Source organism: Rodentibacter caecimuris, from assembly GCF_010587025.1.
Taxonomy (GTDB): domain Bacteria; phylum Pseudomonadota; class Gammaproteobacteria; order Enterobacterales; family Pasteurellaceae; genus Rodentibacter; species Rodentibacter caecimuris.
In genome coordinates this window covers 2,242,998-2,473,683 of record NZ_CP040863.1, presented here as the reverse complement: position 1 = coordinate 2,473,683, position 230,686 = coordinate 2,242,998, and the positions used below count along the sequence as shown (strand labels likewise).

Here is a 230,686-nt window from a genome sequence, read left to right as displayed (position 1 = left end):
TTGTTGTTGACGTTGCTGCTGAAGTGCATCCATTTGGTTTAAACGGGAGAAATTTTCCGGTTTATTAGCAAAAGCAAATAGTGGTACGATCGAAAATAATGTAACGGTATAGAGTTTATTAAATACTGTTTTCATACTTTAAACTAAGTGATTGAATTTATGCGTTTGATTATAAAACATACTATAATCTTTGTTAATATTTATACAAAGCAAATTAAACTCGTATAGTAATATTTTCATTTCCCTTAGCTTCTTTTGATGTACTGTATAAAAAATATTTAAGCCTTTTGACTTTTTCAGATAAGACCTTTCTCTTGGGAAAAGCTACCTTTATTACATCACTGGGGAAAAATATGATATTCAAAGAGAGGGGATATGAGTAATTTTTAGCTCACAAAATTAACGCAAAGATCGTGATGAATTAGAGGCAGGAAAAAGGAATCCCTTTGGAACAGGCTAAAGTATTACGTAAACTAGAGCCTGCTTTAATGCTATGTCCTAAAGGTAATTCTTTCATAAGGAACTGTTAATGATAAGTGTAAAGCACAGCAATACTGACCTATTCATACTTTTAGCTTTAGCATATAGCTAAATCCACAACAGAAAATATAGGGTTTTATTATTGAATTGAACTTGTAAATAAAGACTTGGTGGGTCGTGAAGGATTCGAACCTTCGACCAACGGATTAAAAGTCCGCTGCTCTACCGACTGAGCTAACGACCCAAGAGTAGGATTTTAAAGGAGTTTTTAATAAAACTAAGGTTTTATTAAATGGTGCCCGAAGCCAGACTTGAACTGGCACGCCTCGAAAGGCGAGGGATTTTAAATCCCTTGTGTCTACCGATTCCACCACTCGGGCAAACTAACTTACAGCGTATTATGGAGGCGTGTCCCGGAGTCGAACCGAGCTACATGGATTTGCAATCCAGTGCATAACCGCTTTGCTAACACGCCAGTAATTGGAGCGGGAAACGAGGCTCGAACTCGCGACCCCGACCTTGGCAAGGTCGTGCTCTACCAACTGAGCTATTCCCGCATTCGCTGTTAGTGGTGCGCATTTTACGGAAATTTTAAACGCTGTCAATCACAGATCTTAAAAAAAATCTTAACCGTCTAAAAAAACTGCATATCGTTTAAATTATTAACAACAAATGATGAAAAAATGAAATTTATTGCAATCACTCAATTTCTCCTTTGTATCACTTATGGCTTTATGCCAAAATGTTTTCGTTCTTTTTTAATAAAAAGTACGGTCGCTTTTTTAAATTATTTTCGAGGATATTATGACAACACAACAATACACTATTGATACCCTACTCGCCCAAGCCGGCAATCGTAGCGACGAACGTACCGGTGCGGTTTCTACCCCAATTTTCCTTTCTACTGCATACGGACACCATGGCATTGGTGAAAGCACCGGGTTTGATTATACACGGACAAAAAACCCGACTCGTACCGTATTAGAAGAGACTATCGCTCAATTAGAAAACGGAGAGCGGGGCTTTGCATTTTCATCCGGTATGGCGGCAATCCAAGTATTAATGACTCTTTTTACTGCACCGGACGAGTGGATTGTTTCCAGTGATGTCTATGGCGGAACTTATCGCCTTTTAGATTTTGCTTACAAAAAGAATAATAGTGTCAAACCGGTTTACGTTAATACCGCCTCTGCTGCAGATATTGAAGCCGCCATTACGCCCAATACCAAAGCAATTTTTATTGAGACACCGTCTAACCCATTAATGGAAGAATGCGATGTAGCGGAAATCGCAAAACTTGCTAAAAAACATCAATTAATGTTAATCGTCGATAATACGTTCTTAACTCCCGTGCTTTCCCGCCCATTAGATTTAGGGGCGGATATTGTTATTCATAGCGGTACGAAGTACATTGCAGGTCATAATGATGTCCTTGTCGGTTTAATCGTGGCGAAAGGTCAAGAGCTTTGTGAGCGTATCGCTTACATTCAAAATGGCGCCGGTGCAGTACTTTCGCCTTTTGATTCGTGGTTAACAATTCGTGGAATGAAAACCCTCTCTCTACGCATGAAACGCCATCAAGAAAATGCTCAGGCGATCGCTGAATTTTTAAAATCCCAACCGCAGATTGAATCGGTTCTTTATCCGAACAAAGGGGGAATGCTTTCTTTTCGTTTGAAAAATGAAAACTGGATCAACACGTTCTTAAAATCTATCAAGCTCATCACTTTTGCGGAAAGTCTTGGCGGAACAGAAAGTTTTATTACTTATCCGGCAACCCAAACCCACATGGATATTCCGGAAACAGAACGTATCGCTCGCGGTATCACCAATACTTTATTGCGTTTTTCAGTAGGTATTGAAAATGTGGAAGATATCAAAGCAGATTTACTTCAGGCCTTTTCTCAGTTGAAATAATCCTTGGAGGCAAGATGAAAATCGCCGTTTACAGTACAAAGAATTATGACCGTAAATACTTTGAATTAATTAATGCAAAATATGGTTTTAATCTTGAATTTTTCGACTTCATGTTAAATGAAAACACAGCCCGTCTAGCGGAACATTGCGAAGTAGTTTGTATTTTTGTCAATGATGACGGAAGTCGAAAAGTACTGGAAAAATTAACCGCACTTGGCGTAAAAGTCATTGCGCTGCGTTGTGCCGGTTTCAATAATGTGGATTTAAAAGCGGCACAGGATCTTGGCCTTCAAGTGGTTCGTGTGCCGGCTTATTCTCCCGAAGCCGTGGCTGAACATACCGTCGGCCTCATGATGACACTTAATCGCCGGATTCATCGTGCTTATCAACGTACCCGTGAAGCCAATTTTTCTTTAGAAGGGCTTATCGGATTTAATATGCACGGACGAACTGTGGGAATCATCGGCACAGGTAAAATCGGGATTGCCGTTATGCGAATCTTAAAAGGTTTTGGTATGCATATTCTGGCTTATGATCCTTTTAAAAACCCCGTAGCTGAGGAACTCAGTGCAAAATATGTAGAACTTGACGAGCTTTATGAAAAATCTCACGTCATCACGCTACACTGCCCCGCTACACCGGAAAATTACCATTTACTCAATCGTAACGCTTTTGCAAAGATGAAGGATGGGGTCATGATCATAAATACAAGCCGTGGCACCCTCATTGATACATTGGCTGCAATTGATGCGCTAAAGCAATGCAAAATTGGAGCATTAGGAATGGATGTATATGAAAATGAACGCGATCTATTTTTTGAGGATAAATCTAATGAAGTCATTCAAGATGATGTCTTCCGACGCCTTTCTTCTTGCCATAATGTACTCCTTACCGGTCATCAAGCTTTCCTAACGGAAGAAGCATTAACCAGTATTGCGGACGTCACACTGGACAATGTATATAAACTAAAATCAGGCAAACCTTGTAAAAACTTGGTTTACCCCTCTTAGCTTTTAGTAATTAAATTAATAAGTGTATTTTTAAACAACTCGTGCTATTCTGACCGCACTTGTAATTTCACAAAATGCCCTTACATAAGGGCATTATTCACAGACAAAGGAAATAAAAATGAGCCAAGTACTACACACAACAGATGCAACATTTGAAGCGGATGTATTACGTTCTGATGTTCCGGTATTAGTTGACTTTTGGGCGCCATGGTGTGGCCCTTGCAAAATGATCGCACCGGTATTAGACGAACTTGCACCGGAATTTGCAGGCAAAGTAAAAATCGTAAAAATCAATGTTGATGAAAACCAACTGGTTGCCGGTCAATTCGGTGTACGCAGTATCCCGACTTTACTTTTAATGAAAAACGGTGAGGTCGTTGCAACACAAGTAGGCGCACTACCAAAAGGTCAGTTAGCTAACTTTATCAATCAACATATTTAATCATCTCTAAATCCTCTTATTAAACTTAAATAAGAGGATTTTTTATATTCCTCTCTCATTACACATTTTTTCTGTGATATTACTCACAAATATCAAAAGCTTTTGTTTACATTTTGTTTAAATGGATTTACTTTCAAAAAATAATCTTGTAACACAATAGAAACAAAGGGTTATCAAATGTCTATTTCACTTTCTAAAACTTATTCTCCCAAACGCCGAAGCATTACTGAAAACTATCGTCTTGATGAAAAAATAGCAGTAGATCAACTAATGGCAACGCTTGATTTTACCGAAGAACAAGAAAAACGTATTACAGATCACGCAACCAAACTCATCAATAAACTACGTCACATTAAACAGAAACAGTATGGCGCAGATGCCTTAATGGAAGAGTTTTCTTTAAGTTCTGAAGAAGGTGTGGCATTGATGTGTTTGGCGGAAGCCTTATTGCGTATTCCCGATGACAAAACCCGTGATGATCTCATCTACGAAAAATTGCAAGACGGCAATTGGCAATCCCATCTGGGCAACTCAAAATCTTTTTTCATTAATGCCGCCAGTTATGGTTTGATGTTCGGTAGAAAAATCAGTGAAAATCTCACAGAGACTCAAGTCACCGATAATTTAAAAAATATCTTTTCCCGTTTCGCCGCGCCTGTCATGCGTCAGGTCATGGTGAAATCCATGCAGATTATAGGGAAGCAATTTGTCGCAGGCGTAAATATACATGAAGCGCTAAAACACACTCAACCCCGCTACAAAAAAGGATTTACTTTCTCATTCGATATGTTGGGTGAAGCCGCAATGACTGCGAGCGATGCGGATCGTTACTTCAATGATTATTTACATGCCATTGAAGAAGTCGGTAAAAATGCCGTTGATCGAAATATTTACAACGGTAATAGTATCTCTGTAAAACTTTCCGCCATTCATCCGAAATATAATCGTGCAAAATATGATCGCACAATGAATGAGCTTTATCCTCGTATAAAACAACTCTTCTTACTGGCACAAAAATACAACATTAGTGTAAATATTGATGCTGAAGAAGCCAATCGCCTCGAACTCTCTCTTGATTTGATCGAAAAATTACTTGATGAACCGGAACTCAAAGATTACAAGGGAATTGGTTTTGTTGTACAAAGCTACTCTAAACGCTGTCCTTATGTTTTAGATTATTTGATTAATCTTGCCCGTGAAAAACAACACTATTTGATGATCCGCCTAGTAAAAGGTGCTTACTGGGATAGTGAAATCAAATGGGCGCAAACCGATGGTTTAGACGATTTCCCGCTTTTCACCCGTAAAAATCATACCGATATTGCCTATGTTGCTTGCGCCAAAAAATTGTTGGAAGCACAGGATGTTATCTACCCACAATTTGCGACCCACAATATTCTAACCATGTGTACTATCTATGAACTCGGACAAGGAAAAAAATTTGAGTTTCAATGCTTGTACGGTATGGGGGAAAACCTTTACGACAATATCGTGGGTAATGAAAACTTCAGCCAACAAGTTCGTGTTTATACTCCGGTAGGGACTCATGAAACCTTACTTGCTTACCTCGTTCGCCGTTTGCTTGAAAATGGTGCAAATTCTTCCTTTGTTCATCAATTAGTGGACGAGAGTATTCCGGTTTCTCAGTTAGTTACTCCGCCGTGGAAACTGTATAGTAAATCCAATGGCAAACCCAATAAACTGGTACGTAAACCCCTTGAATTATTTCACGATCGTCTTAATTCCGCCGGCTTTGATTTAACCAACGAGCTGGTATTGGAAAAACTTGAGCAAGCCTTGAATAACGCTCAAATTGAAAATGCGGAATCCCTTACCCTACTGGCAGCTCCAAGCCAACAATCCATACAGTATGTGAAAAATCCTGCAAAACTAACAGAAACTATCGGTGAAATACGTTTCTTAGAAATCGATCAAGCGCAAGCGGTATTTTCAGCCGCTACCAACCAAAACTGGAATGCAAAAAGTGCGGTCGAAAAAGCCAATATTTTACGCAAAGCGGCTGATCACTATGAAGAGAATCACGGTTTATTGATGAAATTAGCAATGATTGAAGCCGGCAAAACGTTACCGAATGCTATTGCAGAACTTCGTGAGGCAGTTGATTTTCTCCGCTATTATGCAAATCAACTTGAAAGTCTGTCGGCTATCAATAAACTGGGTGAAGCCCGTGGCAACGTACTTTGTATTTCTCCTTGGAATTTCCCACTGGCAATCTTTACCGGTCAAATTGCTGCGTCCCTCGCTGCCGGTAATGCGGTGATAGCCAAACCTGCGGAACAAACCTCACTCATTGCTTATGTAGCGGTAAAATTGCTTCACCAAGCCGGTATTCCAAGAGAAGCCTTACAATTAGTATTAGGGGACGGAGAACTCGGGGCGGCACTTGTCCAACAACCGTTTGACGGCGTCGTATTCACTGGCTCAACCGAAGTAGCAAAACTGATCGAAAAACGTTTAGCTGTGGCAGACAATGATCCTATTTTGATTGCGGAAACAGGCGGACAAAACGTACTGGTAGTCGATAGCTCCGCCTTACCGGAACAAGTGGTCGCAGATGTATTAAGCTCCGCTTTTGATTCAGCAGGTCAACGCTGCTCCGCCCTTCGTATTCTATTACTGCAAGAAGAAATCGCCGATCAGTACTACCGAATGATTAGCGAAGCAATGAAAGAGTTAAGCCTCGGTGATCCGTGTTTACTTGAAACCGATATTGGCCCGGTTATTGACGAAGAAGCAAAACAAAACTTGCTCAACCATCAAGCCAATATGCGTAAAGTGGCGGTTGCTTATACTGAACTAGCTGTACCGGAAGACGGGCATTTTATCGCTCCGTCCGTTTATCTGTTGGATAATCTCGATCAGCTACAAAGAGAAGTGTTCGGCCCTATCCTGCATATTATTCGCTATCGCAAGGAAGAGCTCATCAACGTACTCGACAAAGTCAATGAAAAAGGTTATGCCTTAACCGGAGGTTGCCACAGTCGGATCCGTAAACAAATGAGCTTAGTGGAAAAACACCTCAATTGCGGTAATTTCTATATCAACCGAAATATCGTTGGTGCGGTCGTGGGAGTACAACCGTTCGGAGGACATGGTTTATCCGGTACGGGGCCTAAAGCAGGCGGAGAATTTTATCTCCAACGCTTAACCCGTACACCAAATTATTACAGCCAATTTGGTGATGAAAACAGCCTCCCGCAATCTAAACCGGTATTGGAAAGTATTACTGGTGAACATAATAGCCTTGCCTATTTACCTTGTGAAGTCGCAATCCTTAACGGCGATTTATCAGCTTCTCAGTCGGCAGCAGAAAAACTATTATCGGCAGGTTTTACTGTTTTGGTTGAACCTAGCCACCCGCTTGCCCAAAATCGCCAAGCGGGGATTCGGGTCGATACCAAACTCGGACACTGTCAAAAAGGCGTGTATTTGACCGCACTTGATACACAACGTCGCCTGTGGTTAGCGGAAAACAGTAAAGCGATCTTTAAATGCTTCGACTGGTGTACAACACAAGATTTATTACCTTTATATGATGAATTCTCTCGTAGCTATAACACAACGGCTGCCGGAGGAAACACATCATTAATGGCGGCAGAAGAACATTGATTTAAAAAGTCTATAAAAAATGACGATCTTTGTTTTCTTTTTATGATTAACAAGCGAAAATATCGCCCTTTGTAAAATAGAGTTTATTCAGCCACAGTGTAGCTCATTATTTAAATGGCTGAATAGTGCTCTACAAAGGCAGTACCTTAATAACAGGAGTAAAGCTATGCAGATTTACATCACATTTGGCTTGTATTTATTGGTAATTTTAGGCATTGGTTTGTATGCCTACCGTTCAACTCAGAACTTTGACGATTATATTCTCGGCGGACGAAAAATGGGCAGCTTTGTAACAGCAATGTCTGCCGGTGCTTCCGATATGTCAGGTTGGCTCTTAATGGGCTTACCAGGTGCAATTTATCTCTCCGGCTTATCCGAAGCATGGATTGCTGTCGGGCTGACAGTCGGTGCTTTTCTGAACTATAAAATTGTCGCCGGACGTTTACGTATTTTCACTGAAAAGTATAACAACGCTCTCACTTTACCTGAATTCTTCGCCCAACGATTCCCGCGTCAGAAAAAAGCGTTAAAAATTATTTCTTCCTCCATTATTTTATTCTTCTTCACTATTTACTGTGCTTCCGGTGTAGTCGCAGGGGCAAAATTGTTCCAAAGTTTACTTGGATTGGATTATTATACCGCGCTTTGGTTGGGGGCAATTGCCACTATCGCTTATACCTTTATCGGCGGTTATTTGGCTGTCTCTTGGAGTGATACTATTCAAGCCTCTTTAATGATTTTTGCGCTCATTCTTGCACCGGTAATGGCATTCGTGAATATCGGATGGGAAGAAATCAACGCAGCGTTAGCCGCTAAGTCCGCCGCAACCAATATTCCATATAGTAACTGGTTACATAATGTATCGGGAATCGGCGTCATTTCTGCTCTTGCTTGGGGGTTAGGCTATTTCGGACAACCGCATATCTTGGCTCGCTTTATGGCGGCAGATTCGGTGTCAGCACTTAATAAAGCGCGAACAATCGGTATTGTGTGGATGTTCCTCTGTCTAGGGGGAGCCGTATCGGTAGGTTACTTTGGTTTGGCTTATTTCACTCACCAAAATATTCCGCTCGAAAACGCAGAATCTATTTTTATTGAACTTTCAAAAGTGATGTTTAATCCGTGGATTGTCGGCATTGTTTTATCAGCAATTTTAGCCGCGGTCATGAGTACGCTATCCGCTCAATTATTAATGTGTTCGGCTGCGATTACTGAAGATTTCTATAAAGGTTTCTTCCGTAAAAGTGCCTCAAGCCAAGAATTAGTATGGGTTGGTCGCATAATGGTATTGGCTATTTCCGTTGTTGCCATTGTTATCGCCCAAGATCCGAACTCTAAAGTGATGGGCTTGGTATCTTATGCTTGGGCAGGTTTCGGTGCGGCATTCGGGCCTGTAGTCATTCTCTCACTCTTTAACCGTAATATTAGTTCTAAAGCGGCATTATGGGGGATGTTATCAGGTGCTGTAACCGTAGTCGGTTGGAGTCCATTAATGAAATTCTTAGGCTGGGACGATTTATCTCAACTTTATGAAATTATCCCCGGCTTCTTAGTTTGTTCATTTATTACACTCACCTCCTCTGTGTTTTCCCCTGTGCACCCTCTTGTTGCCGAACAGTTTGACGAGGCATTAGCGGAGTTTGAATCAAAAAATAATTAAAATCAAAAAGTGCGGTTAAAATTAACCGCACTTTTATCCTTTCTACTCTATCGTTCAAGTATTTTTCGATTTTCTTCTGTTTCGGGTTCAAGATCGAGTTTTGCCATAAGTAATCGATCACCGTCTTCTTCAGGATTACCGGTAACGAGTAATTTATCACCATAGAAAATAGAATTGGCACCAGCCATAAAACACATAGCCTGCATTTCTTCCGTCATTCCTTGGCGTCCTGCCGATAAGCGAACATAACTTTTTGGCATCGTAATTCGTGCAACGGCAATAGTACGAACAAATTCCGTCCAGTCTAAATCTTCTGCATCAACCAAAGGGGTTCCCTCCACTTTAACTAACTGATTAATGGGAACCGATTCAGGTTGAGGATCTAAATTCGCAAGACTGGCAATTAAACCGGAACGCTCTTTACGGGTCTCATTCATTCCCACGATACCGCCACAACATACTTTTAAACCTGCTTTACGAACTTTACCTAAGGTACTTAAGCGGTCATCAAAACGGCGTGTGCCGATAACCTCATGATAATGTTCCGGTGCGGTATCAAGATTATGGTTATAATAATCCAATCCCGCCTCTTTCAATTCTTCAGCCATTCCGTCTTGTAATAATCCAAACGTACCACAAGTTTCCAAGCCAAGCTCTTTCACAGCCTTAATAATTTGCGTTACTTTTCCCATATCTTTGGGCTTTGGACCACGCCATGCCGCCCCCATACAAAATCGCCCCGCACCGCGAGACTTGGCAATTTTGGCTTTAGCAATAATTTCGTCCACATCCAATAATTGCTGATTTTGCACACCGGTTTGATAACGTGCCGATTGCGGGCAATAACTGCAATCTTCCGGACAACCGCCGGTTTTAATTGACATTAATGTTGAAAGTTGAATTGCCTGCGGATTGAAATATTCGCGATGTACTTGTGCAGCTCGATAAATCAACTCCAAAAAAGGCGTTTCATACAACGCTTCTACTTTACAAACAGACCAATACTCCACTGAGGGATGAGGAGTTATTTCGGTTAATTGAACAGATTGTACGGTTGTCATACTTTTTTCCTATAAATTTTGTCCTTGATGAATATGAATAATACGATCAATATGCCCTTCTAATTCCTTAGGCTGATGGGTAACAAGCAGTAAGGTTAGCATTTTTTCATCACATAACTGGTCGAGCAACTTTAACATTTCCATACGTAATTGCGGATCAAGTGCGGAGAAAGGTTCATCCAATAATAAAATGGGTTTATCACGTAACAGACAACGTGCCAATGCAACACGTTGTTTTTGTCCACCGGAAAGTGCGGTCGATTTTCTCATTAAAAAATCCTGTAAATTGACCGCACTTGCGACTTGTTCAATTCGCATTTCCTCTTCCTTTGAAAGGGACAAATTCGGTTTTAAGCCTAATGCGATATTTTCCGCCACGCTCAAATGGGTGAACAAATTATTTTCTTGAAATAACATGGAAACCGGGCGTTCATAAGGGGCGCTTCTCGTATGATTTTCACCGTTAAGCCAAATTTCCCCCGCATTGGCATAATCAAAACCGGCGATCAGATTTAATAAAGTGCTTTTTCCCGCACCACTCTCACCGATAATCGCTACTTTTTCTTGCTCACCAATCTGTAAATCAAACATCATCGGCATGGATTGATAATTAAATTTCACTTGTTTTAATTTAATCATGGTTTTCCCTATTGTGTTCAATAAACATAAATAATCCAAGACATAAGCTAAGCAAAATCAATGCCGTAATCGCCGCTTCTTGACTCCGATATTGTCCGATTTGTTGATAAAGCAAGTGCGGTAAAGAAGTAAAATCCGGACTACCAAATAAGGCAATTGCCGTAAAATCCCCTAAAGAGAGTGTTGTCGCCAAAGCAAAGGTATATTTTAGCGGTGTTTTTAATAAGGGATATTCAATTAATTTGAAGCGTTGCCACCCTTTAAGGTTTAGCGATAAACACAATTTTTCGTAATACTGCGTAGCTTGCATCATCGGTGTACTTAAAATTCGAATGACAAAAGGCATTGCGGCTAACGCATTACACAGCACGACAATTAAAAATAAATGAACATTGCTAAAATCCATTTCCTGTAAAATTAAAAATAATCCTACCGAGAGAATTAACGTTGGTACGGCTAAAATCATCATACCACCGGTTTGAATGAGGGTTGCAAACACAGGAAAATGAAGCCATTGTAGCTGGCGGGAAAGCAGAAGTAATAAAAAAGAAAACACTATCGCTAATACACCTGAAGCGGGTGCCATTGAAAGGGAATAGATTAACGCTTTCCATAATTGGGGATCTTGCCAAAAACTAAACCATTCCGGTGCCCTCACCCCTTCCACCACAATACTCAGCAATGGTATGAAAAGAAATAAACATACGCTAAACAAAATAAAAACATTAAAAATTTTGACCGCACTTGATGGCGGCATCAACCAAATATAGCATTGGGAAAGGTTGGTTTCCGGCGGTTTAGCAAAAATTTGGGATACTCCAAATAATACAAAGCAAAAAACAAATTGAATCAAGGCAAATAAAGCCGCTTTAGGAAAATCAAATTCAAAAAAGATCGCTTGGTAAATAGCAACCTCCAAAGTGCTATTTTGTGGCCCGCCACCAAGAGAAAGCACGATGGTGAAACTGGTAAAACACAGCATAAAAATGAGAACAAAAGTCGGTAAAAGCTGGTTTTTAAGGTAAGGCATTTCAATTAAACGAAAAAATTGCCAACCTTGAATATTTAATTGTGCGGCTAACTGATGTTGTTCTGAGGGAATAGCTTGCAAGGCTTGTTGCGTTACCCTCGCAGCAAGGGGAATATTAAAAAAGAGGTGGGCAATTAATATACCGTTCAACCCATAAATTGTCGGTTTCCAATTAATCCCTAACCACTGCATTAGCCGACTTAACCAACCCTCTGTGCCATAAATTTCGAGTAAGCCAAAGATCGCCAAAAGCGCCGGCAACACAAAAGTAAGGGAAAGTAAACGCTGGATAAGACGTTTTCCCGGGAAAGGCTGATAAAAAAACACACGTCCAAATAATGCCCCGAGCAGCACAGCAAGCAATGCTGACAAAAAGGCTTGCCCGAAGCTAAAAAAGATAACTTGATGTAAATAGTCATCCTGCTTGAAAGCCTCCCAAGAATAATTTCCACCGACGGAAAATACTGCAGAAAGCGATGTGCTATAAAGCAAAACAATGAAAAAAATAACCGCACTTCCGCCAATATAATGACGAGGACGGAAATGCGGATAAGAAAACAACGATATCATTAGAAACTATTTAGAAAGTGCTTTTTGCCACTGATTAATCCAAGTTTTTAATTGTTCTCCCGTGACTTTTGACGTATCCAGTACCGGCGTATTTTGAGTATGTTTTTTTAGCGCATCAATATGACTTTCGATAGGACTATCAATGACCGGTAACATCACATTATTTTTCGCAATATCGGCTTGTGCTTCCGGTGAAATCAAATAATCAAGAAAGTGATCCGCGCAAGCATTATTACGGTTCGCCACTTTAGCAACGACTTCCACTTGTAATACGCCGCCTTCACTAAATTCCGTAGCCATATAATTATCTTTTTGCTCAGAAAGAATATGGTAAATTGGCGAGGTGTTTGTGCTTAACACGAGATCCCCCTCCCCCTTTAAGAATGCACCGTAGGCTTCTGTCCAACCTTTTGTAATCGTTACAGTGTGTTCTGACAAGGTTTTCCAGACATTTTGTGCTTCCGACTGCGGATAAAGGGCATTTACCCAAAGTAATAAACCGCGTCCGATACTACTGGTTCGCGGATCTTGATATAGCACTTTTAGATCTTTACGCGCAATCAATTCTTTCAAACTTGTTGGTGGGTTAGTTAATTTATTTTTATCGTAAATAAAAGCATATTTTGCAAAATCAAAAGGCAAAAATGTGTGATCATCCCATTTTAGCGGTAATGCCAATTTACCAAGATCCACTTGGTTAGGCTCAAACATTGCTAATTTTTTGGCTTCATCAATTTGATGATTATCTAAACCTAATACCACATCCGCTTTAATTTTTTTTCCTTCTAAGCGTACACGATTAAACAAAGTACCATTATTATCAAAGGCAACATAATTTAACTGACACTGTGGAAATTGTTTTTCAAAGCCGCTTTTGACTTTCGGCCCGGCACTCCAATCGGCACTAAAAGAATCGTAAGTATAAACAGTGAGTGGTTGTGCAGCAGTTTGAGCAAATGCAGAAGCAGCAAAAAGTGCGGTTGAAATGAGGATTATTTTCTTCATTGTACTGTCCTTATAAAAATAGAAATGAAGAAACAGCCTAATGAAAAGAGTTAGTTTCCTACGCCAGCATTATCTGTTTCAGGTTCACGGGTATCTCTCAGCCAAACAATGTTAGCACCCCGACTAAGGGTTAAAAGTCTATATAAACTTTTTAAAATATACAAGCACCTTGAAACAAAACTGTTAGTTTGATCACAAAATTTAGACAAAATAAAACCCGCAATAAACGGGTTTTAAGGATGGAAGATTATGCTTCTTGGTGCTTTGCTGCAACTTCGCTTAATAACGTTTGCAACTCACCTGCTTGATACATTTCCAGAATAATATCACAGCCACCAATTAATTCACCCTCTACCCATAATTGTGGGAAAGTTGGCCAATTAGCATAAGCAGGTAACTCAGCACGAATATCCGGATGCTGAAGAATATCCACATAACCAAAAGGTACTTTGCAGTTCATTAATGCCTCTGCCGCACGAGCAGAAAAACCACAAGAAGGCAATTTTGGTGAGCCTTTCATATAAATTAAAATCGGGTTTTCGCTGATTTGTTTTTTGATTTTGTCTAACGTTTCCATAATGTTCCCCGTAAAAAATAGAGGCACGTATTCTAACATAAGTTAGAGGTATCACAAATTAGAACTTGAGTAATTATGTCAGGTTTACCAACTTCCGCCGGCACCGCCGCCACCGAATCCTCCACCGCCAAAACCGCCTCCCGATGAACCGCCACCACCGAATCCGCCGCCAAATCCCCCACCAAAACCAGAGCCTCCGCGACGGCGGGATAATGTTGATTGACGCACAATTCGATTCAATTGATCACGCTGATTCGGGCTGATATAAATTTCATCTTTATGATATTGATATTCGCCAAACACAACAAAGGCAATAAACACCAGCACCATAATGAAAGGAATATATTTATCAAACTCACTATCTTCCATTTGATAAGCACCGTATTCCCCTTGGCTTGCAGCGATTATGTCATTTAATCCGTCATTAATACCCTGTGCATACTGCCCTTGTTTAAATTGCGGTAAAATTGCATTGCGGATAACCTGTGATAAAAAAGCGTCCGGTAATACCCCTTCTAAACCTTGCCCTGTCGCAATAAATACTTTGCGATCATTTTTTGCAATTAACATTAAAACGCCGTTATTTAGCTGCTTACGCCCTATTCCCCACTTATCACCTAAGGCAAAAGTATAATCCGCAATTTCATATTCACCGGTAGTCGGTACAAGCACAACGGCAATTTGCGAGCTGGTTGCCTCTCCATAAGAGACCAGTTTGTTTTCTAGAAGTTGCCGTTGCTGTGAGGAAAGCGTATTGGTGTAATCATTCACATAATGGAAAGGATTTGGCGTAGGCGGAAACTGTGCGGCAGAGACAAAAGCGCCCCAAAAAACGAAGATAAAAACAACCGCACTTTTCATGATTTGCAAAAGTTTAGTCATGAATAATCACCTCATTTGGCAACTCATTTCTGTCATCAACTTGAATAGGAAAATGCGTTTTTAAGGTATCGGTAATATGTTCAATCGCCTCAACGATACCTTGTGTGTAGGCTTTTTCCTTAAATCGTGCAATCATTAAATCACATTGTTTTTGCCAATAAGCATCATCGACAAATTGATGAATTCCTTTATCACCAATAATGGCACAAAGATGATTTTTGTATCCAACATAAATTAATACTGCATTTTTTGCTGCCGTTTGATGCATATCAAGCTCACCAAAAATTTGTAATGCTCGCTCAATCGCCGATAATCCTTTTTCGGTTTTTGGTAATTTACGTTCAATATAAACCCGTAATTCTGCCGAACTTTGACTTTCAAGGCGAGCAATTGCCGCCTCAATTTGTTTTTTATCAACAGGGATTCTTGAAAGGAATTTCATCCGCTATGTCCTAGTTAAAATTTACTGTTGGCGCATTTTCAGCACCGGCTGAGGATTTAAAGTAAGGTTTTTCTTTAAAACCCAAAATCAACGCAGCAAATTTTGTTGGAAATTGACGCACTTTTTGGTTATACAATCGAGCTGCATCATTAAACTTATTACGGGCAACATTAATACGATTTTCTGTTCCTTCAAGTTGTGCTTGTAAATTCATAAAGCCTTCATGCGCCTTTAATTGCGGATATTGTTCAACAGTAACAAGTAATCGGGATAATGCGGATCCCACTTGATTTTGTTCCTGCTGGAATTGAGCAAGTTGTTCTTCCGTCATATTTGCAGGATCAATTTTAGTTTGTGTCGCTTTTGCTCTTGCTTCAATCACATTCGTTAAGGTTTGCTGTTCAAAATTTGCTTGCCCTTTCACTGTATTTACTAAATTTGGGATGAGATCTGCACGGCGTTGATAAGAAGACTCTACGTTTGCCCACACAGAATCAATTTCTTCTTCCGCTTTAACTAAACCGTTATAACTAGACATTAAAGTAAATCCTGCCACGATAACAACAAGGATAATAACAAGCCATTTTTTCATGATAATGTTCCTATTAATAAAATTAACAAAATTCTTCTTACTAAAAGAAAAGACCTAAACCGAAGTTTAGGCCTTTTTCTATTTAATCCATCAACGGATAACTAAATGAAATTATTTAGTACCGTTAACTGCGATTTCAACGCGACGGTCTGGCGCTAAGCAAGCGATAAGCGCTTTACGACCTTTAACCGCGTCACAAGTTGCACCGGTAACAGGATTTGCTTCACCATAACCAGTAGCAGTGATGTCTTGTGCTGCAACACCTTTAGCAACTAAGTAGTTAGCTACAGAATCTGCACGACGTTGTGATAATTTTAAGTTTGCTGCATCTTTACCGATACGGTCTGTGTAACCAGCAACGGCTACTTTAGCGCTATTTACTTGTGCGATTTCACCATAGATACCGTCTAAAGTTGCTTGTGCTTGTGGTTTTAAGTTTGCTTTACCGAAAGCGAAAGTAACATCAGAATTTAAGTTGAAAGTTTTGCTTACAACTTCAGGCGCAACAACCGGAGCACCTTGACCGAAACGGTAAGATAAACCAGCAGTTACAGAACCGATCCACGGAGTATAGTCTGCATCTTCTGCAATTTTGTTATCTTTACCAACAGAAGTTAACCATTGGTATTCAACACGCAATGCTAACTCTGGTAATGAAGGTAATGCATACTCAACACCTGCTGCAAATACCGGAGACACTTTTAAGCTGTGAGCACGAGTACCCCAAACGCTACCTTCCTCTGCAACACCCTTAGCATTTTTATAGTCTGAACGAACTAATGCCGCACCAGCACGACCATAAAGGTCTAAGCCTTCTAACACTTCATAGCTTCCTTTTAAGCTTAAGTGTGCACCGTGGTTAGTGTGTTTTGAAACAACTTTTTCGCCTTTAGAGAATTTAGCACGACCAAAATCATCGTAACCTAATTCTACCGCTAAACCTAAGTTGTCACGGTTTAAAACTTGGTAACCACCGAAAACACCGTAAGTTACAGAGTTACGGTTAACACCGAAACCATTTTCGTGACCAACATATTTTGAGTCGACTCGTTTTAAACCATCATGGAAAGATGCCCAACCTGCTTTAGCACCAACATAGAAAGTATTTTCTTGTGGAGCTGCCTGAGCTACTGAAGTTGCTGCTAAACCAGCTACTACTAATGCGATTGCAGTTTTTTTCATTTTGATGTCCTCTATTTAGTCATCGATTGATAAAAATAAGAAAAGTTTCCTCGTCTATCGTGAACTTTATAAAATAAGTAACACTCTAAACATTTGCTTAACTAGGGTTTTGAATTTGCCCTATATCTATCCTTTTGACAAATTCAATTCCTTTGTATCGCCAAAGGAACGTTCAAAAGTAAGATTATTATCCTATAAAAAACTCAAAGATCAAACTTTTTTTGTCATTTTTGTTTATTTATTAAACAATCAATGCAATAAATGAATTCTTGTTCAGTAATAATCTAGTCTATTTTCCCTTGCTTTTCCCCTTTTTATACTAGGTTCCTGCTGTAAAAATCGACATTCTTTTTTACATCATATATCATCGCTCTATTCTTTTTTCCTATTTTACGAATGATACTATGCTACCTCGTCTTTCCAACACACCACAACTTGATAAAAGCGTTCAACATTACCTTGTAGAGCTAAAAAAACAACATTTTGAGGGGGATATTGCGACAGGTTATGCCGATAGACTAAGCCTCGCTACGGATAACAGTGTCTATCAGTATCTGCCGCAAGCTATATTGTTCCCAAAAACAGTGTCGGATGTCGTACGTATCACAAAATTGGCGAATCTACCCGACTTTCAATCGCTCACTTTTACCCCCCGAGGCGGTGGAACAGGCACCAACGGGCAAGCACTCAATCACAATATTATTGTAGATATGTCCCGTTACATGACCGCTATTTTGGAGCTGAATGTCGAAGAACGTTGGGTACAGGTACAAGCAGGTGTAGTAAAAGATCAACTTAATCAATTTTTAAAACCGTACGGCTTATTTTTTGCTCCCGAACTTTCCACCAGCAACCGTGCGACCTTGGGCGGAATGATTAATACCGACGCTTCCGGACAAGGTTCACTGCAATACGGAAAAACATCCACTCACGTACTAGCACTACGTAGCGTCTTAATAAATGGAGAAATTCTTGATACAAGTGCGGTCAAATCCCAGGCAGTTTTCGATCATATTGACACTCTTGGTTTAAATGAAACGGCCAAAACACTTCACCAAACTATCGCACAACGTTGTAAAGAAAAACGCAATAGTATTGTAAAGGATTTACCACAACTTAATCGTTTTTTGACCGGTTATGATTTAAAAAATGTCTTTAGCGACGATGAAACCGAATTTAATCTCACCCGCTTGCTTACCGGTTCCGAAGGCTCTCTTGCCTTTATTTGCGAAGCAAAACTTAATTTATTACCGATTCCACAATATCGTATCCTTATTAATATAAAGTATAGTTCTTTCGATGCTGCGTTACGCAATGCGCCTTTTATGGTGAAAGCGAATGCCCTTTCTGTCGAAACGGTGGATTCCAACGTACTGAATCTTGCCAAACAAGACATTATTTGGCACTCGGTAAGCGAACTTTTAACGGAAGAAGAAAATAACCCGATTCTTGGCTTAAATATCGTGGAATACGCCGGTAATAATAAAGAAAAAATTCATCGCCAAGTGACCGCACTTTGCCAAGCATTAGATGAAAAAATAGCCGAGCAAAAAGATCATATTATCGGCTATCAAGTCTGTACCGACTTACCGTCCATTGAACGTATTTATGCAATGCGTAAAAAAGCGGTAGGTTTGCTTGGCAATGCTAAAGGCAGTGCAAAACCGATTCCTTTTGTGGAAGATACCTGTGTCCCCCCGGAACATCTTGCCGATTACATCACGGAATTTCGAGCCCTATTAGACAGTCATAACCTACAATATGGTATGTTCGGTCATGTGGATGCGGGTGTATTACACGTTCGCCCAGCATTAGATTTATGCGATAAAGCACAAGTCAAACTTTTCAAAGGAATTTCTGATGAAGTGGCAGAACTCACCGTTAAATACGGCGGTTTATTGTGGGGTGAACACGGCAAAGGCGTACGTTCACATTATGGTGAAAAATTCTTCACGCCGGAACTCTGGAATGAACTCCGCTATATAAAATCCCTCTTTGATCCCCATAATCGCCTAAACCCCGGTAAAATCTGCACGCCTTTAGGTTCTGAAGATGAACTTTATGCCATTTTATCCCCTATGCGCGCCGACTATGATCGTCAAATCCCGATTCAAATACGGGATGAATTTAAAGGGGCAATGAACTGCAACGGCAATGGGTTATGCTTTAATTTTGATGAACACAGCATCATGTGTCCTTCCATGAAAGTGAGCAAAAATCGTGTTTTTTCCCCAAAAGGCCGTGCCGCTATGGTACGCGAATGGCTCCGCTTACTCGCCAATGAAAATATCACACCGGATAAGTTAGATTTCAAAAAAACCGAAACAAAACTGACCGCACTTGTAGCCCGTCTGCGCCATAGCATACAAAAATGGCGGGGAGATTATGATTTTTCCCACGAAGTAAAAGCGGCGATGGATACCTGTCTCGCCTGTAAAGCCTGTGCCAGCCAATGTCCGATAAAAATTGACGTACCAAGTTTTCGTGCAAAATTTTTCCATTTTTACCACAGTCGCTATTTACGCCCCGTAAAAGATCATCTTGTAGCAAATTTAGAATTTGCCGCGCCTTATATGGCAAAACAGACTAAATTCTTCAATTATTTTACAAAATTAAAGACAACCCAACGATTAGCGGAGAAAGTTATCGGCATGACGGATTTGCCGCTACTTTCTACACCGAATTTACAACAACAGCTCGTAGAAATTGGCTATCATGGCAAATCGCTAGAAGAATTAGAGTGTTTAAGCACAATAGAAAAAGAAAAAATGTTATTCATTGTGCAAGATCCTTACACCTCTTATTACGATGCCAAAGTCGTGCGGGATTTTGTGGCTCTCACACAAAAGTTAGACTTTAAACCGATCGTTCTGCCCTTCAAACCAAACGGCAAAGCACTACATGTAAAAGGCTTCTTAAGCCGTTTTACCAAAACTGCCAAAAATCAGGCAGAATTGCTTAACCGTGTAGCCAAATTGGGGGTACCACTGGTGGGGGTCGATCCGGCTATTGTGCTTTCCTACCGTGATGAATATAAAGAAGCATTACAGGAAAAACGTGGTGATTTTCATGTGCTTACTGCTCACGAATGGTTAAAAATACAACTTCATTCTGCCAATTTAAATTCCCGATTGGAAAATACACCGATTTCTAACCGCACTTTCCACTGGCATTTCTTTCCCCATTGTACGGAAGCCACATTTATGCCGAACAGCCCAAAAGAATGGCAACAAATTTTTGAAAAATTCGGGCAACCATTAACGGTAGAAAAAGTGGGCTGCTGCGGTATGGCAGGCGTGTTCGGACATGAGGTGCAAAACCAAACCATGAGCCGTGAAATTTACGATATTTCATGGGGCAAAAAACTCCACGGAAAAGATCCGCACTTTTGCTTAGCAACCGGTTACTCCTGCCGCAGCCAGGTAAAACGCTATGAAAATGTTACCTTAAAACATCCGATACAAGCATTGTTGGAAGTATTAAGCGGGCAAAAATAGTTTCAATTTCTTATCCCTCTTTATGACAAGAGGGATTTTACATTAAGGACAATAAATGATCTGGAAAAAACCATTTACGCTTTCACAACTCAACGAAATGGGTAAAAACTGTGCCGTTGAACATCTTGGGATTGAAATTTCTGCTTTTGGTGAGAATTGGCTTGAGGCGACAATGCCGGTGGATCACCGCACAACACAGCCTTTTGGTCTATTACATGGGGGGATTTCTGTTGCTCTGGCGGAAACTGTCGGCTCGCTTGCCGGATTGCTTTGTGTCGAGGAAGGTAAAGCCGCTGTGGGACTGGATATTAGCTCAAATCACCTTCGTCCGGTACGCCAAGGAAAAGTGACAGCAAAGGCTACGCCTATCAATTTAAGTAAAAATATCCATGTTTGGCAAATTGACATCCGCAACGATCAGGATAAACTTTGCCACGTTTCACGATTAACCCTTTCTATTATAGATTTATGACAAAAACAAAAAAAATCGGTGTTATTTTAGCTAATCTAGGAACACCGGCCCAACCCACTCCTTCGGCAATCTCCCGTTATTTATGGGAATTTTTAAGCGATCCGCGCGTGGTCGATTTACCCTCTTGGAAATGGTTACCTTTACTTAAAACCGTAATTCTTCCTTTACGTTCCAAACGCATTGCTAAAAATTATCAAGCGATTTGGACAGAACAGGGGTCACCGTTGCTGGCTATTACAAAACAACAGCAAAAAGCCTTACAAGCCTATTTTGATGCCCAAGATATGGATATACAGGTAGAAATTGCTATGACATACGGCAATCCTTCTATGCAAAGTGCGGTTGATAAATTACTTGAAAATCAGCTGGAAAAAATTATTGTGTTGCCGCTTTATCCACAGTATTCCAGTACCACAACCGGCGCACTATTTGATGCTTTCGCGAGAGCATTAAAGAACACGCGAAATATTGTTCCTTTTGAATTTATTCACTCTTATCATTTAGATGAAAACTACATCAATGCGTTAGTTGAATCCATTAAAGTGCGGTTAAAACCTGACGAGTTTTTATTATTTTCGTATCACGGTATTCCGCTACGTTACGAAAATATGGGCGATTACTATCGACAACATTGTAAGGAAACAACCATTGCCGTGGCGGATAAACTCGGTTTAACGGAAAATCAATGGAATATGAGCTTTCAATCTCACTTTGGACGTGAAGAATGGTTACAGCCCTACACCGATAAATTCTTGGAATCCGCCAGTATGCAAGGCATTCAAAAAGTTGCGGTCGTCTGCCCTAATTTTTCTGCGGACTGCTTAGAAACCATTGAAGAAATTGATGAAGAAAATCGTGCAAACTTTCTCAATCACGGCGGGCAATCTTATCAATATATTCCGTCTCTCAATGCCGAACCGGCACATATTGCAATGATGGGGAATTTGATTTTACAACGAATCTAACGAAAAGCGTGGAATGAATACCACGCTTTTTTTAATCCACTTCGACAAAGATTGGGCTTTCCGCTTCTCTTGATTTCAATACGCCCACTTCATAAACTTCAATACCGGCGTGTTGTGCAATCGCCAATATTTCTTTTTCACTTTCCGGTTTCACTGCAACTAACAACCCACCGGAAGTTTGCGGATCACATAATACGGCTTTTTGGTAATCCGTTAATCTAGCTATTTTATGCCCATAACTGTCATAATTACGTGTCGTACCACCCGGTACACAACCTTCCGAGATATATTCCGATACGCCCTCAAGAGTAGGAATTTTATCGAAAAACAGCTCGGCATTTAGGTTTGAGCCCTCACAAATTTCAAGTAGATGTCCGAGTAAACCAAACCCCGTTACATCCGTCATTGCAGTTACACCGTCCACTTCGGAAAATTGGCTACCGATAATATTCATTTGGCACATCGCGGCAGTTGCCAAGCCTTGATGTTCGGATTTTAACTTGCCTTTTTTCTCCGCCGTAGTCAGTACCCCAATCCCCAAAGGTTTAGTTAAATACAGTTTACAGCCGGCTTGAGCCGAAGCATTTCGTTTCACTTTTTCAGTACTAATCACGCCGGTTACCGCCAAACCAAAAATAGGTTCCGACGCATCAATAGAATGGCCGCCGGCAAGAGAGATACCGGCTTGATGACAGGCAAATCGCCCCCCCTCCACAATTTTTTGCGCAACTTCTGCCGGTAGCTTATTTATTGGGAAACCTAAAATCGCAATCGCCATAATTGGCTTACCGCCCATAGCAAAAATATCACTAATGGCATTGGTTGCCGCAATACGACCAAAATCAAAGGCATCATCCACAATAGGCATAAAGAAATCTGTGGTACTGATAATCGCAGTACCATTTCCCAAATCATACACCGCCGCATCATCTGCCGTATCATTGCCGACCAATAAATGCGGATCGACAAAATGTTCAAGTTGCGTTTGTAAAATTGTCCCTAACACCTTAGGCGAAATTTTACAGCCTCAACCGGCACCGTGACTGTATTGTGTTAAACGAATTTCGTCCACTATAGCCTTTCCTCATAATAAATTGATGGCAAATTATACCTTTTTTCACACAAAAGTGCGGTCAAAAAATCAAATGTTTTTGCTATACTTTCGCAATACATTATTCAATCTGACTTTTAATGAAACATAAACGCCCCACCTTACAAGATATTGCGACTCACCTTGGTATCACCAAAATGACGGTAAGCCGTTATCTGCGTAATCCCGATTCTGTCGCACAAGAAACCCAAACCCGAATTGCGGCGGCGATTGAGCAGTTTGGTTATATTCCCAACCGAGCCCCGGAAATTCTCTCAAATGCCAAGAGTAAAGCCATTGGCGTACTGCTTCCTTCACTAACCAACCATGTTTTTGCCGATGTACTAAAAGGGATTGAGCTCGTCCTCGACCAAGCCGGTTACCAAACTATGCTGGCACATTACGGTTATAGTGTTAAAAAGGAAGAAGAACGCATTGAAAGTTTGCTTTCGTATAATGTGGACGGGCTGATTTTGTCGGAAAATTACCATTCTTTGCGAACCCTCAAAATGATTGAAGTAGCAAATATTCCGGTGATTGAAATTATGGACAGCACACAGCCCGGTATTCAGCAAGTGATTGGATTTGATAATGTTGCTGCGGCACAAGCCATGGTGGAAACCATGATTAAACGCGGGCATAACCATGTCGTCTATTTCACCGCCCGAATGGATAAACGTACCCAGCTAAAAATGCAGGGCTATGAACAAGCGATGAAAAAATATGGGCTTGAACCCTATAGTTTAATCACCGAAGAACCTTCGTCTTTCACCCTAGGCGGAAAACAGCTTCGCCAAATTCTCGAAAAACGCCCTGAAACCAATGGTATCTTTTGTACAAATGACGATTTAGCCATTGGCGCATTATTTGAATGCCAACGCTTAGGTATTAATATTCCTACGCAAATTGCCATTGCCGGATTTCACGGACATGATGTGGGCTTTTCCGTTAGCCCCCAACTGGCAACAGTTATCACACCGCGTTTGGAAATTGGTAAAACGGCAGCCCAAGAACTCTTAGCCCGATTGAATAATGAACCTCTCACCGAAAAAATGATCGATCTTGGATTTCATATTCATCTTGGCGAGAGTATGTAAAAGTGCGGTCAATTTTAACCGCACTTTCATCGTCAAAATAACGGTTTCAGTGCGTCAATACAACGTTGTACGACTTCCTCAAAGCTACCGTCAATATCAATATGAATCACATCCGGCTCATCTTCTCCCGGAACTTCAAGGGTATCGAATTGGCTTTTTAACATCTCCGTTTTCATATAATGCCCTTTGCGTTGCTTCATACGCTCAAGCACTAAATCAAATGATCCTTCCAGAAATAAAAATTTGACTCCCTCGTTACCTTCACGAATCAAATCCCGATACGTTTTCTTCAATGCCGAACAAACAATAATACCAATCTCACTTTTGTGTTCAAGGCTGAATGCGGCATCGCGAATGCGCTCAAGCCAAGGGGCACGATCATGATCATCGAGCGGCTGCCCGTTCCCCATTTTAATAATATTCGCACGCGGATGAAGATCATCACCATCAATCAATTTAATCCCTAAACGGTGGGCAATTTCTGTTCCAACGGAAGTTTTACCGGTACTTGAAACGCCCATAAGGATGAAACTTTTTCCTTTACTCATAACATACCTCACAAATATTTTTCTTAATCATATAAGAATTTTGATGAATTGTTACTCGTAACATTTTATTTTGTGACAAACATCACAGAAATTCTATATTTTCATTTTTATTTACAGACAATTATCACAATTTCTTTGAAGTCGATCACATTTCTGAAAAAAGTACCTTTACCAAACTGTGATAAGTAGATATGTTACCAGTAACATATCTATGTGTAAAAGGAGAAAATATGAAAATTAAAACTTTATCCTGTGTAGTTAAAAGTGCAGAAAATGTAGAAATTATTGAACAAAATGTGCAATACGATGATAACGATCAACATCAAACACTTATCCAGATCGCTCGAGGAGGAATATGCGGCTCTGATTTACATTATTATCAACACGGAAAAGTTGGAAATTTTGCAGTAAAACACCCCATGATTTTAGGACATGAGGTGATTGGTAGAATCGTAAAAACAAACGACTCAAATTTACACATAAATCAAAAAGTAGCAATAAATCCAAGTAAACCATGCCACAGTTGTAAATATTGTTTATCGGGAGAAATTAATCAATGTGAAACCATGCGTTTCTTCGGGAGCGCTATGTATAACCCTCACGTAGATGGCGGATTTACACAATATAAAATTGTTGATAACTCTCAATGTATTACTTATCCGGAGGATGTTGATGATGAAACTATGGTTTTTGCAGAACCTCTTGCTGTAGCTATTCATGCCGCCAAACAAGGAGGAGATCTTAAAGGAAAACGTGTATTTATTTCCGGTGTGGGTCCAATCGGTTGCTTAGTTGTCGCTTCAGTAAAGGCATTAGGTGCACAAGAAATCATTTGTACAGATATTAGTCAGCGTTGCTTAAATTTAGCCTTAGAAATGGGGGCAACGAAAGTACTTCATGCTAATGATGATTTTTCAGAATATGCGCAACACAAAGGTGAATTTGATGTGTCTTTTGAAGCCTCAGGTCATCCTTCTTCAATTGAGCGTTGTTTAGAAGTGACTAAAGCAAAAGGCACAATTGTACAAATTGGTATGGGGGGCAACATCCCTAACTTTCCATTAATGACATTGATTGCTAAGGAAATTAATTGGAAAGGTTCATTCCGTTTTATTGAAGAATTTAATACGGCAGTCAATTGGCTGGCAACCGGTAAAGTTAATCCATTACCGCTACTTTCCGCTAAATTTTCATTTAAGCATTTCGAAGATGCACTAAAAACGGCAGGAAACAAAAATGACATTTCAAAAGTACAAATAATATTCTCGTAGAGGAAAAATCATTATGGAAAACTTCTTTTCAGTAAAAAATAAAAATATTTTAATTACGGGATCCACTCGAGGCATTGGATATTTACTAGCAAAGGGGCTCGCCGGACAAGGTGCCAAAATTATCATTCACGGTACAAAACAAGAAAACGTTGAAAAAATAGCCAAAGAATTCAATGACAACGGGTTTATTGCTTATCCCGTTTCTTTTGATGTGACAAATACTGCCGCAGTTCATACAGCCATTGACTATATTGAACAAAATATCGGCCCAATAGATGTATTAATTAATAATGCAGGTATTCAGCGTCGCTATCCGTTTTGTGAATTTCCTGAACAAGACTTTGACGATATTATTCAAGTCAATCAAAAAGCTGTTTTTATTATTTCACAAGCCGTCGCTCGATATATGGTACAGCGTGAAAAAGGAAAAATTATTAATATAGGTTCAATGCAAAGTGAATTAGGACGGGACACCATTACACCATACGCAGCCTCAAAAGGTGCGGTAAAAATGCTGACAAGAGGAATGTGTGTTGAGCTTGCTCGTTATAATATTCAAGTGAATGCTATCGCTCCGGGATATTTTCAAACAGAATTGACAAAACCGTTGGTAGAAAATAAAGAATTCACAGAATGGTTATGTAAAAGAACACCGGCTGCACGTTGGGGAGAGCCGGAAGAATTAATTGGGGCCGCTATATTTCTTTCGTCAAAAGCATCTGATTTTGTTAATGGGCATTTGCTATTTGTTGATGGCGGAATGCTTGCAGCTGTTTAGGTTATTACATCAAATAAGGTAAATAAATTATGCTAATTTTCATCCTTGTCGCCTCAATAGCAGTTTTATTGCTATTAATTATTAAATTTAATGTCCATGCATTCGTTGCCTTAACAATTGTTAGTTTACTTACCGCAATCGCAACAGGCATTCCCGTAGATAAAATATTGCCAACTCTTCTCACCGGTTTTGGAAATACCCTTGCTTCAGTGGCGCTATTAGTCGGGCTTGGAGCAATGATCGGACGACTACTTGAAATAACTGGTGGCGCAAAAGTATTAGCCGATACACTCATCAATAAATTTGGAGAAAAAAGAGCGCCTTTTGCTTTAGGTATAGCTTCTCTCTTATTTGGTTTCCCGATCTTCTTTGATGCCGGTTTAGTTGTGATGCTTCCTATAATATTTAGTGTTGCAAAACAATTTGGCGGTTCTCTATTTAAATATGCTTTTCCTGCTGCCGGTGCCTTTGCTGTCACTCATGCTTTCCTTCCCCCACATCCCGGCCCGGTCGCCTCCGGTGAACTGCTCGGCGCAAACATCGGTTTACTAACAATCATTGCAGTAGTTGTTGCTATTCCTACATGGTACTTTGCCGCTTATCTATATGGCACATATTTAGGTAAAAAATTTCATCTAGATCTACCAAAATCATTTTTAAATGTCACACCAATAAATGAAACGGCTTTAACCCCTCCGAGTTTTAAAAAAGTACTTTTCATTCTATTACTCCCATTATGCTTAATCATGTTAGATACCGTCTTATATACGCTTACCGTAGCAAAAATGGTTGATGGTTCTTCATTATTAGTACAAAGTTTACGCTTATTAGGAAAAACCCCAATCGCATTATTAATTACATTACTTGTCTCAATCGCTTTACTCAAAGAACAACGAAGTTACGAACAAATTGAAAAAATCTGTGATAATGCACTTGGACCGATTTGTGCAATCATTTTAGTCACCGGAGCCGGTGGGATGTTCGGTGGTGTTTTACGAGCCAGTGGTATCGGCGATCAATTAGCCTCTATGTTATCTGATACAGGAATGCCTATTATTGTTGCGGCATTTGTCATATCAACAGCATTACGTGTAGCACAGGGCTCCGCTACCGTTGCCATCACAACAACATCTGCTTTAATTGCCCCAACTGTCTCAGCAACAACGGGACTCAGCCAATTTGATCTTTGTTTCATTGTTATTTCAATTGCCTCCGGAGCGACAGTCTTAGCACATGTAAATGACAGCGGATTTTGGTTGGTTAGCCGCTTTTTAGAAATTGATACGAAGACCATGTTTAAAACTTGGACGGTTCAAGAAACGTTAATTGGCTTGGTTGGCTTCATTATCTCACTAATCGGCAGTATCATTCTCTAGCCCAAAAGCACAGTCAATTTTCAAAACATTTCTAAAATTGACCGCACTTTGCTAAAATCAGCCATTATTTTTTCCGAACAAGGATGAACAATGGCTGATTTTCCTTTTGTTATTGAGATTAACGAACAAAATCTCACTGAAATTCTTCAACAGTCGCTTGAAAAACCGCTTGTAGTGAACTTTTATGCACCGAGCCATAAAGAATCGGCAGATTTTTTAGCATTATTGGAACAGTTGGTGGAGCAATATCAAGGACAATTTATACTCGGTAAAGTAAATTGTGAGGTAGAACAGCTGATCGCCGCACAATTCCGTATTCAAGCCTTACCCACCACTTATTTGTTCAAAGAAGCACAAGCCTTGGATGCCTTTCCCGGTGCGTTGGATCAAGCATCACTGTTACAACGCTTAAGTGTTATTTTACCAAAAGAAGAAGAGATTAAATTTCACCAAGCCTTGGATTTCTTGCAAGTTGAAAATTATGATGCCGCATTGCCGCTATTAAAAGAGGCTTGGGAACTTTCCGATAAGAAAAACAGTGATATTGCTCTACTCTATGCGGAAACCTACATTGCAATGAAAAAAACCGAACCGGCGCAAGAAATCTTAAACCAAATTCCATTGCAAGATCGTGACAGCCGCTGGCAAGGCTTACAAGCACAGATTGAATTACTGATTCAAGCCGCCGATACACCGGAAATTCAGCAATTAACATCAGATTATGCCCAAAACCCGACAACGGAAATTGCTATTAAACTTGCCATACAACTTCATCAGGCAAACCGCAATGAAGAAGCACTTTCTCTCCTCTTTGATATATTAAAGAAAGAATTAGATGCACAAAATGGCGAAGTAAAACAGCAATTTCTCTCTATTTTGAGTGCAATGGGCAATGCCGATCCATTAACGAACAAGTTTCGGCGCTTGCTTTATTCCCTACTCTACTAAAAAAGAAACGGATAATCCGTTGGGCAAATTGAATTAATTTATCTATCAACTCATAAAAATTAGGGATACTTTATGTCAAAGATTAAACATGCAAAACTTTTAATTTTAGGTTCCGGCCCTGCCGGCTACACGGCGGCAATTTATGCCGCACGGGCAAATTTAAAGCCGGTACTCGTAACAGGTTTACAACAAGGCGGGCAGCTCACAACAACTGATGAAATTGAAAACTGGCCGGGTGATTTTGAAATGACGACCGGCTCAGGCTTAATGCAACGTATGTTACAACACGCAGAAAAATTTGATACGGAAATTGTCTTTGATCACATTAATCGTGTGGATTTATCTTCTCGCCCGTTCAAACTTTATGGTGATGTACAACAATTCACTTGCGATGCCTTAATTATTGCAACCGGCGCATCCGCACGCTATTTGGGATTGCCTTCGGAAGAAAATTATAAAGGTCGTGGTGTCTCTGCCTGTGCAACCTGTGACGGTTTCTTTTACCGTAACAAACCCGTTGCAGTCATTGGGGGCGGCAATACCGCGGTGGAAGAAGCACTTTATTTAGCCAATATTTCAAGCTGTGTTCATTTAATCCACCGTCGTGATAGTTTCCGCGCAGAAAAAATCCTCATCGACCGTCTCTACAAAAAAGTGGAGGAAGGAAAAATCGTGCTTCACACTGACCGCACTTTAGACGAAGTATTAGGTGATAATATGGGGGTGACAGGTTTACGCCTGCAAAATACCAAAACCGGCGAGAAAGAAGAATTGAACCTTGACGGCTTATTTGTGGCAATCGGTCATTCACCAAATACCGAGATTTTCCAAGGACAGCTCGAACTCAATAACGGCTACATCGTAGTAAAATCCGGTCTCGAAGGCAACGCGACCGCCACTTCCGTGGAAGGGGTCTTTGCGGCAGGTGATGTCATGGATCACAATTATCGTCAAGCCATTACTTCTGCCGGTACAGGCTGTATGGCTGCACTGGATGCCGAACGCTATCTGGATGCACAGAAATAAATTGCAGAATGTGTAAGGTAAAACTTAACACATCCCGTTACTCATCATTGTGCGTGAATTTTCCAAATTCACGCCCATCCATTCTATCCGAATTAGGATGAACGAGAACCTATGGACAAACTTCGTCAAAAATACCTGCAAAAATGGCTACATGCGCAACAGCAACCAATAAAAAAATTAATGCGCGCCAATATTGCCCTTGCCACATTCTCTTCCATCATTTTGGTGATACAGACTTATCTCCTTGCAACCTTGCTTGATAAACTAATCATGCAGAATACATCGAGTGATGAACTCATTCCTTATTTTATCGGCTTAATTTTCAGTTTTGCCTTACGCGCCTTAATTTTGTGGGGGCGCGAAAAAATCGGTTTTGAAGCCGGCCGCCAATTACGCAATCATATTCGCCGGCAAATTCTGGATAAAATTCACCTTGTCGGGCCGGCGACAATCAATCAAAAACCGGCCGGAAGCTGGGCAAGTATTATGTTGGAACAGGTAGAAAATTTACATAATTTTTATGCCCGTTTCCTACCGCAACAAAGCCTTTCCGTGATTGTCCCGATAGTGATTTTGATTGCGGTCTTTCCGCTAAATTGGGCGGCAGCATTAATCCTAATGGTTACCGCGCCTTTAATACCGCTCTTTATGATTCTTGTAGGCATTGCTGCGGCAGACAGTAGCCAGAAAAATATGGAGACACTCGCCCGTTTAAGTGCACAATTTTTGGATCGCTTACGCGGACTTGAAACTTTACGGCTTTTTAACCGCTCTTCCGAACAAATCCAACACATAGAAAAAACAACGGAGCATTTCCGTGAAACCACAATGGACGTGCTAAAACTCGCCTTTTTATCCTCTGCCGTTTTGGAATTTTTTACCTCTATTTCTATTGCGTTAATGGCAGTCTATTTTGGTTTCAGTTATTTAGGGCAAGTCGAATTTGGTACTTATAGCACACCGCTTACCCTTTTTATCGGTTTCTTTTGTTTAATTCTCGCCCCGGAATTTTATCAACCGCTACGCGATCTCGGCACTTATTATCATGATCGTGCCGCCGGTATCGGGGCGGCGGATGCCATTGTCGATTTTTTAGAAACCGATTACCTCACCACTCAACAAAATAAGCGTACGATTACCTTTGAAAGTGCGGTTGAAATTCGGGCAGAAAATTTAATCGTGCTTTCCTCCCAAGGAGTGCCGCTCACCCAACCGCTTAGTTTTCATATTCCGAGCAATCACAATGTGGCGTTAGTCGGGCAAAGCGGAGCCGGAAAAACCTCTCTAATGAATGCTATTTTAGGTTTTTTGCCTTATCAAGGTTCATTGAAAATCAACGGGCAAGAACTGCGTGAAAGCGATCTCGCAAACTGGCGCAAACATATCGCTTGGGTAGGGCAAAATCCCTTGTTATTGCAAGGCACAATCAAAGAAAATCTGCTGCTTGGCGATATTCAGGCAAGTGATGAAGAAATTGATCGGGCCTTATCTCTCGCACAGGCTAAAGAGTTTACCGATAAACTTGGCTTAGACCACGAGATAAAAGACGGCGGTTTGGGCGTTTCGGTAGGACAGGCGCAACGCCTTGCCATTGCTCGCGCACTTTTAAGAAAAGGGAAATTGATCTTACTTGATGAACCGACAGCAAGCCTCGATGCCCAATCTGAAAATTTAGTGCTACAAACTTTAAGTGAAATAAGCTGTTATCAAACCACGTTGATGATTACCCATCGTATTGAAGAATTAAAACAATGCGATCAGATTTTAGTGATGCAACAAGGTGCAATTGTTCAGAAAGGTGATTTTTCACAACTCAGAAATAACGGTTTTTTTGCCGAATTACTCGCTCAACGACAACAGGATATTCAATAATGCGAGCATTACTGCCTTTTATACGTTTATTTAAGTTTGCCAAATTACCATTAATTTTAGGGTTGCTGTTAATGATTAGCGGATTGGCTTCCAGTATGGGATTGCTTACCCTATCGGGATGGTTCTTGGCAGCCACCGCTATTGCCGGACTTGGTACACTGTTTAACTTTTTTTACCCTTCTGCCAGCGTGCGAGGGTTAGCGATTGGGCGTACGGTCGCACGTTATTTTGAAAAAATCGTTACCCACGATGCTACTTTTCGTATTTTAGCGAAACTGCGCGTCCAAGTATTTGAGCGAATTATTCCCTTAAGCCCAGCCGTGCTCAATCGCTATCGTAACAGTGATTTGTTAAATCGCTTGGTTTCTGATGTTGATACTCTCGATAGTCTTTATTTACGTTTACTTGCCCCTTTTTTCACGTCAATCTTCGTCACGATTGCTATGACAATTGGGTTAAGCTTCATTAATATGCCGCTTTCATTGGGTTTAGGGGCATTTTTATTGTGCTTATTAGTGTTGATTCCGATCATTTTCTATCGTTTAGGAAAACAGTTTGGCGAACCTTTAATCCGTACACGAGCCAATTACCGCACACAATTTTTGGAATTTATTCAGGCACAAGCCGAACTTTTATTATTTAATGCGGAAAAACAAGTCAAAGAAAAAATGGCGGCAACCGAGAGAAATTGGCAAGCGGAGCAAGCAAAAGAAGCAAAATTAAGCGGATTTTCCACCGCACTTGTCCTCTTCCTAAATGGTTTGCTCATTTGTGCCATGTTGTGGTTTAGCAGCCAAGCGGATTTTGGTACAGACGAATATCGTGCCGCCTTTATTGCCCTTTTCACCTTTGCGGCGTTAGCTGCTTTTGAAATTATTATGCCATTGGGTACGGCATTTTTGCATATCGGTCAAGTCATTGCCGCGGCAGAACGGGTGACCGATATTATTGAACAACAACCCTTAGTTGAGTTTCAGGGCAACGCCGAATTTAAACCGCAAGAGCGGTTAATTTCTGCGAAGAATTTGAGTTTTACCTATCCTGAAAGAGAAAATCTTGCACTGGATAACCTCACGCTTGATTTGGAACAAGGGCAAAAAATTGCGATTCTTGGTAAAACGGGTAGCGGTAAATCAACATTATTGCAATTATTGGTACGTAACTATGATGCCGATCAGGGGGAACTTTTACTCGCCGGTAAAGCGGTTTCACTCTATTCCGAACAAACGTTGCGCGAACAATTTTGCTTTTTAACTCAGCGGGTACACGTGTTTAGCGATAGCCTACGTCAAAATTTACAGTTTGCCGCCCACCAAAAAATCGCCGAAGAGAGAATGATCGAGGTACTCAATCAAGTGGGATTGGGCAAATTATTAGAGCAAGCACAAGGATTAAATATATGGCTTGGTGACGGCGGCCGCCCTCTCTCCGGCGGCGAGCAGCGTCGTCTGGGAATTGCACGCATATTATTAAATAATGCACCGATTTTATTATTAGATGAACCCACAGAGGGGCTTGATCGTGATACAGAACGCCAAATTTTACGTTTAATTTTACAACATGCGGAAAACAAAACCCTGATCATGGTGACCCACCGTTTAACCGCAATTGAACAATTCGACACAATTTGTGTAATAGATGAAGGGAAACTTATTGAAAAAGGCAATTACGACAGTCTAATCAAAAAAGAAAACGGATTTTTTAAACGATTATTGGAACGGATATAAGAAAAAGAAGAAGTTGGGCGGAAACCTTCCCAGCTTCTTCTCGGCACACAGAAATTCCGACTTTGGCTGCTTTCTTCCGAACCTGACCGGGTAAACCGGACACCGTTGCGAGAGACCGAGAAGGTTTCCATTGATATCGCAATGCGATTGCGCGCTATTATGCAAGAATTAAATGGCCATTGCAAAGATTAATTGCACACAATGGTGAATTTGACGAGAATTTAAACCGCACTTTTCAGGAATTGGCAAAATGAACTATTTACAATATTACCCCGTTGATGTGGTAAATGGCGAAGGCACACGCTGTACACTCTTTGTGAGTGGCTGTACTCATGGTTGCAAGGGCTGCTACAACCAAAAAAGCTGGTCGTTCAGTGCCGGCGTAGTATTTGACGAAGCCATGGCACAACAAATTATCAATGATTTAAAAGATACCCGTATTAAACGCCAAGGTTTAACACTGTCCGGTGGCGACCCATTACATCCTCGCAACATAGAAACGCTCTTGCCTTTCGTACAACGGGTAAAACGTGAATGCCCCGACAAAGACATTTGGGTATGGACAGGTTACAAATTAGACGAATTGGACGAAAATCAGCGTGCCATGCTACCCTATGTTGATGTCCTCATTGATGGAAAATTTGAACAAGAAAAAGCAGATCCTAGCCTACTCTGGCGGGGATCGGCGAATCAGATTATTTATCGCTTTAAGGATTTATAATTTCACCTCAAAAGGAAGCCATTTTTTCATCAATTGTAATACTTCTTCTGTGAAATAATGATAGACTTCAGCTTTCAATTCCGGTGAATACCGTGAATATTGATAACGATAAGCTATACTAAAGTTAATCGCTCTAATTCTTTCTAAATTTACAAACATTCTTTTTGTTTCTTCATTGACATTTTTAATGTCATTTTGGCGTTGTTCATAAAGTTTTATTAAATATTTATCAAGTTCAAATAGATGAACAAGTTTTGATATATCGTTTTTTGTTGTGGTGAGACTATTTGGTCTTAAACGATAGTGATAAAATACACGCCCTACCTCAATCACTGTAACATCTGAGAGAGAAAGAATTTCTGCAATAAACAGCAAATCTTCCCCAATATTTAAGGCTTCATTAAGCCAAAGATTATTTTGGCGCAAAAAGTTTGTTCTAAAAAAACCAAAACAGCAACTTGGAAGCCAATCCCATTTGAGCATATCATTCAAATGTTGATAACTACTCATAACCTCATATTGATTTGATTTTATTCGAGAGGACTCAAACCTGCGTGAACAAGGTCCTCTTGAATCGCATTCATAACTATTTTCTGTTGTGCCTTTTAGCACATCAGCTTGATGTCTGTCAGCAATCTCAACCATGCTGCCTAAATTAGTTTCAACAATCCAATCATCGGGATCGACAAAATAGACATAACGTCCTTTCGCTTGCCTTAACCCAGCATTACGGGCAGAAGCAACCCCTTGATTATGTTGATTGATGAGGGTAATGAAGGGATAACGAGAGAAATACTGCTCGGCAACGGCTAAGCTACCATCCGTTGAACCATCATTGACAATGATGATTTCTTTACTCACGGACTGTGAAACAAGACTATCCAAACACTGAGCAAGATATTTTTCGACATTGTAAACAGGAACAACAAAACTTAGACTAATCTCACTGACTGACTGACTGACTGACTGACTGACTGACTGACTGACTGACTGACTGACTGACTGACTGACTGACTGACTGACTGACTGACTGACTGACTGACTGACTGACTGACTGACTGACTGACTGACTGACTGACTGACTGACTGACTGACTGACTGACTGACTGACTGACTGACTGACTGACTGACTGACTGACTGACTGACTGACTGACTGACTGACTGACTGACTGACTGACTGACAAAATGATATTTCTCCATAGTGTACACTGCAATGAAACTATTTTATTACATATAATACATTTTCCTATGTCGATTTTAACCAATGGTTTATATAGAACTCAATATCATCATCACTATAACCAAGTAATTTCCCGATTTTTCTTTCTAAATCAGGATCAAACTTATCGTAACTTTTCAACAAAACCGAGCTTAATTCCTCTGCTTTTTTTATATGTTCCGGTCGATATATTAAGTAATAGGAAAAATCACCCAGTGAGGTTTTTAAATTAATTGTTTTTAGCTGAAATGTCTTATCCTCTAAATAAGGGAAAAAATGCTCAGGTACTTCACTATCCGTGTAAAACAATGCAATCTCTTTTTGATGATTGAGCATTAATTCTAATTCTCTCCCTTCATGCGGTCCTAAAACGCCCATCTTATTATCTCCCAAATAATTTATTACTATTACACCAAATAGCCTCTTTTATTTGAGCGGATTCCTCATTCCTTAGCTCACATAAGGAATGAAATACCTGAATAATCCGCTCTGGGCGATTTGGCTGTCCCTGAAAACCAAACACCGGCATATCGGGAGAATCCGTTTCCAACACCAAGGCATCCAAAGGCAATTTTGCAATGGCTTGGCGGGTTTTATTCGCCCGTTGATAAGTAATGGTGCCACCGACACCGATTTTATAACCAAGATCCACAAACCGTTTGGCTTGATCATAACTACCTGCAAAACCATGTATCACGCCATATTTAGGCAATGAAATACGTTTTAAAAAAGTAAACACTTGATCATGAGATTTTCGACTATGAATATTTACGGGTAAGTCAAATTGTTTCGCTAAATAAAGCTGACTTTCAAAAAAATGACATTGTTTTTGCCAAAGTTTGTCCGTCAATAAATCGGGAATCGCTCGTTCTAAACCAATTTCCGCCAGCGCCGTACCATTTTTATCACGCTGCCCTAACGCTTGTTCCAACACGGATAAATCCTTTTCCGAATGTTCTTTAATATAAAGCGGGTGCAAACCTAGCCCGTAATATAAACTTTCCGGATAAAGTGCGGTCATTTTTTGAATTGTTTTGAAATCCCGTTCAAGCACTGCAACAATCAGAATTTTCTCTACATCGGCTTGCTTAGCATTTTCCACTAGTTGTGAAAGGGAGTCACCGGTAAACCGCTGTAAATAATCAAGGTGGGTATGAGTATCGAAAAAAGGCATAATATTTAATTTAGTCAAACCTTATTATTCTATTCTTGATCTTCCTGCTCAATCAACTGCCAATCAATTTCATCGCTGATATATCCTTCTTCATGTAACCCATTTATGAAACGGGAATGACAATAATCACTATCCAATTCTGATAATGCCCAATTAGGTTCTCCTGCACGAGGGTTCCCCTCATCTAATAAAGAAATAAATTGCTCAGTAACCGTTTGTGTATAGAGTTGCAAATACCTTCCTAACTCTTCAGGAGAAAGGTATTGTTTTACCTTTTTATGTAATGCCATAAATTCATCGCTTTCCTCCGCATATTCTTGGGTATAGTAAATATGCTTGCTCACCTCACGATTAATTTTTTCCAATTCTCTTAAAACAGCAAATCGAGCAAATTGAGGGAGATTTTCTTTAATCTCACTGATTGCCCAAGAAAACGGTTTTTTTGAACCTGCTTTTCTCATTTTATTTATCAAAGCAAGTAGATTATTTCGTTCTTGTTCCGTGAGAGAATGAATTGTATTAAGGTAATATTCTCTTTGATAATCCTCATACTCTGCTTCAACAATTTTAATCAGTTCTTCCATTAATATTGTCCCCATTGGTTATTTTAAGTAAAAAACCTGAGACAATGCTCAGGTTTCCTTCATTATTCTACAGTAACAGAATTAATCACCACATCGTCTTTCGGCACGTCTTGGTGGAAGCCTTTATTACCGGTTTTCACGCCCTTAATTTTATCCACAACGTCCATACCTTCAACCACTTCACCGAACACGGCGTAGCCCCATTCTTGTACCACAGTTTTGCCAAACATTTCTTTAGAACGATGATCTAAAAAAGTGTTATCCGCCACATTAATAAAAAATTGTGCCGTTGCCGAATGCGGATCAGAGGTACGCGCCATCGCAATAGTGCCGCGTTTATTGCTTAATCCGTTTGCCGCTTCATTTTGAATTGGGGCATTTGTATTTTTCTCTTTCATTCCGCTTTCCATACCGCCACCTTGAATCATAAATCCATCAATTACGCGGTGGAAAATTGTGTTATTATAAAAACCCTCTTTACAGTAATTTAAGAAATTTTCTGCCGTAACAGGGGCTTTATCAAAATCTAATTTAATTTTAATATCGCCAAAGTTTGTGTGTAACGTAACCATTTTGTTTTCCTTATGAAAAATTGAGGGCTACATTATTCCACAATCAAGCTAAAAGTGCTATAAAGTGCGGTCAGTTTTTACCATATTCTACGAGCTTAACCATGCTAAAAATCTTCAATACCCTAACCCGAGAAAAAGAAATTTTTAAACCTATTCACAAAAATAACGTGGGTATGTATGTGTGCGGTGTCACAGTTTATGACCTATGCCATATCGGTCACGGACGAACTTTTGTTTCCTTTGATGTGATCGCCCGTTATTTACGTTATTTAGGCTACAATTTAACCTATGTACGCAATATTACCGATGTAGATGACAAAATCATTAAACGAGCACTAGAAAACCAAGAAACCTGCGAACAATTAGTTGATCGCATGGTTACTGAGATGTACAAGGATTTCAATACATTGAATATTTTACATCCGGATTTTGAACCGCGCGCCACCCATCATATTCCTGAAATTATTGAAATCGTTGAAAAATTAATTCAGCGAGGACACGCCTATGTCGCACAAAACGGGGATGTCATGTTTGATGTAGAAAGTTTCAAAGAATACGGTCAATTATCCCGTCAAGATTTAGAGCAATTACAAGCCGGCGCACGGGTTGATGTATCTGACGTGAAGAAAAATCCGATGGATTTCGTGCTATGGAAAATGTCAAAAGAGAATGAACCGAGTTGGGCTTCACCTTGGGGAGCCGGTCGACCTGGCTGGCATATTGAATGCTCAGCGATGAACAGTAAACAACTCGGCAATCATTTTGATATCCACGGCGGCGGTTCCGATTTAATGTTTCCCCACCATGAAAACGAAATTGCCCAATCCTGCTGTGCTCACGACGGAGAATATGTCAATTACTGGATTCACTCCGGCATGATTATGGTAGATAAGGAAAAAATGTCGAAATCTCTCGGCAATTTCTTCACTATTCGTGATGTACTGAGTCATTATGATGCTGAAAGCGTACGTTATTTTCTGTTATCCGCCCACTATCGTAGCCAACTAAATTATAGTGAAGAAAATTTAAATCTTGCCCATAGTGCCCTAGAGCGGTTATATACTGCATTGCGGGGAACAGATCAAAGTGCGGCTGCTTTTGGCGGAGAAAATTTTGTGGCAGCGTTCCGTGATGCGATGGATGATGATTTCAGCACGCCTAATGCAATTTCCGTTTTATTTGAAATGGCAAGAGAAATCAATAAATTAAAATCAGAAAATCAAGCGTTGGCGGACGGTTTGGCTGCCCGCTTACGTGAATTGGCAAATATTCTCGGATTACTTGAACAAGATCCCGAACAATTCTTACAGGCGGGTTCCAATAATGAAGAAATCGCTAAGATAGAAAATTTGATCAAGCAACGTAATGATGCCAGAGCAGCCAAGAATTGGTCTGCTGCCGATTCGGCCCGCAATGAACTCAATGCAATGGGTATTATTTTGGAAGACGGGCCAAACGGTACAATTTGGCGTAAACAATAATATTAAAAAACTACGGCATTATGTAGCAAATGTACAATTTAAAGAAAATTTAGAGATGCCACGCTGGCGTCCGCATACAACCTTTTAAAATCATTGAATTTTTTCGGACGCCGGCATGGTGTCCCTAGCGATGAGATAAAATCTAAGTTTGTGCAACTGCTACATAATACCGAAAAACTAAAAAAGTGCGGTCAAAATTGACGCACTTTTATCTACCTACTTTAGGTAATCATTCAATATATTTAAATAATTTTTATGATCAAAGTCACAATTTTTCAACATTTTACTTTATTTATCCAATAACTTATTTACAATTCATCACCAATTAACCTAACAATCTTAAAGAACCCCTAGTTATATAAGGAATCCTATGGCTCTTTTTTTTAGTATCTTTCCAATTGTTTTACTGATTTATCTAATGGTAAAACGTAATGCACTTCCTTCTTATGTTGCTCTTCCTTGGATTGCCGTGGTGGTGCTGATTATTCAGCTTATTTATTTTGGTACCGATATTTCAACAGTCAGTGCCAATATCGCTTCTGCCATTATTGCGGTGCAAACGCCTATTACGGTTATTTTCGGAGCGATTTTATTTAATCGTTTTTCGGAAGCGTCCGGCGTAACCGATACCTTGCGTAAATGGTTAGGTGAAATCAACCCCAATCCGGTCGCACAAATAATGATTATCGGCTGGGCCTTTGCTTTTATGATTGAAGGCGCTAGTGGTTTTGGTACACCTGCAGCAATTGCCGCTCCTATTCTTGTCGGCTTAGGCTTTAACCCAATAAAAGTTGCCGTTTTAGCCTTAATTATGAACTCAGTTCCCGTTTCTTTTGGGGCGGTAGGTACACCAACTTGGTTCGGATTTGGCCCATTAAATTTAGCAGAGAGTCAAATACTTGAAATAGGTTCAATAACAGCAACCATTCATGCTTTTGCTGCATTAGTCATTCCACTCATTGCGTTGCGTTTTATCGTGTCCGGAAAAGAAATCCGCCAAAATATCGTATTTATTTATATTAGTATTTTTGCGTGCGTTATCCCTTATTTCTTCCTTGCACAGATAAATTATGAATTCCCGTCTTTAGTCGGCGGTGCAATCGGTATGTTTATTTCCGTATTTGTAGCGAATAAAGGTATTGGCTTAGCGAAAGTAGAAAATACATTAGATAATACGGGAGTCAATGGCAAAGAAGTAGCTAAAGCATTATTACCAACAGGCTTACTGATTTTGTTTTTAATCGTAACCCGTATTCAACAACTACCATTCAAAGCCATGATGAACGATGCAACAACTTGGTTTGCAGTACAGCTTGGTTCTCTCGGACAATTTGAAATCAGTAAAGGTTTAATTTTCAGCTTAAAAGAAATTTTCGGCACTAATGTAAATGCCAGCTACAAATTACTTTATGTTCCGGCTTTAATTCCATTTATTATTACCGTTCTAATTTGCGTACCGTTGTTTACAATGAACGCTCAAAAAACCAAATCGATTTTTATCGGTAGTTTGAAACAATCCAGAAACCCATTTTATGCACTTGTCGGCGCATTAATCATGGTAAACTTAATGCTTGTTGGCGGTGATGCTTCAATGGTTAAAATTATTGGTAAAAGCTTTGCTCAAGCAACCGGAGAATATTGGACAATCTTCGCTTCTTACTTAGGAGCGGTAGGCGCGTTCTTCTCAGGTTCTAATACCGTCTCAAATCTCACTTTCGGTAGTGTACAATTATCGACAGCAGAAATTACCGGGTTATCAGCAAGCCTCATTCTAGCACTACAATCTGTTGGGGGAGCGATGGGCAACATGGTTTGTATTAATAACATCGTTGCGGTAAACTCTGTTTTAAATATTCAAAACCAAGAAGGTGCAATTATTAAGAAAACTGTCATACCAATGTTTGTGTATGGTGTTATTGCAGCAGTAGTGGCATTAACTATTATTCCAATGTTTTTCAATGTTTAATATAGAGAAATAACACTACAAATTTATATTTTACTAAACCTAAAAGGAAGTATTTATACTTCCTTTTGTACTATAACAGTAGTATAAATACGATTTTTTCTTATTCTTAATTTTAATAGGCATATCAAATGAATGTAAATTTTTATGTGACCTGCATTGCAGATGTCGTGAAAGCCGGTGTTGCAAAAAACACCGTTCTCTTGCTCGAAAAGTTGGGGTGCAATGTCATTTTCCTAGAAAAACAAGGTTGTTGTGGGCAACCTGCGATAAATAGCGGTTATACGAAACAAGCCTTAGCCGGAATGAAAAATTTAGTTGAAACCTTTGAAGTAAACGATCATCCTATCGTCGCTCCGGCCGGTTCATGCGTTTCTGCAATTAAATATTATCCAGAATATTTTAATCGATTTGGTGAAACCGAATGGGCAAAACGAGCAGAAAATATATCAAAACGCTTTTATGATCTTACCGATTTTATCGTCAATGTTCTCGGAAAAACCGATATTGGAGCCACATTAACAGGCAAAGCTGTTTATCATCCTTCTTGTAGTTTAAGCCGTAAACTCGGTATCATCGATGAGCCTCTCGCTTTGCTTCGCAACGTAAAAGGTTTAGAACTTCTTCCAATTCACAATCAACAAACCTGTTGCGGTTTTGGCGGAACATTTTCAGTTAAAATGGCAGAAATTTCCGGAGAAATGGTTACAGAGAAAGTAAAAAATATTACCGAGGTTGAACCGGATTATTTAATTGGTGCAGATGTAAGCTGTTTAATTAATATTGGCGGGCGTTTACAACGTGAAGGCAAAAAAGTAAAAGTTATGCATATTGCAGAAGTTCTAATGCAACAAGGAGAAGTTTAATATGTCCCATTTACAAACCAACAACCTTCCTTTTAAAGAACGTGTCGAACAGCAAATTCACAATGAAATCATGCGTAAAGCGGTAATCAAGGCTCAAGAAACCATTGGTGCAAACCGCCAAAAAATGGTTGATGAATTAGGGCATTGGGAAGAATGGCGTGATCTTTCTAAACAATTCCGTAATCATGTTTTAGCTAATTTAGATGCCTACTTATATCAATTAAGTGAAAAAGTCACCCAAAACGGGGGACACGTTTTTTTTGCCGAAACGGCTGAAGAAGCAAGCGATTATATCCGTAAAGTTGCCCTAGAGAAAAAAGCTAAAACTATTGTTAAATCAAAATCAATGGTAACGGAAGAGATCGGTTTAAATTCAGTTTTGGAAACCGAAGGAATAAAAGTCGTTGAAACGGATCTAGGTGAATATTTACTCCAAATTGTTGGCGATAAGCCCTCTCATATTGTTGTACCGGCCATCCATAAAGATCGTCATCGTATTCGAAAAGAATTACACGAAGTATTGGGCTATGAAGGTACTGAGCAACCGGAAGAAATGAATGCGTTTATCCGTAAAGTTTTACGAAAAGATTTCTTAAAGGCGGATATTGGAATTTCGGGCTGTAACTTTGCCGTACCTGAAACAGGTTCGGTTTGTTTAGTAACAAATGAAGGCAACTTACGGTTAGCCACAACTGTTCCGAAAACACATATCGCTGTAATGGGGATGGAACGTATCGCACCAACCTTTAAAGAAGTCGATGTACTAATTACAATGCTTTGTCGCAGTGCTGTAGGCGCAAAATTAACCGCCTACAATACTTGGCTTACAGGCCCACGTCTAGAAAATGAAGCTGACGGCCCGGAGGATTTCCATTTAGTAATTGTTGATAATGGACGTTCAGCGATTTTAGAAAGTGAATTCAAGGAAGTTCTACGTTGTATTCGCTGTGGCGCATGTCTAAACACCTGCCCTGCTTATCGCCAAATCGGCGGACACGGCTATGGTTCCATCTATCCAGGGCCAATCGGTGCTGTCATATCTCCTCTTCTAGGCGGTTACAAAGAATTTAAGGAATTACCTTATGCTTGTTCACTTTGTAACGCATGTAACAGTGTTTGCCCTGTTAAGATTACACTTGCCCAACTCATTCTTAAACATCGTGAAAAAATGGTAGAACAAGGCATTACACCAAAAATCGAACAACTGGAAATTAAGGGCTTCACATTTGCCAATTCCCACCCTACTCTTTGGAATATGGGAGTTAAAGTCGGGGCAAAAGCGATAAGTAAATTTATCAAAAATGGAAAACCTGCAATTAAAATGGGGGCATTAGGTGAATGGACAAAAGCCCGTGATTTACCGAGCAGTGATGGCGAAAGCTTCCGTGAATGGTTTACGAAACGGAAATAATTCAGATAAAGGAATTAATAACAATGAATTTAGAAAACAGAGAAAATTTCTTAAATAAACTTGCAAATAAAATGGGTAGAGCACGCCAATTAGTGCCAACGCCCATGGAAGAGCCATTAAATAACTATCCTTTGACTCGCTTAACACATTTATCTCAAAGCGAACTTTGTGATGAATTTATAAATTTCGCGAAAATTCTATTAGTAGATATTGTTGAAACGAAAGAAGAGAATGTCACAAAAGCGATTATAGATGTCTGCGAAAAATATGGTGGCGGTAGCATCGTACTTAACCATGATTCCCGCCTTGAAGAGCTTGGTATTATTGATGCGGTAAAAAATACATTCGACAATTACGTGTGGGATTACGATAATGGTGACGAAAACATCATAAAATCAGCCAAAGCGAATATTGGCATCGTACACGGTGAATATGGGCTTGCGGAATCAGGAGGCGTTGTTTTATTTTCCGCTAAGGAAAATGGTCGCTCAACAAGTTTATTACCTGAAAAATCAATTGTTGTCATTCGTAAAAGTGCGGTACTTCCGCGTGTTGCTCAATTAGCTCAAATTCTTCATGAAAAAGCCCTCGTTGGAGAACATATGCCATCCTGCATTAATATTATTTCCGGCCCAAGTGCTACCGCAGATATTGAGCTAATTAAAGTTGTCGGTGTCCACGGCCCCGTTTCTCAAATTTATGTTCTCATTGACGATTTGAACTAACCCTTCTAAACCAATAAAACCAGCTTAATAGCTGGTTTTATATTTATCAGTATAGACTTCCCCTCACGTTGTCACAGCTTAAACCGACCTAGAAATATAGTCTTTCAGATCATACGTATAGAATTATTCAATATTCTTATAAGCAAAGAAAGTTGTTCCCCATTTTCCCTAAAGTAACCGCACTTTTGGTGAATACCTTATTTTTTGCTATACTCATGCATTCATCATAATTGAATAAAAAAGGAATAACCTATGGAACAAATGCCTGCTTGCCCAAAATGCCAGAGTGAATATGTCTATCACGATTCGGTAAACTTCGTTTGTCCGGACTGTGCTTATGAATGGAACGGCACTGAGCCGGTTGAGTCAGATGACGATCAACTTATTGTGAAAGACAGTAATGGCAACCTACTTGCAGATGGGGATGATGTACTTTTAATTAAGGATCTAAAATTGAAAGGTTCATCTGAAGTCTTAAAAAAAGGCACAAAATTTAAAAATATTCGTTTAGCCAAGGGCGATCATAATGTTGATTGTGGCAAAATCATGTTGAAATCTGAATTTTTAAAAAAAGCATAGTGACAAAAGTGCGGTCAAAAAACAATAATTTTTATGACCGCACTTTTTTTAGTCTTTTATTTTATCCCGCTAAATCAACCACGTCTTTGACTAAACGCCCCATTGAATCCCAGTTTTTTGACCGGAGCTGTTGTTTCACCACAAACCACTACATTAGGAATTTGTGAACTTAAGTTATCCGTACCGGCAGAAAACATAATGAACCCTGAATATCATTTGGAAAGCTATTTAGGCTCAGATAAGTGGCTGAATTTAATCTATCGCCAGCATAACTTTGCCATATTTCACCAAATGACTTACCATTCCGTTCAATCATATATTTACCGATAAATGTAATATTGTTCACTATTAAATTAACAATAATATTGCTACTTCATTAAGATAACCAATTCATTGGAACAATGACGATATCAGGAAAAAATACCATTAATAGCATAATAATTGCGTATATTAGTAAGAATGGAGAAATACCTTTAGATAACTTTCCAATGCCTAATTTAGATATTCCGGAACCAACATATAATACCGTTCCAACCGGTGGAGTGATTAGTCCAATAGATAAATTAATTACCATCATGATGCCGAAATAAGCAATATCAATATTATATGCTCTTAATAGAGGTAATAATACCGGTACAAAGATTAATACAGCCGGAATTAAATCCATAACACATCCTACTAATAATAAAAATAGCATAATAATTAGCATGAGAATTGTTGGACTATCAGTTAATCCTTTAATTGTTTGAACTAATTCGGTTGGAATTTGAGCAACTGTTATTGCAAAAGCTGAGATCATTGCCGCCGCTGCAACAAACATTACCATTGAGGTTGTTTTAATTGTTCCGATAAAAACTTCTCTTAATTTAGCTAATGTTAATTCTTTATAAGCTGCACTAACTAATCCGGCATAAATGGCTGCCACAACTCCCGCTTCCGTTGGTGTAAAAATTCCTCCTCTTAAGCCAACAATAATGATTACAGGTAGGAGTAACGGCCAGAATGCTTTTTTGAATGCACTCCATCTTTCTTTTCCACTTTGTTTTCTCTCTAAACTTGAATCATTATTCCGATAAAGCATTTTCCAGACAAACCATAATCCTATAACCATTAACAAGCCGGGAACTGTTCCTCCCATAAATAGTTTAGTTATAGAAGCACCTGCAGTAATGCCATAAATAATCATAGGAATACTAGGAGGGATAACGACAGAGATAATACCTGCTGCACAAATAAGTCCGGTGGAACGAGCTGCATCATATTTTTTTGATACCATCATTGGAATAAGTATTGCACCCAATGCAGCAGTATCTGCAACGGCAGATCCGGATAATCCAGCAAAGATTAATCCCGAAATGATTGCAACATAACCTAATCCACCTTTAATATGCCCTACCATACTTGTGGCGAAGTTAATAATTCTCTCTGATATTCCACCGTGTTTCATAATTTCCCCTGTAAGCATAAAAAATGGAATAGCCATTAGAGGAAAGTTATTAGTTCCCATTACAAAATTTTCTGTAATTAATTGAGTGTCAAACATATCAAGATGATATAGCATAATGCTTGCACTTAATAACATTGATAAAGCAACGGGAACGCCAAGGAATAATAAGAAAAATAAACTACCTAAAAATAATAGTAACATTTTAATCTCCTATTTATCCAAAGAATTTTTATTATCTTTGATTACACTAAATATGATAATAAAGAAATATGAGACTGATGAGATAACCGCTGCAAGATATAAAAAAGATGAAGATATTCCTGTTGCAGGCATTTTTTGTGTATATGTTAAAGCCATTAATTGCAATGCGCCAAAAGCAATGAATATCATTGAAACCAAAACACATAAATTAGAAATAAGTGATACTATTTTTTTATATTTTTCAGGTAAGGATGAAATAACAATATCAACTGTCAAATGAGCTTTATCTTTAGCAACTAAAATTATTCCTAAGAAAATCATATATACAAAGCAAATCCTAGAAAACTCCTCCGAAAAAGCAATACCGGAATCAAAAAAGTACCTTAATAATGAATTGAAAAAGACAAGTGAAATCATAATAATTAAGGCTAACATAGAAATATATTCTAATATTTTATCCAAATACTTTACTATTTTCATAAGATTATTTCCTTATTCCCCCACTTTAATAGAATTAAAGTGGAGGCTATACTCATATTTTATTATTTAGCATCATTAATTTTCTGTACAATCTCTTTAGCCCAATCATACTTCTTATAAAAATCATCATATAAAGATTTTGAAGCACTTATCATGTCAGTCTTGAATGATTCATTAGGAACAATAATTTCATTTCCATGCTTAGCAAGATAGTCTTTAACTTCAGACTCTTTCTCTATTGCTAATTCCCATTCTTTCTCTTGGTATAATTTAGCTGCTTTTTGGAAAATAGCTTGATCTTCTTTAGGAATTTTATTCCATGTTTTTAAACTAATTTGTAATAAACCGGGAGAGAAAATATGATTAGTCTGAATAATATATTTTTGCACTTCGTATAAACCGGAATCTTTAATTAGCATATAAGGGTTTTCTTGACCATCAATAACTTTTTGTTCTAATGCGGTAAACACCTCGCTAAGTGGCATACTTTGCGAGTTAATACTCATTGCTTTTGCCCAATCAACAAATAATGAGTTTAATGGAACTCTTAAACGCAACCCCTTGAAGTCATCAAATTTTTCTAATTTTTTATTTGATGAAATAACACGAAATCCATTCATACCATAAGCAAGTAATTTAATACCATATGTTTCCATTTTTTGACCAATTTCATTGGCAACGGGAGACTCCAACACTTTTTTCGCTTCTTGATTGTCTTTAAAGAGATAAGGCCACTCCCATACACCAAAAATAGGATCAACATTTTGTAATAATAAACCTGTAATACCGGCTTCAATAGTGCCGTTACGTAAACCATTTAAAATTTGATCTTCCCCACCTAATTGGTTATTAGGATAAATTCTAATTTCGTAGCGATGATCCGTTTCATTTTCAACTGTTTTCTTAAAATATTCTTGTAATGCTATATGAGACGGATGCATATCAGAATTATAATGGCCTAACTTAATAATTGTTTTTGCAAAAACACTGCCACTAAATAGTATGCTAGAAACAAGTAATAATTTACTCAATGTATTTTTTCTCATGATTTTATCCTCATTATTGATTATTCATCTGGAAAACAGCATTAATTTTTAAATAATTCTCTGGGTTATTTGATAATTCAGAAATAAAATTAGGGATTTCCTCAAAATTTATGCTTTTGGTAATAATATTAGATGCATCAATTTTATGTGTAGAAAGCATGTTTAATGCTTCTTCAAATTCACCTTTACTTGTTCTAGAACCATAGATATTTAGTTCTTTGAATGTTATTAAATTAGTTGGTAACGGTGTTTCTGCCTTTGGCCATCCAGTTAGCGCAATACGTCCTGCAAAAGATGCATAATGCAGCGTGTTTTTTATTGAACTGTTTGCGCCTGAAGCTTCCATTACGACTTCAGCCATACGGCTATTTGTGATTTCTTTGATTCTGTTAATATCATCTTCTTTTTGAGGATTGATGATATGTTCTATTCCTAAAGATTGGGCATACTCAAGTCGTTTATCCAAAATATCGACTAAAATAGGGACTGCGCCGTATTGAATAGCGACTAATGCAGCCATTAATCCGATAGCGCCCGCACCGATAATAATAATGTGTTCGTTCTCTTTTAAATTTGCTCTATGCAAAGCATGTAAAGCAATCGTTAAAGGCTCTGCCAGAGGTAGTTGGTTGATTGGTAAATTATCGGGTACTTTCGTTATAAGATGAGCAGGATGCCTAATGACCTCTTGCATCCCCCCATCAATATGTACACCAATAACCTTTAAGGATTCACAACAATTTGTTCTACCAATTGAGCAAGGATAGCACTTACCACAGTACACATAGGGATCTACTATAACTCGATCGCCAACTTTTACATTTTCAGGCATACCAATTCCACTTTCTATAATTCTGCCTACAATCTCATGACCTAGTATTCTTGGATAGGTTACTAATGGATTTGTACCTCTATATGCCCCAATATCCGACCCACAGATTCCCATTGATTCAACTTGGATAAGTACGTCATTGTTGCCTTTTTGAGGGTACACCACTTCTTTTACCGATACCTTATTAGGCTCTTCCAAGCATATAGCTCTAATTAACTTTGTCATATTCAAACTCCCCGTGTTTTCTTAATGGAATAAAATTACTTGCTGTAATTAACTATGATATGATTATGAGACATTAAAAATCATTTTGGAATACCAAAATATTATTTTTGTGACCAAAATCACAAAATTTAAAAATTGGAGTACCAATTTTGGAGAAAATATGGAAAATATCACTAATAGAACATATACCCGAATTGGGGAATATCTTAAACGAGACATATCTCAAGGCATTTATGCTGTTGGAGATAAGCTACCGACTGAACGAGAAATTTCTGAAAAATTTGGAGTCAGTCGAACGATTGTTCGTGAAGCAATGGTCATGCTGGAAGTTGAAAAATTAGTAGAAGTTAAGAAGGGTTCAGGGGTTTACGTTGTTAGGATACCCACAGCTCATTCCGATATAGAAAATACTAGTTTGCCTGATGTTGGCCCTTTTGAATTATTACAAGCTCGCCAGTTATTAGAAAGTAGTATTGCCGAATTTGCGGCAGTGCAAGCAACAAAGAAAGATATTTTAAATTTAAAGCAAATTTTACATCGAGAAAAAGAATTACTCGCTCTAAATCAAGATGACTACAGCGCAGACAAAGATTTCCATATTGCATTAGCAGAGATCACGCAAAATGATGTACTGGTAAAATTACAAGAACAGTTATGGCAATATCGTTTTAACAGTGCAATGTGGGCTCAGTTACATAGTAGAATTTTACAAAAAGATTATCACCATTTATGGATAGAAGATCATCACACAATTTTACTGGCAATTCAGAAGAAAAACGCGAATGCAGCCAGAAAAGCAATGTGGCAGCACTTAGAAAATGTAAAAGTGAAATTGTTTGAGTTATCTGATGTAGAAGATCCACATTTTGACGGATACCTATTCAATACAAATCCGGTTGTTGTAGGTATCTAACGACTTACAATAACATAGGAGTTTAAAAATGGAACAAACATGGCGTTGGTATGGCCCCAAAGATCCGGTTTCTTTATCCGATATTCGTCAGTCCGGGGCGACCGGTATTGTGACCGCTCTTCACCATATTCCCAACGGAGAGGTGTGGTGTATTGAAGAAATTGAAAAGCGGAAAGCCGAAGTGGAAAATGCCGGCCTCACGTGGTCTGTCGTGGAGAGTGTGCCGGTTCATGAAGAAATTAAAACACAAACCGGCAATTATCAAAAATGGATTGATAACTACAAACAAACGCTGCGCAACTTGGCACAATGCGGTATTGACACCGTTTGCTACAATTTTATGCCCGTTTTAGACTGGACCCGCACCGATTTAGCCTATGAATTGCCCGACGGTTCTAAAGCATTGCGTTTTGATCATATCGCTTTTGCCGCCTTTGAACTTCATATTTTAAAACGCCCGGGCGCAGAACAAATTTATAATCAAGAAGAACAAGCGGCTGCGAAACGCTATTATGACAAGATGTCTGCACAAGATATCGAGCAATTAACACGTAATATTATCGCCGGCTTACCGGGTGCGGAAGAAGGCTATACACTTGATGAATTTCAAGCTCAATTAGATCGTTATAACGCGATTTCACCGGAAAAGTTCCGTACCCATTTGGCTTATTTCTTAAATGAAATTGTGCCGGTTGCACAAGAAGTCGGCATTAAAATGGCCATTCATCCTGACGATCCGCCACGCCCGATTTTAGGGTTACCACGTATTGTCTCGACCATTGAAGATATGCAGTGGTTTGTGGAAACCCAACCGTTACCGGCAAACGGGTTTACCATGTGTACCGGCTCTTATGGCGTGCGATCTGACAATGATTTAGTAAAAATGACCGAGCAATTTGCCGATAGAATTTACTTCGCCCATTTACGTTCAACCCAACGTGAAGACAATCCTTTTAGTTTCCATGAAGCGGCGCACTTAGAAGGCGATGTGGATATGTTTAATGTGGTAAAAGCATTACTCACTGAAGAATATCGCCGCTTAAATCATGGTGAAACCCGTTTAATTCCAATGCGCCCAGATCACGGCCATCAGATGTTGGATGATTTACATAAAAAAACCAACCCGGGGTATTCCGCCATTGGACGATTAAAAGGTTTAGCCGAATTTCGCGGGTTAGAAATGGCGTTAAAGAAAGTGTATTTTAGTCAATAACTAACTCATCAAAGGGAGATGGTTTTTCCATTTCCCTTATTAATATCTGCTATGCTAAAAATGCCGAACAATTTTTTAGACAGCTGTTAGAAAAATGAACAGACTAAAGGCTTCACTATCGCCGAAATTACGCAACGAATTTTTGTTTTTGATATTGAGCAACATTCTGATACACCATCCAAAAACAGTTAAACTAACTCCGCCAAAGAGGCAGGATTACACGAAAACAAATCAGCTTGAAGTACATTGATAACGAAAATAAGCGGTATCTCTACCGCTATTTTATCTCTATGCTAAAGACTTTAGCGCCATCATCCCATCTATTGAGCCTTTGTCCACTAATGACTTGTCTCTAAATAATTTAATGAAACTGCTCAATAATATCGATTTTTATGACCGCACTTTTCCTGTAGCCTCTCATTTTATCTCGTGAAATCAACTACTTCTTTGACTAAACGCCCTATCTCATCCCAGTTTTGTGAACGAATTAATTGTTTCTCCACAAACCAAGAACCACCACAAGCCACCACATTAGGAATAGCAAGATAATCTTTAATATTATGCAACCCGATACCGCCGGTCGGCATAATTTGTAATTGCCCATAAGGCCCAAGTAAGGCTTTGATCATTTTAATGCCGCCCGACGCTTCTGCCGGAAAAAATTTCACTGCAGAAATTCCCAATTCTAGCGCCGCCTCAATTGACATCGGATTATTCACCCCCGGTGTAATCGGGAAATCGAGGTCTTGACATAATGTCACAATTTTCGGGTTAAAACCCGGTGTAACAACAAAATCCGCCCCACTATTTTTGGCTAAAACCACTTGCTCCGCCGTTAAAACCGTTCCTGCCGCAATCAAGAAATCCGGACGTGCCGAACGCAACAGATGAATCGCCTCCGCCGCAGCCTCCGAACGAAATGTAATTTCCGCCACCGGTAAACCATTTTTAGCCAAGCTATCTGCTAACGGTAAAATATCTTCCGCATTGTCTAATGCAATCACCGGAACAACTTTAAACCGACGGAGTTTTTCGATGATTTGATTGGTTGTATATGACATAGTTTTTCCCTATTTAAAATAATGTTTAGCATTGTTAAAGCAGATATTTTCAATCATTTTGCTTAACAGAGGCATATCATTTGGCGCTTCACCGTTCTCGACCCATTTCCCAACCATTTCACATAGAATACGTCGGAAATACTCGTGACGGGTATAAGATAAGAAACTCCGAGAGTCAGTTAGCATACCGACAAATTGGCTTAATAAACCTAATTGTGAGAGTTGCTGTAACTGACGTTCCATCCCATCTTTTTGATCATTGAACCACCACCCCGAACCAAATTGGATTTTGCCTGCAATTCCGCCGGTTTGAAAATTACCAATCATGCTGGCAATCATTTCGTTATCACGCGGATTTAAGCAATATAAAATAGTTTTAGGCAGTTGATTTTGGCGATCCATTGCATCCAATAAATGGGAAAGCGACTCTGCATAAGTGCGGTCACCAATAGAATCAAACCCGCTATCTGCACCAAGTAAAGCAAACATTCTGCTGTTATTGTTACGGATTGCGCCGATATGCATTTGCATTACCCACTGACGTTTACAATATTCAGCGGCCAACCACACTAAAACAGCGGTACTAAACTGGGCAATTTCATCTTCCAAGAGCGGTTGATTTTGCAAGCGTTTTTGAAGAATAGCATTAAGGACGGATTCATCAGGAATAGGGGCAAAGCGTACAATTTCCATACCGTGATCCGCCGATTTACAGCCATGAACATCAAAATATTCAAGACGTTTTAACAATGCTTTTTGTAAATCTGCAAAGGTATGAATTTCCACATCCGCAACTTCGCTTAATTGAGCGATATAGTCGTTAAATTGTGGTAATTCAATTTTGAATACTTTATCCGGTCGCCAACTTGGTACCATATCAATATCAAAACTTTCATCGTTTTTAACTGCTTGATGATATTGCAAAGAATCAATCGGATCGTCTGTCGTACCCACCAAGGTCACATTCATTTGCTGCATGATACCACGTGCGGAAAATTCCGGTTGCTGTAACATTTCATTACATTGATACCAAATTTTATCTGCATTTTGCGAATTGAATAAGGTATTAGTAATGCCAAAAGGACGGCGTAATTCTAAATGCGTCCAATGGTAAATTGGGTTACCAATGCAAAGCGGAACGGTTTTTGCCCAAGCCAAATATTTTTGGTAATTATCTGCTTTTCCTGTAATCAATTCTTCAGGAACACCGGCGGTGCGCAATGCACGCCATTTATAATGATCCCCTTCTAACCAAATTTCAGCTAAGTCTTTAAATTGGCGATTCTCAGCGACCTCTTTTGGGTTTAGATGACAGTGATAATCAAAAATAGGCTGATGTTTGGCATAGTCATGATAGAGCGTTTTTGCCGTATTCGTTGAAAGCAAAAAATCTTCGTCCATAAATTGTTTCATTTGATTCCCCTATACACCGCTATAAGCCGAGAACCCACCGTCAACAGGGACTACAACACCATTCACAAAGCTGGAATAATTATCATCAATTAAGAATAATAAGGCGCCGAGCAATTCTTCCGGTTCGCCAAAACGTTCCATTGGGGTATTAGTCAAAATTTTGTTTGCACGTGCAGTGGGGTTTCCTTCCGCATCAAATAATAAGCCTCGATTTTGATTGCTGATCAAAAAACCCGGTGCGATAGCATTACAGCGAATACCCACTTTTGAAAAATATACCGCAAGCCATTGGGTGAAATTACTAATTGCCGCTTTGGCGCCTGAATATGCAGGGATTTTTGTAAGCGGTGTAAAGGCATTCATACTGGAAATATTGATAATATTTGCGCCTTTTTTACCAAGCATATCTTTGGCAAAAACTTGAGTTGGCAATAAGGTTCCCAAATAATTGAGATTAAAGACAAACTCAATACCGGATTTATCTAAATCAAAGAAAGTTTTAGTGCTTTCATTTAAATCAAACTGATGAAATTCATTATCTGTTGTCGCTTTTGGATTATTGCCCCCCGCACCGTTAATTAAAATGTCACAAGTACCGAAATCAGCCGCAATTTGCTCTCGTACTTCTTTAATACTTTCAAGCTCCAATACATTTGTTTTATAGGCTTTGGCATTACCTCCCCTTTGGTTAATTTCTTGTGCGACTTTGTCAGCAGCTTCAAAATTAATATCAAGTAGGGCAATACTTGCTTTAGTATGAGCCAGTTGCTTTGCTAGAAAGGCACACAATATGCCTCCGGCACCGGTGATGACAATCACTTTATTTTCCAGATGATGGTTAGCTGCAATATTCATATTAATACTCCGTTAATTAAATTCAGATAGAAGATGGGATGTGGCGTGCTTGTCTATAATCGCGCCTTTGTGTTGAATCACGATACCGGCAACACGATTGCCTTGATAGCAACAAATATTGAGCGGTTTATCGCGTAAGTAACCGTTTAAAAATCCGGCGTTGAAGGAATCTCCCGCCGATGTTGTATCAACAACATTCTGTATCGGTTCAGGTATAACCTGCCCATATTGGTGTGATTGAGAATCTGAAAAACAAGCACCATTTTGACCGCACTTTACAATCACTGTTGGTATGCCTATTCGATGTAATCGTGTTCGCGTGGCTTGCTCGTTTTCATCTCCCCATAATAATTGTTCATCATCAAAGGTGACTAATGCCAAGCGAACATGAGGTAATAGCTGTAAATAACAATCTTGAGCCTCTTTCAATGAATCCCATAATTTAGGGCGAAAATTGCTATCAAATGCAATTTCTACACCTAATTTAGTTAATGATATTAACTGTTCAATTAAAAAAGAGCGGTCATTTTTAGATAAGATTGCAAGTGAAATACCGCTTAAATAAATAATATCCACTTGTTGAAGTCCGGTTAAAACCAAATGAAAATCAGGATGCCGTACCATATAGTGCGCGGCGGATTGGTTACGCCAATAAAGAAAGGTACGCTCGCCTTGCTCATCAAGTTGGATAAGATATAGACCCGGTTGATGGGTTTCATCTTTTAATACCCAATCCGTGTGAATGAGGTCTGCTTGCCAATGAGTACGCATTTGTGAACTTAAATTATCCGTACCTAATGCAGAAACATAATGAACCTGAATATCATTTGGAGAACTAATTCGACTCAGATAAGTAGCCGAATTTAATGTATCGCCACCATAACTTTGCCACATTTCGCCAAATGGCTTACCATTCAGTTCAATCATACATTCGCCGATAAATGCAATTTTTTTCATATTTATCCCAAAACGAAAGGATGCGATAGGACACATCCTTTATCTTCATTATTTGTTGATTAAGCTATCAATACGTTCTACATAATCTTTAAGTAAAGGATTTGCTTTGGCAGTGTCGTGCATACTCTTCGTTGCATCAATAAATGGTTGTTTATCTACTTTTACAAATTCCACACCCAATTTATCTTTCGCTTCTTGAGTTGTTTCAGCAATCATTTTTTGCCATAAGTCTTTGTGATACATCATGGAATCATCCGCCGCTTTTTTGAGTGCCTTTTGCTGTTCCGGCGTTAATTTATCCCAAGACTTTTGACCAATAACAAGAACATCCGGAATCATGGTATGTTCATCTTCACTAAAGAATTTTGCCACTTCACCATGACGGGCTAATGTTAAAGCGGTTTGATTATTCTCAGCCCCATCTACCACTTTTTGTTGCAAAGCGGTATAGAGTTCACCATAGGCTAAAGGCGTTGGTGAAGCGCCCATCAATTTCATCATTTCAACTGCGGTCGGGCTCGGTTGAACACGAACTTTCATCCCCTTAAGATCGGCAGGAGATTTGATGGGCTTATCCGCATAAAAACTGCGAGCACCACCATCATAATAGGTTAAACCAATAAATCCTTTGCCTTTTGATGAATCAAGAATTTTTTGTCCGACTTCAGGATCAAGGAGAGCTCGATAGTAGTGATCTACATTATGGAAAAGATAGGGAATGTTATAGGCACCGTAAGAGCCTTCAAAAGCTTCCAATTCACTCGCATTCGATTTTGCCATATCAAGCGAACCGGATTGTAATAGCTCCATTGATTCACGCTGTGTTCCAAGCTGACTATTCGGATAAATACGGACGACGACCTCACCATTAGTCAATTTCTTTACCTCATCCGCCATATATTGCATTGAGATATGTACAGGATGAGTTTTGTCATTGTTATGGCTTAATTTCAATACTGTTTTTGCTGAGGCTGAAAACGACATTCCGGCAGACAGTGCCAAAACTAACGCATAAGAAAGAATATTTTTTTTGATTCGCATAATGCTTCTCCCATAGTAGATAAATTGAAGAGCACCCGCTAACAACTCGGATGTTGAAAAGATGATAGACCAAAAAAAATAAAGTGGTCAATCCAATTATTTTAAATTGGTGATCCAGATCACAAATTTAAATAAAAAAACTTTTCAGAAAAACGGTTTTAACCCATAATTGGTCCACCAATTTAAAATTAACGACAGAAGGAGTCATTGATGAGTAAGTTTATTTCCATCATAAATTGGGTTTTATCAACACTTTGCGTTGTATTAAGTTCATTCCTTGTGTGTTGTGTAGTTTGGCAGGTTCTATCTCGCTATCTATTAAACGCACCAAGTACCTATACAGACGAAATCGCACGATTTCTCTTTATTTGGGTAGGTTTAATGGGTGCCGCTTATGCGCTTGGTCAGAAAAAACATTTAGCCATTGATTTACTGATGAGTAAATTTGAACACTCTCCGATTCATCAACATCGCTTACAACTTATCATTAATTTAATCAGTGCAACTTTTGCCTCAGTAATTATGTGCTACGGCGGATTTAACCTAGTGATGGAGACAGTAAATAATGGACAAATTTCGCCTGTACTAGGTATTCAAATGGGGCTGGTTTATCTCGCAATTCCTTTAAGCGGCAGCTTTATGTTGATTTATCTTTTAAGAGATATTGTCGATAACATTCATACTATGAATGGAAAATCGCGACTTGCTTCAGCTCATCAAGGAGAATAAAAATGGAATGGTCTAATATTATCGTACTCTGTTCAAGTTTCTTTGTGCTACTCTTCATTGGCGTACCTATTTCATTTTCAATTGGGATCTCATCACTTCTCACAATCATGCTTTCAATCCCATTTGATGCCGCCATTGCGGTAATTTCACAAAAAATGGCTTCAGGATTGGATAGCTTCTCATTACTTGCCATTCCCTTCTTTATTTTAGCCGGTAACATTATGAACCGTGGCGGTATCGCCATGCGCTTGATTGAATTTGCTAAAGTTATTGGCGGGCGTTTGCCGGGTTCTTTAGCGCATGTCAACGTGTTAGCGAATATGATGTTCGGTTCTATTTCCGGTTCCGCAGTTGCCTCCGGTGCAGCAATGGGCGGAATTATGTCTCCGTTACAAAAGAAAGAAGGTTATGATCCTACCTTTTCCGCTGCGGTCAATATTGCCTCTTGTCCTACCGGATTACTTATCCCACCAAGCAATACGTTTATCGTTTATTCCTTAATTTCAGGCGGTACATCAATTGGCGCATTATTCCTTGCAGGTTATATTCCGGGAATTTTAATGGGCTTATCCATTATGCTGATTGTTGCTGTTATTGCAAAAAGAAGAAAATATCCTGTTTCCCCAAAGCCAACTCGTTCCGAAGCAGTAAAGAAAACGCTTGATGCCTTACCAAGTCTTGGCTTAATCATCGTAATTATGGGTGGTATTATCGGCGGTATTTTTACTGCAACCGAAGCTTCTGCTTTTGCCGTGGTCTATACCTTAATTCTTGCGGTAGTGTTCTATCGTGAAGTCACTATTAAAGAATTACCAAAAATTATTTTAGATTCGGTTGTCACCACTGCAATTGTATTACTCTTGATTGGTACATCAATGGGGATGTCTTGGGCAATGGCGAACGCAGATATTCCTTACACCATTAGCGATGCCTTATTAAATATCTCCGATAACCCAATTATCATTCTGTTAATCATCAATATTATTCTTTTGATTGTGGGTGTATTTATGGATATGACGCCAGCACTACTTATCTTTACACCAATTTTTTTACCCATTGTGACTGAATTAGGCATGGATCCGGTTCATTTTGGTATCTTGATGGCATTCAATCTTTCCATTGGTATTTGTACACCACCGGTTGGTAGTGCTTTATTTATCGGATGTTCTGTCGGTGGTGTGAAAATTAATCAAGTCATTAAACCATTACTTCCATTCTATATTGCTTTAATTTTTACACTCTTGTTGGTCACTTACGTTCCATCATTGAGTTTAGCATTACCAAAAATGTTATTAGGTTATTAATTCATAGATGAGGAAAATAAGATGAAAGCGGTTAAAAATTGGCAGTTTGTGGAAAATCATCATCATCGGATTGATATTGCCTGCGATCATGGTTATCAGATGCATATTTTTGTATTAGAAAATGATCTGCTACGTGTTGCATTCACTAAAAATAATACTTTTACGGTACCTCACACTTGGGCAATTACCCCTAATCAAGCCGATGTTGCTTGGCAAGGCAGAGACAAGTGGTCATTAGATGGTTTTTCTTGCCCTGATTATGAGATTAAGCAAATAGAAAAAACACTCGAAATTTCAACCGCACTTTTAAAAGTAACGGTGCACTACCCTCTTTATTTGGAATGGCAATATAAACAAGATGGGGAATGGAAACCACTATTTAGCGATAGAAAAACCGGCGCTTATTTAATGGGGATTTCAAATACTGAAGTTTCTCATTATTTACAACGCGATATGCGAGAGCATTATTATGGACTTGGTGAAAAAACCGGTAATTTAAATCGTCATGGCCGTCGCTTTGAAATGCGTAATATTGATGCAATGGGCTATAACGCAGAATATACGGATCCGCTTTATAAACATCTTCCATTCTATATCACGCATACACAGGAAGCCAGTTATGGCCTGTATTACGATAACCTTGCACCTTGCTGGTTTATCTTAGGCAGTGAAATTGACAATTACCACACTTACTATCGTCACTATAAAGCTGAAGATGGAGATCTAGATTACTACGTCATTCTTGGCCCCAAAGTACTTGATGTGACTAAAAAATATTGCAAGCTGACAGGCGGTACTATCTTTGGCCCGAAATGGAGCTTAGGCTACAGTGGTTCAACGATGCACTATACCGATGCACCGAATGCACAAGAGCAACTCAAAAAGTTTGTGGATTTATGTGATGATCATGATATTCCTTGCGACTCATTCCAGCTATCTTCTGGCTACACATCCATTAATGGAAAACGTTATGTTTTCAACTGGAATTATGACAAAGTTCCAACCCCAAAAGAAATGACAAAACATTTCCATGATGCGGGTATGAAATTAGCAGCCAATATTAAACCTTGTTTACTACAAGATCATCCGCGTTATCAAGAAGTCGAAAAACTTGGCTTATTCATTAAAGATTCTGAATCAGATACCCCTGAAAGATCGATGTTTTGGGATGACGAAGGATCTCATCTCGATTTTACAAATATGGATACCGTAAATTGGTGGAAAGCGAATGTAAAGCAACAATTATTGGATTACGGCATTAATTCTACGTGGAATGACAATAATGAATTTGAAGTGTGGGATAACTACGCTAAGTGTCATTATTTTGGTACAGGTATGCCAATAAAATTGTTACGCCCGTTACAACCACTCTTGATGATGAAATCATCTTACGAAGCTCAATTAGAACATGCGCCAAATAAACGCCCTTATTTAATATCCCGTTCCGGCTCACCGGGGATGAACCGTTATGTTCAAACATGGTCAGGTGATAACCGCACAAATTGGAATACGCTGCGTTATAACATAAAAATGGGACTGGGAATGAGTCTTTCCGGTCTTTATAACATAGGACATGACGTGGGCGGTTTCTCCGGTAATAAGCCGGATCCTGAATTATTTGTTCGTTGGGTTCAAAATGGTGTAATGCATCCAAGATTTACGATTCACTCTTGGAATGATGATAAAACGGTGAATGAACCATGGATGTATCCTGAAATGACAAATATCATTCGTGATGCTATCCAATTACGTTATTCTTTAATGCCTTATTTGTACAATGCGTTGTGGAAAGCACATCATGATTATGAACCAATGTTACGTCCAACATTTCTTGACCATGAGCATGATATAAATACCTTTGAAGAAAATGATGATTATCTGTTTGGTGAAGATTTATTAGTTGCGTCTGTCGTTGAACCGAATCAAAGAAAACGCGATGTTTATCTTCCACAAAATTTTACCGGCTGGTATGACTTTTACACATACAAATGGTTTAATGGCGGCGAAAAGATCACAGTTGATGCGCCATTAGAAAAAATCCCATTATTTTTAAGAGCGGGAAGTATTATTCCAATGGCAAGAAAAGGGCACAAAAATACATTATCCGATGATCATCGAGAATTATTAATTATGCCTTTTATTAATCAAGGAGAGAGAAATATCACCCTTTTTGATGATGATGGTGAAAGTTTCGATTATTTACAAGGTAAATTCTTGAAACTGGATATTCATCTAAAATGTACTAGCCAAACAATAGAACTCACTGTAGAGAAATGCGGCGATTATTTACCACAATATCATGAGATTAATTTTCGTCTTCCTGAAAAAGAAAATCGAAAACTCATCATTAATGGTAAGGTAATCAATCCAAACTACAAATTGAGTTTATTAAATTAATATTAGGAAAAAATTATGAACATCAATGACTTACGCTCCTATAAAAAAATAGGCAATGAACTGAAAGAACAGCTAAATAATCACCAGTATCAAATCGGCGATAAATTACCTGCCGAACGTGATTTAGCCGATTATTTTGATGTAAGCCGTACAGTTATTCGAGAAGCCATCATTATGCTTGAGTTAGAGAACCTTGTTGAAGTTCGTAAAGGTTCCGGTGTCTATGTGATTGCCTTGCCACAACGAACAGCAAGCAATGATGACTTTTTAGATAAGGTTGATGTCGGGCCTTTTGAACTTTTACAAGCCCGCCAGTTATTAGAAAGTAGTATTGCCGAATTTGCCGCATTACAAGTGACACGAGCCGATATTACTAAACTAAAAGATATTCTAGCGAGAGAACGAAGCACCCTTGAAAAGGGGGATGAAGATTATGTCGCAGACGAAGATTTTCATCGCACCATCGCAGAAATTACGCAAAATGAAGTCATCTTACAAATGCAAAAAGCATTATGGGACCTTCGTACCAATAGCCAAATGTGGAAAGGACTTCATCTTCACATTCCAAATCAAAGCTATCGTCATCTTTGGTTGCAAGATCACGAAAATATTATTACCGCTTTGCAGAGAAAAGATCCTGCAATGGCAAAAAAAGCAATGTGGCAACATTTAGAAAACGTTAAACAAAAACTTTTTGAGTTATCGGATGTCGATGACCCGAATTTTGACGGTTATTTATTTAATATGAGTCCGATTGTTGTCGATCGTTAAAAATATAAGAGGAGTTTAAAAATGGAACAAACATGGCGTTGGTATGGCCCCAAAGATCCGGTTTCTTTATCCGATATTCGTCAGGCCGGGGCGACCGGTATTGTGACCGCTCTTCACCATATTCCCAACGGAGAGGTGTGGTGTATTGAAGAAATTGAAAAGCGGAAAGCCGAAGTGGAAAATGCCGGCCTCACGTGGTCTGTCGTGGAGAGTGTGCCGGTTCATGAAGAAATTAAAACACAAACCGTCAATTATCAAAAATGGATTGATAACTACAAACAAACGCTGCGCAACTTGGCACAATGCGGTATTGACACCGTTTGCTACAATTTTATGCCCGTTTTAGACTGGACACGCACCGATTTAGCCTATGAATTGCCAGACGGTTCTAAAGCATTACGTTTTGATCATATTGCTTTCGCCGCATTTGAACTTCATATTTTAAAACGCCCGGGCGCAGAACAAATTTATAATCAAGAAGAACAAGCGGCTGCGAAACGCTATTATGACAAGATGTCTGCGCAAGATATCGAGCAATTAACACGTAATATTATCGCCGGCTTACCGGGTGCGGAAGAAGGCTATACGCTTGATGAATTTCAAGCTCAATTAGATCGTTATAACGCGATTTCACCTGAAACGTTCCGCACCCATTTGGCTTATTTCTTAAATGAAATTATGCCGGTTTCACAAGAGGTCGGCATTAAAATGGCCATTCATCCTGACGATCCGCCACGCCCGATTTTAGGGTTACCGCGTATTGTCTCGACCATTGAAGATATGCAGTGGTTTGTGGAAACCCAACCGTTACCGGCAAACGGGTTTACCATGTGTACCGGCTCTTATGGCGTGCGATCTGACAATGATTTAGTAAAAATGACCGAGCAATTTGCCGATAGAATTTACTTCGCCCATTTACGTTCAACCCAACGTGAAGACAATCCTTTTAGTTTCCATGAAGCGGCGCACTTAGAAGGCGATGTGGATATGTTTAATGTGGTAAAAGCATTACTCACTGAAGAATATCGCCGCTTAAATCATGGTGAAACCCGTTTAATCCCAATGCGTCCGGATCACGGCCATCAGATGTTAGATGATTTACATAAAAAAACCAACCCGGGGTATTCCGCCATTGGACGATTAAAAGGTTTAGCCGAATTTCGTGGGTTAGAAATGGCGTTAAAGAAAGTGTATTTTAATAAATAGCACTTTTCTATTAAGGAATAACCAATGAAAAGCGTTGATCATTCTAACATTATTACCTTTCACTTTTTTCAAAAAGACATAATAAAAGATAACTATGCTTCTAATGTTTGAACAATTCTAATTTATGGGTCTAAATAAAAAGGAAATCAGCACTTCAATCAAGTGCTGATTTATCTAGTGAGATGAAAAAATACACTGGCGAAATGCTTCTCTTGATTGTGACATTTATTGCTGCATCAGGTTGGTTCTTTTCTAAATATTCTTTAGAAGATATGCCAACAATGGGATTTATTGGTTTAAGATTTAGCTTAGCGGCTCTCATCTTTCTTCCTTTTTCCTTTCACGCAATAAAATCTCTTGGAAGATCACAACAATTAAAAGCGAGTTCTGTTGGACTTGCTTATATCGTCACGATGATTTTATGGATTAGTGGATTAATTTATAGCGAAGACTTAGGTGAAAGTGCATTTATTTATAGCTTGTCAATGCTTATAGCACCGCTAACCTCTTGGCTTTTATTTAAACATCAGCCTAAAATAACATTTTGGTTTGCTTTACCTATAGCTACATTAGGATTATATTTCTTATCAATTAAACAAGGATTTATACATTTCTCCCTGAGCAATATCTTGTTTTTATTTAGTTCGATAAGTGCGGCACTTTATTTTGTATTAAATAATCAATATGCGAAAGAAGTTGATTCGCTGCCTCTCACAACAATACAACTAGGTATTGTAGGCATATCTGCCAGTATTTATTCTTTATTATTTGAACAATGGCTTCCCCCTCCAACTGAAACATGGTTTTGGTTCTTAGCTAGCGTTCTAGTCGCTACAAATATTCGCGTACTATTACAAACAGTTGCTCAAAGAAGATGTCATGTCAATACTGCTGCAATTATTATGTTATTAGAACCAGTATGGACATTGATATTAGGTTGGCTAGTATTAAAAGAAAATATTTTCCCCACAAAAATAATCGGATGTTTATTAATTTTTTCTGCGATATTTATTTACAGATTTAATGCTAAAAAAGAGCGGTCATAAAAACACTGATTTTTACGACCGCTCTTTTTGTTAGATATTGGCAGGTTTTACAATCTCACTTGGATAGCAACCTAAAATTTTTAAGTAATTACTATGTTTTTTCAACTCTTCCAAAGCTTCTTGAGTATCCGGATGATGAATATTCGCTTCAATTTCCAAATAAAACATTTCTTCCCAAGGTTTACCGTAAATAGGGCGAGACTCAAGCTTCGTCATATTAATTTGATATTTTTTAAATATCAAAAGTGTATCAGCCAAAGAACCGGCTTGTTGTGGTGTGGTCATCAACAATAAAGTTTTAGTGTGAATTTGCGGGGAAACTTTATGCGCCTCTCTTGATACTACAATAAAACGGGTAATGTTGTTTTCTTGATTCGCAACATTCGTTTTTAATACGCTTAAGCCATATAGTTTTCCACCATCTTCATTACCTAATGCAGCAATATTTGGCTTATTCAAACTTGATACCAACTGCATAGCATGTGAACTGCTTTCACAATATTCAATATGAACTCGATCTAAGCTATGAATAAATTGGCTGCATTGCTGAATCACTTGCGGATGGCTATATAAAGTATCAATTTGGCTCAAATTCGTCGTCTCACTAACTAAAACACAGTGTTTAATCGGGTAAGCAAGCTCGCCAACGAGGAAGAAATCCGTATGTTGAAGCAAATCATATACCTCATTGATAGCTCCTGAGGTCGTATTTTCTAAGGGAAGAATACCAACATCCGCTTCGCCATTTTTCACTTTTTCAAATACTTGCTCAAAGGATTGGCAACCGAGTTCGATAAACTGCTTTTGATAACGTGCAGCATAATTACGTGCGGCTAAATTAGAATAAGATCCCCGTTTCCCCAAAAAAGCGATATGCAAATTTTGGCTACGTTGCTCATTCAATCTATTTTGTAAATAGACTTGCTGAGTTAATACGGAATCCTCAATAATCTTTTGGAAAATTGAGGTGATATATTGTGGTTCAAGCTGATAATTTCCATTCTCTGCAAATTGTATAAGCTCTTGTAAAAGCTGTTGCTCCCGTTCCTCATCACGCAAAGCTTTTTGGCTTATTTCCTTACTTCTTGCCACATCAAAAGCCAAACGATGACGTTCGGAAAGCAACTTCAAAAGATTTCGATCTATTTGTGTAATTTGCTGTCTTATTTCAGACAATTCTAAAGCCATAATTATCCCTATTTAAAAATCACTGCGTCTTTTGGATCATATTTTGATGCATCAAGTGGAATTTTTTGTGAATTTTTCCAAATATATTTAGCGAGCACTTCAGCATCAATAAACCCCGTATTTAAGAAAGTAGGATTTTTAGTAACAACAGGATAACCATCGCCGCCTGCTGCATTATAACTAGGTAAAGAAACCCGATAAATTTTCGATAAATCCAGTGATTTACCTTGAATTTTCACGTTTTCCACTTTTTGAGCAGCTTTATTTACCACCATAGAAATACCGGAATATTGTGCATAAGCGCCGGAATCAACCTCTTTTAATGCAACTACATTTAAATAATCAAGTAATTCCTTACCAGTTAAATCCACATAACTTACAATATTACCAAACGGATGCACTTTTAAAATATCACGATAAGTGACTTTACCAGCTTGGATAGAATCTCGGATACCGCCTGAATTCATAATGCCAATATCTGCACCAGCACGTTCTCTCTGTGCTTCTGCAATTAAATGACCAAGGTTAGTTTGTTTAAAACGAATAACATTACGATCCCCTTCTAATTTGCCTTTTAACTCCCCAAGCTCGCGTCCTAGTAATTCATCCCCTTTATTTTGATAGCTTTTTAACAATTTTTCTATTTCAGGATCTTGAGGAATGACTTCACCATAATTAATGTATTCGATTTTGCCATCTTCTTTTGTTACTTTCTTCTTCAAATTCACCGGAATTAATTCATAATTGGCAAGTTTTAATTCACCATTTTTAAACTCAAAATCCGCACGTCCGACATATTTACCCCATTCATAAGCTTGCATAATCCAAGTACCGTTTTGATAATCCGGTTTGCAAGATTGTGTTGGTTTATAATCCTTAATCCATACGCCTTTTTCATCCACACAAACAGGATCGTGGCTATGTCCGCCAACTATCATATCAAATGCACCTTTATCTAAATTACGTGCAAGCGATACATCACCCGGTGCATTCGATCCGTGTTGTGCATCGTAATAATAGCCCATGTGGGTGAGTGCAATTTTTACATCTGGTTTTTCATTTTCAGTCAGTGTTTTTAAGGTTTCTTTTGCCGTTTCTGTCGGATCTTTAAAGATAACATTGCCGGTATATTCAGGATTACCGAGTTTTGCCGTATCTTCTGTGGTTAAACCAACAACGGCAACTTTTAATCCCAGTTTGTCTAAAACGATATAAGGTTTAACAAGCGGTTGATTCGTTTTCTTGTTGAACACATTTGCAGATAAGAAAGGGAAAGTTGCCCAAGATTCTTGCATTGCAAGCATTTGCAATGGATTGTCAAACTCGTGATTGCCCAATACCGTTGCTTCATAGCCCATTGCATTCATTGCTTGGATATCCGGTTCGGCATTTTGCATATCCGATTCAGGCACACCGGTATTAAAATCACCCGCATTTAATAAAATAACCGAACCACCTTTTTTCTCTACCTCAGCTTTCACTCGATTAATAATTGTTTTTTGTGCAGGAAAACCATATTCGCCTTTATTATTCGGCCAAAAATGCCCATGGGTATCATTAGTGTGAAGAAGTGTGAAGTGGTAGGTTTTATCCTGCTCGTATGCCATTACAGCAGACGTTGCAAGAGCTAAAGGCAAAACTGTGAATAACTTTTTCATGAAAACTCATCCTAAATTAACCGCTCTTTCTAGAGCGAATAAAATAAAAAAGCTATACTTCTTTTAGGGAAATATAGCTTTTTAACCAACAATAATTAAATCAGCACTTGGGCTGGTGTAACATACCCGTGTGGCGCCTGTTCCTTATCTTCAAAGGTAACAAATTCCCACGCTTCCTGATTTGCAATAACCGCCCGAAGCAACTTGTTATTTAGACCATGACCCGATTTATAGGCTTTGAAATCGCCGATAATGTTGTAACCCACCATATAAAGATCCCCAATGGCATCCAACATTTTATGACGAACCAACTCATCTTTAAAACGCAATCCTTCTTCATTCAAAATACGGTAATCATCCAATACAATCGCATTGTCTAAACTACCGCCAAGCGCTAGACCTTGGGATTGAAGATATTCTATATCTTTCATAAAACCAAAGGTTCTTGCGCGACTGATCTGGTGAACAAATGCTTGGGCTGAAAAATCCATCACATAGTTACGCACATTTTTACCAATGGCAGGATGTTCAAAATCAATAGTGAAATCTAAACGGAAACCATTGTAAGGAGTAAACTCCGCCCATTTATCTCCATCTTCTACCCGCACTTTTTGTTTGATACGAATAAATTTCTTCGCTGCGTTTTGCTCTTCAATACCGGCATCTAACAACAAGTAAATAAACGGACTTGAACTACCATCCATAATCGGAATTTCAGGTGCATCTACTTCAATAATAATATTATCAATACCGAGACCCGCTAATGCCGCGTTTAAATGTTCAACAGTTGAAACACGAACGCCTTGTTCATTGACAAGTGCGGTACAAAGCATCGTATCTCTCACAGAATCCGCATTCGCCGGGAATGTTACCGGCGGATTTAAATCGGTACGACAGTAAATCACACCGGTATTTGGCATTGCCGGACGTAATGTTAAGGTCACCTTTTTGCCGCTATGCAAACCGATACCGGTTACTTTAACACTTTGTTTTAATGTTCTTTGTTTAATCATCATTCTCTTTACCTTATTGTTTCACAACAAGATTTTATTTATTACTTATCGTTTTGATCTATTGCGTTTGGATCAAATTTTTTAAAAGAAGACAAACGTTCAGTGATTGGTCTTTCCAAGCCACTACGATAATCTGCCGGCTGTGGGTTTCTCTCCAGAGAACGTATCGGCTCAGGCTGTCTAAATGTTGTAATAGGTTGTTGCTCCTGCGTTCTTAACGGAATCGAGTGTGAATTCCCCTCTACCGGTTGGTGAAGCGGTGATAACGATTGAGCCGTTTTTTGTACCTGAATGGTCTCATTTGGCGTAATTTCACCTAAACCTGTTGCAACGATAGTGACGCGGATTTCATCACTCATTTCCGGTATTAAGGTTGTCCCTACAACAATTGTTGCATCTTCCGAAGCAAAACTATGAATAGTATCACCTACTACATTAAACTCATCAAATGCAATATCAAAACCGCCAGTGATATTAATCAAAATCCCCTTAGCATTGGTTAAATCAACTTTTTCCAATAAATCATTGCGTACAGCAATTCTTGCCGCTTCCTCTGCACGACCTTCACCTGGTGCACCATGAGCGGAACCAAAGCCAATCATCGCCTGTCCCATCTCTGACATGACCGTTCTCACATCGGCAAAGTCAACATTAATCATGCCCGGTGAAGTAATCATATCAGAAATACCCATCACAGAGTTACGCAGTACATCATTCGCAGCAGCAAATGCATCAATCAACGTTGCATTTTTAGGGAGAACTTTTTGAATTTGCTGATTAGGAATAATGATCATTGAGTCAACATATTGAGCAAGATCCTTAATCCCTAATTCGGCGAATTGCATACGCTTTTTACCTTCAAAAGCGAATGGTTTGGTGACAACCGCAACAGTTAAAATACCCAATTCTTTTGCTACTTTAGCAACAATAGGTGCAGCACCGGTACCGGTACCACCGCCCATACCGGCGGCAATAAAGACCATATCGGCACCTTCAAGCATTTTACGGATTTCTTCTTGATCATCTTCCGCAGCTTTACGCCCCACATTAGGATTTGCCCCAGCGCCAAGACCTTTCGTTGTCGCACCGCCAATTTGCACAGTTTGCTGAACTTGACTTTTCCGTAATGCTTGTGCATCGGTATTCACTGCATAGAAAATAATTTTTCCATGCTCTTCGCTATCAAGAGTATTTTCGCCAAGAAAAGTACCGCCAATGTCTTGTTTAATCATATTGGCAACCATATGGTTTACGGCATTACCGCCGCCGCCGCCAACACCGACAACCTTAATCAGTGCGCCTGATTGTTCTTCAAAATCACCATAATCTGGGTATAACATTTGCGTTCTCCGTTCTGCTAATACTCTGCTAGCATTCTAATAAAGTTAAACTGTTTGGTATTGTAGATGAAAATTCAAAATAATCAAAATTCTGACCGCACTTTATTTGCGATTTTTTTAATGCCTGACCAAATTGTGCCGAAAATATTCCCTTCCGAATCGTCATCGCCACCGATAAGATCATCACTATTGCTGTGACTATACTGTAACAACCCTATTACTGTTGAATATTGCGGACGGTTTACATAATCAGTTAAACCGGTAATATTTAACGGACTACCGATTCGCACTTGGCAACCAAATACATCCATCGCACACTCTTTTAAATCTTTAATTTGGGCACCACCACCGGTAATGACAACCCCGGCAATCAATTCAAATTTAATATGGTTGCTTTCTAAATCCGCTTTTAGCTTATCTAATTCGTCCTTCACAACACCAAGAAGTTCCGTATAACGTGCTGAAGTGATTAAAGATAAATCACTTGTGGTTAAAGAGCGGGGGGCTCGACCGCCGATACTGGCAACCTCAATCTTTTTATCGCCATGTAACCGTGCCGGATATACCGCACTTGCATAGTTCACCTTAACCCGTTCTGCTTCTGCACGCGAAATAGTACAAGCATGGGCAATATCATTAGTCACTATATTACCGGCGTAGGGAATAACTTTACTAAAACGTAAAGCGCCATTCGTGAAAACCATCACATTCATTGTACCCGCACCGAAATCAATCAAACAAACGCCAAGGTCCTTTTCATCTTCAGTTAAAACCGAATGGGTTGCAGCAAAACCTGAGAATACAACTTTATCCACTTGTAATCCGCAGCGCTCCACGGCTTTTTTTAAATTATTTTGCCAATCTTGATGACAAGCGATTAAGTGTACGTGCGCATTCAAACGAACGCCTTGTAAACCAAGGGGGTTTTTAATATTTAATTGACGATCCACCGCATATTCTTGTGGGATGACGTGTAATAAAGAAACACCTTCCGGCAATTTAATTGTGCTTGCATTATGCAAGGCAGAATCGATTTCATCTTGCGTCACTTCACTCTCACCAATCGGAACAAATCCATTTTCATTTAAACTTTGAATATGTTCTCCGGTAATTGCCAAAGTTACACTCATAATCTGGCAATCCGCCATTGACTCGGCAGATTCAATAGCACGTTGAATAGAACTCACAACCGCATCTAAATCAGTAATACTTCCGCTATCAATTCCCTTTGAAGGACAGCTACCAACTCCCAATACGTTCACTACGCCATCAGGTAATACTTCACCAACGACAGCAACGACTTTTGATGTACCGACTTCAAGTCCAACAATTGCCTTTGTTTCAACCACTTTTGCCATAATTTATTACACCCACTAAATCTTATTTATCTGTCATTCCGACTGCTGCACCCGATGTATATCGTAAATCGACATAATCAATTCGCTTGCCTTCTTCAACTTCAATTTGTGGATAAATTGTCACAAAACGTTCGAGTTTTGATTTCCATTCTCCACGCCCTAATTTCAGTACTATATCATTATCAAGTGTAACTTGCCACGCACCACGCGCATCAATAGTGACACCTTTTACGTTTAAATTTTTCGCCTTAAAATCGGCATAAATCTGATTCCATACCTCAAGCACTTTTGGGCTCTGATAATCCGGGCCACCTAAATAAGGCAACACTTTATTTTTTAAACGCTCCAGCGGCAATTGGAAGACGGTTCCCTCTTTTGTGACAAACTCTGTCTTATTCCAAATCGCGACCGGAATATATTCCGTCAGCCAAATACTTAAACGATTTGGCCAAACTTTACGAACAACCGCACCTTTTATCCAAGGTAAGGTTTCAATCTGTTCTTGAATAACCTTAACATCTTGTCCCCAAAAGCCTTTTAATGTCCCCATTTTAAGCAAAACATCCTGAATATCCGCATAATCGGTAAATTCTGTTTTACCGACGAGCGCATAAGCACTAATTGGTTTAGAATCAAGACTCTCCAACCAATTTTGCCAATTTGAATAAACAAAATACCCAAATCCGATACATAATATGGCGATCAAGAGACGAAGTTGTAAAAAATATTTGAACCTTGGTTCACCATATCGGGTATTTGGTGTGCTTTTACGTTTCAGCACATTCATTGCGCGCTCAACTCCAGAATATTCACGACAAGTTGCTCAAAAGAAATGCCCGCTGTTGCAGCCGATTTTGGGAATAAACTATGACTGGTCATTCCCGGATTAGTATTAACCTCCACCAAACGGAAATCGCCCTTCGCATCACATATCACATCAATACGACTCCAACCACGGCAGCCTACAACATCATAAGCCTGCTTGACTAGTATTGCCAATGCTTGTTCACGTTCTGCGGTTAATCCTGCCGGACAAAAATATTTCGTGTTATCGGAAATATATTTTGCCTCATAATCATAAAATTCACCTTCCGGTACGATACGAACTGCGGGTAATACCCGACCGTCTAACACCGGCACCGTTAATTCATCACCGGCAAGCCATTCTTCAATCAAAATTGTGTTATCAAATTTAAGTGCAAATTCAACCGCACTTTTTAAGTTTTCTACGCTTTTAACCTTTGTTAAACCTACGCTAGAACCTTCTAAAGAAGGTTTAACCATTAATGGTAATCCCAATCTTTCCACAACTGCTTGCGGATCTAATTGAGCTAAATTATCACGTGTAACTACTTCCATCTCGGCAACAGGTAAACCAAAGGCTTTCCACAGCATTTTGGTACGCATCTTATCCATCGTCAAAGCGGATGCCATTACGCCACAGCCGGTATAAGGTAAACCGATTTGCTCTAATAAGCCTTGCATAGTTCCGTCTTCACCGCCACGACCATGTAAAATATTAAATACCCGATCAAAACCGTCTTTTTTAAGATTTACAACATCATATTCTTTCGGATCTATGGGATGGACGTTATAACCTTGACTGACAAGGGCGTCCAAAACCGCTTTACCGGAATTTAAAGAAACTTCACGTTCAGCGGATGTACCGCCTAGTAACACGGCAATTTTTTCTTGTCTTAAATTCATTTTATATCCTATTCATTATGATTGATTTTCATATTTTTGTAGGCTTAGACTTTTGTATCCTACACTAATTTTTCCAAGAATCTGCCAAACCACGAGAAATTTTACTCACGCTACCGGCCCCTTGCGCTAAAATTAAATCACCGTCTTGAATAATTTGATCAAGCACTTCGCCTAATTGCATTGTATCCGATACCAAAATAGGATCTACTTTACCCAAATTACGGATTGAACGGCAAAGTGCTTTGCTGTCCGCCCCTACAATTGGCGTTTCACCGGCAGCATAAACATCCAGCATAACAAGCGCATCTACTTGTGAAAGCACTTGAACAAAATCATCAAATAAATCACGGGTACGTGAATAACGATGCGGTTGGAAAATCATCACAATACGCTTATTTCCCCAACCTTCGCGTGCCGCTTTAATCGTTACCCCAACTTCGGTTGGATGATGTCCATAATCATCCACTAAACGTACTTTTCCATTTGGACGAATAAATTCACCAAGCTGATCAAAACGACGCCCTGCACCTTGGAAATCCGCAAGCGCCGCTAAGATCGCTTCATTATTAATTCCTTCTTCTTTAGCAACCGCCAACGCCGCAGTGGCATTTAGCGCATTATGTTTACCCGGTACATTTAGCAGCACATTAAGACACTCCCCGTTTGGACAAACCACTCTGTAATGCCCCTGAAAACCGATTTGCTCGTAGTCTTCAATACGATAATCCGCCTGTTCACTAAAACCGTAAGTAATAACCTGACGTCCCACTTTCGGAGCCAGCTCCATTAAAACAGGGTCGTCCGCACACATCATTGCTAAGCCGTAGAAAGGGAGATTGTGAAGAAATTTCACATAAGTGGCTTTCATTTTCTCAAAATCGCCTTCATAAGTATCCATATGATCCGGTTCAATATTCGTTACCACAGAAACCATCGGCTGTAAATGTAAGAAAGAAGCATCGCTTTCATCCGCTTCCGCGATTAAATAACGGCTCACACCAAGGTGAGCATTTTTTCCGGCAGATTTTACTAATCCGCCATTCACAAAGGTAGGATCTAATTTTGCTTGTGTATAAATCATCGACAGCATTGCCGTTGTAGTGGTTTTACCGTGCGTTCCCGCCACAGCAATACCATGACGAAAACGCATAATTTCCGCTAACATTTGCGCACGTTGGATCACCGGAATACGATTTTGTTTTGCGGCAACCAACTCTGGATTATCTTCGTGAATCGCACTTGATACAACAACAACACTCGCACCATCAATATTTTCAGCTTTATGACCAATAAAAACGTTTGCCCCAGCCTGTGCAAGACGTTGGGTAACCGCACCGTCTGCGATATCCGAACCTGAAATCCGATAGCCTTCATTCAGAAGAATTTCAGCAATCCCACTCATACCGGCACCACCGATACCAATAAAATGAATTTGCTGAACCCGGCGCATTTCAGGGATAATTTTTCTAATTTCTTCGTGAGAATGTTTCATCTTATTTCCTTCTCTCTTTCGGAAAATATTTGACCGATAAAAAAGTGCGGTCAAAATCCCAAAGATTTTTATATTATTATTTTGCGTTCTCAATAATTACATTAGCGACATGCTGAGCCGCCAATGGTGCAGACATAGATTTTGCTTTTATCGCCATCTGTAAAAGTTCATCACGCGTAAAATTCTGCAAATAATTAACCAAAATATCCGGCGTTAGATCACTTTGTTCTACAATTTTGGCCGCCCCAACATCGGCTAAATATTTTGCATTAAGATATTGTTGTCGATCTTTATGTTGGAACGGAACAAAAATTGCCGGCGTACCGACAGCGGCAAGTTCGCATACCGTCAATGCCCCGGAACGACAAATCACCACATCCGCCCACGCATAGGCTTCTGCCATATCATCAATAAATTCTGTAATTTTGATTTTCGAGGCGTTTTCGCCATAAAGTGCGGCTACATCTTCAACTGCGCCTTTTCCTACTTGATGACGAACCTCTAATCTATCCACAAGTTGTGAGACAACTTTTGGCAGCGTTTGATTCAACACGCGAGCCCCTTGGCTCCCGCCAACCACAAGTACGCGTAACTTTTCACCATGATGGGAAAAACGTTCCTTCGGTGACGGCATTTGGAATAAACGTTGGCGTACAGGGTTCCCGACAACTTCCGCATTCGGGAACGCATTTGGAAAGGCTTGTAATACACGGGTTGCAATTTTTGCCAACCATTTATTGGTTAATCCGGCAACGGCATTTTGCTCGTGCAGAATAATCGGTACACCACACAATTTTGCCGCTACACCACCGGGCCCGGAAACATAGCCTCCCATCCCTAATACGGCATTTGGCTTTTCTTCTTGGATAATTTTTTTCGCTTGAAATATTGCACGTAAAATAGCAAAAGGCGCACTTAATAAGGCTTTAATGCCTTTTCCCCGCAAACCGGAAATTTGAATAAAACGAATCGGAATACCATGTTCCGGTACTAGTTTGGCCTCCATACGATCTTTTGTACCAAGCCAGCAAATTTCCCATCCTTGTTGCTGTAAGGTTTGAGCAACCGCGATAGCCGGAAAAACATGACCGCCCGTTCCTCCCGCCATGACTAATAATTTTTTGGATTTATTCATTTTTATTCCTAATCATCACGCAAACGCGCTTGCCCGCCCCGCTGTAAACGGTTTTCATGGTCAATACGCAATAAAATACCAATCGTTGCCGACATAATAATAATACTTGAACCGCCGTAGCTCACTAACGGGAAAGTTAGACCTTTTGTTGGCAGCATACCCAGCGCCATCCCTAAATTCACAAAGCCTTGAAAGAAAATCCAAAAGCTGATACCGAAAGCAAAAAAGCCACGGAAACGTTGTTCTAATTGGAGTGATTCACGCCCAATTTTTAATGCGCGGAAGACCAACAATCCTAACAAAATAACGACCACAAAAATACCGATAAATCCGAATTCTTCACCAATAATCGCCATAATGAAATCGGTATGTGCTTCCGGTAAATAATCTAATTTTTGAATAGAATTACCTAAACCTTCCCCTGTTATTTCACCCCGTCCAAATGCCATCAGTGAATTAGTCAGCTGGAATCCCGTACCATAAGGATCTTTAAACGGTTCTAGGAAACCGGTAAAACGTTTTAAACGATAAGAGGCGGAAAGCACTAGCCAGACAAACAATAATATGCCGGTTACGACTAAACCGACAAATTGCCAGAAGTTCGCCCCGACAATAAAAAGCATTCCAAAGGTAATAACAAATAATACGACCGTACTCCCCAAATCCGGCTGAGCCAATAAAAATCCGCCCATTATTCCCATAACAATGAAGGGTTTAAAAGCACTCAATTTATTTGACCGCACTTCATCATAACGGCGGGTAAAATAGCTTGCTAAGAAACAGGCAAGCGCCAATTTAGCAAATTCTGCCGGTTGAAAATTAAGTACACCAAGAGAAATCCAACGTTTTGCACCATTGACGGAAGAACCGATAACAAGTACAGCAAATAGTAATACAATGGCTAAGAAAAAATTTTTAACATGCCATTTTTCCCATTGTTGGGTCGAAATTTGCATGCTGAAATAACAGGTTAAAAGCGAGAGAAACACATAAAATGCATCACGTTTGGCAAAATAAAATGCATCATTAAATAATCTTGAGCTATACGGAATAGAGGCTGACGTTACCGCAATCAAACCTATAAGCAATAAAATCACAAAAAGCCAAAACAACGCCCGATCATATAATAATCCCTGTGGCGTAATTCTAGTCCAACTATCAAGGTTCTGTTTAATTTTTTGAATAAATTCCATTGCTCTATTAATTAATTTAATTGTGCTAAACGAGTAAATTCTTCACCACGCTTTTCAAAAGAAGCGAATTGATCAAGACTTGCGCAAGCCGGTGATAATAGAACCATATCGCCTACTTGCAATGTCGGTCGCAAGAACTCAATCGCTTGCGCCATCGTTTCAAATAAATAGCTTTGCGGAGAAAGTTTTGCCAGTTCCGCCCCGTCACGCCCAAAACAATAACAAATAATATGAGGTTGATTAATCAGCTCGGCTAATTCGGAAAAATCAGCGCCTTTTCCATCACCACCTAATAATAAGTGTAATTTACCTTCGACAAATAAACCTGTCAGTGCGGCCACGGTACTTCCCACATTGGTTGCCTTAGAATCATTAATCCAACGCACACCATTTGCCTGATAGGCTAATTGAAAACGGTGATCCAGTCCTCTAAATTGTCGAAGTGCGGTACGAACTGCCTCTAAATTTACCCCAACGGCTTGCGCTAATGCCGCTGCTGCAAGGGCATTCATATAATTATGACGACCAACCAGCATAATTTCATCACAAGGTAAAATCACCTCATCTTTCACCATTAAACACGGTTTGCCATTCTCGGTTTTAATATCATAATCCGCATCATGTTCGGCAAAAGAAACAACCTTTTTCCCTTGATTGTTACCCCCACCTAAAGTCAATTTGTCTTCGTTATTCACCACTGCGCTTTCAGCCTGATGATAAATACGCAACTTAGCCTGACGATAATCCTCTAAATCCACATAACGATCCATATGATCTTCCGTCACATTCAAAACAGTCGCTGCGGTAGCTTTTAAACTGTATGTTGTTTCCAATTGAAAACTGGATAATTCCAATACGTAAAGATCATAATCCTGATTCAGTAAAGAAAGTGCCGGAATACCAATATTCCCCCCCATTCCTACTTTCAGCCCCGCTGCTTTCGCCATCTCGTAAACTAGCGTAGTCACCGTACTTTTTCCATTTGAACCCGTTATCGCCACAATAGGTTTTGTGGCTGCGCGACAAAATAATTCAATATCGCCCACCACTTCGACACCTAATGAAAGTGCGGTCTGAATTTCCGGCGTTTTTACCGCAAGCCCCGGACTGATGACGATCATATCGCTTTCATTCAACCAGTGTTGATTTAAGCTTCCGGTATGAAGCGGAATATTTTTAGGAAGTTTATCCGCACCGACGGGGTTTTCTCGCGTATCAATTACACGGATATTTGCCTGTTGAGCGTTAAGATAATCAACACAGGACAAACCTGTTTTACCCAATCCAATAATAGTAACGGTTTTATTTTGGTAACTGTTCATTTTTTACTTCTTACTATTTCATTCTGTTTTTTATATCGGCTTTCATTTGATGAGAAATCGACTTTCTTATTGGATAAAATTACGCTCAAATTTAACCGCTCTTTTTAATAACATTTAACTAAACTTGTTTTTCGGGATCTTCCCCTTCAACCAAACAAAGAAAATGAATGCGCTCTTTCAAAAAGAAAGAGCGAATCGGTTATCTCAATTTAAGCGTGACTAATCCCATCAACACTAACATTAACGAAATAATCCAAAACCGAATAATCACTCTCGGCTCCGGCCAGCCTTTTAATTCAAAATGATGATGAATCGGTGCCATCCTGAAAATTCGTTGTTTACGTAATTTGTAAGACCCAACCTGTAAAATGACTGAAAGTGCCTCGACGACAAACACACCTCCCATAATCACAAGTAAGAATTCTTGTCTGACTAAAATGGCAACTACGCCCAATGCACCGCCTAATGCAAGTGAACCGACATCGCCCATAAATACTTGTGCAGGATAAGTATTGAACCATAGGAAACCCAATCCGGCGCCTACAATCGCCGTACAAAATACGACCACTTCAGAACTGTGTTTGATATAAGGAATATGTAAATATTCAGCAAAATTAACGTTACCCGTGGCCCATGCAATCAAGGCAAAAGCACCGGCAACCAATGCGGTAGGCATAATAGCGAGTCCGTCTAATCCATCGGTTAAATTAACCGCATTACCTGTTCCCACTATCACAAAATAAGACAACACAATATAAAATAAGCCTAACTGCGGCATAATATCTTTGAAAAACGGCACCACTAATCGGGTTGCATCCGTATCATGTCCCAACCAATACAGCCAAATAATCGCTGCCAGTGCAACAACGGACATCCAGAAATATTTCCAACGTGCAATTAAACCGTCTGTGTTTTTACGTGTGATCTTGCGGTAATCATCAATAAAACCGATTGCACCGTAACCAAATAGCACAAATAAACAAATCCAGATATAAGGATTGGCTAAATTTGCCCATAACACTGTACTAATGCCAATTGCAAAAAGAATCATCACACCGCCCATGGTTGGCGTGCCTTTTTTCGCAAAATGGCTTTCCGGTCCGTCATTACGCACTTCTTGACCAAATTTCAATATTTGCAAACGTTTAATCACTTTTGGACCAATCCAAAGGGAAATAAAAAGTGCGGTCAATAACGCAAGAATTGCACGCACAGTAATATATGAAATTGCATTAAATGCGGTTTCATAACGAACAAGGAATTCAGCAAGCCAAACTAACATTTAATTTTATCCTTTAATGAATAAATCACATCTTCCATTTTCATTGAGCGAGAACCTTTGCCAAGCACAACGATATGTCGATTTTGTTTTAATTGTTTCTCAATAAGATCAACTAAAAAATCCACCATTTCCGCTTTATCGGTAAAATGTTTGCCTAAAACAGCCTCAGAAATGACCGCACTTTCACAACCAAAAGAGCAAATTAAATCAAGCTGAGCCGTTTTTGCATATTGCCCTACTTGACGATGAATTTCGAGGGAATTTTCCCCTAACTCTTTCATGTCCCCCACGCATAAAATGCGAAAGGCTTTATAGGATTTCAAAACATCAATTGCCGCACAAAGGGAATCTTGATTGGCATTGTAGGTATCATCTAATAATAATAAATTCTCATTAACCCGAATCGGGAATAAACGCCCTTTCACTTGAGAGCGCTGCTCTAACCCGTTTTTAACATCCGGTAACGTAGCCCCGATATTCATTGAAAGTGCGGCTGCCGCCAACGCATTCTTGACATTATGTTCGCCTAAATACGGAAGATGGATTTCAATTTCACCTTTTGGAGAAACTAATGTAAAAATTGAACCTTGCTCATTATGTTGAATATTTTTAGCAAAATAATCTTTGCCATTGAAATATTGAATGGGATGATCACCGATTTCTTTTTGCCAAAGTTCAAGATAATTATGTTCACCATTAATAATTGCAACACCATTTGCCGTTAAACCACGATAAATCTCGCCCTTAGCTTGTGCCACACCCTTTAAAGATCCAAACCCCTCTAAATGTGCTGCGGCAACATTATTGACTAACGCCACATCCGGTTGGGCAAGAGCTGTCGTGTAATCAATTTCACCTTGATGATTTGCTCCCAGCTCAATCACAGCAAAACGATGTTTTTCTTCCAAACGTAATAATGTGAGCGGAACACCAATGTCATTATTGAAATTCCCTTGGGTAAAAAGTACGGCATCCGGATTTCCTGCCGTTTGTTGCAAAATACTTGCCGTCATTTCTTTTACTGTGGTTTTTCCGGAAGAGCCCGTCATCGCCACAACTTTAGGGTTAATTTTTTCTCTCAACCATTTGGCTAATCGACCTAAAGCTAACCGTGTATTTTCCACGACAAGTTGCGGGATAGAAATATGAGGATCGGCTTGTTGAACAACTAAAGCAACCGCCCCTTGTTCGATTGCTTGATGAAGATATTGATGAGCATCAAATGTTTCCCCTTTTAGCGCAAAAAACAAATGATTAGGAATAGGATGACGTGTATCCGTATTGATGTTTTCAATGATAACCTGCTCACTCCCTATTAATTTTCCATTGAGAATTTGAGCAAGTTGCTGTGTCGTTAAATTAATCATGAATTAATTAGATAAATTTATTGGGTTAAATAAAACTCAGCCGTTTCTTGATCGGAAAAATGCAAGATTTCATTCCCTACAATTTGATAATCCTCGTGGCCTTTTCCCGCAATCAAAATGAGGTCATTTTTCTGCGCCCCTTGAATAGCGAATTCAATTGCTTGTGCACGATCAGAAATTAACCCGACGTTATCCATGTTACTAAAACCGGAAACAATATCCGCTTCAATTTGATCAGGCTCTTCGGTACGCGGATTATCTGTGGTTACAATCACCATATCAGCAAATTGCTCGGCAACTTTTGCCATTAACGGACGTTTACCTCTATCACGATCGCCGCCACAGCCAAAAATGCACCATAGTTTACCATTGCAATGTTCACGAGTGGCAACAAGTGCTTTTTCCAAAGCGTCCGGCGTATGGGCATAATCGACAATAACTGCCGGTTTTTCCTCAACTTTGATCATTTCCATTCTGCCGCGAACACCTTGTAACGTTGAAACGCTATTGATTAAACTCTCCAATGGGTAGCCCAATGCAAGCAATGTCGCCATGGCTAATAGTAAATTACTCACATTAAATGCACCAATTAACGGGCTGTTTAGAGTGCCATTTCCCCAACTGGATGTAAAATCAATAATCGTCCCCTCGTGAGTAAAACGGGCTGAGACGGCTTTTAGCCATTGTTTGGAATTTGGTTGGAAATTTGCTTCACAACTGACCGCAATGCCATTTGGTAATGATTTTAGCCATTCCGCACCTACCGGATCATCTGCATTTAGAATTTGCAAATCGGGAGATAAGTCAAAGAAAAAACGTTTTTTCGCTTGTGTGTAATCTTCCATCGTGCCGTGATAGTCTAAATGATCACGGCTTAAATTTGTAAAAATTGCAACGTTAAAATCTAACGCCTCTACCCGATGTTGAACTAAACCGTGAGAAGAAACCTCAATCGCTACAAAATCCGCACTGGCATTAATAAAAGAAGCAAGTGAAGATTGAATTTCGATCGGTGAACCCGTAGTATTTTTTGCTTCAACAACCTGTCCTAATAAGCCGTTTCCAATCGTCCCCATTACAGCCGACTTATGCCCTAAGTGCCTAACCCACTGCGCTAATAGTTGAGAGACGGTTGTTTTCCCATTTGTGCCGGTAACACCGACAAGGGTGAGTTTTTTAGACGGCGAATCATAAAATTTATCTGCAATCTCGGATAAATTTGACGACAAATTATAGTAATAAATCACTGGTTTTTGCTGCTGATATACTACGCTTAAATGCATATCGACCGAGCCGGTTTCAGCGACAATCGCACTTGCACCGGCTAAAATCGCCTGTTCAATAAAACAGGTTGCATCAACTTGATGTCCTTTTATTGCAACAAACAGATCACCGGTTTTCACTTTTCTACTATCTAAAACCAGTTCATTAATTTCAATATCTTGGGGAAGTGAAGGCAAATTAAAAAGTGCGGTTAGTTTTTTCATTGTTTTTCCTTAATTTGCCTGTTTCACATTATCTTGTTCTGTTTTACGTGAAGTAAGACGAACCGTGCGTTTTGCCGTTTTATCTAATGGTTCGGCATCAGGTGCAATACCATTGGTACGCAAAGCATATCCCATAATGCTGGAGAACACAGGCGCAGATACTGCACCACCGTAATATTGACCGGCTTTCGGATCATTAATCAAAATAATAAGTGCATAACGCGGATCACTAATTGGCGCAATCCCAGCCGTAAATGCCACATATTTATTCACATAGCGTCCATTTTCAATTTTACGCGCAGTACCAGTTTTCACTCCGACCCGATAGCCTTCGACCATCGCACGCTTATTTTTAATCGCTACTTTTTCTAACATATTCACAATTTCTTTTGTGGTTTTCTCAGAAAAAACACGTTGACCAATCACAGGAGGATCAACCTTTGTGATAGAAAGCGGACGATAAATACCGAAACTTCCTAAAGTCGCATAAGCACGCGCCATTTGTAGCGGTGTTGCGGTGATACCATAGCCATAAGCTACCGTTGCCCGATCAATATCCGCCCAACGTTTACGATTTGCATTTAACACACCGGCTTGTTCGCCAACTAAGCCTAAATCGGTAGCTTTACCTAGCCCCGCTGCCTGATAGGTATCCATTAATGCACTTGGCGGCATACGTAATGCAAGACGACTGACCCCTCGGTTACTCGAATTAATCAGAATTTCATCTAAAGTTTGTTGAGAACGAGGTGCGACATCCACAATTTCTTTCCCACTCACGGTAAAAGAGCCTGTATTGATCACTTCATTACGTTGTGCCGCACCACGCTGAAGTGCGGTCAAAACAACAAAAGGTTTTACCGTTGAACCGGGTTCGAAAACATCGGTAATCGCACGGTTTCGCATAAGCTCCGCTTTCACACCGACACGATTATTCGGGTTATAAGAAGGCGCATTAGCCATTGCAAGCACCTCACCGGTACGCACATCAACAAGTACTGCAGTGCCTGATTCCGCCTTGTTTTCCGTTACCGCTTTTTTGATTTCACGATATACCATCGATTGTAATTTTTCATCAATGCTGAGTGTCACATCTTGTGCATCGTATTTTTTCTGGTCGGCAATATGTTCAACTACGTTTCCTCGTTTATCTTTTCGTACTAAACGGGAACCGTCTTTCCCCACCAGCATTGTATTAAAACTTTTCTCAATCCCTTCAATACCATTACCATCAATATCGGTATAACCGATTAAATGTGCGGTTTCTTCTACTCGCGGATAGAAACGACGCGGCTCGCTTTCTAGGCTGATTCCTTTAATTTTCAGTTCTTTGACATATTGTGCTTTTCCTGCTTCAACCTGGCGTGCTAAATATAAAAAACCTGATTTTGGATTTTTCTCAATTTTTTTGACAAGTTCGTTATAGCTCAAACCTAAGACATCCGCGAGAGCTTTGATTCTCTCTTTGTCATCAAGCGAACCTTCTTTAAGAATACGTTTAGGTTCTGCGATTACCGCACTCATTGGCACACTTACAGATAATAACTGACCATTACGATCTAAAATTGAACCGCGAACCGAAAGAATTTCATCTTTACGTAAAGAACGTTTATCCGCTTCACCGGAAAGAATATCCGAATTGATCGCTTGAACATAGGCAGCCCGAGCAACTAAAGCGCCTAATCCGAAGAAAATAAGCCCTGTGGCAATTAAATAACGCCAGCGTATAAAGCATCTTTCAAACACCATTTTAGGCTTATTGGGTTTAATCGCCGTTGTTGTAGACACGGCGAGTTTTCTAATTGTTTTCTTAGATTTATTTGATTTTTTTGATGAATTAAATCTAACCATTTACTCAACCCTGACTTACTTTTTATTCCAAAATAACCACTTCTTGGTCGCTATCTATTCTTTTCATTTTTAACGTACCAATCGCAATAAATTCCACTCTTGTGCTATCGCCCTCAGTCGCTTCTTGCAACTGCAAATTGCGATATTCATCTTGCAATGCTTGATGTTGCAAAACCAACTGACCATTTTCAGAGATTAGCCCGCGCGTTTGGTGCGTTAACCAAATTGTTGCCATAGCAGAAATCAAAATTAATAACAATAATAATGAAACCAATTTATTTGCTGAAAATAAATCTTCTACCAAAAGATTCTGCAAAGGATAACGTTCATTATTCTCTAACATTTTTTACCCTAACCGATTTTTTCCGCAATGCGTAATATTGCGCTTCTTGAACGTGGATTTGCCTGAATTTCTGCTTCCGACGGCTGAACTGCTTTGCCAATAGCTTTTAATTTTTGGTGACGTTGAATTTGATCTTCACGTAATGGCAACCCTTTTGGAATCGGCTCTCCTTTACTTTGTTTTTTGATAAAGTGTTTAACCATTCTATCTTCTAAAGAATGGAAACTAATGATCGACAAACGCCCTCCAGTTGCTAACATCTCTAATGCCGAATGTAATACACTTTCCAATTCATCCAGTTCAGAATTAATGAAAATTCGAATTGCTTGAAAACTACGGGTTGCCGGATGTTTGTTCTTATCCTTAAAAGGCACTGTCTGGGAAATGAGTTCAGCCAGTTGGAGTGTTCGTGATAAACCTTTTTCGCCATTTTTGACCGCACTTTTGTTGTATTCAACAATGGCTGTCGCAATACGTTTTGCAAACCGTTCTTCACCGAAGGTTTTCAATACCCAAGTTAAATCCTCTACAGAAACCTGTTTTAACCATTCTGCCGCAGATAAACCTTGTTTTGTATTCATACGCATGTCGAGCGGGCCGTCTTTCATAAAACTAAAACCGCGTTCCGCCTCATCCAACTGCGGAGATGACACGCCGAGATCAAGCAAAATACCATCAATCTTGCCAACCAAATCTAATTTTTCACAAATTTCAGGGATTTGGGAAAAGCTATTATGTTCAATTTGAAAACGTTGGTCTTGAATTTTTTTCGCTTCCGCGATGGCATAAGGATCTCGGTCAATACCAATCAAACGACCGTTTTGAGAGAGTTTGGAAAGAATTAAACGAGAATGACCTCCCCGTCCAAAAGTGCCATCAATATAAATTCCATTTTCTTTCAATGCCAAGCCGTCCACAGCTTCATGGAGTAAAACCGTAATATGTTCAGTCGAAGAAAAGGAATTTTGCATATTCGTAAGCGTTAATAAAATAAGTTTGAAAAAAGATAATGCGGTGCAAGCACCGCTTATCTTGCTAGTGCTGCTGTTCTTTTCTAAGTTTATTAGAATGACAGCATATTTAAATTCGTATCCGTTGCAAATTCGGCAGTTCCTGCCACAGCAATATCTTCATCAATTTGTGCGATCCACTCCGTATCACTCCAAATTTCAAATTTGTTTAATTGCCCTACCAACATTAAACCTTTTTCTAATTTTGCATGTTGACGTAATGGCCCGCTCAGTAAAATACGCCCCTGAGCATCCATTTCACATTCGGTAGCATAACCAAGCATTACTCGCTGTAAACGGCGTTGGTTAGGATCAAAATTAGATAATGAAAGTAGTTTCTGCTCAATTTTTTCCCATTCATCTAAGGGATAAAGCAATAGGCAAGGCTGACGAATATCTACCGTACAAACCATTTGCCCTTGATTTTTTTCAATAATTTCTGCGCGATAGCGAGTCGGGATCGCAATTCTTCCCTTTGAATCTAAATTTACCGCTACAGCACCACGAAACATTGATTCTGATCCTTTAAGATTAAAATTCTGGTAAAAATCACCACAAAAAACCACTTTTCACCACTTAACTGCCAAGTCTATCGGTTATAAAGCAAACTTGCAAGCGATTCCAATATATAAATGCGATAAATTTCAGATAAAAAAACCGCTCAAGCATTCACTTGAACGGTTTGATTTTATAACGCGTTGAAAATTATACGTTTGTCGTATTTACATAGGCTTCTTCATCACGATCACCTAATGGTTTTAATAGGACGAAGAATAAAACAATACATAAAATTGTTGTTGCAAAGCCTAAGTATACCGATAATTGATAATCTAAGCTGAAACCGATTTTATTGTAATACAAGTAAGTAGAACATACGGTAGTAATAAACCAAGCAGGGATAGAAGCAACCCAGTGGAATTTATGATATCGATATAAATACGCTGCGGCAGTCCATAACATCACCATTGCCGTCATTTGGTTTGCCCAAGTGAAGTAACGCCATAAGATACTAAAATCGATCGTTGAAACATAATACCCTAATACAAACAATGGAATCGCAATCACTAAACGTTTGGAAAGAGAACGTTGATCAATATTGAAGATTTCCGCTAATTGCAAACGTGCGGCACGGAATGCCGTATCACCTGATGTAATCGGAAGCACTACAACACCTAGCACGGCAAAAATACCACCAATGAATCCTAAGAAGTGTAATGAACTGTCATACACCACTTTAGACGGAGAACCGGCCGAAATTGCATCTTGCAATGCTTGTGGATTTTCATAGAACGCAAGCCCTACCATACACCATACTAATGCAATAATTCCTTCGGTAATCATTGCACCATAGAAAATGAAACGACCTTCACTCTCATTTTCTGCACAACGTGCCATTAGTGGCGTTTGTGTCGCATGAAAACCTGACAATGCTCCACAAGAAATAGTTAAGAATAACAATGGCCAAATTGGAACATCACCTTTTACTTGGAAGTTTTGTGTGAATTTCTCCCATGTTAATCCTTGTCCATCTGCATTCACGGTGCGAAAAAATTCAATTGGATCTACCACACTGAAGTGCGCCGACACCAAACCATATACCATTCCCACAGACATAAAGAGCAATAAGGCCCCAAAGAGCGGATAAATTCGACCAATAATTTTATCGATAGGTAATAAAGTAGCAAGAATATAATAAGCGAAAATAATCACTGTCCATAGTGCAACAATGGTGGCTTTATCCATGCCCCATACTTTAAGACCACCGGCTTCCACCACCTGATGAACCGCTTCGGCATCACCCAATTGCAATGCACCTTGAGAAGCGCCAAAGATATCCATGGTAATCGTACCCATTAACTGTGCAGGGCTGGCAACAAATACCACACCAACCAATAATAACAACACTAATGCGAGAAGATTGATAAATACTTTTACAGGACGGCCTAAAAACTTACCCGCCAAATAAGGCATTGTCGCACCACCATGACGAATACTTAACATACCGCAAAAATAGTCATGTACCGCCCCAGCAAAAATACATCCGATAACAATCCAAAGCATGGCAACCGGCCCGTATAGCGCCCCGAGAATAGGTCCAAAAATTGGCCCGGTACCCGCAATATTTAATAATTGAATCAACCAAATTTTGGTTTTAGACATTGGCATATAATCCACACCATCATTGATTTGATAAGCGGGAGTTTGACGTTTAGGATTAATGACAAAAATTTTTTCAATAATTTTTCCGTAAATAAAATAGCCAAGAATCAAAATGGCTATACAGAAGAAAAACCACAACATAAAAGCACCTCAAAAATAATCACTATGTTACTGAAATCATGCTCTAAATAAGCGCATCGTATTTTATGATAAATTTAAATAAACAAAAAATTTAATTTACAAAAACCTCATAATTTTGTGATGAATATCACATTTAACATTCAAATTTTAAACACAGTAAAAAAATACGGTGTAATTCATCAATAAGCACCATAGAGTATCTTGTTACTTTATCTGACGTTTCATTTTATATTCCCCATACCTGGTCATATTTCAGTTATAAGGTTAGCAACAAGACTATTCTATTATTGCACAAGCAATAGCTTATCCTGTTTGGTAATTTTACCGTTCACTGATAGACTACAGAGTGACTTGTTGTTTTATTAATTCAGCAATCTAACTGACAAAGTACGAAATCAAAATCTACCGTTTAAGTTAATAAGGAATAGAAATGGCTCTTATCCGCTGTCTGGAATGTCGCCAAAAAATCAGCGAACACGCTACAAACTGCCCACACTGTGGCTTTTCTTTCAAACAAGATCTCATCATCTATAAACAAAAGTTGGAAGAAAGACGCTTGAAAAATGCGGAAATTAACCGAAAAAGCACAAAATTGCACTTAGTTTGGTTTTGCATCTTTGCCTTGTTTATTATCATTGCAAGTCTCATTAGCCAATCATAAAAAATGGGTTGCAACGCAACCCACTTATTCTCTTAAAATATTGACCGCACTTTACGCTTTTTTCATATCTAAACGCTCAAAAGCAAGTACTTTATTTTCTAACTTACGTAATAATAGCGTTGCAATCCCTGTAATAACTAAATAGATACCGCCGGCAATGCCATAAATTGTCAACGCGTCATATTCGGTACCGTAAAGTTGGCGGGCATAACCCATAATATCCATAATCGTAATCGTTGATGCCAATGCCGTTCCTTTAAATACCAAAATAATTTCATTACTATAAGACGGCAACGCCCGTTTTAATGCGTAAGGAATCAAAATTTTTAATGTTTGTAAGCGGCTTAAACCCAGTGCGGCACAACCTTCCCACTGTCCTTTTGGAATCGCTTTCACCGCACCATAAAATAATTGGGTTGAATAGGCCGCACTGTTTAATGCCAATGCCAATGCCGCACAGAACCATGCATTTGATAAAAGATGCCAAAGCGGGCTATTCACAATCCATTCAAATTGACCGGGGCCGGCATAAATTAAGAAAAACTGCACAAGTAGCGGTGTACCGGTAAATAAAACAAGGTAAAAATTGACCGCTCTTTTTACCCAGCTATTTCCCATAGCAAGCAACACTGTCAGAATTAAGGCTAATAAAAAAGCAACCAACAACGAAACTAAGGTCAATAATAGGCTCGTCGGAATCCCCTGTGCGATCACGGATAAATATTCTTGGAACATTATTTCACCTCTCTTTCAAAACGCGTAAAACGGAGTTCTAAACGGCGAATACCGACTTGACTGATTAATGTTATAGCAAGATAAATTAATGCCGCAATGCCATACCAAGTGAACGGTTGATGTGTGTTGGTATTAATTAATTGCGCTTGGCGCATTAAATCATCTCCGCCAATAAGTGAAATTAATGCCGTATCTTTTAACAACACTAACCACTGATTACTCAACCCCGGCAAAGCGTGACGCCAAATTTGCGGCACAACAATGTGTATAAACGTATAACCTTTACTTAATCCCAACGCCGCGCCTGATTCCCATTGTCCTTTTGGGATAGCTTGAATTGCGCCGCGTAAGGTTTGCGATGCATAAGCCGCAAAAATAAGTGATAAGGCAAAAACACCACATCCGAATGTACTGAATTCAATGTATTCGCCGGTCAGTATTTCTACAAGCTCTGTTGAACCAAAATACACCAGCAAAACAACCAGAATTTCCGGTAATCCCCGTAGCAATGCCACAAAAATAGCCATAGGTTTACCAACAAAGCGATTTGCTTCCAATAAAGCAAATATCACGCTAAACAGCAAACCGATAACTAAGGAGCATACAGCAAGCCCTAATGTCATTAGGGCTGCCGTAAACATTAAAGAAAGAAAATCAGCAAACATAAATTATTTAATCATCCATTTATCATAGATCTTTTGGTATTCACCATTTGCTCTGATTGTCGCCAAACCTTTATTTAAATTTTCGGCTAATTCTTTGTTTGACTTATTCATTGCAATACCTAAACCGTTACCAAAGTATTTTTTATTCGTCACTTTTTCAGCAACGAATTGAATTTCAGGTTCTTTTCCGATCATATCCGCAAGTACAGCGGTATCACCGAAAATAATGTCAATACGACCATTTTTTAAGTCTAAAATAGCGTCTTGTAAACTCGTATAAGCTTTTGGTGAATATTGCTTCGTTTCAGTGACAGTATATTGTTGGAAAGTTGTGCCATTTTGCACACCAATGTTTTTAGCCGTTTCCAGAGTTGCTTTACCTTTCAATGCGACATAGCTTGCCGTGCTATCATAATAGGCCTCTGAAAATAACACCTGTTTTGAGCGCGCTTCGGTGATATCCATGGCGGAAATTGCAGCATCAAAACGTTTTGCCTTTAAATTTGGAATTAATGCATCAAAAGATTCACCTTTAAACTTGCAGGTTGCTTGAATTTCTTTACAAATAGCATTCGCTACATCCACATCAAAACCAATGATCTCCCCTTTTTCATTGGTAAACTCAAACGGGGGATAACTCGGCTCCATCGCAAAAGTAATTTCTTGTGCATTTACTATTGCTGCCGAACCTAATAATACTGCGCTTAAAAGTAATTTTTTCATAATGTCTCCTTATTGTTTTAGTGAGAAAGATATTGTCTAAATTGCTCGGTTTTCGGATGTTCAAAACAATCAGCCGATCCCATTTCTACAATTTTTCCTTGCTCCATATACACAACTTTTGTTGCGACTTTTTGCGCCACATTAACTTCATGGGTCACAATCACTTGAGTAATGCCCGTTTCCTGCAATTCCTTAATAATATCCACTACTTGTGCGGTAATTTCCGGATCTAAGGCTGCTGTCGGTTCGTCAAATAGCAACACTTGCGGTTTCATCATTAACGCCCGTGCAATTGCCACCCGCTGTTGTTGCCCGCCCGATAAATGTAGAGGAAAACGATCAACATATTCTTCCAAACGTAAACGTTTTAGTAACTCCATTGCTTCTGTTTTTGCCGTTGATTCATCTATGCCTAACACTTTCATTGGCGCTTCAATTAAATTTTCAAGCACTGTCAAATGCGGCCAAAGATTATACTGTTGAAAAACCATTCCCACATCTTGGCGTAACTGGCGAATCGCATTCGGATTGGCCGTTGCCTTTGATAAATCAAATTTATTATTGGCAATACTTAATTGACCGGTTGTTGGCACTTCCAATAAATTTAATGTGCGGATTAATGTACTTTTTCCCGCTCCGCTTGGACCCAGTAACACGACCGTATCCCCTTCTTCCGCTTCCAAATTAATATCAAATAATGCTTGGGAAGCACCATAGAAAAAATTTAAATTTTTAACACGAATAGCCATTTCAATTCTCTTTACTTTATAGAATGCACAAATATTACGTTTTTATGCATATTTATGCAAGCATTTAGAATAAAAAATCCCAAAAATAATTTGGGATTTTAAAAATAGTTATGAAAACAACCGCACTTTAAGTGTTTTTTGCCATCTCAAACTCAATGAGCATCATCAAAATATGGATGACTTTAATGTGAATTTCTTGAATACGATCTGCATAACGGAAATGTGGCACTCGAATTTCCACATCGGCAAGCCCAGCCATTTTTCCACCGTCTTTACCTGTCATCGCAATCACTTTCATCCCTTTGGCTTTTGCTGCCTCAATGGCATTCAATACATTTTTAGAATTACCGGATGTGGATAAACCAAATAATACATCGCCTTTTTGCCCCACCGCCTCTACATAGCGTGAAAACACATAATCATAACCAAAATCGTTACTTACACAACTTAAATGACTCACATCCGAAATTGCAATTGCAGGATAGCCGGGGCGATTTTCACGATAACGCCCCGTGAGTTCTTCCGCAAAATGCATTGCATCACAATGAGAGCCGCCATTGCCACAAGAAAGAACCTTCCCCCCCTGTTTGAAACTATCTGAAATTAATAATGCCGCTTGCTGAATTAATTTAATGTTATTTTCATCAGAGATAAATTTATTTAATACATCTTGTGCTTCCACAAGCTCTGATTTGATTTGATCCAAATACATTTTTGCTCCTTTTAGGAAATGAGAAATTTTCGCAACATTGTATAGTAGATAATGCCTTTTATCTAGACTGAAATACAAATTCAACATTTTTGGCTCATCAAGCATTATTTTTTCGAACAGGATCGCAGAGTGTACTCAAAACACTTTGAAAAACTACCGCACTTTTTTAATCTTCAGCCAGTTTTGAACTATAAAAAGAAACCTGATGAGCAACTTACTTCGCGCTATTTTTATATTATTTGTTAGCATAAAATCTTATGCCGATATTGATATAATGCTTCTGAAAAACTATGACAACCAAAATATTGAAGGCTGGGTCATGTCTGAAAAACTTGATGGCGTACGTGGCTATTGGGATGGAACACAACTTTTGACACGTCAAGGACAAAGACTGTTTCCACCGGCTTACTTCATAAAAGATTTTCCTCCTTTTGCTATTGACGGCGAATTGTTTAGTGAACGCAATCAGTTTGAAGAAATATCCTCCATAACTAAATCCTTCAAAAGTGAGCGTTGGAAAAAACTCAAGCTGTATGTATTTGATGTGCCGGATGCCGAAGGAAATTTATTTGAACGGCTTAATCTGTTAAAAACCTACCTTTCAACTCATCCAACTTCCTATATTCAAATCATTGAACAAATTCCCGTTCGAGACAAAAACCATTTGTACGAATTTCTAAAAGAAGTCGAAAGCCAACGAGGAGAGGGCGTGGTTGTAAGAAATCCTAATTCCCTCTACGAAAGGAAACGTAGTACGCAAATACTCAAATTAAAAACCGCTCATGATGAAGAATGTACGGTAATCGCTCACCACAAAGGTAAGGGACAGTTTGAAAATGTGATGGGCTCATTAACCTGTAAAAATCATCGGGGAGAATTTAAGATCGGTTCCGGATTTAATCTTAATGAACGTGAAAATCCACCACCAATAGGATCTTTCATCACCTATAAATATCGGGGATTAACAAACTCCGGTAAACCTAAATTTGCTACTTACTGGAGAGTAAGGGAAGCGCGTGAAATAAAATAAAGGCCGGAATAAAATCCAGCCTATTGAGTTATCCTTGATAGCGCACCACACCTAATTCATCTTCTTTTCGTGTTCGGTTCATCACTTCTTGTGGTGATTGTGCAATACGCAATCCCATTTCCTCTTCAGTACGAACCACTTCGCCACGCAAAGAATTGGTATAGACATCAGTGATTTTCACATCTACAAATTTCCCTATCATGTCAGGCGAGCCTTGGAAATTCACAATGCGGTTTGTTTCCGTTCTACCGGTGAGTTCCATAATGTCTTTTTTCGACGGCCCCTCAACCAATACTCGCTGTTCTGTTCCTAACATACGACGACTAAATTGTGCCGCCTGCTGATTAATCCGTTCTTGCAATACATATAAGCGTTGTTTTTTCTCGTCTTCCGTTACATCATCCGGCATATCCGCGGCCAGAGTTCCCGGACGGGCAGAATAGACAAAACTAAAACTCATATCAAAATTGACCTGTGCAATCAGATTCATGGTTTGCTCAAAATCTTCTGCGGTTTCCCCGGGGAAACCCACAATAAAGTCAGAACTAATTTGAATATCAGGTCGGACTGCACGCAACTTACGAATAATGGATTTATATTCTAATGCGGTATGACTACGTTTCATCATGGTAAGAACGCGATCAGAACCGGATTGAACAGGTAGATGTAAGAAACTCACAAGTTCCGGTGTATCACGATACACATCAATAATATCATCAGTGAATTCAATCGGATGGCTTGTAGTAAAACGTAAACGGTCGATTCCATCAATGGAAGCGACTAAACGAAGTAACTCGGCAAAACTACAAATGTCTCCATCATGGGTCGGGCCACGATAGGCATTAACGTTTTGACCAAGTAAGTTTACTTCACGTACACCTTGTTCGGCTAACTGAGCAATTTCAAATAATACATCATCTACCGGACGGCTAACCTCTTCTCCTCTCGTATAAGGTACGACGCAGAAAGTACAGTATTTATTACAGCCTTCCATAATAGAAACAAATGCGGTAGGCCCTTCCGCACGCGGTTCAGGTAAACGGTCAAATTTTTCAATCTCAGGGAAACTAACATCTACTACCGAACTTTTGCCGCCACGGATTTGGTTAATCATCTCCGGCAAACGATGTAAGGTTTGCGGGCCAAAAATAATATCTACATAAGGCGCACGATGGCGAATATGCTCACCTTCCTGTGAGGCGACACAACCACCCACACCAATCACTAAATTTGGTTTCGTTTTCTTTAATTCTTTCCAACGCCCTAATTGATGAAATACTTTTTCTTGTGCTTTTTCACGAATGGAGCAGGTATTTAGTAGCAACACGTCCGCTTCTTCAGGAATATCTGTCAATTCAAGTCCATGGGTGCTCAACAATAAATCCGCCATTTTTGATGAGTCATACTCATTCATTTGGCAGCCCCAAGTTTTAATATGTAATTTTTGCGTCATCTTTCTATTTCTATAATCATTAGTCAATCCAAAAAAACGGTTGGCTATTGTACAAATTTGTCCTCATTCTTACCAGCCCAAATTTATTTTTACTAGTTTGGAAATAAAAAGTGCGGTCGATATTGACCGCACTTTTTATCTTTTATTCAAGTTTATAAAAATATGTTCCTACCACAATGACGACTATTATATCTGTAACAAGCGCATTGAGAAACGGGTAGATCAAACAACCTAAACCGCCGACTCCAAAGTCCAAAGCCATGACAACCAGCTACTCCTAATGCACCAAAAAAGTATAATAACGGTATATAAATTAAAACGCCAATCAACACAGATACAAATGAAGATATAAATATTCTCATTTTATTTAATACCCTTCTTCCTGCATATTCGGTAGGAACATTGTCTGTTGGATTCGTTTCACTTGCGTAGTAATAGAACCATCAGGATATAACGCAATTTCTCGCCATCCAGGTTGTATCTTGTCTAAGGCAAAATACTGACTATCCGCTTTAAATTGAATGCAAGTTGAAGGTGTTGCCATCACTTGATAATCTTGCCACCGACTATCCACTTGTTGATGAATATGCCCATATAAAATCGCCTTCACATTTTTAAACGGTGCAAGCACATCAAATAAATCATGGGAGTTACGTAAATTATGCTGATCAAGCCAAGCAGAATTTGTCGGTACTAAATGATGGTGGAATACGATTAAAGTATAACGTTCGGGATATTGTTCCAATGTTGCTTTTAATAACCCTAGTTGATGCTGACTCAATTCACCATGAGGCACACCGTAAACTTGGCTGTCCAACAATAAAACCTGCCAATGCTCTCCCAATAAAATATGTTTTGCCTTTTCCATTGGCGGCTGATTTAAATTTTCTACCATTTTAGGTTGAAAATCATGATTTCCGGGAATCCAAAAGACCGGTAATCCGAAAGGTTTTACCATTTTAACAAAACGCTGATACCCCTCATCACTGCTATCTTGCACTAAATCACCGGTAGCCAATATGACATCAAACTCAGTATTGTCTTGTTGAATTTCTTTCAAAACCTGTGCAAAGCTAGCCTGTGTATTCACACCCAATAATTCATTTTTTTCATCTTTAAATAAGTGTGGATCGGTAATTTGTAATAATTTTACAATCGACTTTTCAGTCCGATAAACAAACGTATTTCTCATAGATGACTCCTAACGTCATTGCCAACGTTGTTGCAACTGAGCATAATTTAATTGAAGCCATTGCAAGCCCATCACTGCAATGCAATTATCTATTTTCCCTTCGCACATCCACTGATACGCTTGTTCGCGTTTCACAACATGTACTCGAATATCTTCATTTTCGCAAGCTAAGCCATGAATTCCTTTTGCTTTCGAACTATCCACTTCTCCCGCGAATAGATGAATTCTTTCCACTACACCACCGGGACTATCCCACACACTTAAACAATGAGTTAAGTTTTTCACCGTTACGCCGGCTTCTTCTTCACTCTCCCGTAACGCAACCTCTTCCGGTAATTCTCCTTCTTCCACCATACCGGCAATTAATTCCAGTAACCAAGGAGAGGAATTCGGTTCGGGATAATAAGCGGCTCCAATACGAACCTGCTCCACCAACACTACGGCATCTTCTTTCGGATCATAGGCAATCACTGCCGAAGCCGCACCTTTGATAAGTAACTCCCGTGTGACAATATTGCTTTCACCACCGGCAAAAAGTTTATGTTTAAATTGAATTTTTTTGAGCGTGAAGAATCCGTTATATATCACTTCCTCATTAAGTATTTTAATATCACGCTGTTCAAATTGTTGAATCTCAGACATTTTTTTCTCCAAATACTGCGGCAAAAATCATACGCTTAAAAAACTATAAAACAAATAGAAGGTTTATACTTTTTGTTGAAACTTTGACATGGCTCACAAAAAATAAAATGCCATGATCGTTTCTTCACCAATCATGGCATTTTTCTCAAATTAATAATACTAATGCTATCCAGACCAAGGCTTCTGATTCCCGTGATACTCAATATTTACTTCACATAATTTTTTAATCAACGCTTCCCTCACTCCAGGCTGAGCCAATAAAGACGCTAATTCCTCATCACCTTGTATCTTTATCATTTTCTCTAAATCAGCACTGTAGTTCACTGTATATTTTGCAGATCCTACTCCAACTTTACCCAACTCTTGTAATTTTTTATAAACGTGTCGGTCATTGTATATACCCGAATACCAACTTCGTGAAAGTTCTATCGCTAAAGTTCGGGGAAATGCATAAGTATTCGTATCAATATGACACTCTTGGTTACTAAAATTAAAAACTAGAGGGTATGTTTTGTCAGCATAAATAATATTTAGCTTAACAGGTTTATTAAGCTTCCAATAACCAAGTGATTCCCAGTCATCTGAACAAATAAATTGCCCATTTAAAGAATAAAGATCCCTTAATGAATATGCAAAATCAGCCCCTCTATCTAATACTTTAACAAGTTCTTCAACATGATTTGGTTTATACCAATTATCATCATCTAAATAACAAATAATATCTTCTTCAACCAAAAATGAGGCTATAGCATTAACACCACTGTTCACCATACCATTTTTTCCTGTGTTCATAGGAAGATAAGTAATAACAAGATCTTGATAAGGCTCAACAAGTCCTTTTGCTTTGTCCGAAAATTGCTCACCATCAACAAAAATATAATGACGACACGGATAAGTCTGCGCTTTTACACTTTCAATCGCACGAACCAATTCATCACGCCCAATGGTAGAAGTAACAACCGCTACTGTCTTGTTTGTTTGTTTGTTTGTTTGTTTGTTTGTTTGTTTGTTTGTTTGTTTGTTTGTTTGTTTGTTTGTTTGTTTGTTTGTTTGTTTGTTTGTTTGTTTGTTTGTTTGTTTGTTTGTTTGTTTGTTTGTTTGTTTGTTTGTTTGTTTGTTTGTTTGTTTGTTTGTTTGTTTGTTTGTTTGTTTGTTTGTTTGTTTGTTTGTTTGTTTGTTTGTTTGTTTGTTTGTTTGTTTGTTTGTCACGATGTTATATCCTCCATCGCATAAATAAATATTTTTTAATCAAAACTGTTGAATCAAATTCAAAATCCGCTTATCCGACACTTGATACTTCGTGCCCAACTGCTGGGCAAATAAGCTCACACGCAATTCTTCGATCATATATCGAATTTCCGCAACCTCGTCAGGAATCGGCTTGGATTTTAGCAGTTTAACCAATAATTGTTGATAGGTTTGTTGTACTTGTTCTACACGCAGCATTGCCGCACGATCACGATTTACATCTTGGGCTAGTTTATCGATTCGTTTATCAATAGCCTGTAAATAACGTAATAAATCCGGCAAACGATGATAACCACTTTTTTGTACAAAACCTTGATACACCAAACCGCTCAACTGAGATTTAATATCCGAGAGTGCAAATGCCATAGTAAAATCCATTTTACCTTTTAAACGTTGGTTTAAGGTGTGAGTAAATGTCAGAATTTCTTCAACTTTTTGTGCAATCTCTACCGTAATGTCGTTCAAGTTTTCACGTATAAAATCACGCAGTTTTTCAAAACTTTCCTCATTCCAAACCAAACCGCCAAAATCTGCAATAAGTTTATCCACCGCACAAGCGATACAGTCATCAATTAAATCCAATACCTGCCCAAACGGGGTGAAATAAAGACCAAGTTTGGATTTATTGGGTAATTTTTCGTGTAAATATTTAATCGGTGAAGGCACATTGAGTAACAGTAAGCGGCGTAATCCTTGCTGCATTGCTACTTTTTGTTCAAATTCCGTTTCAAAAAGTTTAATACCGACAGATTCTTTTTCATCTACAATCGCCGGAAAGGCTTTCACACTAAAACCGTGCTTTTTCTGTTCATAAAACTGTGGTAATTCGGCAAAGTTCCAAATATGTACCCCACTCTGCTCAATCGCATCATCCGCTACGGCAGAAATACTTTCTTGCACACGCTCTTTTAACTCAAATTTGAGTGCATCTAAATCCATGGATTCGGCAATTTTCTTTCCTTTTTCATCCACAACACGGAAAGTCATTTTTAAATGGCTTGGAATTTGCGCCCAATTCCAATATTCCTCCGCCACTGTTACCCCAGTCATACGACGCAATTCATAGATGAGCGTATCCAATAGCGGTTTTTCTAAGGGAATAGCACGTTCTAAAAAAGCGCGAGCATAATTGGGTGCCGGAACAAAATTACGTCGGTATGATTTCGGCAAAGATTTAATCAATGCAATCACCAGTTCCTCGCGCAATCCCGGAATTTGCCAGTCAAAACCGCCCATTTCTACTTGATTAAGCAATGGTAACGGAATATGCACCGTTACACCGTCCGCTTCAGTTCCCGGTTCAAATTGATAGGTGAGTTTGAGCTTAAGATTACCTTGATGCCAAAAATTGGGAAAATCCAGTTTACTCACTTTCTCCGCCCCCTCATTAATGAGGAAAGCACGTTCAAAATTAAGTAATTCCGAATCCTGTTTTGAAGCTTTTTTCCACCAAGTATCAAAATATTTCTGCGATACTACCTCTGTACCAATACGTTGATCGTAAAATTCAAATAAGGTACGCTCATCTACTAAAATATCTCGACGACGACTTTTGTGTTCCAACTCTTCGACTTCACGAATCAAACACTGATTTTGTTTGAAAAAATTGTGTTTTGTGTGCCAATTTCCTTCAACCAAAGCAGATTGAATAAAAATCTCTCGGCTCACAATAGGATCGATCGAGCCATAATTTACCGGTCTTGCCACAACAATCGGCACACCGTATAAACTCACCTTTTCATCAGCGATTACCGCGCCGCGTGACTTCGACCATCGTGGCTCGGCATAAGATTTTTTGACTAAATGATCGGCGAGCGGCTCAATCCATTCGGATTCAATTTCCGCCACCATACGCCCCCAAAGTTTCGAGGTTTCCACTAATTCTGCTGTCATCACCCATTTTGGCTGTTTTTTGAAAAGTACAGAATTGGGGAAAATTGAAAAATGGGTATTACGCGCCCCTAGATATTGTTGTTTTTCCATATCTTTCAGCCCGATATGAGACAATAAACCGCTTAAAAGTGCGGTATGAATTTGCTGATATTCTGCTTTTTCTGAATTAATCGGCAACCCCATCTCACGCACCGCAAGACGAATTTGATGATAAATATCCTGCCATTCTCGGATACGCAAGTAATTTAAGAAATCTTTTTGACACTGGCGGCGAAATTGATTTTTGGTCAATGCTTTTTGTTGTTCTTGGAGATAATTCCAAAGGTTTAAAAATGCCAAAAAATCGGATTTCTTATCTGCAAAGCGACGATGCTTTTCATCTGCTGATTGCTGTTTCTCGGTTGGGCGTTCACGCGGATCTTGAATGGATAGTGCAGAAACAATCACCATTACTTCATAAACACTCGAAAAATTGACCGCACTTAATAACATTTTGGCTAATCGGGGATCAACCGGAAGTTGGGCAAGTTGACGACCGGTTTGTGTCAATCGGCGTTTTTCGCCTGATTTTGTTTTAATCGTTTCAAACGCGCCCAATTCTTCCAACAATTTCACGCCGTCTTGAATATTCCGCCTATCCGGCGCATCGACAAATGGAAACGCCTCAATATCATCCAAGCCTAATGCCGTCATTTGTAAAATAACGGAAGCCAAATTAGTACGCAAAATTTCCGGATCGGTAAATTCAGGTCGGGAATTAAAATCCTCTTCTGAATAAAGACGGATACAAATACCTTCACTCACACGCCCACAACGTCCTTTACGCTGATTCGCAGAAGCCTGTGAAATCGGTTCAATCGGCAAACGTTGAACTTTTGTCCGATAACTATAACGGGAAATACGTGCTGTGCCCGGGTCAATCACGTATTTAATTCCCGGTACGGTTAGTGAGGTTTCCGCCACATTGGTAGCAAGTACGATGCGATTTAATCCGCTAGGATGAAAGATTTTATTTTGTTCCTGTGCAGACAGGCGGGCAAAGAGCGGTAGAATTTCCGTGTGTTTTAGATTTTGCTTTTGTAATGCTTCTGCCGTATCACGAATTTCCCGCTCTCCATTCATAAAAATCAAAATGTCGCCTCGGCCTTCCGCTTGAAGTTCATCTACCGCACTCAAAATGCCTTGCAGTTGGTCTTGATCTGCCTCATCGATAATTGGACGATAACGCACTTCGACGGGATAAGTTCTACCTGATACTTCGATAATAGGGGCGTGATTAAAATGTTTGGAAAAACGTTCTACATCAATCGTTGCGGAAGTAATGATGACTTTTAAATCCGGTCGGCGTGGTAAAAGCTGTTTCAGATAACCGAGTATAAAATCGTTATTTAGGCTACGTTCATGTGCTTCATCAATAATCAGACAGGAATATTGATTGAGGAAACGATCCGTTTGAATTTCAGCCAGTAAAATCCCATCGGTCATCAGTTTTATTTGGGTATTATCGCTAATTTGGTCATTAAAACGGACTTTATATCCCACCAAATCACCCAAGTCGCTTTGTAATTCTTCGGCAATACGGGCAGCAACGGAACGGGCGGCAATACGGCGAGGTTGGGTATGCCCAATCATACCTAAACGACCTAATCCCAACTCCAAGCACATTTTCGGCAACTGAGTGGTTTTGCCAGATCCAGTCTCCCCTGCCACTACAATAACTTGGTGCTCTGATAATAGCTTTTTGATTTCCTTTTTACGTTGGCTAACCGGCAGGTCTTCAGGGAAAATAATGGGATTTTTAACCGCACTTTTACGCTGTACCACACGCAATTTTGCCTGTTGAATTTGTCGTTCAATTTCCGATGCCACTGCTTGTTGCGCATCTTGATTTTTAATTTTACCAATACCCTGAATACGCGAAAATAACCGACGTTTTTCCACCAACATCAGGTTATCAAGTTGAGAAAAGAGAGATTGTTGTAAAGAATTAAATTCAGATTTTATCGTTCTTTTTTTCATTCTGATTTACTTTTGAAACTGCCGTAGGCCAGACTAAACCAGCCAATTAAAAATAAACTGCCGCCAATCGGAGTGAGCCAAACGACTGGCTTTCCCAAACCAAATGCAAGGGCATATAAGCTGCCACTAAAAAGCAATATACCGAATGCCCATGCCATCGCAGCAAAATTTGCAAATTTATTATTGCACCATGTCGATAGCCCCACCGCTAACATTGCTAGCGTATGAAATAGTTGATATTTCAGACCGGTATCAATCCATGCAAGAGCTTTATTATCCAAAATATGAGTTAAACCATGTGCGGCAAATGCGCCCAAAGCTACGCTGAAAAACCCACTCAACGCAGCAATAAATAACCATTTATTCTTCATCTAAAATTTTCCGATTAATAGCGCTAAAATTCCTGCTGCAATAAGGGGTCCGACAGGAATCCCTCCAAGAAAAGCGACACCGATAACTGTCCCTACCAGTAAACCTGTGACTAATATCGGTTGCTCCCCCATTAGCGAAACGCCTTTGCCGGCAAGCCATGCCACAAACATACCAACGATAACCGAAAATACCATTTTCCAGCTTAACAAATTGGCAACATTAGGTAATTGAATTTTACCCGAAACCAACGGACTTAATACCCCAATGGTTAAAATAATAATCCCGATTTTTAAACCATATTTTTCAAGTAATGGGATATATCCAGATAAAAAAGTCTGCTGCATAATCAACAATACTGCAGATGAAATGGTAATCGCGCTGTTATGGCTAATGACTCCCAGAATAATAAAAATCACCAGCAACAAAGCGATCATATTGAACTGTAACGACATCATAGCTCCTAACAAAATGGTTATAAAAATATGTTTTACAAAATATGAATCAAGTGAAATTATAGCAAGTTATTAATTTCCTGTATTTTTATTTAGTAAAAAATCGGAGTAAAAGTAAATTTACCTATCCCAAATCTAATGGAATTTGAATTAAGTTATGACGAAATAGATTCAAGCATTTCTTTCGCATTTGCTAACGCCAAATCGGTAATCTGGCTTCCGCCTAATAAACGGGCTAACGCAGGAATACGTTCCGACTGTGAAAGTGCGGTCATTTTTGTTTCTGTTTTTTCATCAACGATCCATTTTTCTACATTAAATTGATGATGTCCGCAACAGGCTACTTGAGGTAAATGAGTAACACAAAGTACTTGGCATTTATCGCCTAACTGACGCAATAACTTGCCTACTACACTCGCTGTCGAACCGCTAATACCAACATCAACTTCATCAAAAATTAAAGTAGGAACCGCAGATTGATCGGAGGCTAATACCTGAATAGCGAGTGAAATACGGGAAAGTTCCCCCCCAGAGGCAATTTTTACCAATGGTTGGGGCTGCTGTCCTAAATTGCTACGCAAAGTAAACACAATCTGATCTGCCCCATTGCTCGTGATTTTGTCATGATCGGTTTTCACTTCCACATAGAATTCCGCATTTTCCATTGCAAGCTGTTTAATTGATGCCGTAACTTGCTGCGCCAACTCGTTTGCAGCTTTCTGACGACTGCTTGTTAATGCCTGTACCGTCGCTTGCATTTGTGTAAAAGCCGCTTTTTCTTGCGCAATCAACAAGTCTTCACTTTCTGAAAAATCTAAAAGTGCGGTCAATTCCTCTTTTAATTTTTTATGCAATCTGACTAATTCCTCAGGCTTCACATTATGCTTTCTTGCCAACTGTAATGCTTGCCCCATACGCTGTTCAATTTCTTGTAACAACATAGGATCTTGCTCAATATTTGATGATAAATGTTGAATCTCACCGGTTGCCTCTTGTACTTGAATCAGCGCCTCATTCAGCAAATTTTGCGCCTCTGCATAACGCGGCTCCAATTCTACCAGCTCGTCAATATACCGAGTTGCACGATATAACATTGAATCAATATTTACCGTTTCATTTTCACTTAAAATCTGTAAAGCCGATTGCGAAAGCTGGGTAAGCTGTTCACTACTTGATAAACGGCGTTGCTCTTCCTCTAATTCAAAGTATTCATTCGGTCGAAGATTAAATTCATCCAATTCTTCAACTTGGTATTGTAACAACTGTTTTTTAGATTCATTTTCTGCGACTTTTTGTTGAAATGTCTTAACTTGGGTTTGCAAATTTTTCCATGTGTGATAGTCATCACGCATTTGGTTTAATAAGTCGGTATGTTGCGCAAAACTATCCACTAATTGAAGCTGATAATCGCTTTTTAGCAGAAGCTGCGAAGCATGTTGACCGTTAATATGGATAAGATATTGCCCGATGTCTTTAAGTAGAGTAGCAGAAACCGGCGTACCATTAATAAATGCTTTGGAACGACCATCAGCACTGATCACTCGGCGTAAAATACATTCGGCGGGATTATCAGAATCCTGTAATTCCTGCTCCCGCAACCAATAATAAGCCGGATTATGGGAATCAAGGTGAAAACTTGCACAAATTTCGGCACGTTCTTGCCCATCCCTTACCATTGAACTTTCTACACGTTGTCCTAAACATAAACCCAAAGCATCAATAGCAATGGATTTACCGGCTCCGGTTTCACCGGTAATCACAGACATTCCTTTGGCAAATTCGACATCTAGCTGACGAACAATCGCAAAATTATTAATAGTAAGTTGGGTAAGCATAATAAAATCCTTGTTCACTGTATATTTATTATATTAATACTGTTTCAATATACAGTAAAGATTTTATTTAGAAATTTTTTAACCAGCCCAACTTTGTACTTAATACATTGTAATAATTATAATTTTTTAGATGAAGCAAACGTAATTTATGTTTGCTTTTTTCAATATGAACCACATCATCCGGTGAAAAGCCCAATGCAATTTGACTATCACACCCCACCTCCAACTGAGAAGTATTATGTTCAGCAAAGCGGATAGAAATTTTACTGTCGCCGTCAATAACGAGAGGGCGTGATGACAGTGTGTGAGGAAACATTGGCACTAACGCGATCGCATTTAAATTTGGTGTCAAAATCGGCCCTCCGGCAGAAAGGGAATAAGCCGTCGATCCCGTTGGGGTCGAAACAATTAACCCGTCAGAACGCTGAGAAAAAGCAAATTTATCATTAATATACACATGGAAATCAATCATATGGGCAATTTTCGCAGGGTGAATAACAGCCTCATTAATTGCATTTCCCTTAGCAATAATTTCTCCATTTTGCTCAATTTGGGCTTCTAAGAGAAAACGTTCTTCCACAAAAAATTCGCCTCGTTCTAAACAGGCTTCTAATTGGGCATACGCATTTTTCGGGTCGATATCCGTTAAAAAACCGAGGTTACCACGGTTAATCCCGATAAGAGGAATATTATATTTTGCAAGGATACGCGCACGTCCAAGCATATTGCCGTCTCCCCCAATCACAATTACAAGCTGTGCCAATTGCCCGATTTGCTCTAATTTCGCCGCGGTGTGTTCAGGTAATTCAAGTTTTTCTGCTACCTCTTTTTCAACTAATACCTGATAACCACGCTCGATCAGCCAATGGTAAACATTTTTGTGCATTTGCAGATTCACGTCATTACGCGGTTTCCCTGCTAAGCCAATAATGTTAAAGGAGTTATGTAGTTCATTCATTTTCATTAATTTAAGCGGAATATCAACCGCACTTGAATTCAAAATTTTCGCCATTATATTACATAGCACTTTAATTTTGCTAAAATGTCGCCAATTTTTGAATTAATGGAGAACAAAATGTCCGAACAAGAACAAAAAATTAATACCACTGAAGAACCTATTGAAGAGATTCAAAAGGAAGAGATTGAACAGGTACAGGCTGAGGATCCTTTAGAAGAGGCTATTGCCCGAGTTCAAGAACTTGAAGAGCAACTTAAAACACAAGTAGAAGAAACCTCAAAAAAAGAACAAGATCTTTTACTTCGTACCCGTGCAGAAATTGACAATATTCGCCGCCGTGCCGAGCAGGATGTAGAAAAAGCACATAAATTTGCCCTAGAAAAATTCTCAAAAGACATTTTAAACACCATCGATAACTTAGAACGTGCCCTTAGCACACCGGCAAATACTGAAGATGAAGGCGTAAAAGCCTTATTTGATGGTGTGGAGCTTACTTTAAAAGAGCTTGTTGCAACCGTAGGTCGCTTTGGGGTCGAAGCGGTAGGTGTCGTGGGAGAAAACTTCAATCCGGAGTTACACCAAGCCATTTCTATGCAACCTGCGGAAGGATTTGAATCTAATCAAATTACAGCAGTTTTACAAAAAGGCTACACGCTAAACGGACGCGTCATTCGCCCTGCTATGGTAATGGTTGCCGCCTAAATTTAATCCAATGAAAAGAGCGGTCGATTTTTCGACCGTTTTTTATTTCTATTAAAGAAATTTGATCTAGATCAAAAATTAATATTTTATTTAAAATTAATTCTTATAAATAACCCTACCATCAAGCTAATAAAATCAATAGCTCATCTTTATTTCCACCTATAAACCATCAACAAAACACTACATATTGTGTGTTGATTATAATTTTAGATCTATATATAGTGCTTCTGTTTTTTGTAACGCATAATAACTTGGAGCATATTATGAACAATTTTAGCGTCATCAAACGTGATGGTTCTCGTGTTGATTTTGAGATTCAACGGATTATCAATGCGATAAAAAAAGCCGCAAGTGCGGTTAATATTTACGATGAATTTTATTTTCACCAAATCGGGCAAGATGTAAGCCATGAGATTTTTACCCATCATCAACAAGAAATCGACATTCATCAAATTCAAAAAATCGTTGAAGACAAACTGATGAAAAGCCATTACCCGCAAGTGGCGCGTGTTTATATTGAATATCGTCACGATCGTGATTTAGCCCGAGAAAAACGCAGCAAACTGACCAAGGAAATTGAAGGCTTAATTGAACAAAGTAATGTAGAACTCTTAAATGAGAATGCCAATAAAGACGCCAAAGTTATTCCGACCCAACGGGATTTACTCGCCGGTATCGTAGCAAAACATTATGCCAAACATTACATTTTGCCGCGTGATGTAGTCGAAGCACATGAAAAAGGCGAAATTCATTATCACGATTTAGACTACGCACCGTTTTTCCCCATGTTTAACTGTATGCTGGTTGATTTAAAAGGGATGCTTTCTCAGGGTTTCAAAATGGGAAATGCAGAAATTGAGCCGCCAAAATCCATTGGTACCGCCACTGCGGTAACCGCACAAATTATTGCGCAAGTGGCAAGCCATATTTATGGCGGTACGACCATTAATCGTATTGATGAAGTGCTTGCTCCTTATGTTCAAATCAGCTATGAAAAACATTTAAAAAATGCGCTCACTTGGCAAATTCCGGATGCAGAAGGCTACGCAAAATCATTAATTGAAAAAGAATGTTTTGATGCGTTTCAATCCCTAGAATATGAAGTGAATACCTTGCATACCTCCAACGGCCAAACACCATTTGTTACTTTTGGCTTTGGTTTAGGTGAGAGTTGGCAAGCCCGTTTAATCCAACAATCAATCTTGAAAAACCGCATTCTCGGTTTAGGCAAAAATCATAAAACACCGGTTTTTCCAAAGCTTGTATTCACCATTAAAAAGGGGATCAATCAAGCAAAGGGCGATCCGAATTACGATATTAAACAGCTTGCACTGGAATGTGCTTCCAAACGAATGTATCCGGATATTCTCAATTATGATCAAGTCGTCAAAGTTACCGGTTCTTTCAAAGCGCCAATGGGCTGTCGCAGTTTTTTAGGCGCTTATCAGGAACAAGGCACGGAAATTCACGATGGACGTAACAATTTAGGGGTGGTTAGCCTGAATTTACCGCGTATCGCCTTAGAATCCCAAAATGAAGAGGAATTTTACCGCACTTTAGACCAACGTCTTGCGATTGCTAAAAAGGCATTAATGACACGTATTGCCCGTCTTGAAAATACGAAAGCTAGAGTTGCGCCGATTCTTTATATGGAAGGGGCTTGTGGTGCACGTTTAGCGGCTGATGATAATGTTGCACAGCTGTTTAAAAACGGGCGAGCCTCAATTTCACTTGGCTATATTGGCATTCATGAAACTATTAATGCACTTTATAACCAAGGACATATTTTTGATAATGAACAACTCCGCCAAAAAGGTCTCGCAATCGTTACGCATTTAAGCAATGCGGTGAAACAGTGGCAAAAAGAAACTGGTTATGCTTTCAGCCTCTATTCAACGCCAAGTGAAAATTTATGTGATCGTTTCTGTCGTTTGGATACGAAACAATTCGGTGTGATTGAAGGCGTAACGGATAAAGGTTATTACACCAACAGCTATCATTTGGATGTGGAAAAGAAAGTGAATCCTTATGATAAGTTGGATTTTGAAATGCCCTATCCGTCTTTAGCAAGCGGCGGCTTTATTTGCTACGGCGAATATCCCAATATTCAACATAATTTGAAAGCTCTGGAAGATGTTTGGGATTATAGTTATGACCGTGTCCCTTACTATGGCACCAATACGCCTATTGATGAATGTTACGAATGTGGCTTCACCGGAGAATTTGAATGTACCAGCAAAGGTTTTGTTTGCCCGAAATGCGGTAATCACGACAGCAGCAAAGTGTCGGTTACCCGCCGTGTATGCGGCTATTTGGGCAGTCCGGATGCGCGTCCGTTTAATGCGGGCAAACAGGAAGAAGTAAAACGTCGTGTAAAACACCTTTAGAACAGAAAAAGTGCGGTTAAAATTAACCGCACTTTTCTTTAAGAGTTGCGATAAGCCAAAATAACCTATTCTTTCTTCAATAGAAAAACCCCGTATTTCGACAAATTCACATAGGCTTGTTTGAGTTCGGCATTAAAATCTTCCGGTTTACAATTCACCAGTAATTCTTTTCCTGCCCAAATCGCGACCACTTCCCAATAGTTGCCCATATAGACCGCACTTTTAATCTCACAACGTTGATTATCTGAGCCTTCATTGCTCAGATAAACCGCTTCGGGACGAATCCCCACTAGGCATTCGCCATCAGCCAAACCAAATTGTGCCGTATTAGAAAGGGGGACTTGATAACCGTTAATATCCACCGTATCATTTTGTAATTTCCCCTCAAAAATACTGGACTCCCCCATAAAATTCGCCAAAAACAAGGAATTAGGGCGAAGATAAAGTTCTTTTGCCGGTGCTTTTTGCATAATCTTGCCTTTATGCATCACAATAACCTCATCGGATACGGCGAAGGCTTCGGTTTGATCATGAGTAACATATAAGGACGTGATACCCAATCGTTGTTGTAATTCACGAATTTTTTCACGCATAGCGCGGCGAAGATTCGCATCCAAGTTGCTTAACGGCTCGTCAAATAGCAATACTTTTGGTTTCAAGACTAAAGCACGGGCTAACGCCACACGCTGTTGTTGCCCACCGGAAATTTGATCGACAAATCGTTCTTCAAAACCTGCTAAATCCACCAATTCGAGGGCTTCCTTAACCCGCTGAGCGCGTTCTTGTTTGCCCACACCTTGCATTTTTAAGCCGTAACCCACGTTATCACCAATAGACATATGCGGGAACAACGCATAAGACTGGAACACAATACAAATGTCGCGGTTTTGTATAGAAGATTTCGTTACATCTTCACCGTCAATAAAAATTTGACCGCTTGTGGGATTTTCCAACCCCGCCACCAACCTTAATACTGTCGTTTTGCCACAACCTGACGGCCCAAGCAAGGTCACCATTGTGCCACGTTTAATGGTTAAATCTAAATTATCGATTACGACAGCGTTACCAAATGCTTTGGTGATATTTTTCAATACTAAAAAATCGTTGTTCATCATTACTACCTTTTAAAAACTATTTATTTTTATACCGCACTTTTATAGATGTTCAGACGGTGCTTAATTCATTTTTTTCGCTTTGGATCGACTAATGCGGGTATCCCCCACGAGCCAATCAAAAAATAGAATAATCGCCATCATGACGACGATGAGAATCGAACCATAGGCAATCGCCACACCATATTCACCGTCCTCGACTCTATTTAAAATATAAGATGTCGCAACACGGGTATCGGCAGTAACAAGAAAGACGATGGCACTCACTGTTGTCATAGAGCGGACAAAACTGGTTACCAATGCAGATAACAGAGCCGGTTTAAGCAATGGCAGCACAATAAATACAATGGTTTTAAATGAACTGCCCTTAAGTGAGAGAGAGGCTTCATCGAGAGATTTATCCAATTGTCCCAATCCTGCAATCGCAGCGCGCATCCCGACCGGCATATTACGCATCACCATAGAAAGAATAATGATTAATCCCGTTCCTGTGATATAAATCGGCGCGCTATTAAAAGCAAGGATATAGGACACCCCCGCAACCGTACCCGGTACGGCAAAACAAAGTAAGGTGAGAAATTCTAACGTCTTCTTCCCTTTAAAATCACGGCGCACAGTAATGTAGGCAATCAATAGCCCAAAGAGAGCCGTAATCGGCGCTGCTGCGGCGGAAAACAATACAGTTTGGATAAGAGACGGCCAAGCCCCATCGCTAAAGCCTTGACCAAATAGCGCAAGATAATGTTTAAAGGTTAATGTGTAATCTACTCCCCAGTTAGCGGTAAAGCTTCCGTAGAAAATACTGCCGTAAAGAACCACATTGAATAACACCCAAAAACCTAAAATCAGCATAATGGCGTATTTCATAAGATTCGGCAGATCTTGCACATCACCACGATAGGATTTGCCGGAAACCGTCACATAGGAGCGATTACCTATCCATAAATACTGGATCACGAAAATCGATAGCGAGAAAATAAGCAATAAACTCCCCAATGTACTGGCTGAAGCATAATCAAGTTGTGAGCCTGCAATAAAAAAGTAGATTTGTGAGGAAATTACATCAAAACTACCGCCCAGCACCAATGGCGTACTAAAATCCGCTAAAGATTGAATGGCAACCACAAGGAATGAGTTACCCAGTGCCGGTTTCAATAGTGGGAAAATGATATTGAAAAAGGTTTGATAGCGGTTTGCACGCAAAGTGTAGGAAGCCTCTTCAATAGAAGGATGGACGGATTTAAGCGCACCCTCCAAAATCATAAAGGACATCGGGGTCAATGCCAGTGTATGAGCGATGACAATACCGGTGAAACCGTATAACCAGTTGTTATTAAAGCCGAGATACTCCACTAAAAATTGCGTTACATAACCTGAACGTCCAAGCATTAACGTTACCCCCAATCCCACCACAAACGGCGGGGTAACAATCGGTAAAATTGAGAAAATTTTACCGATAAAAGCGGTACGTTTGGCGATACGGGTCGTATAAAGCGCAAAAATTAAACCGAATAAAGTTGCCAAGACGCCGATAGTTGCCGCCACACTCAATGAATTGAGGATAATACGGATAATATAAGGTTGCTTAATTATCGTTAAAAATTGGGTTGGAACAAATTCCGAACCGTCATAAAACATAGAAATAAAAATTGCTAAGGTAGGATAAACGATAAAAAAGAAAATCATCAGCACAATACTGATAAGCGAGGCAATAATAAATTTGTCCCCTTGCATTATCTTCATTTTAGCCAAAGCATTCGTTGCCATTGCAATCAGCACCACTACTAACACAAAAATGGAATAACCAAGGCTAATTTTAGCGATCGTTGCAGAGACAAAAATAAAGGCGAAAAGAGCACAGATCAGCAAAAACTCAAACAAACCTTGTCGAGACGTTGTTTGTTTAAAGCAATGCGACACGGCGGGAATGAGTAACAGACTACCAAACCATAGCCAACTTAAATTGGGCGCAGCCCACCCCATAGATTCCAACAACTCATCCGATGTAGATTCCCAAAGTCCGTAATAAAGCGCTGTATAGGGCAAACAAATAAACCCTACTAACGCAATGGCAATCCAAAACCAATTGCTATTTAAAAATGCCTGCTTTCTCATTAAACCTCCGAAAGACTATTTGGCTACTTTAACTTACGCCTACATTTAATCAATTCATCTTCTGCGCCTCTCATTAGAACCGTTAAGTAGCAAATCAGAGTTCATCAGGTCAATTCCTGTGATTTCTGTGCAAAAGGAGAACCTGCGACAGCCCGTTTCCCAACCATGGTTTTATGATTGTAGTGAAAAGAAAAGATAAATAAGGCAAAAAGTGCGGTCAAAAATTGCGACATTATGTAGCCGTTCGCCCTTACATTTTTCACTTATGCGTTTGCTACATAGTGCCGAAAAATTGATAACGTTTAACCGCACTTCAGAAATGCTAGTTTGCTAATTTAATATCCCGAACCCATTTCTCAATTAGACGTTTACGTTCTTCGGTTGCGCCGTATTTCTCAAAATCGTAATTGATTAAATTCAGTTTCGTAGGATCAAAGGCGACAGGAGATTGTTCCGCTTTCGTATTGGTTAAAATCTGCAAAGATTCCCCTTTCTTCCACGCCAGCTCCTGCCCTTCTTGAGAAAGCGCCCAATCTATGAATAATTTGGCATTATCAAGATTTCGAGCCCCTTTAATGATGCTTACACCGCCCAATTCATAACCGGTTCCTTCACAAGGTACGATTAATTCTAATGGTGCGCCTTGCTGTTTTTCTAATGCATAATCGTGTAAGAAACCGACACCCACAGCGGTTTCGCCCCGTGCCGCATTACGTGATGGCGCAATACCGGATTTGGTGTATTGTGATACGTTTGGATGTAATTGTTTAAAGAAATCAAAGGCTTTATCTTCACCCCAAAGTTGTACAAAGGTCGCGATGGCAGTATAAGCCGTGCCTGAACTTTGCGGATCGGCAATTTGGATTTCACCTTTTAAATTTGGATCCGTTAAATCTTTCCAACATTTCGGGATTTCTTTAATACCTAGTTTAGCAAGACGCTCGGTATTAACACCAAAACCTAAAATCCCCATATAAATGGCGGAAACATAATTACCTTTTGTTTTTGCCGGATCACGGAACGATTCAACAATTTCATCAATATGTTTGGACTTATAGGGCTCAATCAAACCTAATTCCGCCGCTTGCGCTTGCGGATCAAAGGTACCGCCAAACCACACATCGGCTTGCGGATTATTTTTTTCCGCCTCGACTTTTGCAAATGTACTTCCCGAACCATTGCGGATAAAAGACGTTTTTACATCATATTTTTCGCCAAAGGCTTTCGTAGTGGTTTCACATAAAATATTAGTAGCACTACAGTACACGACCAAGCGACCTTTGGCGTTCACGCCAGAGGAAATCATTAAACCGCCGGCTAAAAGTGCGGTTGAAATGGAAAACGAAATTTTATTGAGTTTCATAGCAAATACTCCTATTGGGTGAAAACGCTAAAATACTACGCGAAAACGAAAAATAATACCGTGATAATCCTCACAATTTTGCAAATTGATACTGAAAATAAAGGTGAAATTGACCGCACTTTTCTTTATAATTCAGGGAATTTGTCAGTTTTCAGGTTATATTTATGCCAGATTCATCTTGTATCATTATTGCTATCACCGGCGCCTCCGCCTCAGGAAAAAGTTCCATTGCTTCCACCGTTCATAAAGAATTATGTAATGAATTGGGTTGCCAACAAATCGGCATCATCACAGAAGATAGCTACTACAAAGATCAAAGCCATTTAGAAATGAGCGAACGAGTAAAAACCAATTATGACCACCCCAACTCCATGGATCGTGATTTACTCATTCAGCATTTAAAAGATTTAAAAGCCAATAAAGCGGTGAATATTCCTGTTTATAGCTATGTAGAACATACTCGAACGGCTGAAACGACTCACTTCACACCTAAACGTATCGTTATTTTAGAAGGTATTTTATTACTCACGGATGAGCGTGTACGCCAATTAGCGGATATTTCTGTATTTGTTGATACACCGCTTGATATTTGTTTTATTCGCCGCTTGCAACGTGATATGGAAGAACGCGGTCGCTCGCTTCAATCCGTTATTGATCAATACCGTTCAACGGTACGTCCAATGTTCTTACAATTTATTGAACCGTCTAAACAATACGCTGATATTGTCATTCCTCGCGGCGGTAAGAATCGCATTGCGATCAATATGCTAAAAGCTCAAATTCTTCATTTATTAAATCAAAAATAGGAGAAATTATGCGTCTTTGTGATACCGATATCGAACGCTATCTTGATGATGGCATTATTTCTTTAACCCCCCGACCTGCTAACGACAAAATTAACGGTGCAACCATTGATGTCCGTTTAGGCAATTCCTTCCGGGTATTTCGCGAACATTCTGCACCTTATATTGATTTAAGCGGCCCTAAAGAAGAAGTATCTGCACAATTAGAATCGGTCATGAGCGATGAAATTATCATCCCTGACAACGAAGCCTTTTTTCTACATCCCGGTGTATTGGCACTGGCGACTACGTTAGAATCCGTCAAATTACCGGCAAATATTATTGGTTGGTTGGATGGTCGCTCTTCCCTCGCCCGTCTAGGCTTAATGGTTCATGTAACAGCACACCGTATTGATCCGGGTTGGGAAGGAAAAATCGTCCTAGAATTTTATAATTCCGGCAAATTGCCTTTAGCATTGCGCCCCAATATGATTATCGGTGCGCTAAGTTTTGAAGTATTAAGCGGAGAGGCTGCCCGCCCTTACAACCGCCGTAAAGATGCGAAATATAGAAACCAACAAACGGCTGTGGCAAGTCGCATTGATGAGGATAAATAAATGAAAAAGATCGCAATAAGCCTGTTGATCGTGCTTGTTGCGATCTTTGCTTTTTTCTACATCCAACTTCAACAAGCCAAAACACAGCTCACCGAGCAATTAGCCCAACACAATATTCAAGTAAAATCCCTTGAGTTCAATCTCATTCCTCAACCTTATTTTTCTATTGAGCAACTGAGGTTTCATGAGATGTCCCTCAAACGGATTGAGGGAAAATTGGCATTTTTACCGTTAATTCTCGGCGAGCCAAAATTTGAACAACTCATAATAAATCAAGCTAAATTCGGTGAAAACTCCCTCAATTCAGCGAAAATAACTCTACAACTTTCAGATTTTTCACTGAAAAAATTATTGGCAAAAAGTATTTCCTTTAACAGAGAAAATCGAATCTCTATTGAACTTGAAAAACCGATTTATGGAAAAAATACAACATTCGATTTCTCCTTTAATAAAGCAAATATTGCCCTTCGACAAGATAAAGAATCATTAATCCAAATTGAAAGAGCAAAACTCAATGAGCAAACATTAGGGTATATTGAAGTGCACGCTGATTTTTCTAAACCGTATAAAATACTGGCAGCCTACATCAAGCCGGCCTGCACCACTGATTGTTTAGCCGTGCTAAAATTCAATAGTCTTGCACAAGAAAGTGCGGTCAAATTTTCCGGTAAAAATTTTCCTATGGAGCGCTTACTCACCCTATTAAGCTTTCCTAATACAATGACCGGCACAACGGATTTTAATATTCAGCTGACTTTTTCCAATTCAGAATTAATGCAAGGGCAATTTGATTTTAATGCTCGAGACGGGGAACTTTTAGGAATAAATTTACTGGATCTGCTGTCACAATATTTCCCAATTAATTACAATGATGAATTATTACAAGGGAAAAGTATGAACACCCCCTATCAAACCGCTATTTCATCACTGAGTCTGGAAAATAATTTATTAACCGTCAATAAAATCAGCCTAAAAACACCCGCACTTTTAGGTGAAGGCAATGGTGCGATTGATTTACACACAATGCAATGCGATATTAATCTCAAGCTTTCTGCAACAAATGAAAAGTACCAAAACCTGAAACTCCCTATTCGCTTTTTTGATAGCTGCTATTCGCCTCAGTACAAACTGGAAATAAATAAAGATTTTCGGAAACAGTTAAAAGATCTCATTAAGAAGAAATTGAAGTAATGTCTTTTTACCAACAAGCTGAAAAAATCCAAACTTGGCGGGTCATTATCATGGCTTGCACCGCCTTTATTTTCAATACTACGGAATTTGTACCCGTTGCATTATTGACTAATATTGCTCAAAGTTTTGAAATGCAAACTGCTGAAACCGGACTGATGATGACAGTCTATGCTTGGACTGTACTGGTGATGTCTTTACCGGCAATGCTGGCAACAAGAAAAATGGAGCGGAAAAGTTTACTCATTAAACTTTTTTTGATTTTCATTATCGGACATATCCTCTCTGTGATTACGTGGAATTTTTGGGTATTACTGATTGCCCGTATGTGTATTGCATTAGCTCATTCTATTTTTTGGTCTATCACTGCCTCCCTCGTGATGCGAATCGCCTCTAAAAATAAAAAAACTCAAGCACTCGGTATGCTTGCGATTGGTTCATCTCTTGCCACGATCTTAGGCTTACCTCTCGGACGCTTAATCGGTCAGCTTGTCGGATGGCGGGTTACTTTCGGCATTATTGCCGTCCTAGCATTAGTGGCAATGTTCTTAATTATTCAACTTTTACCCCGTCTTCCAAGTAAAAATACCGGTTCACTTGCCAGCTTACCCGTTCTCGCCAAACGTCCATTGTTAATCGGGCTTTATATCACAACGGCGCTCATCATTTCGGCACATTTTACCGCCTATACCTATATTGAGCCTTTTATGATTCAAATAGGACAGTTGGCACCAAATCTTACCACAATGATTCTCCTCGTATTTGGCTTATCAGGTATTAGTGCAAGTTTACTGTTCAATCGGTTATACCGCTTTAACCCAAAAAAATTTGTTCTAAGTGCAATGGGATTATTCATTGTCTCACTCACACTTTTACTCGGCTCAACCCTCTATACTGCCACAATATTCACCCTCGCTTTCCTCTGGGGAATCGGCATTTCCTGTATTGGACTTGCTTTGCAAATGCACGTACTAAAACTTGCACCGGACGCCACCGATGTGGCTACGGCAATCTATTCGGGCATATTTAATGCAGGGATCGGTGCCGGTGCGTTATTAGGCAGCCAAATCATGAATTATGTCGGATTGGAATATATCGGATTTAGCGGCGCGCTGCTGGGGGTTATTGGATTAACCATTTTCACTATTTTCCAATCTCGTTATCCACTGAAAAACCCTTAAAAAAACAACCGCACTTTTACTTTTCCTTCTGCCATACAGAATGTCGTTCAATCAGTTCCTCAACCCATTCCAAAAATATTTTTACTCGCTTTGGCGTGTAGCGAGAATAAGGGTAAACAAAACTCAGCGGCATCGCTTGAAGTGGATAATCTTTTAAAATTTCAACTAACTCGCCCGAGGCCAAATAAGGTGCGGCAAACGCTTTTGGGGCGTAGCCTATGCCTAGTCCCGCCAATAAAGCCCGATAATAGGTTTGGGCATTATTATAAGTTTGATCGGGCGTTTTATGGAAAAGCATGTCATCTTTAACTTGATTTATCACTTCCGCTGCAACATAAACTTTCGCTACTTTGCCCGTTGCAGCAAATTTAAATGCTAAATAACTATGTTGCTCTAAATCTTCTGCGTTAGTAATCGGCATATGTTGGCGTAAATAATCAGGTGTGGCGCATAAACAGAACGGCATTTGCCCAACCATCTTTACCACAAGGCTATCATCCGTAATCACACCACCGCGAATAGCACAATCGACACCTTCATTGATAAGATCAACTACTCGTTCACTACTGCCAATTTCAAAGCGTAAATTAGGGTATTTCTGCAAAAATGAGGGCAAATTCGGTACGATAAGATGATCCGCAATAGGCGAAGGCATTTCAACTTTCAGTAAACCGGATATATGATTTTGCTGTTGAATTTCCCGATTAATTTCTTCAATTTCATCTAAAAGCGGTAGGATTCGTTGATAATATTGTAAGCCGTCTGCAGTAGGTGAAACCCGACGTGTAGTACGATGCAACAATTTAATACCTAAATGATTTTCAAGACTTTGAATTTGCCCTGATAGCGTTGTTGTGGCGATATTTAAATCTTCCGAGGCATTTTTGAAGTTGCCGGTCTCCACAATTCGACAAAATGCCCGCATCACCTCTAGTTTATCTAGTGCCATAAATTTCTCTAATCATGTAATTTATCATACAAATGAAGCCATTTTAGGCGACTTTTAATTTAGAACAAAATGAACTTATACAGAAAATAGAGATAATTTTTGTTCATTATCCGACTTTTATAAATAAAGTATGCGAATTAAGGGGATATATTGTAATAACATCTATCGCTACAATATCGCTAAAATTTTAACAAAAGGAAAACAAAATGAAAAAAAGTCTAATTGCCCTCACGTTTAGCTTAACAATATCCACTTCGGCACTTGCCGAAACTATTTTCTTAGCAGGCGCAACAGGGGTAGTCGGTGAACCTTTGGGTAAAGCACTGGTTGAAGCAGGGCATACAGTTTATGGAACAAGTCGTAGTGCAGATCGTGCAAAAGCATTAGAAGTCAACGGAGTAAAACCTGTGGTGCTTGATGTCTTTGATGCAAAAGCTGTGGAAAAAGCCATTGTGAATGTAAAACCTGATGTCGTCATTAACCAAGTTTCTTCATTGCCTAAAGGTTTAAAAGAATCAGAAATGCCCGAAGGATTAAAACGTGATGCCAAAGTACGTGTAGAGGGTACAAAAAATCTCGTTGCCGCAGCAGAAAAAGCAGGTGTAAAAAAATTCATTAACCAAAGTTTCTTATACTACTTCCCAACAGACAAGAAAATTACTGAAACGGATGTATTAGTGGGAGAAGATGATCCTATTTACGGTGAATCGGTTAAAGCATTAAAGGAAGTTGAAATGCGTACTCTGGCAGGTAAATTTACCCCTGTCGTTTTACGTTTTGGTTGGTTATATGGCGGTAAATCAGGGTTTGATGCGCCAATTGAAGGCTATCCGTCTGTTAATGTGGACATAGCAGTAGATGCTATTGTCAAGGCAGTTAAAGCCGATTTAAACGGCTTATATAATATTGCAGAAGAAAGCCCGATGATTGACCTCAGTAAATTCCAAAAAGTAGTGCCAGAATGGAAATCCCATAAATAATGAGACAGGACAATAATATGAAAACATTGTTGATTAATGCTCATCCACAATTTCACCTACCAAACTATACACGGAAACTACAAAATTACTTTGTAGAACAGTGGGCTAAACTTAATCCGAATGAGCAAATCACGATCATTAGTTTAGCCGAAACGGATGTTCCTCGTTTAGACAATGAAACATTGACATTATTTTCACAAAAAATGGCAGGTGCAGAATTAACCTTAGCGCAACAAGAAAGAGCGGTCAAAATGCAAGAGATTTTGATGCAATTTAAATCCCATAAGCGTATTGTTATTGCGATGCCGTTATATAACTTCAATATTCCATCTAAATTAAAAGATGACATGGATAACATTTTCATTGCTCGTGAAACATTCCGTTATACAGCCTCCGGTTCTGAAGGTTTGATGACTGATGGACGCAAAGTTTTCCTTTTGCAATCAAGCGGTTCAATTTATACCAATAATGACCGCTACACGCCCCTTGAGTTTAGTCGAATGTACTTAAAAGAAATGTTTATCAATATGATGGGCTTTGATGCTTTTTACATCGCACGGGCTCAAGGTACGGCGATACGCTCTGAAAATGGTGTTTTAACGGAAGCTTTTGCGGAAATTGATCGGCTATTGGCTGATTTTTGCCAATAATCCTCTCTCTGTATAGCGGTCATTTTTCGATGTAATTTCAAAAATTTAACGGCATTATGTCGCAAATGCACAATTTAAAGAAAATGTAGGGACGTCACGCCGGCGTCCGTAAAAATTAAATGCTTTTAAAAGGTTGTATGACGGACGCCAGCGTGATGTCCCTACTTATGAGATAAAATTTAGGTTTTTGCAACTGTTACATAATATCGCAAATTTAACCGAAAAACCGACCGCTCTTTTATTGATAAACGGAAAGTAAATGAACAATCTTTTACAAAAATTTGTAGATATCAAACCCAATGAAATCAAAACATTGGCTTGGTCTTGGTTTTATGTATTCACCCTCTTTTTAGCCTATTACAGCTTACGTCCTATTCGAGATGAATTAGGGGCAACCGGCGGTGTCAGAAATTTACCGTGGCTATTTACAGGAACATTAATTGCAATGTTGGTGCTGACCCCTTGCTATGCCTATTTGGTAAAATGTTGGAAACGAGAAAAATTTATCGCTATAGCTTACCGCTTTTTTATGCTGAACTTATTGATTTTTGCCTATTTAATGTACGCTGCTAATGGTGAAATTCTTATTTGGACGGGCAGAATCTTCTTTATCTGGGTATCGGTATTTAACTTGTTTGTAGTATCCGTATTTTGGTCACTGATGAGCGATGTATTCAGCACAGAGCAAAGCAAACGCCTATTCGGTTTGTTAGCAACAGGTGCAACCCTTGGTGGTATGACTGGTTCGGCGTTTATCTCTGGATTGGCAGATAATTTAAGTCAATATGTATTCTTAACGATAGCCCTTCTCTTACTCGAAATTGCTGTGCAATCGGCAAAACAGGTTTCCCGTTTAAGCTCACCAGAGATTCATCGAGGTTATACTGAAAGAGTGGAAATTGGCGGTAGTGTGCTATCAGGTTTAACACGTACTTTCCAATCGCCTTACTTACTTGGAATTTCTGCCTTTATTCTGTGCTACTCCATGACTTCCACTGTACTTTACTTTCAACAAGCTGAAATTGTAAACAATCACTTTTTAAACCGGGCAGAACGTACCGCCTTTTTCGCCAATATTGATTTATGGGTAAATGGTTTAACCCTAATTTTCCAACTGGGTTTAACCGGCAGAATGATGAAATATTTAGGCATCCTTCCCGTACTGGCAATGCTACCGTTGTTAAGCAGTGTCAGTTTTGCAATGTTAGCCATTTATCCAACGGTCGCGATATTTGTGATTATCCAGGTAACAAGACGAGTGAGTAATTTTGCTTTCACCCGCCCCGCTCGGGAAGTATTATTCACACGTTTAAACCGTGAAGATCGTTACAAAGCCAAGAATGTCATTGATACCGTCATTTACCGAACCGGAGATCAAATCGGAAGTTGGAGCTATGCGGGCTTAAACACACTAAGCTTAAGTTTATCCACTATCGCTTGGATTAGTGTACCGCTTTGCTTGCTGTGGCTGGCATTAAGTATTTGGCTGGCAAAACAAAAAGCCGATTCAGATTAGGAAACCAAGGGAATTGCGAATCGCAAAATCTTTAAACTTCTAAAATTAATTTTCTCAATTTTATTGCTACGTAGTCCCCCAAAGCCCCTTAAATAAAAAACAACCGCACTTTTACTTAAAGTGCGGTTGTTTCTCGGCTTGTTTTACTAATCAATATGAAAACAAGCAATCAATTTACCATCAGGATACTGCGATAATATCGGTCTTGCTTCACGGCATTTTTCTGTTGCTTTCCAACAACGCGGGTTAAAAGCACAGCCTTGCGGCGGATTAATCGGGCTTGGTAATTCCCCGACTAATTTTATACGTTCACGGCGTAAATCGGGCGAGAGGCGTGGTGTGGCAGAAAGTAAAGCCTGCGTATAGGGATGTTGAGGATTGGAAAAAATTTGTGCCGTTGTACCTTTTTCCACACAACGCCCCAAATACATCACCATGACTTCATCGGCAATGTGTTCCACCACGGAAAGATCGTGAGAAATAAATACATAAGACAATCCCAATTCATCTTGTAAATCCATCATAAGATTTAATACTTGTGCACGCACCGAGACATCAAGGGCAGACACCGGTTCATCCGCTACGACAATATCCGGCTCTAACATTAAACCGCGCGCAATAGCAATACGCTGACGCTGTCCGCCGGAAAACATATGAGGATAGCGATCATAAAATTCTGCACGTAATCCCACTTTTGCCATCATAGAAAGCACTTTTTCTTTCCGTTCTTTAGCAGAAAGTTTCGTGTTGATAATTAAAGGTTCTTCCAAAATAGCGCCAATTTTTTTACGTGGATTTAATGAGGCATAAGGATTTTGGAAAACAATTTGAATTTTCTTACGCCGTAAGGCTTTCGTTGCCGAATTATTTTCTAAAAAATTCTGTCCCTTGTAATACAGCTCCCCCTCAGTAGGCGCTTCAATCATGGCAAGCAAACGCCCTAATGTGGATTTGCCACAACCGGATTCTCCTACTACCGCAAGAGTTTTACCTCTTTCTAATTGAAAAGAGACACCATCCAAGGCTTTCACTTGCTGAGTTTTTGTAAATAGGCCTTTTTTAACCGGATAATATTTTTTTAACCCTATCGCATTCAGTAAAGGAGCATGCTCTTTGATATAATTCGTCATTGATTATTCTCCTTTACTCCATTCAACCGGCTCACCCGCTATATTTAGTGGGGTATGGCATTTCACTTTACGATCAGCCATGTGATGTAATTCCGGCTCAACTTGGCGACAATGTTCTGTGGCATAAGGGCAACGAGGATTTAACAAACAACCGTTCGGACGATCATATTTTCCCGGCACGACACCCGGTAAAGATTGCAAACGAGATTTACCTTCCGCAAATTCAGGTAAAGATCGCAATAATGCTTGGGTATAAGGATGTTTGGGTTCACGAAAAATATCCTCTGCCCGCCCTTCTTCGACGACTTGACCGGCATACATCACAATAATGCGATGTGCCGCTTCGGCAACGAGCGCAAGATCATGGGTAATTAAAATTAACGACATACATTCTTTTTTCTGTAAATCGAGTAATAGATCCATAATTTGCGCTTGAATCGTCACATCTAATGCAGTGGTCGGCTCATCGGCAATCAATAGTGTCGGCTTACAAGCAATTGCCATCGCAATCATCATGCGCTGACTCATTCCGCCGGAAAGTTGGTGGGGATAAACATCTATACGTGATTCGGGATCCGGAATCCCGACCAAACGCAATAATTCCAAGGTACGCTGGCGACGTGATTTTTTTGAACCGCCCTCATGAACTTTTAGTGCCTCCATAATTTGGAACCCTACTGTATAGGCAGGATTTAGGCTGGTCATTGGATCTTGGAAAATCATTGCCATATCCGCACCAATCAGGGCGCGTTTGTCTTTGTCACTCAGGGTTAATAAATCTTTATCTTCAAATGCTAAAGAATCTGCAAAAACCCGTCCCGGATAATCAATTAATCCCATAATCGCTAAAGAACTCACCGATTTACCGGAACCTGATTCCCCGACAATGCCCAAGACTTCGCCTTGCTCTACTTGATAACTTACACGATCCACCGCGTTAAAAGGTGTAGTTTTATCACCAAACTGAACTGAAAGCGCTTTTACTTCCAATAATGCCATTCCGCCCCCTTATTGTTTAAGTTTTGGATCGAGTGCATCACGCAGACCATCGCCCATTAAATTAAAGGCGAGTACCAAAGATAAAATCACCAAGCCCGGAATCGTTACCAACCAGTTAGCTGCCTGCATAAAACTCCGTGCTTCGGAAAGCATGGTGCCTAATTCCGGTGTCGGTGGTTTAGCTCCAATACCAAGGAAACCCAGCGTGGCAAGTTCTAAAATAGCGTTAGAAATCCCCATTGTCATTTGTACAATAAGCGGGGCTAAGCAGTTAGGTAAAATCACAATAAACATTAAGCGTAATACCCCCGCGCCCGCTACTTTAGATGAGGTTACATAATCCCGATTTTTTTCATTCATCACTGCTGCCCGGGTTAAACGAACATAGCTTGGAATAGATACCACCGCAATAGCCAAGGTTGCATTCAGTAAAGAAGGCTCTAAGATCGAAACAACGACAATAGTCAGCAATAAGTTCGGAATTGCCAACATAATATCAATTAAACGCACAATAACCGTATCCAATACGCCACCATAATAACCGGCAAGCAATCCTAAGCTCGTTCCCAACAAACAAGAAAGGATCACGATGACAAAGCCGGCAAAAACTGAAATTCGGGTACCATAAATAATACGTGAAAGAATATCCCGACCAATATCATCAGTACCAAGTAAATAAGCCACGTTGCCACCCTCATACCAAGCTGGAGGTAATAATAGTGCGGTACGATTTTGCTCAGCTGGGTCAAAAGGGGCAATATAGGAAGCAAATATACCGATAAATGCCACAACCAGAATAAAAATTAACCCGATGAGCGCACCTCGATTTTGCTTAAAATAAAACCAAAATTCTTGTAAAGGCGTTCTAGGCACTAACATTGAAGTTGTGTCTGTCATTCTTTCTCCTACATCAATGACGAATACGCGGATTTACCACGCCGTAAAGCAAATCAATGGTTAAATTCACCACAATAATAATCGTGGCGATAATTAAAACGGCGCCTTGCAGTACAGGATAATCCCGTGCATGAATGGCATCAATAATCCATTTTCCAATACCCGGCCACGAGAAAATCGTTTCCGTCAATACCGCACCGGAAAGTAATTGACCGACAATTAATCCCACTACGGTCACCACCGGAATCAACGCGTTACGCAACGCATGTACAATCACAATACGTGTATAACTGAGCCCTTTTGCTTTAGCCGTACGAATATAATCTTCGCCTAATACTTCCAACATAGCGGAGCGGGTCATCCTCGTAATAATCGCAAGCGGTATTGTGCCTAATACAATGGCAGGCAAAATCAAGGATTTCAGCGCATTTTCAAACGCACCCGGTACACTGGAAAGCCAACTATCAATCAGCATAAAACCTGTTGGCGTATCGATCCAAAAATCGTTTTCTAAACGCCCCCCTTGCGGTAAACCAAGGGAAGGAGACACATATAAAATCAGAATCAAGCCCCACCAAAAAATAGGCATAGAGTAACCAGTCAGTGAAATAGTCGTTACTCCATGAGAAATCCAACTGTCTTTTTTCACCGCAGCTATTGTGCCGAGTATCAGGCCACCGAGTAGCGACCAAAGCAACGCAAAAAAAGCCAACTCAGTCGTAGCCGGGAAAAGGGTAAAAAACTCGGTAATAACAGGTTGTTGTGTACGAAATGAAGCGCCAAAATCCCCTTGAATCACATTACCAATATAGTTGAAGTATTGCTGATATAGAGGAAGATCTAAACCTAATTGATGCATCATTTGCTGGTGAACCTCAGGCGTTAAGCCCCGTTCCCCCATCATAATTTCTACCGGATCACCTGGGATAAAATGGATGAGAGCAAAGGTGACAAAAGTAATGGCAATGAAAGTTGGAATCACCATCAAAATACGTTTGAAGATAAATTTAAACATGGGAATTTGTTGATAATCACTTAACAAAAAGTGCGGTCAAAATTCACCGCACTTTTCAAAAAAACCAATAGGTAAAATAAAAAATCTATCGGATTCTACCGCACTTTAGCTTACTTTGCCAAATCACTAAAGGTTATTGGCTATGTCTTGTTGGAATATGAGAAGGGAATTACATCTTTTCTAACTTTGCCAAATGCGCAATCAGCCATTTAATGCCCTGGGCTTGGAAAGCAATTTGTAATCTTGTGTTATTGTCGCTCCCTTCAACATTAATCACCGTACCGACACCAAACTTTTCATGTTTCACTTTTTGCCCCATTTTCCATCCGTTTTCATTCTCTATCGAATGAGACAGCGTTCCCACTTTCGCTAGATTCATTGCCCGTGTAACCGTTCCGCGCAAACGAATTTCTTGGATACATTCTCGCGGTAACTCTGCGATAAAACGGGATGGGAGATGGCGTTCTTCTTTTGCATATAAACGACGACTCTCCGCATAGGAAATGGTCAATTTTTTCTTTGCACGGGTAATACCGACATACGCCAAACGGCGTTCTTCTTCCAAACGCCCCGGCTCTTCAAAAGAGCGGAAACTCGGAAACAGACCTTCTTCCACGCCGACGATAAATACACGGGGAAATTCCAATCCTTTTGCGGAATGCAATGTCATCATTTCGACACAAGATTGATGCGGTGAAGCTTGTTCCTCTCCCGCTTCAAGCGAGGCATGAGTTAGAAAAGCAGTAAGATCCGTCATGTCATCCGCCTCATCGGGTTTTATAAATTCACGTGTCGCAGTGACTAATTCTTCCAAGTTTTCGATCCGCACTTCGCCCTTTTCTCCCTTTTCCTGTTTATACATTTCATACAAACCGGAATGTTTAATCACAAAATCCGTTTGAGCAAAAAGCGGCATTTCAAAGGTATCCTGCTGCAAAGAATTAATTAATTCTTGAAAGCGTAATAATGCGGTGGATGCTCGTCCCGCAAGCATATTTTCTTGGATGGCAACTTGTATCGCCTGCCATAATGTAATTTGACGTGCACGTGTTAAATTTCGTAAGACATCTAAAGTGCGGTCACCAATCCCTCGTGTCGGCGTGTTAATCACGCGTTCAAATGCCGCATCATCTTGTCGGTTATTAATCAAACGCAAATAGGCTAAGGCATCTTTAATTTCTTGGCGTTCAAAGAATCTCACCCCACCATAAATCCGATAAGGAATTTGACTACGAATTAAAGCCTCCTCAATCACGCGGGATTGACTGTTGCTACGGTAAAGCACGGCACAATCATCCAGTTTTCCCCCGTTATCCACCCAATCCTGAATTTGCGACGCCACAAATTTGGCTTCGTCCAGCTCATTAAAAGCGGCATAAATTCCAACAGGCTCTCCTTTTTCCCCTTCCGTCCACAAATTTTTCCCAAGCCTATCCGTATTATTGGCAATTAATTCATTTGCACTATTTAAAATATTCGCGGTAGAACGGTAATTTTGTTCAAGACGAATGGTTTTGGCATTGAAATCTTTCAGGAATTTTTGAATATTTTCAACTTGTGCGCCACGCCAACCATAAATAGATTGATCATCATCCCCCACTACCATCACTTTTCCGCTCTGTCCGGCAAGGGTTTTGATCCATTGATATTGAATTTTATTGGTATCCTGAAACTCATCTACCAAAATATGTTGAAAACGTTGTTGGTAACGCTGCAAAATCAGCGGTTTTTTTTCAAATAATTCATAAGCACGAATCAATAACTCCGCAAAATCCACTAATCCCGCACGGTCACTGGTATCTTGATAAATTTGATAAATTTTAATCCATTCACGCTCTTGGCGATCGTTAAAATCCTCGATCTCGTGCGGGCGCAAACCTTCATCTTTTTTATTATTGATGTACCAACAAGCTTGTTTGGGAGGAAAGGCTTTTTCATCAAAATTGTGCAATTTTAGTAAGCGTTTAACTAAACGCAATTGATCTTCCGAATCCAAAATTTGGAAATCCTGCGGCAAACCGACATCTAAATGGTGCGCACGCAATAAACGATGAGCAATGCTGTGAAAAGTGCCAATCCACATTCCGAATAAACTGTGTTGGGAATGTTTGGCTAATGTTTCTTGAATACGATGGCGCATTTCCGCTGCGGCTTTATTGGTAAAAGTCACCGCCATAATGCTCCCTTCAGAAATATTTTCTACTGCCATCAACCAAGCAATACGGTGAGTTAATACTCGGGTCTTACCGCTTCCCGCCCCAGCCAGCACTAAACAGTTATCAAGGGGAGCCGCAACCGCTTCACGCTGTTTATCATTCAACCCATCAAGTAATTCAGAAATATCCGTCATAACATTATTTTATCTGTTTAAATTTACAGTCATTATAGACATTATTTGTAAGCGAATCTAGCGTTAACTATAGTTTTAAACAAAAGGTCTGTAATCACTTAATACTCAACTATTCCAAGACGGAGGCTTTAGATTTGAGAGTAGATGAATACTACAAAGATGTTTCAATACACAACCGCCTGAAGGCGGCTGCCTTTTTTCGCTGCTTCATCAAGTAACTTCGGAATGTTTCAATACACAGCCTCCTGAAGGCGGCTGCTTGTATTTCAACCACTATTTTTCATGACAAAAACTCCATATATTTGTACATTTAAAACATCACAACGACAGCAACAATAAACAGATCCGACTTTACAAAAATAGGGGGACAGCTTATAGTGGATTCGGTTAGTCGGGGTGCAAAATCGCTGAGAAATACCCGTGAACCTGAAGCAGTTAGCACTGACGTAGGAAACTAATCTTCTCTTCCTCAAGGGCTGACTTACTTTTTTCTTTAATTCATCAATTAATAATAAGTAGGGATGCATGATGACCCACTATGCGCATTTAAAAAATACCTTAAAATTTACCGCACTTTGTACTCTTTTAGGTTTCAGTTTACCAAATCATGCCGAGACACAAGGAAAACTCGTTGTTTATTGCAGCGTTCAAAACACTACCTGCGAGAAAGTTTCACAAGCATTTAGCAAAAAATATCATGTTGAAACACAATTTGTGCGTCATAGCACCGGCACTGTGCTAGGCAAGCTCAAAGCAGAAAAAGATAATCCTCAAGCTGATGTTTGGTATGGCGGAACCTTTGAACCGCACCTTCAAGCACGAGATGCCGGTTTGCTTGCGATTTATCGTTCCCCTGAACAAAAAGATATTATGCCTCAATTTAAAAAATTGGTAGAACAACGCGGGGATACCACTTCAATTATTTATTTGATGGAACTTGGCATTGGGATAAATGAAAAATCCCTTACCGAAAAAAACATCGCCAAGCCACAATGTTATGCGGATTTATTAAAACCGGAATTTAAGGATTTAGTGCAATATCCCGATCCTCGTGTATCCGGTACGGGATATAGTATTCTTTCGACCTTAATCGAAATTATGGGTGAAGATAAAGCGTTCGATTATTTAAAAGCCTTAAACAAAAATATCAACCAATATACCAAAAGTGGCATGGCAACCAGCAATCTTTCTACCGGTGCAACGGCAGTGAATATTAGTTTTATGCACGCCTATGTACGTGAAAAAGATAAAGGCGCGCCTGTTGTCGGCATCTTGCCTTGCGAAGGAGTCGGTTACACCCTAGGGGCTGCAAGTATTATCAAAAACGGACGAAATTTAGAAAATGCCAAACGTTTTATTGATTTTGTCCTGTCCGCCGAAGCACAAGAAATTCCGTGGCGTGAAGCTGATTCTTATCAGTTACCGACCAATATCCACGCAAAATCGCACCCAAATCTCCCCAATCCGATGAAATTAAAATTAATTGATATTGATTTCATTCGGTTTGGCGCCGACCAAGAAGCGAAACGTTTAATTGATCGCTGGATGAAAGAAGTAAAAGGGGAATAAACTTCAAAAAAGACGAGGCGATTCAATCAGCCTCGTCTTTTTTATGATAAGAATTAATGAAACACTTTATCGCGAAAAACACCTAAAAAATTAACCGCTCTTTTCCTGTATAAACATTCCCCTTACCTTCTCTTGCAAACCCTACCAATGTCAAATGATGAGTTTCAGCCATTTTTACCGCCAAATCCGTTGCCGCGGAAATTGCGACTAACATTTCTACTCGACATGAAATTGCTTTTTGCACCATTTCATAGCTTGCTCTACTTGATGTCAAAATGAAACCCTGTTTATCGGTTTTAGCATACCAACCAAGCAGTTTATCCAATGCTACATGACGTCCAACATCTTCTCGAATAGCAAGTATATTGCCTTGTAAATCAAAAAATGCACAGGCATGGGTTGCACCGGTTTGGTTACCTAATTGTTGATTTTCCTGCAACGTAGAAAGGCAATTATCGAGCAAACTAACATCAAACTGAAAAGTGCGGTCTAATTTAGGAAAGTTTTTATATACTTGGTTTAACTGTTCCGTGCCACAAATTCCACACCCCGTACGTCCGGTAAGATTTCGTCGATGTTCTTTAAGTGCCATAAATTGACGACTGGAAAGCTCAATTTGCACTTCAATGCCATTACACACTTCTTGTACATCAATACCATAAATATCAGCAGGTTGATTAATAATGCCTTCCGTTAAAGAAAAACCTAAAGCAAAATCTTCTAAATCCTGCGGAGAACACATCATCACAGCATGAGAAATACCGTTATAAACAAGTGAAACCGGGGTTTCAACAGCGAGCAAATCGTTTTTTGTTTGTAAAAGTGCGGTTGATTTTTCTGATGTTTTTGGCTTTTTTAAAAAAAAATTGATGGATTGTTCAATTAACCCATTCATTGATAACCTGCCTATTAATCATGTAACGAAAATGTTAAGTTTTCTTGCTAATTTCGTGATCTTAGTCACGTATTTTGTGGATATAATGCATTTTGATTATGGATTTATCACTAAAAAATAGGTATTCTACGACAAGCTTAAATTGATGTTTTTTTATACTCAATTTAGTCTGTTGATCGGCGTTATTCTAACGAAATCAACTAAATTTTCTAGATGAATTTCTTTACTATCTAATAATATCTCAACAACCTATTGTTGAAAGGAGTGATTATGCAGGTCTCAAGAAGAAAATTCTTTAAGATCTGTGCAGGTGGTATGGCGGGAACCTCCGCTGCTATGTTAGGTTTTGCTCCGGCAAACGCGTTAGCAGCGCCGCGTGAATATAAATTATTACGCGCCTATGAATCTCGTAACACCTGTACATATTGTGCCGTCAGTTGCGGTATGTTGCTTTATAGTACAGGCAAACCGAATACGGGCTTAAGCAGCTACACAAGTACAAATATCCGTTCAAAATTATTTCACCTTGAAGGTGATCCAGACCATCCGATTAGTCGTGGCGCACTCTGTCCGAAAGGTGCCGGCGCACTAGATTATGTAAACAGTGAAAGCCGTTCTTTATATCCTCAATATCGTGCACCAGGTTCAGACAGATGGGAACGCCTTTCTTGGCAGGAGGCAATTAAACGTATTGCCCGCTTAATGAAAGATGATCGCGATGCCAATTTTATAGAAACCGATGCAAGCGGGAAAACCGTTAACCGTTGGTCAACCACTGGGATTATGACAGCCTCCGCAATGAGCAATGAAGCCGCGTTACTAACGCAAAAATGGATTCGAATGCTCGGGATGGTGCCGGTATGTAACCAAGCTAATACTTGACACGGACCAACGGTAGCAAGTCTTGCTCCATCATTTGGTCGCGGTGCCATGACAAACAACTGGGTTGACATCAAAAATGCCGATTTAATCATTGTTCAAGGCGGTAACCCTGCCGAAGCCCACCCTGTTGGGTTCCGTTGGGCGATTGAAGCGAAGAAAAACGGTGCAAAAATCATCGTTATCGATCCACGCTTTAACCGTACAGCCTCTATCGCTGATCTTCATGCGCCGATTCGTTCCGGTTCCGATATTGCGTTCTTAATGGGTGTGATTCGTTACTTATTGGAAAATGATAAGATTCAATACGAATATGTTCAACACTATACTAACGCTTCTTTCTTAGTCAACGAAGGCTTTAAATTTGAAGACGGACTATTCTCAGGTTACGACGCGGATAAGCGTAACTATGACAAATCAACATGGAATTACCAATTTGATGAGAATGGTCAGGTTAAACGTGATATGACATTACAAAACCCACGTTGTGTGATTAATGTATTGAAAGAACACGTTTCTCGTTACACACCGGAAATGGTCGAACGCGTAACCGGCGTAAAACAAAAACTATTCTTACAAATCTGTGAAGAAATCGGTGAAACCTCAAAACCAAATAAAACCATGACGCATTTATATGCACTCGGTTTTACAGAACATACTATCGGTACACAAAATATCCGTTCGATGGCAATGATCCAATTACTATTAGGTAATATGGGGATGCCGGGTGGTGGTATTAACGCATTACGAGGACACTCAAACGTACAAGGTACGACAGACATGGGATTGTTACCGACTTCCCTACCCGGTTATATGCGTTTACCAAACGATAAAGACTCATCTTATGAGCAATATATCAATGCGATCACGCCAAAAGACATCGTTCCTGGTCAAATCAACTATTATCGTAATACCTCAAAATTCTTTGTGAGTATGATGAAAACCTTCTATGGTGAGAATGCGACCAAAGAAAACGGTTGGGGCTTTGATTTCTTACCGAAAACAGATCGCTTATACGACCCTATCACTCATGTGAAATTAATGAATGATGGCGAGTTGCACGGTTGGATCTTGCAAGGTTTTAACGTATTGAATTCATTACCGAATAAGAATAAAACCCTTGCAGGTATGAGCAAATTAAAATACTTAATCGTGCTTGATCCGCTTCAAACCGAAAGTTCTGAATTCTGGAAAAACTTTGGTGAATCAAACAATGTGAATCCTGCGGATATTCAGACCGAAGTATTCCGCCTACCAACCACTTGTTTTGCGGAAGAAGATGGTTCAATCGCCAACTCCGGCCGTTGGGCGCAATGGCACTGGAAAGGCTGTGATCAACCGGGTGAAGCATTACCGGATGTGGATATTCTTTCAATGATTCGTGAAGAAATGCACGCACTCTACAAAGAAGAAGGCGGTCGCGGTATTGAATCTTTTGAAGCAATGACCTGGAATTACGCGCAACCACACTCGCCAAGTGCGGAAGAATTAGCAAAAGAATTAAATGGTTATGCCCTTGAAGATCTTTATGATCCAAACGGCAACCTGATGTATAAAAAAGGGCAATTACTCAATGGATTCTCTCACTTACGTGATGACGGTACTACTACATCGGGTAACTGGCTATACGTAGGTCAATGGACGGAAAAAGGAAACCAAACCGCGAATCGGGATAATTCGGATCCATCCGGCTTAGGTTGTACAGTCGGTTGGGGCTTTGCTTGGCCGGCAAACCGTCGTGTGCTTTATAGCCGTGCTTCCTTAGATATTAATGGTAAACCATGGGATAAACATCGTCAGCTAATCAAATGGAACGGTAAAAACTGGAACTGGTTTGACGTTGCCGACTATGGTACTCAACCACCGGGTTCTGAGGCAGGTCCGTTTATTATGTCTGCTGAAGGTGTAGGTCGCTTATTTGCCGTAGATAAAATCAATAACGGCCCAATGCCTGAGCATTATGAGCCGGTTGAAAGCCCGATTGATACCAACCCGCTCCATCCAAATGTGGTGACCGATCCAACCGTGCGTATTTACAAGGAAGACCGTGAATTTATCGGATCAAACAAAGAGTTCCCATTTGTGGCGACCACTTATCGTTTAACCGAACACTTCCACAGCTGGACTGCACAATCTGCGCTTAACATTATTGCCCAGCCACAACAATTTGTGGAAATCGGGGAAAAATTAGCCGCAGAAAAAGGTATTCAAAAAGGCGATATGGTGAAAATCACATCAAAACGTGGTTATATCAAAGCGGTTGCCGTTGTTACCAAACGTTTGAAAGAACTGGAAATTGACGGCAAAACGGTTCACCATGTAGGTATTCCGATTCACTGGAATATGAAAGCCTTAAATGGTAAAGGTAATCGTGGATTCTCCACTAATGTTCTCACTCCATCTTGGGGTGAAGCCAATACACAAACACCGGAATACAAAACATTCTTGGTAAACATTGAGAAAGCGGAGGCATAAACGATGAGTGTACAATCTCAAGATATTATTAAGATCTCCGCAACATCAGATCTCACACCGGCTCCACATGCACGAGATCATAAAGTTGAAGTGGCAAAACTAATTGATGTTTCCACCTGTATCGGCTGTAAAGCCTGTCAGGTGGGTTGCTCGGAGTGGAATGACATCCGCTCCGATGTCAATGCACAATGCGTCGGCGTTTATGACAACCCGGTTGATCTTAATGCAAAAGCATGGACAGTTATGCGCTTTAACGAAGTGGAAGAAAACGATCGTTTAGAGTGGTTAATTCGTAAAGACGGTTGTATGCACTGCTCGGAACCGGGTTGTTTAAAAGCCTGCCCTGCACCGGGTGCAATTATCCAATACAAAAACGGTATCGTTGATTTCCAATCGGATAAATGTATCGGTTGCGGTTACTGTATCGCAGGCTGTCCTTTCAATATTCCTCGAATGAATCCGGACGACAATCGCGTATATAAATGTACCCTTTGCGTCGATCGCGTTTCTGTCGGTCAAGAACCGGCTTGTGTTAAAACCTGTCCGACAGGTGCAATTCGTTTCGGTTCAAAAGAAGAAATGAAGATCTATGCGGAACAACGCGTTGCCGATCTTAGGTCACGCGGCTACAAAAATGCCGGACTTTATGATCCGCCGGGCGTTGGTGGTACACACGTGATGTATGTGCTGCACCATGCTGACAAGCCTGAACTTTACAACGGTCTGCCGAAAGATCCGAAAATCGACCTCAGTATCACCTTATGGAAAGATGTGTTAAAACCGGTTGCGGCTGTCGCAATGGGTGGGTTAGCCTTAGCTGAGCTTGGCCATTACTTAACTGTTGGCCCAAATGTTGAGACCGATGTCGAAGATCACCATGAAAAATTTGAGAACGAAGAGAAACACGGAGGAAAAGAAGATGAGTAAATTTGAAATTACTAACGATACTCGTATCGTTCGTCATCGAATTCCTGCGCGTTTAAGTCACTGGTTTTTGGTGATCACTTTCTTCCTCACCATGTTTACCGGGGTGGCGTTTTTCTTCCCTGATTTTGCCTGGCTAACGGATATTTTAGGCACACCACAACTGGCGCGTGCAGTTCATCCTTTCACCGGAATTTTAATGTTTATTGCCTTTATTTTCTTATGTTCATTATATTGGCATCACAATGTTCCGGAGAAAAATGATATTCGTTGGTTAAAAGGGATTACGGAAGTATTAAAAGGTAATGAACACGCCGTATCGGATAACGGAAAATACAATCTTGGTCAAAAAATGTTGTTTTGGACATTGATCTTGGCAATGTTTACTTTGTTAGCTTCCGGCATCATTATGTGGCGTCAATACTTTTCTCACTACTTCTCAATTCCGGTATTAAGAATTGCGATTCTTCTCCACTCTACCAGTGCCTTTATGCTATTTACCGGCATTATGGTACATATGTACATGGCGTTTTGGGTAAAAGGCTCGATTCGCGGTATTGTGGAAGGTTGGGTAACCGTTCGTTGGGCGAAAAAACATCACCCTCGTTGGTATCGTGAAGAAATACTCCCTGAGTTGGAAAAAGACGGAGAACGTCAAATAAAAGGTGAAAAACCTAAAGCCTTATTTAAAGGTATTGCGGACTAAGTCCAAAACGGACTCCAAAAGTGCGGTTAAAAATGACCGCACTTTTTATTATTGAAGAGGCATTATGAGTATCAAAATCCTATCAGAATCCGAAATTAAACAACAAAAAACAAATTCTTATGAAACACCGGCCGTGCTATTTGCCAATCCTAAAAATCTTTATCAGCGCCGGGCAAAACGTTTAACAGAATTGGCAAAAGCACACCCACTTGCCGACTATTTGCTTTTTGCTGCAAACATCGTTGAAAGTCAGCTAAATACATTAGAAAAAAATCCGCTCGAAAAACAAAACTTAGAACAGCTAATTGGTGTCAAGCCGCTTAATGCAAGAACGTTCAAGCGTAATGGCATCTGGCGTGAATATCTCAGCGAAATCTTGCATGAGATAAAACCCAAAGCAAATGAACAAGTTATCGCAACCATTGAATCGCTGGAAAAAGCCGGCACGGCAGAACTGGAACAGATGGCGGATCAGCTGTTAGCGGAAGAATTTAATTTAGTCAGTAGCGACAAAGCCGTTTTTATTTGGGCGGCACTTTCTCTTTATTGGTTACAATTAGCCCAACAAATTCCTCACGCAAGCCGTTTGGAAAATACGGAAAATATCCACTATTGCCCTGTTTGCGGATCTACGCCGGTATCCAGTATGATCCACATCGGCTCATCACAAGGCTTACGTTATCTACACTGTGCCTTATGTGAAAGTGAATGGAATCTGGTACGCGCTCAATGCACTAATTGTAATGGACACGATAAATTAGAAATGTGGTCATTAAATGAAAAATTATCTTTGATCCGTGCAGAAACTTGCGGCAGTTGCGAAAGTTATTTGAAAATGATGTTCCAAGAAAAAGATCCTAATGTAGAAGCGGTCGCCGATGATTTAGCCTCTATTTTCTTAGACGTAGAAATGGAAGAAAAAGGGTTTTCCCGTAGCGGCCTTAATCCATTTCTCTTTCCTCCTCAAAAAACTTAGTAAAAAACGGTCGTTATTTCCTCAATAACGACCGCACTTTTACAAATAACACGCCATCACAACGGCATTTTCCCTTCCGCCATCAGGCATCGGATAGTAGTTTTTACGAATATCCACTTCATTAAATCCTTGTTTTTCATAGAGCCAACGAGCCTGATTAGATTCTCTCACTTCAAGCCATAGGGTTTGAACGCCTTGCGCTTTAAGCCGTTCCATTAACGCCTTCAACAGGAATGTGCCTAATCCTTTCTCCTGCATAGCAGGCTCAATCGCAATATTAAACAAGGTGGCTTCATCCAATACTTTTTGGCAAATGACAAACCCGATAATTCGATGATCTTTAACCAATTTCAGATTCAAATACCGCTCGCCTTGATTATTTTTTAGCGTTCCGAAAGACCAAGGCACTAAATGCGCTTGTTGTTCAATCTCGTACAAACGTTCAAAATCGCATTCTTCAATAGTAAAAATTTGAGGCATATGATTAAACTTGTTGAATTTGTTGCCAAAGTTCCCGTTTAGCAGCGGGGGAAGATTGGAAATCCCGATAACACGGTGAGCGATAAATACGTTCAGCGTGCAAGCAATGAGGTAAAGTGCGGTCAATTTTCTCCGTATTTTCAGCAAGTAGCCAATAGCGTACGGAATGGTTTAACTCAAGATGTTGAATTTGCTCATAATTCAAACACAAACAATCTGCTTGCTTTAATTCGAGGCTCATTAATATATCTTCAAATAAAGGAAATGTAGTCACATTTTCATCGGATACCACCACAAAACGAATATGTTCCGCCACAGTAATTCCCACCGCCCCTTGAAATATCTCAGGACGGTGAAGTTTCCATTGGGTTATCCCCATTTCTTTTAAAAGAAGATTGCGTCTTTCCATCTTTTTAATTAACGAGAAATTGCATCAAACGGATAACTCATTAAGCTCTTAACAATAGCGTTTTCTTCCGCTTCCGTTGGTTTTTTCTGATAGGTTTTTAGACTGCGAAATGACAGAATATTTTTTTCTTTATGCACTACGGCGATGAAACGCTGAAAATTATTACCATCACATGCATAGTAAGCAGCGTTTGCATAACTTAACGTTTGCAAATCACATACTTTTTTATTGGAATCCAAATATTTTGTTGTCAACATCGATATATGGGAGAGATCTTTCAGATAAAACGTTTCACTGGTTACCGATTTACGATTTGAACGGTCAACACTCACGGCTAAGCTAATAAAACGAGGGTCATCGCCTTTTACCGCTCTCGTTTGTTTCACATATTTTTCGCCATTAAATTCAATTTCAGTACCGGTTTTTTTAACACGCTCAAATTGTTCATCTAATTTTTTGAACATCTCAATCTGCTCAGGCGTCGCTTCAACTTTAGAAGGAGCTTGAGCTTTACCTTGTATCTGTTCAATTAATTGACAACCTGATAATAAAGCAGCCATGGTTGCCGCGAATACGATTTTTTTCATAAAAAATTCCTTATAATAATTGTCTATAACACTAATGAAAAATGTTTTATTAGCGTTATCTTTGCTAGAATAACGCCTAATTCTAACTAATAATCCACAGGATTCAAAGCGTGATGTCCCTTGAAACTGAAGTTTTAGAACGCCATCTTTCCCTTTTTTACCGTAAATCTGTGCTACTTAGCGGTGGCATTAAGGATCAATTTCCACAAAAATTGGCACCACATTGCCAATCCGTTCAAGTTTGGAGCTGCTATTTTGATTATGCCCGCACCCAAAGTGCTGTCAATTTTTCCATTGAATTTCAAGGTAAAGCAGATCTCATTGTTTATTATTGGACAAAAAACAAGCAAGAAGTACAATTCCAGCTAATGCAACTCCTTGCCAATGCACAAGACGGACAAGAAATCCTCATCATTGGTGAAAACCGCTGCGGTGTACGTTCGGCAGAAAAAATCCTCTCACCGTTTGGTGATATTGCTAAAATTGATTCCGCCCGCCGTTGCGGTTTATATCATTTTTCCCTGAAAAAACGACCGCACTTTTCCCTCAATACTTTTTGGAAAACCTACCAACATCCTCAACTCAATGGTTTAACAGTCCATAGTTTACCAGGGGTATTCAGTGCAAATGAATTAGATGTGGGGACGGCACTTTTACTTTCTACGCTCAACCAATCAATTAAAGGTAAAGTGCTTGATCTCGGCTGCGGAGCCGGTGTAATCGGATCAATGGTAAAAAAAATTAACCCGAAATCAAATGTTACGATGACCGATATTCATGCGATGGCTTTGGAATCAGCCCGCAAAACCCTCTCAGAAAACCGGTTGGACGCTGAAGTTTTTGCCAGCGATGTTTTCTCCGATATTGAAGGGAAATTTGACCTCATCATTTCCAACCCTCCGTTCCACGATGGGATTGATACGGCTTATCAAGCAGTAAACACACTGATTACTCAAGCGAAACGGCATTTAAATCAAGGGGGAGAATTACGTATTGTAGCGAATGCTTTCCTGCCTTATCCCGATTTATTACAACAACATTTTGGGACGTTTGACGTATTGGCACAAACTTCAAAATTTAAAGTTTACTCTGTAAAAAATTAATCCGAGATGGAAAAAAATTACACGATTAAGGATATTGCAAAACTTTGCCAAGTTGGGAAATCAACCGTTTCCCGAGTTTTAAATCACGATCCTAAAGTCAGCGAAACCACAAGACAAAAAGTCCAAACGATCATTGACTCCGTTGGTTTTAGCCCAAACCGCTCCGCTCGGGCTATGCGCGGCGCACAAGAACCCGTAGTCGGGATTATTGTCTCGAAACTCAATTCAAGCGGTGAATCCCAAACATTACGGGCAATTTTGACCGCACTTTACCGCCAAAAAATTACGCCGATCATTGTTGAAAGTCAGTTCGATGAAAAACAAGTTGCCCACCATCTCAAGTTATTCAAACAACGCCAAGTAGATAGTGTCATTGTCTTTGGGTTTTCTCCTCTTTCCGAAAAAATATTGCAGCAATGGCAAGGCAATATCGTTGTGATTGCCCGTTATTTTAAGGATATTTCTTGCGTGCATTATGATGATCAACACGCAATTAATGCCCTCATGGATAAACTCTATGCCCAAGGATACAAACACATTGGTTATCTCGGCATACACGACCAAGATGAAACGACGGGACGATTACGTACTCAAAGTTATTTAAATTTCTGTCGTCGTCATCAGCTTACGCCAAATTTTGCCCTGACTGAGCTTGATATTGAAGCCGGCTATCATCATTGTGCGAAGCTTACCCAACCGCTTGATGCCGTGTTATGCGCCACCACAAGTCTTGCCATTGGTGCCGTAAAATATTTACAGGAGAGCCAACAAATTCTTCCCCTTGCTTATATTGGGCAAAATCCTCTTTTAGAACATTTCGTCCCCAATCTCATCAACCTTGATTTTGGCTATGAGCAGGCAGGCACTTGGGCGGTGGAATTGCTACTCACACAAATTCACGGAAACAAAACCGTAGAACAGCGGCTGGTCTCCTTTCATTTGCTATAAAAGTATGATTGCTGAAAACAACGCAAAAAATAACCGCACTTAACGCTTTCAATTTGTGATCTTCATCACATTTCCAAGATAACTTCATTTAAATTGGGAACGTTCCCATTTACTTTATAAAGCTAAAGCGTATAATTCTCGGCGGTTTAATTTTTATACTAAAAAGGTTTTTTATGGCTAAACAGAAAATTGATCCTCAAAATGTGGATAAGCTGATAGTAGCAATTGGCGGACGTGAAAATATTGCAACGGTGACACATTGCATTACCCGTTTACGCTTCGTGTTAAATGATGAAACTAAGGTTGATGCCAAGGCGATTGAAGCCTTACCAATGGTAAAAGCAAATTTTTCGACCGGCGGGCAATATCAAGTTGTGATCGGTCAGGAAGTGAGTGACTATTACAAAATTTTATTAAATAAAACAGGCTTAACGAGCGTAGATAAAGAGCAAGTAAAAGCGGCAGCACGTCAAAATCAAAAATGGTATGAAAGCCTAATTTCACACATGGCGGATATTTTTATTCCTCTTCTACCGGCATTAATTAGCGGTGGTTTGATTCTCGGTTTCCGTAATGTAATCGGCGATATTGCAATGTTCGATGGCAAGACACTGACCCAAATCAGCCCGTTCTGGAACAGTATGCACAGCTTTTTATGGTTGATTGGTGAAGCCATTTTCCATTTCCTACCGGTGGGGATTTGTTGGTCTATCGCCCGTAAAATGGGGACTTCGCCTATTTTAGGTATCATCCTTGGAATTACCCTGGTTTCCTCGCAACTCATGAACTCGTACGCACTCGGTTCACAATTGCCGGAAGCCTGGGATTTTGGTTGGTTCAGTATTGAAAAAGTAGGCTACCAAGCACAAGTGATTCCGGCAATTATGGCAGGTTTAATGCTCTCTTACATTGAGCGTTTTATGACAAAAATCGTACCTGATTTCTTAAATCTCATCATTGTACCTGTCGTATCCATTATCCTTGCCGTGTTTCTCGCCCATAGCATTATCGGGCCTATCGGTCGTGAAATCGGTAATGGTGTAGCCTTTGTCGTGAAACATGCTATGACGGGAGATTTTGCCCCAATCGGTGCGGCATTGTTCGGTTTTCTCTATGCACCGCTTGTGGTCACCGGTGTACATCAAACCTCACTCGCCATTGATATGCAGATGATCCAAAGTATCGGCGGTACGCCGGTGTGGCCAATCATCGCTTTATCCAATATCGCACAAGCCTCTGCGGTAGTCGGTATTCTCTATGTGAACAAAAGCGCGCAATCTCGCGAAGTGGCAATTCCCGCCGCCCTTTCCGCTTATCTCGGCGTGACCGAACCTGCCATGTATGGAATTAACCTCAAATATCGCTTTCCAATGTTATGTGCCATGATTGGCGCTGCCGTAGCAGGATTAATCTGCGGTTTATCCGGCGTGTTAGCCGGTAGTATTGGGGTGGGAGGTTTACCGGGTATTCTTTCCGTTCAATATCAATATTGGGGGGTATTCGGCATTGCAATGCTCGCAGCGATTGTTATCCCATTTGTACTGACGACAATTGTGTATAAACGCAAAGAGAAAGCGGGTGAGTTAGCTTAAGCTAAAAAACTTACAGAAAAACGACCGCACTTTCGCAGTGCTGGAACAACATTCCATGCAGACAGGCGGTCAATGTTTCCCTTATTTTTAAAGGTGCGTAAATTTTCAACTCTACGCAGCCTCCTCGAGAAAGCAACGATGAATAACAATACCCAATGGTGGAAAAACGGTGTTATCTACCAAATCTACCCAAAATCATTCCAAGATACGACAGGCAGTGGCACAGGCGATATTCAAGGTATCATTAAACGTTTGGACTATTTACAAACGCTCGGCATTGATGGCATTTGGATCACGCCTATGTATGTTTCTCCACAAATTGATAACGGTTACGATATCGCCAATTACCGTGAAATTGACCCGAGCTACGGTACGATGACGGATTTCGAGCAACTGATCGCAGAAGCCCATAAACGCAATATTCGTGTTGTAATGGATATGGTATTTAATCATAGCTCGACATTCCACTGTTGGTTTGAAGAGGGAGAAAACCCACAAAGCGAATACCATGACTATTATATTTGGCGTGAAAAACCCACTAACTGGAAATCAAAATTTGGTGGTTCGGCATGGAAATGGTCGGATAAAGCGCAAAAATATTATTTGCATTTATTCGCCCCCGAGCAGGCGGATTTAAATTGGGAAAATCCCAAAGTGCGGTCAGAATTGTTTGAAATTTGCCGCTTTTGGGCAGAAAAAGGCATTGACGGATTACGTTTGGATGTGGTGAATTTGATTTCTAAACCTGAACATTTTGAAGATGATTTCGAGGGAGATGGTCGCCGTTTCTATACCGATGGACATAAGATCCACGAATACCTGCAAATGCTCAATCAACATGCCCTCACGCCTTACAGCTTGATGAGTGTGGGGGAAATGTCTTCCACCAGTCTTGAACATTGCCAACGTTACGCAAATTTAAACGGCACGGAATTGTCTATGACGTTCAATTTTCATCACCTCAAAGTGGATTACCCGAACGGTGAAAAATGGACATACGCCAAGCCTGATTTTGTCGAACTAAAATCAATTTTCAACTATTGGCAACAGGGAATGCACGGCAGAGCGTGGAATGCGCTATTTTGGTGCAACCACGATCAGCCCCGCATTGTTTCACGTTTTGGCGACGAGAGCGAACTTCGCACTACGTCTGCCAAAATGTTAGCCATGCTACTTCACGGTATGCAGGGCACGCCTTATATTTATCAAGGTGAAGAAATTGGTATGACGAACCCGAATTTCACGACAATTAAAAAATATCGTGATGTGGAAAGTTTAAATGCGTATGAGGAACTGAAAGAAAAAGGCATAAATGACGATCTGATTATTAAAATTCTGGCACAAAAATCCCGTGATAATTCCCGCACGCCGGTGCAATGGGATGAGAGTGAAAACGCTGGTTTTTCCACCGCCCAACCTTGGATCGATGTGGCACGCAACTATACTGAAATCAATGTAGAAAAAGCATTAACGGATAAGCACTCGGTGTTTTACACCTACCAAAGCTTAATTAAACTTCGTAAGGAATTACCAATTTTAACCGAGGGCAATTACACCGATTTACTCCCGAATCACCCGTCCGTTTGGGCATATCAACGTCAAGCTAACGAACAAACCCTCACTGTGTTGGCAAATTTGAGCCATCAACCGCAATCTGTTGAGTTAAATGTGAAAGGCGAGGTATTAATGAATAACTATGATGAGTTGTCATTAGAAGAAAATAAAGTGCTATTAATGCCTTATCAGAGCATCTATTTGTTGGCTTAATATCATCGGCGGTAGTTTTCTCAGTGAGATATGCTAGTATTTCAAACCATCGCTCATTAACCAAAATAAGGAGAATATGATGATCGTAACCAGTTCTGCCATCAAAAATGGGGTATTTGAAGACAAATACGGCAAACGTGGAACCCAATTTAGCCCAAACGGTATGCCTACCTATTCCATTCCCTTTGAAATTAAAAGTGCGCCGGAAGGTACAAAATCTTTCGCCGTGGTACTTGAAGATAAAGACGCGATTACCGCAAGCGGATTTGTTTGGATTCACTGGTTAATCGCCAATCTTGAACGCACAAGTGTGCAAGAAAACGAAAGCCAAACCGCAACGGATTATGTACAAGGTGCGAATTCTTGGGCAAGTGTGTTAGGCAAATTTGAACTTGATGAGGCCTCCGCTTACGGTGGTATGGCTCCCCCGAATTGTTTACATCGTTATGAGTTGATTGTGTATGCCCTCGATACCAAACTCGATGTTAAACCGGGTTTTCGTTTCAATGATCTTCATTTTGCCATGCAAGGTCATATTTTAGAGCAAGCGGTTGTGATGGGAACTTATGATGTTTAGCCGACGATAAACTAAAAAGAGCGGTCAATTTGACCGCTCTTTTTTAACTTGATCCTAGCTTACTACATCACCACAACATCAAACTGCTCTTGGTTATAAAACGGCTCGGTTTTCACCTGAACACGTTTACCGATAAACATTTCCACTTCAGGAAGCAGCCCGTGAGATTCTTCATTAATGAGATATCCCGCAACAGCAGGAGACGCATATACCACAAATTGCTCGCTGCTGAATAAATGATAAACACGAATAATTTCCCGCATAATCTCATAGCACACGGTTTCCACGGTTTTCACATGACCGCGACCGCGACATACCGAACATTCATCACATAAAATATGTTCCAGACTTTCACGGGTTCGTTTACGCGTCATTTCCACCAAACCAAGTTGGGTAAAGCCGTTTACATTGGTCTTCACCCGATCCTTAGCCAAAGCATCCTGTAATGATTCCAACACTCGATTTTGATGATCTTCCAGCTGCATATCAATAAAATCAATAATGATAATACCGCCAAGATTACGTAGCTGAAGTTGCTGCGCAATGGTTTTTGTTGCCTCAATATTGGTGTTGAAAATGGTTTCTTCTAAATTTCGATGACCCACAAATGCACCGGTATTAATGTCAATAGTGGTCATAGCCTCCGTTTGCTCAATAATTAAATAACCGCCGGATTTTAAATTAACACGTTTATCCAAGGCTTGCTGAATGCTACTTTCCACAGCATACACATCAAAGAGCGGTTGATTTCCCGTATAAAGTACAAGTTTATCACTTAATTCAGGCATAAATTCATCGGTAAACTCCTTTACTTCGTTAAAGCAAATGTTGGAATCAATACGAATTTTTTCTAATCTTGTACCGATAAAATCACGCAAAATACGCTGCGGTAATGCCGGCTCACCATAAATTTTTGAACGGGTTGGATATTTACTTTTACGCTCTAATACCTTGCGCCATAAACGTTTGAGAAATTCCGCATCTTGGCGGAGTTCTTCCTCTGTCGCCCCTTCGGTCGCCGTGCGAATAATAAACCCGCCCAATTCATCGCAGAAGGGTTCCACCAACGCTTTTAAGCGGCAACGCTCTTCTTCACTTTCAATACGTTGTGAAACGCCTACATGACTGTTTTCCGGCATAAACACTAGGTAGCGGGAAGGTAATGTAATATCGGTAGTTAAGCGCGCGCCTTTTGTGCCTAGCGGATCTTTTACCACTTGAACCACAATATCCTGCCCTTCACGTACCAGTTCCGAAATACTCTTTACTTTAAACTGTTTCTGCTCATTTTCATCCACACATTCAGTATGAGATACAATATCGGAAGCATGTAAAAAAGCCGCTTTTTCCAAACCGATATCCACAAATGCGGACTGCATTCCGGGTAATACGCGCGTAACCCGCCCTTTATAAATATTCCCTACGATACCGCGCTTTGCCTGGCGTTCAATATGGACTTCTTTTAATACGCCCATTTCCACTAATGCAATACGCGTTTCATTGGGGGTTACATTCATCAATAACTCTACGGCATCCATTATTTCTTGTCTCTGAATCTTATTTTCACAAATAGAATAATAAATCTAAATAAGGTAGAATGCGAGCTTTCTTAGATCCTCAATACCTTTTCTAGGATTATTTTGCGCTAAAAAGCCCGTAAGGAACCAAAATGATCGATTTTCGCCCATTTTATCAACAAATCGCGACAAGCCCATTATCCGATTGGTTGGATACCCTCCCCCTTCAACTCAAAGCGTGGGAAAAACAAACCCATGGTGACTATGAAAAATGGTCAAAAGTCGTGGATTTTCTGCCTGATTTACATGCTGAGAGGATTGACCTCAAAAATGCAGTGAAATCCGACCGCACTTCTCCGCTCTCAGAAGGTGAAAAACAACGCGTCATTCACCATTTAAAACAGCTCATGCCTTGGCGGAAAGGGCCTTATCATTTATTCGGTATTCATGTGGATTGCGAATGGCGTTCCGATTTTAAATGGGATCGTCTTCTCCCACATCTTGCCCCATTAAAAGATCGCACTATTTTAGATGTGGGCTGCGGTAGCGGTTATCATATGTGGCGTATGCTGGGTGAGGGAGCAAAAATGGTGGTAGGCATTGATCCTACCGAACTTTTTCTCTGCCAGTTTGAAGCCGTACGTAAATTATTAAACAACGATCGGCGCGTAAACCTTATTCCGCTAGGCATAGAACAAATGCAGCCTCTTGCCGCTTTTGACACGGTTTTTTCCATGGGCGTACTTTATCATAGAAAATCGCCCTTGGACCATCTGACCCAGCTAAAAAATCAGCTGAAAAAAGATGGAGAATTAGTGCTGGAAACCCTAGTCATTGATGGCGATGTCAATAGCGTTCTCGTACCGACCAATCGCTACGCAAAAATGAAAAACGTATATTTTATTCCGTCCGTTCACGCCTTAATAAACTGGTTGGAAAAAGCGGGTTTTACCAACGTTCGCTGTGTGGACGTTGCCATTACAACACTGGAAGAACAACGTAAAACCGATTGGCTGGAAAATGAAAGCCTCATTGATTTTTTAGATCCGAATGATCACAGTAAAACAATTGAGGGCTACCCTGCACCTAAAAGAGCAGTCATTTTGGCGAATAAATAAAACAAAAAAGTGCGGTTAAAATTAACCGCACTTTTCATGAATAAAACAGCTAATCTTGCTGTGCTTGTACCGCTGCGTAAGCAATCATATTAATAATACGGCGAACGGAGGCTGACGGATTTAAAATATGGGCGGATTTATTTACCCCCATAAGGATAGGACCGACAGTCACCGCGGTTGTTGTACCGCGTAGCAAGCTGTAACTAATACGCGCCGCACTTAAATTCGGGAAAACCAACAAGTTTGCAGAACCTTTTAGCGGGCTATCCGGCATAATTTCTCTACGGTGAGCCTCATTCATCGCTAAATCACCGCGAATTTCACCATCGATCATCAAGTTAGGATCACGAGCTTTCACAATTTCCAAGACTTCACGCATCTTCGGTGCGCCTAATTCGTTAGATGAACCGTAATTTGAATGCGAAAGCAATGCAACCGCAGGTTCGATTCCGAAACGATGCACTTCTTCTGCCGCCATTAGCGTAATTTCAGCCAGCTCTTCCGTATTCGGATCTAAGTTTACATGGGTGTCCGTTAAGAATACATTACCGGTCGGCAATACCAAACTCTGTAATGTTGCCGGAATTTTCACGCCCTCTTTTAAACCGATAATATCTTGAATTGAGGCTAAATGTTTAGCGTAAGAACCGAATAAGCCACATATCAAACCATCTGCATAACCAAGGCTAACTAAAACTGCGGCAAGTACGGTTGTATTTGAACGAGCGACACGTTTAGCAATCGCTTGGGTAATGCCTTTTCGTTTCGTTAATTCATAATAGTATTTCCAACATTCTTCATAGCGAGGGTTGTTTTCATTATTGATAATCTCAAAATCAACACCAGGTTGTAAGCGTAAACCAAGTTTTTTGATTTTTTCTTCAATAATACTTTCACGACCAATCAAAATCGGTTTCGCCAATCCCATAGAAACAACTTCTTGTGTAGCATGTAGCGCGTTCGTTTCTTCCCCTTCGGCAAGAATAATACGCTGCGGAGATTGTTTTGCCTGATTGAAAATCGGACGCATAAATAAACTGGTTTTATAAACAAACTGAGTGAGTTTTTCGGTATATTCAGCCCAATTATCAATAGGACGTGTTGCCACGCCGGATTCCATTGCTGCTTTTGCCACCGCCGGTGCGATACGAACAATTAAGCGAGGATCGAATGGGCGGGGAATCACATATTCCGGCCCAAATGTCACGCCTTTACCTCCATAGGCGGAAGTCACTACATCATTTTGTTCTTCAAGGGCAAGATCGGCGATCGCATAAACGGCCGCCCGCTTCATTTCTTCATTAATTGCTGTCGCCCCAACATCCAAGGCTCCACGGAAAATAAACGGGAAACAAAGTACATTATTTACTTGATTCGGGTAGTCGGATCGACCTGTACATACGATCGCATCAGGACGAACGGCTTTAGCTTCCGGCGGGGTAATTTCCGGATTAGGGTTAGCCAACGCAAGAATTATCGGATGCGCTGCCATGGTTTTAACCATATCTTGTGTCAATGCCCCTGCGGCTGAACAACCAAGAAAAATATCCGCATTCGGAATGGCATCTGCCAACGTACGCCATCCGTTATCTGCAATCGCATAATCTTCTTTTGTTTGATCCATGCGATCACCTCGGTTTTTATATACCACACCTTTTGAATCGCAAATTGTGATATTTTCACGTTTCATTCCGAGGGAAAGTAATAAATTCAAACAAGCGATTGAAGCGGCACCCGCACCTGATGCAACAAGTCGTACCTCTTCAATTTTTTTGCCTATAATACGAAGTGAATTAATAATTGCGGCGGCACTAATAATTGCCGTACCGTGTTGATCATCATGAAATACGGGAATATTCATTCGCTCACGTAATTTTTGCTCAATATAGAAACATTCCGGTGCTTTGATATCTTCAAGGTTTACGCCGCCAAAAGTAGGCTCAAGAGAAGCGATAATATCCACTAATTTATCAGGATCATGTTCATTTACTTCAATATCAAATACGTTAATACCGGCAAACTTTTTAAACAATACCCCTTTTCCCTCCATAACGGGCTTTCCTGCAAGTGCGCCGATATTACCTAACCCCAATACCGCCGTACCGTTTGAAATCACAGCCACTAAGTTTCCGCGCGCCGTATATTTGTAAGACGCCAAGGGATCTTTTTCAATTTCCAAACAGGGCTCCGCCACACCGGGAGAATAAGCGAGGGCTAAATCGCGCTGGGTTGCCAATGATTTGGTCGGGGTAACTTCAATTTTTCCCGGAATAGGAAATTCGTGAAAATCCAATGCTGCTTGGCGTAGTTGTTCGCTCATATAAATACTCCATTGTGGTTGATACGGAACTTGGTTCGCACAGAACCAAATTGAAAAACGGCTTGATTATACTCCGTTTTCTTTTCCAAATTTGTGATGAACCGCAAATTTTCACAAATCTTTTACAAAAATTACAGGTTGAATTAATAGGTTAAAAAGAGTAGGATCACGCAATCGGGAGACACTCTTTTGCTATCGAAAGTCAAATATGCAGTTAATCGGCTGCAAAGAAAATTCATTAATAATCAACTCAAATCACGCTTGAACAACCATGGTATGACGGTTATCTCCGCCAACTGTGTCGGTGCGTTTATTTTGCATGATCTTGGTGAACCTTTTAACTCACCTTTTGTGAATCTTTATTTAAGCCCTAAAGACTTTATTCGTTATTTGCAAAATATCACCTTTTACCAACAGCAGTCCCTTGAATTTGTCGTCTCTGAAAAAACCTATCCGGTCGGTAAATTGGCAGATATTGAAATTCATTTCATGCATTATCACAGTGAACAGGAAGCAAGAGAAAAATGGCAAATCCGCTCAGCTCGGATCAACCCCGATAATTTATTTATCATCATGACAGATAAAGACGGCGCACAAGGTATTGATGATGAAAACCTCGTCGCCTTTGATCGGCTTCCGTTTAAAAATAAAGTGGTGTTTACCCACAAACCTTACCCGGAATTAGGCTCTGCCTTTTACATCAAAGGTTTTGAACAGCAAAACCAAGTGGGTGATTTATTCACATTTTCCGGTTGGAATGGAATGAAGTATTACGATCAATTTGATTACGTATCTTGGTTTAATCAAACTTAATTTATCATTATTTCTTAATCCCACGGGTGTTTTTTTATTTTTCTTTATCCTGCCGGCAGATTCAAATCGGTGTAAAACACCTCCAACTATTAAAAAGAGAAATCTTATGCGATTAGATAAATTTATAGCCGAAAATACCGGTTTAACCCGTTCTCAAGCCACCAAAGCCATTCGCCAAAGTGCGGTCAAAATTAACGGTGAAATTGAAAAAAACAGCGCACGTAAAATTTCAAAAGAAGACGAAATTTATTTTGAAGATAGCTTGCTCGCTTGGTTGGAAAGCGGTCAATATTTTATGTTGAATAAACCTCAGGGCTGTGTCTGTTCACATGACGACGGAGACTATCCCACGATTTACCAATTCTTTGACTATCCTCTTGCAGGAAAATTACATAGTGCGGGGCGTTTAGATGCGGATACAAGCGGGCTTGTTTTACTCACCGACGACGGGCAATGGTCGCACCGCATCACCTCTCCTAAACATCATTGTGAAAAAACGTATTTAGTTACTCTTGCCGATCCTGTTGAAGCCCATTATACGCAGGCCTGTGAAGAAGGCATTTTATTACGCGGAGAAAAAACGCCGACTAAGCCCGCAAAGCTTGAGATTCTAGATGATTACAATGTCAATCTCACCATTTCAGAAGGGCGTTATCACCAAGTAAAACGAATGTTTGCCGCGCTAGGTAACAAAGTTGTCGGGCTACACCGTTGGAAAATAGGTACGCTGGAATTAGACGAAAGTTTGGAAGAAGGTGAATACCGCCCACTCACACAAACAGAAATTAACAGTTTAAGTAAAATACTATGAAGCAAAATATAAAACCAACCTTTATTTTTATTATGACCCTCGGCATTTTGTCTATGTTGCCGCCTTTTGGTGTCGATATGTATTTGCCGTCCTTTTTAGAAATTGCCAAAGATTTCAATATCAGCCCGGAACAAGTGCAACACACGCTTACCGCCTTTGCATACGGTATGGCATTCGGACAGTTATTTTGGGGACCGTTCGGTGATAGTTTCGGACGCAAACCGATCATTTTGATCGGCGTGATTATCAGCGCCATTGCCGCATTGATTTTGACCGAAATCAATTCTATCGGAAATTTCACCGCACTTCGTTTTATTCAAGGATTCTTCGGTGCAGCACCTGTGGTGCTTTCCGGCGCATTGTTGCGCGATTTATTCAGTAAAAATGAATTATCAAAAGTGATATCCACTATTACGCTAGTGTTTATGATTGCCCCTTTGGTTGCCCCAATTATCGGCGGTTACATCGTAAAATATTTCCACTGGCACGCTATTTTTTATGTCATTGCATTAATGGGCATATTATCGACATTGTTAGTATTTTTTATCATTCCCGAAACCCATAAAAAAGAAAACCGTATTCCACTCCGTTTAAACATTATTGCCCGAAACTTTATGAGCCTATGGAAACAAAAACAAGTGTTAGGCTATATGTTTGCCGCCTCTTTCGGGTTTGGCGGTTTGTTTGCTTTCATTACTGCCGGTTCTATTGTGTATATCGGAATTTACGGTATTCCTGTCGATAAATTCGGCTACTTCTTTATGCTGAATATTGCCATTATGACTTTCGCCTCTTTCCTAAACGGGCGATTTGTAATAAAAGTCGGGGCGGAAACCATGTTACGCATTGGGATTGCGATTCAATTTTTATCGGGAGTTTGGCTTATACTGACCGCACTTTTTGATTTCGGCTTTTGGTCAATGGCGATAGGTGTAGCGTTTTTTGTCGGACAAAACCCGCTAATATCCTCCAATGCTATGGCATCAATTTTAGAAAAATTCCCGACCATATCCGGTACCGCCAATTCCTTAGTAGGCAGTGTACGTTTTGCGACCGGAGCAGTCATTGGCAGCTTAGTCGCCACCATGAAAATGGATACTGCCGCGCCAATGCTGTTCACGATGGGCGCTTGTGTCGTCATTGCCGTATTCGCCTATTATTTTCTAACTTATCGAAATTTACCGCGATAAAAAATGCGGTCAATATTATTCACAAACTCGCTTACTCGTTTGCTCACCCCTATCAGGGGTGTTGGCAAAGCCAACGCTCAAAAAACGTTGTTTTTTGTGACCGCACTTTGTTATTTCCAAGTTTGTTGTTCAAACACACGTTTTCTCAATTCCGGATAATCTTCAATTTTAAATTCCGGTGTTTTTCCGGCTTTAAGTTGATGTCGATAATCCTTCAGTAATTTCCATACAATCGGTGAAAGTAGCACAATTGCAACCAAATTAAGAATTGCCATTACCGCCATAACCGTATCGGCAAAATTCCACACCACATTGCCTGAACGCACTGCACCGAAATAAACGAAAAACAGAACCGTCAAACGGAATAACAATACAAACCAAGGTTTATTCTTAATAAAACGGATATTACTTTCCGCGTAAGCATAGTTTCCGATAATTGAAGAATAAGCAAAAAGCAACAAGATAAATGCAAGGAAATGCAAGCCAAATTCACCTACATGATATTGCAAGGCGTTTTGTGTGAGAGAAATACTTTTGAGCGCTTCACTGCCATAATTATTTGAAAGCAAAATCACCACAGCGGTACAAGTACACACCATCATGGTGTCCACAAATACGCCTAACATTTGGACTAAACCTTGGCTGACAGGGTGTTTCACGTGAGCAGCCGCTGCCGCATTAGGCGCCGATCCCATACCGGCTTCATTGGAAAATAAACCACGTTTAATCCCCATCATCATCGCTTTAGAAACCATCGCACCAAAAAAGCCGCCTGCCGCCGCATCAAAAGTAAAGGCGCTTTTGATGATGTTACCCACGACGGTTGGCACCATCTCAATATTCATACCAAGAATAATGACCGCCATAATTAAGTAAAATAACGCCATCATAGGGACAAGACTACTGGAAATCACAGCAATACGTTTGATACCGCCAAAAATAATAGCGGCGGTTAAAATAACTAATGCAATACCGACATACTCACCCTGCCAATCCCAAGCATTATGCGTTGCTTCCACAATGGCATTTGATTGCACGGAATTGAACGCAAAACCAAAAGTAAAAATAAGGGCGACGGCAAATGCCACTGCCATACTGCGTGACTTCAACCCTTGTACCATATAGTAGGCCGGCCCGCCACGAAATGAGCCGTCTTTATCCTGAACTTTAAATAGCTGTGCTAAAGTAGACTCCGCAAAGGCACTCGACATACCAATAAAAGCCGTCACCCACATCCAAAACACCGCGCCCTCTCCACCGAGCGCGATAGCGGTCGCAACACCGCCAATATTGCCTACCCCAACACGGCTTGCTAATCCGGTGGCGAAAGCTTGAAACGGTGTTAAAGAATTTCCTTCAGCGGCCCGTCCAAACCACATTTCTCGAATACTGACAGGAAATAACCGCAATTGTACAAAGCCGGTGGTAATGGTAAAAAACAGACCTACACCAAGTAAAACGATAATTGTCAGGTTCCATAACGGTTCATCAAGATGTTCAACAATCCACATTAAGAATTGTTCTAAATAAGCAATTAATTCCATAGCATTCCTTCAAATAAATATGAAGGCAGAATTGTAGTGAAGAAGAATGAAAAAAGCGATATTTATCAAAAAATAAATCCATTTAAAAAGATTTTATCTAATAAAAACAAACAATCATTAGATAAAAATAAAAGGCGTATAGAGAAAATATACGCCTTTAAAAGATTATTTAGTTAAAAATAATGCTGCCGCACCACGAACACCGCCGGAATCACCATGTTTGGCTTTTTTAATCGGCGGTACTTTTGCCGTACGCATTAAATGAGGCGGTAAAGCTTTCGGCAGCGCCTCATAGAGATAGTCAAAATTAGACAGACCGCCACCTAATACAATCATATGCGGGTCGAATGCCGTGATAATATTGCCGATAGAAATAGCCGCCAATTCAACAAAAAGATTCACAAAATCGACCGCACTTTCTTTGCCCCGATAAAAGGCATCGATAATTTCACGGGCAGACAGCTTTTCCCCTTTGAGATCATGGTACAGCATTTCAAAACCACGACCGGAAAGATAGGTATCTAAGCACGCGTTATTACCGCAGCCACAGTCATAAATCGGGGCGTTATCCCAACCTAATAATTTCAACGCATGATAATTTAATTGCAAATGCCCAAGTTCACCAGCCATACCGACTTGACCGGAATGGACTTTCCCATTCAGCACAAAACCGCCGCCAAATCCTGTACCGAGAATCAATCCAAGTACGGTGGGATATTGTTGGTTTTCCTCATCCCATGCTTCAGATAAAGCAAAACAATTTGCATCATTTTCCGCCCGCACTTCACGCCCCAAACGCGCAGAAAGATCACGTAAAATCGGCTTACCATCGGCAACACGAATATTGGTAATTTCCGCAAGCCCTGTTTGTTGATTCACAAATCCCGGCACCCCTAACCCAACTGTGCCACATTCACCAAATTGCTCATCGGCACGATTGACTAAATCCGCAATCACATTCAGCCATTCGTCATAATCCGTTTTAGGCGTCGGCACGCGTTCAGAATACAGTTTTTCTAGTTTCTCATTAAATACGGCAAGTTCAATTTTTGTGCCGCCAATATCTAACCCATAGTACATAATCGGCTCCTTTTCTAAAACTGTGCGGTTAAAATCTCGGTTAATTTTAACCGCACTTAAATTTTTCTGTTATGACGAAGATCGTTTTTTCTGTAAAAAACCAAAAATAACCAGGTTCACCAACCAAGCAAAAACCGTTGCAACAAAAAGATCTATCGGATAATGCATACCAAGACGCACACGGCTAATCAGCATAAGCAAACTCCACACTGCCATAATGCCCACCAATAGCTTAGCTTTCCACGAACGATTGCCTAATAATTGCGTGAATCCGACTGCAAGCATTAACCATGTAGCAGCAAAAATGGTGTGTCCCGACGGGAAAGCATAGCCGGTTTCATTTTCATAATGGTTTACCAACCAAGCCGGTGTGTTTGGCTGCGTAGAATAAAAGTTTTTTGCAATAATTGCCCGCTGAGTGCGGTCATTTTCATAAAATTTTTCTGTTGTTTGATTAGTTTGTTCCGCTAGATATACCGTGAACGGGCGTGGTTCTTTGAACATCGCCTTTAATCCCGTTTTTACCGCTTGAGTGGCAATAACGGAAAATGCCATCACAGCCACCCCTAACATCCACTGTTTACGACTTTTAAACAAAAAGCCAAAAATAAGTGCAAACACGCCACAGGTAATCAAAGCATAAGGCACACTACCGGTTTCAGTAAGCAAATAAAGCCAATAATCCGCCTCCGTTAATTGTTCATTGCCATGCCATTGATAGGAAAATCCCCACATAAAAAACGGTACAAGACAAAGTAATAACGTATATAATGACAGCCTCTTAAACATGCTCACCCCTTAATAATTAAAATAACGTGCGCATTTTAGCAGAAATGAAAATGAATAAGGATAGCTTATGACAAAAATTCAGCTGGTTGCTCAAGCCAATTTACCTACCGAATACGGTATTTTTAAAATGGTAGGGTTTGAATTTCCTGATACGAAAAAAGAACATGTTGCGTTAGTAATGGGCGATATTTCAAACAGCGATGAGCCTGTTTTAGCCCGAATTCATTCCGAGTGCTTAACCGGTGATGCCCTGCATAGTTTGAAATGCGACTGCGGTTTCCAACTTGCTACTGCGCTCCGTCAAATTAAGGAAGAAGGGCGTGGTGTCTTAATTTATCACCGTGAAGAAGGACGTGGTATCGGCTTAATTAATAAAATTCGTGCTTACTCACTACAAGATCAAGGAATGGATACGATTGAAGCGAACCTCGCGCTAGGTTTCAAAGCGGATGAACGCAATTTTGAAGTTTGTGCCGATATATTTGAATTATTAGGGGTAAAAAAAGTGCGTTTAATGACAAACAATCCTGAAAAAGTGGAAACTATGAAAAAAGCCGGGATTAATGTCGTTGAGCGTGTGCCGTTAAATGTGGGCGAAAATCGCTACAATACAAAATATTTAGACACAAAAGCCAAAAAAATGGGGCATTACATTATTCATAACAATGAAGAACATCTAATGAATTGCCCACATTGCCAAGAAGAAGTGGTGCTTAATAAAAAATAAAGCAAAATATAACCGCACTTTTGTGCGGTTATTCATCTCAATTCAATGTTATTTTTTACCTAACTGTGGCAAAACCGAGTTTTTATTCGATACCAATAAACCGGTTTCCGCATAGATTCCCAATTTACCACGGGTATCGGCAACATCAAGATTACGCATGGTTAATTGACCGATACGATCAATCGGATCAAACGGTGCGTCTTCCACTTTTTCCATGCTCAAACGCTCTGCCTCGTAAGTTAAATTCGGCGATTCTGTATTTAAGATTGTGAAATCGTTACCGCGGCGTAATTCTAACGTCACCGTACCTGTAATCGCCTTAGCAACCCAACGTTGCGCCGTTTCACGTAACATTAATGCTTGCGGATCAAACCAACGACCTTGGTATAACAAACGACCTAAGCGTAAACCATTAATCCGGTATTGTTCAATGGTATCTTCGTTATGAATTCCCGTTACTAAACGCTCGTAGGCAATGTGCAATAATGCCATTCCCGGTGCTTCATAAATACCGCGGGATTTTGCTTCAATAATACGGTTTTCAATTTGATCGGACATGCCTAAACCATGGCGGCCACCAATACGGTTGGCTTCAAGCATCATTTCTACCGAATCATCAAAACGTTTACCGTTTAATGCTACCGGTACACCTTCTTCAAAGGTGACTGTTACTGTTTCCGGTTTGATTTCAACGTTTTCGTCCCAAAATGCCACGCCCATAATTGGTTTGACAATTTTCATACCGGTACTTAATTCTTCCAAATCTTTTGCTTCATGGGTTGCACCAAGAATATTGGAATCCGTTGAATAGGCTTTTTCCACCGACATTTTGTAATCAAAGCCGTTTTCAATTAAGAATTTAGACATCTCAAAACGACCGCCCAGCTCGTGGATAAATTGATCATCCAACCAAGGTTTATAAATTTTTAATTTTGGATTGGTTAATAAACCGTAACGGTAGAAACGTTCAATATCGTTACCTTTAAAAGTCGAACCATCTCCCCAAATATTGACATCATCTTCTTTCATCGCCGCAACGAGCATGGTACCGGTTACCGCACGACCAAGCGGCGTGGTATTGAAGTAAGGAATACCGCCTGTTGAAATGTGGAATGCGCCACATTGAATCGCCGCAATCCCTTCGTGAACCAACTGAGCGCGGCAATCAACCAAACGAGCATTTTCCGCCCCATAAGCCATCGCTTTTTTAGGAATCGCATTATAATCATCCTCATCCGGCTGACCTAAATTTGCCGTATAAGCATAAGGCACCGCACCTTTTTGACGCATCCAAAGTAATGCCGCACTGGTATCTAAACCGCCGGAAAAGGCAATCCCTACTTTTTGACCTTTGGGTAAACCTTGCAAAATCGTATTTGACATATTTTTTCCTTACTTAACGTTGTTTTGAATATTTAATCATTTTAAGTGAATAAAAACTCGATAAAATATAACCGCACTTCTATCATTTGTCTAGCGGTTTCCATACTAAGCAAACCATTTTTACGGCTTTTTATCTATAAAAATCCCTGCCTTCTTAGCAGGGTTTTTAGCATTATTGAGTTAAAAGATCTAAAGCCTCTTGGTATTTCGCAACCGTCTTTTCAATCACATCAGCCGGAACTTTAGGTGCCGGCGGTTGTTTGTTCCAACCGCTATTTTCCAACCAGTCACGCACAAATTGCTTATCAAACGAAGGCGGATTCGTACCTTCTTTATAAGTATCAATCGACCAAAAACGGCTTGAATCCGGCGTTAATACCTCATCCATCAAGGTTAGCGTACCCTCTTCATCCAGCCCAAATTCAAATTTAGTATCACAGATAATAATGCCTTTAGTGAGTGCATATTCCGCCGCTGCCGTATAAAGCGCAATCGCTTTTTCTTTAACTTGAGCCGCCAAATCAGCGCCAATTAATTTTTCACATTCTTCATAGCTGATATTAATATCGTGATTACCCACTTCCTCTTTGCTTGACGGAGTAAAAATCGGCTCCGGCAATTTGCTTGCTTCCAGCAAACCTTCCGGCAGCTTCAAGCCACAAATCGTGCCGGTTTGCTGATAGTCTTTTAACCCGCTTCCGGTTAAATAACCGCGCACAATAGATTCAATTTTAATCGGATTCAAACGTTTGCAAACTACCGCGCGATCTTTCACTAAATCCGCTTCTTCTTTTGGCAATACATCATAAACAGAATCGCCGGTGAAATGGTTCGGCATAATATGCGCCAATTTGTTAAACCAAAAATTAGAAATTTGCGTCAAAATCTCGCCTTTTCGTGGAATAGGATCATCTAAAATCACATCAAATGCCGAGAGCCGATCTGTGGCGACCATCAACATTCGCTTATCATCAATTTCGTAAAGATCACGCACTTTGCCGGAGTAGATTTTTTTCAGACTTAGGTTTTGTTGTGTCATGGGTTATACCTTTTTATTGCGGTAAAAAATCGGCGCATATTGTACCGCACTTTTTAAGCAAACGTTTGCTATTTTTGAAAAAATAATAAAGTTCGTTGAATTTTTCCAATTTAATTTGAGCAAAATCTTAAAATCAGCGAAAATAGCGGACATTTTTTAATGAACAAGAGAAGATCATGACTTATCCTCAAGAAGTGAATAAACGCCGTACTTTTGCAATTATTTCCCACCCCGATGCGGGTAAAACAACCATTACCGAAAAGGTACTTTTATACGGCAATGCCATTCAAACCGCCGGTTCGGTAAAAGGCAAAGGCTCGGCAGCACATGCCAAATCCGACTGGATGGAAATGGAAAAGCAACGCGGCATTTCCATTACCACCTCTGTGATGCAATTTCCTTATAATGATTGTTTGGTCAATCTGCTTGATACCCCGGGACACGAGGATTTCTCGGAAGATACCTACCGCACTTTAACGGCAGTGGACAGCTGTCTAATGGTCATTGATTCCGCGAAAGGTGTTGAGGAACGGACGATTAAATTAATGGAAGTCACCCGTTTGCGCGATACGCCGATTATCACCTTTATGAACAAACTTGACCGTGATATTCGCGATCCCATGGAATTGTTGGACGAAGTGGAAAATGTACTGAAAATTCGTTGTGCCCCGATCACTTGGCCGATCGGCTGCGGTAAATTGTTTAAAGGCGTCTATCATCTGAGTAAAAACGAAACTTATTTATACCAGTCAGGGCAAGGCTCAACCATTCAAGAAGTACGCATTGTGAAGGGATTGAATAACCCTGAATTAGATGAGGCAGTGGGCGATGATTTAGCCCAACAATTGCGTGATGAATTGGAATTGGTACAAGGGGCGAGCAATGAATTTGAGTATGATGCCTTTATCAAAGGTGAATTAACCCCTGTATTTTTTGGCACCGCACTTGGCAATTTCGGTGTTGATCATTTCCTTGACGGTTTAACCGAATGGGCGCCAAAACCACAGGCACGCCAAGCGGATACTCGCACGGTAGAAAGCTCGGAAGAAAAATTTAGCGGTTTCGTGTTCAAAATTCAAGCCAATATGGATCCAAAACACCGCGATCGTGTTGCCTTTATGCGTGTGGTTTCCGGTAAATATGAAAAAGGAATGAAGCTTAAGCACGTGCGTATTGGTAAAGATGTAGTGATTTCTGATGCGCTAACCTTTATGGCTGGGGATCGCGCCCACGCTGAAGAAGCCTATGCCGGCGATATTATCGGTTTGCATAATCACGGCACAATCCAAATTGGCGATACCTTCACCCAAAGTGAAAATTTAAAATTCACCGGAATTCCAAATTTCGCACCTGAATTATTCCGCCGCATTCGTCTGAAAGATCCGCTCAAACAAAAGCAGTTGTTAAAAGGTTTAGTACAGCTTTCCGAAGAGGGGGCGGTGCAAGTCTTCCGTCCGCTTCTCAACAACGATTTAATCGTAGGAGCGGTTGGTGTGCTACAGTTTGATGTTGTGGTATCCCGACTAAAAACAGAATACAACGTAGAAGCTATTTATGAAAATGTGAACGTTGCAACAGCTCGTTGGGTAGAATGTAGCGATGGGAAGAAATTTGAAGAGTTTAAGCGTAAGAATGAGCAAAATCTAGCTTTAGATGGAGGAGATAATCTGACTTATATCGCGCCAACAATGGTAAATTTAAATTTAGCTCAGGAACGCTACCCTGATATTGCTTTCTTCAAAACAAGAGAACATTAGGGAAATGCAAAAAGTGCGGTCAATTTTGATCGCATTTTTTATATAGTAAAACTAAAAAAATCTTAAACAGGCTAAATCGAAACGAGACAATCAAGATGAGATGGCTGGGGTACTAGGATTCGAACCTAGGGATGCCGAGATCAAAACCCGGTGCCTTACCGCTTGGCGATACCCCAACAGAGTTTCTTCTAATTAAGAATAAAGAATATTTTAGGATAGTATGGCTGGGGTACTAGGATTCGAACCTAGGGATGCCGAGATCAAAACCCGGTGCCTTACCGCTTGGCGATACCCCAACTACTATTTTGACTTACAAAGCGATAAATGGTGCGGGACGAGGGACTTGAACCCACACACCTCTCGGCGCCAGAACCTAAATCTGGTGCGTCTACCAATTTCGCCAGTCCCGCAAATGGTGGCTACAGCGAGATTCGAACTTGCGACCCCAACATTATGAGTGTTGTGCTCTAACCAACTGAGCTATGTAGCCTCTTATTTGCTAACCATATCGGCTTTGCGGAGCGTATTATGCTGATTTGCCTCTACCTCGTCAATCATTTTTTGTAAAAATCCTAATTTTTAGGTTCAGTTGATTATAAAAAAAACGCTTTTGTTATTTTTTATCCAGTTCAGTCACGGAGATCATTCCAACAAAATGCTTCCAATGGAAACTGCTAAAGCTATCGGGGATATACCAATTAGAAATCGTCCCATCTAAGTACAAGGCATGGTAACAGCCTATTTTCTGTAATCCCTGACTGAAAGTATAAAGATTCGGTTTTCCTGATGTCGTTAAAATAAAAAACAATCGGTTTTTCTTATCCAAACACACCGCATTACGTTTATGATAACTTTCCAATCCGGCTCTAAATTGACGATTTATCTTCCCTTCAATGAGTAGCATAGGGCCGGATTGCATAGCAAATGTCGGTTTTAATTGTTTTTGCTGATAAGCTTTTGTCGTGAGAATGTAAGCCCTCTTGCCGACTAAGGCAAACACACCATTCGGCTGAATGTGGAAATTCCCTTTTCCCCGTTTATTATTCAGAGGGGTTAATTCTTGCCCATTTTCAATCCATAAGCCTGCCGGTGCGTTATGTTTACTATAAATACCGGAATTCATGAGCATTTTTATTTGATAATCTTTTTGTAAGGCACGTTTAAGATTGGTAAGAGAATTGTAGTTTTGGCCTTTGCCATCCCGCCAATGTAATCTCACTTGTTCCGGTTTAGCGTGAAAAATCCCGTAGGTAATATCCGCATCGGTAAAAGTTCGATACTCCGCCAGCGTAGGCAATGTGATAAGCGCACCAAGTGCGGTCAAAAATTTAACTATTTTTTTCATCCAGAGGGTGGGAAAGATTCAGCGTATTAGAGAATAAATGCAACCCCTCCGCATTACCCGCTTTCATCATAGATTGCATGGTTTGCGTAGGTGCGTGAATCAGTTTATTCATTAATTTATAACTTAATTCCTGCAACACGGTTTCCGCACTACCGCCTTGTCGTAGATGTTGTAAAGCTTTTTCCAATAGCTCTTGTCGCATCTGTTCCGCATCTTCGCGATAATGTTTAATCAGATTAGAAAACTGGCGTACTTTCAACCATTCAAAAAAATCTTCGCATTCCTGAGCGATAATCCCTTCCGCTAGTTGTGAGGCTTGTTCCCGCTGGCTCAAATTACGCTGAATAATATCCTGCAAATCATCCACCGTATAATGATAAACACTATCCAATTTGGCGACAGTTTCATCAATGTCGCGCGGAACCGCAATATCGACTAACAACATCGGAGAATAATGCCGTTTTTTCTGGGCAAGCCCCACCATATCTTGGCTAATGAGTACATTTTGACTCCCCGTTGAGCTAATCACAATATCCGCTTGTTCTAACGCTTCTTGTAATTGATCAAGAGAAAAAACATCAATGGGAATATTGCTTGCCAATTTTTCTACGAGCAGCTCCGCTTTTGCCACGGTACGGTTTGCAATCATCAGTCTTTTCACACCATGGCGTAACAAATGTCGGCTCACCAATTCAATGGTTTCCCCTGCCCCGACTAATAAAATATTCACCCTGTGTAAAGATTCAAAAATTTGGCGGGCTAGACTACAAGCGGCATACGCCACCGATACGGCACTTTCACCGATATTGGTTTCCGTACGCACCCGTTTTGCCGTAGAAAAGGTTTTTTGAAATAAGCGGGAAAATTCACTTGAGAGAGCCACTTTCGACTGTTGATAATAGGATTCCGTGATTTGAAAAGCCTGCTTAACCTGCCCCAAAATTTGCGGTTCGCCTAAAATTAACGAATCCAAGCCACAAGCCACCCGCATAAGGTGATTGGCGGCTTGTTGATTTTGATGAGTATAAATACTCGGCAAAAGATCCGTCAAAGCCAGCTGATGAATACCCGCAAACCAATTTTCTACATTTTGCCGCCATTTATCACACTCTTGCGGTGAAATTTGGCGATGGTGCAAATACACTTCCGTGCGATTACAGGTTGAAAGAATCACAGCCCCTTCGGCAAGGTTTTGTTGCTGAATTTGTTGTAAGGCAAGCGCTCGCTTTTCATCGGAAAAAGCGACTTTCTCACGCACCGAGACAGAGGCGGTTTTATGATTAATGCCAAGTACAAGAAGGGTCATAATAGATTTAGACATTACCGCATTTTCACTATGCGATAAAATATTTAATAAAAAACTAATGCGCTATTTTAATGAATTGTGCGACATTGAGCAAATCAACAAACAACAACTCGTCAAGAATAACCTAAAAGAGTTAAAAAATATCTTTTTGTTTTCGTAAAATAATGAAATCTTCCAGAGTCCTCGCTTGCAGAAAAGGATTAATAGACTTCTCCAATCCTAAGGTTGTAGGCAAACTTGGTTTTCCTTCCAAGCGGAGTTTTTCGACAAAAGTGCGGTAATTTTTAACCGCACTTTTATCTGCGATGACTGTTTCGGCAAAGGCTAAATTACTCAGTGTATATTCATGCGCAGGGCAAACGACGGTTTCAGCAGGCAATGTTTTTAAGCGTAACAATCCCTCAAACATTTGTGCATAATTGCCGGTAAAAACACGCCCGCAGCCGGCAGAAAATAACGCATCGCCGCAAAACAAGTGATTATCTACCAGAAAACTCACATGCTGTGCCGTATGCCCGCCGGTCGGGATCACTTGAATACGATAATTGGGCGTTACAATTTCCCCTTCATTGACAATCCGTGTCGCCCCTTTTTTAGCACATTCTTGCGAACCATAAATCGGCACATTCGGGTAACGCTGTTTAAACTTTTCGACACCTTGCGTATGATCATCATGCTCATGGGTCAGTAAAACCGCTTCAATCGAGAGATTGTGTTGTTCTATCCAAGAAAAGAGCTTGTTCGTTTCCGATAAATCAACAATAATAATCGGTAAATTTTCACGTTGATAAAGCCAAATATAATTGTCATTCAACACAGGCAGAGCTACTAACATAATTCCTCGCTAAATTTATTTATGATCCTCAATTGGCAGGCGAAAGCAAAACGCCCTTTCACATCACCGACAAGTTGGCAACAACTGCCACAAGGTGAAGCCTATTGTAGCGCATTAGAGAACGCATTTGCCCCTTGGTTACTAAAAATTTTAGGCTATCAAATCGTAAAAATCGGCGCATTAAGTGCAGAAATACCGACTGAATTAGCAGTACACCACCAAATCCTAATCAGTGAAAAAATTTCTCAAAATTTAACCGCACTTTTAGCCCCCAACAAGAGCTTGCTCCAAGCAAACCTAACTGAATTGCCCCTGATTCAGCAAGAAATCAATGCTTGTTTTCTCGCCAATACGCTCAACTTTTCCCACGATCCCCATCAAATTTTACGGGAAACCCATCGCATTCTGGCTGATGACGGCTGGTTATTGCTCTCTTTGTTTAATCCCCTAAGCCCACTGATTTTCAAGCAAAAACTGGGGGATTTTCCTTTCCGCCAATATCCCACTTGGCGCATTATTGACTGGTTAGAGTTACTGCATTTTGAAATTATAGAACATAAAAATCTTGCCATTAAGCATAACAATACCACGCGGTTTTCACCTTTAACCCTGATTGTGGCACGAAAAACTTACCCATTAACACTGAATAGCGAAAAAGTGCGGTCGAAAATCCCTGCGTTTTTACAACCGTCCGAAGCCTTTCAAGAAGACATCACATCTTGTCGAATTTCGCCCGATAACAAGTAGAAAATTCCTCATAAAGTTGAAATCAATCCTTGCTCCCTTTGCAAAACTCCCCTATTATTCACCGCACTTTTTTCTTGAATTTAGGAACAAAAATGACCGAACAAACCTTTATCCCCGGCAAAGATGCAGCACTTGAAGACAGTATTGGCAAATTCCAACAAAAATTAACCAATCTGGGTTTTAATATCGAAGAGGCCTCTTGGTTAAACCCCGTACCAAATGTGTGGTCGGTACATATTCGTGATAAAGATTGTCCACAATGTTTCTCGAACGGCAAAGGGGCAAGTAAAAAAGCAGCACTTGCCTCCGCATTAGGTGAATATTTCGAGCGTCTTTCCACCAACTATTTCTTTGCAGATTTCTATTTAGGACAAGAAATTGCAAACGGTGATTTCGTTCATTATCCCAGTGAAAAATGGTTTCCGATTGAAGAGGAAACCACGTTACCGACAGGGATTTTAGACGACAATTTGCTCAACTATTTTGATCCGGACGGCGAACTCACGCCGGAGTTACTCGTGGATTTACAATCGGGCAATTATGATCGTGGTATTGTTGCAATGCCTTATATTCGTCAATCTGATGAACAAACAGTCTATATTCCGCAAAGTATTATCGCCAATCTTTACGTGTCAAACGGAATGTCGGCGGGCAACACCAAATTTGAAGCGCGCGTACAAGGTTTATCGGAAGTATTTGAGCGTTATGTCAAAAATAAAATTATCGCTGAAGCCATTAGCTTACCGGAAATTCCAAAAGAAGTGATGGATCGCTACCCTTCCATTCAAGCCTCTATCGCTAAATTGGAAGAAGAAGGTTTCCCGATTTATGCCTTTGATGCGTCCTTAGGCGGAAAATATCCGGTTATTTGCGTAGTATTATTGAACCCAAATAACGGCACATGCTTTGCTTCTTTTGGCGCTCATCCTAATTTCCAAGTGGCATTAGAACGTACCGTGACAGAACTTCTACAAGGTCGTAGTTTGAAAGATCTAGACGTATTCGCCCCACCTTCTTTCAATAATGAAGATGTTGCCGAACACGCTAATTTAGAAACCCATTTTATAGACTCTAGCGGTTTGATCTCATGGGATCTGTTCAAGCAAACGCCTGATTATGTATTTGTCGATTGGGATTTCTCCGGTACAACGCAAGAAGAGTATCATAATCTAATGGCGATTTTCCATTCGGAAAACAAAGAAGTCTATATTATGGATTATAGCCATTTGGATGTGTACGCCTGCCGTATTATCGTACCGGGCATGTCGGATATTTATCCGGCAGATGATTTAATCTATGCCAATAACAATATGGGAATGGATTGGCGAGAAATTCTGCTTGATTTACCGAACTGGCATCATGATTCGGCAACTTACCAAGAATTATTGCAAGAATTGGATACGCAAAATATTGATGACGCAACCCGCGTACGTGAATTTATTGGGATTGTTGCCCCTAAAACCAGCGGCTGGACAACATTACGGGTTGGTGAACTAAAATCAATGCTGCATTTAGCTTTAGGCGAGTTAGAACAAGCATTGGATTGGGCAAATTGGACATTAAATATGAATACCTCTGTTTTCACAGCGGAGCGCACCAATTATTACCGAGCATTAATTAGTATTATTGAACTCCATTTGGACAAAAATCGTGATCCAATGCAGTATCGCGCCGCACTTGAAAAAATGTACGGCAAAGATGCGGTGCAATGCGCTTGGGCTGCCACGGCAGAAAAAGGCAATCCTTTCTATAATTTACCGGCAAGTGATGAGATGTTGAAAAATTTCACAGAACATCAAGCCTTATTAAACGCCTATGCGAAACTACAAAAAGCAAAGCGTGAAAATTGGAAATAAACCTCGGGCAAGTGCAAACTTGCCCTTTCTTTAACTAAAAAATACTACTAGAAACCAATATGGCTATTTATGACATCAACTTTATACACAAAACAACTTGTCCATGAACCCATCTGCCATGAATAAAGAAAATGAGCATTAATTAGGTGGAAAGTGAATCAATAAAATAGGCGGAATTATTCTCGCCTATTCAATAATCATGTTCAAATTTCGGATGAATTAAATTTAGTTCCGAATTTTACATTGTGCCAAAATATCAAGTTTTTTATCGTAAATATTTAAATCGTTTTTTATATCTAACATTGAAAAAATCGTGTGAAAATAATTATCGTGAGAATATTCTTGGGTTTCAGCATTTTTACGTAAACAATTCAAGTCAAAACCTTCATTTTTTACCCATGTCGGTGAAAACCACATCACCATGGGAACTCGGGTTTGATAATCCGGAGCGATAGCGTAGGGTGCCGCATGCAAATAAATACCGTCTTCCCCTAGGCTTTCACCGTGATCGGACACATAAAACATGATACTTTCCCAGTTTGTTTTTTGCTCCAAAAGTTTGATTACCTCATTCAAAAAATTATCAATATAAAGAATGCCGTTATCATAAGTATTCACTAATTGTTCATTCGAACATTTTTGGATTTCGTTGGTTTCACAAGTTGGTGTGAATGTTTCAAAGGCTTTGGAATAGCGCTCATTATAGGTTGGACCGTGGCTGCCAATCGTGTGTAATACGATTACTATATCGTTGTTTGACTTATTTAGTTCCTTATCCAAATCTTTTAATAAAATCTCATCTAAACATTCCCCATTTCTGCAATATTCAGCCAAATTTAATGCTGTTAGATTCTGCGTAGGAACACGTTCGCATACACCTTTACATCCCATATCGTTATCACGCCATAAAACATCAACACCGGCACGCTGTAAAATATCTAATAAATTATCTTCATGTTCCGCCTTAGTTGCATTGTAATCAGAACGGGTATAACGAGAAAACATACAGGGTACGGAAATTGCCGTTGCAGTGCCGCAACTTGAGACATTTTTAAAATTGATAATATCATCACGAACTGCCAATTTTGGCGTAGTTTGGCGGGCATAACCATTCAATCCCCAATTTGGGGCTCTTGTTGTTTCCCCCACTACTAAAATAGTCACATGACGATACTCATCCGGTTTTTCAACTGATGTATCTAAACCGATCTCTGTGAACGGTAGATTAGTTCGATAATTTTTCTTCACTAATTGTATTGTTGAGCCAATAAAATTCGATGGTACAATCAAATGCACAATTTCCTTATTATTACGTGAAAATGCCGCATAATCCTTATAGTAAAATTTCCCAATAATGATCACAACCACGCAAGAAAGTACAATCATTCCTAAACGAATCAAGATTTCTTTATACCAACGACGATAATTCACTTGTGTACGAATATACAACCAAGCCGGAATAACCCCTAAAGCAAAGATCCACAACAGATAAGAGGTCGTGACCATTCTAGAACTTTCGGCAAAGTTCGTCTGAAGAACATTATTCAGCTGATTACTATCAAAATAAATACCAAAGAAAATTTCCTGATAACTAATTGCAGCACTAATGACTAAAAGTAATGGAATAACCACTTTATGTAGAATTGGTAAACTAATGAGCTGAAATGCGGCATTGAGCGTAAAGAAAACAAAAAATGGGACAGTAAATAAAAAATAATCTTCAGAACTACCGGTAAAAGGATTAAGTTTTAATACTGTTTGATAAAATTGGTAATTCAAAACCAGTGTGAAATAAAGTGAAACTAAAGCAATAATAGCCGTTGATGAAAGAGAAAACTTTCTAAAAATATATTGTGAAAATCGCATAAAAAACCTATTAAATTAAATATAGAGCTGAGTAAATAATACAGACCGGACTTTAAGACAATCTTAAGCATTTAAAGTGCGGTCATTTCTAATTTAATTTTTATGGGGAAATAATAATGGATACTTTTCTAATTAAAAGTAAGAAAGAATGGTATTTCTAGTTAATACCAACTAAAAGGGTAGGAAATATTAAAAACACAAAAACATTCAGCTCATACCATTTATCTAATTAGAACATTCCGAGGGGCAATAACCCAATTCAAAGGAAATATCACGGGCAGTTTGTGCAATTTCGCCAAGAAAAAACCGGATACCTAATTCCTGTAATTTATAAACCGACATCGAAACAGACACTGAATAATCAACATTACCGCTGAAATCAAATATCGGACAGGCAAGACATACTACGCCCAACTCGTTTTCTTCTTTATCCATTGCATACTGCTTTCGACAAATGTCCGCTAATTCTTTACGCATTTCCTCCAATTCCGTTATCGTATTATGAGTAAGCTGACGAATAACATCTTGGTGAGCTGCCCAGTATTCGTCTAGATAATCACTATTTTTATCGTAAGCAAGATAAATTTTTCCCATTGCAGAACAGTATAATTGAAGGTGTTGCCCGATATAGGCTCTCGTTCTAATCATACCCATCGTTGGTTCTAACTTATAAATCATAATTGCCCGATCTCCCTCCCGTTTTGAAAAATTCACTGTTTCTCCGAGAGTTAAATTCAATTTTTCCAAATGTGGCGCGGCAATATGAATGATATTTAATGAAGAAAGCACCTTATGACCCAGGCTTAAACATTTAGTTGTCAAACGATAACTACCAGTCGAGTTAGCCGTTTGTACATATCCCTCGCTTTGTAATCCTTGTAGTAAACGGTGTACCGTACTTTTGTTTAGTTCAGCTATTTCAGCCAACTTTGCCAAAGGACAACCGTTAGGAAAATTGCTTAAGATGTCAAGAATGCGCAATCCGCGAATTAAACTCTGATTTCCACTTGGCTTTTCATTTGCCATATCACCTATCCTTCCGAGTAAATTTTTTATTAATGCCAGCATTATAATAATATCATTTTACATATTGAAATTTTATTTACATACATTGTGATCAAGATCACAAATTCCAAAAATAGTATATAACTCAATGATTTTAACGGACTTATTATTTCATGCATTTATTGACATTATAGTGTTGAGATCTTAAATTATGAAATGCAAATCCAATATATGAAATAGAGAGGTATCCATGAGAGTTTCTTACCATGAATTAAAAGCTGAATTTAAACGTATTTTGCTTTCACGTCACATGCGTGAAGATATCGCCGAAGATTGTGCCGGTTTATTTGCCGATACGACTCAAGCAGGTGCATATTCACACGGAGTAAATCGTTTTCCTCGTTTTATTCAGCAGCTGGAAAACGGGGATATCGTGCCTGAAGCCGAGCCTACCAAAGTACTTTCTTTAGGTGCTATTGAACAATGGGATGCACATCAAGCAATTGGTAATCTAACTGCCAAAAAAATGATGGATCGTGCAATGGAAATCGCCCAACAGCATGGTATCGGCGTGGTCGCCTTGCGTAATGCGAATCACTGGATGCGTGGCGGTAGTTACGGATGGCAAGCGGCAGAAAAAGGTTACATTGGTATTTGTTGGACAAATGCGTTAGCCGTAATGCCACCTTGGGGGGCGAAGGAATGCCGTATCGGTACCAACCCATTAATTATTGCGATTCCGACAAGCCCAATAACGATGGTAGATATGTCTTGTTCCATGTATTCCTACGGTATGCTTGAAGTTCATCGCTTGGCGGGGCGTCAAACTTTTGTGGATGCCGGTTTTGATGATGAAGGAAATTTAACCCGTGATCCGGCAACGGTAGAAAAAAACCGCCGCCTACTACCAATGGGATTCTGGAAAGGATCAGGCTTATCTATCGTATTGGATATGATCGCAACATTACTCTCTAATGGCGAATCTACTGCAGCGGTAACGGAAGATAAAGATGATGAATACTGTGTTTCTCAAGTATTTATTGCCATTGAAGTGGATCGTTTAATTGATGGAGAGACGAAAGATGCCAAACTTCAACGCATTATAGAATATGTGAAAACTGCCGAGCGCGCCGATCCAAATGTCGAAGTGCGTTTACCAGGCCATGAATTCACGACTATCTTGTCTGACAACAAAGCGAATGGTATTCCGGTAGATGATACGGTTTGGGCAAAATTAAAATCATTGTAGTCGCTAGTGTTGTGATTCTTTACATCACCGATGCGTAAAAGTGCGGTCAATTTTCACTGAGTTTTATAAGCGAGGTACTTATGTTTTTTGGGCATATATCTAAAGTTAATAAGAAAACATATCCTATGGCTATCCAAACCGCCTTGGATTATTTGGCTTCGACCGATTTTACTAACATGGAAACTGGGCGTTATCCTATTAAAGGTGATCTAATCTATGTTCAGGTGTTAGATTTAGAAACCAAAGACAAATCTAATATTTTGCCGGAAGTTCACCGTCAATATATTGATGTGCAGTATCTCCATTGCGGTAAAGAGCGTATTGGCGTTGCGCCGGATTTAGGGAATAACCCGATTGCAAAAGATTATGATACGGAACGTGATATTTTATTCTACGCCGATATGCAAAATGAAATAGAGCTGATCATGCGTCCGGGCAATTTTGCCGTCTTTTTTCCTGAAGATATTCATCGCCCTGCATCTATGGACGGTCAATCGGAAAAAATACGTAAAATCGTCGTAAAAATTGCCGTCAGCGAACTTTAGGAGCGAATGATGAAATCTCTCGCAATTTATACCGGCAAGCTACTGGAAATATTGGTGGTGACAATACTCAGCATAATGTCTTGCTTAGTCTTTCTCAACGTGATTTTACGCTACGGTTTTAACAGTAGCATTAACATTACTGAAGAAGTTTCCCGCTATTTATTTGTATGGCTAACATTCTTAGGGGCAATACTTGCTTTTAGTGAGAACCAACATGTTAGCGTTACTATGCTTACCGAACGTTTATCCAACAAAAAACGTAAAATTCTTTCTCTTTTTACCGATGCATTAATGTTTTTCTGCTGTTATTTAATCGTAAAAGGGAGTTGGGTTCAATTTCAATTAAATATTAATAATATCGCCCCCATCTCCGGTATTCCAACAGGTATCACTTATCTCGCCAGTGTTATCGCCGGCGTATTATTCGGAATGTTAATCTTGGTGCGTTTTATATCCACGTTAACCCTTTTAATTAAAGGAGAAGAGCAATGACCGTCGTAATTTTCCTTTCCGTTTTACTGGGTTCAATTATGCTCGGTATCCCCGTTGCGTTTTCGTTATTGGTGTGCGGTATCGCTTTAATGGTGCATTTGGATTTATTTGACGCCCAAATTCTTGCCCAACAAATCGTTAGCGGTGCAGACAGTTTTTCTTTAATGGCAATTCCATTCTTCATTCTTGCCGGTGAAATTATGAATGAAGGCGGTTTATCGAAACGCATTATTGATTTACCGATGAAACTGGTCGGTCATAAACGCGGCGGACTAGGGTTTGTAGCCATTCTTGCCGCCATGATTATGGCAAGCCTTTCCGGTTCTGCGGTAGCAGATACTGCTGCGGTTGCCGCAATGTTATTACCGATGATGAAAACCACTGGCTATCCGATAGATAAATCGGCAGGCTTAATCGGCACAGCGGGGATTATTGCGCCAATTATTCCGCCGTCCATTCCATTTATCATCTTTGGCGTTGCAAGCGGCGTGTCTATCACTAAATTATTTTTAGCCGGCATCTTCCCCGGTATTTTGATGGGTGTCTGCCTCGCAACACTATGGTGGTGGCAGGCAAAACGCTTAGATTTAATGACCTTTTCTAAAGCAACTCGGGAAGAGCTCTGTATTTCTTTCAAAAACAGTATCTGGGCACTTATGTTACCGGTCATTATTATCGGTGGGTTCCGTTCCGGTATGTTTACCCCAACCGAAGCAGGTGCTGTAGCGGCATTCTATTCCTTATTCGTTTCACTGTTTATTTATCGCGAGTTAAAGCTAAACGATCTCTATCTTGTCATTTTAGCCGCGGCGAAAACAACGGCAGTTGTTATGTTCTTAGTTGCCGCTGCAAACGTCACCGGTTGGTTAATTACCATTGCCGAACTTCCTCAAGCAATGACGGAATTGTTAGAACCGCTCATCGATAACCCGACAATGCTATTAATCGTCATTATGATTGCCGTATTTGTTATTGGTATGGTAATGGATTTAACGCCAACCGTATTAATTCTGACTCCGGTATTAATGCCGTTAGTTGAGGAAGCCGGAATTGATCCTGTATATTTCGGTGTTCTATTTATCCTGAACACTTCTATCGGACTAATTACACCGCCCGTAGGCAATGTACTCAATGTGATTACCGGCGTATCAAAATTGCCTTTCGAACAGGCTGCAAAAGGAGTTCCACCTTATTTGTTAATGATGATCGCATTACTCTTTATTTTTATCTTCGTGCCATCATTAATTACCGAGCCTCTGAATTGGATGTCGGCATAAAATAAAAATAAGGTTGTCAGAAATCATTTTATCGTAGCACTGAAAAACGCTTAATTTCTATAGGAGAAACCATATGAGATTTTTCAATCTAAAAACCTTAATCGCATTGATGGCGGGGATGGCTGTATTTGCCGCCAGTGCAAGTGCCTCAACGACACTACGTTTCGGTTATGAAGCACCACGCAGTGATACTCAACATATCGCAGCCAAAAAATTCAATGAATTATTAAAAGAAAAAACAAAAGGCGAGCTTAAACTTAGCCTTTTTCCGGACAGTACATTAGGTAATGCCCAAACTATGATCGGGGCTGTACGTGGCGGTACAATTGATTTGGAAATGTCCGGTTCACCAAACTTTACCGGCTTAGAGCCGAAATTAAACGTGATTGATATTCCATTTATTTTTAAAGATCGTCAACACGTCTATAAAGTGTTGGACGGTGAAATCGGTCAAGATTTATTAAAAACTCTTGAAGTACAGGGATTAAAAGGGCTTGCTTTTTGGGATGTAGGTTTCCGTGCATTTTCCAATTCCAAACATCCAATTAATAAACCAGAAGATATTAAAGGATTAAAAATACGCACCAATCAAAACCCAATGTATATTCAAGCATTTAGTCTGTTAGGCGGTAACCCTGTACCAATGCCATTATCAGAGCTTTACACCGCACTTGAAACCCGCGCTGTAGATGCCCAAGAACATCCCATCGGTATTTTTTGGTCAGTAAAACTTTATGAAGTACAAAAATACTTAAGTTTAACTAATCACGGCTATACTCCGCTCATCGTAGTTATGAACAAAGCCAAATTCGACAGCCTATCGCCTGAATTGCAACAAGCAATTTTGGATTCGGCCAAAGAAGCGGGAAAATATCAACGAGATCTGAACGTACAAAACGAAAAAGACATCGTGGAAAAATTACGTAAAGCGGGTATCGAAGTGATTGATAAAGTGGATAATGCCCCATTCAAAGCAGTAATTGAGGCTGATGTTCGTAAATCCTTCATTGAGAAACATGGTGACGATTTAGTCAATAAAATTGATGCTTTGGCTCAATAATCCCATATCTTAAAGATGTAACATTAATTCCGGTGTGATGCCATTTTCTGTTTGAGCATCACACTGACGTTAAGTGTTAAAACGATTAAAAAAACAACCGCACTTTACCGCATTACGGTAAGTACAATTTGGCGTTATATTTTTTTACTCATTCCTCAAATTGAGGGAATATGACTTCAAACTGTGCCTTTTGGGAGTAACCCAAAACGTTGTTTATCACTTCAAGTAACAGCTTATACAGACTAACTATTGAATAATAAGGAATTGGCATGAATTATTATCTTGGCATCGATTGTGGGGGAACCTTTATTAAAGCGGCATTATTTGATCAACAGGGTAATATGTCCGCTTGCATACGTAAAAATATTGAGATCATCAGTGAAAAAGCAGGCTATGCAGAACGGGATATGCCACAATTATGGCTAACTTGTGCCGAAGTCATACAACAAACAATAAGAGAAAGTCAGGTTAATCCAAAACAAATTAAAGGGATCGGTATTTCCGCCCAAGGAAAAGGCGCGTTTTTATTAGATAAACAAAAAAAACCGCTTGGTAGAGCAATCCTATCTTCCGATCAACGCTCACTAAATATTGTGCGTCAATGGCAACAAGAAAGGATACCGGAAAAACTCTACCCGATCACCCGACAAACTTTATGGACCGGACATCCTGTTTCCATTTTACGTTGGATAAAAGAAAATGAGCCTGAACGCTATACGAAAATCGGTTCAATATTGATGTCGCACGATTATCTTCGTTTTTGTTTAACCGGTGAGTTACATTGTGAAGAAACCAATATTTCCGAATCCAATTTATATAATATGGAAAGCGGTAAATATGAAAATGAACTTGCGGAAATCCTTGGACTATCCGACATTCTTGAAAAGATGCCACCGATTATCGCACCAAATCAAGTAGCAGGTTATGTGACTTCTGAAGCGGCCGAATTATCAGGTTTAATAGAAGGTACACCGGTAGTAGGCGGATTATTTGATGTAATTTCGACCGCTCTTTGTGCCGGCTTGGATGATGAGAAAAAACTGAATGTAGTTTTAGGAACTTGGTCGGTAGTCAGCGGGGTCACGGATCATATTGATCGGAACCAAACTATTCCCTTTGTTTATGGGCGTTATGCGGAAAAAGGAAAATTTCTGGTGCACGAAGCCAGCCCAACATCCGCCGGAAATCTAGAGTGGTTTATCAAACACTGGAAACTAGATTATAACCAAATTAATAAAGGCATCGCACAATTACCGCCTGCCTCAAGCACCATATTATTTGTTCCTTTCCTGTATGGCTCCAATGCCGGATTGGGAATGCAGGCAGGATTTTACGGCATACAATCTCATCATACTCAAATACATCTGATACAAGCAGTTTACGAAGGAGTACTATTCAGCCTAATGCACCATCTAACCCGAATGCTACATCGCTTTCCTGATGTCAATATTCTTAGAGTAACCGGCGGACCAACAAAATCGACTGTATGGCTACAAATGCTTGCTGATTTGACTGGAATGACACTGGAAATTCCTACAACGGAAGAAACCGGTTGTTTAGGCGTGGCACTAATGGCAATGCAAAGTGCGGTCGAAAACCCAATTAAATTAACCGACAGCATGCGGAAAATTTATCCAAGTTCCGATAACTATCAAGCATATCAGAAGAAATATGCTAAGTATGTTTGTCTGGTCGAGGCATTAAAAACATTACATTAATTTGTGTTAACGCAAAAAATACTAACCATAAAAATACATAAACTAAGGATTTATAAAAAAGCGTTACTGAAAAATATAGGTTAGGTTGAATGGTTAATGATCAGATAAAATACACCGAGCAGATACAATAAAACCATCAAAAAATCTCAAGTAGCCGGTGATTTATCGGCTACGCAGCCACCAAATAATCTGCTTCGCTCATTATAATTCCTCTTCACCCTGACAATAAAAGGCTTAATTTTCATTGCTAAAATATATCTTACAATTTGGCAATTTAGATTGTAACCAGTTAATATCCTGTTGGCACAGTGGATTTTCATTAAGGCTTAGTACTCTTAATTGGGTTAAGTGGGTTAACGAGCTAATATTGCTGACTTTATTTCTATCGAGGTAAAGCATGGTTAATTGAGAAAGCTGAGCGAGAGGGGATATATCGCTGATTTCGTTAAAGTCTAGGCTAAGCACTTTTAATTGGTTCAAGTGAGCTAAGGAAGTAATATCACTAATTTTGTTGTCCATAAGGCTAAGCTTGGCTAATTGACTGAGCCGAGCAAGTGCGGATATATCTCTGATTTTATTAGATTCAAGGCTAAGCTCTTGCAAATTTATTAAGTGAATTAAAGGGGCAATATTACTGATTTTATTTCTATCAAGATAAAGCTTAGTCAATCGACAAAGCCGGGCAAGAGAGGATATGTCACTGATTTTGTTATAACGAAGACTAAACTCAGTAAGTTGGAATAATTGAGTTAAATTCTCCTTTTTATCCTGATTAAACTTATCAACATCAAGTTCTAATATTTCTAAAAAATTTTCTTGAAACTCCTTTGATAAACTATTCCACCATTGCAGCTTTTCATTATGATTTTCTCCTGCTGCAAGTGATTCATTAACAATATTAAGTCTTTTACCAAGAGTTTTGACAAAATGTGTTTTGAGAGAAAAAATCCATTTATTACTCATTTTATTCTCCATTTATATTTTACAAACACTATTAATTAAAAAGATTAACTTGTTCATTTAAGTCAATAATAATTTCAATACCATCCAATTAAAACACCCTCTATTAATTCTTTATCTAAATTTCAAACCACATCAATTTTTACAAAAAATTTTAAATTAACTCACAACTTCTTTACAACACAATATAAAATCAGTTTTTATCCCGATCCACAATATTTATATTATATTATATAATAAATTGAATAAATTCATCTGTACTTGTGTATGCTTACACTATTATTTTACTCTTGAAATAATGAACAGCGCAAATCAAAATCTTGATAGTTATTTAGTCTATTAAATACTATTAATATGAAATTATATTTCTCAGATATAGCCTAAACTCACTACTTTTCTAAACTTTTTTACCTCTTCATCACTTCCTGATTGTAACGTACAAACATTCTCGTAACATCCATCATCTTTAACTATTTTCAGTTAACGCATCATTTGTTTGCAATCCTGCGCTTTCCAAAAAGAAAGTTGCCAATTTTAGAAACCAACAATAGTGTTAATCCCTTAGCAAACATTTGTTATATTGTTATATTCTACGTTCTATCATTCTATGTTACAATGAACAAAAAGTTCTAGAAAGAAAGGAATTAAAAATGAACATTAATGAAAAAATTCGTTTATATCGAGAAGAACATAAACTTTCTCAGGAAGAAATGGCAGATAAATTAAGTATGTCAACAAGAGGCTATGCCAAAATTGAACGAGGAGAGACCCGTGTAAATTTTGAAAGACTAGAACAAATTCTCGGTATATTTAATATTGATATTTATGAATTGTTAAATTATGGCGAGAAAGGTAAAGTTTATATTAGTACAGGCGATAATAATAGCAATACTAATTCAAATATATTTTTAGGTGGAAACGACAATACAGAAAAATTAACTTTAATGCTGTCTCATAAAGACGAAATCATTAAATATAAAGATGATATTATTCAAGCACAACAAAAAGAAATTACATTATTAAGAAATTTAATAGAAGACGCTAAAGAGTAAAGCTAATTTTTATATATTTCATTAGGATAGTAAAACGTTAATTGAATCGAGAATAAAGTAGATACTTGGTAGGCGTTGCACACAACGTTTTTCGGTCAATATTCCAGTAGCTATTCAAACAATCATGAAAACAGTATAGCCTATAAATTTTAACAGATAAAATTCAAACGCCCTTTAATAATTTAAAGGGCGTTTTTTTGTTTGGTTAAAATTTGTGATTTACTTTTCATAAAGGGGAATTATTTGCATAGAGCGAGTTTTATAGATTTGCAAATAATTCCACCGACTTATATTTTTAACCGCACTTTACTGGCACTTCCACCGATTTTGATAACAACCCGACCATTATCCGTTACTCTTGAATAACCAACTGCAATCGCCGAAGCACTGCGATAAGTACCACCGCCGACACTCACAATAGATTCACCGGCACGATAAGATTGTGGTAATAAGCTCATAGCTACCGCTGATGCGATACCGCCACGTAGGCGACGATCTACCCGATTAATACGGTTGTGAACCTCGCCCATATTGAGTGATAGTTGTTTATTAAAGTAACCTAAGTTTACCGCATCGTGAGTATCTTTCGGAGCAGCAACATTGGTAACACGCACAGGTTTATCCGAACCGCTGTTTAATCTGACTACATCGGTATGACGTTGAACATCTTTGCCGGTTTGTGAATCAACATAAACTAACGGTCCGGTCATTTGTAATTGGGTTAGCGCTTGGCTGAGCGATTTCTTGCTTTCATCACCGTAAATATCAAAGTTGCCTTCAATATCGGAATTGCCTAAGTCAATTTTCGCATCATCCGCCAATGTTAGAGATTTGTTTATCGTTACCTCATGTAAAACGGTTGAACCTGTTACATTACGATTTCCTTCAACTATCGAGTCGCCTTTCGTCGTACTATTTCAGTTGACGACTATATCTTTACCGATACTCACATTACCATTAATTGTCGTATCTCCCTCAACGGTTGAGTTGCCTTTCACCACGCTATCACCGTTGACCGTCGAATTGCCCTCAACAACAGAATTTCCTTTGGTTGTGCTATTTCAGTTTACCGTCAAATCTTTGACAATCGTTGCATTATTCGTAACGCTCAAGTCTTTAGTGGTGGTTGTGCCATTATTTGCCGTCGCATTCGCGTTATTCGCCGTTGTGTTGGCATTATTTGCCGCATTTACAGCAGTATTCGTAGTATTTGTAATGTTACTGATAGCGTCGTCTAATTGTCCTTTATTAACTGCATCGGTTTTATCTGTACCTGTAGCAACACCACTAATTCTATTACTGCCAGTATTTATTGAAGAACCGCTAACAAAGGTAACAGTTTTACTGGATACGCCTAGAGAGACATCACTATTAGCAGAAAATTGTTGATTTACGTTAGCTGCTTGTAGATTGGATGTACCGCTGACGGTTAAATTTTTACCGCTAATTTGTTCTTTTGCAGTCAAATTATTTGTGGTTACATCAGTAAATGTCGGGTTATCAACAGTGTTGATTATGATAACACTACCATCACGAGAAACATTAACATTTTTTCCCGATTTAATATCAATATAGCCATTTCGTTTAATTGCCGTGCCCGCGTCACTATTGGCTTTTAATGTAAAACTTGAATTATTTAGCGCATTATTAATTGCGTCATAAACCGTTTTTGCCGTAGTTAAACCACTTGTACCGGATACACTCGTGACACCTTTATTATCAGTTGAAATATCTTGAGTCACCACATTCACTTTAACCGCTGCACTGTTACTGCCATCGGTAACAGAAGCTGTCGTATAATTGCCGTTAGCAAAATCGACTTGACCATTATTATTAATACGAGATTTTGGAGAATCATTCTCTTTAATATTAAAACAGGAATGAGTCATTACCGCATAAAGTTGACTACCGATTACCGCATCTGTTAAATCTTGGTTAACACGCCCTGCGGCAACATTAACAATTTGGCGTTTGTGATTTCTATTACCGATAGATAACACGCTTCCTACCGTTTGTGCCGTAACATTAGCTGTCCTTGCTGTATTTGAATCATAATTAAATTTGAGATCTTCAACAGAATTAGTGCCATTCGCAGCAGATCCACTACCTAATGCTATGGAATATGTATTATTATCTGCAACTGTTGCCCCTATCGCCGTCGTCCATTGCGCGCTTGCGCTTGCTTTAGAAGAACGCCCTAAGGCTGTGGAAAAACTGCTTGCGTTTGAGTCTGAACCAATCACCGTAGCACCTTCACCGCTGGTTGCGGCACTTGAACCGATAGTAACCCCGTGTTTGCTTTGGGTGGGGGCCGCAAAACCGATAGCAATACCGCCCCGTGCATTTTCATCTTGTCCGGTGTTACCGACTTTTGAGGCAGTACCAATGACAATAGCACCGAGTGCCCACGCTCTAGAGCTATTATATGCCGGATTAGTACTATTTCGCCCTATAGCGGTTGCATTATTATCTCCCTTAGCATCACCACCTGCAATACTCGTCTCCTCTCCGGTTTTCCAAGCAATCGTTCCTGAATTACCACCAGGCGAAGAGCTAACAGAAAATGCGTTTGGTACAACCGCCATCATTTGAAAAGCTTTCTAAAAAGTGCGGTCAAAAATAGGGATGTTTTCATCCCCGTTTTTCTTAATTTAGTAAAATTCCACGCCCTCAATAGAGCGAGTAACACGCGTACCGGCATCACCTTTAACAATAAGTTCAATATCATTTAATGAACCAATGACGGCCTCTTTACCGGTGGCATTAACAAAGTTGATCACTGCTTTCACTTTCGGACCCATCGAGCCAGCCGCAAATTCAGCAGCAAGCATTTCTAAAGCCTGTGGGTTAACTTTAGCAATTCGTTTTTGATCCGGTTTATTGAAATTCACATAAGCCGCAGGCACATCGGTAGCGATAATAAATAAATCCGCCTCTAATTGTTGAGAAATAACAGCAGAGCATAAATCTTTATCCACCACAGCTTCAACGCCTTGTAATTCCCCTTGGTCGTTATAATAACTTGGAATTCCACCGCCACCACCGCAAATAACAATATTACGATTGGCTAATAAAGCTTTTACAGAATCAATTCCCGTGACAGCTTTTGGTAAGGGACTTGGTACTGCACGACGATAATATTGCCCATCAACCATGATCGTCCAATCTTTCTCTGACGCTAATTTTTCCGCTTCCTCTTTGGTATAAACTTGCCCGATGGGCTTACTTGGTGTTTCAAATGCCGGATCCTTTGGATCAACAATGACTTGATTTAATACTGTGATAGTTGGGGTTTGCGGCAATAAATTGATTAATTCTTGTTGCAACATATAACCGATCATCCCAACCGTTTGAGAAACAAGCACATCCAACGGATAAGGCTCAATTTTAGTGTCTTGCGCATAATACGCCGCATGCTGTAATGCTAACAGCCCGACCTGTGGCCCATTGCCATGGGAAATCACTAATTCATTTTCTTGTTTAATTTTTGCCAATTGTTCTGCCGCAATACGAATATTCGCAGACTGATTTTGAGCCGTCATCGGCTCCCCTCTTTTTAATAAGGCATTTCCACCCAATGCAACCACAATTCTCATTTTACTTCCCTTGTTAATTTATAAAAAAATAGCATCGTTAATTTAATATTTACGATGCTATCTATAATTTACTATGCCAAGCTTGCCACCATCACAGCTTTAATCGTGTGCATTCGATTTTCGGCTTGCTCAAATGCCACATTTGCCGGTGACTCAAATACTTCCTCCGTCACCTCAATACCATTTGCCAACTGAGGGTATTTTTCTGCAATTTCTTTCCCCATCTTGGTTTCGCTATTATGGAATGCCGGTAAACAGTGCATAAATTTGACTTTCGGATTGCCGGTACGTTTCATTAATTCCGGTGTGACTTGATAAGGCATTAACATATCAATACGTTCAGCCCAAGTTTCGAGAGGCTCTCCCATTGAAACCCATACATCCGTATGCACAAAATCAACGCCTTTAACCACCGTATCAATATCTTCGGTAACGGTAATTCTTGCACCGGATCGCTCTGCAAACTCTTGACACATTTTCACTAACGACGCTTCCGGTAATAAGGCTTTCGGTGCACAGATACGCACGTCCATACCTAGTTTTGCACCAATTAACAATAAGGAATTCCCCATATTATTACGTGCATCGCCAATGTACACATAGCTGATTTGGCTTAATGGTTTCTCACAATTTTCAATCATTGTTAAAACATCGGCAAACATTTGGGTCGGATGAAATTCATCGGTTAAACCGTTAAATACCGGCACACCCGAGTATTGCGCAAGTTCATTGACAACTGATTGTTTAAACCCACGATATTCAATGGCATCATACATTCTGCCTAATACCCGCGCGGTGTCTTTCATTGATTCTTTATGCCCGATTTGTGAAGAATCCGGATCAATATAAGTCACGTGTGCACCTTGATCATAAGCTGCCACTTCAAAAGCGCATCGCGTGCGAGTTGACGTTTTCTCAAAAATAAGCGCAATATTTTTACCGGTTAAACGAGGTCGTTCAGTTCCCGCATATTTTGCTCTTTTTAAATCTCTCGCCAAATCCAATAAGAATCGAATTTCACGCTCAGTATGATTTACTAAACTCAGTAAATGTCTATTTTTAAGATTAAACGCCATAGTTGCTCCCTTTTTCTCGTGTGTTGATAAAAAATCGGCAAATTTTAGCAAAGCAAACGTTTGCGTTCAAGAACAAAAAAGCAACAAAAGGAGGAAAATAACAGAAAAGTGCGATCAAAATTTAAGGAATTTTAACCGCACTTTAGGGGAGATTTTAATTTTGCAATTTTCGCAATAACGCCAGTTCGCGTTCTAAGCCGTTAATAATTTTATCTTTTTGTGCAAGTAATTCGTCTTTATGGGTGAGCATTAATTGTAATTGTTGAATGGCTTTTTCTAAATTATCGTTGCCGACTGCGAATAAGAAATGATTAGAATTATTTGAATTTGTAGAACCACTTGAGGAATTATTAAAATAAACTTTCTCGTTTTCCCCAAAAGCCAACAATTCACAAATATCCATCTCAAAGACTTCTGAAATTTGTTCCAAACGGGGTAAAGTCGAACGCACTTCGCCCCGCTCAATTTTGGCATACCCCGTTACCGACATTCCTAATTTCTCCGCCATATTTTCCTGAGATAGTTGGTGCTGTTCACGTAATTGACGGATTTTTTCATTAATTTTCATCGTTTAGTCTCACAAAATGAAAGTACCTTATTAAGGTAACTGAGTGTAACTGTTGGTTAATTGTACACAAATTAATACAAAATTATAATTTTTTTGGTTTTTTAATCATACTACTATTTAAGGATACCAAAATGAAACTAAAAAATCTCTCAGTTGCAACCGCACTTTTATTGGCATTAACCGGATGTGGGAGTAGTGGTGGGAATGATAATCGCCCAGCCACACCGAATAACGAAATCAAAAATAATCAAGCCACTCAACAGCAAAGCGAATTAGATCGCTTGAAAGCGCAACTTGCGCAAGCACAAAGCGAAAAACAATCTACCGAAGAAAAATTAAAACAGTCAGAACAGCTTTCTACGCAAGATTTAAATAAAGCAAAACAAGATTTAGCTCAAGCCGAACAACGCTTAAAAGAGGCACAAAAAGCCTCACAAGATGAACAAACCAAAACACAGCAGGCTACTGAAAAAGCAAAAGAAAATTTAGCCAAAGAAATGGCAGCAAAAGAAAAAGCTGTGAAAGAATTAGAAGCCAAACTAGCAAATGACAAAATTTTAAACCGTAATGAAGTTCTAAAATTTGCCTTGCAAAGCGGTTTACCACAAGGTTGGGCAAACGAACTCGCCGATGATTTACAAAACAAATCCAAAGCAGAAGTAGCTGATGAAGTATTAAATGCACATAAAACCATCACATTACGCCAACTTGCGCGTAATTATGGTTTGAATAATCAGGACGCTCGTCAATTTGCCCGAGAAAATAAAAATAGCACACTTGATGAAGCTGAAACCTTGTTAGAAAGCCGTCGTGATGAAATTCAGCAAAAAAGACAACTACTGATTAATGAAATTTTTGCATTAGCAAAAGAGAAAGGTTTGCCAGAGTGGGAAGCCCATAATTTTGCCTATGATAGAAATCATACGGATAAAGAAAGTGCGGTAGAAGATCTCAATAATTATGTTACTGAAAAAGCTGAACGAGAAACCAAAATCAATGAATTAATCGACCTTGCTAAAGAAAAAGGATTGGAAGATTGGGAAGCTCAAAATTTTGCTAATCAAAATATAGATAACGATAAATCTAGTGCATTAGAAACCCTCAATCAACTAGCTGCTGAAAAAGAAAAAGAGCGGTTACAGGCACGAAAAGAAGAGCAAATACGTGAATTAGCTGAAAACTACAAAAATACTTATTTCCCTAATGTTCATCACTTTAATACTTGGGAGTTTGCTCAAAAAAATAAAGATAAATCCCTTGAAGAAGCTAAAACGGAGCTTGAACAGTACAAAACAAATCGTGAGAAGATTACAGAATTAGCAAAAATCCTCACCGAATTAGGTTATGATATTGAACAATTTATTGATCAAAATACTCTTGTTTCTTTGGAAGAAGCTCAAATCAATTTAGATAAAAAAGTTGATGAAGTGATAATAAATTTCAAAGGTACTAGAGATAAACCACTAGGATTCTTAACAAAGCAAGATCATTCTATTAAAAACGAACCAATTATTGAAAATGATCGGGAAGTCGCCAATAAAACAGTGACAACTTATGCTGATATTTATAACCAAAAATATTCCGTCGTTACAGGTGACTATAACAAAACCGTAGAGCCATATACCGAAATAGAATATTACTATGAGGAAGGCGATGATAGAAATTCCACACCTTTCCGTTCTCGTAAGGTTTCTAAAACTAGAACAATCGAAACCTATACTGTAGATGACGGTTCTTATCCAGGTCATACAAATGGTTTTAAAACACCGGTTGATAAATTCCCTTCAGAAGGAAGAGCAACCTATACCGGCGTTGCATTTGATGCAAAGAAACAAGGTGAACTCTCTTATACGGTGGATTTTGCTGAGAGAAAAGGTTCAGGAAAAATTACAGGGTTGGATCATATTGGTGATATTACTTTGCAAGAAGCTGAAATTTACAAATCAGCAAGTCATAATAGTATGAGAGTTAAAGGCAATGCCATTGCTGATGCGTGGGTCGATGAAGGTGGTGTAACAGGTGAATATGCGGCTAATTTCTTTGGTCCAAATGCAGAAGAAATCGCAGGTAAAGCATCTTTATCACAAGGGACATATAAATGGATTGAAGGCTCTTCTGAGCCAATGCCACTAGATAGATATATAAGAGATGTTACAATTGAAAGAATAAATGATTCTTCTCAAGATGGTAGCCCTCGCGGTAATATTGACATTGGCTTCGGTGGCACGCGCGGTGAAATCCAAAAATAATCTTTAACCTTTAACAAAATGCCGTTTAAAACAATTTAAATTTAAACGGCATTCTTTTGTTCCGTTATATAGCACGACACAAACATTTTGTTGATCTGTAGGGACACACTGCGTGTGTCCGTTATAAAATCAAATTATTTCAATATGTTATAAGCGGACACACGCAGTGTGTCCCTACTATTTATTATGAAAAAACTGACTTATTTTTTACTGGTTTTCCCCCTTATTTCTCAAGCTGAAACCATTCATACACCTAAACCAATTTTCTTTGAAGAAACAAATGTGCCGAAAACCGAGAAGCCTCAGCTAAAAACACCGCCAAAATCCACCGCACTTTCCACGCCCCAAATTGCATTGAATGAAAGGGATTCAGTGCAAACAAAACTAGAAAAGTTGATTAACTATGGCGTGGTAAATCAACAATGGGGATTATTAAAACGATTATTACCGATCTATCAAGAACAAGCCCATTATGATGCTACCCTTTACCGCTACGCTAAAGGGGCAATGTTACGTGCCGAACGCCAATATCCTGAAGCGATTTCCCTTTATCAACAGATCGTGAATGAAAATCCGGCATTGGCTTATCCACGCTTTGATTTGGGTGTAATGCTCTTTGAAAACAAACAATATCGCCAAGCAAAAGCAGAAATTGAGCGAGCAATACCTGATTTATCCCCAACAATGAAAGGCTTAACCCAACGTTATTTACAAGAAATGGAAAAACACCAAAACTGGCAAGTGGATACCGAATTGCAATACACTCAAACGGACAATGTGAATAATGCCTCCGCTCAACAAGATATTATACTTGGCGGTCTTCGCTTCCGAAAAGACGAGGAATCTTTACCACAAAAAGCGCACGGTTTTCGTTATGGCTTGGGGCTAAATCGTGAAATCAATATCGGCGGCAATCATTTTGTCGCCGTTACCAGCAATTTCAGCGGTGTACATTATTGGGATAATCAAGAATATAGCGAAAAATCCTTATATGCCGCATTAGGCTATCGCCATCGTTCCGCCTTGCAATCTTGGGGTATTATGCCGTTTTTTGAGCAAAACTGGTTAGGTACGCCACGTTACAGCAAGAACTATGGCATCGTGGCAAATTTTCATCGAGAACTGACCGCACTTTGGACGCTTTCAGGCACGCTTTCCCATACACAAAAACGCTACGCCGAAACCAATGTGGCACGCCGACATAATGGTTACATTAACGGTGCAACCCTTTCATTCAGTTATCAAGCTAAACTGAATTGGTTGATATTTGGTGGTATTGAAGGGAGCCTCGATCAAAGTAAAGATAAAGCGGAATCTTCACTCCGCCGAGGGCTTAATATCGGCACAATATGGCAAATCAAGGATTTTGCGATGCGTTTAAGCGGACGCTATGTAAAACGTGATTTTCGAGCGGAAAATTTTTATTTCCCGACGAAAAAACGGCAAGACAAGGAATATAGCATTAATGTAGCGGTTTGGCATAACCAGTTGCAATGGAGAGGGTTTATCCCGAAATTGAATTACCGTTATCGCAAGATTGATAGCAATATTCCTGAATTTTACTCACGCCAAAGTGCCGAATGGTTTGTTTCGGTAGAAAAAGATTTTTAGAAGAAAGAACGAAAAGTGCGGTCGATTTTGACCGCACTTTGGATTGAAATTTAAGTACAAACCACTTTGACTGCAAGCCCGCCTTGTGAAGTCTCACGGTATTTTGCATTCATATCTTTGCCTGTTTCGTACATGGTTTCAATCACTTTATCAAGCGTAACCCGTGGATCAGTAGTACGACGCAATGACATACGAGCCGCATTAATCGCTTTCACTGAGGCAATTGCATTACGTTCGATACAAGGCACTTGAACTTGTCCGCCGACAGGGTCGCAAGTTAAACCAAGGTTATGCTCCATTGCAATTTCTGCTGCAATACATACTTGCATTGGATTAGCGCCAAGAATCTCAGCCAAACCGGCTGCCGCCATGGAACAAGCCACGCCGACTTCCCCTTGACATCCTACTTCAGCACCGGAAATCGAAGCATTCATTTTGTAAAGCGAGCCAATCATTCCCGCCGCTAACAAATAGCGTTCAACAATCTCCGCCGTTAAAGGTGAAACAAATTTATCATAGTAAGAAAGTACTGCCGGAATAATGCCGCAAGCACCATTGGTTGGTGCGGTTACTACCCGTCCACCAGCCGCATTTTCTTCATTGACTGCCAGAGCGAACATATTTACCCAATCAATAACACGCATTGGATCGTTTGATAAATTCGTATTCGCTTGTAGCATGCGATGTAACGAAGCTGCACGACGAGGAACACGTAATGGCCCCGGTAAAATACCTTCGGTATGCAAGCCGTGATCAATACAAGCCTGCATAGTTTTCCACACATTGTCTAAATGCGCGCTCACCGCGTCTTTACCATGTAAAGCAATTTCATTTTCAAGCATGACTGTAGAAAGCATTAAACCTTTTTCAGTGCAGTGCTTTAAAATGTCTTCCGCATTTTTATAAGGATAAGGCACGCTGATTGCGCTTTCTTCTTCCTGACCGAAATGGGCTTCATCAACGATAAAACCACCGCCGATAGAATAATAAGTCTGACGGTAAAGTTCCTTACGGTCTGCATCTAATGCAGTGATCGTCATGCCATTTTCATGTAATTTCAAAAAAGTACTGTGAAAAATGAGATTGTTATCAAAATCAAATTTCACTGTTTTTTTACCTTGATCGATAGATAATTCCGCAGTCTCTTTCACGTTTTCGATAAAACGCGGAATGAGATCAATATCTACATCATGCGGTAAATAACCTGCAAGCCCCATAATGATCGCAATATCCGTATTATGGCCACGCCCGGTCATGGAAAGAGAACCATAGACATCTACATGAATTTCTGTTGTGTTTTCAAACTGCCCAAGCTTAATGAGATCATCAATAAATTGTTTACCCGCTTTCATCGGACCAACAGTATGGGAACTGGACGGACCAATTCCCACTTTAAACATATCAAATACGCTAATCATATATTTCTCGTTAATTAAGATAAGCTAAAACCTAAGCTGCCTATAATAATCCATATACGACCGCAGAGATAGCTATTAATCCCATTACGGTTACAAATATATTGCTAAAGCGACCTTGATAACGTTTCATTGCCGGAACTTTGCGAATAGCGTACATCGGCATAATGAATAAAATCATCGCAATAATTGGGCCGCCAAGGGATTCAATCAAACCAAGAATACTAGGATTAATAATCGCAACGCCCCACAGCGTAACTAAGAAGAAAAGTGCGGTTGCATAATTTAATTTTTTACGATTAACCGACTCACCTTTCATTTTTAAGTACAATCCCTCTAACCCCTCACGAGCCCCCATATAATGACCAAAGAAAGAACTGGTAATCGCTAAAAATGCAACCAATGGGCCAAAGTAGGAAATATAAGGATTATCGAATTTGTTCGCTAAGAAAGACAAAATACTGATATTTTGTTCTTTTGCCGCCAATAACTCTTCCGGAGTTAAAGTTAATACGCAGCTGAATACAAAGAACATAACAAAGAAAAGTAAAATCGTTGATGTACCTTTTTCAGTGTGTTCAATATGACGTTCAGTAAGATCAAATTCTTTGTATTCACGATATTGCGAACAGGTGAAGGAAGAAATTGCCGGAGAATGGTTAAAAGAGAATACTAAAACCGGAATCGTTACCCATAATGTTGTAATAAAACTGCTTGTAGTCGGAAATTCCTGTAACATAGAGCTGTTCCATTCCGGAATTAAATAAATTGATAATACAAATAAAATGAGTACTAACGGATATACAAGCCATTCCGTAATTTTTAACATCACCTTTTCATTGAAAAGCATCACTGAAATTAATACTGCAATTAAGACAAAAGAAAGTAACACACGATTAGGCGATGCCATGCCAAGTTGATTCACAATAAAGGAATCTACGGTATTGGTAATACCATTACCATAAATTAACAAAATTGGAAAAATTGCGAAAAAATAAAGTAGAGTAATTAATTTACCTGCCGTTTTACCAAAATGTTCTTCTACAACTTCGGTAATGTCACTTCCCGGTTTTTTGGAAGAAAGCACGAAATATGATAAACCACGGTGAGCAAAATAAGTCATCGGTCCGACTAAAATTGCCATAATAACTAGCGGCCAGAAACCACCCATACCAGCATTAATCGGTAGAAATAAAACACCGGCACCTACTGCCGTACCAAATAAATTTAACATCCATGATGCATCAAATTTATTCCATTTTGGATTTTTCATAATAAAGACCTTCAAAATTAAAAAAGAAATTAGTTTACTATAATTGTTCAAGTAACCACCTGAAAATCTGGCGCGCATAATATGCTTTAAGAAAGTGAAATTCAAAAGAATATTTTTAGAAATGTGATCTAGATAACAGTTTTTCCATGATTAAATAAGCAAAATTTGGTTTAGATTAAAGTGAGGTTAAAAAGCAATCAATATCTTAACCGCACTTTCTATATAAATTAAGCGTTCTCAATAGAGAAGGAGAGCACTTCATTAATACAGGAAGCCTCTAGGGCAATCATAATTAAACGATCCACTCCTAAAGCAACGCCCGATGTATTCGGTATCCCCGCTTGCAATGCACTAAGAAAGCGCTCATCTATTGCCCGCTCCGGTAAATCGAGCTTTTCACGCTGACGGTTATCCTGCTCAAAACGATGCCGTTGTTCATTTACATCCGTTAATTCATGAAAGCCATTGGCGAGTTCTAATCCTTTGTAATAAAACTCAAAACGTTCCGCCACACGTTGATCTTCCGGACTTAATTGCGCAAGTGCGGCCTGTGAGGAAGGGAAATGGTAAATCGCAACCGGCGCATCCTGCCCAATTTGCGGTTCCACCACTTCACTAAATAAAAATTGCAATAACGTATCGCGATCCTCGTCCTCTTCTGCCATAAAATTATGTTGACGGGCAGCCTCGACCAATTCTTTCCGACTTGCTGAAAGCGGATCAAGTCCCACATACTCTTGGAAAGCAAATTGGTAAGTCATACTTTCTGCCGGCTTACAATCAAGAATTTGTTGGAGTAAATCATCTACTTCATTAATCAAACGATACATGTCAAAGTGCGGTCGATACCACTCCAACATAGTAAATTCAGGATTATGGCGATTACCCGCTTCTTCATTACGAAATACTTTGCTAATTTGAAAAATAGGGCCGCTACCCGCAGCCAATAAACGTTTCATATGATATTCAGGACTGGTTGAAAGCCACAAGGTTTTTGAGAGTTCATTAATCGGTGCAATAAATTCGGTGCTAAATGTAGAAAGGTGAATATCCGTCACACCAAATTCACTCAAAACCGGGGTTTCAACTTCAAGCAACCCCCGATCGGTAAAAAAACGACGAATTTCAGCAATGATTTTTGCTCTGGCAAGTAAATTTTTAATGGAGGCTGAAGGCTGCCATGACACAGTTTGCGAAGTAAGTGCGGTCATTTTTCCTCTTATTTTTTAGTAAAATCATCATAAACTTCAACATTGTAAACTAGGGAATTTAACAACTCAACTTTCCGGCCTTATCATCACAAAAGCACGTCAAATAAAAAACCTTCTCATTTGATTTAGTTAAATAAATTAACTTTTTTGAGGTAGATCACAAAATTCACAATTTCTCCGAAATTCCTCTGAAAAAAAGTTATTAATTTGTAAAAAAAGTGGCACAATGCCACCGCTCACCCTTTAAAGGGCTTTTATTATACTTTCTACATGATTGGAGGATATCGTGCAAACAGTTAATGTCGATATTGCAATTGTTGGTGCCGGTGGTGGCGGTTTACGTGCGGCAATTGCAGCAGCAGAGGCAAATCCTAATTTAAAAATCGCATTGGTTTCAAAGGTTTATCCAATGCGTAGCCACACCGTTGCAGCCGAAGGCGGTGCAGCAGCGGTTATTAAAGAAGAAGATTCCTATGATAAACACTTTCATGATACCGTTGCCGGAGGCGATTGGTTGTGTGAGCAAGATGTTGTAGAGTATTTTGTAGAACATTCTCCGGTAGAAATGACTCAGTTAGAACGCTGGGGCTGTCCGTGGAGCCGTAAAGCAGATGGTGATGTGAACGTACGCCGTTTCGGAGGAATGAAAATTGAGCGCACTTGGTTCGCAGCAGATAAAACCGGTTTCCACTTGTTACATACACTGTTCCAAACTTCAACACAATTCCCTCAAATTCAACGCTTTGACGAACATTTCGTATTGGACATTTTAGTCGATGACGGTCACGCCCGCGGTATGGTCGCAATGAATATGATGGAGGGTACACTCGTTCAAATCAATGCCAATGCGGTAGTTATCGCAACCGGTGGTGGTTGCCGAGCATTTAAATTCAATACCAATGGCGGCATTGTAACCGGAGACGGCTTATCCATGGCATATCGTCACGGCGTGCCTCTGCGTGATATGGAATTTGTACAATATCATCCAACGGGCTTACCAAATACCGGTATTTTAATGACTGAAGGTTGCCGTGGTGAGGGTGGTATCTTGGTTAATAAAAACGGCTACCGTTATTTACAGGATTATGGACTAGGACCGGAAACGCCGATTGGTAAACCTGAAAATAAATATATGGAATTAGGACCGCGTGATAAAGTTTCTCAGGCTTTCTGGCAAGAGTGGAAGAAAGGAAATACCTTAAAAACCGCTAAAGGTGTAGATGTTGTACATCTGGATTTACGTCACCTCGGTGAAAAATACTTGCACGAACGTCTTCCATTCATTTGTGAGCTATCAAGTGCGTACGAAGGGGTAAATCCGGTTAACGAACCAATTCCTGTTCGTCCGGTCGTTCACTACACCATGGGCGGTATTGAAGTCGATTTCAATAGTGAAACCCGTATTAAAGGCTTGTTTGCCGTAGGTGAATGTGCTTCTTCGGGGTTACACGGAGCAAACCGCTTAGGGTCTAACTCATTGGCAGAGTTAGTCGTTCTTGGTCGGGTAGCAGGTGAATATGCGGCTCAACGTGCGGTTGAAGCACCACAAACAAACCAAAGTGCGGTAGATGCACAGGCTAAAGATGTCGTAGCTCGTTTAGAAGCACTTCACAAACAAGAAGGTAATGAATCTTGGTCTGAAATCCGTGATGAAATGGGAACCGTTATGGAAGAAGGCTGTGGTATTTACCGCGATCAAGCCAGTATGCAAAGAGCCGTTGATAAAATTGCAGAATTAAAAGAACGCTATAAACGTATTCGTGTCGCAGATAATTCAAGTGTATTTAACACCGATGTACTTTACACCGTTGAATTAGGTTACATCCTTGATGTGGCACAATCTATCGCTAATTCCGCTATCGAACGTAAAGAATCTCGTGGGGCTCATCAACGCTTAGATTACACTGAACGTGATGATGTCAATTATTTAAAACACACCCTTGCTTTCTACAATGAGAATGGTGCACCGCGCATTGAATACAGCCCGGTGAAAATCACTAAATCCCAACCTGCAAAACGTGTTTATGGCGCAGAAGCAGAAGCTGCCGAAGCTGCTGCGAAAGCTAAGGAGCAAGCAAATGGCTAATTCACCAGTAATGAATGTGGAAGTTTTACGCTACAATCCTGAAAGCGATCAAGAGCCACATTTAAGCACTTACCAAGTGCCTTATGACAACCAAACGTCCTTACTTGATGCGTTAGGTTATATTAAAGATAAACTTGAACCTTCCCTTTCTTACCGTTGGTCTTGCCGTATGGCAATCTGCGGTTCTTGTGGAATGATGGTTAATAATAAGCCAAAACTGGCATGTAAAACTTTTTTACGTGATTACAGCGGTCATATGCGTATTGAACCATTGGCAAACTTCCCAATTGAACGTGATTTGGTAGTAGATTTGAGCCACTTCATTGAAAGCTTAGAAGCAATCAAACCATATATTATTGGCAATGAGGCACCACCATTAGATGGTAAACCGCATCCATCGGCAGAACTTGCGAAAAGCCGCACGAAACAAACCCCGGCGCAACTTGAAAAATACCGTACTTTCTCAATGTGTATTAACTGTGGTTTGTGTTATGCAGCTTGTCCGCAATTCGGTCTAAATCCTGAATTCTTAGGACCTGCTGCGATTACTATGGCTCATCGTTATAACCTCGACAACCGTGACCATGGAAAAGCACAACGTATGCCATTGTTAAACGGTAAAAACGGGGTGTGGAGCTGTACTTTCGTGGGTTATTGCTCTGAAGTTTGTCCAAAACATGTGGATCCGGCTTCCGCAATCAACCAAGGTAAAGTGGAAAGTGCCAAAGATTATGTTATCTCTATGCTAAAACCAAAAGGCTAAGGGGGAAGAAATGTCAGTAACTGTAAGTAAACGCAAAAAATATGTTCGCCCGATGACGGCGACTTGGTGGCAAAAATTAGACTTCTACAAAGCCTATATGCTACGTGAAGCTACCTCAATCTTTTCCGTATGGTTCTGTATTGTTCTGCTTTATGGTGTGCTCTGCCTTGCCAGTAACCCCGTTCCGGGATTAGGCATTTTGAGCTTTATTGAATTTTTAAGAAACCCAATTGTGGTGATCTTAAATATCATTACGCTGGTAGCAACGCTTTACCATACTGTCACCTATTTCTTAATGACACCAAAAGTGATGAACATCATTGTCAAAAATGAACGTTTACCACACCATATAGTAAGAAATGCACTTTGGGCAGTAACCGCTCTTATTAGCGTAATTGCATTAGTTTTAGCTTATATCTAAGGGGAGAGAAAAAATGGTTGATAAAAATCCAAAACGCTCCGGCGAGCCACCGGTATGGTTACTTTTTGGTGCAGGAGGTACAGTAAGTGCAATTTTCTTTCCTGTGGTCATTTTAATCTTAGGCTTATTACTACCATTTGGTTTAGTCGATCCTGCGAACTTAGTTGCTTTTGCCTATTCTTGGATTGGTAAGCTTGTCATTCTCGTGTTAACTATTTTCCCAATGTGGTGTGGTTTGCACCGGATTCACCACGGAATGCACGATCTTAAAATCCATGTACCAGCGGGTGGCTTTATCTTCTATGGTTTAGCAACTATTTATACTATTTGGGTATTATTTGCGGTAATTGGTTTATAAGAAAATTAGATACAAAAAATAGCGAGTATAAAAACTCGCTATTTTTTATCTACAATAAAATTAATAATTACAAATTTCCGAATCGGCAAAAAAATAAGCAATTTCACGATTCGCACTTTCTACGCTATCTGAACCATGCACGGAATTTTCACTCTGACTTAACGCAAACTCCCTACGAACAGTACCTTCTGCTGCACTTTCCGGATTTGTCGCACCAATCAAAGTGCGGTAGTCTTTTACGGCATTTTCTTTTTCCAATACTGAAACCACAACAGGCGCAGACATCATATACTCCACTAATGATTCAAAAAACGCCTTACCTTGATGCTCGGCATAAAAACCTTCAGCTTGCTCCCTCGTTAAATGTACCATTTTTATCGCAACAATTTTGAATCCATTTTGCTCAAAACGTGTCAAAATTGCCCCGATAAGGTTACGTCTCACCGCATCGGGTTTAATAATTGAAAATGTTCTTTCTGTCATATTCATCCTTACTTTTCTGATTTTGACAACAATAAATTCGCTAATGTTTGTACTCCAATACCTGTCGCGCCAATCGCCCATAAATCATTTGCAGATTTACGATAAGTTGCAGAGCAATCAATATGCAACCAATTCTGCCGGTAATTCTTCACAAAATAGGAGAGAAAGGCTGTCGCTGTACTTGCCCCTGCTCCAACAGGCACTGTACCAATATTAGCAATATCCGCAAATGAAGAGCTAATTTGTGAACGATGGAACTCCTCAAATGGTAAACGCCAAAATGGCTCATTTTCGGCCTTAGCCGATTGAAAAAGCGCTGTCGCAAGTTCATCATCCATTGTGAGCAGCGAATGGTAGTCATTACCTACCGCCACTTTAGCCGCACCGGTTAAGGTAGCGCAATCAATAATAAACTCAGGATGTTGATTATCCGCTTCAATTAATCCGTCTGCCAACACTAAACGACCTTCTGCGTCGGTATTTAAAATCTCCGCTGTCACACCATTTTTATAGGTAATAATATCGCCTAATTTAAATGCGTTGCTACTCACTAAATTTTCTGCACAACATAAATAGAGCTTCACTCGTTGATTTAATCCGCGTGCAATAGCCAAGCCTAGCGCTCCTGTTAATAAAGCGGCTCCTCCCATATCAGTACGCATCGTACTCATACCATCACTTGGCTTGATACTATACCCGCCACTATCAAAGGTAATACCCTTACCAACTAAGCAAGCCAATACGGGGGCATTCGGATCCATTGTTGGATTAAAATCTAACTGCAACATTGCCGGCGGATTTGACGAACCTTTTCCTACTGTCCAAATCCCTTGATAGCCTTGTTCTTCCAACTCTTTCCCGGAAATAATCTGAAAACTGACCGCACTTTTCTCCGAATGATTTTCTGCTTGAGTCGTAATAAACTCTGCTGCATGCTCAACCAGTTTAATAGGTGTTAAACTTTGTGCTGGTTCATTAATTATCCCCCGAACAAAATCGCCACATTCAATACGTGCTAATAATTCACCTTGTAACTCATGCTCTAAATGTGGAAACTCAATGGCATAATCTTGTTTTGCTGTGTAAAACCCTTGATAAAATACCCAACAAAACTCTAAATTCCACTCATCACCAACTAATTCCACATCTTTAATACCTTGCCCACGTAACTTACGCGCAGCACGCTGCACCAAAGTGCGGTCATTTTTTTCATTATTTTTTAAGTGAATAATCGCTTCTTCGCCATTAAAACTTAATATCGCATTTTTACCCCAACAATCCGCTGCAGGGCGATTAGAAAGAATAATCTCCATTTTTTAACTCTCCTTATAAAAGAAAAAACCGATTAGCGAACTATACCAGTTTTTATAGGAGAAGATAATCTTAAATGTGCTTATTTCATCAACTAAGGCTTAACTTTTTTCAATCATGTATCTTCCTGATTGAAATTGTTTAACATACCATTCTATTGTTTTTCTTAATCCTGATTCAAAAGCTTCTTGTGGTTTCCAACCTAATTCACGACTAATTTTTGTCGTATCAATTGCATAACGTACATCATGACCAGGGCGGTCTTTTACATAAGTGATTAAATCCTCATATTTTATGATGCCATCAGGTTTATTTGGTACAAGCGTCTCTAAGATGCCACAAATAGAACGAACGACGGTAATATTTGTTTTCTCACGGCTTCCACCAATATTATAAGTTTCGCCAACCTTGCCTTCTTTAAGCACTTTATATAAAGCTTTAGCATGATCTTCTACAAATAACCAATCTCGAATTTGTAAACCGTTTCCATATACAGGCAAAGGCTTGCCCTCTAAAGCATTTAATATCATCAAAGGTATCAATTTTTCCTTATGCTGAAATGGTCCATAATTATTTGACGAATGAGTAATGATAGTTGGTAAACCATAAGTTCGATGCCAAGCACGAACCAAATGATCACTCGAGGCTTTTGAGGCAGAATATGGGCTACTTGGTTTATAAGGCGAGTTTTCAGTAAATAAGTCGTCTTTATTTTCCAAATCACCATAAACTTCATCGGTTGAAATGTGCAGAAATTTAAATCTTGCTTTTTTATCAGGTTCTAAATTATTCCAATAATCAAGAGCCACTTCTAATAGTGTATAAGTACCAACTATATTAGTTTGAATAAATTCTACAGCACCATTGATTGAACGATCAACATGGCTTTCAGCAGCTAAGTGCATGATGACATCAGGTTGATGTTGTTCAAATACTCTAGATAACTCTTTCGCATCACAAATGTTGACTTGTTCAAATGCATAACGTGGATTATTTTCCATTGATTCAAGGGATTCTAGATTGGCAGCATAAGTCAATTTATCTACATTGACCACTATATCTGATGTATTTTCAATGATATAGCGAATAACGGCATAGCCAATAAAACCAGCTCCGCCAGTGACTAAGGTTTTCATAATCTAACCATATCCATTATTTAATTCTTAGCCCTAGCAAGCTCCTCCTCGTCCTAAGACTGAACCAATTGTTTTTAATAAAATAACGATATCATTCCATAAAGACCAATTTTTCACATACCAAACATCCATTTCAACACGAGTATTAAAATCAATATTACTACGACCACTGACTTGCCACATTCCTGTAATACCAGGTTTTATAGCAAAAACTAAATGCGCTTTTTGACCGATATCCTCTTTTTCCTTCACCATATAAGGGCGGGGACCGACTAAGCTCATTTCTCCTTTTAATACATTAATTAATTGCGGTAGCTCATCTAAAGAGGTTTTACGTAAAATATTACCAATCTTTGTGATTCTAGGATCATTAATATATTTGTGATACTTAGCATAATACTTTTTCTCGTCAGGATTATTGTCAAGCCACTCCTTCATAAAAGATTGATCTGTATACATAGAACGAAATTTATAACAAGTAAAGATACGCCCATCCTTACCTAAGCGTTCTTGCCTAAACAACACTCTACCAGAGGGGTCCTCTATTTTTATAATCGCTGCCACAATAAATAATACTGTTAACCAAATAGGGGCGGATAGTAAAACAAACATATAATCTAATAAAGCCTTAAAGAATATATTCCTCCTAAACAATAACTTATTCTCCAAAGAAAAAATATTTTTTCTTGAATTAAAAATATTATAAATGTGGGAGTTTGAAAAATCATATCCACTTAAAACAGGAGTAAAAACTACCTCTCTGATATTCTTAATATTTTTTTCTATAATTTTATTTAGTTTTTCTTTTCCTATTGATTGACCATCTATAAATATAGTTCCTACTTGAAGATCTGATGTTTTTACATATCCTAAATAAGGATCATCAAACAACTGATTTTTAAACTCTAAATTTTCACTAATAACAATAGCTTTTTTTTGCCAAAAATTTAACTTAAAAAGAATCCTTTTTACAAAAAACTTATTTATAGGTAAAAATAAAGCAGAGACTAGAAAAATTAAAAATAAGGTCGTTCTAGAATAATATTGAATATTTTGTCCTAGAGCCAATGCTGCAAACAATATAAGAAAAACTCCAAAGCTAACTTTTACTATAATCTTAGACTCATGCCAAAAATCAAATCGCTTATAGTAGACTCCTGAGTAAAGCAATAAGCTAATATATAAAATATATACCCACCAAAAGCTAACATAGGAATAATCTATTTCTGGAACATTTAGAAAAACATTAAAGACTTTTCTTATTGTTACTGCAATAACTATAGATATAAATATAGAAACTATATCGGATAAAATAATGATTATCTTAGAAATATTTTCTTTCATCCCTTCCCCTTTAACTTAACCTAGTTTAGTTATAAAAATAATTTTAAAGCACTAATCAATCAACAGCATTTATTTATAGCCACTAAAAAATGATAAAAATAGGATATTAAAAACTAAACTAATTATATAGACTAACTCAAAAAACAATACCCTATCTAAACAGTTTCAATAAGCAACTTTAATCCTAAAGACTTTATTATCAAAATTTTCTAGTGAATTTAAAATAATACTCAAAATTAGGTTAACTTTTAGTGTTTTTAATTTCAACAAACCTTTCTTTGAAAAGAAAAAAACTGTATGACAAAACAAACTTCGGATAATAAAATAAGTATCTTTTTCTTGTATGCGGCTCTTTTATTATTCGATATAACCATCTTATATTTAACTTGTTAAAGACTTTAGGATAGTATTCTTCATTAGTTGAATTAGCAATTTGTGTAAAAAATCCCCCACAAGTATAAATAGCCCCCGAAAAACCAAGCTGAAAAATTTTATTCGCAATAATATCTTGATAAGGAGTTCCCATGCCAATTATTAAGATGTCAGGGGAAATCTGTACAATAGAGTCTATTATATCAATTTCATTCTCTAGAAAGAAACCATGATGATATCCTGAGATAATTAACTCAGGATATAGCACTCTTATTTTTTTTATAAATGCACATATACTATCTTGATCCGCTCCTAAAAAATAGAAATTTTTATTATTTTCTACACCATATTTAAAAATAACACTTGCAAGACTAGTAAAATCAAAAGATATTCTTTTTATTTTTCTATATTTAAATAATTGATTTAATAATGTTGGTAATATACCATCTGAGCATATATAAGTAAAATTTAAATAAATACTTTCGTTTCCTTTTACTTTAGAGATAGAAAAGGGATTTAGAAAAGTTACTAAACCTTTGGTAACTACTAGTTCATCTAAAGACTCAGGCTGTAACATATTAAATAATCTATATACTTTATCCATAATTTATTTATTAACCTTTATCATCTGATTAATTATACCTTGCAAAGAAAAGAAAACAGTAATTCCCCATACTGAACCATCTAAATCTTCAATAACTAGAAAACAAAGAAATGAAATAAAACAAATAAATGTATGAAACTCTATTTTAGTTAAAATAAATGCCTTAAAATATTTAAACAACATAAAAATCACCCCCAAAATAGCGAAGAAACTTCCAATTATACCTGTTTTATATAAAAATCCTATATATGTAGAATGAGAACCTAAAGGATAATTTTCTAGTATATGTTTTATTCCAATACCTATAAAAGGAGACTTCAACCACATTAGCTGTAAACTGGAAAAATAGATATTATATCGAGCATCAGTACTCCCTTTTCTACTATTCAATTTGTAGTCTATCCATAAAGAAATATATTCATAAAATAGAAAAGATAATACAAATAACAATAACAAGATAAAAAAACAAAAAATCAATATCTTTTTCTTATCTTTGATTAAAAATGATAAAAACTGACAAGATAAGATTAAAAAAGCAAATATTACACCAACTCTAGAATGGGATAAAAAAACTATATAAAAGCATAATAGAACAAACAGACTTTTAAATAAAAAGCTTTTTCCTCTTATATAATAAAAAGACAGCGGAGTCATTAGAAAATAGAAGAATGAAATTAAATTTGTATATTCAAAATAATTAACTAACCTATAGCTTACAGCCTCATCAATCCAGTCCAGGCGATATAACTCTCTCCCCATAATATTAAAGCTATCTATTTGATAGTCCATTGCTAATTTACCCAGCAACCCAATAAATATAAAAATCAACAAATTTATAAAACAAAAAAATTGAATTTTATTAATATCTAGAGATTCCTCTTTATAGTAAGAATATAACAATAGGGCTATAACCCAGCTGAAAAATGTATTTAATGTAGCGAACAACCTACCAACTTCTGCTCCATCAGAAAGAAAATTGATAATCAAGGAAAATAAATAAACAAATATATGAAATAAAAAAAACAACTCAACATATTCAATATTTCTTTTCTTTTTGGAAAGAAAAAGCACAAAACTTATATAGAAAAGGACAATTGACTGTATCGGCTTAGGCAATAAAACTATTATCCATAAATATTTAAATATAAAATATTTCATTTCTAATTTTTTTCTAATTAGATTCATCATATACCTTTATCACACTATTTACATATTTTAATAACTCATTAGAATAACTATCTTTACACCATTCCACTTGACACAAGTTTGACTCAATACTAGAGTTTATAACTTTCGTTGTAAATAATAAAGATGACGAAAATGAGTAAAGAGTAAAATCTACAAACTGAGCCATATACTCAAAAGTATATTTTTCAACCTTGTATACTGAAATATCACTAAGTTGCTCTCTATAAGGCTCATAAGCGTGAGGTACATAATAATCAATTTCAAATTTATTAATTATTTTTTTTACTGTATTGTAGTATTCATCCTCATGGCAAAACTTAGGATAAAGATTTTGCCCAATAAAAAACTTTTTATTTTTTATATAAAGTAACTTATCCTTTATTTCTACTGGTATTATTTTTGGCAAACTTAGTTTAGCTCTTTTACCAAAGCATAATGTTGCTCTTTCAGGATTAGATAAATATGTTTTTACAATTTTTTTTAAGATAAAGTTGTAATCAATCAATAGTAGATTTTGAATCACTTTCTTACCAAATGGAACAAAAGCATTTTGCTCTACATAATTCATTAGTCCATCTTCTAACAAAATAATACTTTCTACATTTAATAATCTAACGTAAAGTTTATTGTATAAGAGATGAGGATTTGATAAAAAAATCAAATTAGATTTTAGGCTTGAGCGATATTTTAAAATAAAAAAGATAAATTTTAAAACATTTCTTCTTATATTTACTTTATCGTATGTAAAAAATAAGACACGATCGAATTTTTCTAGAAATGGAAAGTCATTTTCATTCATATTAGGCATCTGAAACACTAACAATGTCTTTTTATGACTTTCTTTAAATTCATTAGTCTCAACTGCAAATAAAATATCATTAAATTTATGTGCAATTACTGTAATATTCATTATTTATTATCCTTAACACTATATTTATGGAACCCTATTCTATAATCCTTTTTGTCATAATAAATAGAATAGGTAAAATGCCTATAGCACCTAAAACACTTGCATAAGGGATGTAAACTACATCAGTAAAAATTAATCCACCTAATGCTCCTAAATAAATAATTGTTGATAATATCGAACAAAAGGAAATCTCTTTTGTCCTGCCATAGTAGAATAAATAATTTACTAAGAACAGATAAGGAATGGTTAAAGCTGTAGAAAACAAAAATATTACTATGTAATATTTTACCCCTAAAAAATATTCCCCTAAGAAAAATAATAACCATTCTTCAGGTATAATTTGTGCAATCAACGATGGAATTGGTACAATCAAAAATGAATACAATGCCCAACGATGTAATTTACTTAGTGTTACCGTTCCTTTTTTTATATTTTCAAACAAATAAGGAACAAGTGCTTTATTTATTGCTAGAATAAACACTGATAAAATAGAAGCAACTTGAGCTCCCATTGCATATAAGCCAAGATCACTTTCGTTAAATCGGTGAAAAATAAAAACTCTATCTAATTGTCCTTTAATAAAGAAACTACCATGATGGAAAATCATTGGGAGACCAAAAGCGATAATATATAAAAATGCAGTCTTATGTTGTGAAAAAGTAAAGTTTTTATTATAACTACCTTTCCTATAAATGAAATAGGCTAATAAAGTCACTAAAATATTACTAATTAAAATAGATAAAATACGTTTTTCAACTAGGTCTGTTTCATATATTTCTAGCATTAATATAGTTAATAATGCATTTGTAATAGTGGAGGCAATTTGAACCAAGGTATAAGGGATTGCCTGTTTCTGGCATTGCCTAATACTGAGTTGAACTGATAAAAACACCTGAAACATTGCATTCAAAACTAAATAAAACATAATTTCTGAGTGCATTAGCCAACAAAAGAGTATTCCTATTCCACCAAGACAAAGCGTATATACGTAACCTGTATTAATAACAAGATTCAAAGAACGCTTACCATAAACATAAAAATAGCGCGCAACAGCACCATCTTGGCTTAACCCAATAAAGATAACAAACAATGCTAAGAGAGTTTGATAATAAGACAGCTCACCAAATCCCTCTACCCCTAATTTACGTGATAAATAAGGTAGTAATAGAAAAGGAATACATTTAGATGATAGTTCACCAATAAGGTAAATCGAACTATCTTTAACAAGGCTCATTTGTTATTCCCCATAGATCATAAAATCTTTTTGGCTCATTATTTTTATTATTTTGTAAGAAATTTTTAATTAGATAATAGGCTTTCTCGGCAGAATTTTCTTGATAATATGGGTTAACCATCAGAGGTAAACACGCTTGAAAATCATCAGAAAGTAATTTTTGAATGCCTTGTTCAATAGCAGTTTGATTACTTTCAACATCAACAACAGAGTCTCCCCTTACACGCCCCTCTTGGCGCTTTCCTATATTGACAGTACCAACTCCTAATGAAGGAGCTTCAAGTAACCCTGATGAGCTATTACCAATTAATCCTTTTGAATATTTGATTAAAGCTAAGTACTCTTCCGGTTTTACCGACGTAAAAAATGCAAATTGATTCTCTTCAGTGTAGCTTTTTATTTTGGCAAAAATCACATCAGAGTGGGTATCAGAATTTGAACCGATAAAGACAAATTGATAGTCTTGCTTGAAGCGATCAAGTGCTAAAAGTAGTTGCTCAACTTGCTCTTCTACAGACTGACCTGTTATAGTTTCTGGGTGAAATGCCACCATGAAATATGGCTTATTTTGTAAATTTAGCTCTGAGAATAACCGCTCTTTTGTTGGTAATGTTAGACTTAATCCATTTTCAGCACCTAATGAGCCGATATTATGTACAGTTTCAGGTGCTTCACCCAACTGAATTACACGTTTACGATAAACTTCTGTTGCGGTTAAATGCAGTTTCGCCATTTTAGTAATACAATGGCGAATAAATTCATCATAATTACCCAACGTTTGTTCACCACCATGTAGATGAATTAATGGAATATTATGCATTGCCGCTGCGGTTGCTACAGAAAGCATTTCATAACGATCACCGAGAACCATTACTGCATCATAATAATGAGTTTGGAAGTGGTGACCAAACAAATCTAATGTATCTGCCATTGAGGTTAAAATGGTTTGATTATTTTGGCTATCCAATTTAACGGCAATTTTTTCACTAATCCTAAACCCATCTTTCTCAATAATTTCTACAGTATTGCCATATTGTGGTTCAAGATGCATTGCGGTAACAATCAAGCTAAAATCTAACTCTTGATCTTCCTGTAAACGTTTTAATAAACGTTTTACAATGCCATACTCTGCACGTGAACCTGTTACATATGCAATTCGTTTTTTAATCATAATTCTGATTCAACAATTGTTCTTAATAATTTATAACCTTGTTCATTTAAATGTAAACCATCTTGGGTATAATCTAAATTTAGCTTGCCATATTGATCACTAAATGGTTTATCTAATGAAATCCATTGGATGTCTTTAAGATTTGTTTTTAGAAACTGATTCAGCTGCCTAATAACTTCATTATCACGATCCACACGTAATGCAATAGGCGTGATTTCTAAGAAATAAAGTATAACATCGGGCTTAATATTTTTTAGCTTGTGAATGAGTAATTGAATATCTGCTAATACTTGTTCATTAGACCAGCCTGGATAAATAATATCATTGGTACCAAACATTAAGATAGCTTTATCACCAAGATGTTGAATTAGATTTTTATCTAAAATTAACTCAAGATATTGTTTTGTTGAAATACCAGCAATTGCAAGATTATTAACCACTTGATCATTAAGCTCTTCAACATTCCAGTAATCTAAAATAGAGTGCCCAATTAAACTGATTGCTTCCGTTTGACTGAAATTCTCTTTCTTAGCAGCAATAGTTTTTTTAATCGTTTCTAATAAGATTTTTTCTTTATTACGCTGTTGAAGAATAAAATAGAAATATTCAAAATCAAGACGATCATCAATATCAACAGAAACTTCTTTATCCATAAAATAAGCGATACATCTTTCACCATAAAAATGTTTCTGTTTTAGATACGCTTGTGGTTTTGCGGAAAAAATTGCCCCATTTGGTGAAAATTCCGGATGATGCTGTTGACGTGTATAATTTGAATAATCAAGTTTAAAATTTTTTAAACTTTCATCCTCATCAATCTCACGGGTTAAAGTTGTTGGCTTATGAGCATCTGATACTGAAACTAAAAAATCAAACCTATCAAAATGTTGCTCAAATTTAGCATTTGCTTCTTGAATATGTTGCGATGTTCTTAATGGAGAAGTCGGTTGCAATAAAACAAAATAATCAAAATTAAGATGTTGATATTTATCCAATACATCTTCAATCACCACAAAAGAGCTAGCCTTATCTGAAGCCAATTCTGCCGAACGTTTCACAAATTCAATAGGATAATGTGAAAGTAAATCAATATATTCTTGCGAATCAGTGCTTACAATAATTTTTTCAAATTCTGCACTCTCTAAAGCAGCCTCAATACTGTAAGCCATAACCGGTTTACCGTTTGCAAATAATACATTTTTATTTGGCAAACCTTTTGAACCAGATCTTGCAGTGATAATTGCAATTTTTTTCATAAATTTGACCGCTCTTTTATTCTTGATTTTTGAAACGACTATCTTGAATAAGTTGATCTTCTTCAAAATCCATTTCAGCTTCTTTACCTAAAATATCATACCAAAACATAGGACTAATGCCATTGCCTGGCCGCTTAGTCGTTAGGTTCTCAGTGGTATAAATTTCTCCTTTCTTAATTGAACATGCAGCAATGATGGATTTACGTGCAACAATCTTATTTTTTGCCTCTGACATAGTCACAATCTTTTCTGATGAACCAAGTGATTTTTCAACAGCACGAATACCTTCACAGAGTAATTTTAATTCTTCAGGTGTCACCGATGCTTTATGATCAGGACCTTCAAAATTTTTATCTAGCGTAAAGTGTTTTTCTATGAAAGTAATCCCATAAGGTACAGCAGCAATACCTGCAAAATATCCTATCGAATGATCAGAAAAGCCTAAATTATAATCTGAGAATACTTCTTTTAATTGATGAAATGCATTTAAATTCACATCTTCATAAGATGTTGGATATTCTGTATTACAATGAAGGATAGTAATATCTTTCTTTAAAATACCGTTTTTTTCTAACACGGCTAAGGCATCTTTTATTTCATCAATTGTTGCCATCCCAGTTGAAATTACAATATTTTTACCTTCAATTGGTAAACAGGCTATTTTCTCTAAGTAGGGTAAATTGGTTAATTCACCTGATGGAATTTTCCAAACTTTTTGCTTTTCTCCCGCAAGAAAATCAATAGATTCCATATCAAACGGAGTAGAAAATACTTCCAAGTCAAGTGAACGGGCATAGATTTCCAACTTACGAAATTCATCATAAGGAAGTTCTAATTTTCGGGTCATTTCAAGCTGACTATCTCCGGTACCAGTGGTAACTTTTTGATATTCCGCCTTTGGAGCATATTTTGAAATTAATTTATCTGCTTTAAATGTTTGGAACTTAACGGCATCTACACCACATTCTTTAGCTACATCAACCATTTTCTTTGCTAATACGGGATCACCATTATGGTTACAACCAATTTCTGCCACAATAAATACTTGACTCATTTTTATTCAATTTCCTTAATCAATTTTGCGGGCACGCCTGCCACCACTGTTCGTGGTTTAACATTACGAATCACTACAGCCCCAGCACCTACAACTGCGCTTTCGCCTATTCTCAATTGCCCTGTAACAACAGAGGAGCTTCCGATAAAACAATAATCTTCAACAATCACATCGCCATTTAACGTACTATTTGTGGAAATATTACTATGACTACCGATATAGCAACCATGTTCCACAAGAGATTTTGTGTTGATAATAACGTTATTGCCAACAGTAACACCACTATTAACAATTGCCATTTTTCCAACAAAAACACCTTTACCTAAGGTTGAATGATTAGAAATGATTGATGTTCTATCAATTACATTAATAACATCGCATTGATATTTTTCTAACTTTAAATATTTTTCTAAACGGTAGTTATTATTGCCAATACTAATGAAAAAACTATAATTACCTCTTTCTTTAAATTCATCAATTGTTTTTGCAAGTACAGGATAGCCTAAATGAGTTGTTCCTTCAGGTTTGAAGTTATCAATAAACCCACAAAACTCATATTGAGAAATATCTAAAGAATCTAGTACTGATTTTGCATAACCACCCGCACCAATAAATATTACCTTTTTCTTCATCATTCTTTTCTGCTGTTTTGGAACACTAGACCGAATAAAATAATCAACGTGGATAGAATTACCCCAATAATAAATCCAATTACAATAATTAACGCTTTCTTAGGCTTATCCTTCACCACTGGATAATCAGGAGAAGCCTGATAGCTAAATGTATTTGCTTTAGCTTCTTTTACTTTGCTTAATAATGGTCCCAATTCTTCTAGCTGTGCAGTAACTTGATAATATTTCGGTGGATATACAACTGCTTCTTGATTTAATACATCAATTTGGGCTTTTAAATATTTTTCACCTAGCATAAACAGATATGTACCATCGCTCAACTTAGAATCGGAAAGAGGCAATTTTACCTCTGACATAGCAAGAGCTTGAAGAGCATTATCGCTTGTTGAGCTAAATGATTTTGCATAGTCTTTAATATCTGCTTTTTGAGCAATTCTCAATGCATTATTTAAGTTTTCTAGTTGAACCTTTTTTTGAATAGCAAGATCTCGCTCAAATTTTGTTTTTTCATAGGTTAAATCAGAAAGCACCTCATTAAAGTCAATGAGAAAATTCTCAACTTCAAGTTGATAAGCCTCTTTTCCTGCAAAGCTAATAAATTGTTGTAATGTTTCTTGCGCTTCAATTGGTGTTTCAGCAATAAACTTTATTCTACGTCCTAATAAATCCGGCTCTTTTTTAGGATCCGGTTTAGTAATATTAATATCTTTAGTAATGAGGTCGGAGAGAATAAGTCGTTTAGCTTTCTCTTCTTTCCCCCCTGAAATTTGTTGATAAACGTCTGACTGTTCAAAAAAAGTTTCGCGCGTATCTAAAGATTCAGACATCAGATTAAATTTGTCAAATAACGATTTTCTCAATCCATTTGCGTCGAACTCTTGTCCTAAGATCCGAGCATATTCTTTGCGAATATTGAAATACTCACCTAAATCAGAAATTTTGGGCTCTATCACTTCTGCTTTAGAAGTCCACTGCTCTTTTGCAGTAAACGCATACACACCTGCAATTAAAGTGCATATAAATGCAGAAAGTAGAATCCAAATTTTTTTATTCCATAAAACTTTAATCAATTCAATGAGCTCAATCTCATCATTATTAGTTATACTCGTACTATTCACTGTAAAATCCTCTATCTAGTGGTTATTCCATAGTATCACGTCGGGTATGATAGGCTATATTATTCTCCTTCACAAGGATAAAAAATGTAAATGGATGTAAAAGAAAAGTAAAAAAGTGCAGTCAAAATCAACCGCACTTTCTTTGCTCAATATACAATTTTCTAGCCCAAATTACGCATAATACATCTCAAACTCTACCGGATGCGGGGTCATATTCAAACGTTCTACTTCCTTGCGTTTAATGCCGATGAAAGCTTTCACAAACTCTCTGCTAAATACATTACCGTAGGTTAAGAACTCGTAATCCTTCTCTAAAGCATTCAATGCTTCTTCAAGTGAGCTTGCTACGGCAGGAATGTCTTTAAGTTCTTCCGGTGGTAAATCGTAAAGGTTTTTATCCATCGCATCACCCGGGTGGATTTTATTCACGATACCGTCTAACCCCGCCATTAATAAAGCGGCAAATGCAAGATATGGGTTTGCCATTGGATCAGGGAAACGGGCTTCAATACGAATCGCTTTCGGGCTTGTCACTGCAGGAATACGGATTGAGGCGGAACGGTTACTTGCCGAATACGCCAATAGTACCGGAGCTTCATAACCCGGCACTAAGCGTTTATAAGAGTTGGTACTTGGATTTGTAAACGCATTTAAAGCTTTGGCATGTTTGATAATACCACCGATATAGTAAAGTGCGGTTTCAGAAAGCCCTGCATATTTATCACCTTGAAAGATGTTTTTGCCATCTTTACTTAATGACATATTACAGTGCATACCCGAACCATTGTCGCCGGTGATTGGTTTAGGCATAAAACACGCAGTTTTACTATGTTCAAGTGCGACATTTTGCACTACATATTTATAAATTTGGGTTTCATCCGCTTTTAAGGTAAGGCTATTAAATTTTGTTGCGATTTCATTTTGACCTGCTGTCGCAACTTCGTGGTGATGTGCTTCGATCACTAAACCGAGTTCTTCCAAAATTAAGCACATTTCAGAGCGAATATCATGGGCTGAATCAATTGGTGCAACCGCACAATAACCGCCTTTCTTAAGTGGGCGGTAAGCACTATTGCCGCCTTCATATTTTTTATTGGTATTCCAAGCAGCTTCCACATCATCAACGGAAAAAGAAGCACGGTTCATAGACACATCAAAACGCACATCATCAAATAAGAAAAATTCCGGCTCCGGCCCGAAAAATGCTTGATCTGCAATACCGGTAGAACGCATATAATTTTCAGCACGAATAGCAATAGAACGAGGATCACGATCATAACTCTGCATAGTCGTCGGTTCATATACACTACAACGCAGAGAGAGAGTTGGAATTTGAGCAAACGGATCAACCACAGCGGTTTCTGCCATTGGCATTAACAACATATCGGCCTTGTTAATTGTTTTCCAACCTTCCACGGATGATCCGTCAAACATTTTACCATCTTCAAATATATCTTCATCAATAAGACCAACTGGAATAGACACGCCGTGTTCTTTACCTTTTATATCAGTGAATCGAAGAATGACAAATTTAATATCATTTTCTTCAATTAACTTGAATACATTTGCGATAGCGTTTGCGTTTGACATAGGGAACCCTCTATTTTGCTGTGTAAATATGATTGAAATAAGTGCGCATTATAACGTAATCCCATCGACTTTTCATTGGATTTATTTTTCAGATTTAGCGTAGCGGGCAATATAAAAGTCATGTATAATCCTTGCCCTTTCGTGCGTGAAACCTTGTTTTACACACTCTACATCTTTAATAACTCTGAATGAACAATGACAAATAAAATTGATATTAATAAACTGCGCAATATTGCAATTATTGCGCACGTTGACCACGGAAAAACCACACTTGTAGATAAACTTCTTCAACAATCCGGTACTTTTGAAGCAACACGTGGCAATATAGACGAGCGTGTTATGGATTCAAATGATCTGGAAAAAGAACGCGGCATTACTATTCTTGCTAAAAACACTGCGATTAATTGGAATGATTACCGTATTAACATTGTCGATACGCCGGGGCATGCGGACTTTGGCGGAGAAGTAGAACGTGTTCTTTCCATGGTTGATTCCGTACTTTTAGTCGTTGATGCGTTTGACGGCCCAATGCCGCAAACCCGTTTCGTCACCCAAAAAGCCTTTGCTCACGGATTAAAACCGATTGTTGTAATCAACAAAGTTGACCGTCCGGGGGCTCGTCCTGATTGGGTTGTAGATCAAGTTTTCGATTTATTTGTCAATCTTGGTGCAACAGATGAACAGCTAGACTTTCCGATCATTTATGCCTCCGCATTAAACGGTGTTGCGGGTCTTGAACATGAAGAATTGGCAGAAGATATGACACCGTTATTTGAAGCCATTGTTAAACACGTTGAACCACCAAAAGTGGAATTAAATGCACCGTTCCAAATGCAAATTTCCCAATTAGATTACAACAGCTATGTTGGGGTAATTGGTATTGGTCGTATTAAACGCGGTTCGATTAAACCAAATCAACCTGTAACCATTATTAATAGTGAAGGAAAAACCCGTCAAGGGCGCATCGGTCAAGTGCTTGGTCACCTTGGTTTACAGCGTTATGAAGAAGAAATGGCTTATGCGGGCGATATCGTGGCTATCACCGGATTAGGCGAACTCAATATTTCCGATACTATTTGCGATATCAATTCCGTTGAAGCCTTACCTTCATTAACTGTGGATGAACCGACTGTCACGATGTTCTTCTGTGTCAATACTTCACCATTTGCCGGTCAAGAAGGAAAATATGTGACTTCACGTCAAATTCTTGAGCGTTTAAATAAAGAGCTGGTTCACAATGTGGCGTTGCGTGTGGAAGAAACGCCAAACCCGGATGAATTCCGCGTATCCGGTCGAGGTGAATTACATCTTTCCGTATTGATTGAAAATATGCGCCGTGAAGGCTATGAACTCGCCGTATCCCGTCCAAAAGTTATCTATCGTGAAATCGATGGCAAAAAACAAGAACCTTATGAACAAGTAACGATTGACGTGGAAGAACAACACCAAGGTTCTGTCATGGAAGCATTAGGTATCCGTAAAGGTGAAGTGCGTGATATGTTACCGGATGGCAAGGGGCGTGTTCGTTTAGAATATATCATTCCAAGTCGCGGCTTAATCGGCTTCCGTGGCGAATTTATGACCATGACTTCCGGTACCGGTTTGCTTTACTCCAGTTTCAGCCATTATGATGACATCAAAGGCGGCGAAATCGGTCAACGTAAGAACGGCGTGTTAATCTCTAACGCCACAGGTAAAGCCCTAGCCTACGCATTGTTCGGTTTACAAGAACGAGGCAAATTAATGATCGATGCCAACGTAGAAGTGTATGAAGGGCAGATTATCGGTATCCATAGCCGTTCAAACGATTTAACCGTCAACTGCTTACAAGGTAAAAAACTCACCAATATGCGCGCTTCGGGTAAAGATGACGCCATTGTGCTCACTACACCGGTGAAATTTAGCCTTGAACAAGCCATTGAATTTATTGATGACGATGAATTAGTGGAAGTCACCCCTGAATCGATCCGAATCCGCAAAAAACTATTGACGGAAAACGATCGTAAACGTGCAAACCGAACAACAACCAGTACAAGCACACATTAATGAAAATAGGGATCAACCATGATCCCTTTTCCCTCTAAAAAAGTACTCTAAATATCATGTCACGCAATAGTGACATAGCTTGAATGTATCAAAATACTCCATGATAGTTTGGCTGTTGTACTTAATGACAATACCAAACTTTTTAATCTCCCCGCATTTTAGTCATAGGAAATGTTATTATGCTTACGATGTTCATTGGAATTCTCATCGGTATTATCGTGAGTTTTCAAACGGCAATTAATTCCCGCTTACGCAGTTATCTCGGCGTCCCCTTTTTATCTTCCTTTATTTCTTTTAGTGGCGGAACACTCTTTTTAATAATACTTGCCAAGCTATCAAACGAACCGCTAACGATTGAACCGATAACCCTTTTACAAACACCTTGGTGGCTTTGGATTGGCGGATTAATGGGAATGGTCTCATTAACGGCAAATATTTTACTGTTTGCTAAGCTCGGCAGCGTACAAACGGCAATAATTCCTTTACTTGGGCGAGTTATAATGGGGATATTGATCGATACTTTCGGTTGGTTCTATTCCCCTAAAATCGATCTTAATCTTATTCGTATATTAGGTATTAGTTTAGTTTTTCTAGGGATATTTTTTACCGTTGTTATGCCCATAATGAAAAAAACAAAATCACCTCATAGTCAATCAGAACCTCATCTTTGGTTATGGCGGTTTTTTGGTATTTTTGCCGGAATGTTATTGGCTGCACAAACAGCAATCAATGCAGAATTAGGACGTGTGCTGCACTCCTCCGTTCAAGCCGCGTTTGTCTCCTTTGCGGTTGGTGGAAGCGGATTGTTTCTAGTGGTTTTATTTTATGAAAAAAGTTTTTCAACGCTAAAAAATGCTATCGGCAAAGGAAAGCCCTGGTGGGTATGGTTCGGTGGATGTTTAGGCGCGTTGTTTATTTTCGGCAGCATTACTCTTGTTCCTCAAATCGGGACTGGCGGAGCAGTAGTTTTAGCGTTACTCGGTTTAATTTCAGGTAGTTTATTAGTAGATAAATTTGGCTTTTTCGGCGCACAACGAAAAGTAATTCGTCCTATTCAGTTAGCCGGTCTGGGCATTTTAATCTGTGGTGTGATGCTAATTCAGTTGATTAGGATATAAAGGATTTATCATAAAGTGCGGTTCAAATCGAACCGCTACTCTTTGTCGAAACCTATAAAACAACAATATTTCTAACCGCACTTTTTCAGCTCTATTGGCGATAATTTTGTAAAAAACGTCCCAATTTTGTAATGGCCTCTGTCAATTGGTTCACGTAAGGCAACGTGACAATACGGAAGTGATCCGGTGAGTGCCAATTAAATCCTTTACCGTGAACAAGCAACACTTTTTCTTGGCGAAGTAAATCCAGCACCATTTTTTCATCACTATGAATATTAAATTTTTTCACATCCATTTTGGGGAACATATAGAGTGCCCCCATTGGTTTCACACAAGTGATGCCGGGAATTTGTGTTATCAATTCATAGGCTTTATTACGTTGCTCCAATAAACGTCCGCCCGGCAAAATAAACTCATTAATGCTTTGATAGCCGCCTAACGCTGTCTGAATCGCATGCTGCATCGGCACATTGGCACATAAACGCATAGAGGCCAACATATCCAAGCCCTCAATGTACCCTTTAACGTGATGTTTCGGCCCATTTAGAATCATCCAACCTTGGCGGAAACCGGCGACACGGTAAGATTTTGATAATCCGTTAAAAGTTACCGTTAATAAGTCAGGGGCTAATGCCGCAATATGATGGTGAACTGCATCATCATATAAAATTTTATCGTAAATTTCGTCAGCAAAAATAATCAGATTATTTTGACGCGCTATCTCCACGATTTCTTCCAACAATGCTTTGCTATATACCGCACCCGTTGGATTATTCGGGTTGATAATCACGATAGCTTTTGTTTTAGCATTCACTTTTGCCTTAATATCATCGATAGCAGGAAACCAACCGGCGTCTTCGTCACACAAATAATGCACAGCTTTACCGCCGGAAAGCGTCACCGCCGCCGTCCATAACGGATAATCCGGCATAGGTACCAATACTTCATCACCATCATTTAACAATGCCTGCATAGCCATCGTAATCAGTTCGGAAACACCGTTACCAATATACACATCATTCACTGTCGAGCCTTGAATGCCCTTTGATTGATAATATTGCACAATGGCTTTACGGGCGGAATATAGCCCTTTAGAATCACAATAACCTTGTGCAGAAGGCAAATTACGCAAGACATCCACCAGAATCTCATCCGGCGCTTCAAAACCAAATGGTGCTGGATTACCAATATTTAATTTTAAAATTTTATTGCCTTCCTCTTCTAAACGGAGCGCCTCTTTGTGTACCGGTCCGCGAATATCATAACAAACCTGTTCCAATTTATCGGATTTGGGGAATAATCGCATACAAATTCCTTTTATTTTTGTGATAAGTGCGGTTAATTTACGCTGAATTTTCAATCTTGAAAAGATTTTGTAAAAAAATTTTTTGTAACAAACAAACTGCGGTAAAATAACCAGCAATTTTTACTATAAATTTAACAATATCTAATGGATAGTTTAGAGCAAGCGACAAGCCAATTAAGTCGGCAGATTGAGGATTATTTGCGACAAAAACAAAGTGATATTGTGTGTTTCCAAACGGATATCACCAATGTCAATTTATTGGCGTGGCTGAAAGCCCAAAGTATTTATCCACAATTTTATTTGCATTTTCGTGACGAAAACAAAAGCCTTGCTGCGGTCGGTCAAGTGCGGTCATTTTCCCAGCTGAATTTAGCCCAAACATTCATTGAGGAATATAATTTTCCCATTATCGGCGGTTTACAATTTCAGGGAAGCGGGCAATTTATTTTGCCTCAGCTTTTATTGGAAGAAAATGGGAATGGCACGACAATTAGCTGTTTCGTTGAAGGTAAAACCTCAGCGCAAAACACATTAACAATATTAAAAACCTTGCCTAAAACGACCGCACTTTGTGTATTGACAAAACAGCCCCCATTACATACCGAACAACGGGCAAATAAACGAATTTGGTGCGATTGGGTAAACCAAGCCCTGTATGAAATTAAGCAAGGCGGGCTGATAAAACTGGTGTTAGCCAACGAAACCGTTTTTCATTTAAAACAAGCTATCAACCCCTATGACTTTTTAGCAGAAAGCCAAAATCAAAATCAAGGTTGTTATCATTTTTTATGGGCGGAAAAACCCTATTCGACATTTGTCGGTTCAACGCCGGAACGTTTATTTGCCCGTGAATACAATCTGTTTTTAACTGAAGCTCTTGCCGGCACCGCACCGATTACGGCTGATCCAAAAGAAAATCAGCAGCAAGCAGAATGGTTATTAAATGATGAAAAAAATTTGAACGAAAACTGGCTTGTAGTGCAAGATATTTCACAAAATATTCACCCTATGGTGGAATCTTTTGATATCAGCGAAGTAGAGCTCAAACCTTTGCGCAAAGTCCAGCATTTACTGCGAAAAATTCGGGCAAATTTGACCGCACATTATCGGGATTCAGTATTACTTCAAGCCATTCATCCTACAGCGGCAGTTTCCGGTTTGCCCCAACAACAAGCGAAGATGATTTTATCGGAAATTGAAACCTTTGAACGAGGCTGGTATGCCGGCACTTTAGGATTGATGAGTAAAGCATACTCTGAATTTTGTGTTGCGATCCGATCCGCATTTATTGAAGGTAATCAAATTCGAGTCTTTGCCGGTGCGGGTATTGTTGAAGGCTCCGAACCTTTAACGGAATGGCAAGAAATTGAACGTAAGGCAGAGGGACTAATTTCCCTTTTTGCAGAAAATAATAATGGAGAGAAAGAATGTCTATAAGCGTGTTTAATCGTTGTTGGTCAAAAGTGATTTTAGAAACCTTGGTGCGCCAAGGCGTTTCTCATTTCTGTATTGCGCCCGGCTCACGCTCGACTCCTTTAACCCTTGAAGCCGTACGATTACAAAATAACGGTCGTGCGACTTGTTATAGCCATTTTGATGAGCGTGGTTTAGGCTTTTTTGCGCTTGGTATTGCCAAATCCACCCAAGCTCCTGTAGCAATTATTGTCACTTCCGGTACGGCTACGGCAAATCTTTATCCAGCAATTATTGAAGCGCGTCAAAGCGGAGTGGATCTCGTTGTATTAACGGCAGACCGTCCCCCTGAACTATGGGAATGCGGAGCAAATCAAGCCATCTTGCAACAAAATATGTTTGCTGACTACCCTGTTGCCAATGTGAATTTACCTAAACCGAATACTGACTATTCCGCAAACTGGTTAATCTCCCTGCTTGAGCAAGCGGTATTTCAGCAAACACAACAAGGCGGTGTTGTACATATTAACGTGCCTTTCGCCGAACCGCTTTACGAAGCAACCGAAGAAGCGATAGACAACCATTCTTGGTTACAATCATTACGGCATTGGTTAGCACAAAGTAAGCCATGGATAACCCATGAAGCCCAACAACAAGAAGTGCTTATGCATGAAAATTGGGATCATTGGCGTACCAAACGTGGTGTCATTGTCGTAGGGCAACTACTGGCGGAACAAGCTATGGGCATTAATGCTTGGGCAACCACAATGGGTTGGATTTTATTGACGGACATTCAATCCGGGGTCGAGCCCACCAGCCCTTATGCCGATATTTGGCTTGCTAATCAAACCGTTCGTGAAAAATTGTTACAAGCGGATATTGTTATTCAGTTTGGCTCTCGTTTTATCAGCAAACGGATTAATCAATTTTTACAAGCTTTTAAAGGCGAATTCTGGATTGTAGAACAAAGCTCAAGGGCAGTTGATCCTTATCATCACACACATACTCGTTTTAATGCGAAGGTACATCATTGGCTACGAGCCCATCCGCCGCTTCGTCAAAAACCTTGGCTATTAGAACCTCTCGCCTTGTCAAAATTCTGTGCCGGTTTTATTGAACAGCAGGTGGGAGGCAACTTAAACGAGGCCTCTCTTGCCCATCATATTGAACGGGTATTACCTTACAATGGGATTTTATTCCTTGGCAATAGCTTATTTGTGCGCCTTGTGGATGCCCTCACCAAACTCCCTGAAGGCTATCCAATTTATACAAATCGTGGCGCAAGCGGAATTGACGGTTTACTGGCAACGGCTGCCGGTATTGGCGTAGGAACAAATCAACCCGTTGTAGCAATGATTGGCGATACCTCGACACTCTACGATCTTAATTCTCTTGCACTTTTCAAAAACGTTACGCAACCAACCATTATTTTTGTGATTAACAATAACGGCGGCGCCATTTTTGATATGTTACCGGTAGATGAAGCAGTCAAAGATCGTTTTTATCGCTTACCGCATAACGGCGACTTTTCACAAATTGCAGCAATGTTTGATATTAAATACGCCCATCCTTACACTTGGGCGGATTTAAGCAGCATATTAAAACAAGCCTACACCCGTCGTAAAACGACGCTTATTGAAATTAAAACGAACCCGAATGATGGTAGCAACATCTACAAACGTTTAATTGAACAAATCAGTTATGCCGTGATTGGCGAATAAAGGCTAGGGCGTGTCGCAACGCCCTTTAATTTTATGACGAATATTATTTTTCTCCACGGATTGCTCGGTACTTCATCGGATTGGCAAAAAGTCATCGAAAATCTACCGCACTTTCACTGCGTTTCCCTTAATTTGCCTTTTCATGGAAAAGCAAAAAAGATTGAAGTCACGGACTTTGAAGATACTGCCCAATATGTGGCGAAACAGATCCGTTTAGCGATTCCGAATGAGCCTTATTTCCTCGTGGGTTATTCCCTCGGAGGACGCATAGCCTTACATTATGCATTACAAGCTAAAATCGAAAAAAATCATTTACAAGGCGTGATTTTAGAAGGCGCCAATTTAGGCTTAAAAACGGAAGAGGAAAAACAGGCACGTTGGCAAAATGATACACAATGGGCAATGCGCTTTACTGCCGAATCCCCTGAAAATGTGTTAGAAGATTGGTATAAACAGCCCGTATTTTCCCATTTAACCGATCACGAACGGGCAATACTCATTGAAAAACGAAAAGCAAATTGTGGTGCTAACATTGGAAAGATGTTACTTGCCACCAGTCTCGCCAAACAACCCGATTTTCGTGAAAAAGTGCGGTCAAGTTCGTTACCTTTTTTTTACTTTTGTGGTGAACGGGATGTCAAATTTCAAACCCTTGCACATTCTGAACAACTCAATTTAACCACAATTCCCAATGCGGGCCACAATGCCCATTCAGAAAACCCTCTCCTATTTGCTAAAAAACTTGAGAATCTTATTTTAGAAATTGCTCAATGTTAAAGGAAATGCTAGGATTTAAGCCTTTGTATTTATAGAGTTTTTCTCTTACATTTTTTAAGGAAAGCAATATGACGGCACAACTTCGCAATAATCCGATGAAAGTGGCGCTTGCCTCGATGGTCGGTACGGCAATTGAATTTTTTGATTATTATATCTATGCGGCAGCTGCCGTACTCGTGTTCAATACCCAGTTTTTCCATAGCGATGATCCCCTTTCAAATGATCTTCTTTCCCTTTCCACTTTAGCCTTGGCATTTTTTGCCCGCCCTATCGGCTCGGCATTGTTTGGACACTTTGGAGATAAAATCGGGCGTAAAAAAACCCTTGTCGCCTCCCTCTTGCTCATGGGCGGATCCACCGTGCTTATCGGTTTATTACCCAGCTACTCCCAAATCGGTATTTGGGCACCGATCTTGCTTTGTATTTGTCGCGTAGGACAGGGTATCGGTCTTGGTGGAGAATGGGGTGGCGCGGCTTTAGTTGCAACAGAAAATGCTCCGGAAGGCAAACGTGCATGGTACGGTACGTTTCCACAATTAGGCGCACCTATTGGTTTATTTGTTGCCAATGGAACCTTCTTCTTAGTGAGCTATTTTTGGGGACAAGAAGCGCTCGTTGAATGGGCTTGGCGAATTCCCTTTATCTCTTCCGTATTATTGGTATTTGTTGGCTTATACGTCCGTTTAACCTTACACGAAAGCCATGTTTTCATTGAGGCGGAACAAAAAGGCAAAAAATTAAATGCGCCGGTGAGTGTCGTATTTACCAAACACTTAAAACCTATGGTAATTGGCACATTCATTATGGTGGCAACCTATTCCCTTTTCTACATTATGACCGCCTTTGCGCAGGCGTATTCACGTACCGCACCGAATCTTTCCGAAGCCGGTCATCCTCTCGGATTAGGCATTCCGGCAAATACGTTTACAGGTTTATTATTAATCAGCGCCATTGTTTTCGGTATTTTTATCAGTATTTCCGGTATCTATGCAGATAAAATCGGGCGTCGTAAATGGTTGATTTGGGTGACTATTGCCATTGGCGTACTCGGGTTATCTATGCCGCTATTCTTACAAAACGGTACGCCAACCAGCGTATTCGCCTTCCTTATCATTGGTATGGCAATTATGGGAATGACTTTTGGACCAATGGCGGCACTGTTGCCTGAATTATTTCCAACCGAAGTGCGCTATTCCGGCGCCTCTCTTGCTTATAACTTAGCCTCTATTATCGGCGCAACGGTTGCGGCAATGATTTCATTAAAAATCAATGCATTATTTGGTGTTATGGGCGTAGGCATTTATTTAGCAATTAACGCATTAATGACATTGTTGGCATTGTTTGCCTCAAAAGAAACAAAAAACATCGATTTAACCCAGATCTAATATCTTATAAACAAAAATGCCAAGGTTCTTACCTCGGCATTTTGTTTTAGAAAACGTCATTTAAAATGACCGCTCTTTCTAATCAAAAGAATCTTTTAAACGTTCATCCGCTCGGCGGGATTCCCCTTTATGCTGCAATTTATTTAGCTGACGTTCCAATTTTTCCTCCACTTCATTAATTGCTTTGTACATATCATCAGCTGTCGCAGTAGCAATTAAATTGCCAAGCGGTGTTCCAATGGAGGCTTCGACTGAAAAACCATTCGGTACTTTATTCAACACAAAATGGGGATTGATTAATTGTGTATGCCATTTTTCCAATTTTGCTAAACGGTTTTCCACATGTTCACGAATGGCAGGAGTGATTTCCATTTGTTTGCTGGTGATATTTAATGTCATAACATTTACCTCTTTGCATTGTTAAGAACCTTTCGGTTCGGTTTGATTTAATATCAAAATAGCCCTCTCAACGGGCTTTTTCAAGTCATTTCTGCCTGCAAGAAATAAGAATATTAAAAAATATGATCTAGATCTCATTTGCCAATATTACTGGTTTTCTTTTCATAAAAAATTGTTACCATGAAAGGCTAAAAGGGAAAACGATCACAAAGCGTCTTTATTTATTATGATTGTCTTGTTAGGTTAAAATTGTTCGACATATATCTTCAAGCTTGGAGATTTTCTTTTATTTTTACTTTTATCGGAATAATTGATTAAACCTATTGCAGGATAACATTAAGTTTGGAAGTAGCTTTGATGAGCGATAGTCAAAACTAGAAAAAATAAGAATGTGTTTAAACCAAAAATCCGGTATGACAATACGAACAAGGAAAAATCATGGCCAAAACTCAACGGCTACTCAGTTTACTGCAACTACTTAGCAATTATCGTTATCCGGTTAAAGCTGAGATATTAGCGGAAAGGCTTAATGTTAGCATACGTACAATTTATAGAGATATTGATATGCTATGTTGCCAAGGGGCGATGATTGAAGGAGCGAGAGGGATAGGTTATCAGTTAAGAAAAGAGTTCTCCCTCCCCACAAGTTTATTATCAAAAGAAGAAGTTGAAGCATTAATTCTAGGAATTCGTTGGGTAACTAAGCACACTGACACTTCTTTATCGAATTCAGCCCTATCCGCACTAATGAAAATCTCATCAATGATCCCCTCGCAACAAAAAAATGATTTACATAACACACCGTTGTGGGTTATTAGCCAAAAGAAAATCCCACAACAAAATCAATTTTTAATGACTATTCGAAAAGCAATACGCTTAGAAACGCAAATATTAGTACATTACCAAAATAAACATAATATCTTTTCCGAAAGAATTATTTCACCTATTGCAGTTGGATTTTTTGATCAGAATGTTGTTATTGCGGCTTGGTGTGAATTAAAACAAGATTTTCGTCATTTTCGCTTAGATAGAATCTTACAGATGTCATTACTAGAAAAAAACTATCCTCAAAGCCATGCCAGCCTACTGTCTAACTGGAGACGGCACGAAGGAATAGTGCCGGAAAAACACTACTGACAGTATATGACACAAAATGTATTTACCCTGTCTTCATCAAATCTCAAATGCTTTTTTGATTTGTATTTAAACCTATGTAATACAACCTTCAACGCTAGGAGCCATGATGAAAAATTTAACTTTCTATACTAATCCACTTTCTAGAGGACGTGTTGTCCGCTGGGCACTAGAAGAGTGTGGGGCTAATTATGAAACTGTTTTATTGGATTTTTCGACAATTAAAAATCCAAGCTATCTGGCAGTTAATCCTATGGGGAAAATTCCGTCATTAAAACATGGCGATACGGTTATCACTGAAGCCGCAGCAATTTGTATGTATTTAGCAGATATATTTCCGGAAAAATCGCTCTCGCCATCAATAAACTCTATCTATCGCGGAGAATACTATCGTTGGTTATTTTTTACCGCCGCTACATTTGAAGCTGCGGTTATGGAAAAATACACACAGGTGAGCTTAAAAGATGAATATAGAAAAGCCCTCGGATATGGGGATTTAGATACGGTGCTAAATACCCTAAGAAATCATCTGTCAGATAGAAAATATATTTGTGCAGAACAGTTTAGTATTGCGGATATTGTACTAACAAAATTGCTGGAACATGGCATTTATCGTGCAAAAGTAATTGAACCGGAGCCTGTTTTTCAGCATTATCTTGATACCATGCAACAACGTCCTGCGTATCAAAAAGCGAAGTATCTGGATGATCTCTTAGTCGAAAATTAAAGGGCTATAGCAGACAACTAGATCAAACATTCCTTAATCAATTGCTTTAAAATGAAAATTTGAGATTTTATTTTACTATTATTAAAACGCCATTCGCATTCCTTTAAATACCATTCAAAATGGGCTTTAGAGATACCGTTAAATTTACGCAAATGGCGTTTTGCTTGATTCTAAAAATGCTCAATGCCAGTATAGAAACTAAGTTGCCTCATCTTGATCCTGTTGATGAATCTTCAAACGTGCAAAATAATCTTTTGTTTCTTCAATTACCACTTTACGTAATCCGATTAGGGCAATTAAGTTAGGAAATGCCATTAAGCCATTTACAATGTCTGCTAGAATCCAGATCAAATCTAATTTTAAGAATGAACCGGCTCCAACCAAAATAATAAATACTAATCGATATAAACGGATACCACGGGTTCCGACTAAATACACGAAACAGCGTTCACCGTAATAACACCAACCTAAAATTGTCGTAAACGCAAAGAATAATAGTCCAATAGTCACAACCGTTGCGCCAATCGAAGAACCCAGCCCTTGAGAAAATGCCGCATTAGTCACCATTGCTCCGGCAAATTCAGGATTACTCCAAGCACCGGTGAGAACCAATACAATTCCCGTCATGGAACACACAATAATGGTATCTAAAAAAGTTCCGGTCATTGAAATGAGACCTTGACGAACCGGCTCTCGTGTTTGGGCGGCAGCGGCAGCAATAGGGGCACTTCCCAATCCTGATTCATTCGAAAAAATACCTCGTGCTACGCCCGATTGAATGGCTTTCATCACGGTGAAACCTAATGCTCCGCCCAATGCAGATTGTGGGTTAAATGCGCTATGAACGATCAGCAACACGGCATCCGGTACCCGCTCCCAATTTAATAAAATAATAATGAGAGATGCCACAACATAAGAAATCGCCATAAAGGGAACAATAATCGCTGATGTCGTTGCGATACGTTTTACTCCGCCTAAAATAATCATTGCCACTAAAACGGTAACGACAGCCGCAGTGACAATCACCGGAATATGAAAGGTATCTTGCATCGCATGAGTGATCGCATTCACCTGTGGAAAAGTGCCTATACCGAAAAATGCCACTAAGACGCCGAACACCGCAAACATCTTGGCTAACCATTTAATCCCAAGACCATGTTCAATGTAATACATCGGACCGCCGGACATAAATCCGCGGCGATCTTTCACCCGATATTTGACCGCAAGCAAACATTCCACATACTTAGTCGCCATGCCAAGCAATGCCACTAACCACATCCAAAAAATCGCGCCGGGTCCGCCTGCCTGTACCGCCGTAGCAACACCGACGATATTTCCCGTTCCAATGGTTGCCGCTAAGGCAGTGCTCAACGCAGCAAAAGAAGACACATCCCCTTTTCCGCCACGTTCTTTTTTAAATAAATAACCAATCGCAAGCGGTAAATAACGAATTTGAATAAAACCTAAACGTAAAGTGAGATAAAGCCCCGTACCGGATAATAAAATTAATAAGGGTGGTCCCCAAATAAAGCTATCAATCGTAGATAAAATTGTCGTAAATGACATTGTGATTCCTCGTCGTCTAAAAACCAATAAACGCGACAAGGAGACGAAAAGCATCCGTGAGAAGAAAGAAAAATACAGATTGTCTTTTAGCCCCTGTCCTTTTGCCTGAGCGTTTGAAAAACGGCGTGAAAAACCACCGCTCTTTTGCGCCTTCGGCGTCCATTTACCCCACTATCTATCTATAGGGCAATGGATCTCTCCAAGGGTTCGTCCAGTAACAGTCCCTGCACTGATGTGCGCCTGAAAGATTTTACATCGTCGGCGTAGGGTTAATTCCCTACTCTCCAGCTACCTTCATCCGAACTCATTTTTCTCTGACATATCAGAAAAAACGGGGCGGATTTTAGCAAAATCAAAGACTTCAATCAATTGTCAAGCACAGAGAAAATAGCTAAAAAGTGCGGTCAATATTTATGATGTTTTATATCCGAAGCCATTCCACCAAAGTTTTTAACAGTGGTGAATATTCAGTACGATTAGGAAAGTAGAGATAATAACCGGGATAAATGCATTCCCAATCACTTAATATACGGCAAAGTCTGCCCGACTGAATATCGGCTTCTACTTCATCTGCCATTTCCCATGAAATCCCTATATTGTCTAAGGCCGCTTGACGGGTCATGGGAGGCTGGTTAACAATCAAATTCCCCTGCATGGCTAATTTAAACCGTTCTCCTGTTTTTGAGAGTTCAAATTCCCACGGCAACAAGTTGTTGTAAGTGGGAATACGTAAGCGAATACAGTTATGTTTAAGCAGCGCCTCCGGCGTTTGAGGTGTACCGTGGCGGGAAAGATATTCGGGTGTAGCAACATAGCACATTCGGACAGCCTCCGATACTCTCACTGCAATCATATCTTTATCCATTAATCCTCCTTCACGAATACCGGCATCATAGCGTTCTGCTACGATATCAATAAACTTCATCTCTGCCGCAAGTTCCAGAGTAATATTCGGATAATGTTCCAAAAAACGGCGGAATTTTTGCCAAAGGACAACTGAAATCGCATGAATGGTGCCATTAATTCTCAGCACGCCACGTTGTTGGTTTTGATTATTTAAAATATTGAGTAAACGGCTATCAATGTCTTGAAATAATGGACAAAGTTGCTGATAAAGCTGCTGCCCTGCATCAGTCGTGGCAACGCTTCGGGTAGTTCGATTGAAAAGTTTCAACCCTAAACGGCGTTCTAACTGACTAATAGTATGGCTTACCGCTGCTCGTGAAAAATTCAATTGAGCTGCCACTTTGGTAAAACTACCCGTTTGAGCAACAAGCAAAAAAGTGCGTAAATCGTTTAAGTTTTCTTGCATAGTAAAAGATAGATTGTCAAATATTATTGAACAAGTTAGTTTAAATTCGGTATCTAGTCAATCTAAATTAGATCACTATAATGCCACCATCTTTTAAACAACAGAGGAAAATAAAGATGACGAAACCAACTTACACAACTGAATATAAAGCCATCAAACAAGTTTTATTAAACGAATACAGTGAAGGAGGGAAACAAGCGAAAAGCGAGATTATGCAGCCTGCTTTTCACGAAGTCGCAGCAATGTATAGCGTGGATGAAAACGGAGCAATCGCAGGCGGATCTGTAACAGAAAGTTTATTCCCTGTGATTGACAACCATTTTACCCCCTCAGAAAATCCAACTGTTGCGATTGCCTATATTGATATTACCGGCAACGCAGCTTCCGCCCGTGTAGATACAGACAATCTAAGCGGCTATGGTTTTACTGATTATTTCAACTTGTTAAAAATAAATGGAAAATGGCAAATTGTAAGTAAAATTTTCCATGCTCATTATTAATCCATAAGGCGGAAATTTCCGCCTTTTACGCTATTTATGAACAAATTTCAACCGTTCCTAGAGCCTTATACATTAAACAATGGCATCACAATTAAAAACCGACTTGCTGTTGCCCCAATGACTCATTTTGCCTCACACAATGATGGCACTATCAGCGAAGAAGAACGTGTTTTTCTAAGCAATCGTGCCAGTGACATTGGATTATTTATTGCCGCCGCAACCCTCGTGGCAGATGGTGGCAAAGCCTTTTACGGACAGCCCGAAGCCATTCACGAAAGCCAATTAGATAGTCTAAAAGTAACCGCAGATATAATTAAAAACCAAGGTGCAAAAGCCATTTTGCAAATTCACCATGGGGGTAAACTTGCCATTACGGAATTATTAAACTGCAAAGATAAAGTCGCCCCCTCTGAAGATGAAAGCAGCGGTAGCCGAGCATTGACCAATAATGAAATACATAAGCTGATCTCAAGTTTTGCTAACGCCACAGAATTAGCTATCAAAGCAGGTTTTGACGGCGTGGAAATCCACGGCGCAAACGGTTTCTTAATCCAACAATTTTTCTCAGCACAAAGCAACCGCCGTACCGATGAATGGGGTGGCAGCCTCAAAAACCGTTTACGTTTCCCGATTGCGGTGGTTGATGCCGTTACTGCCGTGCGTGAAAAACACCAACGCCATGATTTTATTATCGGTTATCGCTTTTCCCCTGAAGAAGGTGGCGATAATGGTTTAACCATGGCTGATACCGTTATCCTGATCGATGCTTTAGTACAAAAGCCATTACAATATTTGCACGTTTCCCTGTGGGATTTTTACAAAGAAGTCCGCCGCGGTGCCGACAGTAATCAAACCCGCTTAGCATTAATACATAAACGCATCAATAGCAAACTACCGCTTATCGGTGTAGGTAATCTATTCACTGCCGAGCAAATTCTTTCCGCCTATCAAACCGGTTGGGTAGAATTTGTCGCCTTGGGCAAAACCGTGATGATTAACCCGAACATCGCTACCCTAATCCGTGAGAATCGTACTCAAGAAATTGTTACCGAACTTGACCCGAACAAAACCGATCATTACGGCATTCCAAATCGTTTATGGGAAATGTGCATAACCGGCGGTACGTGGCTCCCTCCGGTGAAAGGGAAAAATTGGCAACCGTTGGATATTTAATGCAAAAACCAACCGCACTTTTATCAAACAAGGAACAAAAAATGGCAATTAAACCTGTTGAACTGGAAAAATTTTATCGCTTAATCAATCATGGTCCGACAACGATGATTTCTGCTAAAGTAGAGGACATTGAAAATGTGATGTCTGCGGCTTGGGTCTGTGCTGTGGATTATCTACCGAAAGCCAAATTAATGATAATCATCGACAAAGCCGCTTATACACGAAAATTGATTGAAAAGAGCGGTTATTTTGCCGTACAAATTCCCATCGCTGAACAAGCTAAATTAGTCGTTGAAATGGGGCTGAGTCGTAAAGAAAATCCGGACAAACTAGACAAATTAAGGCTATTTTATCAAGCAGATTTTGATATCCCCTTGGTGGAAGGCTGTGCTGCTTGGATTATCTGTAAAGTGATCCCTGAACCTGAAAATCACGAGAAACACGATATGTTTATCGGTGAAGTGCTTGCAGCATGGGCAGATGATCGTATTTTTAACAAGGGACATTGGCAATTCGATGATGCACCTGATGAACTGAAAACCCTGCACTATATTGCAGGTGGACAGTTTTACCAAATAGGAAAAGGGGTGAATGTAACAAGCGGAGAAGAATAAAGGATAGAACGAATTTTCCGATCAAAAAAGAACTATCATATAAAAAAGGTGGGACATATCCCACCTTTCTAAGTTTAAAATTAAAGAATTTCTTTCGCCGTCTCCACCACATTATCCACGGTGAAACCGAACAATTTGAATAATTGATCGGCAGGGGCGGATTCACCGAATGAACTCATGCCGACAATACGACCACCAAAGCCCACGTATTTGTACCAAAAATCGGAAATACCCGCTTCAATCGCTACACGTTTAGTCACAGAAGAAGGCAAGACACTTTCACGGTATGCTTCATCTTGTTTATCAAAACGGTTGGTACTTGGCATAGAAACCACACGCACGTTTTTGCCTTCTGCCGTAAGCACTTCTGCCGCCTTGATTGCAAGTTCAACTTCCGAACCTGTTGCAATTAAAATTAAATCCGGTGTGCCCTTACTGTCTTTTAAGATATAAGCACCGCGCGCAACATTGACTAATTGCTCGGAAGTGCGGTCGATTTGCGCAAGGTTTTGACGGGTGAAGATTAATGCACTCGGGCCGTCTTGACGTTCTACCGCTTGCTGCCACGCTACTGCCGATTCAACTTGATCGCAAGGTCTCCAGGTTTCAAGATTTGGAATTAAGCGTAATGAAGCGGTTTGCTCAACAGGTTGATGGGTTGGACCGTCTTCGCCTAAGCCGATAGAATCGTGGGTGTAAACAAACAATGCGCGTTGTTTCATTAATGCCGCCATACGCACTGCGTTATGGGCGTATTCATAGAACATTAAGAAAGTTGCGCCATAAGGAATGAATCCGCCGTGTAAAGCAATACCGTTCATGATGGCAGACATACCAAATTCACGCACACCATAGTTGATATAGTTGCCATCAATATTTTTATGTGCACGGATTGGTTTTGAGCCGCTCCATAAGGTTAGGTTAGAACTAGCTAAGTCAGCCGAACCGCCTAAAAATTCAGGTAATACCTGCGCATAGGCTTCAATCGCATTTTGTGAGGCTTTACGGCTTGCAATGCTCGCCGGATTTGCTTGTAATTTTTCAATAAAGGCTTGAGAGTATATTGACCAATCTTTCGGTAATTCTCCGCTCATACGGCGTTTAAATTCTGCTGCCAATTCAGGATAGGCTTTTTCGTATGCGGCAAATTTTTCTTCCCAAGATTTTTCCGCTGCCGCACCTTTTGCTTTTGCATCCCACTCGGCATAATATTCCGCCGGAATTTCAAACGGGGCATAATCCCAATTTAGCGCTTGACGGGTTAATGCAATTTCTTCATCACCCAACGGTGCGCCGTGGCTATCATGAGAGCCGGATTTATTCGGTGAACCAAAACCAATCACAGTTTTACAAATAATTAAGGTCGGTTTCTCTTTTTCTGCTTGGGCGAGAATGGTAGCCGCACGAATTTGTTCCGCGTCATGACCATCCACATTGCGAATAACCTGCCAACCGTAAGCTTCAAAACGGGCTGCGGTGTCATCGCTAAACCAACCGTCAACATGACCGTCAATGGAGATATTATTGTCATCATAAAAAGCAATTAATTTGCCCAAAGCGAGCGTACCAGCTAAAGAACAAGCCTCGTGAGAAATGCCCTCCATTAAACAACCGTCGCCTAAGAATACATAAGTATAGTGATCGACAATATCATGGCCTTCACGGTTAAATTGACCACCTAATGTCTTTTCTGCAATCGCCATGCCCACCGCATTGGTAATCCCTTGACCCAGCGGACCGGTTGTGGTTTCAACGCCCGGTGCATAGCCATATTCCGGATGGCCCGGTGTTTTAGAATGTAATTGGCGGAATTGTTTCAAATCTTCAATCGAAAGATCATAACCGGTTAAATGCAACAAGCTATAAATCAACATTGAACCATGCCCGTTGGACAAAACAAAACGGTCGCGATCCGCCCACTTAGGATTAGTCGGATTATGTTTTAAAAAATCACGCCATAACACTTCGGCAATATCTGCCATTCCCATCGGGGCTCCCGGATGACCTGATTTTGCTTTTTGTACCGCATCCATAGATAAGAAACGGATTGCATTGGCTAATTGTCTGCGAGTTGCCATATTATTCTCCTGTCTAAAGTAAATTGTTACCTATTCTACCTTATTTATTTCGTCATTTAGGCAAAATAATTGAAATTTTATGCAATATCTATGATCTATTGTAAATTATGTTCTACGCCGTCTTTGACGATACCGTTGAATATTAGATTTAATCGGTAAATTGAGTGTTTTTTTAGGTTCATTCGCTTTACGATAAGCACGACGATAATGGCTTAAAAAATAGTGAATAGAACTCGCCAATACTACGCCTAATAAAAATACGACAATCAGCTCACCGTAAAGTTGACGAAAAATTTGATTAATTTTACTTTGGGAGGTTTGCGCATATTGCCCGTCAAAGGTGACACGTAAAAAACCTTGAATACCCATGTTAGAATAGATCGGTTCAACAATTTGCTGGTTAGTATTTTCTTCCTCATTGGTTTCAAGCCCTAAACGCAAACGTAAACTTTCCGAGCCCGTACTTTGCGCCAATAATTTGCCTTGTGCATTATAAATTGAAGCGTCCAACACAAAATGCTCTTGCACAAAATTATCTAAATTTTCCGTCAGTTTTTCAAATTGCGCATTATTAACTAGCAGCACAGAAAACAAATTTGCTTGTTGGCGTACGAGAATATGAGATAGATTAAACACCTGATTCACATTGGCAAACTGCGAACCTATTTTAAATTGCTGAATACCAAATAAAATTATCGCCAACGCAGCAAAGCAAAAAATCACGATCAGCACCAGCATCACGGATTTTGTTAATTTTTCTTTGATTAAATGCAAGTTATTTTCCCCAATTCGCCCTTAAATCGGCTAGAATAGTTTTAATTTTACAATTTACAGGATTTTCTATGCAAATTCAAAACCTTGCAAGTATTACACAAAAATACCCAATATTGCCGACCGCACTTTGGCCCGAATCTCCTCTTGCCTTATTAACCGATAATTTCATTCTCTACGGCACACAATTAAACCTTTCCGCACTGACTCTGTTTCAGCAAAAGTGCGGTCAAAATTTTCAGTGTTTTGATGCTTGGAATGTCGCGAAAAATACAGTCGTGTTACTTCAAGGGGAATGGCAAGACACTTTCCTTTCTATCGCTCACGAGCTAGGTTTAGATATTGCCCGCCTCAACTTCGAAACGAAATTGTCAGAGCCGGGGTTATTAGTGATGGATATGGATTCCACCGCCATCCAAATTGAATGTATTGATGAAATCGCCAAGCTTGCCGGCACGGGAGAACTAGTATCTGCAATTACCGAAAGCGCAATGCGGGGCGAACTGGATTTTGAACAGAGTTTACGCCGCAGGGTCAGCACATTAAAAGACGCACCGGAAAGCATTTTACAAGAAGTTCGGGCAAATTTACCCTTAATGCCCGGTTTGCAAGAAACTCTTAAAATCCTACAAAAACACGGGTGGAAAACAGCCATTGCTTCAGGAGGTTTTACTTACTTCGCAGATTATTTGAAAGATTTATTAAAGTTAGACTATGCCGTATCCAATCAATTTGACATTGTGGATGGCAAACTGACAGGCTTAGTCAAAGGCGATGTTGTCGATGCACAATATAAAGCCTACACACTTCAGCGTTTACGCGATGAATACGGCATTAGCGCTGAAAATACCCTTGCTATTGGTGACGGCGCTAATGATTTAGCCATGATGAAGGTAGCCAGATTAGGTGTTGCTTTCCATGCCAAGCCCAAAGTGCAACAACAAGCTCAAATTGTGGTAAACTTCACCGACTTAACCGCACTTTTGTGTCTTCTAAGTGCGAAAGATAGAATTTAACGTTAATAGGAGAAAATTATGCCCTCTTTTGATATTGTTTCCGAAATTACTATGCATGAAGTGCGTAACGCCGTAGAAAATGCAAACCGCGTATTAAGTACACGCTATGATTTCCGTGGTGTGGAAGCCGTGATGGAACTCAATGAAAAAAATGAGACGGTGAAAGTTACTACGGAATCCGAGTTTCAACTTGAACAACTGATCGAAATCTTAATCGGCGCATTCGTTAAGCGTGGCATTGAACACGGTTCGTTGGATATCCCAACAGAAAGTGAACACCACGGCAAACTTTACACCAAAGAAATAAAATTGAAACAAGGCATTGAAACCGAAATGGCGAAGAAAATCACGAAATTAGTGAAAGATTCTAAAATTAAAGTGCAAGCCCAAATTCAAGGTGATCAAGTGCGGGTGACCGGCAAATCCCGTGATGACTTACAAGCTGTGATTCAACTTGTAAAAGGCGCAGAACTAGGGCAGCCTTTCCAGTTTAATAACTTTAGAGATTAATTCTTTTTGCCCAAGCAAAAGTGCGGTTAAAAATTCCGGTATTATGTAACTGTGATCCCCCCTAAAACCGACTAAAACCGCAACCAATTATAATGCCTTTCCGATCTCAAATCGCGAAAGGCATTTCTTTTCCCTCAAATTTTTCACGCTTGTACGGCATTATGTAGCAAATGCACAATTTAAAGAAAATGTAGGGACACTAGCATGGCATCCCTACCTATGAGATAAAATTTAAGTTTGCACTGCTACATAGAAAGTGCGGTCATTTTCGGCGGTGTTTTTTTGTAACAGGTCAATTTGCCATATCTTTCCCCTGTATTTGGTATGTACAAACGATAGAGGCTGTACTTAGTATCTGCGCCTATCTGCATTCGGTCGGAATCCCATCAGGAATGGAAATTAATCATTTACCGAAAAAATCTACCGCACTTTATCTTTCCTGGAGCGCCTGCTTCATCCTTGTAATCGGCTTAATCAGGTATTGAAACACCGTTTTTTCGCCGGTCTTAATATCCACGGTAGCGGTCATTCCCGGCGTAATATTTAAGCGGTTGCCGTTACGGTCGGTAATATGATTGCCATCGGTTTTCACTAAAATTCGATAGTATGCCTGATCCGGATTCAAATTCAGCTCACTACGGCGACGTTCATCCTGCAATGTATCCGGACTGATTAATTCCACTTTACCTTCCAGCCCGCCGTAAATCGCATAATCATAGGCGCTTATTTTAACTAATGCCGGTTGTTCGGGGCGGATAAAGGCAACATCTTTCGGGCTAATATAGGCCTGCACTAACAAGGCTTCATCCAAGGGTACGATCTCCAAAATATCCTGCCCTGCCTGCACAACACCACCTACCGTATTAATCCGGATATTTTTTACCACTCCGCGCAACGGCGCTTTAATTTGCGAACGTTCTACCGGATCGGCACGCATTGCCATATTCTCACGTGCCTGAGCCAGCTCAGACTCGGTCTGCACCAATTCATTACTGGCATCCGCTACATATTTATTATGGCGTTCGGAAAGCTGTTGGGCTAAATCGGAAGATTGGCGCATCATTCTCAGTAATTCTACTTCCGACATTACGCCTTTTTTCACCATAGGCTGAGTAATACTGATTTCACGGTCGAGTAATTCTTTACTCTGGCTTAATCCGCTAATCGCATCCTGCATAGCCTTATGCCGTGCGTTATAGGCCGCCGTTTCACGATCTTTGATTTCTTGCGGAATGTCTTGCGGAAATGTTAACGGCTCGCCCGA

General features: G+C 39.4%; 201 protein-coding genes, 8 tRNA genes, 1 other RNA gene, 1 pseudogene and 3 riboswitches (2 of these 214 only partly in view). Of the genes and pseudogenes, 86 read left to right on the top strand and 125 right to left on the bottom strand.

Annotated elements, in window-relative coordinates:
* The 5 genes from FEE42_RS12040 to FEE42_RS12020 all read right to left on the bottom strand — a co-directional run.
* Positions 1 to 135: the start of a ShlB/FhaC/HecB family hemolysin secretion/activation protein gene (locus tag FEE42_RS12040; RefSeq protein WP_164028734.1), read on the bottom strand. It extends 1,620 nt beyond the left edge of the window; 135 of the gene's 1,755 nt are visible here — the first part of the coding sequence; it begins with the start codon at positions 133 to 135; its stop codon lies off the left edge, out of view.
* A 513-nt stretch (positions 136 to 648) separates the two neighbouring features.
* A tRNA-Lys gene (locus FEE42_RS12035) sits at positions 649 to 724 on the bottom strand.
* 49 nt (positions 725 to 773) lie between these two features.
* Positions 774 to 860, bottom strand: a tRNA-Leu gene (locus FEE42_RS12030).
* A 21-nt stretch (positions 861 to 881) separates the two neighbouring features.
* A tRNA-Cys gene (locus tag FEE42_RS12025) sits at positions 882 to 955 on the bottom strand.
* A 6-nt stretch (positions 956 to 961) separates the two neighbouring features.
* A tRNA-Gly gene (locus FEE42_RS12020) sits at positions 962 to 1,037 on the bottom strand.
* Positions 1,038 to 1,284: 247 nt separating this feature from the next.
* Here FEE42_RS12020 and FEE42_RS12015 point away from each other — a divergent pair.
* The 5 genes from FEE42_RS12015 to putP all read left to right on the top strand — a co-directional run bounded on the left by FEE42_RS12015 (position 1,285) and on the right by putP (position 9,139).
* Positions 1,285 to 2,397, top strand: a complete 1,113-nt coding sequence (locus tag FEE42_RS12015) for a methionine biosynthesis PLP-dependent protein (RefSeq protein ID WP_059366978.1) — start codon at positions 1,285 to 1,287, stop codon at positions 2,395 to 2,397.
* 14 nt (positions 2,398 to 2,411) lie between these two features.
* Positions 2,412 to 3,407, top strand: coding sequence for a 2-hydroxyacid dehydrogenase (locus tag FEE42_RS12010; RefSeq protein ID WP_164028733.1), 996 nt, complete (start codon positions 2,412 to 2,414; stop codon positions 3,405 to 3,407).
* A 118-nt stretch (positions 3,408 to 3,525) separates the two neighbouring features.
* Positions 3,526 to 3,849 (top strand): thioredoxin TrxA, encoded by a 324-nt coding sequence (gene trxA / locus FEE42_RS12005; RefSeq protein ID WP_059366985.1) that lies wholly within the window; start codon positions 3,526 to 3,528, stop codon positions 3,847 to 3,849.
* Positions 3,850 to 4,026: 177 nt separating this feature from the next.
* Positions 4,027 to 7,479, top strand: a complete 3,453-nt coding sequence (gene putA, locus FEE42_RS12000; RefSeq protein WP_164028732.1) for a bifunctional proline dehydrogenase/L-glutamate gamma-semialdehyde dehydrogenase PutA — start codon at positions 4,027 to 4,029, stop codon at positions 7,477 to 7,479.
* A 166-nt stretch (positions 7,480 to 7,645) separates the two neighbouring features.
* The gene (putP, locus tag FEE42_RS11995; RefSeq protein ID WP_059366990.1) at positions 7,646 to 9,139 is read left to right on the top strand and encodes a sodium/proline symporter PutP; all 1,494 of its coding nucleotides are present in this window, start codon (positions 7,646 to 7,648) and stop codon (positions 9,137 to 9,139) included.
* A 47-nt stretch (positions 9,140 to 9,186) separates the two neighbouring features.
* Here the strand turns inward: putP and bioB are convergent, their stop codons facing one another.
* From bioB to ompA, 9 genes are all read right to left on the bottom strand, one after another.
* Entirely contained in the window at positions 9,187 to 10,200 is a 1,014-nt protein-coding gene (gene bioB, locus FEE42_RS11990) for a biotin synthase BioB (protein ID WP_164028731.1), read from the bottom strand.
* 9 nt (positions 10,201 to 10,209) lie between these two features.
* Positions 10,210 to 10,839, bottom strand: a complete 630-nt coding sequence (gene thiQ, locus FEE42_RS11985; protein ID WP_077581773.1) for a thiamine ABC transporter ATP-binding protein — start codon at positions 10,837 to 10,839, stop codon at positions 10,210 to 10,212.
* A complete protein-coding gene (thiP, locus tag FEE42_RS11980; protein WP_077581772.1) occupies positions 10,832 to 12,439 on the bottom strand; it encodes a thiamine/thiamine pyrophosphate ABC transporter permease ThiP in 1,608 nt (535 codons plus the stop codon). The genes thiQ and thiP overlap by 8 nt, the downstream gene beginning before the upstream one ends.
* Before the next feature lie 6 nt (positions 12,440 to 12,445).
* Positions 12,446 to 13,444, bottom strand: coding sequence for a thiamine ABC transporter substrate binding subunit (gene thiB, locus FEE42_RS11975; RefSeq protein ID WP_077581771.1), 999 nt, complete (start codon positions 13,442 to 13,444; stop codon positions 12,446 to 12,448).
* Positions 13,445 to 13,482: 38 nt separating this feature from the next.
* A riboswitch (TPP riboswitch) is annotated at positions 13,483 to 13,576 on the bottom strand.
* 115 nt (positions 13,577 to 13,691) lie between these two features.
* Complete coding sequence (gene grxD / locus FEE42_RS11970) at positions 13,692 to 14,021, bottom strand: Grx4 family monothiol glutaredoxin (protein ID WP_077466040.1); 330 nt, start codon at positions 14,019 to 14,021, stop codon at positions 13,692 to 13,694.
* A gap of 84 nt (positions 14,022 to 14,105) precedes the next feature.
* Positions 14,106 to 14,903, bottom strand: a complete 798-nt coding sequence (locus tag FEE42_RS11965; protein ID WP_077581770.1) for a TPM domain-containing protein — start codon at positions 14,901 to 14,903, stop codon at positions 14,106 to 14,108.
* Positions 14,896 to 15,345, bottom strand: a complete 450-nt coding sequence (locus FEE42_RS11960) for a TPM domain-containing protein (RefSeq protein ID WP_077581769.1) — start codon at positions 15,343 to 15,345, stop codon at positions 14,896 to 14,898. The genes FEE42_RS11965 and FEE42_RS11960 overlap by 8 nt, the downstream gene beginning before the upstream one ends.
* Before the next feature lie 10 nt (positions 15,346 to 15,355).
* Positions 15,356 to 15,937 carry a LemA family protein gene (locus FEE42_RS11955; RefSeq protein WP_077581768.1) on the bottom strand — a complete coding sequence of 194 codons (582 nt, stop codon included), beginning with the start codon at positions 15,935 to 15,937 and terminating at the stop codon, positions 15,356 to 15,358.
* 111 nt (positions 15,938 to 16,048) lie between these two features.
* Positions 16,049 to 17,119 (bottom strand): porin OmpA, encoded by a 1,071-nt coding sequence (gene ompA / locus FEE42_RS11950; protein WP_077581767.1) that lies wholly within the window; start codon positions 17,117 to 17,119, stop codon positions 16,049 to 16,051.
* Positions 17,120 to 17,523: 404 nt separating this feature from the next.
* Between ompA and ydiJ the strand changes: the two genes are divergently transcribed.
* From ydiJ to hemH, 3 genes are read left to right on the top strand one after another with little or no spacing between them, the layout of a single operon-like run.
* The gene (ydiJ, locus tag FEE42_RS11945; RefSeq protein ID WP_164028730.1) at positions 17,524 to 20,616 is read left to right on the top strand and encodes a D-2-hydroxyglutarate dehydrogenase YdiJ; all 3,093 of its coding nucleotides are present in this window, start codon (positions 17,524 to 17,526) and stop codon (positions 20,614 to 20,616) included.
* Positions 20,617 to 20,671: 55 nt separating this feature from the next.
* The gene (locus FEE42_RS11940) at positions 20,672 to 21,088 is read left to right on the top strand and encodes a hotdog fold thioesterase (protein ID WP_059367018.1); all 417 of its coding nucleotides are present in this window, start codon (positions 20,672 to 20,674) and stop codon (positions 21,086 to 21,088) included.
* Positions 21,085 to 22,053: a ferrochelatase gene (gene hemH / locus FEE42_RS11935; protein WP_059367020.1), complete on the top strand. Its 969-nt coding sequence runs from the start codon at positions 21,085 to 21,087 to the stop codon at positions 22,051 to 22,053. The genes FEE42_RS11940 and hemH overlap by 4 nt, the downstream gene beginning before the upstream one ends.
* Positions 22,054 to 22,084: 31 nt before the next feature.
* Here the strand turns inward: hemH and selD are convergent, their stop codons facing one another.
* Positions 22,085 to 23,128, bottom strand: coding sequence for a selenide, water dikinase SelD (gene selD / locus FEE42_RS11930; protein WP_164028849.1), 1,044 nt, complete (start codon positions 23,126 to 23,128; stop codon positions 22,085 to 22,087).
* A gap of 116 nt (positions 23,129 to 23,244) precedes the next feature.
* On the opposite strand from selD, the gene gntR reads away from it, so the two are divergent.
* Complete coding sequence (gntR, locus tag FEE42_RS11925; RefSeq protein ID WP_077586570.1) at positions 23,245 to 24,240, top strand: gluconate operon transcriptional repressor GntR; 996 nt, start codon at positions 23,245 to 23,247, stop codon at positions 24,238 to 24,240.
* Between the two features lie 32 nt (positions 24,241 to 24,272).
* Here gntR and FEE42_RS11920 read toward each other — a convergent pair whose 3' ends face one another.
* Entirely contained in the window at positions 24,273 to 24,788 is a 516-nt protein-coding gene (locus FEE42_RS11920; protein ID WP_135969593.1) for a gluconokinase, read from the bottom strand.
* 230 nt (positions 24,789 to 25,018) lie between these two features.
* Between FEE42_RS11920 and idnD the strand changes: the two genes are divergently transcribed.
* The 7 genes from idnD to cydC all read left to right on the top strand — a co-directional run bounded on the left by idnD (position 25,019) and on the right by cydC (position 33,786).
* Complete coding sequence (gene idnD / locus FEE42_RS11915) at positions 25,019 to 26,059, top strand: L-idonate 5-dehydrogenase (protein ID WP_164028729.1); 1,041 nt, start codon at positions 25,019 to 25,021, stop codon at positions 26,057 to 26,059.
* A gap of 13 nt (positions 26,060 to 26,072) precedes the next feature.
* Complete coding sequence (idnO, locus tag FEE42_RS11910; RefSeq protein ID WP_059367035.1) at positions 26,073 to 26,837, top strand: gluconate 5-dehydrogenase; 765 nt, start codon at positions 26,073 to 26,075, stop codon at positions 26,835 to 26,837.
* Positions 26,838 to 26,866: 29 nt separating this feature from the next.
* Entirely contained in the window at positions 26,867 to 28,213 is a 1,347-nt protein-coding gene (locus FEE42_RS11905; protein WP_164028728.1) for a GntP family permease, read from the top strand.
* 90 nt (positions 28,214 to 28,303) lie between these two features.
* Positions 28,304 to 29,161, top strand: coding sequence for a co-chaperone YbbN (locus FEE42_RS11900; RefSeq protein WP_164028727.1), 858 nt, complete (start codon positions 28,304 to 28,306; stop codon positions 29,159 to 29,161).
* A gap of 72 nt (positions 29,162 to 29,233) precedes the next feature.
* Entirely contained in the window at positions 29,234 to 30,187 is a 954-nt protein-coding gene (gene trxB, locus FEE42_RS11895) for a thioredoxin-disulfide reductase (RefSeq protein ID WP_059367043.1), read from the top strand.
* 111 nt (positions 30,188 to 30,298) lie between these two features.
* Positions 30,299 to 32,059: a heme ABC transporter permease/ATP-binding protein CydD gene (gene cydD / locus FEE42_RS11890; RefSeq protein ID WP_164028725.1), complete on the top strand. Its 1,761-nt coding sequence runs from the start codon at positions 30,299 to 30,301 to the stop codon at positions 32,057 to 32,059.
* Positions 32,059 to 33,786: a heme ABC transporter ATP-binding protein/permease CydC gene (gene cydC / locus FEE42_RS11885; RefSeq protein ID WP_164028723.1), complete on the top strand. Its 1,728-nt coding sequence runs from the start codon at positions 32,059 to 32,061 to the stop codon at positions 33,784 to 33,786. Before cydD ends, cydC begins: the two co-directional genes overlap by 1 nt.
* 23 nt (positions 33,787 to 33,809) lie before the next feature.
* On the opposite strand, the gene ffs is transcribed toward cydC, so the two are convergent.
* An RNA gene (ffs, locus tag FEE42_RS11880) (signal recognition particle sRNA small type) lies at positions 33,810 to 33,908 on the bottom strand.
* Between the two features lie 128 nt (positions 33,909 to 34,036).
* On the opposite strand from ffs, the gene nrdG reads away from it, so the two are divergent.
* Positions 34,037 to 34,507, top strand: coding sequence for an anaerobic ribonucleoside-triphosphate reductase-activating protein (gene nrdG / locus FEE42_RS11875; protein WP_135969141.1), 471 nt, complete (start codon positions 34,037 to 34,039; stop codon positions 34,505 to 34,507).
* Here the strand turns inward: nrdG and FEE42_RS11870 are convergent.
* The 5 genes from FEE42_RS11870 to FEE42_RS11850 all read right to left on the bottom strand — a co-directional run bounded on the left by FEE42_RS11870 (position 34,502) and on the right by FEE42_RS11850 (position 38,057).
* The gene (locus FEE42_RS11870) at positions 34,502 to 35,692 is read right to left on the bottom strand and encodes a glycosyltransferase (protein WP_164028722.1); all 1,191 of its coding nucleotides are present in this window, start codon (positions 35,690 to 35,692) and stop codon (positions 34,502 to 34,504) included. The genes nrdG and FEE42_RS11870 overlap by 6 nt on opposite strands.
* Positions 35,693 to 35,754: 62 nt before the next feature.
* Positions 35,755 to 36,105 (bottom strand): hemocin immunity protein, encoded by a 351-nt coding sequence (locus FEE42_RS11865; RefSeq protein WP_164028720.1) that lies wholly within the window; start codon positions 36,103 to 36,105, stop codon positions 35,755 to 35,757.
* 4 nt (positions 36,106 to 36,109) lie between these two features.
* Entirely contained in the window at positions 36,110 to 36,901 is a 792-nt protein-coding gene (locus FEE42_RS11860) for a TatD family hydrolase (protein WP_164028848.1), read from the bottom strand.
* A 29-nt stretch (positions 36,902 to 36,930) separates the two neighbouring features.
* Positions 36,931 to 37,485 (bottom strand): hypothetical protein, encoded by a 555-nt coding sequence (locus FEE42_RS11855; protein WP_059367056.1) that lies wholly within the window; start codon positions 37,483 to 37,485, stop codon positions 36,931 to 36,933.
* A gap of 62 nt (positions 37,486 to 37,547) precedes the next feature.
* Positions 37,548 to 38,057: a peptidylprolyl isomerase gene (locus FEE42_RS11850; protein ID WP_164028718.1), complete on the bottom strand. Its 510-nt coding sequence runs from the start codon at positions 38,055 to 38,057 to the stop codon at positions 37,548 to 37,550.
* A 101-nt stretch (positions 38,058 to 38,158) separates the two neighbouring features.
* On the opposite strand from FEE42_RS11850, the gene cysS reads away from it, so the two are divergent.
* The 6 genes from cysS to FEE42_RS11820 all read left to right on the top strand — a co-directional run bounded on the left by cysS (position 38,159) and on the right by FEE42_RS11820 (position 45,082).
* Positions 38,159 to 39,538 (top strand): cysteine--tRNA ligase, encoded by a 1,380-nt coding sequence (gene cysS, locus FEE42_RS11845; RefSeq protein WP_164028716.1) that lies wholly within the window; start codon positions 38,159 to 38,161, stop codon positions 39,536 to 39,538.
* A 370-nt stretch (positions 39,539 to 39,908) separates the two neighbouring features.
* A complete protein-coding gene (locus FEE42_RS11840) occupies positions 39,909 to 41,504 on the top strand; it encodes a lactate permease LctP family transporter (protein WP_059367063.1) in 1,596 nt (531 codons plus the stop codon).
* A gap of 128 nt (positions 41,505 to 41,632) precedes the next feature.
* Positions 41,633 to 42,367, top strand: coding sequence for a (Fe-S)-binding protein (locus FEE42_RS11835; protein WP_059367065.1), 735 nt, complete (start codon positions 41,633 to 41,635; stop codon positions 42,365 to 42,367).
* A 1-nt stretch (position 42,368) separates the two neighbouring features.
* On the top strand, positions 42,369 to 43,778 hold the full coding sequence (locus tag FEE42_RS11830) for a LutB/LldF family L-lactate oxidation iron-sulfur protein (RefSeq protein WP_164028714.1): 1,410 nt from the start codon (positions 42,369 to 42,371) through the stop codon (positions 43,776 to 43,778).
* 23 nt (positions 43,779 to 43,801) lie between these two features.
* Positions 43,802 to 44,503, top strand: a complete 702-nt coding sequence (locus tag FEE42_RS11825; protein ID WP_164028713.1) for a LutC/YkgG family protein — start codon at positions 43,802 to 43,804, stop codon at positions 44,501 to 44,503.
* A gap of 261 nt (positions 44,504 to 44,764) precedes the next feature.
* Positions 44,765 to 45,082: a zinc ribbon domain-containing protein YjdM gene (locus tag FEE42_RS11820; protein ID WP_418067225.1), complete on the top strand. Its 318-nt coding sequence runs from the start codon at positions 44,765 to 44,767 to the stop codon at positions 45,080 to 45,082.
* A gap of 376 nt (positions 45,083 to 45,458) precedes the next feature.
* Here the strand turns inward: FEE42_RS11820 and FEE42_RS11815 are convergent, their stop codons facing one another.
* From FEE42_RS11815 to FEE42_RS11800, 4 genes are all read right to left on the bottom strand, one after another.
* Entirely contained in the window at positions 45,459 to 46,730 is a 1,272-nt protein-coding gene (locus FEE42_RS11815; RefSeq protein WP_164028711.1) for a TRAP transporter large permease, read from the bottom strand.
* A gap of 9 nt (positions 46,731 to 46,739) precedes the next feature.
* Positions 46,740 to 47,210 (bottom strand): TRAP transporter small permease, encoded by a 471-nt coding sequence (locus FEE42_RS11810; RefSeq protein WP_059367075.1) that lies wholly within the window; start codon positions 47,208 to 47,210, stop codon positions 46,740 to 46,742.
* 62 nt (positions 47,211 to 47,272) lie between these two features.
* On the bottom strand, positions 47,273 to 48,256 hold the full coding sequence (locus tag FEE42_RS11805; RefSeq protein WP_059367077.1) for a TRAP transporter substrate-binding protein: 984 nt from the start codon (positions 48,254 to 48,256) through the stop codon (positions 47,273 to 47,275).
* Between the two features lie 13 nt (positions 48,257 to 48,269).
* On the bottom strand, positions 48,270 to 49,313 hold the full coding sequence (locus FEE42_RS11800; protein WP_059367080.1) for a zinc-binding dehydrogenase: 1,044 nt from the start codon (positions 49,311 to 49,313) through the stop codon (positions 48,270 to 48,272).
* 160 nt (positions 49,314 to 49,473) lie between these two features.
* On the opposite strand from FEE42_RS11800, the gene FEE42_RS11795 reads away from it, so the two are divergent.
* Positions 49,474 to 50,226 (top strand): GntR family transcriptional regulator, encoded by a 753-nt coding sequence (locus FEE42_RS11795; RefSeq protein ID WP_059368848.1) that lies wholly within the window; start codon positions 49,474 to 49,476, stop codon positions 50,224 to 50,226.
* A 28-nt stretch (positions 50,227 to 50,254) separates the two neighbouring features.
* Complete coding sequence (gene uxuA, locus FEE42_RS11790; protein WP_164028710.1) at positions 50,255 to 51,439, top strand: mannonate dehydratase; 1,185 nt, start codon at positions 50,255 to 50,257, stop codon at positions 51,437 to 51,439.
* Between the two features lie 422 nt (positions 51,440 to 51,861).
* Here the strand turns inward: uxuA (FEE42_RS11790) and FEE42_RS11785 are convergent, their stop codons facing one another.
* From FEE42_RS11785 to FEE42_RS11765, 5 genes are read right to left on the bottom strand one after another with little or no spacing between them, the layout of a single operon-like run.
* Positions 51,862 to 52,500, bottom strand: coding sequence for a bifunctional 4-hydroxy-2-oxoglutarate aldolase/2-dehydro-3-deoxy-phosphogluconate aldolase (locus FEE42_RS11785; RefSeq protein WP_135969133.1), 639 nt, complete (start codon positions 52,498 to 52,500; stop codon positions 51,862 to 51,864).
* 9 nt (positions 52,501 to 52,509) lie between these two features.
* Positions 52,510 to 53,913, bottom strand: a complete 1,404-nt coding sequence (gene uxaC / locus FEE42_RS11780) for a glucuronate isomerase (RefSeq protein ID WP_135969132.1) — start codon at positions 53,911 to 53,913, stop codon at positions 52,510 to 52,512.
* A gap of 9 nt (positions 53,914 to 53,922) precedes the next feature.
* Entirely contained in the window at positions 53,923 to 54,768 is an 846-nt protein-coding gene (locus FEE42_RS11775; protein ID WP_059367091.1) for an SDR family oxidoreductase, read from the bottom strand.
* 12 nt (positions 54,769 to 54,780) lie between these two features.
* Entirely contained in the window at positions 54,781 to 55,725 is a 945-nt protein-coding gene (locus FEE42_RS11770) for a sugar kinase (RefSeq protein WP_164028708.1), read from the bottom strand.
* A gap of 48 nt (positions 55,726 to 55,773) precedes the next feature.
* Entirely contained in the window at positions 55,774 to 56,766 is a 993-nt protein-coding gene (locus FEE42_RS11765) for a TRAP transporter substrate-binding protein (protein ID WP_164028705.1), read from the bottom strand.
* 210 nt (positions 56,767 to 56,976) lie between these two features.
* On the opposite strand from FEE42_RS11765, the gene FEE42_RS11760 reads away from it, so the two are divergent.
* The 6 genes from FEE42_RS11760 (at position 56,977) to FEE42_RS11735 (ending at position 64,219) form a co-directional block, all read left to right on the top strand.
* A complete protein-coding gene (locus FEE42_RS11760) occupies positions 56,977 to 57,495 on the top strand; it encodes a TRAP transporter small permease (RefSeq protein WP_059367101.1) in 519 nt (172 codons plus the stop codon).
* Positions 57,496 to 57,497: 2 nt separating this feature from the next.
* A complete protein-coding gene (locus tag FEE42_RS11755; protein WP_164028703.1) occupies positions 57,498 to 58,799 on the top strand; it encodes a TRAP transporter large permease in 1,302 nt (433 codons plus the stop codon).
* 21 nt (positions 58,800 to 58,820) lie between these two features.
* Complete coding sequence (locus tag FEE42_RS11750) at positions 58,821 to 61,196, top strand: glycoside hydrolase family 31 protein (protein WP_164028701.1); 2,376 nt, start codon at positions 58,821 to 58,823, stop codon at positions 61,194 to 61,196.
* A 15-nt stretch (positions 61,197 to 61,211) separates the two neighbouring features.
* Positions 61,212 to 61,967, top strand: a complete 756-nt coding sequence (locus tag FEE42_RS11745) for an FCD domain-containing protein (protein WP_059367114.1) — start codon at positions 61,212 to 61,214, stop codon at positions 61,965 to 61,967.
* 21 nt (positions 61,968 to 61,988) lie between these two features.
* Positions 61,989 to 63,173 (top strand): mannonate dehydratase, encoded by a 1,185-nt coding sequence (gene uxuA / locus FEE42_RS11740; protein ID WP_164028699.1) that lies wholly within the window; start codon positions 61,989 to 61,991, stop codon positions 63,171 to 63,173.
* 182 nt (positions 63,174 to 63,355) lie between these two features.
* Entirely contained in the window at positions 63,356 to 64,219 is an 864-nt protein-coding gene (locus tag FEE42_RS11735) for a DMT family transporter (RefSeq protein ID WP_059367123.1), read from the top strand.
* 30 nt (positions 64,220 to 64,249) lie between these two features.
* Here FEE42_RS11735 and FEE42_RS11730 read toward each other — a convergent pair whose 3' ends face one another.
* The 19 genes from FEE42_RS11730 to FEE42_RS11640 all read right to left on the bottom strand — a co-directional run bounded on the left by FEE42_RS11730 (position 64,250) and on the right by FEE42_RS11640 (position 87,266).
* Positions 64,250 to 65,407, bottom strand: coding sequence for a chorismate mutase (locus FEE42_RS11730; RefSeq protein ID WP_164028697.1), 1,158 nt, complete (start codon positions 65,405 to 65,407; stop codon positions 64,250 to 64,252).
* A gap of 8 nt (positions 65,408 to 65,415) precedes the next feature.
* On the bottom strand, positions 65,416 to 67,065 hold the full coding sequence (gene ushA / locus FEE42_RS11725; protein WP_164028695.1) for a bifunctional UDP-sugar hydrolase/5'-nucleotidase UshA: 1,650 nt from the start codon (positions 67,063 to 67,065) through the stop codon (positions 65,416 to 65,418).
* A 95-nt stretch (positions 67,066 to 67,160) separates the two neighbouring features.
* Entirely contained in the window at positions 67,161 to 68,078 is a 918-nt protein-coding gene (gene lpxC, locus FEE42_RS11720) for a UDP-3-O-acyl-N-acetylglucosamine deacetylase (RefSeq protein WP_164028847.1), read from the bottom strand.
* A gap of 41 nt (positions 68,079 to 68,119) precedes the next feature.
* Positions 68,120 to 69,418, bottom strand: a complete 1,299-nt coding sequence (gene ftsZ, locus FEE42_RS11715) for a cell division protein FtsZ (RefSeq protein WP_164028693.1) — start codon at positions 69,416 to 69,418, stop codon at positions 68,120 to 68,122.
* 83 nt (positions 69,419 to 69,501) lie between these two features.
* Entirely contained in the window at positions 69,502 to 70,776 is a 1,275-nt protein-coding gene (gene ftsA / locus FEE42_RS11710; RefSeq protein WP_077585973.1) for a cell division protein FtsA, read from the bottom strand.
* A gap of 22 nt (positions 70,777 to 70,798) precedes the next feature.
* Positions 70,799 to 71,563 carry a cell division protein FtsQ/DivIB gene (locus tag FEE42_RS11705; RefSeq protein WP_059367133.1) on the bottom strand — a complete coding sequence of 255 codons (765 nt, stop codon included), beginning with the start codon at positions 71,561 to 71,563 and terminating at the stop codon, positions 70,799 to 70,801.
* Positions 71,560 to 72,483 carry a D-alanine--D-alanine ligase gene (locus tag FEE42_RS11700; RefSeq protein WP_164028690.1) on the bottom strand — a complete coding sequence of 308 codons (924 nt, stop codon included), beginning with the start codon at positions 72,481 to 72,483 and terminating at the stop codon, positions 71,560 to 71,562. The genes FEE42_RS11705 and FEE42_RS11700 overlap by 4 nt, the downstream gene beginning before the upstream one ends.
* A 64-nt stretch (positions 72,484 to 72,547) precedes the next feature.
* A complete protein-coding gene (gene murC / locus FEE42_RS11695; RefSeq protein ID WP_164028688.1) occupies positions 72,548 to 73,975 on the bottom strand; it encodes a UDP-N-acetylmuramate--L-alanine ligase in 1,428 nt (475 codons plus the stop codon).
* Positions 73,976 to 74,051: 76 nt separating this feature from the next.
* Positions 74,052 to 75,110: an undecaprenyldiphospho-muramoylpentapeptide beta-N-acetylglucosaminyltransferase gene (murG, locus tag FEE42_RS11690; protein WP_164028687.1), complete on the bottom strand. Its 1,059-nt coding sequence runs from the start codon at positions 75,108 to 75,110 to the stop codon at positions 74,052 to 74,054.
* A gap of 8 nt (positions 75,111 to 75,118) precedes the next feature.
* Positions 75,119 to 76,303 (bottom strand): putative lipid II flippase FtsW, encoded by a 1,185-nt coding sequence (ftsW, locus tag FEE42_RS11685; RefSeq protein ID WP_135969130.1) that lies wholly within the window; start codon positions 76,301 to 76,303, stop codon positions 75,119 to 75,121.
* Between the two features lie 11 nt (positions 76,304 to 76,314).
* Positions 76,315 to 77,625, bottom strand: a complete 1,311-nt coding sequence (gene murD, locus FEE42_RS11680; RefSeq protein WP_164028686.1) for a UDP-N-acetylmuramoyl-L-alanine--D-glutamate ligase — start codon at positions 77,623 to 77,625, stop codon at positions 76,315 to 76,317.
* Positions 77,626 to 77,824: 199 nt separating this feature from the next.
* Positions 77,825 to 78,907, bottom strand: a complete 1,083-nt coding sequence (mraY, locus tag FEE42_RS11675; RefSeq protein WP_059367144.1) for a phospho-N-acetylmuramoyl-pentapeptide-transferase — start codon at positions 78,905 to 78,907, stop codon at positions 77,825 to 77,827.
* The gene (gene murF / locus FEE42_RS11670) at positions 78,901 to 80,274 is read right to left on the bottom strand and encodes a UDP-N-acetylmuramoyl-tripeptide--D-alanyl-D-alanine ligase (RefSeq protein WP_135969128.1); all 1,374 of its coding nucleotides are present in this window, start codon (positions 80,272 to 80,274) and stop codon (positions 78,901 to 78,903) included. Before murF ends, mraY begins: the two co-directional genes overlap by 7 nt.
* Positions 80,275 to 80,291: 17 nt before the next feature.
* Positions 80,292 to 81,761: a UDP-N-acetylmuramoyl-L-alanyl-D-glutamate--2,6-diaminopimelate ligase gene (gene murE / locus FEE42_RS11665; protein WP_135969127.1), complete on the bottom strand. Its 1,470-nt coding sequence runs from the start codon at positions 81,759 to 81,761 to the stop codon at positions 80,292 to 80,294.
* 9 nt (positions 81,762 to 81,770) lie between these two features.
* A complete protein-coding gene (ftsI, locus tag FEE42_RS11660; protein ID WP_164028684.1) occupies positions 81,771 to 83,612 on the bottom strand; it encodes a peptidoglycan glycosyltransferase FtsI in 1,842 nt (613 codons plus the stop codon).
* A 22-nt stretch (positions 83,613 to 83,634) separates the two neighbouring features.
* A complete protein-coding gene (gene ftsL, locus FEE42_RS11655; protein ID WP_059367158.1) occupies positions 83,635 to 83,955 on the bottom strand; it encodes a cell division protein FtsL in 321 nt (106 codons plus the stop codon).
* Between the two features lie 8 nt (positions 83,956 to 83,963).
* Positions 83,964 to 84,926 (bottom strand): 16S rRNA (cytosine(1402)-N(4))-methyltransferase RsmH, encoded by a 963-nt coding sequence (gene rsmH / locus FEE42_RS11650; protein WP_164028682.1) that lies wholly within the window; start codon positions 84,924 to 84,926, stop codon positions 83,964 to 83,966.
* Between the two features lie 92 nt (positions 84,927 to 85,018).
* On the bottom strand, positions 85,019 to 85,477 hold the full coding sequence (mraZ, locus tag FEE42_RS11645; RefSeq protein ID WP_059367164.1) for a division/cell wall cluster transcriptional repressor MraZ: 459 nt from the start codon (positions 85,475 to 85,477) through the stop codon (positions 85,019 to 85,021).
* Between the two features lie 193 nt (positions 85,478 to 85,670).
* Positions 85,671 to 87,266: a carbon starvation CstA family protein gene (locus FEE42_RS11640; RefSeq protein ID WP_136126412.1), complete on the bottom strand. Its 1,596-nt coding sequence runs from the start codon at positions 87,264 to 87,266 to the stop codon at positions 85,671 to 85,673.
* 430 nt (positions 87,267 to 87,696) lie between these two features.
* On the opposite strand from FEE42_RS11640, the gene FEE42_RS11635 reads away from it, so the two are divergent.
* Positions 87,697 to 87,927 carry a zinc ribbon domain-containing protein gene (locus FEE42_RS11635; protein WP_059367172.1) on the top strand — a complete coding sequence of 77 codons (231 nt, stop codon included), beginning with the start codon at positions 87,697 to 87,699 and terminating at the stop codon, positions 87,925 to 87,927.
* 51 nt (positions 87,928 to 87,978) lie between these two features.
* Here FEE42_RS11635 and artM read toward each other — a convergent pair whose 3' ends face one another.
* From artM to lpcA, 5 genes are all read right to left on the bottom strand, one after another.
* The gene (gene artM, locus FEE42_RS11630; RefSeq protein WP_164028681.1) at positions 87,979 to 88,662 is read right to left on the bottom strand and encodes an arginine ABC transporter permease ArtM; all 684 of its coding nucleotides are present in this window, start codon (positions 88,660 to 88,662) and stop codon (positions 87,979 to 87,981) included.
* Positions 88,662 to 89,327, bottom strand: a complete 666-nt coding sequence (gene artQ / locus FEE42_RS11625; RefSeq protein ID WP_059367179.1) for an arginine ABC transporter permease ArtQ — start codon at positions 89,325 to 89,327, stop codon at positions 88,662 to 88,664. Before artQ ends, artM begins: the two co-directional genes overlap by 1 nt.
* A 3-nt stretch (positions 89,328 to 89,330) precedes the next feature.
* Positions 89,331 to 90,050 (bottom strand): lysine/arginine/ornithine ABC transporter substrate-binding protein, encoded by a 720-nt coding sequence (locus FEE42_RS11620; protein ID WP_059367184.1) that lies wholly within the window; start codon positions 90,048 to 90,050, stop codon positions 89,331 to 89,333.
* Between the two features lie 17 nt (positions 90,051 to 90,067).
* Positions 90,068 to 90,799 (bottom strand): arginine ABC transporter ATP-binding protein ArtP, encoded by a 732-nt coding sequence (artP, locus tag FEE42_RS11615; RefSeq protein WP_136126416.1) that lies wholly within the window; start codon positions 90,797 to 90,799, stop codon positions 90,068 to 90,070.
* A gap of 127 nt (positions 90,800 to 90,926) precedes the next feature.
* Positions 90,927 to 91,511, bottom strand: coding sequence for a D-sedoheptulose 7-phosphate isomerase (lpcA, locus tag FEE42_RS11610; RefSeq protein ID WP_059367190.1), 585 nt, complete (start codon positions 91,509 to 91,511; stop codon positions 90,927 to 90,929).
* Positions 91,512 to 91,716: 205 nt separating this feature from the next.
* Here lpcA and FEE42_RS11605 point away from each other — a divergent pair, with 205 nt between their 5' ends.
* Positions 91,717 to 92,541, top strand: a complete 825-nt coding sequence (locus FEE42_RS11605; protein WP_059367192.1) for a DNA ligase — start codon at positions 91,717 to 91,719, stop codon at positions 92,539 to 92,541.
* A 28-nt stretch (positions 92,542 to 92,569) separates the two neighbouring features.
* Here FEE42_RS11605 and miaB read toward each other — a convergent pair whose 3' ends face one another.
* The 9 genes from miaB to FEE42_RS11560 form a co-directional block, all read right to left on the bottom strand.
* Positions 92,570 to 93,994 carry a tRNA (N6-isopentenyl adenosine(37)-C2)-methylthiotransferase MiaB gene (gene miaB, locus FEE42_RS11600; protein ID WP_164028679.1) on the bottom strand — a complete coding sequence of 475 codons (1,425 nt, stop codon included), beginning with the start codon at positions 93,992 to 93,994 and terminating at the stop codon, positions 92,570 to 92,572.
* A 367-nt stretch (positions 93,995 to 94,361) separates the two neighbouring features.
* Entirely contained in the window at positions 94,362 to 95,186 is an 825-nt protein-coding gene (gene cpdA, locus FEE42_RS11595; protein WP_059367196.1) for a 3',5'-cyclic-AMP phosphodiesterase, read from the bottom strand.
* Between the two features lie 15 nt (positions 95,187 to 95,201).
* On the bottom strand, positions 95,202 to 95,828 hold the full coding sequence (gene nudF / locus FEE42_RS11590) for an ADP-ribose diphosphatase (RefSeq protein ID WP_059367202.1): 627 nt from the start codon (positions 95,826 to 95,828) through the stop codon (positions 95,202 to 95,204).
* A 165-nt stretch (positions 95,829 to 95,993) separates the two neighbouring features.
* Entirely contained in the window at positions 95,994 to 97,037 is a 1,044-nt protein-coding gene (locus FEE42_RS11585) for a glycosyltransferase (protein ID WP_237184431.1), read from the bottom strand.
* 39 nt (positions 97,038 to 97,076) lie between these two features.
* On the bottom strand, positions 97,077 to 100,988 hold the full coding sequence (gene hrpA, locus FEE42_RS11580) for an ATP-dependent RNA helicase HrpA (RefSeq protein ID WP_164028671.1): 3,912 nt from the start codon (positions 100,986 to 100,988) through the stop codon (positions 97,077 to 97,079).
* Positions 100,985 to 101,359: a DUF423 domain-containing protein gene (locus FEE42_RS11575; protein ID WP_164028670.1), complete on the bottom strand. Its 375-nt coding sequence runs from the start codon at positions 101,357 to 101,359 to the stop codon at positions 100,985 to 100,987. The genes hrpA and FEE42_RS11575 overlap by 4 nt, the downstream gene beginning before the upstream one ends.
* Positions 101,360 to 101,812 (bottom strand): DUF441 domain-containing protein, encoded by a 453-nt coding sequence (locus tag FEE42_RS11570; protein WP_059367210.1) that lies wholly within the window; start codon positions 101,810 to 101,812, stop codon positions 101,360 to 101,362. It lies immediately after the preceding gene.
* Between the two features lie 155 nt (positions 101,813 to 101,967).
* Positions 101,968 to 103,647, bottom strand: coding sequence for a DNA repair protein RecN (gene recN / locus FEE42_RS11565; RefSeq protein WP_059367212.1), 1,680 nt, complete (start codon positions 103,645 to 103,647; stop codon positions 101,968 to 101,970).
* A 67-nt stretch (positions 103,648 to 103,714) separates the two neighbouring features.
* Positions 103,715 to 104,605 (bottom strand): NAD(+) kinase, encoded by an 891-nt coding sequence (locus FEE42_RS11560; RefSeq protein ID WP_059368850.1) that lies wholly within the window; start codon positions 104,603 to 104,605, stop codon positions 103,715 to 103,717.
* Positions 104,606 to 104,722: 117 nt separating this feature from the next.
* On the opposite strand from FEE42_RS11560, the gene grpE reads away from it, so the two are divergent.
* Both grpE and nrdD read left to right on the top strand, forming a co-directional pair.
* On the top strand, positions 104,723 to 105,307 hold the full coding sequence (gene grpE, locus FEE42_RS11555; protein ID WP_059367214.1) for a nucleotide exchange factor GrpE: 585 nt from the start codon (positions 104,723 to 104,725) through the stop codon (positions 105,305 to 105,307).
* Between the two features lie 263 nt (positions 105,308 to 105,570).
* On the top strand, positions 105,571 to 107,694 hold the full coding sequence (gene nrdD, locus FEE42_RS11550; protein ID WP_059367216.1) for an anaerobic ribonucleoside-triphosphate reductase: 2,124 nt from the start codon (positions 105,571 to 105,573) through the stop codon (positions 107,692 to 107,694).
* Positions 107,695 to 107,759: 65 nt separating this feature from the next.
* Here nrdD and fbpC read toward each other — a convergent pair whose 3' ends face one another.
* From fbpC to FEE42_RS11535, 4 genes are all read right to left on the bottom strand, one after another.
* The gene (fbpC, locus tag FEE42_RS11545; RefSeq protein ID WP_059367219.1) at positions 107,760 to 108,809 is read right to left on the bottom strand and encodes a ferric ABC transporter ATP-binding protein; all 1,050 of its coding nucleotides are present in this window, start codon (positions 108,807 to 108,809) and stop codon (positions 107,760 to 107,762) included.
* 60 nt (positions 108,810 to 108,869) lie between these two features.
* Positions 108,870 to 110,921, bottom strand: a complete 2,052-nt coding sequence (locus FEE42_RS11540) for an ABC transporter permease (RefSeq protein WP_059367221.1) — start codon at positions 110,919 to 110,921, stop codon at positions 108,870 to 108,872.
* 104 nt (positions 110,922 to 111,025) lie between these two features.
* The gene (locus FEE42_RS12960) at positions 111,026 to 111,154 is read right to left on the bottom strand and encodes a hypothetical protein (RefSeq protein WP_255204590.1); all 129 of its coding nucleotides are present in this window, start codon (positions 111,152 to 111,154) and stop codon (positions 111,026 to 111,028) included.
* Between the two features lie 89 nt (positions 111,155 to 111,243).
* A complete protein-coding gene (locus FEE42_RS11535; RefSeq protein ID WP_059367224.1) occupies positions 111,244 to 112,284 on the bottom strand; it encodes an ABC transporter substrate-binding protein in 1,041 nt (346 codons plus the stop codon).
* Between the two features lie 164 nt (positions 112,285 to 112,448).
* On the opposite strand from FEE42_RS11535, the gene udk reads away from it, so the two are divergent.
* From udk to FEE42_RS11515, 4 genes are read left to right on the top strand one after another with little or no spacing between them, the layout of a single operon-like run.
* Positions 112,449 to 113,090 (top strand): uridine kinase, encoded by a 642-nt coding sequence (gene udk, locus FEE42_RS11530; protein ID WP_059367226.1) that lies wholly within the window; start codon positions 112,449 to 112,451, stop codon positions 113,088 to 113,090.
* An 8-nt stretch (positions 113,091 to 113,098) separates the two neighbouring features.
* The gene (gene dcd / locus FEE42_RS11525; protein ID WP_059367227.1) at positions 113,099 to 113,683 is read left to right on the top strand and encodes a dCTP deaminase; all 585 of its coding nucleotides are present in this window, start codon (positions 113,099 to 113,101) and stop codon (positions 113,681 to 113,683) included.
* Entirely contained in the window at positions 113,684 to 114,874 is a 1,191-nt protein-coding gene (locus FEE42_RS11520) for an AsmA-like C-terminal region-containing protein (protein ID WP_164028668.1), read from the top strand.
* Positions 114,874 to 116,052 (top strand): sugar transporter, encoded by a 1,179-nt coding sequence (locus FEE42_RS11515; protein ID WP_164028666.1) that lies wholly within the window; start codon positions 114,874 to 114,876, stop codon positions 116,050 to 116,052. The genes FEE42_RS11520 and FEE42_RS11515 overlap by 1 nt, the downstream gene beginning before the upstream one ends.
* A 16-nt stretch (positions 116,053 to 116,068) precedes the next feature.
* On the opposite strand, the gene FEE42_RS11510 is transcribed toward FEE42_RS11515, so the two are convergent.
* Positions 116,069 to 117,001 (bottom strand): LysR family transcriptional regulator, encoded by a 933-nt coding sequence (locus FEE42_RS11510; protein ID WP_206023152.1) that lies wholly within the window; start codon positions 116,999 to 117,001, stop codon positions 116,069 to 116,071.
* 206 nt (positions 117,002 to 117,207) lie between these two features.
* On the opposite strand from FEE42_RS11510, the gene FEE42_RS11505 reads away from it, so the two are divergent.
* The 3 genes from FEE42_RS11505 to FEE42_RS11495 all read left to right on the top strand — a co-directional run bounded on the left by FEE42_RS11505 (position 117,208) and on the right by FEE42_RS11495 (position 120,147).
* Positions 117,208 to 117,981 (top strand): NAD-dependent epimerase/dehydratase family protein, encoded by a 774-nt coding sequence (locus tag FEE42_RS11505; protein ID WP_164028664.1) that lies wholly within the window; start codon positions 117,208 to 117,210, stop codon positions 117,979 to 117,981.
* A 17-nt stretch (positions 117,982 to 117,998) separates the two neighbouring features.
* A complete protein-coding gene (locus tag FEE42_RS11500) occupies positions 117,999 to 118,631 on the top strand; it encodes an FMN-dependent NADH-azoreductase (RefSeq protein WP_164028663.1) in 633 nt (210 codons plus the stop codon).
* A 259-nt stretch (positions 118,632 to 118,890) separates the two neighbouring features.
* Positions 118,891 to 120,147 (top strand): NTP/NDP exchange transporter, encoded by a 1,257-nt coding sequence (locus tag FEE42_RS11495; RefSeq protein WP_164028661.1) that lies wholly within the window; start codon positions 118,891 to 118,893, stop codon positions 120,145 to 120,147.
* A gap of 146 nt (positions 120,148 to 120,293) precedes the next feature.
* Here the strand turns inward: FEE42_RS11495 and FEE42_RS11490 are convergent, their stop codons facing one another.
* The 5 genes from FEE42_RS11490 to uvrD all read right to left on the bottom strand — a co-directional run bounded on the left by FEE42_RS11490 (position 120,294) and on the right by uvrD (position 126,538).
* Entirely contained in the window at positions 120,294 to 121,277 is a 984-nt protein-coding gene (locus FEE42_RS11490) for a peptide ABC transporter ATP-binding protein (protein ID WP_164028659.1), read from the bottom strand.
* A gap of 3 nt (positions 121,278 to 121,280) precedes the next feature.
* Positions 121,281 to 122,276 carry a dipeptide ABC transporter ATP-binding protein gene (dppD, locus tag FEE42_RS11485; protein ID WP_164028657.1) on the bottom strand — a complete coding sequence of 332 codons (996 nt, stop codon included), beginning with the start codon at positions 122,274 to 122,276 and terminating at the stop codon, positions 121,281 to 121,283.
* Between the two features lie 9 nt (positions 122,277 to 122,285).
* On the bottom strand, positions 122,286 to 123,173 hold the full coding sequence (locus FEE42_RS11480; RefSeq protein WP_164028655.1) for an ABC transporter permease subunit: 888 nt from the start codon (positions 123,171 to 123,173) through the stop codon (positions 122,286 to 122,288).
* Between the two features lie 13 nt (positions 123,174 to 123,186).
* A complete protein-coding gene (locus FEE42_RS11475) occupies positions 123,187 to 124,188 on the bottom strand; it encodes an ABC transporter permease subunit (RefSeq protein ID WP_164028653.1) in 1,002 nt (333 codons plus the stop codon).
* Positions 124,189 to 124,357: 169 nt separating this feature from the next.
* Positions 124,358 to 126,538: a DNA helicase II gene (uvrD, locus tag FEE42_RS11470; protein ID WP_164028651.1), complete on the bottom strand. Its 2,181-nt coding sequence runs from the start codon at positions 126,536 to 126,538 to the stop codon at positions 124,358 to 124,360.
* A gap of 382 nt (positions 126,539 to 126,920) precedes the next feature.
* A riboswitch (TPP riboswitch) is annotated at positions 126,921 to 127,008 on the top strand.
* A 58-nt stretch (positions 127,009 to 127,066) separates the two neighbouring features.
* Here uvrD and FEE42_RS11465 point away from each other — a divergent pair.
* Entirely contained in the window at positions 127,067 to 128,107 is a 1,041-nt protein-coding gene (locus FEE42_RS11465) for an ABC transporter substrate-binding protein (protein WP_164028649.1), read from the top strand.
* Between the two features lie 82 nt (positions 128,108 to 128,189).
* Here the strand turns inward: FEE42_RS11465 and fdhD are convergent, their stop codons facing one another.
* Entirely contained in the window at positions 128,190 to 129,002 is an 813-nt protein-coding gene (fdhD, locus tag FEE42_RS11460) for a formate dehydrogenase accessory sulfurtransferase FdhD (RefSeq protein ID WP_059367269.1), read from the bottom strand.
* A gap of 270 nt (positions 129,003 to 129,272) precedes the next feature.
* On the opposite strand from fdhD, the gene fdnG reads away from it, so the two are divergent.
* The 4 genes from fdnG to fdhE all read left to right on the top strand — a co-directional run bounded on the left by fdnG (position 129,273) and on the right by fdhE (position 134,962).
* Positions 129,273 to 132,356 (top strand): formate dehydrogenase-N subunit alpha, encoded by a 3,084-nt coding sequence (fdnG, locus tag FEE42_RS11455; protein ID WP_164028647.1) that lies wholly within the window; start codon positions 129,273 to 129,275, stop codon positions 132,354 to 132,356.
* A 3-nt stretch (positions 132,357 to 132,359) separates the two neighbouring features.
* Entirely contained in the window at positions 132,360 to 133,283 is a 924-nt protein-coding gene (gene fdxH, locus FEE42_RS11450; protein ID WP_059367276.1) for a formate dehydrogenase subunit beta, read from the top strand.
* On the top strand, positions 133,276 to 133,986 hold the full coding sequence (locus FEE42_RS11445; RefSeq protein WP_135968805.1) for a formate dehydrogenase subunit gamma: 711 nt from the start codon (positions 133,276 to 133,278) through the stop codon (positions 133,984 to 133,986). Before fdxH ends, FEE42_RS11445 begins: the two co-directional genes overlap by 8 nt.
* A 64-nt stretch (positions 133,987 to 134,050) precedes the next feature.
* A complete protein-coding gene (fdhE, locus tag FEE42_RS11440) occupies positions 134,051 to 134,962 on the top strand; it encodes a formate dehydrogenase accessory protein FdhE (RefSeq protein ID WP_164028645.1) in 912 nt (303 codons plus the stop codon).
* Positions 134,963 to 135,001: 39 nt separating this feature from the next.
* Here the strand turns inward: fdhE and rimI are convergent, their stop codons facing one another.
* From rimI to FEE42_RS11425, 3 genes are read right to left on the bottom strand one after another with little or no spacing between them, the layout of a single operon-like run.
* Positions 135,002 to 135,442, bottom strand: coding sequence for a ribosomal protein S18-alanine N-acetyltransferase (gene rimI / locus FEE42_RS11435; RefSeq protein WP_135968803.1), 441 nt, complete (start codon positions 135,440 to 135,442; stop codon positions 135,002 to 135,004).
* Between the two features lie 4 nt (positions 135,443 to 135,446).
* Complete coding sequence (gene holD, locus FEE42_RS11430; protein WP_059367286.1) at positions 135,447 to 135,851, bottom strand: DNA polymerase III subunit psi; 405 nt, start codon at positions 135,849 to 135,851, stop codon at positions 135,447 to 135,449.
* A gap of 8 nt (positions 135,852 to 135,859) precedes the next feature.
* Positions 135,860 to 136,438, bottom strand: a complete 579-nt coding sequence (locus FEE42_RS11425) for a membrane lipoprotein lipid attachment site-containing protein (RefSeq protein ID WP_059367287.1) — start codon at positions 136,436 to 136,438, stop codon at positions 135,860 to 135,862.
* A 110-nt stretch (positions 136,439 to 136,548) separates the two neighbouring features.
* Here FEE42_RS11425 and rsmC point away from each other — a divergent pair, with 110 nt between their 5' ends.
* The 5 genes from rsmC to FEE42_RS11400 all read left to right on the top strand — a co-directional run bounded on the left by rsmC (position 136,549) and on the right by FEE42_RS11400 (position 142,425).
* Positions 136,549 to 137,541 (top strand): 16S rRNA (guanine(1207)-N(2))-methyltransferase RsmC, encoded by a 993-nt coding sequence (rsmC, locus tag FEE42_RS11420; RefSeq protein ID WP_059367289.1) that lies wholly within the window; start codon positions 136,549 to 136,551, stop codon positions 137,539 to 137,541.
* Between the two features lie 6 nt (positions 137,542 to 137,547).
* Positions 137,548 to 138,489 (top strand): LacI family DNA-binding transcriptional regulator, encoded by a 942-nt coding sequence (locus tag FEE42_RS11415; protein ID WP_059367291.1) that lies wholly within the window; start codon positions 137,548 to 137,550, stop codon positions 138,487 to 138,489.
* Positions 138,490 to 138,662: 173 nt separating this feature from the next.
* A complete protein-coding gene (gene treB, locus FEE42_RS11410) occupies positions 138,663 to 140,081 on the top strand; it encodes a PTS trehalose transporter subunit IIBC (RefSeq protein ID WP_164028643.1) in 1,419 nt (472 codons plus the stop codon).
* Positions 140,082 to 140,219: 138 nt separating this feature from the next.
* Entirely contained in the window at positions 140,220 to 141,848 is a 1,629-nt protein-coding gene (treC, locus tag FEE42_RS11405; protein ID WP_164028642.1) for an alpha,alpha-phosphotrehalase, read from the top strand.
* A 79-nt stretch (positions 141,849 to 141,927) separates the two neighbouring features.
* Positions 141,928 to 142,425, top strand: coding sequence for a YbhB/YbcL family Raf kinase inhibitor-like protein (locus tag FEE42_RS11400; RefSeq protein WP_059367300.1), 498 nt, complete (start codon positions 141,928 to 141,930; stop codon positions 142,423 to 142,425).
* Between the two features lie 62 nt (positions 142,426 to 142,487).
* Here the strand turns inward: FEE42_RS11400 and rng are convergent, their stop codons facing one another.
* Positions 142,488 to 143,963: a ribonuclease G gene (gene rng, locus FEE42_RS11395; protein WP_059367302.1), complete on the bottom strand. Its 1,476-nt coding sequence runs from the start codon at positions 143,961 to 143,963 to the stop codon at positions 142,488 to 142,490.
* A 131-nt stretch (positions 143,964 to 144,094) separates the two neighbouring features.
* Between rng and cmoB the strand changes: the two genes are divergently transcribed.
* Entirely contained in the window at positions 144,095 to 145,060 is a 966-nt protein-coding gene (gene cmoB / locus FEE42_RS11390) for a tRNA 5-methoxyuridine(34)/uridine 5-oxyacetic acid(34) synthase CmoB (protein ID WP_059367304.1), read from the top strand.
* Between the two features lie 49 nt (positions 145,061 to 145,109).
* Here the strand turns inward: cmoB and FEE42_RS11385 are convergent, their stop codons facing one another.
* Positions 145,110 to 147,380: an NADP-dependent malic enzyme gene (locus FEE42_RS11385; RefSeq protein WP_164028640.1), complete on the bottom strand. Its 2,271-nt coding sequence runs from the start codon at positions 147,378 to 147,380 to the stop codon at positions 145,110 to 145,112.
* 189 nt (positions 147,381 to 147,569) lie between these two features.
* On the opposite strand from FEE42_RS11385, the gene FEE42_RS11380 reads away from it, so the two are divergent.
* The 3 genes from FEE42_RS11380 to FEE42_RS11370 all read left to right on the top strand — a co-directional run bounded on the left by FEE42_RS11380 (position 147,570) and on the right by FEE42_RS11370 (position 150,194).
* Positions 147,570 to 148,193 (top strand): DUF1919 domain-containing protein, encoded by a 624-nt coding sequence (locus FEE42_RS11380; RefSeq protein ID WP_077582463.1) that lies wholly within the window; start codon positions 147,570 to 147,572, stop codon positions 148,191 to 148,193.
* Positions 148,194 to 148,299: 106 nt separating this feature from the next.
* Complete coding sequence (rsuA, locus tag FEE42_RS11375; protein WP_077582464.1) at positions 148,300 to 149,004, top strand: 16S rRNA pseudouridine(516) synthase RsuA; 705 nt, start codon at positions 148,300 to 148,302, stop codon at positions 149,002 to 149,004.
* Positions 149,001 to 150,194 (top strand): Bcr/CflA family multidrug efflux MFS transporter, encoded by a 1,194-nt coding sequence (locus tag FEE42_RS11370; RefSeq protein WP_077582465.1) that lies wholly within the window; start codon positions 149,001 to 149,003, stop codon positions 150,192 to 150,194. The genes rsuA and FEE42_RS11370 overlap by 4 nt, the downstream gene beginning before the upstream one ends.
* Positions 150,195 to 150,304: 110 nt before the next feature.
* Here the strand turns inward: FEE42_RS11370 and FEE42_RS11365 are convergent, their stop codons facing one another.
* From FEE42_RS11365 to FEE42_RS11355, 3 genes are all read right to left on the bottom strand, one after another.
* Positions 150,305 to 151,738, bottom strand: coding sequence for an alanine/glycine:cation symporter family protein (locus tag FEE42_RS11365; protein ID WP_135968797.1), 1,434 nt, complete (start codon positions 151,736 to 151,738; stop codon positions 150,305 to 150,307).
* A 165-nt stretch (positions 151,739 to 151,903) separates the two neighbouring features.
* Positions 151,904 to 152,818, bottom strand: a complete 915-nt coding sequence (gene nagK, locus FEE42_RS11360; RefSeq protein WP_077582467.1) for an N-acetylglucosamine kinase — start codon at positions 152,816 to 152,818, stop codon at positions 151,904 to 151,906.
* A gap of 69 nt (positions 152,819 to 152,887) precedes the next feature.
* Positions 152,888 to 153,607 carry a phosphatase PAP2 family protein gene (locus FEE42_RS11355; protein WP_059367319.1) on the bottom strand — a complete coding sequence of 240 codons (720 nt, stop codon included), beginning with the start codon at positions 153,605 to 153,607 and terminating at the stop codon, positions 152,888 to 152,890.
* A 67-nt stretch (positions 153,608 to 153,674) separates the two neighbouring features.
* Here FEE42_RS11355 and ribA point away from each other — a divergent pair, with 67 nt between their 5' ends.
* Positions 153,675 to 154,334, top strand: coding sequence for a GTP cyclohydrolase II (gene ribA / locus FEE42_RS11350; RefSeq protein ID WP_077582469.1), 660 nt, complete (start codon positions 153,675 to 153,677; stop codon positions 154,332 to 154,334).
* 48 nt (positions 154,335 to 154,382) lie between these two features.
* Here the strand turns inward: ribA and argG are convergent, their stop codons facing one another.
* Together argG and FEE42_RS11340 are read right to left on the bottom strand one after the other, a co-directional pair.
* Positions 154,383 to 155,717, bottom strand: a complete 1,335-nt coding sequence (gene argG / locus FEE42_RS11345; RefSeq protein WP_077582470.1) for an argininosuccinate synthase — start codon at positions 155,715 to 155,717, stop codon at positions 154,383 to 154,385.
* Between the two features lie 172 nt (positions 155,718 to 155,889).
* The gene (locus tag FEE42_RS11340) at positions 155,890 to 156,756 is read right to left on the bottom strand and encodes a phosphoribosylaminoimidazolesuccinocarboxamide synthase (RefSeq protein WP_059367325.1); all 867 of its coding nucleotides are present in this window, start codon (positions 156,754 to 156,756) and stop codon (positions 155,890 to 155,892) included.
* 176 nt (positions 156,757 to 156,932) lie between these two features.
* Here FEE42_RS11340 and prfC point away from each other — a divergent pair, with 176 nt between their 5' ends.
* The gene (prfC, locus tag FEE42_RS11335; protein WP_164028638.1) at positions 156,933 to 158,513 is read left to right on the top strand and encodes a peptide chain release factor 3; all 1,581 of its coding nucleotides are present in this window, start codon (positions 156,933 to 156,935) and stop codon (positions 158,511 to 158,513) included.
* Between the two features lie 101 nt (positions 158,514 to 158,614).
* Here the strand turns inward: prfC and FEE42_RS11330 are convergent.
* From FEE42_RS11330 to gloB, 7 genes are all read right to left on the bottom strand, one after another.
* Positions 158,615 to 158,689, bottom strand: a tRNA-Gln gene (locus FEE42_RS11330).
* Positions 158,690 to 158,734: 45 nt separating this feature from the next.
* Positions 158,735 to 158,809: transfer RNA gene (locus FEE42_RS11325), tRNA-Gln, on the bottom strand.
* 29 nt (positions 158,810 to 158,838) lie between these two features.
* Positions 158,839 to 158,923: transfer RNA gene (locus tag FEE42_RS11320), tRNA-Leu, on the bottom strand.
* A 3-nt stretch (positions 158,924 to 158,926) separates the two neighbouring features.
* Positions 158,927 to 159,003: transfer RNA gene (locus tag FEE42_RS11315), tRNA-Met, on the bottom strand.
* Positions 159,004 to 159,126: 123 nt separating this feature from the next.
* Positions 159,127 to 159,858: a phosphodiester glycosidase family protein gene (locus FEE42_RS11310; RefSeq protein ID WP_164028636.1), complete on the bottom strand. Its 732-nt coding sequence runs from the start codon at positions 159,856 to 159,858 to the stop codon at positions 159,127 to 159,129.
* Positions 159,842 to 161,164, bottom strand: a complete 1,323-nt coding sequence (hemA, locus tag FEE42_RS11305) for a glutamyl-tRNA reductase (protein WP_164028844.1) — start codon at positions 161,162 to 161,164, stop codon at positions 159,842 to 159,844. The genes FEE42_RS11310 and hemA overlap by 17 nt, the downstream gene beginning before the upstream one ends.
* Positions 161,165 to 161,297: 133 nt before the next feature.
* Positions 161,298 to 161,999, bottom strand: a complete 702-nt coding sequence (gloB, locus tag FEE42_RS11300; protein WP_077582474.1) for a hydroxyacylglutathione hydrolase — start codon at positions 161,997 to 161,999, stop codon at positions 161,298 to 161,300.
* Between the two features lie 21 nt (positions 162,000 to 162,020).
* Here gloB and FEE42_RS11295 point away from each other — a divergent pair, with 21 nt between their 5' ends.
* Both FEE42_RS11295 and ycaO read left to right on the top strand, forming a co-directional pair.
* On the top strand, positions 162,021 to 162,746 hold the full coding sequence (locus FEE42_RS11295) for a class I SAM-dependent methyltransferase (protein ID WP_077582475.1): 726 nt from the start codon (positions 162,021 to 162,023) through the stop codon (positions 162,744 to 162,746).
* Between the two features lie 92 nt (positions 162,747 to 162,838).
* Complete coding sequence (gene ycaO, locus FEE42_RS11290; protein WP_164028634.1) at positions 162,839 to 164,602, top strand: 30S ribosomal protein S12 methylthiotransferase accessory factor YcaO; 1,764 nt, start codon at positions 162,839 to 162,841, stop codon at positions 164,600 to 164,602.
* Positions 164,603 to 164,827: 225 nt separating this feature from the next.
* On the opposite strand, the gene FEE42_RS11285 is transcribed toward ycaO, so the two are convergent.
* Positions 164,828 to 166,468, bottom strand: a complete 1,641-nt coding sequence (locus FEE42_RS11285) for a phosphoethanolamine transferase (RefSeq protein ID WP_135968790.1) — start codon at positions 166,466 to 166,468, stop codon at positions 164,828 to 164,830.
* Between the two features lie 225 nt (positions 166,469 to 166,693).
* A complete protein-coding gene (locus FEE42_RS11280) occupies positions 166,694 to 167,494 on the bottom strand; it encodes an IclR family transcriptional regulator (protein WP_164028632.1) in 801 nt (266 codons plus the stop codon).
* 229 nt (positions 167,495 to 167,723) lie between these two features.
* Here FEE42_RS11280 and yiaK point away from each other — a divergent pair, with 229 nt between their 5' ends.
* The 6 genes from yiaK to FEE42_RS11250 all read left to right on the top strand — a co-directional run bounded on the left by yiaK (position 167,724) and on the right by FEE42_RS11250 (position 173,814).
* Positions 167,724 to 168,722: a 3-dehydro-L-gulonate 2-dehydrogenase gene (yiaK, locus tag FEE42_RS11275; RefSeq protein ID WP_164028630.1), complete on the top strand. Its 999-nt coding sequence runs from the start codon at positions 167,724 to 167,726 to the stop codon at positions 168,720 to 168,722.
* Between the two features lie 80 nt (positions 168,723 to 168,802).
* Positions 168,803 to 169,267, top strand: a complete 465-nt coding sequence (locus FEE42_RS11270) for a NanQ anomerase/TabA/YiaL family protein (RefSeq protein WP_135968788.1) — start codon at positions 168,803 to 168,805, stop codon at positions 169,265 to 169,267.
* A gap of 9 nt (positions 169,268 to 169,276) precedes the next feature.
* Complete coding sequence (locus tag FEE42_RS11265; protein ID WP_164028843.1) at positions 169,277 to 169,759, top strand: TRAP transporter small permease; 483 nt, start codon at positions 169,277 to 169,279, stop codon at positions 169,757 to 169,759.
* Positions 169,756 to 171,036 (top strand): TRAP transporter large permease subunit, encoded by a 1,281-nt coding sequence (locus tag FEE42_RS11260; RefSeq protein WP_164028628.1) that lies wholly within the window; start codon positions 169,756 to 169,758, stop codon positions 171,034 to 171,036. Before FEE42_RS11265 ends, FEE42_RS11260 begins: the two co-directional genes overlap by 4 nt.
* Before the next feature lie 73 nt (positions 171,037 to 171,109).
* Positions 171,110 to 172,096, top strand: coding sequence for a TRAP transporter substrate-binding protein (locus FEE42_RS11255; RefSeq protein ID WP_059367352.1), 987 nt, complete (start codon positions 171,110 to 171,112; stop codon positions 172,094 to 172,096).
* A gap of 269 nt (positions 172,097 to 172,365) precedes the next feature.
* Positions 172,366 to 173,814, top strand: coding sequence for an FGGY-family carbohydrate kinase (locus tag FEE42_RS11250; protein ID WP_164028626.1), 1,449 nt, complete (start codon positions 172,366 to 172,368; stop codon positions 173,812 to 173,814).
* A gap of 234 nt (positions 173,815 to 174,048) precedes the next feature.
* Here FEE42_RS11250 and FEE42_RS11245 read toward each other — a convergent pair whose 3' ends face one another.
* On the bottom strand, positions 174,049 to 174,777 hold the full coding sequence (locus tag FEE42_RS11245) for a leucine-rich repeat domain-containing protein (protein ID WP_164028624.1): 729 nt from the start codon (positions 174,775 to 174,777) through the stop codon (positions 174,049 to 174,051).
* Positions 174,778 to 175,424: 647 nt separating this feature from the next.
* On the opposite strand from FEE42_RS11245, the gene FEE42_RS11240 reads away from it, so the two are divergent.
* A complete protein-coding gene (locus FEE42_RS11240) occupies positions 175,425 to 175,826 on the top strand; it encodes a helix-turn-helix domain-containing protein (RefSeq protein WP_059367358.1) in 402 nt (133 codons plus the stop codon).
* A 287-nt stretch (positions 175,827 to 176,113) separates the two neighbouring features.
* Here the strand turns inward: FEE42_RS11240 and FEE42_RS11235 are convergent, their stop codons facing one another.
* From FEE42_RS11235 to FEE42_RS11215, 5 genes are all read right to left on the bottom strand, one after another.
* A complete protein-coding gene (locus FEE42_RS11235) occupies positions 176,114 to 176,647 on the bottom strand; it encodes a YadA family autotransporter adhesin (protein ID WP_164028622.1) in 534 nt (177 codons plus the stop codon).
* 240 nt (positions 176,648 to 176,887) lie between these two features.
* Entirely contained in the window at positions 176,888 to 178,414 is a 1,527-nt protein-coding gene (locus FEE42_RS11230; protein WP_164028620.1) for a hypothetical protein, read from the bottom strand.
* A 63-nt stretch (positions 178,415 to 178,477) separates the two neighbouring features.
* Positions 178,478 to 179,422 (bottom strand): carbamate kinase, encoded by a 945-nt coding sequence (gene arcC, locus FEE42_RS11225; protein ID WP_135968781.1) that lies wholly within the window; start codon positions 179,420 to 179,422, stop codon positions 178,478 to 178,480.
* Between the two features lie 71 nt (positions 179,423 to 179,493).
* Complete coding sequence (locus FEE42_RS11220; protein WP_164028618.1) at positions 179,494 to 180,498, bottom strand: ornithine carbamoyltransferase; 1,005 nt, start codon at positions 180,496 to 180,498, stop codon at positions 179,494 to 179,496.
* Between the two features lie 154 nt (positions 180,499 to 180,652).
* Positions 180,653 to 181,066 carry a helix-turn-helix domain-containing protein gene (locus FEE42_RS11215; protein WP_164028616.1) on the bottom strand — a complete coding sequence of 138 codons (414 nt, stop codon included), beginning with the start codon at positions 181,064 to 181,066 and terminating at the stop codon, positions 180,653 to 180,655.
* A 131-nt stretch (positions 181,067 to 181,197) separates the two neighbouring features.
* On the opposite strand from FEE42_RS11215, the gene FEE42_RS11210 reads away from it, so the two are divergent.
* Together FEE42_RS11210 and FEE42_RS11205 are read left to right on the top strand one after the other, a co-directional pair.
* Positions 181,198 to 183,315 (top strand): factor H binding protein domain-containing protein, encoded by a 2,118-nt coding sequence (locus tag FEE42_RS11210; RefSeq protein ID WP_164028614.1) that lies wholly within the window; start codon positions 181,198 to 181,200, stop codon positions 183,313 to 183,315.
* A 186-nt stretch (positions 183,316 to 183,501) separates the two neighbouring features.
* Complete coding sequence (locus FEE42_RS11205) at positions 183,502 to 184,926, top strand: surface lipoprotein assembly modifier (RefSeq protein WP_164028613.1); 1,425 nt, start codon at positions 183,502 to 183,504, stop codon at positions 184,924 to 184,926.
* Between the two features lie 50 nt (positions 184,927 to 184,976).
* On the opposite strand, the gene FEE42_RS11200 is transcribed toward FEE42_RS11205, so the two are convergent.
* From FEE42_RS11200 to epmA, 3 genes are all read right to left on the bottom strand, one after another.
* Entirely contained in the window at positions 184,977 to 186,344 is a 1,368-nt protein-coding gene (locus tag FEE42_RS11200; protein ID WP_059367375.1) for an L-serine ammonia-lyase, read from the bottom strand.
* Between the two features lie 40 nt (positions 186,345 to 186,384).
* Positions 186,385 to 187,614 carry an HAAAP family serine/threonine permease gene (locus FEE42_RS11195; protein WP_059368854.1) on the bottom strand — a complete coding sequence of 410 codons (1,230 nt, stop codon included), beginning with the start codon at positions 187,612 to 187,614 and terminating at the stop codon, positions 186,385 to 186,387.
* Between the two features lie 227 nt (positions 187,615 to 187,841).
* On the bottom strand, positions 187,842 to 188,825 hold the full coding sequence (gene epmA / locus FEE42_RS11190) for an elongation factor P--(R)-beta-lysine ligase (RefSeq protein WP_164028611.1): 984 nt from the start codon (positions 188,823 to 188,825) through the stop codon (positions 187,842 to 187,844).
* 286 nt (positions 188,826 to 189,111) lie between these two features.
* On the opposite strand from epmA, the gene frdA reads away from it, so the two are divergent.
* Genes frdA through frdD form a run of 4 tightly spaced genes read left to right on the top strand, consistent with a single transcriptional unit; the run spans position 189,112 to position 192,453 of the window.
* The gene (gene frdA, locus FEE42_RS11185; RefSeq protein ID WP_059367378.1) at positions 189,112 to 190,911 is read left to right on the top strand and encodes a fumarate reductase (quinol) flavoprotein subunit; all 1,800 of its coding nucleotides are present in this window, start codon (positions 189,112 to 189,114) and stop codon (positions 190,909 to 190,911) included.
* Positions 190,904 to 191,674: a succinate dehydrogenase/fumarate reductase iron-sulfur subunit gene (locus FEE42_RS11180; protein ID WP_077466751.1), complete on the top strand. Its 771-nt coding sequence runs from the start codon at positions 190,904 to 190,906 to the stop codon at positions 191,672 to 191,674. The genes frdA and FEE42_RS11180 overlap by 8 nt, the downstream gene beginning before the upstream one ends.
* A 10-nt stretch (positions 191,675 to 191,684) precedes the next feature.
* Entirely contained in the window at positions 191,685 to 192,095 is a 411-nt protein-coding gene (frdC, locus tag FEE42_RS11175) for a fumarate reductase subunit FrdC (RefSeq protein ID WP_164028609.1), read from the top strand.
* Between the two features lie 13 nt (positions 192,096 to 192,108).
* Positions 192,109 to 192,453, top strand: coding sequence for a fumarate reductase subunit FrdD (gene frdD, locus FEE42_RS11170; protein WP_059367386.1), 345 nt, complete (start codon positions 192,109 to 192,111; stop codon positions 192,451 to 192,453).
* A gap of 60 nt (positions 192,454 to 192,513) precedes the next feature.
* Here the strand turns inward: frdD and ndk are convergent, their stop codons facing one another.
* From ndk to glnA, 14 genes are all read right to left on the bottom strand, one after another.
* Entirely contained in the window at positions 192,514 to 192,936 is a 423-nt protein-coding gene (gene ndk, locus FEE42_RS11165) for a nucleoside-diphosphate kinase (RefSeq protein ID WP_059367389.1), read from the bottom strand.
* An 8-nt stretch (positions 192,937 to 192,944) separates the two neighbouring features.
* Entirely contained in the window at positions 192,945 to 194,249 is a 1,305-nt protein-coding gene (gene pepB / locus FEE42_RS11160) for an aminopeptidase PepB (protein WP_164028607.1), read from the bottom strand.
* A 99-nt stretch (positions 194,250 to 194,348) separates the two neighbouring features.
* Complete coding sequence (gene rfbB, locus FEE42_RS11155; RefSeq protein ID WP_164028842.1) at positions 194,349 to 195,386, bottom strand: dTDP-glucose 4,6-dehydratase; 1,038 nt, start codon at positions 195,384 to 195,386, stop codon at positions 194,349 to 194,351.
* Between the two features lie 30 nt (positions 195,387 to 195,416).
* Positions 195,417 to 196,727 carry a sugar transferase gene (locus FEE42_RS11150; RefSeq protein WP_164028605.1) on the bottom strand — a complete coding sequence of 437 codons (1,311 nt, stop codon included), beginning with the start codon at positions 196,725 to 196,727 and terminating at the stop codon, positions 195,417 to 195,419.
* Positions 196,728 to 196,968: 241 nt separating this feature from the next.
* On the bottom strand, positions 196,969 to 197,703 hold the full coding sequence (locus FEE42_RS11145) for a WecB/TagA/CpsF family glycosyltransferase (RefSeq protein WP_164028603.1): 735 nt from the start codon (positions 197,701 to 197,703) through the stop codon (positions 196,969 to 196,971).
* 3 nt (positions 197,704 to 197,706) lie between these two features.
* Entirely contained in the window at positions 197,707 to 198,888 is a 1,182-nt protein-coding gene (locus FEE42_RS11140) for an O-antigen ligase family protein (RefSeq protein WP_164028601.1), read from the bottom strand.
* Positions 198,875 to 199,801, bottom strand: coding sequence for a glycosyltransferase family 52 (locus FEE42_RS11135; protein WP_164028599.1), 927 nt, complete (start codon positions 199,799 to 199,801; stop codon positions 198,875 to 198,877). Before FEE42_RS11135 ends, FEE42_RS11140 begins: the two co-directional genes overlap by 14 nt.
* A 34-nt stretch (positions 199,802 to 199,835) precedes the next feature.
* A complete protein-coding gene (locus FEE42_RS11130) occupies positions 199,836 to 201,035 on the bottom strand; it encodes a flippase (RefSeq protein WP_164028598.1) in 1,200 nt (399 codons plus the stop codon).
* Complete coding sequence (gene neuC / locus FEE42_RS11125; protein ID WP_164028596.1) at positions 201,022 to 202,206, bottom strand: UDP-N-acetylglucosamine 2-epimerase; 1,185 nt, start codon at positions 202,204 to 202,206, stop codon at positions 201,022 to 201,024. The genes FEE42_RS11130 and neuC overlap by 14 nt, the downstream gene beginning before the upstream one ends.
* Positions 202,203 to 203,462 carry a cytidylyltransferase domain-containing protein gene (locus FEE42_RS11120; protein ID WP_059367415.1) on the bottom strand — a complete coding sequence of 420 codons (1,260 nt, stop codon included), beginning with the start codon at positions 203,460 to 203,462 and terminating at the stop codon, positions 202,203 to 202,205. Before FEE42_RS11120 ends, neuC begins: the two co-directional genes overlap by 4 nt.
* Before the next feature lie 16 nt (positions 203,463 to 203,478).
* Positions 203,479 to 204,516, bottom strand: coding sequence for an N-acetylneuraminate synthase (neuB, locus tag FEE42_RS11115; protein ID WP_164028594.1), 1,038 nt, complete (start codon positions 204,514 to 204,516; stop codon positions 203,479 to 203,481).
* Positions 204,517 to 204,518: 2 nt separating this feature from the next.
* A complete protein-coding gene (locus FEE42_RS11110) occupies positions 204,519 to 205,148 on the bottom strand; it encodes an acetyltransferase (protein WP_059367418.1) in 630 nt (209 codons plus the stop codon).
* Positions 205,148 to 206,266: an LPS O-antigen chain length determinant protein WzzB gene (locus FEE42_RS11105; RefSeq protein ID WP_059367419.1), complete on the bottom strand. Its 1,119-nt coding sequence runs from the start codon at positions 206,264 to 206,266 to the stop codon at positions 205,148 to 205,150. The genes FEE42_RS11110 and FEE42_RS11105 overlap by 1 nt, the downstream gene beginning before the upstream one ends.
* Before the next feature lie 171 nt (positions 206,267 to 206,437).
* Positions 206,438 to 207,856 carry a type I glutamate--ammonia ligase gene (gene glnA / locus FEE42_RS11100; protein WP_164028592.1) on the bottom strand — a complete coding sequence of 473 codons (1,419 nt, stop codon included), beginning with the start codon at positions 207,854 to 207,856 and terminating at the stop codon, positions 206,438 to 206,440.
* 195 nt (positions 207,857 to 208,051) lie between these two features.
* Between glnA and typA the strand changes: the two genes are divergently transcribed.
* Positions 208,052 to 209,902: a translational GTPase TypA gene (gene typA, locus FEE42_RS11095; RefSeq protein WP_164028590.1), complete on the top strand. Its 1,851-nt coding sequence runs from the start codon at positions 208,052 to 208,054 to the stop codon at positions 209,900 to 209,902.
* Between the two features lie 179 nt (positions 209,903 to 210,081).
* Positions 210,082 to 211,020 (top strand): DMT family transporter, encoded by a 939-nt coding sequence (locus tag FEE42_RS11090; protein ID WP_164028588.1) that lies wholly within the window; start codon positions 210,082 to 210,084, stop codon positions 211,018 to 211,020.
* Positions 211,021 to 211,111: 91 nt separating this feature from the next.
* On the opposite strand, the gene FEE42_RS11085 is transcribed toward FEE42_RS11090, so the two are convergent.
* Positions 211,112 to 212,326 (bottom strand): pyridoxal phosphate-dependent aminotransferase, encoded by a 1,215-nt coding sequence (locus tag FEE42_RS11085; protein WP_059367430.1) that lies wholly within the window; start codon positions 212,324 to 212,326, stop codon positions 211,112 to 211,114.
* Positions 212,327 to 212,470: 144 nt separating this feature from the next.
* Between FEE42_RS11085 and FEE42_RS11080 the strand changes: the two genes are divergently transcribed.
* The 4 genes from FEE42_RS11080 to FEE42_RS11065 all read left to right on the top strand — a co-directional run bounded on the left by FEE42_RS11080 (position 212,471) and on the right by FEE42_RS11065 (position 217,622).
* Positions 212,471 to 213,763 (top strand): isochorismate synthase, encoded by a 1,293-nt coding sequence (locus FEE42_RS11080; RefSeq protein WP_135968774.1) that lies wholly within the window; start codon positions 212,471 to 212,473, stop codon positions 213,761 to 213,763.
* On the top strand, positions 213,754 to 215,460 hold the full coding sequence (menD, locus tag FEE42_RS11075) for a 2-succinyl-5-enolpyruvyl-6-hydroxy-3-cyclohexene-1-carboxylic-acid synthase (RefSeq protein WP_164028586.1): 1,707 nt from the start codon (positions 213,754 to 213,756) through the stop codon (positions 215,458 to 215,460). Before FEE42_RS11080 ends, menD begins: the two co-directional genes overlap by 10 nt.
* Before the next feature lie 33 nt (positions 215,461 to 215,493).
* On the top strand, positions 215,494 to 216,237 hold the full coding sequence (gene menH, locus FEE42_RS11070) for a 2-succinyl-6-hydroxy-2,4-cyclohexadiene-1-carboxylate synthase (protein ID WP_059367436.1): 744 nt from the start codon (positions 215,494 to 215,496) through the stop codon (positions 216,235 to 216,237).
* Between the two features lie 68 nt (positions 216,238 to 216,305).
* Positions 216,306 to 217,622 carry an MFS transporter gene (locus FEE42_RS11065; protein WP_135968772.1) on the top strand — a complete coding sequence of 439 codons (1,317 nt, stop codon included), beginning with the start codon at positions 216,306 to 216,308 and terminating at the stop codon, positions 217,620 to 217,622.
* 78 nt (positions 217,623 to 217,700) lie between these two features.
* Here the strand turns inward: FEE42_RS11065 and raiA are convergent, their stop codons facing one another.
* Positions 217,701 to 218,021: a ribosome-associated translation inhibitor RaiA gene (gene raiA / locus FEE42_RS11060; RefSeq protein ID WP_059367441.1), complete on the bottom strand. Its 321-nt coding sequence runs from the start codon at positions 218,019 to 218,021 to the stop codon at positions 217,701 to 217,703.
* A gap of 438 nt (positions 218,022 to 218,459) precedes the next feature.
* On the opposite strand from raiA, the gene FEE42_RS11055 reads away from it, so the two are divergent.
* Together FEE42_RS11055 and FEE42_RS11050 are read left to right on the top strand one after the other, a co-directional pair.
* Positions 218,460 to 219,158: a helix-turn-helix transcriptional regulator gene (locus FEE42_RS11055; RefSeq protein WP_135968771.1), complete on the top strand. Its 699-nt coding sequence runs from the start codon at positions 218,460 to 218,462 to the stop codon at positions 219,156 to 219,158.
* Positions 219,159 to 219,264: 106 nt separating this feature from the next.
* Positions 219,265 to 219,882, top strand: a complete 618-nt coding sequence (locus FEE42_RS11050) for a glutathione S-transferase family protein (protein WP_059367445.1) — start codon at positions 219,265 to 219,267, stop codon at positions 219,880 to 219,882.
* A gap of 17 nt (positions 219,883 to 219,899) precedes the next feature.
* On the opposite strand, the pseudogene FEE42_RS11045 reads toward FEE42_RS11050, so the two are convergent.
* The 3 genes and pseudogenes from FEE42_RS11045 to FEE42_RS11035 form a co-directional block, all read right to left on the bottom strand.
* Positions 219,900 to 220,052: pseudogene (locus tag FEE42_RS11045) on the bottom strand (IS1595 family transposase); the annotation flags it as partial.
* Positions 220,053 to 220,080: 28 nt separating this feature from the next.
* Complete coding sequence (locus tag FEE42_RS11040) at positions 220,081 to 221,448, bottom strand: alanine/glycine:cation symporter family protein (protein ID WP_164028584.1); 1,368 nt, start codon at positions 221,446 to 221,448, stop codon at positions 220,081 to 220,083.
* Positions 221,449 to 221,531: 83 nt separating this feature from the next.
* Positions 221,532 to 221,661, bottom strand: a riboswitch (glycine riboswitch).
* Between the two features lie 208 nt (positions 221,662 to 221,869).
* Positions 221,870 to 222,760: a LysR family transcriptional regulator gene (locus FEE42_RS11035; RefSeq protein WP_164028582.1), complete on the bottom strand. Its 891-nt coding sequence runs from the start codon at positions 222,758 to 222,760 to the stop codon at positions 221,870 to 221,872.
* Between the two features lie 116 nt (positions 222,761 to 222,876).
* Between FEE42_RS11035 and FEE42_RS11030 the strand changes: the two genes are divergently transcribed.
* The 3 genes from FEE42_RS11030 to FEE42_RS11020 are packed head-to-tail and all read left to right on the top strand — an operon-like array spanning position 222,877 to position 225,047.
* Positions 222,877 to 223,260, top strand: a complete 384-nt coding sequence (locus FEE42_RS11030; protein WP_164028581.1) for a nuclear transport factor 2 family protein — start codon at positions 222,877 to 222,879, stop codon at positions 223,258 to 223,260.
* Between the two features lie 36 nt (positions 223,261 to 223,296).
* Complete coding sequence (locus FEE42_RS11025; protein ID WP_164028579.1) at positions 223,297 to 224,433, top strand: NADH-dependent flavin oxidoreductase; 1,137 nt, start codon at positions 223,297 to 223,299, stop codon at positions 224,431 to 224,433.
* A gap of 41 nt (positions 224,434 to 224,474) precedes the next feature.
* Positions 224,475 to 225,047, top strand: a complete 573-nt coding sequence (locus tag FEE42_RS11020) for a flavin reductase family protein (protein ID WP_164028841.1) — start codon at positions 224,475 to 224,477, stop codon at positions 225,045 to 225,047.
* A gap of 80 nt (positions 225,048 to 225,127) precedes the next feature.
* On the opposite strand, the gene tkt is transcribed toward FEE42_RS11020, so the two are convergent.
* Together tkt and FEE42_RS11010 are read right to left on the bottom strand one after the other, a co-directional pair.
* Positions 225,128 to 227,125 (bottom strand): transketolase, encoded by a 1,998-nt coding sequence (gene tkt, locus FEE42_RS11015; protein ID WP_164028577.1) that lies wholly within the window; start codon positions 227,123 to 227,125, stop codon positions 225,128 to 225,130.
* 105 nt (positions 227,126 to 227,230) lie between these two features.
* A complete protein-coding gene (locus tag FEE42_RS11010) occupies positions 227,231 to 227,899 on the bottom strand; it encodes a YtjB family periplasmic protein (RefSeq protein ID WP_164028575.1) in 669 nt (222 codons plus the stop codon).
* Between the two features lie 68 nt (positions 227,900 to 227,967).
* Here FEE42_RS11010 and serB point away from each other — a divergent pair, with 68 nt between their 5' ends.
* Together serB and FEE42_RS11000 are read left to right on the top strand one after the other, a co-directional pair.
* Positions 227,968 to 228,912, top strand: a complete 945-nt coding sequence (serB, locus tag FEE42_RS11005; RefSeq protein ID WP_164028573.1) for a phosphoserine phosphatase — start codon at positions 227,968 to 227,970, stop codon at positions 228,910 to 228,912.
* A gap of 18 nt (positions 228,913 to 228,930) precedes the next feature.
* Positions 228,931 to 229,422 (top strand): YajQ family cyclic di-GMP-binding protein, encoded by a 492-nt coding sequence (locus FEE42_RS11000; RefSeq protein WP_077582933.1) that lies wholly within the window; start codon positions 228,931 to 228,933, stop codon positions 229,420 to 229,422.
* 430 nt (positions 229,423 to 229,852) lie between these two features.
* Here the strand turns inward: FEE42_RS11000 and FEE42_RS10995 are convergent, their stop codons facing one another.
* Positions 229,853 to 230,686, bottom strand: the 3' portion of a protein-coding gene (locus FEE42_RS10995) for an HlyD family type I secretion periplasmic adaptor subunit (protein WP_059367466.1). Its footprint extends 390 nt past the window's final position; 834 of the gene's 1,224 nt are visible here — the last part of the coding sequence; its start codon lies beyond the right edge, outside the window; the stop codon is at positions 229,853 to 229,855.

Bases quoted from the DNA above. Each gene is read 5' to 3' on its own strand.
- uvrD (WP_164028651.1), bottom strand. From the start codon at position 126,538: ATGACGGATATTTCTGAATTACTTGATGGGTTGAATGATAAACAGCGT.
- FEE42_RS11480 (WP_164028655.1), bottom strand. From the start codon at position 123,173: ATGACAGACACAACTTCAATGTTAGTGCCTAGAACGCCTTTACAAGAA.
- frdC (WP_164028609.1), top strand. From the start codon at position 191,685: ATGTCAGTAACTGTAAGTAAACGCAAAAAATATGTTCGCCCGATGACG.
- murG (WP_164028687.1), bottom strand. From the start codon at position 75,110: ATGAATAAATCCAAAAAATTATTAGTCATGGCGGGAGGAACGGGCGGT.
- gloB (WP_077582474.1), bottom strand. From the start codon at position 161,999: ATGTTAGTAGCTCTGCCTGTGTTGAATGACAATTATATTTGGCTTTAT.
- holD (WP_059367286.1), bottom strand. From the start codon at position 135,851: ATGGAAAGACGCAATCTTCTTTTAAAAGAAATGGGGATAACCCAATGG.
- neuB (WP_164028594.1), bottom strand. From the start codon at position 204,516: ATGAGTCAAGTATTTATTGTGGCAGAAATTGGTTGTAACCATAATGGT.
- murE (WP_135969127.1), bottom strand. From the start codon at position 81,761: ATGAAAAAACTAACCGCACTTTTTAATTTGCCTTCACTTCCCCAAGAT.
- ycaO (WP_164028634.1), top strand. From the start codon at position 162,839: ATGACCGAACAAACCTTTATCCCCGGCAAAGATGCAGCACTTGAAGAC.
- FEE42_RS11040 (WP_164028584.1), bottom strand. From the start codon at position 221,448: ATGTCATTTACGACAATTTTATCTACGATTGATAGCTTTATTTGGGGA.
- FEE42_RS11805 (WP_059367077.1), bottom strand. From the start codon at position 48,256: ATGAGAAAAAATACATTGAGTAAATTATTACTTGTTTCTAGCATACTA.
- FEE42_RS11795 (WP_059368848.1), top strand. From the start codon at position 49,474: ATGGAAAATATCACTAATAGAACATATACCCGAATTGGGGAATATCTT.
- hemH (WP_059367020.1), top strand. From the start codon at position 21,085: ATGACAAAAACAAAAAAAATCGGTGTTATTTTAGCTAATCTAGGAACA.
- FEE42_RS11490 (WP_164028659.1), bottom strand. From the start codon at position 121,277: ATGACGAATTATATCAAAGAGCATGCTCCTTTACTGAATGCGATAGGG.
- FEE42_RS12015 (WP_059366978.1), top strand. From the start codon at position 1,285: ATGACAACACAACAATACACTATTGATACCCTACTCGCCCAAGCCGGC.
- treC (WP_164028642.1), top strand. From the start codon at position 140,220: ATGAATAACAATACCCAATGGTGGAAAAACGGTGTTATCTACCAAATC.
- ftsL (WP_059367158.1), bottom strand. From the start codon at position 83,955: ATGTTAGAGAATAATGAACGTTATCCTTTGCAGAATCTTTTGGTAGAA.
- uxaC (WP_135969132.1), bottom strand. From the start codon at position 53,913: ATGAAACAATTTATGGACGAAGATTTTTTGCTTTCAACGAATACGGCA.
- FEE42_RS11085 (WP_059367430.1), bottom strand. From the start codon at position 212,326: ATGCGATTATTCCCCAAATCCGATAAATTGGAACAGGTTTGTTATGAT.
- FEE42_RS11750 (WP_164028701.1), top strand. From the start codon at position 58,821: ATGAAAGCGGTTAAAAATTGGCAGTTTGTGGAAAATCATCATCATCGG.
- murC (WP_164028688.1), bottom strand. From the start codon at position 73,975: ATGAAACATTCTCACGAAGAAATTAGAAAAATTATCCCTGAAATGCGC.
- FEE42_RS11090 (WP_164028588.1), top strand. From the start codon at position 210,082: ATGCTTACGATGTTCATTGGAATTCTCATCGGTATTATCGTGAGTTTT.
- thiP (WP_077581772.1), bottom strand. From the start codon at position 12,439: ATGATATCGTTGTTTTCTTATCCGCATTTCCGTCCTCGTCATTATATT.
- ribA (WP_077582469.1), top strand. From the start codon at position 153,675: ATGACAAAAATTCAGCTGGTTGCTCAAGCCAATTTACCTACCGAATAC.
- murF (WP_135969128.1), bottom strand. From the start codon at position 80,274: ATGATTAATTTAACGACACAGCAACTTGCTCAAATTCTCAATGGAAAA.
- FEE42_RS11020 (WP_164028841.1), top strand. From the start codon at position 224,475: ATGGCAATTAAACCTGTTGAACTGGAAAAATTTTATCGCTTAATCAAT.
- FEE42_RS11785 (WP_135969133.1), bottom strand. From the start codon at position 52,500: ATGTCATATACAACCAATCAAATCATCGAAAAACTCCGTCGGTTTAAA.
- nrdD (WP_059367216.1), top strand. From the start codon at position 105,571: ATGAACAATTTTAGCGTCATCAAACGTGATGGTTCTCGTGTTGATTTT.
- FEE42_RS11755 (WP_164028703.1), top strand. From the start codon at position 57,498: ATGGAATGGTCTAATATTATCGTACTCTGTTCAAGTTTCTTTGTGCTA.
- FEE42_RS11425 (WP_059367287.1), bottom strand. From the start codon at position 136,438: ATGAAAAAAATCGTATTCGCGGCAACCATGGCTGCTTTATTATCAGGT.
- FEE42_RS11770 (WP_164028708.1), bottom strand. From the start codon at position 55,725: ATGAAAAAAATTGCATTTATCGGCGAATGTATGATTGAACTGAATGGT.
- cydD (WP_164028725.1), top strand. From the start codon at position 30,299: ATGGACAAACTTCGTCAAAAATACCTGCAAAAATGGCTACATGCGCAA.
- ftsI (WP_164028684.1), bottom strand. From the start codon at position 83,612: ATGGTTAGATTTAATTCATCAAAAAAATCAAATAAATCTAAGAAAACA.
- FEE42_RS12010 (WP_164028733.1), top strand. From the start codon at position 2,412: ATGAAAATCGCCGTTTACAGTACAAAGAATTATGACCGTAAATACTTT.
- FEE42_RS11760 (WP_059367101.1), top strand. From the start codon at position 56,977: ATGAGTAAGTTTATTTCCATCATAAATTGGGTTTTATCAACACTTTGC.
- FEE42_RS11215 (WP_164028616.1), bottom strand. From the start codon at position 181,066: ATGAAAATTAATGAAAAAATCCGTCAATTACGTGAACAGCACCAACTA.
- rsuA (WP_077582464.1), top strand. From the start codon at position 148,300: ATGCGATTAGATAAATTTATAGCCGAAAATACCGGTTTAACCCGTTCT.
- FEE42_RS11640 (WP_136126412.1), bottom strand. From the start codon at position 87,266: ATGTTGTGGTTTTTCTTCTGTATAGCCATTTTGATTCTTGGCTATTTT.
- FEE42_RS11035 (WP_164028582.1), bottom strand. From the start codon at position 222,760: ATGCAAGAAAACTTAAACGATTTACGCACTTTTTTGCTTGTTGCTCAA.
- FEE42_RS11145 (WP_164028603.1), bottom strand. From the start codon at position 197,703: ATGGATAAAGTATATAGATTATTTAATATGTTACAGCCTGAGTCTTTA.
- FEE42_RS11840 (WP_059367063.1), top strand. From the start codon at position 39,909: ATGGCTCTTTTTTTTAGTATCTTTCCAATTGTTTTACTGATTTATCTA.
- cydC (WP_164028723.1), top strand. From the start codon at position 32,059: ATGCGAGCATTACTGCCTTTTATACGTTTATTTAAGTTTGCCAAATTA.
- prfC (WP_164028638.1), top strand. From the start codon at position 156,933: ATGACTTATCCTCAAGAAGTGAATAAACGCCGTACTTTTGCAATTATT.
- FEE42_RS11255 (WP_059367352.1), top strand. From the start codon at position 171,110: ATGAGATTTTTCAATCTAAAAACCTTAATCGCATTGATGGCGGGGATG.
- FEE42_RS11705 (WP_059367133.1), bottom strand. From the start codon at position 71,563: ATGAATGTGCTGAAACGTAAAAGCACACCAAATACCCGATATGGTGAA.
- FEE42_RS11835 (WP_059367065.1), top strand. From the start codon at position 41,633: ATGAATGTAAATTTTTATGTGACCTGCATTGCAGATGTCGTGAAAGCC.
- fdhD (WP_059367269.1), bottom strand. From the start codon at position 129,002: ATGAATGGGTTAATTGAACAATCCATCAATTTTTTTTTAAAAAAGCCA.
- FEE42_RS11245 (WP_164028624.1), bottom strand. From the start codon at position 174,777: ATGAGTAATAAATGGATTTTTTCTCTCAAAACACATTTTGTCAAAACT.
- ndk (WP_059367389.1), bottom strand. From the start codon at position 192,936: ATGACAGAAAGAACATTTTCAATTATTAAACCCGATGCGGTGAGACGT.
- FEE42_RS11635 (WP_059367172.1), top strand. From the start codon at position 87,697: ATGGCTCTTATCCGCTGTCTGGAATGTCGCCAAAAAATCAGCGAACAC.
- FEE42_RS11850 (WP_164028718.1), bottom strand. From the start codon at position 38,057: ATGGTTACGTTACACACAAACTTTGGCGATATTAAAATTAAATTAGAT.
- pepB (WP_164028607.1), bottom strand. From the start codon at position 194,249: ATGGAGATTATTCTTTCTAATCGCCCTGCAGCGGATTGTTGGGGTAAA.
- nudF (WP_059367202.1), bottom strand. From the start codon at position 95,828: ATGTCTGAGATTCAACAATTTGAACAGCGTGATATTAAAATACTTAAT.
- FEE42_RS11560 (WP_059368850.1), bottom strand. From the start codon at position 104,605: ATGAATGAACTACATAACTCCTTTAACATTATTGGCTTAGCAGGGAAA.
- FEE42_RS11535 (WP_059367224.1), bottom strand. From the start codon at position 112,284: ATGAAACTCAATAAAATTTCGTTTTCCATTTCAACCGCACTTTTAGCC.
- FEE42_RS11110 (WP_059367418.1), bottom strand. From the start codon at position 205,148: ATGAAGAAAAAGGTAATATTTATTGGTGCGGGTGGTTATGCAAAATCA.
- ftsW (WP_135969130.1), bottom strand. From the start codon at position 76,303: ATGGAATTTATTCAAAAAATTAAACAGAACCTTGATAGTTGGACTAGA.
- murD (WP_164028686.1), bottom strand. From the start codon at position 77,625: ATGAACAGTTACCAAAATAAAACCGTTACTATTATTGGATTGGGTAAA.
- FEE42_RS11475 (WP_164028653.1), bottom strand. From the start codon at position 124,188: ATGTTTAAATTTATCTTCAAACGTATTTTGATGGTGATTCCAACTTTC.
- FEE42_RS11200 (WP_059367375.1), bottom strand. From the start codon at position 186,344: ATGATTAGCGTATTTGATATGTTTAAAGTGGGAATTGGTCCGTCCAGT.
- thiQ (WP_077581773.1), bottom strand. From the start codon at position 10,839: ATGATTAAATTAAAACAAGTGAAATTTAATTATCAATCCATGCCGATG.
- FEE42_RS11030 (WP_164028581.1), top strand. From the start codon at position 222,877: ATGACGAAACCAACTTACACAACTGAATATAAAGCCATCAAACAAGTT.
- FEE42_RS11900 (WP_164028727.1), top strand. From the start codon at position 28,304: ATGGCTGATTTTCCTTTTGTTATTGAGATTAACGAACAAAATCTCACT.
- FEE42_RS11265 (WP_164028843.1), top strand. From the start codon at position 169,277: ATGAAATCTCTCGCAATTTATACCGGCAAGCTACTGGAAATATTGGTG.
- cysS (WP_164028716.1), top strand. From the start codon at position 38,159: ATGCTAAAAATCTTCAATACCCTAACCCGAGAAAAAGAAATTTTTAAA.
- FEE42_RS11810 (WP_059367075.1), bottom strand. From the start codon at position 47,210: ATGAAAATAGTAAAGTATTTGGATAAAATATTAGAATATATTTCTATG.
- idnD (WP_164028729.1), top strand. From the start codon at position 25,019: ATGAAAATTAAAACTTTATCCTGTGTAGTTAAAAGTGCAGAAAATGTA.
- FEE42_RS11285 (WP_135968790.1), bottom strand. From the start codon at position 166,468: ATGCGATTTTCACAATATATTTTTAGAAAGTTTTCTCTTTCATCAACG.
- dcd (WP_059367227.1), top strand. From the start codon at position 113,099: ATGCGTCTTTGTGATACCGATATCGAACGCTATCTTGATGATGGCATT.
- arcC (WP_135968781.1), bottom strand. From the start codon at position 179,422: ATGAGAATTGTGGTTGCATTGGGTGGAAATGCCTTATTAAAAAGAGGG.
- dppD (WP_164028657.1), bottom strand. From the start codon at position 122,276: ATGGCATTATTGGAAGTAAAAGCGCTTTCAGTTCAGTTTGGTGATAAA.
- trxB (WP_059367043.1), top strand. From the start codon at position 29,234: ATGTCAAAGATTAAACATGCAAAACTTTTAATTTTAGGTTCCGGCCCT.
- FEE42_RS11355 (WP_059367319.1), bottom strand. From the start codon at position 153,607: ATGTTTAAGAGGCTGTCATTATATACGTTATTACTTTGTCTTGTACCG.
- FEE42_RS11730 (WP_164028697.1), bottom strand. From the start codon at position 65,407: ATGGCTTTAGAATTGTCTGAAATAAGACAGCAAATTACACAAATAGAT.
- raiA (WP_059367441.1), bottom strand. From the start codon at position 218,021: ATGACATTAAATATCACCAGCAAACAAATGGAAATCACTCCTGCCATT.
- ftsZ (WP_164028693.1), bottom strand. From the start codon at position 69,418: ATGTTATACCCAGATTATGGTGATTTTGAAGAACAATCAGGCGCACTG.
- ydiJ (WP_164028730.1), top strand. From the start codon at position 17,524: ATGCTACCTCGTCTTTCCAACACACCACAACTTGATAAAAGCGTTCAA.
- uxuA (WP_164028699.1), top strand. From the start codon at position 61,989: ATGGAACAAACATGGCGTTGGTATGGCCCCAAAGATCCGGTTTCTTTA.
- hrpA (WP_164028671.1), bottom strand. From the start codon at position 100,988: ATGAAAAAAAGAACGATAAAATCTGAATTTAATTCTTTACAACAATCT.
- FEE42_RS11180 (WP_077466751.1), top strand. From the start codon at position 190,904: ATGGCTAATTCACCAGTAATGAATGTGGAAGTTTTACGCTACAATCCT.
- FEE42_RS11220 (WP_164028618.1), bottom strand. From the start codon at position 180,498: ATGGCGTTTAATCTTAAAAATAGACATTTACTGAGTTTAGTAAATCAT.
- FEE42_RS12960 (WP_255204590.1), bottom strand. From the start codon at position 111,154: ATGTCGCAATTTTTGACCGCACTTTTTGCCTTATTTATCTTTTCTTTT.
- fdhE (WP_164028645.1), top strand. From the start codon at position 134,051: ATGAGTATCAAAATCCTATCAGAATCCGAAATTAAACAACAAAAAACA.
- FEE42_RS11385 (WP_164028640.1), bottom strand. From the start codon at position 147,380: ATGAGCGAACAACTACGCCAAGCAGCATTGGATTTTCACGAATTTCCT.
- grpE (WP_059367214.1), top strand. From the start codon at position 104,723: ATGTCCGAACAAGAACAAAAAATTAATACCACTGAAGAACCTATTGAA.
- FEE42_RS11310 (WP_164028636.1), bottom strand. From the start codon at position 159,858: ATGAAAAAAATAGTTAAATTTTTGACCGCACTTGGTGCGCTTATCACA.
- menD (WP_164028586.1), top strand. From the start codon at position 213,754: ATGTCTATAAGCGTGTTTAATCGTTGTTGGTCAAAAGTGATTTTAGAA.
- putA (WP_164028732.1), top strand. From the start codon at position 4,027: ATGTCTATTTCACTTTCTAAAACTTATTCTCCCAAACGCCGAAGCATT.
- idnO (WP_059367035.1), top strand. From the start codon at position 26,073: ATGGAAAACTTCTTTTCAGTAAAAAATAAAAATATTTTAATTACGGGA.
- miaB (WP_164028679.1), bottom strand. From the start codon at position 93,994: ATGACGCAAAAATTACATATTAAAACTTGGGGCTGCCAAATGAATGAG.
- hemA (WP_164028844.1), bottom strand. From the start codon at position 161,164: ATGACCCTTCTTGTACTTGGCATTAATCATAAAACCGCCTCTGTCTCG.
- FEE42_RS11445 (WP_135968805.1), top strand. From the start codon at position 133,276: ATGAGTAAATTTGAAATTACTAACGATACTCGTATCGTTCGTCATCGA.
- FEE42_RS11515 (WP_164028666.1), top strand. From the start codon at position 114,874: ATGTCTTTTTACCAACAAGCTGAAAAAATCCAAACTTGGCGGGTCATT.
- FEE42_RS11800 (WP_059367080.1), bottom strand. From the start codon at position 49,313: ATGACAAAGTTAATTAGAGCTATATGCTTGGAAGAGCCTAATAAGGTA.
- FEE42_RS11830 (WP_164028714.1), top strand. From the start codon at position 42,369: ATGTCCCATTTACAAACCAACAACCTTCCTTTTAAAGAACGTGTCGAA.
- FEE42_RS11775 (WP_059367091.1), bottom strand. From the start codon at position 54,768: ATGAATATTGCAGCTAACCATCATCTGGAAAATAAAGTGATTGTCATC.
- glnA (WP_164028592.1), bottom strand. From the start codon at position 207,856: ATGTCAAACGCAAACGCTATCGCAAATGTATTCAAGTTAATTGAAGAA.
- FEE42_RS11920 (WP_135969593.1), bottom strand. From the start codon at position 24,788: ATGAGTAAAGGAAAAAGTTTCATCCTTATGGGCGTTTCAAGTACCGGT.
- FEE42_RS11195 (WP_059368854.1), bottom strand. From the start codon at position 187,614: ATGAAAAATCCAAAATGGAATAAATTTGATGCATCATGGATGTTAAAT.
- frdD (WP_059367386.1), top strand. From the start codon at position 192,109: ATGGTTGATAAAAATCCAAAACGCTCCGGCGAGCCACCGGTATGGTTA.
- FEE42_RS11340 (WP_059367325.1), bottom strand. From the start codon at position 156,756: ATGACACAACAAAACCTAAGTCTGAAAAAAATCTACTCCGGCAAAGTG.
- rng (WP_059367302.1), bottom strand. From the start codon at position 143,963: ATGGATGCCGTAGAGTTATTGATGAATGTAACCCCCAATGAAACGCGT.
- FEE42_RS11520 (WP_164028668.1), top strand. From the start codon at position 113,684: ATGAAAAAGATCGCAATAAGCCTGTTGATCGTGCTTGTTGCGATCTTT.
- gntR (WP_077586570.1), top strand. From the start codon at position 23,245: ATGAAACATAAACGCCCCACCTTACAAGATATTGCGACTCACCTTGGT.
- cpdA (WP_059367196.1), bottom strand. From the start codon at position 95,186: ATGAGAAATACGTTTGTTTATCGGACTGAAAAGTCGATTGTAAAATTA.
- FEE42_RS11815 (WP_164028711.1), bottom strand. From the start codon at position 46,730: ATGTTACTATTATTTTTAGGTAGTTTATTTTTCTTATTATTCCTTGGC.
- FEE42_RS11080 (WP_135968774.1), top strand. From the start codon at position 212,471: ATGGATAGTTTAGAGCAAGCGACAAGCCAATTAAGTCGGCAGATTGAG.
- FEE42_RS11370 (WP_077582465.1), top strand. From the start codon at position 149,001: ATGAAGCAAAATATAAAACCAACCTTTATTTTTATTATGACCCTCGGC.
- udk (WP_059367226.1), top strand. From the start codon at position 112,449: ATGCCAGATTCATCTTGTATCATTATTGCTATCACCGGCGCCTCCGCC.
- fbpC (WP_059367219.1), bottom strand. From the start codon at position 108,809: ATGATGAACAACGATTTTTTAGTATTGAAAAATATCACCAAAGCATTT.
- FEE42_RS11050 (WP_059367445.1), top strand. From the start codon at position 219,265: ATGAAAAATTTAACTTTCTATACTAATCCACTTTCTAGAGGACGTGTT.
- FEE42_RS11260 (WP_164028628.1), top strand. From the start codon at position 169,756: ATGACCGTCGTAATTTTCCTTTCCGTTTTACTGGGTTCAATTATGCTC.
- FEE42_RS11400 (WP_059367300.1), top strand. From the start codon at position 141,928: ATGATCGTAACCAGTTCTGCCATCAAAAATGGGGTATTTGAAGACAAA.
- FEE42_RS11855 (WP_059367056.1), bottom strand. From the start codon at position 37,485: ATGGAAGAACTGATTAAAATTGTTGAAGCAGAGTATGAGGATTATCAA.
- FEE42_RS11570 (WP_059367210.1), bottom strand. From the start codon at position 101,812: ATGTCGTTACAGTTCAATATGATCGCTTTGTTGCTGGTGATTTTTATT.
- FEE42_RS11065 (WP_135968772.1), top strand. From the start codon at position 216,306: ATGACGGCACAACTTCGCAATAATCCGATGAAAGTGGCGCTTGCCTCG.
- treB (WP_164028643.1), top strand. From the start codon at position 138,663: ATGGCTAAACAGAAAATTGATCCTCAAAATGTGGATAAGCTGATAGTA.
- artM (WP_164028681.1), bottom strand. From the start codon at position 88,662: ATGTTCCAAGAATATTTATCCGTGATCGCACAGGGGATTCCGACGAGC.
- ompA (WP_077581767.1), bottom strand. From the start codon at position 17,119: ATGAAAAAAACTGCAATCGCATTAGTAGTAGCTGGTTTAGCAGCAACT.
- putP (WP_059366990.1), top strand. From the start codon at position 7,646: ATGCAGATTTACATCACATTTGGCTTGTATTTATTGGTAATTTTAGGC.
- FEE42_RS11510 (WP_206023152.1), bottom strand. From the start codon at position 117,001: ATGGCACTAGATAAACTAGAGGTGATGCGGGCATTTTGTCGAATTGTG.
- FEE42_RS11240 (WP_059367358.1), top strand. From the start codon at position 175,425: ATGAACATTAATGAAAAAATTCGTTTATATCGAGAAGAACATAAACTT.
- neuC (WP_164028596.1), bottom strand. From the start codon at position 202,206: ATGATTAAAAAACGAATTGCATATGTAACAGGTTCACGTGCAGAGTAT.
- ushA (WP_164028695.1), bottom strand. From the start codon at position 67,065: ATGAAAAAGTTATTCACAGTTTTGCCTTTAGCTCTTGCAACGTCTGCT.
- FEE42_RS11540 (WP_059367221.1), bottom strand. From the start codon at position 110,921: ATGAGAAAGCAGGCATTTTTAAATAGCAATTGGTTTTGGATTGCCATT.
- nrdG (WP_135969141.1), top strand. From the start codon at position 34,037: ATGAACTATTTACAATATTACCCCGTTGATGTGGTAAATGGCGAAGGC.
- FEE42_RS11955 (WP_077581768.1), bottom strand. From the start codon at position 15,937: ATGAAAAAATGGCTTGTTATTATCCTTGTTGTTATCGTGGCAGGATTT.
- trxA (WP_059366985.1), top strand. From the start codon at position 3,526: ATGAGCCAAGTACTACACACAACAGATGCAACATTTGAAGCGGATGTA.
- epmA (WP_164028611.1), bottom strand. From the start codon at position 188,825: ATGACCGCACTTACTTCGCAAACTGTGTCATGGCAGCCTTCAGCCTCC.
- FEE42_RS11620 (WP_059367184.1), bottom strand. From the start codon at position 90,050: ATGAAAAAATTACTTTTAAGCGCAGTATTATTAGGTTCGGCAGCAATA.
- FEE42_RS11205 (WP_164028613.1), top strand. From the start codon at position 183,502: ATGAAAAAACTGACTTATTTTTTACTGGTTTTCCCCCTTATTTCTCAA.
- rimI (WP_135968803.1), bottom strand. From the start codon at position 135,442: ATGCCTCAAATTTTTACTATTGAAGAATGCGATTTTGAACGTTTGTAC.
- FEE42_RS11135 (WP_164028599.1), bottom strand. From the start codon at position 199,801: ATGAATATTACAGTAATTGCACATAAATTTAATGATATTTTATTTGCA.
- FEE42_RS11965 (WP_077581770.1), bottom strand. From the start codon at position 14,903: ATGACTAAACTTTTGCAAATCATGAAAAGTGCGGTTGTTTTTATCTTC.
- uxuA (WP_164028710.1), top strand. From the start codon at position 50,255: ATGGAACAAACATGGCGTTGGTATGGCCCCAAAGATCCGGTTTCTTTA.
- FEE42_RS11280 (WP_164028632.1), bottom strand. From the start codon at position 167,494: ATGGCAAATGAAAAGCCAAGTGGAAATCAGAGTTTAATTCGCGGATTG.
- argG (WP_077582470.1), bottom strand. From the start codon at position 155,717: ATGTCAAATACGATTTTGCAAGGTTTACCCAAAGGTCAAAAAGTAGGG.
- FEE42_RS11765 (WP_164028705.1), bottom strand. From the start codon at position 56,766: ATGCGAATCAAAAAAAATATTCTTTCTTATGCGTTAGTTTTGGCACTG.
- lpxC (WP_164028847.1), bottom strand. From the start codon at position 68,078: ATGATTAAACAAAGAACATTAAAACAAAGTGTTAAAGTAACCGGTATC.
- bioB (WP_164028731.1), bottom strand. From the start codon at position 10,200: ATGACAACCGTACAATCTGTTCAATTAACCGAAATAACTCCTCATCCC.
- FEE42_RS11575 (WP_164028670.1), bottom strand. From the start codon at position 101,359: ATGAAGAATAAATGGTTATTTATTGCTGCGTTGAGTGGGTTTTTCAGC.
- FEE42_RS11415 (WP_059367291.1), top strand. From the start codon at position 137,548: ATGGAAAAAAATTACACGATTAAGGATATTGCAAAACTTTGCCAAGTT.
- FEE42_RS11210 (WP_164028614.1), top strand. From the start codon at position 181,198: ATGAAACTAAAAAATCTCTCAGTTGCAACCGCACTTTTATTGGCATTA.
- nagK (WP_077582467.1), bottom strand. From the start codon at position 152,818: ATGTACTATGGGTTAGATATTGGCGGCACAAAAATTGAACTTGCCGTA.
- FEE42_RS11500 (WP_164028663.1), top strand. From the start codon at position 117,999: ATGAAAACATTGTTGATTAATGCTCATCCACAATTTCACCTACCAAAC.
- FEE42_RS11860 (WP_164028848.1), bottom strand. From the start codon at position 36,901: ATGCCTTTTTTCGATACTCATACCCACCTTGATTATTTACAGCGGTTT.
- FEE42_RS11905 (WP_164028728.1), top strand. From the start codon at position 26,867: ATGCTAATTTTCATCCTTGTCGCCTCAATAGCAGTTTTATTGCTATTA.
- serB (WP_164028573.1), top strand. From the start codon at position 227,968: ATGCAAATTCAAAACCTTGCAAGTATTACACAAAAATACCCAATATTG.
- yiaK (WP_164028630.1), top strand. From the start codon at position 167,724: ATGAGAGTTTCTTACCATGAATTAAAAGCTGAATTTAAACGTATTTTG.
- FEE42_RS11270 (WP_135968788.1), top strand. From the start codon at position 168,803: ATGTTTTTTGGGCATATATCTAAAGTTAATAAGAAAACATATCCTATG.
- mraZ (WP_059367164.1), bottom strand. From the start codon at position 85,477: ATGTTTCGTGGTGCTGTAGCGGTAAATTTAGATTCAAAGGGAAGAATT.
- FEE42_RS11000 (WP_077582933.1), top strand. From the start codon at position 228,931: ATGCCCTCTTTTGATATTGTTTCCGAAATTACTATGCATGAAGTGCGT.
- FEE42_RS11505 (WP_164028664.1), top strand. From the start codon at position 117,208: ATGAAAAAAAGTCTAATTGCCCTCACGTTTAGCTTAACAATATCCACT.
- FEE42_RS11960 (WP_077581769.1), bottom strand. From the start codon at position 15,345: ATGAAATTCCTTTCAAGAATCCCTGTTGATAAAAAACAAATTGAGGCG.
- artP (WP_136126416.1), bottom strand. From the start codon at position 90,799: ATGGCTATTCGTGTTAAAAATTTAAATTTTTTCTATGGTGCTTCCCAA.
- grxD (WP_077466040.1), bottom strand. From the start codon at position 14,021: ATGGAAACGTTAGACAAAATCAAAAAACAAATCAGCGAAAACCCGATT.
- FEE42_RS11465 (WP_164028649.1), top strand. From the start codon at position 127,067: ATGACCCACTATGCGCATTTAAAAAATACCTTAAAATTTACCGCACTT.
- FEE42_RS11130 (WP_164028598.1), bottom strand. From the start codon at position 201,035: ATGAGCCTTGTTAAAGATAGTTCGATTTACCTTATTGGTGAACTATCA.
- FEE42_RS11605 (WP_059367192.1), top strand. From the start codon at position 91,717: ATGAGCAACTTACTTCGCGCTATTTTTATATTATTTGTTAGCATAAAA.
- FEE42_RS11230 (WP_164028620.1), bottom strand. From the start codon at position 178,414: ATGATGGCGGTTGTACCAAACGCATTTTCTGTTAGCTCTTCGCCTGGT.
- FEE42_RS11700 (WP_164028690.1), bottom strand. From the start codon at position 72,483: ATGAATTTAAGACAAGAAAAAATTGCCGTGTTACTAGGCGGTACATCC.
- FEE42_RS11055 (WP_135968771.1), top strand. From the start codon at position 218,460: ATGGCCAAAACTCAACGGCTACTCAGTTTACTGCAACTACTTAGCAAT.
- FEE42_RS11150 (WP_164028605.1), bottom strand. From the start codon at position 196,727: ATGAAAGAAAATATTTCTAAGATAATCATTATTTTATCCGATATAGTT.
- cmoB (WP_059367304.1), top strand. From the start codon at position 144,095: ATGATCGATTTTCGCCCATTTTATCAACAAATCGCGACAAGCCCATTA.
- FEE42_RS11745 (WP_059367114.1), top strand. From the start codon at position 61,212: ATGAACATCAATGACTTACGCTCCTATAAAAAAATAGGCAATGAACTG.
- FEE42_RS11495 (WP_164028661.1), top strand. From the start codon at position 118,891: ATGAACAATCTTTTACAAAAATTTGTAGATATCAAACCCAATGAAATC.
- typA (WP_164028590.1), top strand. From the start codon at position 208,052: ATGACAAATAAAATTGATATTAATAAACTGCGCAATATTGCAATTATT.
- lpcA (WP_059367190.1), bottom strand. From the start codon at position 91,511: ATGTATTTGGATCAAATCAAATCAGAGCTTGTGGAAGCACAAGATGTA.
- FEE42_RS11820 (WP_418067225.1), top strand. From the start codon at position 44,765: ATGCCTGCTTGCCCAAAATGCCAGAGTGAATATGTCTATCACGATTCG.
- FEE42_RS11825 (WP_164028713.1), top strand. From the start codon at position 43,802: ATGAATTTAGAAAACAGAGAAAATTTCTTAAATAAACTTGCAAATAAA.
- FEE42_RS11365 (WP_135968797.1), bottom strand. From the start codon at position 151,738: ATGGAATTAATTGCTTATTTAGAACAATTCTTAATGTGGATTGTTGAA.
- menH (WP_059367436.1), top strand. From the start codon at position 215,494: ATGACGAATATTATTTTTCTCCACGGATTGCTCGGTACTTCATCGGAT.
- FEE42_RS11140 (WP_164028601.1), bottom strand. From the start codon at position 198,888: ATGAATCTAATTAGAAAAAAATTAGAAATGAAATATTTTATATTTAAA.
- FEE42_RS11735 (WP_059367123.1), top strand. From the start codon at position 63,356: ATGAAAAAATACACTGGCGAAATGCTTCTCTTGATTGTGACATTTATT.
- ftsA (WP_077585973.1), bottom strand. From the start codon at position 70,776: ATGGCAAAAGTGGTTGAAACAAAGGCAATTGTTGGACTTGAAGTCGGT.
- thiB (WP_077581771.1), bottom strand. From the start codon at position 13,444: ATGAAGAAAATAATCCTCATTTCAACCGCACTTTTTGCTGCTTCTGCA.
- FEE42_RS11120 (WP_059367415.1), bottom strand. From the start codon at position 203,462: ATGAAAAAAATTGCAATTATCACTGCAAGATCTGGTTCAAAAGGTTTG.
- FEE42_RS11295 (WP_077582475.1), top strand. From the start codon at position 162,021: ATGATCCTCAATTGGCAGGCGAAAGCAAAACGCCCTTTCACATCACCG.
- artQ (WP_059367179.1), bottom strand. From the start codon at position 89,327: ATGTTTGCTGATTTTCTTTCTTTAATGTTTACGGCAGCCCTAATGACA.
- FEE42_RS11250 (WP_164028626.1), top strand. From the start codon at position 172,366: ATGAATTATTATCTTGGCATCGATTGTGGGGGAACCTTTATTAAAGCG.
- FEE42_RS11025 (WP_164028579.1), top strand. From the start codon at position 223,297: ATGAACAAATTTCAACCGTTCCTAGAGCCTTATACATTAAACAATGGC.
- recN (WP_059367212.1), bottom strand. From the start codon at position 103,647: ATGCTTACCCAACTTACTATTAATAATTTTGCGATTGTTCGTCAGCTA.
- mraY (WP_059367144.1), bottom strand. From the start codon at position 78,907: ATGTTAGTTTGGCTTGCTGAATTCCTTGTTCGTTATGAAACCGCATTT.
- FEE42_RS11940 (WP_059367018.1), top strand. From the start codon at position 20,672: ATGATCTGGAAAAAACCATTTACGCTTTCACAACTCAACGAAATGGGT.
- tkt (WP_164028577.1), bottom strand. From the start codon at position 227,125: ATGGCAACTCGCAGACAATTAGCCAATGCAATCCGTTTCTTATCTATG.
- fdxH (WP_059367276.1), top strand. From the start codon at position 132,360: ATGAGTGTACAATCTCAAGATATTATTAAGATCTCCGCAACATCAGAT.
- rsmH (WP_164028682.1), bottom strand. From the start codon at position 84,926: ATGCAAAATTCCTTTTCTTCGACTGAACATATTACGGTTTTACTCCAT.
- FEE42_RS11865 (WP_164028720.1), bottom strand. From the start codon at position 36,105: ATGGGCGTTTTAGGACCGCATGAAGGGAGAGAATTAGAATTAATGCTC.